General features: G+C 60.5%; 224 protein-coding genes and 3 pseudogenes (2 of these 227 running past the window's edge). 115 read left to right on the forward strand and 112 right to left on the reverse strand.

All coding sequences use genetic code 11. The features are described from left to right. The 4 genes in view from AAEZ10_RS00480 to cysG are tightly spaced (at most 15 nt apart) and all read left to right on the forward strand, a layout consistent with a single transcriptional unit that may run on beyond the window. A protein-coding gene (locus tag AAEZ10_RS00480) for a replication-associated recombination protein A (protein WP_042609225.1) crosses the window boundary here: on the forward strand, nt 1-232 show its final stretch. It extends 1,091 nt beyond the left edge of the window; only the last 232 of its 1,323 coding nucleotides appear in the window; its start codon lies beyond the left edge, outside the window; the stop codon is at nt 230-232. After that, complete coding sequence (gene crcB, locus AAEZ10_RS00485) at nt 232-606, forward strand: fluoride efflux transporter CrcB (protein WP_016775261.1); 375 nt, start codon at nt 232-234, stop codon at nt 604-606. Before AAEZ10_RS00480 ends, crcB begins: the two co-directional genes overlap by 1 nt. A gap of 15 nt (nt 607-621) precedes the next feature. Beyond that, nucleotides 622-1,902 carry a serine--tRNA ligase gene (gene serS / locus AAEZ10_RS00490; RefSeq protein WP_073471295.1) on the forward strand — a complete coding sequence of 427 codons (1,281 nt, stop codon included), beginning with the start codon at nt 622-624 and terminating at the stop codon, nt 1,900-1,902. Next, nucleotides 1,903-3,297 carry a siroheme synthase CysG gene (cysG, locus tag AAEZ10_RS00495; protein ID WP_110645499.1) on the forward strand — a complete coding sequence of 465 codons (1,395 nt, stop codon included), beginning with the start codon at nt 1,903-1,905 and terminating at the stop codon, nt 3,295-3,297. Between the two features lie 115 nt (nt 3,298-3,412). Here the strand turns inward: cysG and AAEZ10_RS00500 are convergent, their stop codons facing one another. From AAEZ10_RS00500 to AAEZ10_RS00530, 7 genes are all read right to left on the reverse strand, one after another. Next, nucleotides 3,413-4,414, reverse strand: a complete 1,002-nt coding sequence (locus AAEZ10_RS00500; RefSeq protein ID WP_076563517.1) for a glutathione S-transferase family protein — start codon at nt 4,412-4,414, stop codon at nt 3,413-3,415. Nucleotides 4,415-4,505: 91 nt separating this feature from the next. Continuing rightward, nucleotides 4,506-5,507, reverse strand: a complete 1,002-nt coding sequence (locus AAEZ10_RS00505) for a glycosyl transferase family protein (protein ID WP_110645500.1) — start codon at nt 5,505-5,507, stop codon at nt 4,506-4,508. Then, on the reverse strand, nt 5,504-5,839 hold the full coding sequence (locus tag AAEZ10_RS00510; RefSeq protein ID WP_016770652.1) for a TusE/DsrC/DsvC family sulfur relay protein: 336 nt from the start codon (nt 5,837-5,839) through the stop codon (nt 5,504-5,506). The genes AAEZ10_RS00505 and AAEZ10_RS00510 overlap by 4 nt, the downstream gene beginning before the upstream one ends. Then, nucleotides 5,836-6,129 carry a sulfurtransferase complex subunit TusB gene (tusB, locus tag AAEZ10_RS00515; protein WP_110645501.1) on the reverse strand — a complete coding sequence of 98 codons (294 nt, stop codon included), beginning with the start codon at nt 6,127-6,129 and terminating at the stop codon, nt 5,836-5,838. Before tusB ends, AAEZ10_RS00510 begins: the two co-directional genes overlap by 4 nt. After that, nucleotides 6,129-6,485, reverse strand: a complete 357-nt coding sequence (tusC, locus tag AAEZ10_RS00520; protein WP_110645502.1) for a sulfurtransferase complex subunit TusC — start codon at nt 6,483-6,485, stop codon at nt 6,129-6,131. Before tusC ends, tusB begins: the two co-directional genes overlap by 1 nt. Before the next feature lie 2 nt (nt 6,486-6,487). Beyond that, entirely contained in the window at nt 6,488-6,880 is a 393-nt protein-coding gene (gene tusD / locus AAEZ10_RS00525) for a sulfurtransferase complex subunit TusD (RefSeq protein ID WP_110645664.1), read from the reverse strand. 189 nt (nt 6,881-7,069) lie between these two features. Further along, on the reverse strand, nt 7,070-7,399 hold the full coding sequence (locus AAEZ10_RS00530; protein ID WP_350566927.1) for a DUF6388 family protein: 330 nt from the start codon (nt 7,397-7,399) through the stop codon (nt 7,070-7,072). 133 nt (nt 7,400-7,532) lie between these two features. Here AAEZ10_RS00530 and AAEZ10_RS00535 point away from each other — a divergent pair, with 133 nt between their 5' ends. After that, complete coding sequence (locus AAEZ10_RS00535) at nt 7,533-7,883, forward strand: hypothetical protein (RefSeq protein WP_024013401.1); 351 nt, start codon at nt 7,533-7,535, stop codon at nt 7,881-7,883. Between the two features lie 100 nt (nt 7,884-7,983). Here AAEZ10_RS00535 and AAEZ10_RS00540 read toward each other — a convergent pair whose 3' ends face one another. Next, a complete protein-coding gene (locus AAEZ10_RS00540; RefSeq protein ID WP_073471289.1) occupies nt 7,984-8,409 on the reverse strand; it encodes a GNAT family N-acetyltransferase in 426 nt (141 codons plus the stop codon). 152 nt (nt 8,410-8,561) lie between these two features. Here AAEZ10_RS00540 and AAEZ10_RS00545 point away from each other — a divergent pair, with 152 nt between their 5' ends. The 6 genes from AAEZ10_RS00545 to AAEZ10_RS00570 all read left to right on the forward strand — a co-directional run bounded on the left by AAEZ10_RS00545 (nt 8,562) and on the right by AAEZ10_RS00570 (nt 14,120). Then, the gene (locus AAEZ10_RS00545) at nt 8,562-9,002 is read left to right on the forward strand and encodes a hemerythrin domain-containing protein (protein ID WP_024013399.1); all 441 of its coding nucleotides are present in this window, start codon (nt 8,562-8,564) and stop codon (nt 9,000-9,002) included. A 207-nt stretch (nt 9,003-9,209) separates the two neighbouring features. Continuing rightward, nucleotides 9,210-9,845 (forward strand): lytic polysaccharide monooxygenase auxiliary activity family 9 protein, encoded by a 636-nt coding sequence (locus tag AAEZ10_RS00550; protein ID WP_350566932.1) that lies wholly within the window; start codon nt 9,210-9,212, stop codon nt 9,843-9,845. A 97-nt stretch (nt 9,846-9,942) separates the two neighbouring features. Continuing rightward, complete coding sequence (locus AAEZ10_RS00555) at nt 9,943-10,530, forward strand: NUDIX domain-containing protein (protein WP_073471287.1); 588 nt, start codon at nt 9,943-9,945, stop codon at nt 10,528-10,530. A gap of 148 nt (nt 10,531-10,678) precedes the next feature. Next, nucleotides 10,679-12,406 (forward strand): gamma-glutamyltransferase, encoded by a 1,728-nt coding sequence (gene ggt, locus AAEZ10_RS00560; protein WP_122508069.1) that lies wholly within the window; start codon nt 10,679-10,681, stop codon nt 12,404-12,406. 65 nt (nt 12,407-12,471) lie between these two features. Then, nucleotides 12,472-13,005 carry a cysteine hydrolase family protein gene (locus AAEZ10_RS00565; RefSeq protein ID WP_073471285.1) on the forward strand — a complete coding sequence of 178 codons (534 nt, stop codon included), beginning with the start codon at nt 12,472-12,474 and terminating at the stop codon, nt 13,003-13,005. A gap of 98 nt (nt 13,006-13,103) precedes the next feature. Then, complete coding sequence (locus AAEZ10_RS00570) at nt 13,104-14,120, forward strand: lysozyme inhibitor LprI family protein (RefSeq protein WP_073471284.1); 1,017 nt, start codon at nt 13,104-13,106, stop codon at nt 14,118-14,120. On the opposite strand, the gene AAEZ10_RS00575 is transcribed toward AAEZ10_RS00570, so the two are convergent. Further along, nucleotides 14,087-14,431 carry a DUF7693 family protein gene (locus tag AAEZ10_RS00575; protein ID WP_073471283.1) on the reverse strand — a complete coding sequence of 115 codons (345 nt, stop codon included), beginning with the start codon at nt 14,429-14,431 and terminating at the stop codon, nt 14,087-14,089. The genes AAEZ10_RS00570 and AAEZ10_RS00575 overlap by 34 nt on opposite strands. A 159-nt stretch (nt 14,432-14,590) precedes the next feature. On the opposite strand from AAEZ10_RS00575, the gene AAEZ10_RS00580 reads away from it, so the two are divergent. After that, entirely contained in the window at nt 14,591-16,036 is a 1,446-nt protein-coding gene (locus AAEZ10_RS00580) for a SulP family inorganic anion transporter (protein WP_039762277.1), read from the forward strand. Here the strand turns inward: AAEZ10_RS00580 and AAEZ10_RS00585 are convergent. Both AAEZ10_RS00585 and AAEZ10_RS00590 read right to left on the reverse strand, forming a co-directional pair. Then, nucleotides 16,004-18,235, reverse strand: coding sequence for a response regulator (locus AAEZ10_RS00585; protein ID WP_350566938.1), 2,232 nt, complete (start codon nt 18,233-18,235; stop codon nt 16,004-16,006). The genes AAEZ10_RS00580 and AAEZ10_RS00585 overlap by 33 nt on opposite strands. Before the next feature lie 187 nt (nt 18,236-18,422). Further along, a complete protein-coding gene (locus AAEZ10_RS00590) occupies nt 18,423-18,941 on the reverse strand; it encodes a carboxymuconolactone decarboxylase family protein (RefSeq protein ID WP_071172875.1) in 519 nt (172 codons plus the stop codon). A 131-nt stretch (nt 18,942-19,072) separates the two neighbouring features. Between AAEZ10_RS00590 and AAEZ10_RS00595 the strand changes: the two genes are divergently transcribed. Further along, the gene (locus AAEZ10_RS00595; protein ID WP_071172874.1) at nt 19,073-19,888 is read left to right on the forward strand and encodes an AraC family transcriptional regulator; all 816 of its coding nucleotides are present in this window, start codon (nt 19,073-19,075) and stop codon (nt 19,886-19,888) included. Nucleotides 19,889-19,891: 3 nt separating this feature from the next. Here the strand turns inward: AAEZ10_RS00595 and AAEZ10_RS00600 are convergent, their stop codons facing one another. Then, entirely contained in the window at nt 19,892-20,785 is an 894-nt protein-coding gene (locus AAEZ10_RS00600) for a DMT family transporter (protein WP_350566942.1), read from the reverse strand. Nucleotides 20,786-20,874: 89 nt separating this feature from the next. On the opposite strand from AAEZ10_RS00600, the gene AAEZ10_RS00605 reads away from it, so the two are divergent. Then, nucleotides 20,875-22,206 (forward strand): aminotransferase-like domain-containing protein, encoded by a 1,332-nt coding sequence (locus AAEZ10_RS00605; RefSeq protein ID WP_350566945.1) that lies wholly within the window; start codon nt 20,875-20,877, stop codon nt 22,204-22,206. Between the two features lie 40 nt (nt 22,207-22,246). Beyond that, nucleotides 22,247-22,627 carry a c-type cytochrome gene (locus tag AAEZ10_RS00610; RefSeq protein WP_350566948.1) on the forward strand — a complete coding sequence of 127 codons (381 nt, stop codon included), beginning with the start codon at nt 22,247-22,249 and terminating at the stop codon, nt 22,625-22,627. A 214-nt stretch (nt 22,628-22,841) separates the two neighbouring features. Here AAEZ10_RS00610 and AAEZ10_RS00615 read toward each other — a convergent pair whose 3' ends face one another. Continuing rightward, a complete protein-coding gene (locus AAEZ10_RS00615) occupies nt 22,842-24,497 on the reverse strand; it encodes a sensor domain-containing diguanylate cyclase (RefSeq protein ID WP_350566951.1) in 1,656 nt (551 codons plus the stop codon). Nucleotides 24,498-24,674: 177 nt separating this feature from the next. On the opposite strand from AAEZ10_RS00615, the gene AAEZ10_RS00620 reads away from it, so the two are divergent. Then, on the forward strand, nt 24,675-25,010 hold the full coding sequence (locus tag AAEZ10_RS00620; RefSeq protein ID WP_024013386.1) for a hypothetical protein: 336 nt from the start codon (nt 24,675-24,677) through the stop codon (nt 25,008-25,010). 74 nt (nt 25,011-25,084) lie between these two features. On the opposite strand, the gene AAEZ10_RS00625 is transcribed toward AAEZ10_RS00620, so the two are convergent. Both AAEZ10_RS00625 and AAEZ10_RS00630 read right to left on the reverse strand, forming a co-directional pair. Continuing rightward, nucleotides 25,085-25,525, reverse strand: coding sequence for a phage infection protein (locus AAEZ10_RS00625; protein WP_323167565.1), 441 nt, complete (start codon nt 25,523-25,525; stop codon nt 25,085-25,087). A gap of 124 nt (nt 25,526-25,649) precedes the next feature. Beyond that, a complete protein-coding gene (locus AAEZ10_RS00630) occupies nt 25,650-26,219 on the reverse strand; it encodes a chorismate mutase (RefSeq protein ID WP_350566955.1) in 570 nt (189 codons plus the stop codon). Between the two features lie 199 nt (nt 26,220-26,418). On the opposite strand from AAEZ10_RS00630, the gene AAEZ10_RS00635 reads away from it, so the two are divergent. From AAEZ10_RS00635 to AAEZ10_RS00645, 3 genes are all read left to right on the forward strand, one after another. Beyond that, nucleotides 26,419-27,777, forward strand: coding sequence for an MATE family efflux transporter (locus AAEZ10_RS00635; protein WP_350566958.1), 1,359 nt, complete (start codon nt 26,419-26,421; stop codon nt 27,775-27,777). Nucleotides 27,778-27,851: 74 nt separating this feature from the next. Next, entirely contained in the window at nt 27,852-28,409 is a 558-nt protein-coding gene (locus AAEZ10_RS00640; protein ID WP_073471273.1) for a YceI family protein, read from the forward strand. Between the two features lie 87 nt (nt 28,410-28,496). Continuing rightward, the gene (locus AAEZ10_RS00645; RefSeq protein ID WP_110645518.1) at nt 28,497-29,183 is read left to right on the forward strand and encodes a GNAT family N-acetyltransferase; all 687 of its coding nucleotides are present in this window, start codon (nt 28,497-28,499) and stop codon (nt 29,181-29,183) included. 57 nt (nt 29,184-29,240) lie between these two features. Here the strand turns inward: AAEZ10_RS00645 and AAEZ10_RS00650 are convergent, their stop codons facing one another. Together AAEZ10_RS00650 and AAEZ10_RS00655 are read right to left on the reverse strand one after the other, a co-directional pair. Continuing rightward, nucleotides 29,241-30,365: a DmpA family aminopeptidase gene (locus AAEZ10_RS00650; protein ID WP_350566962.1), complete on the reverse strand. Its 1,125-nt coding sequence runs from the start codon at nt 30,363-30,365 to the stop codon at nt 29,241-29,243. A gap of 72 nt (nt 30,366-30,437) precedes the next feature. Next, on the reverse strand, nt 30,438-31,541 hold the full coding sequence (locus AAEZ10_RS00655; RefSeq protein WP_110645520.1) for a polyamine ABC transporter substrate-binding protein: 1,104 nt from the start codon (nt 31,539-31,541) through the stop codon (nt 30,438-30,440). 111 nt (nt 31,542-31,652) lie between these two features. Here AAEZ10_RS00655 and AAEZ10_RS00660 point away from each other — a divergent pair, with 111 nt between their 5' ends. After that, nucleotides 31,653-32,432, forward strand: coding sequence for a helix-turn-helix transcriptional regulator (locus AAEZ10_RS00660; protein ID WP_350566965.1), 780 nt, complete (start codon nt 31,653-31,655; stop codon nt 32,430-32,432). A 37-nt stretch (nt 32,433-32,469) separates the two neighbouring features. Here the strand turns inward: AAEZ10_RS00660 and AAEZ10_RS00665 are convergent, their stop codons facing one another. Further along, a complete protein-coding gene (locus AAEZ10_RS00665; protein WP_350566968.1) occupies nt 32,470-33,411 on the reverse strand; it encodes a class I SAM-dependent methyltransferase in 942 nt (313 codons plus the stop codon). A gap of 198 nt (nt 33,412-33,609) precedes the next feature. Here AAEZ10_RS00665 and AAEZ10_RS00670 point away from each other — a divergent pair, with 198 nt between their 5' ends. From AAEZ10_RS00670 to AAEZ10_RS00685, 4 genes are all read left to right on the forward strand, one after another. Continuing rightward, on the forward strand, nt 33,610-34,023 hold the full coding sequence (locus AAEZ10_RS00670) for a response regulator (RefSeq protein ID WP_071171792.1): 414 nt from the start codon (nt 33,610-33,612) through the stop codon (nt 34,021-34,023). A gap of 56 nt (nt 34,024-34,079) precedes the next feature. Further along, on the forward strand, nt 34,080-34,748 hold the full coding sequence (locus AAEZ10_RS00675) for an HAD-IA family hydrolase (RefSeq protein WP_350566972.1): 669 nt from the start codon (nt 34,080-34,082) through the stop codon (nt 34,746-34,748). Between the two features lie 351 nt (nt 34,749-35,099). Then, nucleotides 35,100-35,897 carry an SDR family NAD(P)-dependent oxidoreductase gene (locus AAEZ10_RS00680; protein WP_073471267.1) on the forward strand — a complete coding sequence of 266 codons (798 nt, stop codon included), beginning with the start codon at nt 35,100-35,102 and terminating at the stop codon, nt 35,895-35,897. Between the two features lie 21 nt (nt 35,898-35,918). After that, the gene (locus AAEZ10_RS00685; RefSeq protein WP_350566975.1) at nt 35,919-36,329 is read left to right on the forward strand and encodes an SRPBCC family protein; all 411 of its coding nucleotides are present in this window, start codon (nt 35,919-35,921) and stop codon (nt 36,327-36,329) included. A 131-nt stretch (nt 36,330-36,460) separates the two neighbouring features. On the opposite strand, the gene AAEZ10_RS00690 is transcribed toward AAEZ10_RS00685, so the two are convergent. Together AAEZ10_RS00690 and AAEZ10_RS00695 are read right to left on the reverse strand one after the other, a co-directional pair. Beyond that, nucleotides 36,461-37,855 (reverse strand): sensor histidine kinase, encoded by a 1,395-nt coding sequence (locus AAEZ10_RS00690; RefSeq protein WP_350566978.1) that lies wholly within the window; start codon nt 37,853-37,855, stop codon nt 36,461-36,463. Next, the gene (locus AAEZ10_RS00695) at nt 37,833-38,516 is read right to left on the reverse strand and encodes a response regulator transcription factor (RefSeq protein ID WP_016775228.1); all 684 of its coding nucleotides are present in this window, start codon (nt 38,514-38,516) and stop codon (nt 37,833-37,835) included. Before AAEZ10_RS00695 ends, AAEZ10_RS00690 begins: the two co-directional genes overlap by 23 nt. 308 nt (nt 38,517-38,824) lie before the next feature. Here AAEZ10_RS00695 and AAEZ10_RS00700 point away from each other — a divergent pair, with 308 nt between their 5' ends. Then, nucleotides 38,825-39,754, forward strand: a complete 930-nt coding sequence (locus AAEZ10_RS00700; protein ID WP_016775227.1) for a hypothetical protein — start codon at nt 38,825-38,827, stop codon at nt 39,752-39,754. A 179-nt stretch (nt 39,755-39,933) separates the two neighbouring features. On the opposite strand, the gene AAEZ10_RS00705 is transcribed toward AAEZ10_RS00700, so the two are convergent. Both AAEZ10_RS00705 and AAEZ10_RS00710 read right to left on the reverse strand, forming a co-directional pair. Continuing rightward, nucleotides 39,934-40,293, reverse strand: coding sequence for a DUF6124 family protein (locus tag AAEZ10_RS00705; protein WP_372241021.1), 360 nt, complete (start codon nt 40,291-40,293; stop codon nt 39,934-39,936). A gap of 13 nt (nt 40,294-40,306) precedes the next feature. Next, nucleotides 40,307-40,672, reverse strand: a complete 366-nt coding sequence (locus AAEZ10_RS00710; RefSeq protein ID WP_130929717.1) for a DUF6124 family protein — start codon at nt 40,670-40,672, stop codon at nt 40,307-40,309. 490 nt (nt 40,673-41,162) lie between these two features. On the opposite strand from AAEZ10_RS00710, the gene AAEZ10_RS00715 reads away from it, so the two are divergent. The 4 genes from AAEZ10_RS00715 to hcnC all read left to right on the forward strand — a co-directional run bounded on the left by AAEZ10_RS00715 (nt 41,163) and on the right by hcnC (nt 44,913). Beyond that, entirely contained in the window at nt 41,163-41,702 is a 540-nt protein-coding gene (locus AAEZ10_RS00715; RefSeq protein WP_150634971.1) for a hypothetical protein, read from the forward strand. A 238-nt stretch (nt 41,703-41,940) separates the two neighbouring features. Next, a complete protein-coding gene (locus AAEZ10_RS00720) occupies nt 41,941-42,255 on the forward strand; it encodes a (2Fe-2S)-binding protein (protein WP_016775225.1) in 315 nt (104 codons plus the stop codon). Then, nucleotides 42,252-43,661, forward strand: a complete 1,410-nt coding sequence (gene hcnB / locus AAEZ10_RS00725) for a cyanide-forming glycine dehydrogenase subunit HcnB (protein ID WP_130929715.1) — start codon at nt 42,252-42,254, stop codon at nt 43,659-43,661. Before AAEZ10_RS00720 ends, hcnB begins: the two co-directional genes overlap by 4 nt. Beyond that, complete coding sequence (hcnC, locus tag AAEZ10_RS00730) at nt 43,654-44,913, forward strand: cyanide-forming glycine dehydrogenase subunit HcnC (RefSeq protein WP_350566984.1); 1,260 nt, start codon at nt 43,654-43,656, stop codon at nt 44,911-44,913. Before hcnB ends, hcnC begins: the two co-directional genes overlap by 8 nt. A gap of 174 nt (nt 44,914-45,087) precedes the next feature. Here hcnC and AAEZ10_RS00735 read toward each other — a convergent pair whose 3' ends face one another. After that, entirely contained in the window at nt 45,088-46,896 is a 1,809-nt protein-coding gene (locus tag AAEZ10_RS00735; protein ID WP_125918665.1) for a monovalent cation:proton antiporter-2 (CPA2) family protein, read from the reverse strand. A 250-nt stretch (nt 46,897-47,146) separates the two neighbouring features. Between AAEZ10_RS00735 and AAEZ10_RS00740 the strand changes: the two genes are divergently transcribed. Continuing rightward, on the forward strand, nt 47,147-48,061 hold the full coding sequence (locus AAEZ10_RS00740; protein WP_016775221.1) for a LysR family transcriptional regulator: 915 nt from the start codon (nt 47,147-47,149) through the stop codon (nt 48,059-48,061). Here the strand turns inward: AAEZ10_RS00740 and AAEZ10_RS00745 are convergent. Then, nucleotides 48,051-48,821 carry a substrate-binding domain-containing protein gene (locus AAEZ10_RS00745; protein WP_056789012.1) on the reverse strand — a complete coding sequence of 257 codons (771 nt, stop codon included), beginning with the start codon at nt 48,819-48,821 and terminating at the stop codon, nt 48,051-48,053. The genes AAEZ10_RS00740 and AAEZ10_RS00745 overlap by 11 nt on opposite strands. Before the next feature lie 12 nt (nt 48,822-48,833). Then, on the reverse strand, nt 48,834-50,126 hold the full coding sequence (locus tag AAEZ10_RS00750; RefSeq protein WP_016775219.1) for an MFS transporter: 1,293 nt from the start codon (nt 50,124-50,126) through the stop codon (nt 48,834-48,836). Between the two features lie 484 nt (nt 50,127-50,610). Here AAEZ10_RS00750 and AAEZ10_RS00755 point away from each other — a divergent pair, with 484 nt between their 5' ends. After that, a complete protein-coding gene (locus tag AAEZ10_RS00755) occupies nt 50,611-50,919 on the forward strand; it encodes an RcnB family protein (protein ID WP_130901745.1) in 309 nt (102 codons plus the stop codon). A 21-nt stretch (nt 50,920-50,940) separates the two neighbouring features. Here AAEZ10_RS00755 and AAEZ10_RS00760 read toward each other — a convergent pair whose 3' ends face one another. Both AAEZ10_RS00760 and AAEZ10_RS00765 read right to left on the reverse strand, forming a co-directional pair. Then, nucleotides 50,941-51,252 carry a protealysin inhibitor emfourin gene (locus AAEZ10_RS00760; protein WP_350566990.1) on the reverse strand — a complete coding sequence of 104 codons (312 nt, stop codon included), beginning with the start codon at nt 51,250-51,252 and terminating at the stop codon, nt 50,941-50,943. A gap of 14 nt (nt 51,253-51,266) precedes the next feature. Next, nucleotides 51,267-52,313 (reverse strand): M4 family metallopeptidase, encoded by a 1,047-nt coding sequence (locus AAEZ10_RS00765; protein ID WP_350566993.1) that lies wholly within the window; start codon nt 52,311-52,313, stop codon nt 51,267-51,269. 131 nt (nt 52,314-52,444) lie between these two features. On the opposite strand from AAEZ10_RS00765, the gene AAEZ10_RS00770 reads away from it, so the two are divergent. After that, entirely contained in the window at nt 52,445-52,783 is a 339-nt protein-coding gene (locus tag AAEZ10_RS00770) for an FKBP-type peptidyl-prolyl cis-trans isomerase (RefSeq protein WP_273528177.1), read from the forward strand. Between the two features lie 58 nt (nt 52,784-52,841). Here AAEZ10_RS00770 and AAEZ10_RS00775 read toward each other — a convergent pair whose 3' ends face one another. The 4 genes from AAEZ10_RS00775 to ftrA form a co-directional block, all read right to left on the reverse strand. Continuing rightward, the gene (locus AAEZ10_RS00775) at nt 52,842-53,177 is read right to left on the reverse strand and encodes a hypothetical protein (RefSeq protein ID WP_130899243.1); all 336 of its coding nucleotides are present in this window, start codon (nt 53,175-53,177) and stop codon (nt 52,842-52,844) included. A gap of 8 nt (nt 53,178-53,185) precedes the next feature. Beyond that, a complete protein-coding gene (locus AAEZ10_RS00780; RefSeq protein WP_073471254.1) occupies nt 53,186-53,425 on the reverse strand; it encodes a pyocin S6 family toxin immunity protein in 240 nt (79 codons plus the stop codon). A gap of 14 nt (nt 53,426-53,439) precedes the next feature. Next, nucleotides 53,440-54,660: a colicin E3/pyocin S6 family cytotoxin gene (locus AAEZ10_RS00785; RefSeq protein WP_350566998.1), complete on the reverse strand. Its 1,221-nt coding sequence runs from the start codon at nt 54,658-54,660 to the stop codon at nt 53,440-53,442. Between the two features lie 129 nt (nt 54,661-54,789). Beyond that, nucleotides 54,790-55,764 carry a transcriptional regulator FtrA gene (gene ftrA / locus AAEZ10_RS00790; protein ID WP_350567001.1) on the reverse strand — a complete coding sequence of 325 codons (975 nt, stop codon included), beginning with the start codon at nt 55,762-55,764 and terminating at the stop codon, nt 54,790-54,792. Between the two features lie 100 nt (nt 55,765-55,864). Here ftrA and AAEZ10_RS00795 point away from each other — a divergent pair, with 100 nt between their 5' ends. From AAEZ10_RS00795 to AAEZ10_RS00810, 4 genes are all read left to right on the forward strand, one after another. Beyond that, nucleotides 55,865-56,293: a rhodanese-like domain-containing protein gene (locus AAEZ10_RS00795; protein ID WP_350567004.1), complete on the forward strand. Its 429-nt coding sequence runs from the start codon at nt 55,865-55,867 to the stop codon at nt 56,291-56,293. A 304-nt stretch (nt 56,294-56,597) separates the two neighbouring features. Continuing rightward, nucleotides 56,598-57,377, forward strand: a complete 780-nt coding sequence (gene aotJ / locus AAEZ10_RS00800; protein WP_071172858.1) for an L-arginine-binding protein AotJ — start codon at nt 56,598-56,600, stop codon at nt 57,375-57,377. A gap of 200 nt (nt 57,378-57,577) precedes the next feature. Further along, nucleotides 57,578-58,690 carry a succinylglutamate desuccinylase/aspartoacylase family protein gene (locus tag AAEZ10_RS00805; RefSeq protein WP_350567007.1) on the forward strand — a complete coding sequence of 371 codons (1,113 nt, stop codon included), beginning with the start codon at nt 57,578-57,580 and terminating at the stop codon, nt 58,688-58,690. Nucleotides 58,691-58,872: 182 nt separating this feature from the next. Beyond that, nucleotides 58,873-59,589, forward strand: coding sequence for an alpha/beta hydrolase (locus AAEZ10_RS00810; protein ID WP_110645537.1), 717 nt, complete (start codon nt 58,873-58,875; stop codon nt 59,587-59,589). Here AAEZ10_RS00810 and AAEZ10_RS00815 read toward each other — a convergent pair. Both AAEZ10_RS00815 and AAEZ10_RS00820 read right to left on the reverse strand, forming a co-directional pair. Then, nucleotides 59,579-60,136, reverse strand: a complete 558-nt coding sequence (locus AAEZ10_RS00815; RefSeq protein WP_350567010.1) for a DcrB/PsbP domain-containing protein — start codon at nt 60,134-60,136, stop codon at nt 59,579-59,581. The two genes, AAEZ10_RS00810 and AAEZ10_RS00815, sit on opposite strands and share 11 nt — an antisense overlap. 85 nt (nt 60,137-60,221) lie before the next feature. Next, complete coding sequence (locus AAEZ10_RS00820) at nt 60,222-60,995, reverse strand: hypothetical protein (protein WP_350567013.1); 774 nt, start codon at nt 60,993-60,995, stop codon at nt 60,222-60,224. 146 nt (nt 60,996-61,141) lie between these two features. Here AAEZ10_RS00820 and AAEZ10_RS00825 point away from each other — a divergent pair, with 146 nt between their 5' ends. From AAEZ10_RS00825 to AAEZ10_RS00840, 4 genes and pseudogenes are all read left to right on the forward strand, one after another. Further along, nucleotides 61,142-61,678: a chalcone isomerase family protein gene (locus AAEZ10_RS00825; RefSeq protein WP_024013354.1), complete on the forward strand. Its 537-nt coding sequence runs from the start codon at nt 61,142-61,144 to the stop codon at nt 61,676-61,678. Between the two features lie 130 nt (nt 61,679-61,808). Continuing rightward, nucleotides 61,809-63,077, forward strand: coding sequence for an Nramp family divalent metal transporter (locus AAEZ10_RS00830; RefSeq protein ID WP_350567533.1), 1,269 nt, complete (start codon nt 61,809-61,811; stop codon nt 63,075-63,077). Nucleotides 63,078-63,231: 154 nt separating this feature from the next. Continuing rightward, nucleotides 63,232-64,452: a putative DNA modification/repair radical SAM protein gene (locus AAEZ10_RS00835; protein ID WP_024013352.1), complete on the forward strand. Its 1,221-nt coding sequence runs from the start codon at nt 63,232-63,234 to the stop codon at nt 64,450-64,452. Beyond that, nucleotides 64,449-65,267 (forward strand): annotated as a pseudogene (locus AAEZ10_RS00840) (TIGR03915 family putative DNA repair protein); the annotation flags it as partial. The gene AAEZ10_RS00835 and the pseudogene AAEZ10_RS00840, both read left to right, overlap by 4 nt. Before the next feature lie 284 nt (nt 65,268-65,551). Here the strand turns inward: AAEZ10_RS00840 and AAEZ10_RS00845 are convergent. The 5 genes from AAEZ10_RS00845 to AAEZ10_RS00865 form a co-directional block, all read right to left on the reverse strand. Further along, nucleotides 65,552-66,571, reverse strand: a complete 1,020-nt coding sequence (locus tag AAEZ10_RS00845; protein ID WP_041476992.1) for a branched-chain amino acid aminotransferase — start codon at nt 66,569-66,571, stop codon at nt 65,552-65,554. Nucleotides 66,572-66,822: 251 nt separating this feature from the next. Next, on the reverse strand, nt 66,823-68,196 hold the full coding sequence (gene lpdA / locus AAEZ10_RS00850; protein WP_350567018.1) for a dihydrolipoyl dehydrogenase: 1,374 nt from the start codon (nt 68,194-68,196) through the stop codon (nt 66,823-66,825). A 4-nt stretch (nt 68,197-68,200) separates the two neighbouring features. Next, a complete protein-coding gene (locus AAEZ10_RS00855) occupies nt 68,201-69,475 on the reverse strand; it encodes a dihydrolipoamide acetyltransferase family protein (RefSeq protein ID WP_130929706.1) in 1,275 nt (424 codons plus the stop codon). Then, a complete protein-coding gene (locus AAEZ10_RS00860; protein ID WP_003224000.1) occupies nt 69,476-70,534 on the reverse strand; it encodes an alpha-ketoacid dehydrogenase subunit beta in 1,059 nt (352 codons plus the stop codon). A gap of 1 nt (nt 70,535) precedes the next feature. Next, entirely contained in the window at nt 70,536-71,771 is a 1,236-nt protein-coding gene (locus AAEZ10_RS00865) for a 3-methyl-2-oxobutanoate dehydrogenase (2-methylpropanoyl-transferring) subunit alpha (protein ID WP_110645543.1), read from the reverse strand. Between the two features lie 185 nt (nt 71,772-71,956). On the opposite strand from AAEZ10_RS00865, the gene bkdR reads away from it, so the two are divergent. Next, on the forward strand, nt 71,957-72,445 hold the full coding sequence (gene bkdR, locus AAEZ10_RS00870; RefSeq protein WP_039762201.1) for a Bkd operon transcriptional regulator BkdR: 489 nt from the start codon (nt 71,957-71,959) through the stop codon (nt 72,443-72,445). A gap of 177 nt (nt 72,446-72,622) precedes the next feature. Here bkdR and AAEZ10_RS00875 read toward each other — a convergent pair whose 3' ends face one another. Continuing rightward, the gene (locus AAEZ10_RS00875) at nt 72,623-73,486 is read right to left on the reverse strand and encodes an MBL fold metallo-hydrolase (protein WP_350567024.1); all 864 of its coding nucleotides are present in this window, start codon (nt 73,484-73,486) and stop codon (nt 72,623-72,625) included. A 92-nt stretch (nt 73,487-73,578) separates the two neighbouring features. Here AAEZ10_RS00875 and AAEZ10_RS00880 point away from each other — a divergent pair, with 92 nt between their 5' ends. The 3 genes from AAEZ10_RS00880 to AAEZ10_RS00890 all read left to right on the forward strand — a co-directional run bounded on the left by AAEZ10_RS00880 (nt 73,579) and on the right by AAEZ10_RS00890 (nt 76,142). Beyond that, complete coding sequence (locus AAEZ10_RS00880) at nt 73,579-73,920, forward strand: ArsR/SmtB family transcription factor (RefSeq protein ID WP_016775194.1); 342 nt, start codon at nt 73,579-73,581, stop codon at nt 73,918-73,920. A 166-nt stretch (nt 73,921-74,086) separates the two neighbouring features. After that, nucleotides 74,087-75,331 (forward strand): NAD(P)/FAD-dependent oxidoreductase, encoded by a 1,245-nt coding sequence (locus AAEZ10_RS00885; RefSeq protein WP_350567027.1) that lies wholly within the window; start codon nt 74,087-74,089, stop codon nt 75,329-75,331. 10 nt (nt 75,332-75,341) lie between these two features. Continuing rightward, on the forward strand, nt 75,342-76,142 hold the full coding sequence (locus tag AAEZ10_RS00890) for a sulfite exporter TauE/SafE family protein (RefSeq protein WP_350567030.1): 801 nt from the start codon (nt 75,342-75,344) through the stop codon (nt 76,140-76,142). A gap of 51 nt (nt 76,143-76,193) precedes the next feature. Here the strand turns inward: AAEZ10_RS00890 and AAEZ10_RS00895 are convergent, their stop codons facing one another. The 6 genes from AAEZ10_RS00895 to AAEZ10_RS00920 all read right to left on the reverse strand — a co-directional run bounded on the left by AAEZ10_RS00895 (nt 76,194) and on the right by AAEZ10_RS00920 (nt 82,439). After that, nucleotides 76,194-77,474, reverse strand: coding sequence for a TRAP transporter large permease (locus tag AAEZ10_RS00895; protein WP_122747276.1), 1,281 nt, complete (start codon nt 77,472-77,474; stop codon nt 76,194-76,196). Continuing rightward, on the reverse strand, nt 77,474-78,001 hold the full coding sequence (locus AAEZ10_RS00900; RefSeq protein WP_016775190.1) for a TRAP transporter small permease: 528 nt from the start codon (nt 77,999-78,001) through the stop codon (nt 77,474-77,476). The genes AAEZ10_RS00895 and AAEZ10_RS00900 overlap by 1 nt, the downstream gene beginning before the upstream one ends. A 75-nt stretch (nt 78,002-78,076) precedes the next feature. Next, complete coding sequence (locus AAEZ10_RS00905) at nt 78,077-79,048, reverse strand: TRAP transporter substrate-binding protein (protein WP_024013342.1); 972 nt, start codon at nt 79,046-79,048, stop codon at nt 78,077-78,079. A 61-nt stretch (nt 79,049-79,109) separates the two neighbouring features. Further along, nucleotides 79,110-80,003, reverse strand: a complete 894-nt coding sequence (locus AAEZ10_RS00910; protein WP_350567035.1) for an SMP-30/gluconolactonase/LRE family protein — start codon at nt 80,001-80,003, stop codon at nt 79,110-79,112. Nucleotides 80,004-80,046: 43 nt separating this feature from the next. After that, nucleotides 80,047-80,871: an NAD-dependent epimerase/dehydratase family protein gene (locus tag AAEZ10_RS00915; protein ID WP_110645549.1), complete on the reverse strand. Its 825-nt coding sequence runs from the start codon at nt 80,869-80,871 to the stop codon at nt 80,047-80,049. A 272-nt stretch (nt 80,872-81,143) separates the two neighbouring features. After that, nucleotides 81,144-82,439 carry an OprD family porin gene (locus AAEZ10_RS00920; RefSeq protein WP_350567038.1) on the reverse strand — a complete coding sequence of 432 codons (1,296 nt, stop codon included), beginning with the start codon at nt 82,437-82,439 and terminating at the stop codon, nt 81,144-81,146. A gap of 309 nt (nt 82,440-82,748) precedes the next feature. On the opposite strand from AAEZ10_RS00920, the gene AAEZ10_RS00925 reads away from it, so the two are divergent. Together AAEZ10_RS00925 and AAEZ10_RS00930 are read left to right on the forward strand one after the other, a co-directional pair. After that, the gene (locus AAEZ10_RS00925; RefSeq protein ID WP_073471236.1) at nt 82,749-84,404 is read left to right on the forward strand and encodes an MFS transporter; all 1,656 of its coding nucleotides are present in this window, start codon (nt 82,749-82,751) and stop codon (nt 84,402-84,404) included. Further along, complete coding sequence (locus AAEZ10_RS00930; RefSeq protein ID WP_071172839.1) at nt 84,401-85,543, forward strand: HlyD family secretion protein; 1,143 nt, start codon at nt 84,401-84,403, stop codon at nt 85,541-85,543. Before AAEZ10_RS00925 ends, AAEZ10_RS00930 begins: the two co-directional genes overlap by 4 nt. 125 nt (nt 85,544-85,668) lie before the next feature. Here the strand turns inward: AAEZ10_RS00930 and AAEZ10_RS00935 are convergent, their stop codons facing one another. Beyond that, nucleotides 85,669-85,863, reverse strand: coding sequence for a hypothetical protein (locus AAEZ10_RS00935; protein ID WP_110600946.1), 195 nt, complete (start codon nt 85,861-85,863; stop codon nt 85,669-85,671). 107 nt (nt 85,864-85,970) lie between these two features. On the opposite strand from AAEZ10_RS00935, the gene thpR reads away from it, so the two are divergent. Beyond that, a complete protein-coding gene (gene thpR, locus AAEZ10_RS00940; RefSeq protein WP_350567043.1) occupies nt 85,971-86,510 on the forward strand; it encodes an RNA 2',3'-cyclic phosphodiesterase in 540 nt (179 codons plus the stop codon). A gap of 259 nt (nt 86,511-86,769) precedes the next feature. On the opposite strand, the gene AAEZ10_RS00945 is transcribed toward thpR, so the two are convergent. From AAEZ10_RS00945 to AAEZ10_RS00965, 5 genes are all read right to left on the reverse strand, one after another. Then, complete coding sequence (locus AAEZ10_RS00945; protein ID WP_073471234.1) at nt 86,770-87,867, reverse strand: polyamine ABC transporter substrate-binding protein; 1,098 nt, start codon at nt 87,865-87,867, stop codon at nt 86,770-86,772. A gap of 195 nt (nt 87,868-88,062) precedes the next feature. Beyond that, on the reverse strand, nt 88,063-88,935 hold the full coding sequence (locus AAEZ10_RS00950) for an ABC transporter permease subunit (protein ID WP_197892873.1): 873 nt from the start codon (nt 88,933-88,935) through the stop codon (nt 88,063-88,065). Further along, a complete protein-coding gene (locus AAEZ10_RS00955) occupies nt 88,932-89,846 on the reverse strand; it encodes an ABC transporter permease subunit (protein WP_024013334.1) in 915 nt (304 codons plus the stop codon). The genes AAEZ10_RS00950 and AAEZ10_RS00955 overlap by 4 nt, the downstream gene beginning before the upstream one ends. Beyond that, nucleotides 89,843-90,985: a polyamine ABC transporter ATP-binding protein gene (gene potA / locus AAEZ10_RS00960; RefSeq protein WP_024013333.1), complete on the reverse strand. Its 1,143-nt coding sequence runs from the start codon at nt 90,983-90,985 to the stop codon at nt 89,843-89,845. Before potA ends, AAEZ10_RS00955 begins: the two co-directional genes overlap by 4 nt. Before the next feature lie 366 nt (nt 90,986-91,351). Next, the gene (locus AAEZ10_RS00965; protein WP_350567048.1) at nt 91,352-92,113 is read right to left on the reverse strand and encodes a gamma-glutamyl-gamma-aminobutyrate hydrolase family protein; all 762 of its coding nucleotides are present in this window, start codon (nt 92,111-92,113) and stop codon (nt 91,352-91,354) included. 282 nt (nt 92,114-92,395) lie between these two features. Here AAEZ10_RS00965 and AAEZ10_RS00970 point away from each other — a divergent pair, with 282 nt between their 5' ends. The 5 genes from AAEZ10_RS00970 (at nt 92,396) to AAEZ10_RS00990 (ending at nt 98,162) form a co-directional block, all read left to right on the forward strand. Then, nucleotides 92,396-93,772 carry a glutamine synthetase family protein gene (locus AAEZ10_RS00970; protein ID WP_007918694.1) on the forward strand — a complete coding sequence of 459 codons (1,377 nt, stop codon included), beginning with the start codon at nt 92,396-92,398 and terminating at the stop codon, nt 93,770-93,772. Between the two features lie 241 nt (nt 93,773-94,013). Further along, nucleotides 94,014-95,504 (forward strand): aldehyde dehydrogenase, encoded by a 1,491-nt coding sequence (locus AAEZ10_RS00975; RefSeq protein ID WP_350567051.1) that lies wholly within the window; start codon nt 94,014-94,016, stop codon nt 95,502-95,504. Between the two features lie 48 nt (nt 95,505-95,552). After that, nucleotides 95,553-96,836 carry an NAD(P)/FAD-dependent oxidoreductase gene (locus AAEZ10_RS00980; RefSeq protein WP_024013330.1) on the forward strand — a complete coding sequence of 428 codons (1,284 nt, stop codon included), beginning with the start codon at nt 95,553-95,555 and terminating at the stop codon, nt 96,834-96,836. Nucleotides 96,837-97,185: 349 nt separating this feature from the next. Further along, on the forward strand, nt 97,186-97,734 hold the full coding sequence (locus AAEZ10_RS00985) for a cupin domain-containing protein (RefSeq protein ID WP_011333561.1): 549 nt from the start codon (nt 97,186-97,188) through the stop codon (nt 97,732-97,734). A gap of 143 nt (nt 97,735-97,877) precedes the next feature. Further along, nucleotides 97,878-98,162 (forward strand): hypothetical protein, encoded by a 285-nt coding sequence (locus AAEZ10_RS00990; RefSeq protein WP_350567056.1) that lies wholly within the window; start codon nt 97,878-97,880, stop codon nt 98,160-98,162. A gap of 70 nt (nt 98,163-98,232) precedes the next feature. On the opposite strand, the gene AAEZ10_RS00995 is transcribed toward AAEZ10_RS00990, so the two are convergent. Next, nucleotides 98,233-98,664: a hypothetical protein gene (locus tag AAEZ10_RS00995; protein ID WP_024013328.1), complete on the reverse strand. Its 432-nt coding sequence runs from the start codon at nt 98,662-98,664 to the stop codon at nt 98,233-98,235. Nucleotides 98,665-98,822: 158 nt separating this feature from the next. On the opposite strand from AAEZ10_RS00995, the gene AAEZ10_RS01000 reads away from it, so the two are divergent. The 3 genes from AAEZ10_RS01000 to AAEZ10_RS01010 all read left to right on the forward strand — a co-directional run bounded on the left by AAEZ10_RS01000 (nt 98,823) and on the right by AAEZ10_RS01010 (nt 101,440). Continuing rightward, entirely contained in the window at nt 98,823-99,245 is a 423-nt protein-coding gene (locus AAEZ10_RS01000; protein WP_122703863.1) for an HD domain-containing protein, read from the forward strand. Nucleotides 99,246-99,412: 167 nt separating this feature from the next. Next, the gene (locus tag AAEZ10_RS01005; protein WP_130929696.1) at nt 99,413-100,468 is read left to right on the forward strand and encodes an AbrB family transcriptional regulator; all 1,056 of its coding nucleotides are present in this window, start codon (nt 99,413-99,415) and stop codon (nt 100,466-100,468) included. Between the two features lie 186 nt (nt 100,469-100,654). Continuing rightward, nucleotides 100,655-101,440, forward strand: a complete 786-nt coding sequence (locus AAEZ10_RS01010) for a DeoR/GlpR family DNA-binding transcription regulator (protein ID WP_130929695.1) — start codon at nt 100,655-100,657, stop codon at nt 101,438-101,440. 111 nt (nt 101,441-101,551) lie between these two features. Here the strand turns inward: AAEZ10_RS01010 and AAEZ10_RS01015 are convergent, their stop codons facing one another. From AAEZ10_RS01015 to AAEZ10_RS01035, 5 genes are all read right to left on the reverse strand, one after another. Next, nucleotides 101,552-102,835 carry an NAD(P)/FAD-dependent oxidoreductase gene (locus tag AAEZ10_RS01015; RefSeq protein WP_350567061.1) on the reverse strand — a complete coding sequence of 428 codons (1,284 nt, stop codon included), beginning with the start codon at nt 102,833-102,835 and terminating at the stop codon, nt 101,552-101,554. Between the two features lie 148 nt (nt 102,836-102,983). Then, entirely contained in the window at nt 102,984-104,348 is a 1,365-nt protein-coding gene (locus tag AAEZ10_RS01020; protein ID WP_350567064.1) for a glutamine synthetase family protein, read from the reverse strand. A 563-nt stretch (nt 104,349-104,911) separates the two neighbouring features. After that, nucleotides 104,912-105,811, reverse strand: a complete 900-nt coding sequence (locus AAEZ10_RS01025) for a bestrophin family protein (RefSeq protein ID WP_350567067.1) — start codon at nt 105,809-105,811, stop codon at nt 104,912-104,914. A gap of 25 nt (nt 105,812-105,836) precedes the next feature. Then, the gene (moaA, locus tag AAEZ10_RS01030; RefSeq protein ID WP_350567070.1) at nt 105,837-106,835 is read right to left on the reverse strand and encodes a GTP 3',8-cyclase MoaA; all 999 of its coding nucleotides are present in this window, start codon (nt 106,833-106,835) and stop codon (nt 105,837-105,839) included. Nucleotides 106,836-106,954: 119 nt separating this feature from the next. Continuing rightward, nucleotides 106,955-107,806, reverse strand: coding sequence for a CAP domain-containing protein (locus AAEZ10_RS01035; RefSeq protein WP_073471223.1), 852 nt, complete (start codon nt 107,804-107,806; stop codon nt 106,955-106,957). Between the two features lie 198 nt (nt 107,807-108,004). On the opposite strand from AAEZ10_RS01035, the gene AAEZ10_RS01040 reads away from it, so the two are divergent. Then, complete coding sequence (locus tag AAEZ10_RS01040) at nt 108,005-108,625, forward strand: cell wall hydrolase (RefSeq protein WP_130929693.1); 621 nt, start codon at nt 108,005-108,007, stop codon at nt 108,623-108,625. On the opposite strand, the gene AAEZ10_RS01045 is transcribed toward AAEZ10_RS01040, so the two are convergent. Further along, nucleotides 108,622-109,335 (reverse strand): murein L,D-transpeptidase catalytic domain family protein, encoded by a 714-nt coding sequence (locus tag AAEZ10_RS01045; RefSeq protein WP_016775166.1) that lies wholly within the window; start codon nt 109,333-109,335, stop codon nt 108,622-108,624. The genes AAEZ10_RS01040 and AAEZ10_RS01045 overlap by 4 nt on opposite strands. Before the next feature lie 152 nt (nt 109,336-109,487). On the opposite strand from AAEZ10_RS01045, the gene AAEZ10_RS01050 reads away from it, so the two are divergent. After that, entirely contained in the window at nt 109,488-111,104 is a 1,617-nt protein-coding gene (locus AAEZ10_RS01050; protein ID WP_350567075.1) for a L,D-transpeptidase family protein, read from the forward strand. An 86-nt stretch (nt 111,105-111,190) separates the two neighbouring features. Here the strand turns inward: AAEZ10_RS01050 and AAEZ10_RS01055 are convergent, their stop codons facing one another. The 4 genes from AAEZ10_RS01055 to AAEZ10_RS01070 form a co-directional block, all read right to left on the reverse strand. After that, nucleotides 111,191-112,033 carry an NAD-dependent protein deacetylase gene (locus tag AAEZ10_RS01055; RefSeq protein WP_350567078.1) on the reverse strand — a complete coding sequence of 281 codons (843 nt, stop codon included), beginning with the start codon at nt 112,031-112,033 and terminating at the stop codon, nt 111,191-111,193. Nucleotides 112,034-112,088: 55 nt separating this feature from the next. Then, complete coding sequence (locus tag AAEZ10_RS01060; RefSeq protein WP_350567081.1) at nt 112,089-113,135, reverse strand: class I SAM-dependent methyltransferase; 1,047 nt, start codon at nt 113,133-113,135, stop codon at nt 112,089-112,091. Nucleotides 113,136-113,285: 150 nt separating this feature from the next. Then, nucleotides 113,286-114,596: an ATP-binding protein gene (locus AAEZ10_RS01065; protein ID WP_110600973.1), complete on the reverse strand. Its 1,311-nt coding sequence runs from the start codon at nt 114,594-114,596 to the stop codon at nt 113,286-113,288. Next, nucleotides 114,593-115,333, reverse strand: coding sequence for a response regulator (locus AAEZ10_RS01070; RefSeq protein WP_039762337.1), 741 nt, complete (start codon nt 115,331-115,333; stop codon nt 114,593-114,595). Before AAEZ10_RS01070 ends, AAEZ10_RS01065 begins: the two co-directional genes overlap by 4 nt. A 297-nt stretch (nt 115,334-115,630) precedes the next feature. Here AAEZ10_RS01070 and AAEZ10_RS01075 point away from each other — a divergent pair, with 297 nt between their 5' ends. The 4 genes from AAEZ10_RS01075 (at nt 115,631) to AAEZ10_RS01090 (ending at nt 118,583) form a co-directional block, all read left to right on the forward strand. Next, nucleotides 115,631-115,894 (forward strand): DUF2790 domain-containing protein, encoded by a 264-nt coding sequence (locus AAEZ10_RS01075; protein ID WP_016775158.1) that lies wholly within the window; start codon nt 115,631-115,633, stop codon nt 115,892-115,894. Nucleotides 115,895-115,927: 33 nt separating this feature from the next. Then, nucleotides 115,928-116,308 (forward strand): hypothetical protein, encoded by a 381-nt coding sequence (locus AAEZ10_RS01080; RefSeq protein WP_110600975.1) that lies wholly within the window; start codon nt 115,928-115,930, stop codon nt 116,306-116,308. Between the two features lie 87 nt (nt 116,309-116,395). Next, nucleotides 116,396-117,607: a cytochrome c biogenesis protein DipZ gene (locus AAEZ10_RS01085; RefSeq protein ID WP_123442202.1), complete on the forward strand. Its 1,212-nt coding sequence runs from the start codon at nt 116,396-116,398 to the stop codon at nt 117,605-117,607. Nucleotides 117,608-117,770: 163 nt separating this feature from the next. Continuing rightward, the gene (locus tag AAEZ10_RS01090) at nt 117,771-118,583 is read left to right on the forward strand and encodes a class I SAM-dependent methyltransferase (RefSeq protein WP_122602988.1); all 813 of its coding nucleotides are present in this window, start codon (nt 117,771-117,773) and stop codon (nt 118,581-118,583) included. Nucleotides 118,584-118,723: 140 nt separating this feature from the next. Here the strand turns inward: AAEZ10_RS01090 and pcsA are convergent, their stop codons facing one another. Next, entirely contained in the window at nt 118,724-119,440 is a 717-nt protein-coding gene (gene pcsA / locus AAEZ10_RS01095; RefSeq protein ID WP_071172816.1) for a phosphatidylcholine synthase, read from the reverse strand. Between the two features lie 260 nt (nt 119,441-119,700). Between pcsA and AAEZ10_RS01100 the strand changes: the two genes are divergently transcribed. Both AAEZ10_RS01100 and ligD read left to right on the forward strand, forming a co-directional pair. After that, entirely contained in the window at nt 119,701-120,438 is a 738-nt protein-coding gene (locus AAEZ10_RS01100) for a tellurite resistance TerB family protein (protein WP_350567088.1), read from the forward strand. A gap of 132 nt (nt 120,439-120,570) precedes the next feature. Then, nucleotides 120,571-123,204: a DNA ligase D gene (gene ligD, locus AAEZ10_RS01105; RefSeq protein ID WP_350567091.1), complete on the forward strand. Its 2,634-nt coding sequence runs from the start codon at nt 120,571-120,573 to the stop codon at nt 123,202-123,204. On the opposite strand, the gene AAEZ10_RS01110 is transcribed toward ligD, so the two are convergent. Together AAEZ10_RS01110 and AAEZ10_RS01115 are read right to left on the reverse strand one after the other, a co-directional pair. Further along, nucleotides 123,205-123,606, reverse strand: coding sequence for a hypothetical protein (locus tag AAEZ10_RS01110; protein ID WP_071172813.1), 402 nt, complete (start codon nt 123,604-123,606; stop codon nt 123,205-123,207). Between the two features lie 80 nt (nt 123,607-123,686). Beyond that, on the reverse strand, nt 123,687-124,001 hold the full coding sequence (locus AAEZ10_RS01115; RefSeq protein WP_071172812.1) for a DUF2388 domain-containing protein: 315 nt from the start codon (nt 123,999-124,001) through the stop codon (nt 123,687-123,689). A 161-nt stretch (nt 124,002-124,162) separates the two neighbouring features. Here AAEZ10_RS01115 and AAEZ10_RS01120 point away from each other — a divergent pair, with 161 nt between their 5' ends. Continuing rightward, nucleotides 124,163-124,816 (forward strand): DUF2238 domain-containing protein, encoded by a 654-nt coding sequence (locus AAEZ10_RS01120; protein ID WP_073471213.1) that lies wholly within the window; start codon nt 124,163-124,165, stop codon nt 124,814-124,816. A gap of 4 nt (nt 124,817-124,820) precedes the next feature. Here AAEZ10_RS01120 and sodC read toward each other — a convergent pair whose 3' ends face one another. Continuing rightward, entirely contained in the window at nt 124,821-125,342 is a 522-nt protein-coding gene (gene sodC / locus AAEZ10_RS01125) for a superoxide dismutase family protein (RefSeq protein WP_016775149.1), read from the reverse strand. A 243-nt stretch (nt 125,343-125,585) separates the two neighbouring features. Here sodC and AAEZ10_RS27855 point away from each other — a divergent pair. Both AAEZ10_RS27855 and AAEZ10_RS27860 read left to right on the forward strand, forming a co-directional pair. Continuing rightward, nucleotides 125,586-126,335, forward strand: a pseudogene (locus AAEZ10_RS27855) (MCP four helix bundle domain-containing protein); the annotation flags it as partial. 132 nt (nt 126,336-126,467) lie between these two features. Continuing rightward, nucleotides 126,468-127,193 (forward strand): methyl-accepting chemotaxis protein, encoded by a 726-nt coding sequence (locus AAEZ10_RS27860; protein WP_502947664.1) that lies wholly within the window; start codon nt 126,468-126,470, stop codon nt 127,191-127,193. A 167-nt stretch (nt 127,194-127,360) separates the two neighbouring features. Here AAEZ10_RS27860 and AAEZ10_RS01135 read toward each other — a convergent pair whose 3' ends face one another. Further along, nucleotides 127,361-127,792 carry a nuclear transport factor 2 family protein gene (locus tag AAEZ10_RS01135; protein ID WP_110645575.1) on the reverse strand — a complete coding sequence of 144 codons (432 nt, stop codon included), beginning with the start codon at nt 127,790-127,792 and terminating at the stop codon, nt 127,361-127,363. 529 nt (nt 127,793-128,321) lie between these two features. Between AAEZ10_RS01135 and mqo the strand changes: the two genes are divergently transcribed. Next, complete coding sequence (mqo, locus tag AAEZ10_RS01140) at nt 128,322-129,968, forward strand: malate dehydrogenase (quinone) (RefSeq protein ID WP_071172807.1); 1,647 nt, start codon at nt 128,322-128,324, stop codon at nt 129,966-129,968. Between the two features lie 68 nt (nt 129,969-130,036). On the opposite strand, the gene AAEZ10_RS01145 is transcribed toward mqo, so the two are convergent. Beyond that, entirely contained in the window at nt 130,037-130,465 is a 429-nt protein-coding gene (locus AAEZ10_RS01145; RefSeq protein WP_350567100.1) for a nuclear transport factor 2 family protein, read from the reverse strand. A 177-nt stretch (nt 130,466-130,642) separates the two neighbouring features. Between AAEZ10_RS01145 and AAEZ10_RS01150 the strand changes: the two genes are divergently transcribed. Beyond that, nucleotides 130,643-130,810: a hypothetical protein gene (locus AAEZ10_RS01150; protein WP_024013301.1), complete on the forward strand. Its 168-nt coding sequence runs from the start codon at nt 130,643-130,645 to the stop codon at nt 130,808-130,810. A 96-nt stretch (nt 130,811-130,906) separates the two neighbouring features. After that, entirely contained in the window at nt 130,907-131,710 is an 804-nt protein-coding gene (locus tag AAEZ10_RS01155) for an OBAP family protein (protein ID WP_130902467.1), read from the forward strand. A 1-nt stretch (nt 131,711) separates the two neighbouring features. Here AAEZ10_RS01155 and AAEZ10_RS01160 read toward each other — a convergent pair whose 3' ends face one another. Continuing rightward, nucleotides 131,712-132,578 carry a CAP domain-containing protein gene (locus AAEZ10_RS01160; RefSeq protein WP_122507998.1) on the reverse strand — a complete coding sequence of 289 codons (867 nt, stop codon included), beginning with the start codon at nt 132,576-132,578 and terminating at the stop codon, nt 131,712-131,714. A 251-nt stretch (nt 132,579-132,829) separates the two neighbouring features. Beyond that, on the reverse strand, nt 132,830-133,600 hold the full coding sequence (locus tag AAEZ10_RS01165; RefSeq protein ID WP_350567104.1) for an alpha/beta hydrolase: 771 nt from the start codon (nt 133,598-133,600) through the stop codon (nt 132,830-132,832). Nucleotides 133,601-133,711: 111 nt separating this feature from the next. On the opposite strand from AAEZ10_RS01165, the gene AAEZ10_RS01170 reads away from it, so the two are divergent. Continuing rightward, on the forward strand, nt 133,712-134,671 hold the full coding sequence (locus AAEZ10_RS01170) for an aldo/keto reductase (RefSeq protein WP_177180892.1): 960 nt from the start codon (nt 133,712-133,714) through the stop codon (nt 134,669-134,671). Nucleotides 134,672-134,677: 6 nt separating this feature from the next. Here the strand turns inward: AAEZ10_RS01170 and AAEZ10_RS01175 are convergent, their stop codons facing one another. Next, nucleotides 134,678-135,571, reverse strand: a complete 894-nt coding sequence (locus AAEZ10_RS01175; RefSeq protein ID WP_122703895.1) for a LysR family transcriptional regulator — start codon at nt 135,569-135,571, stop codon at nt 134,678-134,680. A 96-nt stretch (nt 135,572-135,667) separates the two neighbouring features. On the opposite strand from AAEZ10_RS01175, the gene AAEZ10_RS01180 reads away from it, so the two are divergent. After that, nucleotides 135,668-136,144, forward strand: a complete 477-nt coding sequence (locus tag AAEZ10_RS01180) for a (R)-mandelonitrile lyase (RefSeq protein ID WP_350567108.1) — start codon at nt 135,668-135,670, stop codon at nt 136,142-136,144. Nucleotides 136,145-136,482: 338 nt separating this feature from the next. Here AAEZ10_RS01180 and paoC read toward each other — a convergent pair whose 3' ends face one another. The 4 genes from paoC to AAEZ10_RS01200 form a co-directional block, all read right to left on the reverse strand. Further along, on the reverse strand, nt 136,483-138,681 hold the full coding sequence (gene paoC / locus AAEZ10_RS01185) for an aldehyde oxidoreductase molybdenum-binding subunit PaoC (RefSeq protein WP_073471204.1): 2,199 nt from the start codon (nt 138,679-138,681) through the stop codon (nt 136,483-136,485). Next, nucleotides 138,678-139,634 (reverse strand): FAD binding domain-containing protein, encoded by a 957-nt coding sequence (locus AAEZ10_RS01190; RefSeq protein WP_350567111.1) that lies wholly within the window; start codon nt 139,632-139,634, stop codon nt 138,678-138,680. Before AAEZ10_RS01190 ends, paoC begins: the two co-directional genes overlap by 4 nt. Continuing rightward, the gene (gene paoA / locus AAEZ10_RS01195) at nt 139,631-140,254 is read right to left on the reverse strand and encodes an aldehyde dehydrogenase iron-sulfur subunit PaoA (protein WP_016775137.1); all 624 of its coding nucleotides are present in this window, start codon (nt 140,252-140,254) and stop codon (nt 139,631-139,633) included. The genes AAEZ10_RS01190 and paoA overlap by 4 nt, the downstream gene beginning before the upstream one ends. A 270-nt stretch (nt 140,255-140,524) precedes the next feature. Continuing rightward, the gene (locus AAEZ10_RS01200) at nt 140,525-142,279 is read right to left on the reverse strand and encodes an L-lactate permease (protein WP_056789178.1); all 1,755 of its coding nucleotides are present in this window, start codon (nt 142,277-142,279) and stop codon (nt 140,525-140,527) included. A gap of 244 nt (nt 142,280-142,523) precedes the next feature. Between AAEZ10_RS01200 and AAEZ10_RS01205 the strand changes: the two genes are divergently transcribed. Next, complete coding sequence (locus tag AAEZ10_RS01205; protein WP_016775135.1) at nt 142,524-142,730, forward strand: hypothetical protein; 207 nt, start codon at nt 142,524-142,526, stop codon at nt 142,728-142,730. Between the two features lie 51 nt (nt 142,731-142,781). Here the strand turns inward: AAEZ10_RS01205 and AAEZ10_RS01210 are convergent, their stop codons facing one another. Next, the gene (locus AAEZ10_RS01210) at nt 142,782-143,063 is read right to left on the reverse strand and encodes a hypothetical protein (protein WP_071172799.1); all 282 of its coding nucleotides are present in this window, start codon (nt 143,061-143,063) and stop codon (nt 142,782-142,784) included. 281 nt (nt 143,064-143,344) lie between these two features. Here AAEZ10_RS01210 and AAEZ10_RS01215 point away from each other — a divergent pair, with 281 nt between their 5' ends. Both AAEZ10_RS01215 and AAEZ10_RS01220 read left to right on the forward strand, forming a co-directional pair. Beyond that, entirely contained in the window at nt 143,345-144,367 is a 1,023-nt protein-coding gene (locus AAEZ10_RS01215; RefSeq protein WP_350567116.1) for a hypothetical protein, read from the forward strand. A 90-nt stretch (nt 144,368-144,457) separates the two neighbouring features. Further along, complete coding sequence (locus AAEZ10_RS01220) at nt 144,458-145,078, forward strand: TetR/AcrR family transcriptional regulator (RefSeq protein WP_024013291.1); 621 nt, start codon at nt 144,458-144,460, stop codon at nt 145,076-145,078. 221 nt (nt 145,079-145,299) lie between these two features. On the opposite strand, the gene preA is transcribed toward AAEZ10_RS01220, so the two are convergent. From preA to hydA, 3 genes are all read right to left on the reverse strand, one after another. Beyond that, nucleotides 145,300-146,574: an NAD-dependent dihydropyrimidine dehydrogenase subunit PreA gene (gene preA / locus AAEZ10_RS01225; protein ID WP_071172797.1), complete on the reverse strand. Its 1,275-nt coding sequence runs from the start codon at nt 146,572-146,574 to the stop codon at nt 145,300-145,302. Beyond that, nucleotides 146,575-147,942 carry an NAD(P)-dependent oxidoreductase gene (locus tag AAEZ10_RS01230; protein WP_122612559.1) on the reverse strand — a complete coding sequence of 456 codons (1,368 nt, stop codon included), beginning with the start codon at nt 147,940-147,942 and terminating at the stop codon, nt 146,575-146,577. A 164-nt stretch (nt 147,943-148,106) separates the two neighbouring features. Continuing rightward, nucleotides 148,107-149,546, reverse strand: coding sequence for a dihydropyrimidinase (hydA, locus tag AAEZ10_RS01235; RefSeq protein WP_130900449.1), 1,440 nt, complete (start codon nt 149,544-149,546; stop codon nt 148,107-148,109). Between the two features lie 624 nt (nt 149,547-150,170). Between hydA and AAEZ10_RS01240 the strand changes: the two genes are divergently transcribed. The 4 genes from AAEZ10_RS01240 (at nt 150,171) to AAEZ10_RS01255 (ending at nt 155,076) form a co-directional block, all read left to right on the forward strand. Then, a complete protein-coding gene (locus AAEZ10_RS01240) occupies nt 150,171-151,655 on the forward strand; it encodes an NCS1 family nucleobase:cation symporter-1 (protein WP_350567121.1) in 1,485 nt (494 codons plus the stop codon). Between the two features lie 136 nt (nt 151,656-151,791). Next, nucleotides 151,792-153,075: a Zn-dependent hydrolase gene (locus AAEZ10_RS01245; RefSeq protein WP_323168135.1), complete on the forward strand. Its 1,284-nt coding sequence runs from the start codon at nt 151,792-151,794 to the stop codon at nt 153,073-153,075. 106 nt (nt 153,076-153,181) lie between these two features. Further along, nucleotides 153,182-154,678 carry a helix-turn-helix transcriptional regulator gene (locus AAEZ10_RS01250; protein WP_071172794.1) on the forward strand — a complete coding sequence of 499 codons (1,497 nt, stop codon included), beginning with the start codon at nt 153,182-153,184 and terminating at the stop codon, nt 154,676-154,678. A 140-nt stretch (nt 154,679-154,818) separates the two neighbouring features. Continuing rightward, a complete protein-coding gene (locus AAEZ10_RS01255; protein WP_024013284.1) occupies nt 154,819-155,076 on the forward strand; it encodes a DUF1652 domain-containing protein in 258 nt (85 codons plus the stop codon). A 1,089-nt stretch (nt 155,077-156,165) separates the two neighbouring features. Here the strand turns inward: AAEZ10_RS01255 and AAEZ10_RS01260 are convergent. The 4 genes from AAEZ10_RS01260 to AAEZ10_RS01275 form a co-directional block, all read right to left on the reverse strand. Next, on the reverse strand, nt 156,166-156,933 hold the full coding sequence (locus AAEZ10_RS01260) for an SDR family oxidoreductase (RefSeq protein ID WP_024013283.1): 768 nt from the start codon (nt 156,931-156,933) through the stop codon (nt 156,166-156,168). Between the two features lie 37 nt (nt 156,934-156,970). Continuing rightward, nucleotides 156,971-158,038: a phosphotransferase family protein gene (locus AAEZ10_RS01265; protein ID WP_122703913.1), complete on the reverse strand. Its 1,068-nt coding sequence runs from the start codon at nt 158,036-158,038 to the stop codon at nt 156,971-156,973. Between the two features lie 163 nt (nt 158,039-158,201). Beyond that, nucleotides 158,202-159,170, reverse strand: coding sequence for a 2-hydroxyacid dehydrogenase (locus AAEZ10_RS01270; RefSeq protein ID WP_071172790.1), 969 nt, complete (start codon nt 159,168-159,170; stop codon nt 158,202-158,204). 156 nt (nt 159,171-159,326) lie between these two features. After that, nucleotides 159,327-159,710, reverse strand: a complete 384-nt coding sequence (locus AAEZ10_RS01275) for a tautomerase family protein (protein ID WP_110645592.1) — start codon at nt 159,708-159,710, stop codon at nt 159,327-159,329. A gap of 159 nt (nt 159,711-159,869) precedes the next feature. Between AAEZ10_RS01275 and AAEZ10_RS01280 the strand changes: the two genes are divergently transcribed. From AAEZ10_RS01280 to AAEZ10_RS01290, 3 genes are all read left to right on the forward strand, one after another. Further along, complete coding sequence (locus tag AAEZ10_RS01280; protein WP_502947662.1) at nt 159,870-160,154, forward strand: FtsB/FtsL family cell division protein; 285 nt, start codon at nt 159,870-159,872, stop codon at nt 160,152-160,154. A gap of 49 nt (nt 160,155-160,203) precedes the next feature. Then, nucleotides 160,204-160,374: a hypothetical protein gene (locus AAEZ10_RS01285; protein WP_163032915.1), complete on the forward strand. Its 171-nt coding sequence runs from the start codon at nt 160,204-160,206 to the stop codon at nt 160,372-160,374. 254 nt (nt 160,375-160,628) lie between these two features. Next, a complete protein-coding gene (locus AAEZ10_RS01290; RefSeq protein WP_024013278.1) occupies nt 160,629-161,909 on the forward strand; it encodes an HAAAP family serine/threonine permease in 1,281 nt (426 codons plus the stop codon). A 166-nt stretch (nt 161,910-162,075) separates the two neighbouring features. Here the strand turns inward: AAEZ10_RS01290 and acnB are convergent, their stop codons facing one another. Beyond that, nucleotides 162,076-164,685 (reverse strand): bifunctional aconitate hydratase 2/2-methylisocitrate dehydratase, encoded by a 2,610-nt coding sequence (gene acnB / locus AAEZ10_RS01295; RefSeq protein WP_039763151.1) that lies wholly within the window; start codon nt 164,683-164,685, stop codon nt 162,076-162,078. Nucleotides 164,686-165,152: 467 nt separating this feature from the next. Between acnB and AAEZ10_RS01300 the strand changes: the two genes are divergently transcribed. Then, on the forward strand, nt 165,153-165,623 hold the full coding sequence (locus AAEZ10_RS01300; protein ID WP_024013275.1) for a DUF1289 domain-containing protein: 471 nt from the start codon (nt 165,153-165,155) through the stop codon (nt 165,621-165,623). A gap of 93 nt (nt 165,624-165,716) precedes the next feature. Here the strand turns inward: AAEZ10_RS01300 and uspL are convergent, their stop codons facing one another. After that, the gene (gene uspL / locus AAEZ10_RS01305) at nt 165,717-166,580 is read right to left on the reverse strand and encodes a universal stress protein UspL (protein ID WP_073471189.1); all 864 of its coding nucleotides are present in this window, start codon (nt 166,578-166,580) and stop codon (nt 165,717-165,719) included. Between the two features lie 159 nt (nt 166,581-166,739). Here uspL and AAEZ10_RS01310 point away from each other — a divergent pair, with 159 nt between their 5' ends. From AAEZ10_RS01310 to AAEZ10_RS01320, 3 genes are all read left to right on the forward strand, one after another. Then, nucleotides 166,740-167,342, forward strand: a complete 603-nt coding sequence (locus AAEZ10_RS01310) for a MiaE family protein (protein WP_073471188.1) — start codon at nt 166,740-166,742, stop codon at nt 167,340-167,342. A gap of 141 nt (nt 167,343-167,483) precedes the next feature. After that, nucleotides 167,484-168,191, forward strand: a complete 708-nt coding sequence (locus AAEZ10_RS01315) for a response regulator (RefSeq protein ID WP_110645593.1) — start codon at nt 167,484-167,486, stop codon at nt 168,189-168,191. Continuing rightward, nucleotides 168,192-169,478 carry an ATP-binding protein gene (locus AAEZ10_RS01320; protein ID WP_350567132.1) on the forward strand — a complete coding sequence of 429 codons (1,287 nt, stop codon included), beginning with the start codon at nt 168,192-168,194 and terminating at the stop codon, nt 169,476-169,478. A gap of 99 nt (nt 169,479-169,577) precedes the next feature. Here the strand turns inward: AAEZ10_RS01320 and AAEZ10_RS01325 are convergent, their stop codons facing one another. Then, complete coding sequence (locus AAEZ10_RS01325; protein ID WP_348971044.1) at nt 169,578-170,066, reverse strand: GFA family protein; 489 nt, start codon at nt 170,064-170,066, stop codon at nt 169,578-169,580. A 139-nt stretch (nt 170,067-170,205) separates the two neighbouring features. On the opposite strand from AAEZ10_RS01325, the gene glsB reads away from it, so the two are divergent. Then, nucleotides 170,206-171,114, forward strand: a complete 909-nt coding sequence (glsB, locus tag AAEZ10_RS01330; protein WP_024013269.1) for a glutaminase B — start codon at nt 170,206-170,208, stop codon at nt 171,112-171,114. Nucleotides 171,115-171,294: 180 nt separating this feature from the next. Then, complete coding sequence (locus AAEZ10_RS01335; RefSeq protein WP_350567136.1) at nt 171,295-172,797, forward strand: aldehyde dehydrogenase family protein; 1,503 nt, start codon at nt 171,295-171,297, stop codon at nt 172,795-172,797. Between the two features lie 119 nt (nt 172,798-172,916). On the opposite strand, the gene AAEZ10_RS01340 is transcribed toward AAEZ10_RS01335, so the two are convergent. Beyond that, nucleotides 172,917-173,576: a carbonic anhydrase gene (locus AAEZ10_RS01340; RefSeq protein WP_350567139.1), complete on the reverse strand. Its 660-nt coding sequence runs from the start codon at nt 173,574-173,576 to the stop codon at nt 172,917-172,919. 58 nt (nt 173,577-173,634) lie between these two features. Then, entirely contained in the window at nt 173,635-174,102 is a 468-nt protein-coding gene (gene cynS, locus AAEZ10_RS01345; protein ID WP_076562387.1) for a cyanase, read from the reverse strand. Between the two features lie 120 nt (nt 174,103-174,222). On the opposite strand from cynS, the gene cynR reads away from it, so the two are divergent. Next, a complete protein-coding gene (gene cynR / locus AAEZ10_RS01350) occupies nt 174,223-175,110 on the forward strand; it encodes a transcriptional regulator CynR (RefSeq protein ID WP_350567142.1) in 888 nt (295 codons plus the stop codon). Between the two features lie 253 nt (nt 175,111-175,363). Here cynR and AAEZ10_RS01355 read toward each other — a convergent pair whose 3' ends face one another. Further along, on the reverse strand, nt 175,364-175,693 hold the full coding sequence (locus AAEZ10_RS01355) for a hypothetical protein (RefSeq protein ID WP_041480831.1): 330 nt from the start codon (nt 175,691-175,693) through the stop codon (nt 175,364-175,366). 542 nt (nt 175,694-176,235) lie between these two features. Beyond that, the gene (locus AAEZ10_RS01360; protein WP_350567145.1) at nt 176,236-178,179 is read right to left on the reverse strand and encodes a DNA topoisomerase III; all 1,944 of its coding nucleotides are present in this window, start codon (nt 178,177-178,179) and stop codon (nt 176,236-176,238) included. A gap of 192 nt (nt 178,180-178,371) precedes the next feature. On the opposite strand from AAEZ10_RS01360, the gene AAEZ10_RS01365 reads away from it, so the two are divergent. After that, on the forward strand, nt 178,372-178,734 hold the full coding sequence (locus tag AAEZ10_RS01365; RefSeq protein ID WP_122751027.1) for a DUF427 domain-containing protein: 363 nt from the start codon (nt 178,372-178,374) through the stop codon (nt 178,732-178,734). Between the two features lie 51 nt (nt 178,735-178,785). Here the strand turns inward: AAEZ10_RS01365 and AAEZ10_RS01370 are convergent, their stop codons facing one another. Next, entirely contained in the window at nt 178,786-180,408 is a 1,623-nt protein-coding gene (locus tag AAEZ10_RS01370; protein WP_073471178.1) for an MFS transporter, read from the reverse strand. An 80-nt stretch (nt 180,409-180,488) separates the two neighbouring features. Here AAEZ10_RS01370 and AAEZ10_RS01375 point away from each other — a divergent pair. Beyond that, nucleotides 180,489-180,587: pseudogene (locus tag AAEZ10_RS01375) on the forward strand (metal ABC transporter ATP-binding protein); the annotation flags it as partial. Here the strand turns inward: AAEZ10_RS01375 and AAEZ10_RS01380 are convergent. Beyond that, on the reverse strand, nt 180,541-182,202 hold the full coding sequence (locus AAEZ10_RS01380; protein WP_350567149.1) for a GMC family oxidoreductase: 1,662 nt from the start codon (nt 182,200-182,202) through the stop codon (nt 180,541-180,543). The pseudogene AAEZ10_RS01375 and the gene AAEZ10_RS01380 sit on opposite strands and share 47 nt — an antisense overlap. Nucleotides 182,203-182,335: 133 nt before the next feature. Between AAEZ10_RS01380 and AAEZ10_RS01385 the strand changes: the two genes are divergently transcribed. From AAEZ10_RS01385 to AAEZ10_RS01410, 6 genes are all read left to right on the forward strand, one after another. Then, the gene (locus AAEZ10_RS01385) at nt 182,336-183,220 is read left to right on the forward strand and encodes a LysR family transcriptional regulator (protein WP_350567152.1); all 885 of its coding nucleotides are present in this window, start codon (nt 182,336-182,338) and stop codon (nt 183,218-183,220) included. A gap of 196 nt (nt 183,221-183,416) precedes the next feature. Beyond that, complete coding sequence (locus AAEZ10_RS01390) at nt 183,417-183,764, forward strand: metalloregulator ArsR/SmtB family transcription factor (RefSeq protein ID WP_016775103.1); 348 nt, start codon at nt 183,417-183,419, stop codon at nt 183,762-183,764. Nucleotides 183,765-183,791: 27 nt separating this feature from the next. Then, nucleotides 183,792-184,262 (forward strand): arsenate reductase ArsC, encoded by a 471-nt coding sequence (locus tag AAEZ10_RS01395; protein ID WP_073471176.1) that lies wholly within the window; start codon nt 183,792-183,794, stop codon nt 184,260-184,262. A 9-nt stretch (nt 184,263-184,271) separates the two neighbouring features. Continuing rightward, nucleotides 184,272-184,970 (forward strand): arsenical resistance protein ArsH, encoded by a 699-nt coding sequence (gene arsH, locus AAEZ10_RS01400; RefSeq protein ID WP_073471175.1) that lies wholly within the window; start codon nt 184,272-184,274, stop codon nt 184,968-184,970. A 148-nt stretch (nt 184,971-185,118) separates the two neighbouring features. Then, the gene (locus AAEZ10_RS01405; protein ID WP_350567157.1) at nt 185,119-186,660 is read left to right on the forward strand and encodes a phospholipase effector Tle1 domain-containing protein; all 1,542 of its coding nucleotides are present in this window, start codon (nt 185,119-185,121) and stop codon (nt 186,658-186,660) included. Beyond that, nucleotides 186,660-187,316: a DUF2931 family protein gene (locus AAEZ10_RS01410; RefSeq protein ID WP_071172764.1), complete on the forward strand. Its 657-nt coding sequence runs from the start codon at nt 186,660-186,662 to the stop codon at nt 187,314-187,316. Before AAEZ10_RS01405 ends, AAEZ10_RS01410 begins: the two co-directional genes overlap by 1 nt. A 108-nt stretch (nt 187,317-187,424) precedes the next feature. Here the strand turns inward: AAEZ10_RS01410 and AAEZ10_RS01415 are convergent, their stop codons facing one another. The 3 genes from AAEZ10_RS01415 to AAEZ10_RS01425 all read right to left on the reverse strand — a co-directional run bounded on the left by AAEZ10_RS01415 (nt 187,425) and on the right by AAEZ10_RS01425 (nt 190,106). Further along, the gene (locus tag AAEZ10_RS01415; protein ID WP_350567160.1) at nt 187,425-188,528 is read right to left on the reverse strand and encodes a DNA alkylation repair protein; all 1,104 of its coding nucleotides are present in this window, start codon (nt 188,526-188,528) and stop codon (nt 187,425-187,427) included. A 2-nt stretch (nt 188,529-188,530) separates the two neighbouring features. Next, nucleotides 188,531-189,136 (reverse strand): glutathione S-transferase, encoded by a 606-nt coding sequence (locus AAEZ10_RS01420; RefSeq protein WP_122703947.1) that lies wholly within the window; start codon nt 189,134-189,136, stop codon nt 188,531-188,533. Nucleotides 189,137-189,197: 61 nt separating this feature from the next. Further along, nucleotides 189,198-190,106 (reverse strand): MurR/RpiR family transcriptional regulator, encoded by a 909-nt coding sequence (locus AAEZ10_RS01425; RefSeq protein WP_110645608.1) that lies wholly within the window; start codon nt 190,104-190,106, stop codon nt 189,198-189,200. 405 nt (nt 190,107-190,511) lie between these two features. Here AAEZ10_RS01425 and AAEZ10_RS01430 point away from each other — a divergent pair, with 405 nt between their 5' ends. The 3 genes from AAEZ10_RS01430 (at nt 190,512) to AAEZ10_RS01440 (ending at nt 193,062) form a co-directional block, all read left to right on the forward strand. Beyond that, nucleotides 190,512-190,916: a TraR/DksA family transcriptional regulator gene (locus AAEZ10_RS01430; RefSeq protein ID WP_016775095.1), complete on the forward strand. Its 405-nt coding sequence runs from the start codon at nt 190,512-190,514 to the stop codon at nt 190,914-190,916. Nucleotides 190,917-191,525: 609 nt separating this feature from the next. After that, nucleotides 191,526-192,749 carry a methyl-accepting chemotaxis protein gene (locus AAEZ10_RS01435; RefSeq protein ID WP_422394755.1) on the forward strand — a complete coding sequence of 408 codons (1,224 nt, stop codon included), beginning with the start codon at nt 191,526-191,528 and terminating at the stop codon, nt 192,747-192,749. 109 nt (nt 192,750-192,858) lie between these two features. Further along, complete coding sequence (locus tag AAEZ10_RS01440) at nt 192,859-193,062, forward strand: hypothetical protein (RefSeq protein WP_016775093.1); 204 nt, start codon at nt 192,859-192,861, stop codon at nt 193,060-193,062. Nucleotides 193,063-193,068: 6 nt separating this feature from the next. On the opposite strand, the gene AAEZ10_RS01445 is transcribed toward AAEZ10_RS01440, so the two are convergent. Both AAEZ10_RS01445 and AAEZ10_RS01450 read right to left on the reverse strand, forming a co-directional pair. Beyond that, nucleotides 193,069-193,308, reverse strand: coding sequence for a DUF2789 family protein (locus AAEZ10_RS01445; protein ID WP_041480818.1), 240 nt, complete (start codon nt 193,306-193,308; stop codon nt 193,069-193,071). A 50-nt stretch (nt 193,309-193,358) separates the two neighbouring features. Beyond that, nucleotides 193,359-193,571 (reverse strand): hypothetical protein, encoded by a 213-nt coding sequence (locus AAEZ10_RS01450; RefSeq protein WP_241089655.1) that lies wholly within the window; start codon nt 193,569-193,571, stop codon nt 193,359-193,361. Nucleotides 193,572-194,050: 479 nt separating this feature from the next. Here AAEZ10_RS01450 and AAEZ10_RS01455 point away from each other — a divergent pair, with 479 nt between their 5' ends. The 4 genes from AAEZ10_RS01455 to AAEZ10_RS01470 all read left to right on the forward strand — a co-directional run bounded on the left by AAEZ10_RS01455 (nt 194,051) and on the right by AAEZ10_RS01470 (nt 196,369). Beyond that, nucleotides 194,051-194,500 carry a hypothetical protein gene (locus AAEZ10_RS01455; RefSeq protein ID WP_024013252.1) on the forward strand — a complete coding sequence of 150 codons (450 nt, stop codon included), beginning with the start codon at nt 194,051-194,053 and terminating at the stop codon, nt 194,498-194,500. Continuing rightward, on the forward strand, nt 194,497-194,694 hold the full coding sequence (locus AAEZ10_RS01460) for a hypothetical protein (protein ID WP_016775089.1): 198 nt from the start codon (nt 194,497-194,499) through the stop codon (nt 194,692-194,694). The genes AAEZ10_RS01455 and AAEZ10_RS01460 overlap by 4 nt, the downstream gene beginning before the upstream one ends. 125 nt (nt 194,695-194,819) lie before the next feature. Continuing rightward, nucleotides 194,820-195,836, forward strand: coding sequence for an ABC transporter substrate-binding protein (locus tag AAEZ10_RS01465; RefSeq protein WP_122507961.1), 1,017 nt, complete (start codon nt 194,820-194,822; stop codon nt 195,834-195,836). A 92-nt stretch (nt 195,837-195,928) separates the two neighbouring features. Continuing rightward, a complete protein-coding gene (locus AAEZ10_RS01470; protein ID WP_016775087.1) occupies nt 195,929-196,369 on the forward strand; it encodes a DUF3995 domain-containing protein in 441 nt (146 codons plus the stop codon). 114 nt (nt 196,370-196,483) lie between these two features. Here the strand turns inward: AAEZ10_RS01470 and AAEZ10_RS01475 are convergent, their stop codons facing one another. The 7 genes from AAEZ10_RS01475 to AAEZ10_RS01505 all read right to left on the reverse strand — a co-directional run bounded on the left by AAEZ10_RS01475 (nt 196,484) and on the right by AAEZ10_RS01505 (nt 203,714). Next, entirely contained in the window at nt 196,484-196,846 is a 363-nt protein-coding gene (locus tag AAEZ10_RS01475) for a Na+/H+ antiporter subunit G (protein WP_071172758.1), read from the reverse strand. Beyond that, the gene (locus AAEZ10_RS01480) at nt 196,843-197,121 is read right to left on the reverse strand and encodes a K+/H+ antiporter subunit F (RefSeq protein WP_071172757.1); all 279 of its coding nucleotides are present in this window, start codon (nt 197,119-197,121) and stop codon (nt 196,843-196,845) included. The genes AAEZ10_RS01475 and AAEZ10_RS01480 overlap by 4 nt, the downstream gene beginning before the upstream one ends. After that, on the reverse strand, nt 197,118-197,606 hold the full coding sequence (locus tag AAEZ10_RS01485; RefSeq protein ID WP_071172756.1) for a Na+/H+ antiporter subunit E: 489 nt from the start codon (nt 197,604-197,606) through the stop codon (nt 197,118-197,120). The genes AAEZ10_RS01480 and AAEZ10_RS01485 overlap by 4 nt, the downstream gene beginning before the upstream one ends. Then, nucleotides 197,603-199,282, reverse strand: coding sequence for a monovalent cation/H+ antiporter subunit D (locus AAEZ10_RS01490; protein WP_130929385.1), 1,680 nt, complete (start codon nt 199,280-199,282; stop codon nt 197,603-197,605). The genes AAEZ10_RS01485 and AAEZ10_RS01490 overlap by 4 nt, the downstream gene beginning before the upstream one ends. Beyond that, a complete protein-coding gene (locus AAEZ10_RS01495; protein ID WP_016775082.1) occupies nt 199,279-199,623 on the reverse strand; it encodes a Na+/H+ antiporter subunit C in 345 nt (114 codons plus the stop codon). Before AAEZ10_RS01495 ends, AAEZ10_RS01490 begins: the two co-directional genes overlap by 4 nt. Beyond that, complete coding sequence (locus AAEZ10_RS01500; protein WP_130929386.1) at nt 199,623-202,541, reverse strand: monovalent cation/H+ antiporter subunit A; 2,919 nt, start codon at nt 202,539-202,541, stop codon at nt 199,623-199,625. Before AAEZ10_RS01500 ends, AAEZ10_RS01495 begins: the two co-directional genes overlap by 1 nt. 237 nt (nt 202,542-202,778) lie before the next feature. Next, nucleotides 202,779-203,714, reverse strand: a complete 936-nt coding sequence (locus tag AAEZ10_RS01505) for a DMT family transporter (protein WP_350567171.1) — start codon at nt 203,712-203,714, stop codon at nt 202,779-202,781. Nucleotides 203,715-203,799: 85 nt separating this feature from the next. On the opposite strand from AAEZ10_RS01505, the gene AAEZ10_RS01510 reads away from it, so the two are divergent. Both AAEZ10_RS01510 and AAEZ10_RS01515 read left to right on the forward strand, forming a co-directional pair. Beyond that, nucleotides 203,800-204,363: a helix-turn-helix domain-containing protein gene (locus AAEZ10_RS01510; RefSeq protein ID WP_350567173.1), complete on the forward strand. Its 564-nt coding sequence runs from the start codon at nt 203,800-203,802 to the stop codon at nt 204,361-204,363. Further along, the gene (locus AAEZ10_RS01515) at nt 204,364-205,767 is read left to right on the forward strand and encodes an FAD/NAD(P)-binding protein (RefSeq protein WP_350567176.1); all 1,404 of its coding nucleotides are present in this window, start codon (nt 204,364-204,366) and stop codon (nt 205,765-205,767) included. It begins immediately after the preceding gene. A gap of 66 nt (nt 205,768-205,833) precedes the next feature. Here AAEZ10_RS01515 and ppnN read toward each other — a convergent pair whose 3' ends face one another. Beyond that, nucleotides 205,834-207,207, reverse strand: coding sequence for a nucleotide 5'-monophosphate nucleosidase PpnN (ppnN, locus tag AAEZ10_RS01520; protein WP_073471165.1), 1,374 nt, complete (start codon nt 207,205-207,207; stop codon nt 205,834-205,836). Nucleotides 207,208-207,429: 222 nt separating this feature from the next. On the opposite strand from ppnN, the gene AAEZ10_RS01525 reads away from it, so the two are divergent. Beyond that, the gene (locus tag AAEZ10_RS01525; RefSeq protein WP_038860192.1) at nt 207,430-207,957 is read left to right on the forward strand and encodes a DUF3087 domain-containing protein; all 528 of its coding nucleotides are present in this window, start codon (nt 207,430-207,432) and stop codon (nt 207,955-207,957) included. Here AAEZ10_RS01525 and AAEZ10_RS01530 read toward each other — a convergent pair. Continuing rightward, nucleotides 207,954-208,340 carry a DUF2784 domain-containing protein gene (locus tag AAEZ10_RS01530; protein WP_041480792.1) on the reverse strand — a complete coding sequence of 129 codons (387 nt, stop codon included), beginning with the start codon at nt 208,338-208,340 and terminating at the stop codon, nt 207,954-207,956. The two genes, AAEZ10_RS01525 and AAEZ10_RS01530, sit on opposite strands and share 4 nt — an antisense overlap. 129 nt (nt 208,341-208,469) lie before the next feature. Here AAEZ10_RS01530 and AAEZ10_RS01535 point away from each other — a divergent pair, with 129 nt between their 5' ends. Beyond that, nucleotides 208,470-208,613, forward strand: coding sequence for a hypothetical protein (locus AAEZ10_RS01535; RefSeq protein ID WP_024013238.1), 144 nt, complete (start codon nt 208,470-208,472; stop codon nt 208,611-208,613). Between the two features lie 44 nt (nt 208,614-208,657). On the opposite strand, the gene AAEZ10_RS01540 is transcribed toward AAEZ10_RS01535, so the two are convergent. Next, complete coding sequence (locus AAEZ10_RS01540) at nt 208,658-208,930, reverse strand: hypothetical protein (protein ID WP_016775076.1); 273 nt, start codon at nt 208,928-208,930, stop codon at nt 208,658-208,660. Between the two features lie 263 nt (nt 208,931-209,193). Next, complete coding sequence (locus AAEZ10_RS01545) at nt 209,194-209,874, reverse strand: SOS response-associated peptidase (protein ID WP_122747731.1); 681 nt, start codon at nt 209,872-209,874, stop codon at nt 209,194-209,196. Between the two features lie 197 nt (nt 209,875-210,071). Between AAEZ10_RS01545 and AAEZ10_RS01550 the strand changes: the two genes are divergently transcribed. Next, nucleotides 210,072-210,971, forward strand: a complete 900-nt coding sequence (locus AAEZ10_RS01550) for a polysaccharide deacetylase family protein (protein ID WP_339101432.1) — start codon at nt 210,072-210,074, stop codon at nt 210,969-210,971. Between the two features lie 104 nt (nt 210,972-211,075). Then, nucleotides 211,076-211,318, forward strand: coding sequence for a DUF1652 domain-containing protein (locus AAEZ10_RS01555; RefSeq protein ID WP_016775073.1), 243 nt, complete (start codon nt 211,076-211,078; stop codon nt 211,316-211,318). Between the two features lie 3 nt (nt 211,319-211,321). On the opposite strand, the gene AAEZ10_RS01560 is transcribed toward AAEZ10_RS01555, so the two are convergent. Then, complete coding sequence (locus AAEZ10_RS01560) at nt 211,322-211,684, reverse strand: NUDIX hydrolase (RefSeq protein WP_051600742.1); 363 nt, start codon at nt 211,682-211,684, stop codon at nt 211,322-211,324. Between the two features lie 218 nt (nt 211,685-211,902). Between AAEZ10_RS01560 and AAEZ10_RS01565 the strand changes: the two genes are divergently transcribed. Continuing rightward, entirely contained in the window at nt 211,903-212,100 is a 198-nt protein-coding gene (locus AAEZ10_RS01565) for a hypothetical protein (protein ID WP_024013234.1), read from the forward strand. 56 nt (nt 212,101-212,156) lie between these two features. Here the strand turns inward: AAEZ10_RS01565 and AAEZ10_RS01570 are convergent, their stop codons facing one another. Further along, on the reverse strand, nt 212,157-212,396 hold the full coding sequence (locus AAEZ10_RS01570; protein ID WP_051600740.1) for a hypothetical protein: 240 nt from the start codon (nt 212,394-212,396) through the stop codon (nt 212,157-212,159). A 184-nt stretch (nt 212,397-212,580) separates the two neighbouring features. On the opposite strand from AAEZ10_RS01570, the gene AAEZ10_RS01575 reads away from it, so the two are divergent. Beyond that, nucleotides 212,581-212,916, forward strand: a complete 336-nt coding sequence (locus AAEZ10_RS01575; protein WP_024013232.1) for a hypothetical protein — start codon at nt 212,581-212,583, stop codon at nt 212,914-212,916. A gap of 189 nt (nt 212,917-213,105) precedes the next feature. After that, complete coding sequence (locus AAEZ10_RS01580) at nt 213,106-213,750, forward strand: DUF6338 family protein (protein WP_350567187.1); 645 nt, start codon at nt 213,106-213,108, stop codon at nt 213,748-213,750. A 104-nt stretch (nt 213,751-213,854) separates the two neighbouring features. Here the strand turns inward: AAEZ10_RS01580 and AAEZ10_RS01585 are convergent, their stop codons facing one another. Beyond that, nucleotides 213,855-214,754 carry a LysR family transcriptional regulator gene (locus AAEZ10_RS01585; RefSeq protein ID WP_073471160.1) on the reverse strand — a complete coding sequence of 300 codons (900 nt, stop codon included), beginning with the start codon at nt 214,752-214,754 and terminating at the stop codon, nt 213,855-213,857. 119 nt (nt 214,755-214,873) lie between these two features. Here AAEZ10_RS01585 and AAEZ10_RS01590 point away from each other — a divergent pair, with 119 nt between their 5' ends. Next, nucleotides 214,874-216,241 (forward strand): MFS transporter, encoded by a 1,368-nt coding sequence (locus AAEZ10_RS01590; RefSeq protein WP_073471159.1) that lies wholly within the window; start codon nt 214,874-214,876, stop codon nt 216,239-216,241. A 30-nt stretch (nt 216,242-216,271) separates the two neighbouring features. Beyond that, nucleotides 216,272-217,546, forward strand: coding sequence for a glucarate dehydratase family protein (locus AAEZ10_RS01595; protein ID WP_350567191.1), 1,275 nt, complete (start codon nt 216,272-216,274; stop codon nt 217,544-217,546). Nucleotides 217,547-217,666: 120 nt separating this feature from the next. On the opposite strand, the gene AAEZ10_RS01600 is transcribed toward AAEZ10_RS01595, so the two are convergent. Continuing rightward, the gene (locus AAEZ10_RS01600; RefSeq protein WP_243241125.1) at nt 217,667-218,551 is read right to left on the reverse strand and encodes a LysR substrate-binding domain-containing protein; all 885 of its coding nucleotides are present in this window, start codon (nt 218,549-218,551) and stop codon (nt 217,667-217,669) included. Between the two features lie 157 nt (nt 218,552-218,708). Here AAEZ10_RS01600 and ydiJ point away from each other — a divergent pair, with 157 nt between their 5' ends. After that, on the forward strand, nt 218,709-220,455 hold the 5' portion of the coding sequence (gene ydiJ / locus AAEZ10_RS01605) for a D-2-hydroxyglutarate dehydrogenase YdiJ (protein WP_350567541.1). Its footprint extends 1,280 nt past the window's final position; 1,747 of the gene's 3,027 nt are visible here — the first part of the coding sequence; its start codon is at nt 218,709-218,711; the stop codon falls past the right edge of the window.

Genomic DNA, 220,455 nt, shown 5'->3' on the forward strand with positions numbered 1-220,455 from the left:
TTTGCGCAATGCCCCGACCAAGCTGATGAAGCAATTGGGTTATGGCGACGAATACCGCTACGCCCACGACGAGCCGGACGCCTATGCCGCCGGTGAAGACTATTTTCCGGAAGAACTCGAGCCGATTCCGTTCTATCAGCCAGTGCCCCGTGGCCTGGAGTTGAAGATCGGCGAAAAGCTCAATCACCTCGCTCAACTCGATCGTCTGAGCCCTCGGCAGCGGAGAAAATAGTGGTTCCATTGATCCTTGCAGTGTCGGTCGGCGGTGTTGCCGGCACCTTGTTGCGCTTCGCCACCGGTAATTGGGTCAGCGCCAATTGGCCGCGGCACTTCTATACCGCGACGCTGGCCGTTAATATCGTGGGCTGCCTGCTGATTGGCGTGTTGTACGGCCTGTTTCTGATACGCCCGGAGGTGCCGATCGAGGTGCGCGCCGGGTTGATGGTCGGCTTCCTCGGGGGGCTGACGACTTTTTCATCCTTTTCACTGGATACGGTGCGCCTGCTGGAAAGCGGGCAAGTGTTGCTGGCCCTGGGCTACGCCGCACTCAGCGTATTCGGCGGGCTGCTCGCGACGTGGGCCGGCCTGTCCCTGACCAAACTTTGATAACGAGAAACCGACATGCTCGATTCCAAACTGTTACGTAGCAACCTTCAGGACGTAGCGGACCGCCTGGCTTCCCGTGGCTTTGCCCTGGACACCGCGCGCATCGAAGCGCTGGAAGAACAGCGCAAGACCGTCCAGACCCGCACCGAAGCACTGCAGGCTGAACGTAACGCGCGTTCCAAATCCATCGGGCAGGCCAAGCAGCGTGGCGAAGACATCGCGCCGCTGATGGCGGACGTCGAGCGCATGGCGGCCGAGCTGAGCGCGGGCAAGGTCGAGCTGGACGCGATCCAGACCGAACTCGATTCGATCCTGCTCGGTATCCCCAACCTGCCGCACGAGTCGGTTCCGGTCGGCAAGGACGAAGACGACAACGTCGAAGTGCGCCGCTGGGGCACCCCGACTCAGTTCGATTTCGAAGTCAAAGACCACGTTGCCCTCGGCGAAAAGTTCGGCTGGCTGGACTTCGAAACCGCCGCCAAGCTGTCCGGCGCGCGGTTCGCCTTGCTGCGTGGCCCGATCGCGCGGCTGCATCGCGCACTGGCGCAGTTCATGATCAATCTGCATGTCACCGAACATGGCTACGAAGAGGCTTACACGCCTTATCTGGTTCAGGCTCCGGCGCTGCAAGGCACCGGCCAGTTGCCGAAGTTCGAAGAGGATCTGTTCAAGATTGCCCGCGAAGGCGAAGCCGATCTGTACCTGATCCCGACCGCCGAAGTGTCGCTGACCAACATCGTTGCCGGCGAAATCGTCGATTCGAAACTGCTGCCGATCAAATTCGTCGCCCATACCCCATGCTTCCGCAGCGAAGCCGGTGCGTCAGGTCGCGACACGCGTGGCATGATCCGCCAGCACCAGTTCGACAAAGTCGAAATGGTCCAGATCGTCGAGCCATCGCAATCGATGGAAGCGCTGGAAGGCCTGACCGCCAACGCCGAAAAGGTTCTGCAACTGCTCGGTCTGCCTTACCGCACCCTGGCGCTGTGCACCGGCGACATGGGCTTCAGCGCGGTCAAGACCTATGACCTGGAAGTGTGGATTCCGAGCCAGGACAAATACCGCGAAATCTCCTCGTGCTCCAACTGCGGCGACTTCCAGGCGCGGCGCATGCAGGCGCGTTTCCGCAACCCGGAAACTGGCAAGCCCGAGCTGGTGCACACCTTGAACGGTTCCGGCCTGGCGGTCGGTCGTACTCTGGTTGCTGTGCTGGAAAACTACCAGCAGGCCGACGGTTCGATCCGCGTACCGGACGTGCTCAAGCCGTACATGGGTGGCCTCGAGGTCATCGGCTAAATGAAATATCTGCCGCTGTTTCACAACCTGCGCGGCAGTCGTGTGTTGGTTGTCGGTGGGGGGGAAATTGCCTTGCGCAAATCCCGCCTGCTGGCCGATGCCGGTGCGCTGCTGCGGGTGGTCGCACCTGAAATCGAAACGCAACTGGCTGAACTGGTCGCTGCCAGCGGCGGTGAATGCCTGTTACGCGGTTACGCCGAAACGGATCTGGACGGTTGCGGGCTGATCATTGCCGCTACCGACGACGAAACGCTCAACGCGCAAGTCTCCACCGACGCCCACCTCCGTTGCGTGCCGGTCAACGTGGTCGATGCGCCGGCCTTGTGCAGCGTGATCTTCCCGGCGATCGTCGATCGCTCGCCGTTGATCATCGCCGTATCCAGCGGCGGTGATGCGCCGGTACTGGCGCGCCTGATCCGGGCAAAAATCGAAACCTGGATTCCTTCCACTTACGGTCAGTTGGCTGGATTGGCTGCGCGTTTTCGCAATCAGGTGAAAAACCTGTTTCCGGATGTGCAGCAGCGTCGCGGCTTTTGGGAAGACGTTTTCCAGGGCCCGATCGCCGATCGTCAACTGGCCGGGCAGGGCGCTGAAGCCGAGCGCCTGTTGCAGGCCAAGGTCGATGGCGAGCCAATGGTCACCACTGGCGAGGTTTATCTGGTCGGTGCCGGCCCGGGTGATCCGGATCTGTTGACCTTCCGCGCGCTGCGTCTGATGCAGCAAGCCGATGTGGTGCTCTATGACCGCCTGGTGGCGCCGGCAATTCTTGAGTTGTGCCGTCGCGATGCCGAGCGGGTGTATGTCGGCAAGCGTCGCTCCGAGCACGCCGTGCCGCAGGATCAGATCAATCAGCAACTGGTCGATCTGGCCAAGGCCGGCAAGCGTGTGGTGCGGTTGAAGGGTGGCGATCCGTTTATCTTCGGCCGCGGTGGCGAAGAGATCGAAGAACTGGCGGCCCACGGTATTCCATTCCAGGTGGTGCCGGGCATCACGGCGGCCAGCGGTTGCGCCGCTTATGCGGGGATTCCGCTGACCCATCGAGATCATGCGCAGTCCGTGCGGTTTGTCACTGGCCACCTGAAGGATGGTTCCACCGATCTGCCATGGGCCGATCTTGTCGCCCCGGCGCAGACGCTGGTGTTTTACATGGGCCTGGTGGGTTTGCCGATCATCTGTGAGCAGTTGATCAAGCATGGTCGCGCGGCGGATACCCCGGCGGCATTGATCCAGCAGGGCACCACGGTCAATCAGCGGGTTTTCACCGGCACGCTGGCGGATCTGCCGCGAATGGTGGCGGAGCATGAAGTGCATGCGCCGACCCTGGTGATCGTTGGCGAAGTGGTGCAGCTGCGCGAGAAACTGGCGTGGTTCGAAGGGGCTCAGGCGCAGGTCTAAACACCGCGTCGTTCCCTTCGCGAGCAGGCTCGCTCCCACAGGGGATTTGTAAATGACACAGATCCAATGTGGGAGCGAGCCTGCTCGCGAACGGTTCTCGAAAACACCGAGCTAATCAACCCCGGCGCCAAACCCCTTTCCCGATCAACCGCTCGCGATCATGCGCCACGCTGAAATCCTGCTGCGGCCCCTTCGGCACCACGCCGGTCGGGTTGATGGTCTTGTGGCTGCCATAGTAGTGATGCTTGATGTGCTGAAAATCCACCGTCTCGGCAATCCCCGGCCACTGATACATCTCGCGCAGCCAGTTCGACAGGTTCGGGTAGTCGGCAATCCGCCGCAGGTTGCACTTGAAGTGTCCGTGGTACACCGCGTCGAAACGAATCATCGTGGTGAACAAACGCACATCGGCCTCGGTCAGGTATTCCCCGCTCAGGTAGCGATTGGCACCCAGCAGTTGCTCCAGATGATCCAGTTCGGCGAATACTTCATCGAATGCCTGTTCGTAGGCCTGCTGCGAAGTGGCGAATCCGGCACGATAGACACCGTTGTTCACCGCCGGGTAGATCCGCTCGTTCAGCGCATCGATCTCGTTGCGTAGCGGCGCCGGGTAGAAGTCCAGATCGTTGCCAGTGATCCCGTCGAAGGCGCTGTTGAACATGCGGATGATTTCCGCCGATTCATTGCTGACGATGCGCTTGAGTTTCTTGTCCCACAACACTGGCACCGTCACCCGCCCGGTGTAATCAGGCGTGTCGGCGGTGTAGCGCTGATGCATGAAATCGAAGCCATCGAGTTTGTCGCCTGTCGAACCGAGCGCCTTGTCGAAGGTCCAGCCGTTCTCCAGCATGAGCCAGCTGACCACCGACACGTCGATCAGACTTTCCAGCCCTTTGAGTTTGCGCAGGATCAGCGTGCGATGCGCCCAAGGGCAGGCGAGGGAAACGTAGAGGTGATAGCGCCCGGCTTCGGCAGTGAAACCGCCTTCACCGCTGGGGCCTGGTTGACCGTCGGCGGTCACCCAGTTGCGGCGTTGCGCTTGTTCGCGCTGGAACGCGCCGTCCTTGCTGCTTTCGTACCACTTGTCCTGCCAGTGGCCGTCGACGAGTAAACCCATGATCAAGACTCCCAAAACCAATATTCGTTGGAGTCGAGTCTATTCCGATGAGTTCGAACAAAAAGCGCAAAGATCGGGCGCTAATGATCGGTTAGATCGATGTGTTGCGCGCCGCCCAATACTGCTCGGCGGTTGCGAAGGCCTGTTCGCGATTCTGACCGAGACCGCGCAGGGCGAGGGCCATGGTCGCAATCAAAGCCATTTGCGGGTAACTGTCGACCAGATCGCCACGCCACACGGCTTTCAAGTGCTCGATGTCCAGCGAGGCGGGTTTGACGTGGCGCTGCGCTGACAGCTGCGGCCATTCTTCATCCCAGCTCTGACCGCCGCTGGTGCCATAAAGGTGGCTGGTGGCGTCGGGGTTGATCTCGATTTCACCGCCATCGCCCTTGACCACGATTGCCGTATCGCCGAGCAAGCCGCTGGCATCGCGATGCACCGCCTGGTAACCCGGGTGAAAAATGCTCTGCAGGCCACAACGTGCGCCGAGCGGATTGAGAATCCGCGCCAGCGAGTGGATCGGCGACCGCAGGCCCAGGGTGTTGCGCAGGTCGATCATCTTTTGCAACTGCGGCGCCCAGTCCACCAGCGGCATAAACGCCAGGCCGCCGTTTTCCAATGCCGTGCCGACCTGCTGCCAATCACGGCACAGGGGAATGTTCAGTTCGCCCAGCAGTTGTTCGCTGTACAGACGCCCGGCCGTGTGTGCGCCGCCGCCATGCATGAAGATCCGCACGCCGTTTTGCGCCAGGCACTTGGCCGCCAGCAGATACCACGGCAGGTGGCGTTTTTTGCCGGCGTAGGTCGGCCAGTCCAGGTCGACATTCAATGCGGGCGCGTGCAAGCGTGCGCGCAGGGCTTCGGTGAAACCGGCCATTTCCTCGGCACTTTCTTCCTTGTGCCGCAGCAACATCAGGAAGGCACCCAGTTGCGTATCTTCGACCTTGTCATCGAGCACCATGCCCATGGCCGCGCGGGCTTCCTCGCGCGTCAGGTCGCGAGCGCCGCGCTTGCCCTTGCCGAGAATGCGCACGAATTGCGCGAACGGATGCTCGGCAGGCGTTTCGAGGGTCAAAGCTGGAAAGTCGTTCATAGGCAATTCGTCGGTTTGGGCAGGCCCGCCAATTTCGCGGCGAGTTTGGCAGGGGTGCCTTTGAACAGTCGGTTCAGGTGCAGGCTGTTGCCTTTGTCCGCGCCGAGTTTCAACGCGGTGTACTTGATCAGCGGCCGCGTGGCCGGCGATAGCTGGAATTCGGCGTAGAAGCTACGCAGAAGCTCAAGGACTTCCCAGTGTTCGGGCGTCAACTCGATGTCTTCAGCGGCGGCGAGGGCGCTGGCGACTTCAGCCGACCAGTCGCTGAGGTCAACGAGAAAGCCGTCCTTGTCCAGTTCGATGGCGCGGGCGCCGACGGTCATTGAATTCATAGCCAGCTGTTGACCTTGGCGTGATGGATCGACAGTTCGACGAAGGCCGGGTAGTCGATGGCCTCGGCCCAGTCTGGAATCTCGATCGCACGCGCCTGTGCGTCCTCAACCAATACAAAAAGTTTGATTGGTCGCTGTTGCAGAGCAGAGAACGGCGCAGTGTTCGGTTGCAGCGCATACACCGCATCGCCGGACAACAACACCGCATCGGCGCTGCCGAGCAGGCGCAGGCAACTGCTCAGACGATCGTCGCCGAACGGGGAATGAGACAACACATGCAAAGTCGACATCAGAGGGTGATCACCTGATCGTAACGGTCAATAAGGGCGGTGATGTGTTCAGCAGCAAGCGGCTGCGCTTCGTCCAGCGACAGGTTGCCAAGACCGCGAGCATTGGCGCTTTCGGCGCAATAGAACAGCTCTTCGATACCAAACATCGGTAGCGCCTGCAGATTGGCGCTGAGGTCTTTCTGCTGCAAGGCCCTGGCGTTCTGCCCAGCGGCCAGTTGCAGCACGCCGTCATCGAGAAACAGCAAACCGATCGGCAGATCAAAGGCGCCCCCGGCGAGCACGATATCCAGCGCTTCCCGCGCACCGGGGCCGGACCACGGCGATTGGCGGCTGATGATCAACAGCGATTTGGCCATGTTCAAGCGCCTCCGAAACAGATGAGCCGATCAGCGTCCTGCACGGCGTCGTGCAACTGACCCAGACCGGACAATTCCCACGGCGCGCTGAGCGAAATCGCTTCACGCTGGTAACGCTTGGCTTCTTCTTCGTTCAATACACCACGGCGCAAAGCGGCGGCGATGCAGACCACGCCGTCAAGTTGCTTGTCGTTGATAAAGGCGCGCCATTGCTTGGGCAAGTCCAGTTCATCCTGCGGCGTCACCACCGCATCGGAGGCGTTGAACACGCCGTCCTGATAGAAGAACAGCCGAACAATCTCATGGCCGCCGGCCAGCGCGGCCTGGGCAAACAGCAAGGCACGGCGCGAGGAGGGCGCATGGGCGGCGGAAAACAGCGCGATGGCGAACTTCATGATGGACTCGATCAGCGAAACTGCGGCCATGATAAAGCTTTATTGCGCGTGCCGCGAAATCTGGTAATACGCGGTTCACTGTGGGAGCGAGCCTGCTCGCGAAAGCGTCGTCTCGTTCGAGATCAGTTTCGGCAGTCACACCGCCTTCGCGAGCAGGCTCGCTCCCACGGGAGATTTGCGGCGGCTGGATTACGGTGTGATGCCGTAAAGATCGCAATACTCGATCCAGTCCATCCCCGCCATTTCTGCCACTTCCCGGTGCACTTCCAGCCGTTGCGCCTGATAGTCCTCCGGCGAAGCAGCGGTCAACTGCAACGTCAGCTCCCAGGCGAACAACCTCTGTCTCTCCGCTTCTTCCTCAAACGCCTCATGCAAGCGTTCTTCGCGATACTGCGCCTGGGTTTCGCCCTTGGCCTGAGCCAGCAGCGGGTTGAGATGGTCGAGGGTTTCACGTAGTTCGGGTCGCGCATCGAGAAACAGTTTCAGGGCGTGTTCATGTCGTTGGTCGCTAGGCGCCATGTAATGTCCTTGTGTGGCTGAAGATCTCAGAGTGCCGCAGCTGCTCACGCGTGTCGCGCATAAAAACAGTAAAGCAGAACGATTTGCCGCGTCGCAGTGCTACAGTCCGCTTTTTTCTCGATGAGCAAATGCAATGCGAATGCTGATGGTAGTGCTGGCGGCGGCCCTGTTGGCCGGGTGCGCCGGTTCGGTGATGAACGATGCTCGCAGCAAGAGCCCGGACAAGGTCCTGACCTCGGACAAGCCGGAGAAAGACGTCGCCCGGTGCGTGCAATTCGCCTGGCAGGACGAAGCGGTGTTTGGCGTCGACGCGGCGGCCTATCTGGAACCGCGCGAGTCCGGCGGCACTACGGTTTATACGCGTTCGGCAGAGTCGTTTGTCGATGTGATTACCGAAGCCTCGGGTACGACTTTGAATTACTACGCACAGAAGAGTGATTTTGTCGCGATGCGGCGGATGGCGGCGATGGCGACCTGCCTGTGATTATGGGGTGAAGCGGTTGACGCTTTCGCGAGCAGACTCGCTCCCACAGGTTGAATGCTTTCCAGTGTGGGAGCGAGCCTGCTCGCGAATACGGCATGACTCAATCGATCAGGCGCTTCTGAAAGTAGTGCCGCTTGTGCCCCGGTGGGTAGTCAACGATTTCCCCAAACTGGCTGAAACCGAGCTTCCTGTAGAACTCCGGCGCCTGAAAATCGAAGGTGTCGAGCCAGAGGCCGTAGCAATTTTTTTCCCTGGCCAAGGCTTCCGCCTGAGCCATCAATTTCGAGCCGATACCCTGTCCGCGACCTTGTTCCGGCACTGACAGCAGTTCGATGAACATCCAGCGAAAAATCATTCGCCCATACAGGCCGCCCAATATCGCGCCATTTTCGTCTTTGACCATCAAGGCGAACGGCTCGGATTTCGAACCGCCGGTTTGAGCATCGTTGTACTCGATCAGCGGCTGCAGAATGGCCTGACGCTGTTCCTCGGTAGGACTGTCCGTCAACTCGATACGCAAATTCATGCATGACTTCCTTGTGTAATTGAACGCCCAGCCTAACCCGTCCGGGCAAACGCCTCCAAGCCCTTCGATCGAACAAGCGGAACCGTCAAACCAGCGTTGCGGTCTAGGCTTTTATCGCGTCTTTCCCTGAGCGCGATTGATGAGGAAATCCCGTGAATATTTTTGAAGCCCTGCGCGAAAGCCACGAGCGCCAGCGCACTTACGCCAAGGCTTTGATCGCGACCAGCGGCGACAGCCCTGAGCGGGTCGAGGCCTACAAGCAGCTCAAAGCAGAACTGCAAGCGCATGAAACCGCTGAAGAGCGGCACTTCTACATTCCGTTGATGGAAATCGACGAAGGCGTGGACCTGAGCCGCCACGCCATCGCCGAACACCACGAAATGGACGAGATGATGGAAGAGCTCGACGAGACCGAAATGTCCAGTCCGGCCTGGCTGGCCACGGCCAAAAAGCTTTCCGACAAGGTTCATCACCACCTCGAGGAAGAAGAGCACAAATTCTTCCAGATGGCCGGCAAGCTGCTCGACGATAAACAGAAAAGCCAACTCGCCGGGCAGTACGAAAAGGAGTATCAGGCGCAACTGTCTGAATGACCAAAGGCGACTCGGCGTGTAGGTGTTCAGCTACACGTTGAGTGCGATGCGTCGTCGAGCACTGGTTATGCATCCAGTGTTTCCTGGCTTTTTACGTCTTGCACACTGGGACTGTGACAAAAGCGCCGATGGACAAAAAATTCACCTCCGTTAGCTTGAAGGCCTCTCCTCGGGAAGGAGAGTTCTCAGATCAACGGAGTGAAGACGATGAATCAGGCAATCCCACAAACCCAACTCAAACACGGTCGTGTCATCTCGCCAGCGAGTCGCGGCGCAGTGGCCATCGACCTCGGCTTGCTAGGCGCCTGGCAAGTCAATGAAATGGAAGGTGGCAAGAACTTTCAGGCCGTAGACGCCGGACCTTTCCCGCAACCTTTCGAGACCGACTCGGACAGCGTCGCGCCGCCGGCCGATGGCTACATTCTCAGCGGCGGCAAGACCGATGCCCGCGATTGCGTCAATTACACCGCCGACGAGATGAGCAAGAAGCTCGGTCGTTCCTTCAGCTGGCCGCTGCTCAACGTCGATCCGGGCCAGATTCTCGAGGTCAGCTGGGCGTACACCGCGCCGCACACCACCCGTGGTTATCGCTGGCTGATCACCAAAGACGGCTGGGATCCCCAGCAACGCATCAGCCGTGCACAGCTGGAAACCCAGCCGTTCTTCGAAGACTTCTACCCGCAAGTGCCGTATTACAGCCATGCTGATGAATTGAAGGCCAAGGTCGATCATCAAGTGAAGCTGCCTGCGAACAAGCAGGGTCATCACGTCATTGTGCTGATGTGGATCGTCGCCAACACCGGCAACGCCTTCTACCAGGCCTTCGACGTCGACTTTCAGTAACCGCGCAGGCTGAAAGAGCCCGGTAGCGCTGCCGGGCTTTTTTTGTCGGCGCAATTGATCGACCATGGCAGTCCCCATGAAGACAGGATCAGACGCGATGTCCAACACAGCCGAACGGGTCAACATCGTCGACACTCAGGTGTTGTCCCACGACTGGTATCTGCTGAAGAAAATCACTTTCGACTACCACCGCAACAACGGTGAATGGCAGCGCCAGACCCGGGAGGTCTACGACCGGGGCAACGGCGCGGCGATTCTGCTGTTCAACCGCGAAAAGCGCACGGTGGTGCTGACCCGCCAGTTCCGTTTGCCGGTGTTCGTCAACGGCCACGATGGATTGTTGATCGAGGTGGCCGCCGGGTTGCTGGAAGGTGCCGCGCCCGAGCAACGCATTCGTGACGAAGCCGAGGAGGAAACCGGTTACCGCGTGCACGACGTGAAAAAAGTATTCGAGGCGTACATGAGCCCCGGTTCGGTGACGGAGAAACTGCACTTCTTTATCGCTGAATACGACGCCGCGTCCAAAGTCAGCGACGGTGGCGGCCTGGAAGAGGAAACCGAAGAGCTGGAAGTGCTCGAATGGGGCTTCGATGAGGCACTGGCAGCGTTTCAACGCGGCGAGATCTGCGATGCCAAGACCATCATGCTGTTGCAGTACGCGGCGATGAACAACCTCTTCGTTTGATGCGGGCAGGAGCTGCCAACGGCTGCGATGGCTCAGCATACTGGCTGAACGGGGAGGCGCAATACGCAAAGCCGGCCATACTGCTTGTTGCTCCTGAAGCGTTGCCCTGCGTTTTGCGCAGTCCCCAAAAACAAAAAGAGATCGACTCATGAAGTACGAACCTTTGGCCAGATCGCTCATTGCGACCTCTCTGGCGCTCAGCTGTCTCATGGCTCACGCGGCATCGGTGGCGCCGGTGGCGGCGGAAAACGGCATGGTGGTCACCGCGCAACATCTGGCGACCCATGTCGGCGTCGATGTTTTGAAAAACGGCGGCAATGCCGTGGATGCGGCAGTGGCCGTGGGCTATGCGCTGGCGGTGGTCTATCCGGCTGCGGGCAACCTTGGCGGTGGCGGGTTCATGACCATACAACTGGCGGACGGGCGCAAGACCTTTCTCGATTTCCGTGAGAAAGCGCCGCTGGCAGCGACCGCCAACATGTATCTGGACAAGGACGGTAACGTCATCCCGGACCTGAGCACCCGCGGGCACCTGGCCGTCGGGGTGCCGGGCACCGTGTCCGGCATGGAGCTGGCGCTGAGCAAATACGGCACCAAACAGCGCAAGGAGATGATTGCCCCGGCGATCAAACTGGCCGAAGACGGTTTCGAGCTGCAGCAGGGCGATGTCGAGCTGCTCGAATACGCGACGGATGTGTTCAAGAAGGACATGCGCGATTCCGGCTCGATCTTCCTCAGCAACGGCGAGCCGATGCAGGTCGGGCAGAAACTGGTGCAAAAGGATCTGGCGAAAACCCTGCGGACAATCTCCGACAAGGGCGCCGACGGCTTCTACAAAGGCTGGGTCGCCGATGCAATCGTCACCTCCAGTCAGGCCAACAAAGGCATCATCAGCCAGGCCGACCTGGACAAATACAAGACTCGCGAACTGGCCCCGGTTGAGTGCGATTATCGCGGCTATCACGTGGTCTCGGCGCCACCGCCAAGCTCCGGCGGGGTGGTGATCTGCCAGATCATGAACATTCTCGAAGGCTATCCGATGAAGGACCTGGGCTTCCATTCCGCTCAGGGCATGCACTACCAGATCGAAGCGATGCGCCACGCATACGTTGATCGCAACAGCTACCTCGGCGATCCGGATTTCGTGAAGAATCCGATCGAGCACCTGCTGGACAAGAATTACGCGACCAAACTGCGCAACGCCATCCAGCCGCAGAAGGCCGGCGTGTCGGCTGAGCTCAAACCCGGTGTAGCGCCGCATGAAGGCAGCAACACCACGCACTATTCGATCGTCGACAAGTGGGGCAATGCCGTCTCGGTCACCTACACCCTCAACGACTGGTTCGGCGCGGGCGTCATGGCGAGCAAGACCGGGGTGATTCTCAACGATGAAATGGACGACTTCACTTCCAAGGTCGGCGTGCCGAACATGTACGGGCTGGTCCAGGGGGAGGCCAATGCCATCGCACCGGGCAAGGCGCCGCTGTCGTCGATGAGTCCGACCATCGTCACCAAGGATGGCAAAGTGGTGATGGTGGTCGGCACGCCAGGTGGTAGCCGGATCATCACCGCGACCTTGCTGACCATGCTCAACGTCATCGATTACGGCATGGGCCTGCAGGAAGCGGTCGACGCGCCGCGCTTCCATCAGCAGTGGATGCCGGAGGAAACCAACCTCGAAGACTTCGCCGCCAGCCCGGATACGAAAAAAATCCTGGAAAGCTGGGGCCACAAGTTTGCCGGCCCGCAGGATGCCAACCACATCGCCGCGATTCTGGTCGGCGCGCCGTCACTGGACGGCAAACCGGTTGGCAAGAATCGCTTCTACGGCGCCAACGATCCACGGCGCAATACCGGCTTGTCTTTGGGTTACTGAGCGGAGTAAAAAGGGGCGGGCTCAGGTCCGCCCCATTCTCAAGGATTGATCAAGGAAGGCTCGACATGACCACCGCATTACTGATCATCGACGTCCAGCAGGCGCTGTGTGCTGGTGAATATCAGTGCTTTGAAATCGACCGCGTGATCGCCACGATCAATGATCTGAGCCAACGCGCCCGCGACGCTGGCGTTCCGGTGGTTTTGATTCAGCACGAAGAAAAGGACGGTCCATTCGTGCATGGTGCGGACGGTTGGCAACTGGCTAACGGTCTGCTGACTTCGACGAAAGACTTGCGTGCAGGCAAAACCACCGGGGATTCTTTCTACCAGACCGATCTCGGCAAGCTGCTGCCCAGCGAGGACTTCGAACGCCTGATCATCTGCGGCCTGCAAACCGATTACTGCGTCAACGCCACGGTGCGCAGCGCGCATTCACTGGGTTACGACATCGTCGTCGCGCGGGATGCGCATTCGACGGTCGATAACGGCAACATGAGCGCCGAGGACATCATTGCCGAACACAACAAGGACTTCGCCGCCCTGACCAGTTCCGTGGCACGAATCGACGTCAAACCGGCAGCCAAAATCAGTTTCTGAACTCACACAAAACCCCTGTGGGAGCAGGCTCTACGACAACGGCGATTTACGGCAGCAGCACTGGCATAATCCCCGCCGCCCGAAGAATGGAATCTCTCATGTTCGCTATCTACCTGCGTCACGCCGTGGCGCTGACATCTCTCGTCCTCGCCTGCACCGCCCATGCCAGCAGTTTCGATTGCACCGACGCCTCCGGCAAAACCGAAAAAGCCATCTGCACTGATCCCTACCTCTCAACCCTCGACGACAAACTCGCCGAGCAATGGCGGACCACGCTGGGCAAAGTTGCCGACCCCAAAACCCTGAAAACCGACCAGCGTCAGTGGCTGAAAAACCGCAACGCCTGCGGTGCCCTGAGCGCGTGTCTGCGGCGCGAATACCTGATGCGCCTCACTGAGCTCGAACACGCGGTTCAGCCATTCAGTTGGGATGCCACCTGGCAACTGATTCCGCGCGGCACCTCCACCTCGGCGACCCTTGTCACCCAACGTCGTGATGCCACGCATATCGCCATCGATATCTCGGCAGGCGAGGGCGCCAATTCCGGAGACTTGACTGGCGTTGCCATACTCACGGATGGAACAGCCGTGTACGCCGAGGACGCCTGCAAACTCGCCTTCACGCCCATCAATGGCGTACTGAACGTCACGCAAACCGGTGCGGACTCCGACTGCGGCGGAGGCATGGGCGTGTATTACGCCGGTCGGTATGTCGCCTCCGAACAACCGCTGAAGCTGGATTACGATCTGCTCAGCCTGGGTCTGGCTCGCACGCCCGCAGAAGATCAGGTACTGCGTTCGCTGCTCAAGACCGACTACCAAAAACTGGTAGAGACCTCCGGTTCCTTGCAGGTCGGCGAAGAGTCAAAAGATGTGCCCGATGCTCAGGTTGTAGAAATGTGGATGCGCGGTCTCGGCGGCATCGGCATCCTGATGAGCGCGGCCGACGCGCAGGTCTGGCTGATCTTCAAAAGCTACGATGACCAGGGCCATGAACATCTGCGGTACTACACCAACGTGGCGAAGTGGAAGAAGCGGCTGCCCGATGTGCTGCAGGGCTGGTATGACCGCATGCAAGAAAGTCAGTCGTCTCTGGTTCTGGAAATGAAGCCCTGAGCCACAACTCCATCCGCCTCACGCAATAACCGCTCAATCTGCGCCAATTCCCATGTGCTGAGCAGACTCACCGGGTCCGTGCCATAACGCTGCCACGTGTCCAGCGTCGCTTCATCCCCGGCGCAGTTGCGCGCGTATTCACAGTGATGCAAGTGTCCCTCGGCGAAGTCCAACCGCAGATGCCAGCCGTCGATATCAACGGCAATCAGCCCGGTCTCGGACATTACCTGGCAGACTTCGAACCCAAGCACGCCCAGCGCAGCTTCGCGCAGACGCTGACACACATCCCGGGCGGACAAATACGCTGACATGCTGCGACTCGATTCAATGGACAAGTCAGCAAGGATAAGCCCCGAGCCGGCCAGTGTCAGTGTTTCACTGGCCCGAGGCTGAACAATTCCGTAACATTCGCCTCCCTCTTTTTTTCGAAAACAGCAGCCGTGCCCGACGGCCGCTCAGTCAGGTAAGCCATGAAACCGATTCGTCTGCGCGCCGATGTCCTCGCCGGACTCACCACCTCGTTCGCGCTGTTGCCCGAATGCATTGCTTTCGCGCTGGTCGCGCATCTCAATCCGCTGATGGGCCTGTACGGCGCGTTCATCATTTGCACGCTGACGGCGTTGTTTGGCGGCCGACCGGGCATGGTTTCCGGTGCGGCGGGTTCGATGGCGGTGGTGATCGTCGCGCTGGTGGTGCAACACGGCGTGCAATATCTGCTGGCAACGGTGCTGCTCGGCGGTCTGATCATGATGGCGTTCGGGCTGTTGCGCTTGGGCAAACTGGTGCGCATGGTGCCGCATCCGGTGATGCTCGGTTTCGTCAACGGCCTGGCGATCATCATTGCCCTGGCGCAACTGGAGCACTTCAAAAGCGGCGAGCACTGGCTCAGCGGTACTCCGCTGTATCTGATGACCGGGCTGGTGCTACTGACCATGGCCATCGTTTACATCCTGCCGCGCCTGACCAAAGCGGTACCGCCGGCCCTGGTGGCGATCCTGGGTGTCGGCCTGCTGGTCTACCTGTTCGGGCTGCCGACCCGCACCCTCGGCGACATGGCGCACATTGCCGGCGGTCTGCCGACTTTCGCCATGCCGGACATTCCGTGGAGCCTGGAAACGCTGCGCATCATCGCCCCGTACGCGATCCTGATGGCGATGGTCGGCCTGCTGGAAACCTTGCTGACACTGAACCTGACCGACGAAATCACCGAAACCCGTGGCTATCCGGACCGTGAGTGCGTAGCGCTTGGCGCGGCCAACATGGTGTCCGGGGCGTTCGGTGGCATGGGCGGTTGCGCGATGATCGGCCAGACCGTGATCAATCTCAGCTCCGGCGGGCGCGGGCGCTTGTCCGGCGTGGTTGCCGGTGTGCTGATTCTTTTGTTCATTCTGTTTCTGTCACCGCTGATCGAGCGTATTCCGCTCGCCGCGCTGGTCGGGGTGATGTTCGTGGTGTCGCAGCAGACTTTCGCCTGGGCGTCGTTGCGGGTGATCAACAAGGTGCCGCTGCACGATGTGCTGGTAATCATCGCGGTGACCACCATCACCGTGTTCACCGATCTGGCCACGGCCGTGCTATGCGGGATCATCATCGCCGCGCTCAACTTCGCCTGGCAGCAGGCGCGCGAACTGTATGCCGATGAACATCTGGAGGCCGACGGCAGCAAGCTCTATCGCCTGCACGGCACGCTGTTCTTTGCCTCGACCACGCCGTTTCTCAATCAGTTCGACCCGGCCAACGACCCGGCCAGAGTGACGCTCGACTGCCGACACCTGAGCTTTGTCGATTACTCGGCGATCGCCGCATTGAAAACCCTGCGTGAACGCTACGCCAAGGCTGGCAAGCATCTACAGGTGTTTCATCTGTCGGAACGCTGCAAGAAATTACTCAAGCGCGCCGGCGTCGATCACGACTGACGCCGCTGGTTTTGCGTCCTTGAGCCAGGTCTTGCCGAGAATCCGCGAGACCTGTTCGGCGGAGTAGGGCTTGGCGAGAAATTCGAAACCTTCGTACCCGCTGCGCGCCAGTTCTTCGCTGTAGCCGGAGGTCAGAATCACCGGCAGATCCGGGCGGCGCTGGCGCAGTTCCTTGGCCAACGCGACACCGGTGATGCCCGGCATGACTACGTCGGAAAACACCGCATCGAACGCGCTGGCATCGCTGCCCGCCAACTGCAGGGCTTCTTCAGCGTTGGTTGCCCATGCGGTTTCATAGCCCAGATCCTGGAGGATCTGGTTGGCGAAACGGCCGACATCGAGATTGTCTTCGACCACCAGCACCCGGCGTTTTTCGCAGGCCGGCTGCACCTCGCCATCGTCCTCTGCCTCGTCCATTTCTGCCTCGATCGCCGGCACTTGCGGCAAATACAAGGTGAATTCGGTGCCTTGACCAAGGACGCTGGAAACATCGACGTTGCCGCCCGATTGCTTGGCGAAGCCGAACACCTGCGACAGCCCCAGCCCCGTGCCTTTGCCGACAGCCTTGGTGGTAAAGAACGGCTCGAAGATGTGTTCGAGGGTGTGTGCGTCGATGCCGGCACCGGTGTCGGCCAGGGCAATCGACACGAAATGGCTGCTGGACCCAGCGTGGCCGCGAATCGGCGGCAGCGCTTTATGGCACTCCAGGCGCAATTTCAGCTCACCCTGACCATTCATGGCGTCGCGAGCGTTCAGGGCGATGTTGATCAACGCGGTTTCAAACTGACTGAGATCGACGCGGATGTAGCAGGGGTGATCCGGGCGCTCGACGCAGACGTGAATCTGCGCGCCGGTGACCGATTCGAGCATTTCGCCAATATTGGCCAGCCGTTCGCCGGCATCGACCACCTGCGGATTGAGCGGCTGACGGCGAGCGAAGGCGAGCAACTGGCTGGTCAGCTTGGAAGCGCGCTCGACGGTGTCGGACACCGCGCGCATGTAGCGCTGGCGGCGTTCTTCCGGCAGGTTGGGCTGGCGCAGAAAGTCCACCGACGAACGAATGATCGTCAGCAGATTATTGAAGTCGTGGGCGACGCCGCCGGTTAGTTGGCCGATGGCTTCGAGCTTCTGCGACTGGCGCAACGCCGACTCGGCCTGGGCCAGACGCAGGCTGCGCTCTTCGACCCGTTGCTCCAGCGTGGCATTGAGTTCAGCCAGTGCAAGCAGGCCCTCGCGCACGTTGGCATCGGCGCGCACCCGTTCGATGTGCGCCCAGCAACGTTCGGTGACTTCGCTGAGCAGCGCCTGTTCGAAGCTCGACCAGACACGCGGCACTTTGTCGTGAATGGCCATTAACGCGGTAAGGCGACCTTGCTTGATCAGCGGCACGCAAATGGTGGCGGTGATGCCTATGCCCTGAAAGGTCGCTGATTCTTCCGGCGGCAATTCGCTGCGGTTGTCGTGGATCACCAAAGGTTGACCCGCGCGCAGAAGACGTACTGCTTTCTCGCCGAAATCGCGCAAACGGTAGTGGCCGACGATGCTCGGCGAACCCGGCGCTGCATAGTCGCCGCGAATGGTGAAGCCATCCTCGTCGGCATCCATGTCGGCGTAGGCGCAGTTGGACAATTGCAACTGCTCGACCATCAGCCGCGTGCTTGCCGCCAGGATTGCTTGCGCATCCGTGGCATTGGTCACCGCTTCGCCGATGGCATCGAGGACGGCCAGGCGTCGGTTGAGATAAACGGTTTGGGTGGTCTCGGTGACTGTGTCGATCATGCCGACGACATTGCCGTGGGAGTCGCGAATCGGGCTGTAGCAAAAAGTGAAGAACGCCTGCTCCGAGCCTTTGCCGCGTTCGATCTGCAGAGCGAAGTTTTCGATGTAAGTGGCCTGGCCGGCGTACGCGGCCTCAGCAATCGGGCTGATCTCGTGCCAGGCTTCCTTCCAGATGTCGCTGAAAGGGCGTCCCAACGCGTGCGGCTTGTCGCCGAGAATCGGTACGAAGGCGTCGTTATAGAGAGTAATGAGTTGCGGGCCCCAGACGATCGCCTGAGGGAAATGCGAGGCGAGACTGAGCGAGACAGTGGTCTTGAGTACATCGGGCCAGTTTTCCAACGGGCCGAGGGGCGAATTTGCCCAGTCGTGACGGCGGATCTGTCCGGCCATCTCGCCGTTGTCTTGCAACCAGTCTGTCATGGGGTTCGTGTCTTTCCGGGGCATTTGTCTGAGAACAAAGACCTGCGCACAGGCTGTTTGGTTTCAGCGCACCAGACACTGTTTGCGCTGCGAATTATTCTGACCTACATCATGGCAGCAAAAAACAGCGGTGGCGAAAAGAGCGTCTTTTCGCCACCGGTTTTATCTTCGGATCGTGAGCGACTGCTCAGGCCTCGACGGCCGGGAAATCAATGTCGGTCAGCGCCGTGTTGTTCAGGTAGTTGGTCAATGTCTGCACGGCCACCAGGGCAATCACTTCGATGATCTTGCGGTCATCGATACCGGCAGCGCGGGCAGCGGCCAATTGTTCATCGCTCAAGTGGCCACGGGTTTCGGTCAGTTGGCGGGCGAGGGCAGCGTAGGCATTCAGTTCGCCATGACGTGCCGCGACGATGTCCTGCGCCGACAGCCCGGCCTTGCCGGCAAACACCGTGTGTGCGGACAGGCAATAGTCGCAACCGTTGACCTGCGAAGTGGCGAGGTAGATGGCTTCTTTCTCTTTGCCGCTCAATGAGGTCTTGCCGAGGATGGCCGAGGCTTGCAGGTAAGTGTCGAATGCAACCGGCGCCTGGGCGAGGGTGGTGAAGACGTTGGGCAGGAAGCCGATTTTTTTCTTCACGCCTTCCAGTGCAGGACGGGTGGCATCGGTGGCGGTGTCAAGGCTGATTGCAGGGATGCGGCTCATGGTGATTCTCCGAAATTCCGCAGCGAAGTGCAGCGGCGATGGAGAGATCTTAGGGGCTGCCAATGGCGCCTTGGCGGCAAATCGTCGAGGATATGCGGCAGATCGTCCAGATATGCCTTCGGGAGTCAGCCATGGATCGCCTTTCCACATTACTTAGTCATTTCGGTGTGAACGCCGGCACCTTCCATAGCGGCGCGTTTTGCGGCGTGAGCGTTCACGAAGGCGAGCCGGTCGGGCACGTGCATGTTCTGCAAGCCGGGGCGTTGCTGCTCAAACCGGGCAACGAGCGGGAAATTCGTCTGGACGAACCGTCGCTGATTTTCTTTCCCCGGCCGTTTACCCATCGGATGTCTGCCGACGAAGCCATGGCCAGCCAGGTGGTGTGCGCCTCGCTGACCTTCGACGGTGGCTCGGGCAATGCCCTGGCCGCCGCGTTACCGGACTATCTGGTGTTGAAACTCACCGATATCCCGGAATTGCGCAGCACCCTTGACTGGCTGTTCAACGAAGCCTTTGAAGGACATTGCGGGCGCGTGGCGGTGATGGATCGCCTGTTTGAATTGCTGGTGATTCTGCTGCTGCGCCATCTCATCGGCAGTCGTGATCAGCAACCGGGCATGATGGCCGGACTGGCTGATCCGCGCGTGTCTCGCGCCTTGAACCTGATCCATGAGCAGCCGCACAAGCCTTGGAGTGTCGCTGATCTCGCTGCGGCGGCGAACCAGTCCCGCGCCGGTTTTGCCGAGCAGTTTCGCCGGGTGGTCGGGCAGACACCGGCCGATTACCTGTTGAGCTGGCGCGTCAGCCTCGCGCAGAAACGCCTGCGCGAGGGTCGGCCGATTGCACTGATTGCCGAGGAGGTTGGATACGAAAGTCCGTCGGCGCTGGCCCGGGCCTTTCGGCGCAAGACCGGTCTCAGCCCACGACAATGGAAAGCCGAACACTGAACATTACCTGGCGAATTTCTTCGCTCCGGCCACGCAAAGAATCACCCCCAGCGTGACGCCGAGCATGCCGACACTGACCTGCTCATGCAGCAACGTCGCCGCCAGTGCCAGACCAAAAAACGGCTGCAGCAACTGCAACTGCCCGACCGCTGCGATTCCGCCCTGGGCCAGACCGCGATACCAGAACACGAAGCCGATCAGCATGCTGAACAGCGACACGTAGCCCAGGCACATCCACGCAGGCAAGCTGATGTCGGCGAACGAGCCGGGCGCCAGCCACAGGCTCAGCACTGCCATCAGCGGTAACGACAACACCAGCGCCCAGCAGATCACCTGCCAGCCGCCGAGGCTGCGCGACAGTTTCGCGCCTTCGGCGTAACCGAGGCCGCAGGCCAGGATCGCCGCGAGCATCAGCAGATCGCCGGTGGGCGAGGCGCTCAAGCCTTGGGACAGGGCAAAGCCCACCACCAATGCGCTGCCCAGCACCGAAAAGATCCAGAACACCGGCCGTGGCCGCTCACCGCCACGCAAGACACCAAACATCGCCGTGGCCAGCGGCAGCAATCCTACAAACACGATCGAATGCGCTGACGTTACGTGCTGCAATGCCAACGCGGTCAGCAGCGGAAAACCCAACACCACGCCCAGCGCCACAATCAACAGCGACAGCCACTGATGGCGCGACGGTCGCGGTTGCTTGAACAACAGCAGAAGTCCGACGGCCAGTGCGCCGGCGATCGCTGCTCGCACCACGGTCAGAAACACCGGATCGAATTCCAGCACCGCCAAACGTGTGGCCGGCAGCGAACCGCTGAAAATCAGCACGCCGATAAAACCGTTGATCCAGCCACTGGTTTTTTCCAGTGCCGGATTGGCCGCAGTCGATGTTGTGTGCATGTGGGTCGCGCTCAAAAAGTGGCTTGTGTCGCCGTGATCCTAGGGCGGAGAATCAGCACAATCAAAAAATTGTCATGGATACAGCCGACATGCCGCGTTCCCGTTACAAGACTCTGGTTGACCGCTATGCGGCAGACATTCGTGGCGGACGATTGGCGCCGGGCACGCGACTGCCAACGCATCGGCAGCTGGCGAGCCAGGAAGGTCTGGCGCTGGTTACCGCTTCACGGGTTTATGCGGAGCTCGAAGCGATGGGCCTGGTCAGTGGCGAAGCCGGGCGCGGCACGTTTGTTCGGGAAACGTCGCTGGCGCCGGGGCAGGGCATCGATCAGAAAGACGTGGCGGTCGGCATGATCGACCTGAATTTCAACTATCCCTCGTTGCCAGGTCAGGCTGAACTGTTGCGCACGGCGTTGCGGCAACTGGCGTTGTCCGGTGATCTGGAAGCGTTGTTGCGTTATCAACCCCACGCCGGACGTGCCCACGAACGCGCCTCGGTGGCGCGACATTTGTCGACACGCGGCGTGACCGTTGAAGCCGACCAGGTGCTGATCGTCAATGGCGCTCAGCAAGGTTTGGCGGTGACGCTGATGGCCCTGCTCAAACCCGGCGATGTGATCGCCGCCGATGCGCTGACCTATTCGGGATTCAAGGTGCTGGCCGACGCGCTGCATCTGGAGGTGCTGGCGATCCCGATGACGGAGCACGGCCCGGATTTGCCGGCACTGGACAGACTCTGTCGCCAGCGTGCGGTGCGCGCCGTATACAGCATGCCGACGCTGCACAATCCGCTGGGCTGGGTCATGCCACTGGAACAGCGCGAACGATTGGTGGCGATTGCCCGCCGCTATGATCTGACACTTATCGAAGATGCTGCCTACGCGTTTCTGGTGGAAAACCCGCCATGTCCGTTGATTGAACTGGCACCGGAACGGACGTTTTACGTATCGGGCCTGTCGAAAAACATCGCCACCGGTTTGCGGGTCGGCTTCATTGCCGCGCCGCTTCCTCAAGTGTCCGCACTGGAGCGAATCATTCGCGCGACGACATGGAACACGCCCGGGGTGATGACCGCCATTGCGTGCGGTTGGCTCGACGACGGCACCGTCACCGTGCTTGAGGAGCAGAAGCGTGGTGATGCCATGGCCCGGCAGACGTTGGCGGCCGAGGTGCTGAAAGGGCTGCGCTACATTGCTCATCCGGCCTCGTATTTTCTGTGGTTGCCGTTGCCCGAAGATGTGCGTGCCGATCAGATCGTGGTCGAGTTGATGCACCAGCAGATTTCGGTCACCAGCGCCGAGCCGTTTTCGCTGTCGGCCAATACGCCCCATGCGATTCGTCTGGCGCTCGGCTCGGTGGACATGCACGTGTTGCGTCAGGCGTTGATCACCGTCAGAACGATTGTCGGCGCTTATCTGTAAACTGCGCCCACGCCATGCAAAGCGAGGTTTGGACTGTTCAATGAAATTCACCACAGCACTGCTTTTCGCCTTGATCTTCAGCACCAGCGCACAGGCTGAGGGCGATCCTGAGGCCGGGGCGAAAATCTTTCCGCGTCTGTGCGGCGGTTGCCATCAGGTTGGCGAGTCGGCTCGTTCGGGGTTTGGTCCGCAGCTCAACGGCGTCATTGGCCGGGCTGCGGGGACTTCGGCCAATTATGTTTATTCCGATGCGATGAAAAACTCGGGGATTACCTGGGATCGGGCGACGTTGAAGGCTTATCTCGAGGATCCGAAAGGGGTGGTGTCGGGGACGCGGATGATTTTCTGGGGGCTGAGTGATGAGGAGAAGTTGAATAATTTGTTGGCTTATCTGCAAAAGTTCAGCCCTGAATCAAGGTAGGAGCGGAGTACATATCCATTGCTGCGGTAACGGCTGCTTAGGGTTCCGCCCTTACGGCGGGTCACCTTTTTTGCTTTTCTGTGGGAGCGAGCCTGCTCGCGAAAGCGGTTCTCCAGCCGACCCATATTTCCGCATTTACCCAATCCCTGTGGGAGCTGGCTTGCCAGCGATGGGGGCGGTGAGCCGGCCTGTCTCTGGTTGATATACGCCGGTGTCAGTGGGCATGGAACGCAACCTGATTGCGCCCCGCAGCTTTCGCCTGATACAGCTGCTGATCGGCGCGTTTGATCAGGGCCGTGTGGTTGTTGTCTGCCGGATCTGCCAGGCCAAGGCCAATACTCACCGTGACGTTGCCGACGCCCGGAAACTGCGCTTCGGCGACTGCCGTGCGAATCTTTTCGGCGACGACTTCCGGGGTGTCAGGTTGCGCGACTTCCGGCAGCAGTACGGCGAACTCTTCGCCGCCGTAGCGGGCGACGAAATCGGTGCTGCGTACGCTGTTCTGGATCAAGGTCGCCAGTTGTTGCAGGACCTCGTCACCGACCGCGTGGCCGTGGCTGTCATTGATGCGTTTGAAGTGGTCGGCATCGATCAGCAGCAGGGCAAACGGGCGTCCGGTGCGTCGGGACAGCAGCGAATACTCAGTGATTTTTTCTTCAAAACGGCGACGGTTGTAAGCGCCGGTCAAGCCGTCATGTGTGGCCAGACTCAGCAGTTCGGCGTTGGCCTCGGTGAGTGCGGCGGTGCGTTGCGCCACGGTGGCTTCCAGCGAGGCGTTGGCTTCTTGCAGTTCGCGTTCCTTGCCGAGCAGTGATTGCGTCATTGCGTCGATGGACTGGCCGAGCTGGGCGATTTCCAGTACCGGATGCTGGAGCTGGAACTGCGCGCCGGACTGGTTGTTCTGCACCTGTTTGGCCGAGTGCGCGAGTTGTTCGATTGGGCGGCTCAGGTACAGCGCCAAGTAATAAGCCACGAGACCGAAAACGATGGCGGCGAAAACGCCGAGTATCAACAGTTCATATTGCAGCGTTCGCGCCGGTTGCAGCGCAGTCTCCAATGGCTGGCGAATGGCGATCGACCATGATAGCGCCGTGCCCGATGGCGTCGGCACGGTGACCATGCTGGTCAGGTAACCGTTGGCCGCCGTCCAGCCCGACAATACCGGATCGTTGGTCGCCAGCTGCTGGCCCATCAGCGCTTCGGGGTAGAGCACCTTGCCATCGTGATCGACAATCAGCGCCTGGATATCCGGCGCCGAGTTCTTGTGGGAAAACGCTGCCGACTCGACGATGCGCGTTACCCAACTCCAGTGTGCATGTGCGCCCAGCACGCCAATCACCTGTCCTTCGGCATTGTGGATTGGCGCGGCGAAATCGATGAAGCGCAGCGGCTCGCCATTGGGCAGGCCCGGCAACAACTTGGCCAGCAACACTGCTTCGTGGGGATCGCCGGTGTATTGCCGGTGTAGGCCGATCTGGAACCACGGGCGTTTCTGCACCGATTGACCGACCAGCAGATCATTGACCGCCTGGCGCACATTACCCTCGGCGTCGGTGACGCCCATCCACGCATATTCGGCGCGCGCCTGGGTGCGCAACTGCATCGACTTGAGGATGGCTGGGTTGTCCAGATCGCCACGCTCCAGATGCGGCGCGCGACTGAGCAGATAGACCTCCAGTTGCCGCTCGCGCAGTTGCTCACCCAACAACGTCGCCGCCGAGCGCGCCGTGTTCAGCAAGGCGTTGCCGCTGGCCTGTTTCATTTGTTCGGTGGCGATATGACCGACATAAAAGCCGACGCTCAATAACGTCAGCAGGGACAAACCGCCGAACCACAGGGTGAGATGGCTACGCAGACTGGCTTTGAACATGGAGGCGGGTGTCTGTCTTTATTGAAGTGGCGCCATGGTATGCGACATCGCCGACGGCGGGCCAGCGAACGGGTTCAAGTAAATACAAAGAAGATTGATGCCAATGAGCCATCATTTTGTTTAGAATGCGCGCCGCCCGAGAGACGGATCCCGGGCGTTTCCCCATGGAGTTTTACTGTGAAATACCTCAGCAAAGTAGTCGCCGCCGCACTGTTCGGTGTGGTTCTGGCAGGTTGCACCGGCGCCCCGATGAAAACCGCCCATTACGACAGCAACCAATACACCGTGGTTGGCCACAGCGAAGCATCGGCCACCGGCCTGCTGCTGTTTGGCATCATCCCTATCCGCCAGAACAGCCGATTTGTGCGCGCGCAAAACGCGGCCATCCAAGCCAAGGGCGGCGATGCAATGATCAACACACAGGTTCAGGAAAACTGGTTCTGGGCCTGGGTTCTGACCGGCTACACCACCACCATCTCCGGTGACGTGGTCAAGCTGAAAACCGCGCAATAAGCGACGGCTGAATGCAAAAAAGCCCGGCTGATCAGGCCGGGCTTTTTCATGGGTGTTGCGGTCATGCAGTAGATTCATGCAACGCGGCGTTCGATCAGACGATCCGAACCACCTTCGGCAACGCGGCGTTCGATCAGACGATCAGAGCCACCTTCAGCGACGCGGCGTTCGATCAGACGATCCGAACCACCTTCAGCAACGCGGCGCTCGATCAGACGATCCGAACCACCTTCAGCAACGCGGCGCTCGATCAGACGATCAGAGCCACCTTCAGCAACGCGGCGCTCGATCAGACGATCCGAACCACCTTCGGCAACACGGCGTTCGATCAGACGATCCGAACCGCCTTCGGCAACACGGCGTTCGATCAGACGATCCGAACCGCCTTCAGCCAGACGGCTTTCGATCAGCTTGTCCGAGCCGCCTTCAGCGACCAGGGTGTGAGCAGGCGTTACTGCAAAAGCGTTAACTGCGAAAACCGAGAAAGCGATGCCGAGAAGGGTTTGGCGTTTCATGATCGTGTGCTCCAGAAAGTTGTTTGTTTGTCTGGAGCCGATGTTACGCCGCGCAGTTTTTATGAGAACTTCATTGACGTGATGGTGAACATCGACGCCGATGATGTTTGCCAGGAGCGTTGATTCAGAGCGCTTTCGCCCGGATGCACAACTCGCCGCTGGCACGAATCAGCGCCAGGTCGTGCAGCGCATCGGCGGCCAGAGTGCCGCGGACATCGGCCAGCCATGCCGGGCAATTCGGATCCTGACGATAGGGCGCGAAGGCGGCGTACTGCTGCAACAAGCGCTTTTGCAGTTCATCCAGGCGCGGGCGGATCTGTTTGCCCAGATCCGGACGCGGTGTGTCCGGTGCAGCACCTGCCGCTTGCCATTGCGCGAGCAGACCGTATTGCACCAGTTTGTTCGCTTCCATCTGTGCGGCGATCAGTTGCGCGATGTCGTCCGGATCGAGTTTGTGTTCGGTGGCCAGAGTTCGGGCATTGGCGATGACCTGCGCCTCGCGCGGGCTGTCCTGAATAGGCTTGCCGCTGTCCCATTTGGTCAACGCAACCAGATCACCGATGCTCAGGCGTTCATTCAAAGTGGCCAGTAGCGGTTTTAACGAAGCAGGCGCCGCTGCGGGTGCGGCTGCCTGAGTGTAGGCGGCCGACAGAGCGAGGAGGGAGCCAAGCAGAAAATTTGCAACGTTACGCATGAACCGAGCCTCAATAGTACGTGTCGACAGAGTCGCTGATTTACCACAGCCGCAACACTGACACAAAGCGATGCGCGGCATTTACACAAATGCAAAACAGACAATCAACACCGTCTGGAAATGTTGATTGCACGCTGCACGCAACTCACCGAAGCTATCGTCAATCAGGCCTGCCGCCGTCGAGATGGACCTCCATTCAATGCATAGCGCCACCTTCGCCAAACCGCTCTGGCAAACCTATCTGCTGTTTCTCGCGCCGATGGTGCTGTCGAACTTCCTGCAATCGATGTCCGGGACGGTCAACAGCATCTACATCGGTCAGATGCTCGGCACCCAAGCGCTTGCGGCCGTATCCGGCATGTTTCCTGTCGTGTTCTTTTTCATCGCCCTGGTCATCGGCCTCGGCGCTGGCGCAGGCGTGTTGATCGGCCAGGCGTGGGGCGCGCGCGAAACGCACATGGTCAAGGCGATTGCCGGAGCGACGCTGCTGCTGGGTGTGTTGATCGGTTTGGTCGCGGCGGTGCTGGGCACGGTGTTTGCGCGCCAGGCACTGACGGGGTTAGGCACGCCGGCGGATGTACTCGATGACGCGGTGGACTATGCCCGCGTCATGTTGTGGATTTTGCCATCGCTACTGGTATTCGTGCTTTTCACCCAATTGCTGCGTGGGGTCAGCGATACGCTGTCGCCGCTGCTCGCGCTGATCGTCTCCACCGCCGTGGGGCTGGCGCTGACGCCAGCGTTGATTCGCGGCTGGCTGGGTTTGCCGCCATTGGGCATTCAGAGCGCGGCGTATGCCGGGCTGGCGGGGAATCTGTCGGCAATGGTGTGGCTGGCCTGGCGGCTGATCCGCAAGGGCCATCCGCTGGCGCCGGATCGAGAGTTCTTTGCCGCATTGCGACTGGATCGGGTGATTCTCGGCAAGGTCCTGCGCATCGGCCTGCCCACCGGGGTACAGATGATCGTCCTGTCGTTATCGGAGCTGGTGATCCTGGCACTGGTCAATCAGCACGGCTCGCAAGCGACGGCGGCGTATGGCGCAGTAACGCAGATCGTCAACTATGTGCAGTTTCCGGCGCTGTCGATTGCGATCACCGCGTCGATTCTCGGTGCCCAGGCAATCGGCGCCGGGCATCTGCAACGCATGGGGCCGATCCTGCGCACCGGGCTGTTGATCAATGTGTGCCTGACCGGTGGCCTGATTGTGCTGGGTTATCTGTTATCGCACTGGTTGCTGGGCCTGTTCCTGACCGAGGACTCGACCCGGGCGATGGCCGAGCATCTGCTGCACATCATGCTCTGGAGCCTGTTGGTGTTCGGCTTCCAGGCCATCATCGGCGGGATCATGCGTGCCAGCGGCACAGTCCTGGTGCCGGTGGTCATTTCGATTATCTGTGTGGTCGGCGTGCAGTTGCCGACGGCTTACTGGCTCGACGGGCAGTTCGGTTTGCAGGGTGTGTGGATGGCGTTTCCGGTTGCCTATTTGGGGATGCTGATTTTGCAGACCCTGTATTACAAATTGGTGTGGAAGCATCAGAAGATTGAGCGGTTGATATAGGCGCTGGCATAACAACGGGTTGTTTGCTTAAGTCAACCAAGGCCCTCGACGACACACGCCGCCCGGAGAATGTCATGACGTTGCGATTGCTGCTGGTTGCCGCGTTTACATCGTGCGTCATGGTCGGTGCGCAGGCGGCTGAATATAACCGGGTCAACACCAGCGCCAGCCAGATCAGCTTCACCTATCAGCAGATGGGCTCGCGAATGTACGGCACCTTCGGCAAGTTCGAGGCGACGCTGGACTTCGATACCGACGACCTCGGCAAAGCCCAGACCACGCTGCATATCGATCTCGCCAGCATCGATGCCGGCAGTGAAGACGCCAATACCGAACTGGTGAAACCGGCGTGGTTCGACACCGGGAAATTCCCGCTCGCGGTGTTCAAGTCCAGCCGTTTTACTCAAGTGGACGAGCATCGTTACCAAGTCGCCGGTCAGCTCACGCTCAAGGGCATCACTCGCGAGGTCGAGGTGCCGGTGGAGTTGAAACCGGACAACGCCATCGGCATCTTCGACGGTGAGCTGGTGCTCAATCGAGAGGAGTTCGGCCTCGGCGCGGGGGAGTGGGCTGACAGCGTGGTGTCGAGGGACATCAACATCAAATTCAGGGTGGTGGCGCCACAACAGTGACGGTTCAATAGATCCGGCACGGTATGATGTCGCGGTTCGTCGACGGCTCTGATCATCGGCAACGTTTTTTATCGCCGGAGTTTGCCCATGCCACGCATCACCCACTACACCTCCCCATGCCCGGAAAGCGTCAACAGCCAGATCCTGCAAATGGTCGTCGATTACCTGACCGACATCAGTGCGGTCGGCCTCGGCCCGAGCAATCTGCTGTACAACGTTTATCAGTACGCGGTGGGTTATGAGGTGCATCTCTACCTTGAGGCGTTGAACGGCCAGAAGGGCACCGAGGTGGAATTGCTGGTGGCCACTAACGATGAAAACCCGGAGCAAGTCATCGGATTTCTCATCTGTCTGCCGGTGCAGGGCGATTGGGAGGCGTGCAGCGTCGCGTACATGGCGGTGCGTGAAGGCCATCGGCGTCAGGGTGTGGCGCGGGCGATGCTCGCGGACATGGTCGGGCGCTATCCGCATGCGGAACTGGCCTGCAGCATTGGCAAGGTGCCGTATTTCGAGGCACTGGGTTTTGAAGTGATCGGCCAGCGCGAAACCCAGGTGCTGATGAGCACGCGGCATTACCGCAGCAACGGCCTGCGCGGGTTCATCGACACCACGCCGATCTATCGCTCGCTGGAAGTGCAGCAGATTCACACCTATCTGCTGCAGAAGAACGGCAAGCGCGCGATGCTCGATGCGGAAAAACAACGCGATCGCCATCTCGACCAGACCAGCCGCCACGTAGAAGAATTTGTCCGCCAGCGCCTGACTCTGCATTGACCGGGAGCGTGCAATGGACGACTCAAGTACCGCCAGTCGTCCCTGCACAATGCCGCTTCATGCCGGGCGCGATCCCGGCCAACCGGATTTTTTCAGCGCCGCCAGAAGCGTCTGAGCATCCAGGCCCGGCACCGAATGACCGTTGCCCTCGCTGCTGTTGCTGGCGAGCAGGGCATTGATGATCGCTTCTTCAACGGCTTCGGTCGCGGCCAGAAACAGCTCGCTGATGTGGTCGTTGTTGACCATGCGCAAACCGTCGCAGGTGGCTGCGCGTTTAGCCTCGTAAGCGGCAGGCGGGACGTGATCATTGCCGGTGGCGAAGGCAATGAAGATGTCGCCGCTGTGGTCTTCGTTACCGCCGCCGGTACGCGCCAGGCCCAGGCTGGCACGCTGTGCCAGACGCGTGCATTGATGGGGCAGCAGCGGCGCATCGGTCGCCAGGCAGACGACGATCGAGCCCATGCCCGGGTGCGGCAGCGCTGCTCGCAGGAACGGTGAGTCCTTCTGTTCCATATAGCGCCCGACCGGGTAACCATCGACGCGTAATTCACTGCGAATGCCGTGGTTGGCTTGCACGATCGCGCCGACGGTCCAGCCTCCCTGGGCAGCACTCAAACGGCGCGATGCGGTGCCGATGCCACCCTTGAATTCGTGGCAGATCATGCCGCTGCCACCACCCACCGCACCTTCGCCTACCGGCCCATCCACGGCGCCGTTCAGCGCCTCGGCGACATGCTCGGGTTTGACGTGAAAGCCGTTGATGTCATTGAGCAGTCCATCAAAGGTCTCCAGCACCACCGGCATATTCCAGTAAAGCCGCCCGTCATCCGGCTGCTGCTCTCGGTCCAGCACTATCAGCGCATCACGCACCACACCGAGGCTGTGGGTGTTGGTAAAGGCAATCGGACTGGTCAGCAGACCGGCCTCGCGAATCCATTCCAGCCCGGTCGCATCACCGTTGCCATTGAGTACATGCACGCCGGCAAAGCACGGTTGCTGGCTGGTCGAGCCGGGGCGCGGCTCGATCAGCGTGACGCCGGTGCAGATGTCACGGCCGCTGCTGCTGCGACCACGTACATTGCTGTGACCGACGCGCACCCCCGGCACATCGGTAATGGCGTTGAGCGGGCCGGGTTGCATCTGGCCAATCAGGATATCGAGATCACGGGCACGCGGATTCATAAGATTCAGTCTCTTCATTGAAAAGGTCGGGCGGCTTACCGCTCGGATGAGGCAGGCAGATTTCTTGCGCGGTTACTGGCCGTTCTTGACCTTGCTCCACACCCGCGTACGCACGCGTTCGGCGGCTTTGGGCAAGGGTTCGAGGGTGTAAAGCGTGGCCATGGCGGCAGGGGACGGGTACACCGCCGGGTTGTCGCGAGTGGTTGCTGCCACCAGCGTTGTCGCGGCGCGATTGCCATTCGGGTACGACAGGTGATCACTGACCGGTGCGATCACTTCCGGTCGCAGCAGGTAATCGATAAACGCCAGGCCTTGGGCGCGATTGGGGGCGTCCTTGAGCAGCACCAGAGTGTCGAACCACACCGGCGCGCCTTCCTTGGGCAGGCTGTAGGCGATCTTTACGCCGTTATTGGCCTGTTCGGCGTTGGTCTTGGCTTCGAGCATCGCCCCGGACCAGCCAACCGCCACGCAGATATTGCCGTTGGACAGATCGCTGATGAACTTCGAGGAGTTGAAGTAGGCGATGTGCGGGCGCAGCTTGAGCAGCAGTGCTTCGGCTTTTTTGTAGTCTTCGGGGTTGGTGCTGTTGGGCGGCAAGCCCAGATAATGCAGGGCGACCGGCAGCATTTCCGACGGCGAATCGAGCATCGCCACGCCGCACTCGCCCAGTTTGGCCAGATTGGCTTCGTTGAACAGCAACTCCCAGGAATCCACCGGCGCTTTGTCACCCAACACGGCGCGGACTTTTTCGACGTTGTAGCCGATGCCGTTGGTACCCCACAGGTAAGGCACGGCGTACTGATTGCCCGGATCGTTGACCGCGAGTTTTTTCAGCAGATCGGGGTCGAGGTTTTGCCAGCCTGGCAGTTGATCGCGAGGCAATGGGGCGAGGGCGCCGGCCTTGATCAGGGTCGGCAGGCTGAAGTTGCTCGCCACGACAACGTCGTAGCCGCTGCGGCTGGTCATCAGTTTGCCTTCGAGCACTTCGGCGCTGTCGAAGGTGTCGTACACCGGCCGGATGCCGCTGTCGCGCTGGAAATCATGCAGGGTGTTCGGCCCGATGTAGTCGTACCAGTTGTAGACGTGCACGCTCGGCACGTCGGCTGCCATGGCGGCCGAGGAGAGACAAAAACAGGCCAGCAGGCCCGGGTTGATAGATCCACGGTGACGACGCATGATGCGGCACTCCTGGCCTGTCGCAGGCCGGTGATGAACTGGAGTGGTCAGGCTAACGGGCCGGTCACACCAGCCCCATTCCCATCATGGGTTACTCGAAAGGGGTAGTGCGTGGACGCGTTGTTGCAGGAGTTGCCGGTGCATCAGGGTCTGGCGCGGGTATTTACCCAGCTCGGGCAGGACGGTTTCTGGCGCGCGCTGGTCGACACCCTGCGCCTGCTGGTGCCGCTGGACAATGCCCTCGTCGCCCTGATGCAGGCCGGCCAGCCGCCGCGTTTGCTGATCGACTTCGACAGCAAGGGCTACGTGGACGATCAGCAGGAGCTGGCCGGTTATACCGCCGGCATGTACCTGCTCGATCCGTTTTATCAAGCCGCCGTCAGCGGGATCAGCGACGGCCTGCACAGCCTGGCGTCCGTTGCGCCGGATCAGTTTCTGCACAGCGAGTATTACCAGAGCTACTTTCGTGCCGTGGTGGGCGAGGATGAATTACAGTTTCTGATCAACGTCGAAGGCGCGGTACTCGGCTTGTCCCTGGGCCGCTCGACCGCGTTTGGCATGGCCGAGCAGGGCCGGCTCTTGTGCGTTCGTGACTGGGTATTGGCGGCGATGCGTCGCCACATGCAGTTGCTGCCGCCGCAAGGGCCGGTGGCTGAAGCGGTGGTGGGTGATCTGGCGACGTTGCTGGACCGTTTCGATGCCCGGCTGACCGCGCGCGAGATCGACACGGCGCGCCTGATCCTGCAGGGCTTTTCCAGCAAGGCGATGGCCCAGCAGATGAGGATTTCGCCGGAGACCGTGAAGGTGCATCGGCGCAATCTCTATCACAAGCTCAATGTCACCGGGCATGGTGAGTTGTTTGCACTGGTGCTGCGGCCGACGGTTTTTTGATCCACACAGAACTTGTGTGGGAGCGAGCCTTGGTGTTTCAGCTGATGCGCTGGAAGACCAGGGCTTTCAGGCCGCTCTCTGGATCGATATCGGGAAACTCTGGCGGGTTGTCCAGCCGATGCTCGAAGCGCAGGCTCGGCGCTTCCTGGGTCACGCCATCAATGAGAAAGTCGGAACCGAACGACGGGTCGTTCATGCACGCCAGCACCGTGCCTTGCGCGGTCAGCAGTTCCGGCAAGCGGCGCAACACCCGTTGATAATCCTTGGTCAGCAAAAAGCTGCCTTTCTGAAACGATGGCGGGTCGATGATCACCAGATCGTACGGGCCGCTGTTGATCACTTTGCCCCAGGATTTGAACAGGTCGTGGCCGAGAAAGCTGACCTTGCTCAGGTCGTGGCCGTTCAGGCGGTGATTGTCGCGACCTCGGCTCAGCGCGGCGCGGGACATATCGAGGTTGACCACATGGCTGGCGCCACCCTCGATTGCCGCCACGGAAAAGCCGCAGGTGTAGGCGAACAGGTTCAACACCCGCTTGCCCGCCGCCTGTTCGCGCACCCAGTTGCGGCCGTAACGCATATCGAGAAACAGCCCGGCGTTCTGCTTGCGCCCCAGGTCAACGCGGTACTGCAAGCCACCCTCGACAATGGTCATTTCTTCGATTTCCTCACCGATCAGCCATTCGGCCGTGCTTTGCGGCAGATAACGGTGCTGGATCAGCAAAGTGTGCGCGCCGGATTGCTGCCATTCGGCCGATGCAGCGAGTTGCAGCAGTAAATCCCGCAGATCCTGCAGTTGCTCAGGCGCCGGTTCCTTGAAAAGCGACACCAGTACCACGCCCTGCAACCAGTCCACGGTCAGCTGCTCCAGCCCCGGCCAGCAGCGCCCGCGGCCGTGAAAAAAACGGCGGGTTTCGCTGGGCGCCGTTGCCAGTGCGGGCAGCAAATGAGCGTGGAGGGTCGCGAGCGCTTCAGGGGTCATGGATCAGGATCGGCCAGTCAAAGGGCCGGCATTTTAACCACAAATGAGGGGATTCGATGGGCGCTGCGCTTCGAAAAACAACACCTTGGCGAAATCCTCTGTATCAAAAATGAATTTCTACAGGGCGCGCTGCTCATACCTGATAAGCAGCGGATTCAAAACCGCTTATCAAAAATGTAATTCGGGGGAGTGCTGTTCATGTGCCCTACACCTACGTCGAGCGCGCACCTTCCTGGCGGGTTGATTCTGATTGTCGAGGACGATCCGTTGATTCTGGAGTTTCTTTGCGAAATTCTCCAGGAGGAAGGGTTCAAGGTCGAACCGAAAACCAGCGCCGACGCTGCGTCGCTGTATCTGGAAAAGCACGCGGCGGACGTTGCGCTGCTGCTGACCGACATCACCATGCCCGGCACGCTTAACGGCGCCGACCTGGCCAATCTGTTCGGCGACCGCTGGCCGGAGAAACCGGTGATGGTCATGTCCGGCTATGAAACGCCTGAGACCTCCGGGGTCAAGCATTCGGTGGCGTTCATCAAGAAGCCGTGGGCGATCGGACAGTTGCTCGACTGTGTGGAAAGCGCGTTCAAATCCAAGGCGCCGCAGTTGCACTGACAAGTGCTACATTGCCGGGCCAGGCTGCCCGGCCAACTGTCAGAGGATTTGCTCTCTTGTCTGCACAAGCATCGGTTTTTGATCGCGCGTTCGGCGCGTTCCTGTTCGACATGGACGGCACCGTCCTCAACTCCATCGCCGCCGCCGAGCGCATCTGGTCAGCGTGGGCGGTGCGCCATGGCGTTGATGTCGAGACGTTCCTGCCGACCATCCATGGCGCGCGGGCGATCGACACCATCACCCGGCTGAATCTGCCGGGCGTGGATGCCGAGCAACAGGCAGCTTTCATCACCGCAGCGGAAATCAATGACGTTGAAGGCATTGTCGAGATTCCTGCGGCGGCAGCCTTTCTCAACGCGCTGCCGAAAAATCGTTGGGCGATGGTGACGTCGGCGCCTCGCGATCTGGCGTTGCGGCGGATGGCGGCGGCGGGTATCCCCGAGCCGGCGGTGATGATCACGGCGGAAGATGTAAAGGCTGGCAAGCCTGATCCCTCCGGTTATCTTTTGGCAGCGAAAAAGCTTGGCGTTGAACCGGCGGACTGTCTGATTTTTGAAGACGCCACGGTTGGTATTCAGGCTGCGGAAGCGGCGGGCGCTGCACTGATGATCATCACCACCACGCACCAGCACCCGATCGAAACGGCGCATGCGACGTTGGCCAGTTACGATGCGATCGGCGTCAGGGTCGGCGCCGATGGTCTGCTTCGTCTGACGGAAATCTGATCTGTTCCGAAATGCCCCTCACCCTAGCCCTCTCCCGGAAGGAGAGGGGACTGACCGGGGGATATTCAGGTAATACGCCGAATTGAAAAGTCTTCTCTGAATCCATAATCGCTATGGTCTTTCAGGTCGACGTCAAGTTCAGCACAACTCGATCGGTTCCCTCTCCCCCGGGAGAGGGCTAGGGTGAGGGGCTACGGTCTGCCAGACACAGGGGATCGTCGATCAAACCACATCCCCGTCACCGGTCGGCAGCTCAACCATGCCGGCAATATCGCAACTACGCTGATCCATGCTTGTGAAATCGTCGCCAAAGTCGAGCGCGGTGGAACTCCTTGCTAATGAGGTAAACGCATGAAGATTGATCTGAGTGGAAAACTGGCCATCGTCAGCGGCAGTACCGGCGGCATCGGTCTGGGCATCAGCCAGTCGTTGGCCGAAGCCGGGGCGACGGTGGTGGTCATCGGTCGCGACACGGCCAAGGTCGAGCAGGCGCTGGCGAGCATTCGCCAAGCGGTGCCCAGCGCGCAGTTGCGTGGTCTGACCGCCGATCTGGGCACGGCCGAGGGCGCGGAAAAGCTGTTCGCCGCCGAACCGCGCGCGGACATTCTGGTGAACAACCTTGGCATCTTCAACGACGTCGATTTCTTCGAGACTCCCGACAGCGAGTGGACGCGCTTCTATGAAGTCAACGTGATTTCCGGCGTGCGCCTGGCGCGGCATTATGTGCCGGCGATGGTTGAGCAGGGTTGGGGCCGGGTGATCTTTCTGTCATCGGAATCCGGGGTGGCGACGCCGGCTGACATGCTCAATTACGGCGTGACCAAAAGCGCCAACCTCGCGGTGTCCCACGGCTTGGCCAAGCGTCTGGCTGGCACCGGGGTCACGGTCAATGCGATCCTGCCGGGGCCGACTTTCACCGACGGCCTGCAGGACATGCTCAGAGACGCGGCCGCCGAATCCGGGCGCGACCTGCGCGACGAAGCCGACGCCTTTGTGCGCAAGGCCCGTCCGACGTCGATCATCCAGCGTGTGGCGGATGTTTCGGAGGTGGCGCATCTGGTCACGTACATTGCTTCACCGCTGTCCTCGGCCACCACGGGCGCAGCCTTGCGCGTCGATGGCGGTGTAGTCGACAGCCTGACGATCTGAATTTTCCAAAAGAGAGATTTTATGCCAACTGCATCCGCAACCATCGACATCCCGGCCTCGGCCGATCAGGTCTGGCAATTGATCGGCGGCTTCAACACGCTGCCGGACTGGCTGCCATTGATTATCCAAAGTGAACTGAGCGAAGGCGGGCGAGTGCGCACGCTGAAAACGGGCGATGGCGGCGTTGTCGTCGAACGTCTGCAGACCTTCGATAACGCTGCGAGAACCTACAGCTATTCCATCGAACAGGCACCGTTCCCGGCCAGCGATTACCTGGCGACGATCAAGGTTGAAGCCCAGGGGCAGGGCTCGCGGGTGACGTGGTCGGGGCTCTTCAATGCGGTCGGCGTGAGCGATGAAGAAGTGGTGGCGCTGTTCAACGGCATCTACCAGGGCGGGCTCGAGGCCTTGCGGGCGAATTACCCAACCTGAGACGCAGATCGTTCCCACGCTCTGCGTGGGAATGCAGCCCGGGACGCTCTGCGTCCCATTTCGAAAGCCGGAACGCGGAGCGTCCCTTGAGGCATTCCCACGCGGAGCGTGGGAACGATCGGCGCGAGACGTCAGGCCTGACTGATCAAACTCTGCCGACAATCCAGCACCAGTTTCGCCCCGCCCAGATCGCTGCTGCCGACGTCAAGACTGAAGCCGTGCAAGCTCACAATCGCCGCGACAATCGACAGCCCCAGACCAAAGCCACTCTGCGGCTGGCCACCCTCGGTGCGGTAAAACCGCTGGAACACCGCCTCACGTTCCGCCTCGGGAATCCCCGGGCCTGAATCGTGCACCTCGATCCGCGTCTGGCCATTGGCATTGACCCCACGCAACATCACCGTGCCGCCGGGCGGGGTGAATTTGATCGAGTTGCTCAGCAGGTTCGCCAGCGCTTCGAACAGCAGTGCGCGGTCGCCATTGAGCGGCGGCAGCGTCTCCGGCATGTTCAACTGGAAACGCAGATCGCCTTCCTCGGCCAGCGGCAGATAGAACTCGTGCAACTCCTCCAGCAAACGCACCGGATCAAGTTCGACGAAACCTGAACGGCGCTGGCGATCTTCCAGTTCGGAAATCCGCAACAAACCCCGGAAGCGCGCCATCAGCGTATCCGCTTCAGCCAGTACCAAGTCCAGTTGCGCCGCTTCTTGCGAACCTTCGCCGGCCTGTTGCTGCATGCGATACAACTGCGCGCGCAGGCGGGTCAGCGGCGTGCGCAAATCGTGGGCGATGTTGTCGCAGACGCCTTTGACCTCGTTCATCAAGCGCTCGATGCGCTCAAGCATGGCGTTGACGATGGCGGCGAGCATGTCCAGTTCATCGCGGCGATTGGACAACGGCAAGCGGTGCGTCAGGTCGCCGGCAACGATGGCCTGGGCGCTGTTCTGGATCGCGCGGATGCGCTGCAACGGTCGACGCCGCAGCAGATGCCAACCGGCGACCCCGGGAATAATCGTCAGCGACACGCCCCAGAACAACGCGTGCAAAATGATCCGCGTCACCGCAAACAGCGAGCCATTGTCACGCAGCAGCACCAGCCAGCGCCCGTCGCGAGTCTGGGTGGCCACAGCATCGCAGCTGTCGCTCGGCAGGGTCGGGTCATCGGAATCGGCGCACTCGGCGAGCATATGGATCTTGCCGTCGAGCGGCAGTCCTTCGGGAATTTGCTGAAGTGCGCCGCCCAGGTAAACGCCGTCAGCGCTGAACAGACCATAGGCGTCAATACCACGGATATCGAAGGTCATGCTGGCGGCGAGGGCGTCTTCGAGTTGCTCGCCGCGAAAATGCGAAAACAGATGCTGGCGTTGCATCAACGAATGTTTGGCCAGTTTGTCGAGGTAGCCGGATACCTCGTAGTACATGACCCCCATGAGGATCGCGCTCCACGCCACGAACAGCGAGCTGTACAGCGCCAGCAAGCGGCTGCTGGACGAGCGCCAGCCGTCAGACGGGTTCGGCAATGACATAGCCGGAGCCCCGTACCGTGCGGATCAGCGGAACGTTGCCGGCTGCGTCGATCTTCTTGCGCAGACGGCCGATGTGCACGTCGATCAGGTTGGTGCCCGGGTCGAAGTGATAACCCCAGACCTCTTCGAAAATCATCATCCGCGAGAGAATCTGGCCGCTGTTGCGCATCAGAAACTCGAGCAGTTTGTATTCGGTGGGCAACAGCGTCAGCACCTGTCCGGCGCGGCGGGCTTCATGGCTGATCAGGTCGAGTTCGAGGTCAGCGACGTTCAATGTCGTGGCCTGGGTGGCGACGCTGTTCTGTCGGCGCAGCAACACTTCCACCCGCGCGGCCATTTCATCGGTGGCGAACGGTTTGGTCAGGTAGTCATCGCCACCGGCGCGCAAACCGCGCACGCGCTCATCGACATCGGAGAGGGCGCTGATCATCAGAATCGGCGTCGCCACGCCCATGGTGCGCAGGGTGGTGACGATGGCCAGACCATCCAGCTCGGGCAACATGCGGTCGAGGGTGATCAGGTCGTAGTTGCCGCTGACGGCACGGTCGAGGCCCTCGCGGCCATTGTCGACCCAGTCGACATCCAGCCCGTGGCTGCTCAGTTCGGCAACGATTTCCCGCGCGGTCACGGCGTCGTCTTCGATGGTCAAGATACGAGTCATAGGCAGGCCTGCTGATCGGTTCAAACGGAATGGCAGCATTTTGCCAAGAATTTACCGTGACGCTTTAAATTAACTTTCATCTTCGTCGCGACGGTGAATCGGAATTGATCGGATTTGCCTGTCAGCCATCAATGCAGAAAACCCGCAGGCGCTGACCATTTATTGCAAATTGCACGGATCAGCGAAGTTCAAACTTTATAACCTGTTGAAAATAAAGAGTTTATTTAGTTTCTGTAACTGGCACGGTCACTGCAATTCCTCACCTGACGAGTTGTAACACCATTTTTCATGCCTGGAGCAGTACAACAATGAATAGATCCCCTGATGGCTATTATCCTGCCGTGGAAGAGTCGAGCAGCGTCTCAGGCGTGTCCTGGGGCGCGATCTTTGCCGGTGCTGCGGCGGCCGCTGCGCTGTCGATGATTCTCGTGCTGCTCGGTTTCGGTCTGGGCTTTTCGGCGGTTTCACCGTGGGCCGGAGAGGGCGTCAGCGCCAAGGGCCTGGGCATTTCGACGATTGTCTGGCTGGCGGTGACGCAGATCATTGCTTCCGGCATGGGCGGCTACATTGCCGGTCGTCTGCGGGTGAAATGGGCGAACATGCACGGTGACGAAGTCTACTTCCGTGACACCGCCCACGGCTTCCTCGCCTGGTGCGTCGCCACGCTGGTCACCGCTGTGCTGGTGGTCGGTTCGGTCAGCAGCGTCGTCAGCGGCGGTGTGCAGGCTGGGGCTAACGTCGTCGGCGGTGCTGCCGGTGCCATGAGCCAGGCTGCCGGTTCTGCCGCAGCCAATACTGACAGCGATCAGTACGGCTACTTCGTCGACAGCCTGTTCCGTGACGACCGTCCGGCTGCCGTCAGCGATGACGCCGCACGCGGCACCGTGACCCGCATCTTCGCCCAGAGCCTGGCCAACGGTCAGCTCAGCGCCGAAGACCGCACCTACCTCGCACAACTGGTGTCGCAACGTACCAACCTGAGCCAGGCCGATGCTGAACGTCGCGTTGACGAGATCTACGCCAACACCCAGAAAGCCATCGCTGACGCGAAACTGAAAGCCCAGCAAGCTGCCGACACCGCCGCGAAAGTCGCTGCCTACACCTCGCTGTGGATGTTCGTCGCGCTGCTGGCCGGTGCGTTCTTCGCCAGCCTGGCAGCCACCTTCGGCGGTCGTCGTCGCGATGCAGTCGAGTACGTTGAAGTCGACACCTACACCACAACCACTCCGGTCCGTTAAAAAGGAGAGTCACCATGCGCTCATTACTGCTGTTCTTCCTCGGCGTACCGATCCCGATCATCATCCTGATCGCCCTGTTCGTACACTGATCCCTCTGAGGCAGGATGCCTCTGCCGCTTTCATCTTCGGCTGAAAGCGGCTTTTTTGCGTTTGGGAACTGCAAACGCAAGCTTGGTGAATTACTCGGTCGGCACGACATTATCCAGCGCTTTGTTCACGGCCAGTTCTCCCAACATCACCACTTGCGCAATGCCCAACAGGGTATTGCGCCGTGAGCCTTCGAGCATCCCGGCAAAGTCACCGAGCATCACCGTGGCGGACGCCAGGGATTCGCACGCGTTGACCAGCAAGGATTCGGTGTCGGATTGCGGGTTGACCATGAACAGAGTATTGGGGCTGTACGGCGTGGCGTTGATCCTGGCCGGCGGATTGGAAGGTGTGTGTGACATCAGCTGAAACTCCGATGAGAGCCGCTTGGTGTGAGAGAGAACGCCACGGGGTGACGTGCACGCTGGCAGTGAGGGAGCACGCCCCCTCATACCTCGGTTGCGGCTAGTTCGACACGCGTCGGCTGTCGAGCACGCGATTGACGACCAGCTCACTCAGCATGATCACCTGCTGCAACATCAGCAGCGAACGGCGCTGTGCAGGCTCGATGACGTTGCTTATTTCGCGGGCCATGTCGTTCGCCGCAGCCAGCGATTCACAGGCTTCGAGGAGCAAGGTTTCCTCGTCCACCGTTGGGTCGACGAGAAAGATCCGGCCCGGTTGACGAGTGGGAATCGTAGTCTTCACGGTTTGCGGATCGAGATAAAAGTTGATGGCGCGAGCGGCGGCGTCTTTTATGCGCTGAGGCTCCAGAGCGGGGTCGTACGGGATCGAATCGGCTTCTGGCGGGTTTGGCGTTACTTTGAACATGGATGACTCTCTATCTTGAAGGAATGAAGAGCCGTCACTATCGCTACCAAACGAAGGGTGGCGGCCACGCGCAGGTTGGTAGACCGGTCAAGATAGTTAACCCCGGCGCTCACGAATGAGCCCCACGCATGGTCACCATGAAGAGCTGACCCTCAAAGGAGGGGCCGCTTAAAGGGACGCCATACAACTATCAAGAAACGGGCTACCAAACCCGATCACTGTTTTGCAGTGACAGGGAAACGATATAGCCCTACCGATAGCCGTGTAAGCCGGCGGATTCTGATGCACCCGTAGGCAGCGACGCAAGGCGTTGTAGGTCCGATGCCGTAACAGCGCGTGTGATTTAAACATGATCGAAAAATTGCGTTTATCCACCGCGTAAGGGCCGGCATGCCTGAGCCTTTTGCTTTCGGCAACTCAACAAAGCGACAATCGGTTCCCGAAGTGCCCTAGCTTCACTCCCCCGATTTTTCAATTAAGGAAGAACACGTTGGACAAGAAGGAAACCAAACGCCAGGTCAGCGAAATGCTCGATGGGGGGCGCTCGAAAACCGAGACTTTCAAGGCATTCTCCGGTGGTGCGCTGAAAGACAAGGCGCTGGCGTACCTGATCGGCTCACGCCCCGATCCGAATCTGATTGAACGACACGCCGGCAAGATCAAGATCCTTCTCGGACTGACTTACGTTCAGGCGCTGATCGGTCTGGTGGGCGGCTATCTCCTCGGGCTGACCATCAGCAGCGGTTTCGCCATCGGACTTGGTTTGTTCGCCGGTGGCGTGCCTTTGCTTTTTGCCTGGGGTTTTTATCGCAACGCTGCCCATGCCTATACGGTGTACGTGATGCTCTCGATCAGCCAGATGCCGCGCATGTTCAAGGAATATGCGGATGACCCGATCGGTACGGTGGTCGGCGTGGCGATCACGCTGGCGATGATCTTCTACGTCGCTTGGCTGAAAAACCTGCTGTTCCCGGACCTTGCGTTGATCGGCGCAAAGAAGATCAAAGGCCAGTTCGTCTTCTCCAACTAACCGTTTCCATCCCGCCATTTTCACTGGCCTGGATCAATATTTCGCCTGGCGATATCGCCTACCGTAAATGATCCAGGCCTTTGCTGAGGTATGAGCTACAGTGCTTGTCGCGCACCTTGTTGCGCTGGCGAAGTATCCGCGTCGACGTTGAAAACACAGCAAGAAAAGCGTCGACGAGGCGTAGTGCAGCAAGGAGCTGTCACAACCTCAACTGAATCTTCACGGACGAACACCGTAAATGAACTGCCTAGAAAGAACCTTCGATATCCAGCCCTTGGTGCAGGCGGACATGACCGTGCACATCAACGGCCAAGCGGTCAGCGCCGCCATTGGCGAAACCGTTCTCAGCGTCATCCAGTCCCTCGGCGTGCGCCAGATCGCACGCAATGACCACGATCAGATCAGTGGCGCCTATTGCGGCATGGGCGTGTGCCAGTGCTGTCTGGTGAAAATCAACGGTCGGCACAAGCGCCGCGCCTGCCAGACGGTGGTGCGCGACGGCATGCAGATCGAAACCCGAGTCAACCGCGTCGTCGCGCAGGAGGTCGTATGAGCCTGCAACCGTTGATCGTCGGCGGCGGGCCGGCGGGGATGGCGGCGGCCATCGAACTGGCGCGCCACGGCGTGCGCTGCACCTTGCTCGAAGAGGCTTCGCGCCTCGGCGGCGTGGTCTATCGCGGGCCGCTGCGTGATGGCGTGCAGCTGGATTATCTCGGGCCGCGTTATTCCGAAGCACTGGACAAACTGCACGGTGAATTTCAGCAGCAGTCAGGGCTGATCGACGTACGCCTCAGCCATCGCGTGGTCGGCGCTGAAGGCACTCGCGCTCTGGTGGTGCTCGATGGCGATGAACAGCTGCACGAGATGGCTTACTCGCAACTGCTGCTGGCCGCCGGTTGCCATGAACGCAGCGTACCGTTTCCCGGCTGGACGTTGCCGGGAGTGATCCTGCTCGGCGGTCTGCAGTTGCAGATCAAGAGTGGCGTGGTCAAGCCGCAAGGGCCGGTGATCATCGCCGGCACCGGGCCGTTGCTGCCGCTGGTTGCGACCCAGTTGCATGCCTCTGGCGTGCGCGTCGCCGGCGTCTACGAGGCTTGTGCGTTCGGCAAGATCGCCCGCGAGAGTCTGGCGCTGCTGAACAAGCCGCAGCTATTCCTCGACGGCTTGAGCATGCTCGCTTACCTCAAGTTGCACGGCATCCCGATGAACTACGGCTGGGGCGTGGTCGAAGCCCACGGCGACGGCGAGTTGAAAAGCGTCAGCGTCGCGCCGTATTCGTCGGCGTGGGAGGCGGATCTGTCGCGGGTCGAGCGTTTCGAAGCGCAGACGCTGGCGGTCGGTTACGGTTTTATTCCGCGCACGCAATTGAGCCAGCAGATGGGCCTTGATCACGGCTTCAGCGACGATGGCTACCTGCGTGCCAACGCCAATGTCTGGCAGCAAAGCAGCGTGGCGCATGTGCATCTGGCCGGCGACATGGGCGGGATCCGCGGCGGCGAAGCGGCGATGCTCGCCGGCAAGATCGCCGCCACTTCGATCCTCCTGCAGCGCGGTGTGCTCGACGCCGAGCTCGCCCGGGTGCGCCGTGATCGCTACGCAAGCAAACTCAGAGCCATCGTGCGCTTTCGTGCGGCGGTAGATCGCTACACTGAGCGCGGCGTCGGTCAGATCGCTTTGCCCACAGCCGACACGGTGATCTGCCGCTGCGAACATGCGACCCGCGCCGACATCGATCTGGCCCTGGAGCAGGGTGTGCAAGATATCGCCAGCCTGAAAATGCGCACCCGCGTGAGCATGGGCGATTGTCAGGGGCGGATGTGCGTCGGCTATTGCAGCGATCGCCTGCGCCAGGTCACCGGACGTCAGGATGTCGGTTGGCTGCGCCCACGCTTCCCGATTGATCCGGTACCGTTTTCCGCGTTCCAGTCTCTCGGCACGGAGGGCGCTTGCCATGAGTAAGTTCTACGACGTGGTCATTGCCGGTGGCGGTGTGATCGGCGCCTCCTGCGCCTACCAATTGTCCAAGCGCAAAGATCTCAAGGTGGCACTGATCGACGCCAAGCGCCCCGGCAACGCAACCCGTGCTTCGGCGGGTGGTTTATGGGCGATCGGCGAGTCGGTCGGCCTCGGTTGCGGGGTGATTTTCTTTCGCATGATGTCGGCCAACCGCAAGCGCGAAACCCAGGGCGCCGCAGTCGCGGTGGACGCCAGTACGCCGCATATTTTGCCGGAATCCTTCTTCGATTTTGCCTTGCAGTCCAACGCGCTCTATCCGGCGTTACACCGCGAGCTGAAAGACAATCACGGCATGGATTGCAAGTTCGAAAAGACCGGGCTGAAATTCGTGATCTATGACGACGAAGATCGGCTGTATGCCGAGCACATCGTCGGCTGCATTCCGCATCTGGCCGATCAGGTGCGCTGGCTCGATCAAGCGGCGTTGCGCGCGGCCGAACCGAGCGTCAGCCATGAGGCGCGTGGGGCGCTGGAGTTTCTCTGCGACCATCAGGTCAGCCCGTTCCGCCTCGCGGATGCCTACATGGAAGGCGCGCGGCAGAACGGCGTCGATATCTTCGCCAACACCAACGTCACCGGCGTGCTGCATCACGGCACTCGCGTGACCGGCGTGCAGACGGCGGAGGCGGGGGTGTTCCACTGCAAGACGCTGATCAACGCCGCCGGTGCCTGGGCGGCGGATCTGAGCGAGTGGGCGACGGGTATCCGCATTCCGGTGAAACCGGTGAAAGGGCAGATCCTGCTGACCGAGCGCATGCCGAAAATCCTCAACGGCTGCCTGACTACCAGCGATTGCTACGTGGCGCAAAAGGACAACGGCGAAATCCTTATCGGCAGCACCACCGAAGACAAAGGCTTCGACGTCACCACCACCTACCCGGAAATCGCCGGGCTGGTGCAGGGCGCGGTGCGCTGTCTGCCGGAGCTTGTGGACGTCAATCTGAAGCGCACCTGGGCGGGGCTGCGTCCGGGCTCGCCGGATGAGTTGCCGATCCTCGGGCCGATGCGTGGGGTCGAGGGTTATCTGAATGCTTGCGGGCACTTCCGCACCGGGATTCTGACGTCGGCGATTACCGGGGTGTTGCTGGATAAATTGGTGAATGACGAACCGCTGCCGCTGGATATCACGCCGTTTCTGGCGGATCGGTTTGCGGTTGCAGCCGTCGAGCCGGCGCCCGCTCTGGAACTGGCCTGATTCTCTCCCACATGATCGTTCCCACGCTCTGCGTGGGAATGCCTCAAGGGACGCTCCGCGTTCCAGCTCGGGAAGTGGAACGCGGAGCGTCCCGGGCTGTGTTACCACGCGGAGCGTGGGAACAATCAAATCAAAAGATCGCAGTCTTCGGCAGCTACAGGGAATTCGCATGCATCAGGATTTGCGCGCTTCCTCTTCGAGCTGATCCGATTCAAACAGTTTGGCCAGTTCCGCCCGGGCTTCCTGGGCGGTCTGCAGGACTTTGGCGGCGTCGTCGTAGACAGCGTGTTGCGCCTCCAGCACCTGTTCGTCGTGATGCTTGAAACGCTTGATCCGCGCATCGGCCTGGGCTTGGGTCAGACCGAGGCCGACCAGCGTGCGCCGGCTCATTTCCAGGCTCGAATAATAGGTCTCACGAATCGCTTCCGCGCCGACATCCACCAGGCGATGCACGTGCTGACGGTTACGCGCGCGGGCGATGATTTTCATGTGCGGATAGTGCTTGTGCACCACTTCGGCAGTCTTGATGTTGGTCTCCGGATCGTCCGTGGCGATGACGAAATATTCCGCTTCGCCAACCTTCGCCGCGTGAAGGATTTCCGGGCGCATCGGGTCGCCGTAGAACACTGGCACACCGCCGAAGCTGCGCGACAGTTCGATGGTTTCCACCGAGGTGTCCAGCGCAACGAACTTGATGTTCTGCGCGCGCAGAATCCGCGCCACGATCTGGCCCATCCTGCCCATGCCGGCAATCACTACGCGTGGCGCTTCGGTGTCGATTTCGCGGAATTTCTCCGGCACTTCCACCGGCTGTACTTTCGGACTGACCAGCCGTGCGCAGATCAACAGCAACAACGGCGTCAGCGCCATTGACAGGGTGATGGTCAGCACCAGCAGGTCGTACAGACGCGGCTCGAACAGGCCCTGATCGCGACCGATCTTGAACACCACGAAGGCAAACTCACCGCCGGCAGCGAGGACGATGCCGAGGCGGATTGCGCTGATCTTGTTCAGTCCACCTGCCAAGCGCCCAACCACGAACAGCAGCGGCAACTTCAGACCGATCAGCAACAAGGTCAGGCCCAACACGGTGATCGGCGCGCTCAACAACAGGCTGAGGTTGGCGCCCATGCCGACGCTGATGAAAAACAGCCCGAGCAGCAGGCCCTTGAACGGTTCGATCTGCGCTTCCAGCTCGTGGCGATATTCCGAGTCCGCCAGCAGTAGACCGGCGAGAAACGCGCCCAGCGCCATCGACACACCGACCAGATCCATTAGCCACGCGGTGCCGATCACCACCAGCAACGCGGTGGCGGTGGACACTTCCGGCAGCCCGGTTTTCGCCACCACGCGAAATACCGGACGCAGCAGATACCGCCCGCCGATCACCACCACGGCAATGCCGCCGAGCACCTGCAAGCTGTGACGAATATCGTCGGCGGTGCTGGTGTGGTGATCGACGCCGGCGAGCATCGGCACCAGGGCGATCAATGGAATCGCCGCAATGTCCTGGAAAAGCAGAATCGCAAACGCCAGCCGCCCGTGGGGGCTGGTCAGTTCCTTGCGTTCGGCAAGGCTTTGCAGGCCGAACGCCGTGGAGGAGAGCGCCAGACCGAGGCCCAGCACAATGGCGCTGTTCAGCGGCTGGCCGAACACCGACAGTGCCAGCACGCCGATCACCGATGCGGTCAACAGCACCTGCGCCAGACCGACGCCGAACACCGATTTGCGCATCACCCACAAGCGGCGCGGCGACAGCTCCAGGCCGATGATGAACAGCAGCAACACCACGCCCAGCTCGGAAATATGCGCAACGCTTTGCGGGTTGCCGATCAGGCCGAGCACCGACGGGCCGATGATCACCCCGGCAAACAGATAACCGAGCACCGCGCCCAGTTGCAGACGTTTGGCCAAAGGCACGGTGAGCACGGCCGCGAACAGAAACACGACGGCGGCTTGCAACAGATTGCCTTCATGGGGCATTGGAACGACTCCTGACTACGGGTACGGCGGGGGGGACAAGGATAAGGGTTACGCGGTCTCCAGACCATTCGAGATCCAATGTGGGAGCGAGCCTGCTTGCGAATGCGCTGGGTCAGCCAACTATGCATTGACTGATGCCCCGCGTTCGCGAGCAGGCTCACTCCCACGAGGGCAGCTTCCATCAGGCCTGTAATAATTTGCATCAACTGGTTACATTTATAACCCCTGCGCATCAATTTCCGGAAACGCCATGGCCATCAACTTCGACCTCAACGACCTGCAAGCCTTTCGTGCGGTGGTCGAGCAGGGCAGTTTTCGCAAGGCTGCCGACACCGTGCGCCTGTCGCAACCGGCGCTGAGCCGGCGCATCGAAAAGCTCGAAGATGCCCTTGGCGTGAAACTGTTCGAGCGCACCACGCGCAAGGTCAGCCTGACCCAGGCCGGGCGCGGCTTCATGCCCAGCGTCGAGCGCTTGCTCGATGATCTCGACATTGCCTTGCTCGGCATCAGCGAAGTCGCCTCGACGCGCTTGGGCCATGTCACCGTCGCCTGCGTGCCGTCGGCGGCGTACTACTTCATGCCCCGCGTGGTCGCGCGCTATCACCAGCAATTTCCACGGATCAAGGTCAAAGTCCTCGATTCCAGCGCCCACGATGTGTTGAGTGCAGTGGTCAATGGCGAGGCGGATTTCGGTTTGAGTTTTCTCGGCACGCAGGATGCCAAAGTCGAGTTCGAACCGCTTGTGCAGGAGTGCTACGTTGTCGCCTGTCGTCGCGATCATCCGCTGGCCGGGCGCAGCAGCGTCAGCTGGGACGAGTTCTATCAACAGGATTACATCGCGCTGGACAAGACTTCGGGCAACCGCTTTCTGCTTGATCAGGCCTTGGGCGGGGTGGTGCCGCAGCGTCAGAGCATCTGCGAGACGCGGCATGTGACGACGATGATCGGTCTGGTAGAGGCGGGTCTGGGCGTGGCAGCGGTGCCGTTGATGGCGATGCCCGGGCCGGATCATCCGATCCTGACGCGGGTGCCACTGATTGAGCCGCAGGTGATGCGCAGTGTCGGCATCATCAAGCGCCGGGATCGCACGTTGACCCCGGCGGCACTGGAACTGGAGCGGCTGGTCGTGGAAATGCGCGTCCAGCCGCCAACGATCAACGCTTGACCGAATCCAGCCCGGTGGCCTGCACGTCAGCCTGAGCGGCCGGTGCAGCGAGGTAGGCGAGCAGGGCCTTGGCTTCTTGCGGATGCTCGGCCTTGACCGGAATCCCAGCGGCGAAACGCGTCACCGACTGCACCGATTCCGGAATCTTCGCGACGAAGCTTACGCCCGGCACCGGCAGCAATTCGCTGACCTGCTGGAAGCCCAACTGATAGTCGCCAGTGGCAACCACCGAGCCGACCGGGATCCTGGCGATCATCTTGGCTTTCGGTTTCAACTGATCTTCGATGCCGAGTTTCTTGAACAGCTGCTGCTCGATGTACACGCCGCTGGCGCTGTCGGAGTAGGCCACCGATTGCGCATCAAGCAGGGTTTTCTTCAGGCCGTCGACGCTGCTGATGTCCGGTTTCGCCGCGCCTTCACGCACCACCATGCCAATCCGCGAATCCGCCAGTTCAACGCGGGAGGCCGGGTCGACCTTGCCTTGTTTGATCAGCTCATCGAGGGCGTAACCGACCATGATCACCACGTCGGCGTGCTCACCGCGTGCCAGACGATTGGGAATGGCTTCCGGCGCCTTGCCCATCGACGGGCCGAGACTGGTGGTGAGCGTGTTGCCCGTTGCGGCGGCGAACTTCGGCCCGAGGATCTTGTAGGCGGCAGTGAAACCACCGGAGGTCATCACGCTCAGTTCTTCGGCCTGGGCCGCGAAGTTGAACGCGAGACCGGCGAGCAGGGCGGTGACAGTAAAGAGTTTTTTCATGGCGAGTATTCCTCAGGCCGCGACAGGTTGCAGACGACCACCGGCACGGCGGTACAGATAAAGCGTGGCGCACAGGGCGCACAGGGCACCGATGCTCATCCAGTAGCCTGGCGCGGCTTTGTCGCCGGTGTACTGGATCAGGAAGGTCGACATCGCCGGGGTGAAACCGCCGAAAATCGCCGTGGCCAGGCTGTAAGCCAGGGAGAAACCGGCGACGCGCACTTCCACCGGCATGATTTCGGTCAACGCCGGAATCATCGCGCCGTTGTACAAGCCGTAAATGAAGGACAACCACAGCAGCGACAGCAGCATGTTGGTGAAGCTCGGCGCCTGCACCAGGAACGACAGCGCCGGATAAGTCGTGGCCAGCGCCAGCAAGGCCATGCCTATCAGCACTGGGCGACGACCGATACGGTCGGACAACGCACCACCAATCGGCAGCCAGAAGAAGTTCGACACACCCACCAGCAGCGTCACCAGCAGCGCGTCGGAAGTGCTCAGGTGCAGCACGGTTTTACCGAAAGTCGGCGCGTACACGGTGATCAGGTAGAACGCGGTAGTGGTCAGCGCGACCATCAACATCCCGCCGAGCACCACGCCCCAGTTCTGGCCAAGGGTGCGGAACACTTCGCGCATGCTCGGGCGATGTTTACGCGCGGCGAACTCTTCGGTTTCGGCCAAGTTGCGGCGCAGGAAGAAGATGAACGGGACGATCATGCAGCCGACGAAAAACGGAATGCGCCAGCCCCAGGCGGCCACGGCTTGCGGCTCCATCCACTGGTTCAGACCGTAGCCCAGCGCGGCAGCAACGATGATCGCCACTTGCTGACTGGCCGACTGCCAAGCAGTGAAAAAGCCTTTGCGACCCGGCGTGGCGATCTCGGACAGATACACCGAGACACCGCCCAATTCCGCACCGGCCGAGAAGCCTTGCAGCAGTCGCCCGATCAGTACCAGCGCCGGGGCGAACAGGCCAATGGTTTCGTATCCGGGCACCAGCACAATCAATATCGTGCCGCTGGCCATGATCGACAGGGTGACGATCAGACCTTTGCGCCGGCCGACGTCATCGATGTAGGCGCCGAGCACGATGGCGCCCAGCGGACGCATCAGGAAGCCTGCGCCAAACACCGCAAAAGTCATCATCAGGGAGGCGAACTCGCTGCTCGCCGGGAAGAACACCGCCGCAATCTGCGTGGCGTAGAAGCCGAACAGAAAGAAGTCGAACTGTTCGAGGAAGTTGCCCGAGGTCACCCGGAAGATGGCACCGGCCCGCGAGCCGTTGGTTGGGATTGAGGCTGTCATAGAAAAGTACTCCACCGCTTTTATGACGTGCGCTACGGAGAAGCGGCGCACGGTTTTTATTGAGGTGGATGGTGGCGCAGATGTAACAATCTGTTAATTGCATTGTTGGCATGGATTGATGCGTAGGGCGGATCAATGGTTTCGGGTTTGGCGCATTTGTGGGAGCGAGCCTGCTCGCGAAGGCTTTCCGTCAGATGGCAACGATGGCGGATGTGCCGGCGTATTCGCGAGCGGGCTCGCTCCCACAGGGGATTGGTGGTGATCAAAGAATCAGCGTTCGCCAAGACTTGTGGGAGTGGAGCTCAGGTCAAAAACTGTGGTGTAACATCAACCCTTTGGGAGCTGCGGTGCGACGATTCGAGTTGCCAGCGATGGCGGTCTGATGTCCAAGGCCTCTTACGGCCACCTCCAGCAAAAAACAAGGAATGTTTCCCGCGCCGCGCAGTCGGAGTTCAGGTACTACCTATCCGAAAGAGGTTCACCGATGAACAGCAAAACCCTAATCGCCAGCCTGGCCCTTGTTGCGGGCATTGCCGGAATCACACCCATTGTTCAAGCGGCGCAAACCTCCAGCGAACCCGCCGTGCAATCGCCGACCAGCGACCGCCAGCTGAAGGTCAACGACCGCGCTCCAGAAATGTACCAGCGCGACGACAAGGCTTTGAAGAACTGGAAAGCCAAAGGTCTGAAAGCGCCGATCGACCAGGCGCAGTGGGTGCAGATCAACGACAAGTACGTGATGGTGATGATCACCAACGGTACGATTGTCGAGATGCAGCCGGTCGAGAAATAGCTTGATCGCGGGGGAGAGCGTTTACACAAGCTCTCCCTTGTCCCACAGACTCACTAATTCCCCAGGCGCCCGGTCCTCCGGCACCTTCAACACCATTTCCCCTGACGGGTAGCGCACTTCAATCTGGTAGAAGCGCTGATCCCCACGGCCCGATTCGCTGCTATCGAGTGGCAGGCAACCCTCAAGCACCGAGCAGATCCTTGAACGCTGACTGATATCGCACTGGGCAAATTCGATTTCCCGTGGGCGGCTCAGGCTGTGAATCGCTGCAACGCCACCCTGGCGAGATACGCGCAAAACGGAATCTTTATCCAGCTCGGGTAGCGTTTTCATACGGTCTCCTCGGATTATTCGATACCGACCTGTGCCCAGGCTTGCTGCACTACGTCGGCTGCTTCGGCGCCGAAGCGCTCGCTGGCGTGGTTGATCGTCAGTTTTGCGAACGCGTCGAACGTTGCGTCCTGTTTCAAACGGTCATCACACAGCGTGTCGTACCAGACGCGTCCGGCCTTTTCCCAGGCGAAGCCGCCAAACGCTCGGGCTGCCAGGTAAAACGCGCGGTTGGGAATGCCGGAGTTGATGTGTACGCCGCCATTGTCTTCGCTGGTGATGACGAACTTGTGCATGTGATCCGGTTGCGGATCCTTGCCCAGCATCGGGTCGTCGTATGCCGTGCCGGGGTGCGACATCGAGCGCAGGCCCTTGCCTTGAATCTGTGGCATCAGCAGGTCGGCGCCGATCAACCAGTCTGCCTGCTCGGCGGTTTGGCCAAGGGTGTATTGCTTGGTCAACACGCCGAATACATCCGAGAGCGACTCGTTCAGCGCGCCGGACTGGTTGGCATAAATCAGCCCGGCTTCGCTTTCGGTGACGCCGTGGGCCAGTTCATGGCCGATGACGTCGAGCGAGCGGGTGAAGCGCTGGAAGATTTCGCCATCGCCGTCACCGAAAACCATCTGCGCGCCATTCCAGAATGCGTTTTCGTAGGCTTGCCCGTAATGCACGCTGCCGATCAGCGCGAATCCCTGATTATCGATCGAGTCGCGACCGAGCACCTTCCAGAAGAAATCATAGCTGGCGCCCAGCGCATCGTAAGCCTCGTCGACCGCCGGGTCCCCCGATGCCGGCTGGCCCTCGAGACGCACCGGCATGCCCGGCAAGAGCATTTTGTTCTGCGCATCATGCACGCTGCGCCGCGCCAGGCCAGGCTTGCTCGCCTCCGGCAGAATCGCCCGCGCCGGCGGCTGCGAAGGACGGCCGGGGTTGGGCAGCAGGCTGCGCACATGATTGAGCGTCTGCATCGCGGCGTTGCGCTGCGGCTCGGAACCGTGGGCAATGATGCGGTTGAGGATGTAGGGCGGGATGAAACTGCGCAGCAATCGAGAGTCGGTCATCTAAGCATCCTTGTCGTCATACGATGTCGATACACATGTGAGCGACAAGGCGTGTTTTCGGTTCCATGGATTGCCATCGACGCCGGATTCTGCGAAAAACGCCGCCTGCGAACATCTCAAGAGCCAACGACATGACAGACGAACTGCAAATCATCGACCTGCAACCGGGCGACGGCAAAGCCGCGGTGAAAGGCGCGCTGATCACCACCCAATACACCGGCTGGCTGGAAGACGGCACTGAATTCGATTCGTCCTGGAGCCGGGGCAGACCGTTTCAGTGCGTGATTGGCACTGGCCGGGTGATCAAAGGCTGGGATCAGGGCCTGATGGGCATGCAGGTCGGCGGCAAACGCAAATTGCTGGTACCGGCGCATCTGGGGTACGGCGAGCGGACTATGGGCAAGATCCCGCCGAATTCGAATCTGGTGTTTGAGATTGAGTTGCTGGAGGTTTTGACGCGGGAGGATTGAGGTCTGACGTGGGTCTGGATGAAGCAACCCTCATCCAGACGCTTGCAACTTCGGATGCTCAGGTGAACATCTCTATATCGTCAATCGTGTCCTCAATGACGCCCTGCAACGAGGGCATCCGACGCCTTACGTTTTCGAGCGCCGGCAAAACGGTTTCGGTATTCAGTCTTCCATGTCGACGAGCGATATGGCCCAGGGCGGTGATGGCAGAGGCAGCGATCGCTTCGGTTTCGCTGGAGAGATATTGGAGGCAGAAAGACTGGGCCCACATTGGGTCTTCCTCGCTCATACCGATGGATACTAATCCTGCTGCCATATTTTCGGCGACACCACTTGCAATAAGTCTCATCGCCACGTCGCGGGAAATAGATGAATCTTGATAGATGAGGCTCATCGTCGACGCTAGCCCCTGACGCCGATGAATAAGTCCAGCTCCTTCGGCAATTGCTCTCCAAGTATTTCGCTGATTCGTTGAGTTTGGTCCGCAGTCAGCAGCCATTCTCCGTCGGGACTTAGACTGAGTTCTGGCCAGCCCATTACGGCCAATATCGGACGCTCAGATTTCGAGTGGACCGACAGCTCGAATTTCAGCGTATCGTCCTCGCTTTCGTCTGGTAAAAAACCACTAATCCATAAATACATATTTTTATTCCTCTTCACTTTGGAGTCCATCGCTCGGGATCGGCAGGATCGATTTGCTCGCCCGTTTCGTGATTAAACTCACCTAGATGTTTGCCTTGCTTGTTATAGAGTTCTATAGCCCCTGTTTTGCTATCCCATTCGTAGATTCGACCTTTCTTGTCTTTCCATCTGCTGCGCTTACCGCCACCACCTTGAACACTGCTTTTGGATTTGACGGGATAGGTATCCGGGAATGCTGGGAGAGTTACGGGAGGCCGGTGATATTTGATGTCACCGCCAAGAGTAGGTCTTGAAAGCACAACGTATAGAGGCTGTACTCCAGAGTCCGCCGGAAAGACCAGAATAAAGTCCTGGTATTCAGGCGGGTAAACCGGATTGACGATGATTTTGTCCGCCTGCTCGGTCGGCGGGTATATCCAGATGTGTGGAACCTGCGGCGCACCCTCCAACGGCGGAATTGCCGATCCGCGTGATGAGTCTACAGAGGGAGTCCAGAGTAGGGTTGACCCATTCCCAAAATCTGCGACGTGGGAGGCGCCTTGCTTGACGAACTGCACGACTGGAATCATTTCCCAGTCGCTGCGCGTTTGAGTGTTGTATCCGTATCCTTTCAACGTCCCATCGGGCTGCTGTTCCACATGCAATCGAACCCGAGTCCGAGCTGTCTCGAGCGACTGTAGTTGCTCTTCTGTGTAGAGAGCACTATCGGCGAGACTCGATGGCCACAGCAGCGCAACCAACGCAAGCAACCCGCCTGCGACGACACCGCCGGTGGCCAGGCTTGTGGTACTTGCGGCGGCAGTGCTGGTGCTCAGACTGCCAGAGCTGCCGAGAGCAAAAGCTCCGATCGACGCTTGCAAACTGGTCGCGCCAATTGTCTTGAGTGCGATATTCCCGGCCGAGTCGCGTTCATGCCCCGCTAGCAAGGACAGCGTTCCATAATCCGAAATTTTCCCAACCGGTATAAATCCAGATGGATTGGCATCATTGATGACGCCGTTCGGCAGCTTGCAACTTTTCACGAAAACACAGCCGCTTATATTTTGCTGTTCATGTATGACCTGGTGGCCAAGTCGATCTTCGTGGGCCTGCTGCCGAGCCAGAATGTCTTCATAAGCGCCTTGTGCGGCCTCGCGCGCAGCAAGTTCGCTGGCAGTCATGTAGCGGCTGGTGATGTGGTGTCCGTCTCCCTCTGGCGGGTTCTGGACCCGGGGGATGTCTTTCTTGCGAGCCATGAGCGTCCTTGTCCGCTGTTTAAAAACGAAGCGGACGCTAAAGCAACGAAGGAGTGATGGATGTAGGACGCGTCTGAAAGTGTTGCAGTTGTTACAACTGCAAAAAGATCAAATCCATGACCAGACAGGTCAACAAATCGCCTTACCCGACCGCCCAAACCGCTCCCGATAAACCGACGGCGGTACGCCCACCACGCTGCGAAACGCCACACGAAAACTCTCCACCGAGCGATAGCCGCAGCGCTGGGCGATCTGCTCGGTGTGTTGATGGGTGCTCTCGAGGAGCTCCCGCGCTCGCGCCAGGCGTTCATGTTGCAGCCAGGCCTTGGGCGTTTGCCCGCTGGCTTCGGTGAAGCGCCGCAAAAACGTGCGCTCGCTCATCGCCGCTTCACTGGCCAGATCGCGGACTTCCAGTGGTTCGTGCAGGCGTTCGCGGGCCCATTGCATGACGCGCGACAGGTCGCTGCGGGGTGTCGGGCTGACCGGGGTGGGGATGAATTGGGCCTGGCCGCCGGTGCGCTGTGGCGACATGACCAAGCGCCGCGCGACGGCGTTGGCGACCTGCGTGCCGAAGTCGCGGGTTACCAGATGCAGGCAGGCGTCGATGCCGGCGGCGCTGCCGGCGGAGGTGATCAGCTGACCGGCGTCGACATAGAGCACGTCCGGATCGACCTCGATCGCCGGGAAGCGTTGCGCCAGTTCACCGGTGTAGCGCCAGTGCGTGGTGGCGCGGTGGCCGTCGAGCAGGCCGCTGGCGGCGAGCACGAACACGCCCGAGCAGATCGACAGCAACCGCGCGCCTCGGTCATGCGCCCGACGCAACGCGTCGATCAGCGCAGGCGGTACCGGGGCGTTGCGGTCGCGCCAGCCCGGAATGATGATGGTGCGCGCTGCGGCGAGCAGTTCCAGGCCACCATCGGCCAGCACCTGAATCCCGCCCATGGCGCGCATCGGGCCTTTATCGACCGCGGCAATCGCGTGTTCGTACCAAGGGAAGTCAAACTCTGGTCGGGCCAGGCCGAAGATCTCCACGGCAATGCCGAACTCGAACGTGCAAAGGCCATCGTAGGCCAGAATGGCAACCAGATTGGGCAGAGTGGGCATTTGGCGGAAAACTCCCGGTCGGTGTCTTGCGCGCCACTGTAGCGGCTGGCGCCGTCTCGATAAAGTCTGTTCATCCCCACAGACAAAGGAGCAACACAACATGACCAGCCTGGTTCGCGAAATTCCCGCCGCGCCTTCGGCGATTGCCCTGATGCATTTCAGCAATCGTCTGACCTTCGAAACCGATTGTTCCGACGTGTTCAGTAGCCAAGAGGCCGGGGAGGTCGATTTTGTTCTGGTGGATGTGCGCGGCCCATTGGCGTTCGAGCGCGGCCATGTGCCCGGCGCGATCAATATCCCGACCCGCTTGCTCACGGCGGAGCGCTTGGCCGATTACCCGAAACACACTTTGTTCGTGGTCTATTGCGCCGGGCCGCATTGCAACGGCGCGAACAAGGCGGCGGTGAAGCTGGCGGCATTGGGCTATCCGGTCAAGGAGATGATCGGCGGCGTCACCGGATGGCTCGATGAGGGTTTCGAATTGGACGCGGTTTCAGCAGCCAACACCGCGATCAGCTGCGCCTGCTGACACTTCGATCTCGCCGCCATGGGCCCTCCGCATCTCGTGTCGGGACATAGAGAGTCCCAAACAAAAAAACGCATATTTCTGACCTGAAAAGGGCAGTGTCCTACAGCCTTCGCACCACCACGGCGCACGCGTTGACCCTCGTCAATGCGTGCGCCGATGTTCTGTAAGTAATTGTCGCTTAAAAACAATTGCCTCCCTGCGCGCCGCCATAGACTGCCGGCCACGTCGGTTTTTGCCGTTAGAACGCCATGACCGAACGCTGACTCGAAAGCTGCCAATAAAAGCCTCCGCACGGGAGTAATAAATGAAAAAGCTAGTGATGTTCGGTGCCCTGGCACTGTCGATGTTGTCCCTGACCGCCGTGGCCGAAGACGCCAAGCCGATCCGCATCGGTATCGAAGCCGGGTACCCGCCATTCTCGATGAAAACCCCTGACGGCAAACTCACTGGTTTTGACGTGGACATCGGTGACGCACTGTGCGCGCAGATGAAGGTTAAATGCACGTGGGTCGAGCAAGAGTTCGATGGTCTGATCCCGGCGCTGAAAGTGAAGAAGATCGACGCGATCCTGTCGTCGATGACCATCACTGACGATCGCAAGAAAAACGTCGATTTCACTATCAAGTACTACCACACCCCGGCACGTTTCGTGATGAAGGAAGGCTCGGGCGTGAAAGACCCGCTGACCGAACTCAAGGGCAAGAAAGTCGGCGTGCTGCGCGCCAGTACTCACGACCGTTACGCGACCGAAGTGCTGGTTCCGGCCGGGATCGAACTGACGCGCTACGGCTCGCAGCAGGAAGCCAACCTCGACATGGTGTCCGGGCGTATCGACGCGATGCTCGCTGACTCGGTCAACCTCAGCGACGGTTTCCTGAAAACCGACGCCGGCAAAGGCTTCGAATTCGTCGGCCCGACCTACGAAGACGCCAAGTACTTCGGCGGCGGCGCTGGCATCGCGGTGCGCAAGGGCGATACCGCACTGGCCGAGCAGTTCAACAAAGCCATCACCGAAATCCGCGCCAATGGCGAGTACAAGAAAGTCCAGGACAAGTACTTCGACTTTGACGTATACGGCCATTAATACGCCGTGAAAAAAAAGTGGCCCCGTTTGCGCGGTGGCCACTTTTTTTATGTTCTTTTATTGATGGAAATTATCTGTGGGAGCGAGCCTGCTCGCGAAAGCGGTCTGACATTCGACATCGTCATCGTCTGACCTGACGCATTCGCGAGCAGGCTCGCTCCCACAAGGATTTGCGTAATCCAGCTAATCAGGAGTTTTTCATGCAACGCATCGACCACGTTCTGCCCTGGAGCCATTTGGGCAGCGAGCGCTCCCTCAGCGTTTTTCGCTACGGCGCCGGCAGCCGCAAGGTGTATATCCAGGCCAGCCTGCACGCCGATGAGCTGCCGGGCATGCGCACCGCGTGGGAACTCAAGCTGCGCCTGAACGAACTGGAACAGCAGGGCCGTTTGCAGGGCGTTATCGAACTGGTGCCGGTGGCCAATCCGATCGGCCTGGATCAGCATCTGCAAGGCAATCACATGGGCCGCTTCGAACTGGGCAGCGGCAAGAATTTCAACCGCGCATTCGTCGAACTCAGCGCCCCGGTCGCAGCGCTGGTGGGCGAGCGTCTGGGCGCGGATGCCGAGGCCAACGTCGCCCTGATCCGCCAGGCGATGGCTCAGGTCTTCGAGGAATTGCCAGCGCCAGCCTCGCAATTGGAAGCCTTGCACCGCTTGTTGCTGCGCCACGCCTGCGACGCCGACATCACCCTTGATCTGCACTGCGACTTCGACGCTGCGATTCACCTCTACGCGCTGCCGCAACACTGGCCGCAATGGCAATCGCTGGCGGCGCGGCTGAAGGCGGGTGTGGCATTGCTCTGCGAGGACTCCGGCGGCAGCTCATTCGATGAATCCTGCTCGACGCCGTGGCTGCGTCTGGCCAAAGCATTCCCGAACGCGGCGATTCCGGCGGCGAATCTGGCGACGACGCTGGAGCTGGGCAGCATGGGCGACACCCGCGTCGATCAGGCTCAGGCCAATTGCGAAGCGATTCTGGGCTTTCTCGCCGAGCAGGGTTTCATCAGCGGCGACTGGCCGGCGGCGCCGAGCGAATGTTGTGAAGGTCTGCCGTTCGAAGGCACCGAATATCTGTTCGCCCCGCACCATGGCGTGGTCAGTTTCTTGCGCAATGCCGGCGAGTGGGTAGAGCAGGGCGATGCGCTGTTCGAGGTTGTTGACCCGTTGCAGGATCGCGTGACCACCGTGCGCGCCGGCACCAGCGGGGTGCTGTTCGCGATTGATCGCGGGCGTTATACCGAGCCGGGGATCTGGCAGGCGAAAGTCGCGGGGCGGGTGCCGTTTCGTACCGGCAAGCTGACCAACGACTGACAGGTTGCGGTGAAGGTGCGGGCCTCTTCGCGAGCAGGCTCGCTCCCACAGGGGGAACGCATTTCAACGGTGGGAGCGAGCCTGCTCGCGAAAGGGCCATCAGCCACGCCACAAAATTTGGATCCTCAGCCGAGAATGTTAGGCTCCCCCGCGAACCCGACACTCTGTGAAGGAACGCTGCAATGCTGAAATTGTTCGCCCTGCTGACCCTGCTCGCATCCACCGCCGTCCACGCGCAAACCACCCTGCAATCCGACCTGCCGCTCAAATACCTCGAACAGGTCCATGCCGACGCCGAACCACGTCCGCTGGTGATTTTCCTGCACGGTTACGGCAGTAACGAGGCCGATCTGATCGGCATGAAATTTCAGCTGCCGGCGCAGTACAACTACCTTTCCGTGCGCGCACCGATGACGTTGGGTGAAGGACGTTTCCAGTGGTTTCGCAAGAAGGGCGAAGGCGCCTACAACGGCGAGACCGATGATCTGAAGGCCAGCGGCCAGAAGCTGCGCGACTTTATCGCCCAGGCGGCGAAGAAATATCACGCCGCGCCGGACAAGGTGTACCTGATCGGCTTCAGCCAGGGCGCGATGATGAGCTACGAAGTGGGCCTGCGCGCGCCAGCGGTCGTGGGCGGGTTTGCCGCGTTGAGCGGGCGCTTGTTGCCGGTGCTCAAAGCCGAACTCAAGCCCGGGCAAGCGCCACTGCCGCTGAGCATATTTATCGGCCACGGCACCGCTGATGATCCGGTGCCTTACCGTCACGGCACCGAGGCCAACGCGCTATTGCACAAGCTCGATTACCAGCCCGAGTTTCACGCGTATCCGGGCGTCGGCCACAGCATCAGTGCGGCCGAATTGCGCGATTTGAACGGCTGGTTGCAGCGGCTCAATCCTTGACGATGGCTTTGACCAGGGCATCGTGACCTTTTTTGTCGCTGGCGCGGGAAATCACCTGCACCAGCGCCATCTTCGTCCCCGAGCCGGCCAGCAGCGTGGTGTTCAGCGTCTGGCCACCGCCCTGAGTGGCGGTGCTGTCAACCTGACGCAGCCCCAGGCCGGTGCCTTTCTGGGTCAGGCTTTTTTCGCTGAGCTTGTTGAAGTCCGGCAGGGCCTTGCGCTGATCGTCGATGAAACTCGACACGCTGCCGTCGAGAAACTCACCGTCGTTGTCCTTGACGTTCTGCCCAGCCGGGATCTGGTTTTCGGCGGCGATGACCACGGTCTTGGTGGTCTGGTTGGTGTACATCGTGCCCTTGGCCCCGCTCGGGCTGGCGGGCAGCGGGTCGGCGACAAAGCCTTTGGGCAGGACAAAGGCAAACTTACCGTCGAGCAGCGAGACCTTCTCGGTTTTGACTTTTTCCTTGGCGGCGTGCGCGTTGATCGCGGCGAAACCAGCGATGGCCGCCAGCATCAGGACGACGGCTTTTTTGCTCAACAATGACATCTGAAATCTCCGGGAAATGGTCGCGCGAGGCGGGCGATCATCCCACGGAGCGTGCCGGGCGTTCCAGCGCGATTCGTCCGGGCGGTTATTGCGCTTGCGCCTTGGCCAATGGCCGCGCCAACAGACGCCGGGTCACCCCGAGCATGGCCACCGACACTGCCACGCCTACGACAAAACCGCTGAGGCCCATGCTCGGCAGCGTCAAGGCCGACACCAGGCAGAAAGCCGAAAACGAATACATGCCGGTCGCCGTTGCGCGCAATAACGCAGCGGTAAACGCCGGGCCGCGCGTTTGTTGCGAGAACACCGCCATCACGCTGCCAAGCACCGGAAACACTGCGAGCAGGCCACTCCAGCGTTCGCCGACGGTGCTGGCCAGCATCGTTACCACCATTGTCAGTGCCGCGCCGGCAATCATTCGCCAGATCAGTTTGTCCGACTTCGGTGCTGGCCCGTTCAATACTGGATGCACCTCCGGGAACAGATAAGGCGAAGCGAGCAGTGCCACCGCTGCCGCAATCACCGAGAACGGCAAGGACGCCGGAATCACCGACAACACCGTCGCCAGCGCGGCCCACACCGCCAGTGAAATGGTCAACGCCCACGGCCAGTTCGCCCGCTGCGCCACCTGCGCATAGGTGATGCAGAACGCGATCATCGCGAACATCGCCGACAGCGCCGCGACCGCTGATTGCGCGGCAAACTGCGGCCCTTGTTCGATCGCCAGAAAGAACAGAATCGGCCCGACCACCACCGGCAATCCCGACAGCCACCCGGCCACGCTCGGCCCCCAACGTTTGCCCGCCAGGGAAATCAGGAGGAGAAAACCGGGAATCAGCAGCAGTTTGAGGATCAGCACGCGGGTGTCTCCATCGGGTCAGGATGAGCCACGTTAGCACTGCCGATTAAAGATTGCTGCCTATGTTCGCAATTTTTGTATACAAAAATTCAGGCGCGAATCCGGCTATGCTTTGATCATCAGAATGCAGCGGAGACGATACGGCGATGAACAGAACACCCAAGCTCGTACGCGGCTGTTGTGGCATCGGCTTGTGGGCACTGTTGCTGACGCCGACGTGGGCCAATTGGCAGGACGCGGTGCCGGGGGCGCAAATCATCGGCAGCGGCGATTTCAGCGTGTTCGGCTTCGATGTTTACAGCGCGCGGTTGTGGAGTGCCGCGCGGCCTCTGGCGGACGGCCAGCCGTTTGCACTGGAGCTGATCTACCGGCGCAACATCTCGCGAGACGATCTGGTCAGCACCAGCGTCGATGAGATCAAACGCCTTGCCGGTCCTCGGGTCACTTCAGCGCAATTGGCCGGCTGGCAGGCGCAGATGCAGCAATCGTTTGTCGACGTTCAGGCCGGCACGCGCATAACCGGCGTGTATCTGCCGGGGCAGGGCGCGCGGTTTTTTGTCGGCCAGAAGCTGCAGCATGAGATTGAGGATCCACAGTTTGCCAAGGCGTTTTTCGATATCTGGCTGGATCCGCGAACACGCAGTCCCGAGTTGCGCGAGCAGTTGTTGGGGGTGAACCCATAGGTTCAGTGATCTTGCCCTTCAAGGCACTAGGCGAAACGACTAAGCTGCCGGGCTCCCGTTTTTGTTTCTGGATGTGTGCGTGAAATTCAGTCTGCCCAAAATCGCCACCGCGCCGTTTTGCCCGCCGGAAGTGGCCGGCAGTGTTGCGGTCGATCCGACTGCCTCGTTCTTCAAACGTGTGCTGCGTTTCGCCGGTCCCGGTTTGCTGGTGTCGATCGGCTACATGGACCCGGGCAACTGGGCGACCGCGATCGAGGCCGGTTCGCGTTTCGGCTACAGTCTTTTATTCGTCGTGTTGCTGGCGAGTCTGGCCGGCATGGTGGTGCAGTGCCTGTGTTCGCGGCTAGGCATCGCCACCGGGCGCGATCTGGCGCAGTTGTCCCGCGAGCGCTACAGCACGCCGACCGCGCGCCTGCAATGGATACTGGCGGAGATCTCGATCATCGCCACCGACCTCGCCGAAGTGCTTGGCTGCGCTCTCGCGTTTCACTTGCTGCTCGGTTGCTCGCTGACCTTCGGCATCGCCCTGACGGCGTTCGACACGCTGCTGGTGCTGGCCCTGCAGAACCGGGGATTCCGCCGTCTCGAAGCGATCATGCTGGTGCTGGTCGCTACCATCGGTGTGTGTTTCTTCGTCGAATTGTTGTTGATCAAACCGTACTGGCCAGACGTGGCGCTCGGCTTCAAACCCTCGCTGTCCGCGATCAGCGATGCGGCGCCGCTGTATCTGGCCATCGGCATCCTCGGCGCCACAGTGATGCCGCATAACTTGTATCTGCACACATCGATCGTGCAAACGCGGATGATCGGCAAGGACTTGGCAAGCAAGCGGGACGCGGTGAAACTGGCGCGCATCGACACCATCGGTTCGCTGGCCCTGGCGCTGCTGGTCAACGCGGCGATCCTGATTCTCGCGGCGGCGGCGTTTCACCAGTCCGGACACACCGATGTGGTCGACATTCAGGACGCCTATCACCTGCTCGATCCGCTGGTGGGCGGTGCGCTGGCCAGTGTGTTGTTCGGCGTGGCGCTGCTCGCGTCGGGGCAGAGTTCGACCTTCACCGGGACCATCGCCGGGCAGGTCATCATGGAAGGCTATCTGAACCTGCGCATCCCGTGCTGGCAGCGGCGTTTGATCACTCGCGGGCTGGCGCTGATTCCGGCGTTCATCGGCGTATGGCTGCTCGGTGATGGCGCTATAGGCAAATTGCTGGTGTTGAGCCAGGTGGTGCTCAGTCTGCAACTGCCGTTCGCCTTGTACCCGCTGATTCGCATGACCAACGATCGGCAATTGATGGGGCCGTTCGTCAATCGCTGGCCCACGCGGGTGCTGGCTTGGGGGCTGTTTGTGTTGATCAGCGGGGCGAACAGTTGGTTGATATTGCAGTGGGCGGTTTGATCGCTGAGTTGCGGTAGCTGGCAGGGCCTCTTCGCGAGCAGGCTCGCTCCCACACGCCGCAATCTGGATGGGCAGCCGACGAGGGGTCATCCATCAACTTGTTTCGCGGCGGGCGAGCCTATACTGTATATGCACACAGTAAAGAGCCCGCGCCATGCAAATCATCGACAAGCTCAGCATCCTCGCCGACGCCGCCAAGTACGACGCCTCCTGCGCCAGCAGTGGTGCGCCCAAGCGCAGCTCCGAGGGCAAGAGCGGGCTCGGTTCGACGGACGGCATGGGCATTTGCCACAGCTACACGCCGGACGGGCGCTGTGTGTCGTTGCTGAAAATCCTGCTGACCAACTTCTGTCTTTACGATTGCCAATATTGCGTCAATCGCCGTTCCAGCGATGTGCCGCGTGCGCGCTTCACCCCGGAAGAAGTCGTGACGCTGACCATGGATTTCTACCGGCGCAACTGCGTCAGCGGGCTGTTTCTCAGCTCCGGGATCATTCGCTCGGCGGACTACACCATGGAGCAACTGGTGCGGGTGGCGAAGTTGCTCCGCGAAGAGCACGAATTTCGCGGCTACATCCATTTGAAGACCATTCCGGAAGCCGATCCCGCCTTGATCGAAGAAGCCGGGCGCTATGCCGATCGCCTCAGCGTCAACATCGAACTGCCCACCGATGCCAGCCTGCAGACACTGGCGCCGGAGAAGGACATCACCTCGATCAAGCAAGCGATGAACACCATCTACACCGGCGTGCAGACCGTGTTGAACGAGCCGCGCTCGGCAAAATTCGCCCCGGCCGGACAAAGCACGCAATTGATCGTCGGTGCCGATGACACCGACGACAGCACCATCCTCCACAGCGCCCAATCCTTGTATGGCAACTTCCGTTTGCGCCGGGTCTATTACTCGGCATTCAGTCCGATCCCCGACAGCCCGAAAAGCGTACCGCTCGCCGCGCCACCGCTGATGCGCGAGCACCGTTTGTATCAGGCTGATTTCCTCCTGCGCAGCTACGGCTACAGCGCTGACGAATTGCTCAAAGGCCCGGGCAATCTGGCGCTCGATATCGACCCGAAGCTGGCCTGGGCGCTGGAAAATCGCGAAGTGTTCCCGCTCGACCTCAACCGTGCTGACGCGACGTTGATCGCACGGATCCCGGGCATCGGCTTGCGCACCACCGAGCGCCTGGTCGAGTTGCGCCGTCAGCGCCGCATCCGTTACGAAGATGTGGCACGGATGCGCTGTGTGCTGGCCAAGGCCAAGCCGTTCATCATCACCAGCGATTACCACCCGCAACAGGCGGAAGTCACCAGTCACATGCTCTACCAGCAATTGCGCGACCGGCCGATGCCGCAGCAGATGGGGTTGTGGGGATGATCAGTCTCGATTGTGACGATCTGTTCGACACCTGGCGCCAGCAGGCGCGCTGGTTGCTCAGCCATGAGATCGATCCGAGTCTGGTGAGCTGGGCGGTGGAGGGCGTTGGCGATCTGTTTGCCAGTGATGATCACGTGCCCGAAGGGCAGGGGCCGTTTCAGGCGCGTATTCCCCGTGCGCTGCTCGCCACCCTCGAACAAGCGGCGCGCTATCGCGGCGAACAGCGCTGGAGCCTGTTGTATGAAGTGCTCTGGCGCGTCAGTCACGGCGACCGCACGGCGATGATGGCGGGCGACAAGCTCGGCAGCGAATTGCAGCGGCGCATCAAGCAGGTCAGTCGCGAGGCCCATCATCTGCATGCATTCGTGCGTTTCATCGAGCGGTCGAAGGATCTGCCCGGTCCACAATACGTGGCGTGGCATGAGCCGGCGCATGACATCCTGCACAGCGCCAGCGAGCATTTCATCGGGCGCATGGGCCAGCATCGCTGGTTGATCGCCACACCGCGCGATGGTGTGTACTACGACGGTGAGCAATTGATTCACGAGCGGCAATGCCCGATTGAATGGCAGCAACTGGCACAGAACGTCGATGACCCCCACGGCGATTTGTGGTTGACCTATTACAGCCACATCTTCAACCCGGCGCGGTTGAACCCGAAGGTCATGCAAGGGCATCTGCCGGTGCGGTTCTGGAAGAATCTGCCGGAGGGGGAGTTGATACCGGGATTGATCACCCAGGCGCGGATGGGCAAGCAACAGAATGGGCAGGCGAGCGGGATTGCTGATCGACTTGGTAAACGGATTGCCTTGAAGAGCGAAAAGCCTACCCTCACCCCAGCCCTCTCCCGGAGGGAGAGGGAGCCGACCGAGGTGTTCTTGCGAACTCTATCGACCTGAATGGCCGAGGTGAACGCGATTTTTGAAAAGCGCACAAGTCGGCTCCCTTTCCCCCTCGCCCCCTTGGGGGCGGTCCGACGTTTCGGGAGGGCTGGGGTGAGGGGGTGACGTTCTTCAATACGACACCAGAGCCCAGCTCTACAAAAAAGCCCTTCACCAATCACTCGGTGGAGGGCTTTTGAGCATCAGCAGTCGTCAGATCAAACCTTGACGATCCAGCCCGCTGGCGCTTCGATGTCGCCGGTCTGCACGCCAGTCAGCTCTTTGTAGAGCTTCTGGGTTACCGGGCCTACCTCGGTTTCGCTGTGGAACACATGCAGATGATCGTTGTAGCTGATGCCGCCAATCGGCGTGATCACCGCAGCGGTACCGCAGGCACCGGCTTCCTTGAAGTCCGCCAGTTTGTCGATCAGCACGTCGCCTTCAACCACTTCCAGGCCCAGACGCGATTTGGCCAGTTCGATCAACGACAGGCGGGTGATGCCTGGCAGAACCGATGGCGAGTTCGGGGTGACGAACTTGTTGTCGTGGGTGATCCCGAAGAAGTTGGCCGAACCGACTTCCTCGATCTTGGTGTGGGTCATCGGATCGAGGTAGATCGCGTCGGCGAAGTTGGCTTTCTTGGCTTTCGAGCCCGGCATCAGGCTGGCGGCGTAGTTGCCACCGACCTTGGCCGCACCGGTGCCTTGCGGGGCCGCGCGGTCGTAGCTGGAGATCTGGAAATTGTGCGGGGTCAGGCCGCCCTTGAAGTAGGCGCCGACCGGGATGCAGAAGATCGAAAAGATGAATTCGGGCGCAGTGCGTACGCCGATGTTGTCACCCACGCCGATCACGAACGGGCGCAGGTACAGCGCGCCGCCGGTGCCGTACGGCGGGATGAAACGCTCGTTGGCGCGAACTACGGCTTTGCAGGCTTCGATGAACTGCTCGGTGTCGACCGTCGGCATCAGCAGACGCGCGCAGCTGCGCTGCATGCGCAGGGCGTTCTGGTCCGGGCGGAACAGGTTGATCGAGCCGTCCTTGCAGCGATAGGCCTTCATGCCTTCGAAGCACTGCTGACCATAGTGAAGGGCAGTGGAGCCTTCGCTGATGTGCAGGACGTTATCTTCGGTCAGGGTGCCTTTGTCCCACTCGCCATCGCGGAAGTACGACAGATAGCGCTTGTCGGTCTTGATGTAGTCAAAACCCAGCTTGTCCCAATTGATGCTTTCGTTACCCATGACACCCTCTATCACTGAACAACCGCCGAAACGGTTCAAGGCTTCTGACGTTTTTTTGGATGGGCACAACAATACTTCATTCTTGAGCGGTTTCGCAGCCGGAATTCGCTCCGCTGATCGTTCCCTCGACTGATCGTTCCCACGCTCTGCGTGGGAATGCCTCATCGGACGCTCCGCGTTCGGCTGTTGGGACGCAGAGCGTCCCGGGCTGCATTCCCACGCGGAGCGTGGGAACGATCAATTTGACGGATTTACAGGTGCAGCGCATGCCCCAGCGCCCGCAACGCCGCTTCCTGCACCGCTTCGCCCAAGGTCGGGTGGGCATGAATGGTGCCGCCGATGTCTTCCAGTCTCGCGCCCATTTCCAGGCTCTGCGCAAAAGCCGTCGACAATTCGGAGACACCGACCCCCACCGCTTGCCAGCCAACAATCAAATGATTGTCGCGACGTGCGACCACGCGGACGAAGCCGCTTTTCGATTCCAGGGTCATTGCGCGGCCGTTGGCGGCGAACGGGAAGCTTGCAACGATGCAGTCCAGTCCGGCAGCCTTGGCCTCGTCCGGAGTTTTGCCGACCACCACCAGTTCCGGGTCGGTAAAGCACACGGCGGCGATGGCGGTCGGGTTGAATTCGCGGCGCTTGCCACTGATCAGCTCGGCAACCATTTCGCCCTGAGCCATGGCGCGGTGGGCCAGCATCGGTTCGCCGCTCACGTCGCCAATGGCGTAGACGTTGCGCATGCTGGTCTGGCAACCGCTGTCGATCCTGATCGCCGAACCATTCATGTCCAGATTCAACGCTTCGAGATTGAACCCCTGCGTATTGGGTTTGCGTCCGACCGCGACCAGTACCTGATCGGTTTCCAGATTGAGGGTTTCGCCTTCAGGATCGCGCACCTGCAACGTGCCGTCGAAACCGAGCACGCTGTGCTTGAGGTACAGCTTCACGCCCAACTGCTTCAGCGCGTCGTGGACCGGTTGTGTCAGCTCCGCGTCATAGGCCGGCAGGATGCGGTCCTGTGCTTCGACCACGCTGACCTCGGCGCCGAGCTTGCGATAAGCGATGCCCAGCTCCAGGCCGATGTAACCACCGCCGACCACCACCAGACGTTTCGGCACAGACGTCGGTGCCAGCGCTTCGGTGGAGGAAATGATCGGCCCGCCAATCGGCAGGATCGGCAGGTTGACGCTGGTCGAACCGGTGGCCAGCACCAGATGTTCGCACTGGATGCGCGTATCGCCGACTTCCACGGTTTTGCCGTCGATGATTTTCGCCCAGCCGTTGATGACCTGAACCTTGTTCTTCTTCAGCAGCGCGGCGACGCCAGTGGTCAGGCGATCAACGATTCCGTCTTTCCACTCGACGCTTTTGCTGATATCCAGGGTCGGCGCGGCAACGCTGATGCCCAACGCCGAATGCTGGCTGTGATGCTGCGTCTGATGAAACTGCTCAGCCACATGAATCAGCGCTTTCGACGGAATGCAGCCGATATTCAGGCAGGTACCGCCCAACGATTGGCCTTCGACCAAAATGGTCGGAATACCCAATTGCCCGGCGCGGATCGCCGTGACGTAACCGCCGGGGCCACCGCCGATAATCAGCAGCGTGGTGTTCAAAGTCTGCATTCCATTACTCCACAAACAAGGTAGCGGGTTGTTCGAGCAAGCCACGGATGGCCTGAATGAAAAGCGCCGCATCCATGCCGTCGACCACGCGGTGATCGAAGGAGCTGGAGAGGTTCATCATCTTGCGGATCACCACCTGGCCTTTGACCACCATTGGCCGCTCGACGATTTTGTTCACGCCGACAATGGCCACTTCCGGCAGGTTCAGCACCGGCGTGCTGACAATGCCGCCCAATGCGCCGAGGCTGGTCAGAGTAATGGTCGAACCTGACAGCTCATCGCGGCTGGCCTTGCCATTGCGCGCGGCGTTGGCCAAACGCGAAATTTCCGCGGCGCTGTCCCACAGGCTGCGCGCTTCGGCGTGACGCACGACGGGCACCATCAGGCCGACATCGCTTTGCGTGGCGACGCCGACATGCACCGCACCGAGGCGGGTGATGACTTGCGCTTCGTCATCGTAACGGGCGTTCATCTGCGGGAAGTCGCGCAGGGCGACGACCAGCGCGCGAACGAGGAACGGCAGCAAGGTCAACTTGCCACGGCTGGCGCCATGTTTTTCATTCAGGTGCGCTCGCAGTTCTTCGATCGCGGTGACGTCGATTTCTTCCACATAACTGAAGTGCGCGGCACGCTGAGTGGCATCCTGCATGCGCTGGGCGATCTTGCGGCGCATGCCGATCACTTGAATCTGTTCTTCGTCGTGGCGCTGGGCATAAGCGGCAGCGGCCGGCGCCGAAGCGTTCGACTGACCTTGCGCCAGATAGGCCTCCAGGTCTTCATGCAACACACGACCGGCCGGGCCGCTGCCGCGCACCAGACGCAATTGAATGCCCAGATCCAGCGCATGTTTGCGCACGGCCGGCGATGCGAGCGGGCGTTCATCCGCTTCGCGAGCAACCATCGGACCCTGGCAAACGGTCGCCGGACGTGGTGCGGCGGCTGCGGCGGGTTTGCTTTCGACAGCGGCTTCAACTTTCGGCGCAACCGGTGCTTCTTTGACAGCCGCGGGTGCGGCGGACTCTTTAAGGTTGCCAGCCCCTTCGACTTCGATGCTGATCAGCACACTGCCGACCGCCATCACTTCACCCGGCTGACCACCAAGGGCAATCACCTTGCCATGCACCGGCGACGGAATATCGACCATCGCCTTGTCGGTCATCACATCCGCCAGCACCTGGTCTTCAACCACCAGATCGCCAACCTTGACGTGCCACTGCGACAGTTCTACTTCTGCGATGCCTTCGCCGATGTCCGGCATCTTGATAACGTGCGTGCCCATTCAGACCTCCATGACCCGTTTCAACGCCGCGCCCACGCGGGACGGCCCTGGGAAATACGCCCACTCCTGCGCGTGCGGGTAGGGAGTGTCCCACCCGGTGACGCGCTCGATCGGCGCTTCCAGGTGATGGAAGCAATGTTCTTGCACCAGCGATACCAGCTCGGCGCCGAAACCGCAGGTGCGGGTGGCTTCGTGAACCACCACGCAGCGGCCGGTTTTCTTCACCGACTTGACGATGGTTTCCAGGTCCAGCGGCCACAGGCTGCGCAGGTCGATGACTTCGGCATCGACGCCGGATTCTTCGGCAGCGACTTGCGAGACGTATACGGTGGTGCCGTAGGTCAGCACGGTCACGTCCTTGCCCGGGCGAGTGATCGCAGCAACGTCCAGCGGCACGGTGTAGTAACCGTCCGGCACCTGGGCTTGCGGGTGTTTCGACCACGGGGTTACCGGGCGGTCGTGATGGCCATCGAACGGGCCGTTGTACAGGCGTTTCGGCTCAAGAAAGATCACCGGGTCATCGTTTTCGATGGAGGCGATCAGCAGACCTTTGGCGTCGTACGGGTTGGACGGCATTACGGTACGCAGACCGCAGACCTGAGTGAACATCGCCTCGATGCTCTGGCTGTGGGTCTGGCCGCCGTAGATACCGCCGCCGCAAGGCATGCGCAGGGTCATCGGCGCGGTGAACTCACCGGCCGAGCGATAACGCAGACGCGCCGCTTCGGAAATGATCTGGTCGGAGGCGGGGTAGACGTAGTCGGCGAACTGGATTTCGGCGACCGGACGCAAACCGTAGGCGCCCATGCCGACGGCGACGCCGACGATGCCGCTTTCCGAAATCGGTGCGTCGAACACCCGCGAGGTGCCGTACTTGGTCTGCAGGCCTTCGGTGCAGCGGAACACACCGCCGAAGTAACCGACGTCCTGGCCGAAGACGACGACATTGTCATCACGCTCAAGCATCACATCCATGGCCGAGCGCAGGGCCTGGATCATGGTCATGGTGGTCGTGGTCATGGCGGTTTCCAACTGAATATTGTTGTTGTGATCGTTCATGTCAGATCCCCAACTGCTGACGCTGGCGCTTCAAGTGCTCCGGCATCTCTTTGTAGACGTCTTCGAACATGGTCGCGGCGCTTGGAATCTGCCCGCCGGCGAGGGTGCCGTACTGTTCGGCCTGTTTCTGCGCGGCAATCACTTCGGCTTCAAGTTCAGCGCTGACGGCGCTGTGCTCTTCCTCCGACCAGTGGCCGGCCTTGATCAGATGCTGTTTCAGACGCGCGATCGGATCGCCGAGCGGGAAGTGGCTCCAGTCATCGGCCGGGCGGTATTTCGATGGGTCGTCGGAAGTCGAGTGCGGGCCGGCGCGGTAGGTGACCCATTCGATCATGGTCGGGCCGAGGTTGCGCCGGGCGCGTTCGGCAGCCCAAGCGGAAGCGGCGTAGACCGCGTAGAAATCGTTGCCGTCGACCCGCAGCGAGGCGATGCCGCAACCGACGCCGCGTCCGGCGAAAGTCGTGGCTTCACCGCCGGCGATGGCCTGGAAGGTGGAAATCGCCCACTGGTTGTTGACCACGTTGAGGATCACCGGCGCGCGATAAACGTGGGCGAAGGTGAGGGCGGTGTGGAAGTCCGATTCGGCGGTGGCGCCGTCGCCGATCCACGCCGAGGCGATTTTCGTATCGCCCTTGATCGCCGAGGCCATGCCCCAGCCAACGCCCTGAATGAATTGGGTGGCGAGGTTGCCGGAGATGGTGAAGAAACCGGCGTCCTTGACCGAGTACATGATCGGCAACTGGCGGCCCTTGAGCGGATCGCGCTCGTTGGACAGCAACTGGCAGATCAGGTCCACCAGCGGCACATCGCGGGCCATCAGGATGCTTTGCTGGCGGTAGGTAGGGAAGCACATGTCATCGATGTTCAGCGCCAGAGCCTGGGCGCTGCCGATGGCTTCTTCGCCAAGGCTCTGCATGTAGAACGACATCTTTTTCTGCCGCTGGGCGACAACCATGCGGTTGTCGTAGATGCGCGTCTTGAGCATCGCGCGCATGCCTTTGCGCAGGATCTCGACCGGCACGTTTTCGGCCCACGGGCCGAGGGCGTTGCCCTGATCGTCAAGCACGCGAATCAGGCCACGGGCGAGGTCGGCGGTATCGGCAGGTTCTACATCAACAGGAGGTTTGCGCACCGTACCGGCATCGGTCAGATGCAGGTAGGAAAAATCGGTTTTGCAGCCGGGACGGCCCGAGGGTTCAGGGACGTGCAGGCGCAGCGGTTCATACGCTTGGGTCATGGCTTCTACGCTCGATCTTGTGAATTTCTTGTAGTGAGCTGGCAGTCATTCCCGGGTAGGGGAAATCTTGTCCTACAACAATCATAGGCGTGGCCAAGAAGAATATTTCTCTGTGTTTCGTTGCGCTGGCGACCATTTGCAGATAGAAATTCTGCATAAACATAAAAAACAGGTGGTTTTGTCTCATGCGCAAACTGGACCGTACCGACATCGGCATTCTCAACAGCCTTCAGGAGAACGCGCGCATTACCAACGCCGACCTCGCCCGTTCGGTGAACCTGTCGCCGACGCCATGCTTCAACCGGGTCAAGGCCATGGAAGAATTGGGCTTGATTCGCGAGCAGGTCACGCTGCTGGATGCCGATCTGCTGGGGCTGCATGTGAATGTGTTTATTCACGTCAGCCTGGAAAAACAGGTAGAGGAGGCGTTGCAGCATTTCGAGGAAGCGATTTCCGATCGGCCGGAGGTGATGGAGTGCTATCTGATGGCGGGTGATCCGGATTACCTGATCCGCGTGCTGGTGCCGAGCATCCAGTCGCTGGAACGCTTCATGATGGATTTTCTGACCAAGGTGCCGGGGGTGGCGAACATCCGCTCGAGCTTTGCGCTGAAGCAGGTGCGTTATAAGACCGCGTTGCCGTTGCCGGCTAATGGATTGACGTTGGGGACGTGAAGATCAAAACATCGCAGCCACGGCAGCTCCATTCGCCGATCGTTCCCACGCTCCGCGTGGGAATGCATCCCGTGACGCTCTGCGTCACTTCTTGAGGCGGAACGCGGAGCGTCCCTGGCGGCATTCCTTTGCTGCGCGTGGGAACGATCAGTTGGCTTCGCGCGTGAATCAGCGCGGTCAGAGTTTGTTGAGCGGGATCTTCAGGTAAACCACGCCGTTGTCCTCAGGCGCCGGCAGATTCCCCGCCCGCACGTTCACCTGAATCGCCGGCAGCAGCAACGTCGGCATGCCTAACCCAGCGTCACGTGTCGTGCGCATCTCGACGAACGCCGCTTCATCGATCCCGTCATGCACATGAATATTGCTTTTGCGCTGTTCGCCGACAGTGGTCTGGCACTGCGAGGCGCGGCCCTCGGGTGGGTAATCGTGGCAGACGTAAAGCTTCACGCTGGCCGGAAACGCCAGCAGCTTCTGGATCGACTTGAACAATTGCTGCGCATTGCCGCCAGGGAAATCACAGCGCGCGGTGCCAACGTCCGGCATGAACAGCGTGTCACCCACCAGGATCTGCTCGCCGTCGATCAGGTAGGCCATGTCCGCTGGCGTATGGCCGGGGACGTGCAGGGCGGTAGCCTTGAGGTTGCCGATCATGAACGACTCGTTCGGCGCGAACAGGTGATCGAACTGCGAGCCATCGACGCAAAATTCCGGCTCCAGATTGAACAGCGCCTTGAACACACTCTGCACTTTGCTGATCGATTGACCGATGGCGATCTTGCCGCCCAGTTCTCGACGCAGGTACGGCGCGGCAGACAGGTGATCGGCGTGGGCGTGGGTTTCCAGCAGCCATTGCACTTGCAGCCGGTGCGCACGCACGAAAGCGATGATCTTGTCCGCCTGCGCCGTGCCGGTGCGCCCGGCAGCGCCATCGTAATCGAGCACCGGGTCGACGATCGCGCACTGGCCGCCGTCGGCTTCATAGACCACGTAGCTGTAGGTCGAGGAGGCAGGGTCGAGGAACGCTTCAATCAGGGCGGGCATGGCGAAAACCTGTGCTGGGGAATTTCGGGTTGCAACACTTTATGTAAAAACATAATGTTCGCAGCTTAAGTGACCTTCAAGGCCTCGTGCAAATGCAATCCAGTCTGACCGAATGTGAAGTCGCCCAATTGCGCGCCTCGGCGTCCAAAGCCTGCGCCTTGCTCAAAGCCCTGGCCAATGAGGATCGTCTGTTGATTCTCTGTCAACTGACCCAGGGCGAACGCAACGTCGGCGAGCTGGAAAAAATGACCGGCGTACGCCAGCCGACGCTGTCCCAACAACTGGGCATCTTGCGCGATGAAGGCCTGGTCGCGACCCGCCGCGAAGGCAAATACATTTTCTACGGCCTGGCCAGTCACGAAGTGATCCAGGTGATGAAGACCCTGTCGGGGCTCTATTGCGGTGCGGTACTCAAGAGCTGGGAACAGCCATAAATGCCAGCCCTCACAAACATCTCCTGTGGGAGCGAGCCTGCTCGCGAAGGCGGCGTGTCAGCCGACGAATAGTTGACTGAGCCACCGCTTTCGCGAGCAGGCTCGCTCCCACAGGTTCTTTGGTTTGACCCGAACAAATCCTTGCGTGCAGCAAAAGGAACAAGCAATGAACGATCAACACTGGGGCCCATCCATCAGTGCGGACATCGTGGTCATCGGCGGCGGCACGGCCGGCATCGGTTTTGTCGCCAGCCTGCTCAAGCGTGACCCGCAGCTCAAAGTCACCGTGATCGAACCGAGTTCACAGCACTACTATCAACCGGCGTGGACGCTGGTCGGCGGTGGTGCATTTGACGTGAAAGACACGGTCAGGCCGATGAGCAAAGTCATGCCGCGTCAGGCAACGTGGATTCAGGCCAGTGTCAGCGCCATCGACCCGCAAAGCCGCCAACTCACCCTCGACGACCAGCGCACCGTCAGCTATCAGAACCTGGTCGTCTGCCCCGGCCTGCGCCTGGCCTGGGAGAAAATCGAAGGTTTGCAGGAAAGCCTCGGTCAGCACGGCGTCACCTCCAACTACAGCTATCAACACGCCCGGTACACCTGGGATCAAGTGCAGAAACTGCGCGACGGCCGGGCGCTGTTCACCCAGCCAGCGATGCCGATCAAATGCGCCGGCGCGCCGCAAAAAGCCCTGTACCTGTCTTGCGATCACTGGCGCAAATCCGCCGTGCTGAAAGACATCAACGTTGAATTCAATCTCGCTGGCGCTGCGCTGTTTGGCGTGCCGACCTTCGTGCCGCCGTTGATGAAGTACATCGAACAGTACGACGCGCAACTGGCGTTCAACTCGAATCTGGTCAAGGTCGACGGCCCGGCGAAAACCGCGTGGTTTGAAGTCAAGGACGCCGATGGCAATGTCAGCCGCGTAGCGAAGACCTTCGATCTGCTGCACGTCGTGCCGCCACAAGTCGCGCCGGATTTCATCGCACAGAGTCCGCTGGCCGATGCCGGCGGTTGGTGCGAGGTCGATCCGCACAGCCTGCAGCATCCGCGTTATCCCGAGGTGTTCGCACTGGGCGATATCTGCGGCACCAGCAATGCGAAAACTGCCGCAGCGGTGCGCAAGCAGGTTGTCGTCGTTGCGCAAAACCTGCTGGCCGCGCGCAAACAACAGCCGCTGCCGCTCAAGTACGACGGCTACGGCTCGTGCCCGCTGACGGTGGAGAAGGGCAAGGTGATCCTCGCGGAGTTCGGCTATGGCGGCAAACTGCTGCCGACTTTCCCGCTGGACCCGACCGTGGCCCGGCGTTCGGCGTGGTGGCTGAAGGCGACGCTGCTGCCGTGGTTCTACTGGCACGGCATGCTCAAGGGGCGCGAGTGGCTGACGCGTCTGTCCAGGGTCGACTGAGAAAACCCCTATGTTGCTGGCAAGTCTGTTTGGCGTGGTGATGGGTTTGGTCCTCGGCCTGACCGGCGCGGGCGGCGGGATTCTCGCGGTGCCGGCGCTGGTGCTCGGGCTCGGCTGGACGATGACGCAAGCGGCGCCGGTGGCCTTGTTTGCGGTCGGCAGCGCGGCGGCGGTCGGGGCGATCGACGGTTTGCGCCATGGCCTGGTGCGTTATCGCGCGGCGCTGTTGATCGCCGCGTTGGGCGCGGTGTTTTCGCCGCTGGGGATCTACTTCGCACATCAATTGCCGGAAAAGATTCTGATGATGCTGTTCAGCCTGCTGATGGTCCTGGTCGCTTGGCGAATGCTCAGAAAGGACCGTCAGCAAGCGGGGCCGAGCGATCACGGCCATGCCAGTTGGGGCCAGAAAAACTGCATGCTCAACGAGCAGACCGGGCGCTTCGACTGGACCGCCAAATGCACCGCTACCCTGGCTGCACTGGGAGCGGTTACTGGCGTGGTTTCGGGTTTACTGGGCGTCGGCGGCGGCTTTCTGATCGTGCCGGCGTTCAAGCAACTGACCGATGTGCAGATGCGCGGCATCGTTGCGACGTCGTTGATGGTGATCAGTCTGATTTCCGCGATCGGGGTGATCGGCGCGTTTCATGCGGGGGTGCGTATCGACAGCCAGGGCGCGGCGTTCATTGTCGCCAGCATCGTTGGCATGCTCATCGGTCGCAGGCTTTGTGCGCGAGTTCCGGCGCGGGCGTTGCAGGTGGGGTTTGCCAGTGTCTGTCTGGTGGTGGCGGGGTACATGTTGTTGCGGGCGTGAAGAGCAAAAGATCGCAGCCTCCTTACACGAGGCTGCGATCTTCTCAGCGGGTTACAACACCAGGTGCGGCAGCCACAGCGAAATCGCCGGCACGTAGGTCACCAGCAGCAGCACCAGGAACAGCACGGCGTAGAAAGGCAGCAGCGCTTTTACGGTGCTTTCGATACTGACCTTGCCCACCGCCGAGCCGACGAAGAGCACGGCGCCCACCGGCGGTGTTATCAATCCGATCCCCAGGTTGACCAGCATGATCATGCCGAACTGCACCGGATCGACACCGATGCCCATGATCACTGGCATCAGGATCGGCGTGAGGATCAGGATCAGCGGCGCCATGTCCATCACCGTGCCAAGCAACAGCAACATCACGTTGATGCACATCAGGATCACGTAGCGGTTGTCCGACAGGGTCAGGAACAGCGTGGTGATTTTCGCCGGGATCTGCATCAGGGTCATGATGTAGCCGAAGCTGGCGGCGAAACCGATCAGGATCATCACGATGGAGATGGTGCGCACCGTGCGGTGCATCAGCTTGGGCAGTTCGCTCCATTTGTAGTCGCGGTAGATGAACATGGTCACGAAGAATGACCACAGCACGGCGATGGCCGCCGATTCAGTGGCGGTGAAAATCCCCGAGAGAATGCCGCCGAGGATGATCACCATCGCCATCATGCCCCACAGGGCTTCGCCGACGATCTTCAGCGCCTGGCGCATCGGAATCACTTCGCCCTTGGGGTAGTTGCGCTTTTTCGCGAAGATCAGGCACAGCACCATCAGGCAGGCGCTCATCATCAGGCCCGGTACGATGCCGGCCATGAACAGCGAAGCGATCGACACCGTACCGCCAGCGGCCAGCGAGTAGAGCACCGAGTTGTGGCTTGGCGGAGTCAGCAGGGCTTGCACCGAACCGCTGACGGTCACGGCGGTGGAGAAGTCCCGTGGATAGCCCTTGCGTTCCATTTCCGGAATCAGCACCGAGCCTACCGACGCGGTGTCGGCCACCGACGAACCGGAGATCGCGCCGAAGAACGTCGAGGCGACGATGTTGACCAGTGACAGGCCACCACGGACGAAACCTACCAGCACGCCGGCACACGCCACTAGACGGCGCGACATGCCGCCCTCGGCCATGATCGCACCGGCGAGGACGAAGAACGGAATGGCCAGCAGCGAGAATTTGTTCACCCCCGAGGCGACCTGGATCATCACCGCCTGGAATGGAATGTCGATCCACCAAGCGCCGATCAGCGCAGCGGCGCCCAGCGCGTAAGCGACCGGCATGCCGATCAGGATCAATACGATAAAACTGCCCAGCAGGATCAGAGCGTCCATTAAACGGCACCTTCACTTTCTTCAACCAGGTCGAACTGCACGACCCGACGTTTGCTCTGGTCACCGAGCAAGAGTTTTTCCACGACAAAAATCAGCGTCAGCAAGCCGCCCAGGGGGATCGGCAGATAGGTCACGCCAACCCGCAGATCGGGCAGGGCGGCCATGAACTGGTTCCAGGTGGACATGCACAGCTTGGTGCCCCAGATGGTCATGAAGATGCAGATGGCCGCCATCAGCAGTTGCGAAAAAATCGCCGCTGCGGATTTCAGCTGCGGTGGCATGCGGTCGGTGAGCATGGCCACGGCCATGTGCGCACCGGCACGGTAACTGGCGGCGGCGCCGATGAAGGTGAACACCATCATCAGCAGGATCGCCGTCGGCTCAGGCCAGCTGGAGCCGGTGCCGAGCACGTAGCGGGCGAACACGCCCCAGGGAATCATCAGGGAAATCGCCAGGACGGAAAGGCCGGCGACCCAGATGCACGTCATGTAGATCTTGTCGTTGATACGCAGCAGCAGATTCTTCATCGGGTTCCACCGTAACCGGGCGCGCCTGAACCGCTGGCGCGCCGGGCCTTTTTCATGAGTACGGAGCGGGAGGCGTTACTGAACGGCTTCGATCTTTTTGATCAGATCGGCATAGGGCGCGCCGTATTTCTCGCGAACCGAGGCGGTAGCTTCGTAGAAAGGTTTCTTGTCAACGGTGATGAACTCGACGCCAGCGGCCTTGAGTTTTTCTTCACTGGCGGCGGACTTCTTGTCCCACAGTACGCGCTCTTCAGCCTGGGCAGCCTTGGCGGCTTTTTTCACCAGTTGCTGTTGATCCGGAGTGAGTTTTTCCCAGGTGATTTTCGACATCACGATCGGCTCCGGCAGGATCAGGTGACCGGTCAGGCTGTAGAACTTGGCGTTCTGGAAGTGGTTGTGTTCGAGCAGGGTCGGCGGGTTGTTTTCCGCGCCGTCGATCACGCCGGTCTGCAGGGCGCTGAAGATTTCGCCGGTGTCCATGGCGATACCGTTGGCACCCATGGCGTTCATCATGTCGATGAACATCGGGTTGCCTTGCACGCGAATTTTCATGCCCTTGAGGTCTTCGAGCTTGCGCACCGGTTTTTTGGTGTAGATGTTGCGTGTACCGCCGTCCATCCACGCCAGGGCCACCAATTTGAATTCGGAGTTGGTGATCTTGTCGAGAATCTCATCGCCCACCGGGCCATCGATGACGTTACGCATATGTTGCTGGTCGCGGAAAATGAACGGCATGTTGAACACGTTCACATCCGGCACCACAGGGCCGACGATACCCAGGCTGACGCGAGACATCTGTATCGCGCCGAATTGCATCTGCTCGATGACTTCTTTTTCCGAACCGAGCACGCCGCCCGGGAAGTACTTGAAGGTCAGCTCGCCGTTGGTTTCCTTGGTCAGGGTCTTGCCCATGCTTTCTTCGGCTTCCACGGTGGGATAACCCTTGGGGTGGATGTCGGCGACTTTAAGTTCCAGTGCCTGAGCGGCACCAGCGAAGGTGAACATCAGCGGGAGTGCAGCGGCGAGCAAGGTGCGTTTGAAGTTCATGGGGGGTGAGTCTCCAGTCTTGTTATTTTTGTGTTCAAGGCGCAGCGGTGCAGCAGAGGGTCTAAAGCAAATCGTTGAATTGCGGTTCGGCGAGGCCTTTGACGCCTGGCTTCAGGGCGAACACGCCGCCGGCCAGGGATTGCGGGTCGTGGTCATCGCCGGGGCGAATCGAGGCGACAAACAAGGTGTCCAGGTTGCTGCCGCCGAAGGCGCACATGGTCGGTTTCTTCACCGGTACTTCAAGCGAGAAATCCAGTCGGCCATCCGGGGCGAAGCGGTGGATCAGGCCGGCGTCGTTGGCGCAGATCCAGTAGCAGCCTTCGGCATCCACGGCGGCGCCATCGGGGCGGCCGGGGAAATGATTCATGTCGACGAAGATTCGGCGATTCGATGGCGTGCCGGTCTCGGTGTCGTAATCGAAGGCCCAGATCAGTTGCACATTGGGGTGCGAATCCGACAGGTACATGGTTTTGCCGTCAGGGCTGAAAGCGAGGCCGTTGGGCACGATGAAGCCATCCAGCTGCGCTTCGACCACGCCCGTCTGCCCGGCGCTGTAGCGATAGAGCCGGCCTTCAGACGCGTTCAGGCCCATGTTCAGCACCATGCTGCCGGCCCAGAAACGCCCTTGGCGATCGCAGCGACCGTCGTTGAGGCGCATGTCGGCGCGGCTATGCTCGACGGTGGCGAGCAATTCGCTGTCGAGGCTGCCGTCGCTGTGCGGGTGCAGGCGAAAGAAGCCGCTTTCCATGCCAGCGACCCAGCCACCACTGCGGTGGCGGCTGATGCAGGCGAGCATTTCCGGGGCTTTCCACGAGGCGACGTGCCCGCTGTCAGCGCTCCAGCGTTGCAGCCCGCCGTTGGGAATATCGACCCAGTACAGAGCGTTTTCCTGCGGCACCCAGACCGGGCTTTCACCGACCGCGTTGCGGGCGTCGACGATCAATTCGGCTTGCATACTCATTCCCATGGTTTTTATTAAAGGGGATCAAGTCGAACGGTCAGTCGCCGAACGGGCCTGCTGCGACGAAGGCGCCGCCCTGATAGATCCGCGCCGGATCATCGTCGGCCGGCATCGGTTGCGCTTCGACCTTGTCGCGGAACACTTCCGAGGTGTCCTTGGCTTCGAAACCGAGGTGGCTGGCGTAGCGGTTGTCCCACCAGACGTCTTTGTTGGCGGACATGCCGTAGACCACGGTGTGACCGACGTTTGGCGTATACAGCGAACGTTCGAGCAGTTGCGTGAGATCGTCGAAGCTCAGCCAGGTGTGCATCATCCGGCGGTTCTGCGGTTCGGGGAACGATGAGCCGATGCGGATGCTGACGGTTTCGATGCCGTAGCGATCGAAGTAGAAACTGGCCATGTCTTCGCCGTAGGACTTGGACAAGCCGTAGTAACCATCGGGACGACGCGCCGAAGTGGCGTCGAGCTGTTGGTCCTGTTTGTAGAAACCGATGACGTGGTTGGAGCTGGCGAAGATCACCCGCTTCACACCGTGCTTGCGCGCCGCTTCGTAAATGTGGAACACGCCGCTGATGTTGGCACCGAGGATTTCTTCGAACGGGCGCTCGACCGAAACGCCGCCGAAATGCAGGATCGCATCGACCCCTTCGACCAGTTGATGCACGGCTTGCTTGTCGGCGAGGTCGCAGAGCACGACTTCTTCGTGGTCATCGACGGCCGGGGCGAGGGCGGCGATGTCGGACAGGCGCAGCACATTGGCGTAAGGGCGCAGGCGTTCGCGCAACACTTTGCCCAGGCCGCCGGCGGCACCGGTCAGCAGCAGGCGGTTGAAAGGAGCGCGGGGGGTAGAGGTAGACGTCATGGCAATCCCTGAACACATTGTTATTAGGTTTGTTGTAGGTTGTCGTATGACTGCGCTGAAGTATCGGTAGGGTTTCCGGATCTTGTCAACGCGACTTTTGGTGTAGATGACGGAAGGGGCGATTCATTTTCTCAAGACCCGATACCTGCCTTGCAATGCAATCCCCTTGTGGGAGCGAGCCTGCTCGCGAATGCGGTGTGCCAGTCAGAACAAATCGACTGGTCCGCCGCTTTCGCGAGCAGGCTCGCTCCCACAGGGTAAACCGCTAACCGTTACAACAACGAAATCGGATAGCTGATAAAAATCCGGTTCTCGTCAAATTCGTTGGTGCTGAAGTCCCGGCGAATGGTCGCGTTGCGCCATTTCACGTTGAGGTTCTTCAGCGGGCCGCTCTGCACGGTGTAGGCCAGTTCCGATTCGCGGCCCCATTCCTTGCCGTCATTGGTGGTGGCGGTGTGCACGTTATCGCCGCTGATGTAGCGGTTCATCAGGGTCAGGCCAGGCACGCCCAGCGCAACGAAGTTGTAGTCGTGACGCACCTGCCAGGAGCGCTCTTTGGCGTTGTCATAACTGGCGTTGTAACTGTCGTTGGCCAGGGTGCCGCCGCTGGTGCCGTTGACGCGCATCCAGGCATCGTCGCCGGTGAGTTTCTGCAGGCCGACGTAGAAGGTGTTGCCGCCATACTTGGCCGAGAGCAGGGCGAACGCGGTCTTGTTGTCGAGGTCGCCGGCCTGAGCGCTGCCGTCTTCCTTGCCGGTGAAGAAACCGAGGTTGGCGCCCAGCGTCCAGTCGCCCATCGGCTGGCTGTGGCTGAGGTTGAAATACTGCTGCTGGTAGATGTCGGTGAGCTCGGCGTACCACACGCCGACCATCGTGCGCTTTTCGTTGAAGCTGTATTCGCCGCCGCCGAAGTTGAAGCGATCGGAGGTGAACGCACCGCGGCCGTTCATCGACATGTCTTCCATGCTCGCGTCGTTGCGCGGGCTGTTGCCACGGAACTGGCCGCCGTAAACGGTCAGGCCGTTGATCTCGGTGGACGTAATCTGGCCACCGCGAAAGGTCTGCGGCAGGGAGCGGCCGTCGTCGGAGCGCAGGATCGGCAGCACCGGCATCCATTCACCGACTTTCAATTCGGTCTTCGAGACTTTGGCTTTCAGCGCCACGCCGAGGCGGCCGAAGTTGTCGGCCGGGCGGCCGTCATCATGAATCGGCAACAACTGCGTACCGCCAGTGCCTTTGCCGCCATCGAGCTTCTGCGAATACATGCCAAGGATGTCGAGGCCGAAGCCGACGGTGCCCTGGGTGAAGCCGGATTTGGCGTCGAGAATGAAGTTCTGCGTCCATTCTTCAGCCTTGCCCTGCGGATTGGCCGGGTTGACGAAGTTGCGGTTGAAGTAGGCATTGCGCAGGTTCAGCGTGGCTTTGCTGTCGTCAAGAAAGCCTTCGGCATCGGCGCTCAACGGCAGGGCCAGAGCGAGGCTGCTGCAACCGATCAGGCTGAGGGTCGAACGCGGTTTGAAATGGGCAAAACGTGAAGGGCGGACGGAATTGCGGGCGAGTGGGCTCACTGTGACGCTCCCTGGATCGTTTGTTGTTTTTATTATTTGTCATACGTCGTCGTACAACATCGATGCGGATATTTCCCAGATTTACGGGGATTGTCAACTGGAAGTTATACGATGACCTCCCATTCGACGCCGAACCCATGTGGGAGCGAGCCTGCTCGCGAATGCGGACTTTCCTTCAATGGAGTTGTCGACTGACACAGCGCTTTCGCGAGCAGGCTCGCTCCCACCGGGTTCCTTGGTGTCCGTCGAGTCGTGTATTGCCCGTCAAATTGCGGCAAACTTCCTCTACCCCCAGCACCAGGCCGATCCATGGATAAATACGCCCCGCGCAACTGGCAACCCCACGAAAAGCCCAGCCTGCCCGGTTCCCCATCGACCCCGTTGCACTCCACGCCCAAGCGCTTGGCTTATGCGGCGGTTGGCGTGCTGGTGGCGGTGACTGGTGGGTTGGGCAACTCGCTGGTGGTTGCCAACCTGCCTTACCTGCAAGGCTCGCTCGGCGCGACCACGGCGGAGATGGCCTGGCTGCCGGCGGCGTATGTGATGACCAACGTATCGATGAACCTGCTGCTGGTGAAGTTTCGCCAGCAGTTCGGCTTGCGCGCGTTCACCGAAGTGTTTCTGGTGCTGTATGCACTGGTGACCTTCGGCCATTTGTTCGTCAACGATCTCAACTCGGCAGTGGCGGTGCGGGCTGCCCACGGCATGGTCGGTGCGGCGCTGAGCTCGCTGGGTCTGTATTACATGGTCCAGGCGTTCCCGGCGAAGTGGCGGCTCAAAGCGCTGGTGCTCGGCCTCGGCACGTCGCAATTGGCGTTACCGCTGGCGCGGCTGTTTTCCGAAGACCTGTTGCAGATCGCCGAATGGCGCGGTCTGTACCTGTTCGAATTGGGCATGGCCCTGCTGTCACTCGGCTGTGTGTTGCTGCTGAAGTTGCCGCCCGGTGACCGCTTCAAGACCTTCGAAAAACTCGACTTCCTGACCTTCGCCATCCTCGCCACCGGTGTGGCGTTGTTGTGCGCGGTGCTGTCGCTGGGGCGCATCGACTGGTGGCTGGAGGCGGACTGGATCGGCGTGGCGCTGGCCTGCTCGATCGCGCTGATCATTATGGGCCTGGCCATTGAGCACAATCGCAGCAACCCGATGTTGATGACCCGCTGGCTGGGCAGCGGAACGATGATTCGCCTGGCGCTGGCGGTGACCCTGATTCGCATGGTTACCTCGGAGCAATCCACCGGCGCGGTCGGTTTCATGCAGAACCTGAACATGGGCTATGAGCAGTTGCACAGTCTGTATGTGGTGATGCTGATCGGCAGTATCGCCGGGCTTGCCACCAGCGCACTGACTATCGACCCCAAACACCTGCTGATGCCGTTGATCATTTCCTTGGCACTGATGGCCACCGGTTCGGTGATGGACAGCTTCTCGAACAACCTGACCCGCCCCGAAAACATGTATTTCAGCCAGTTCCTGCTGGCATTCGGCAGCACGTTTTTTCTCGGCCCGACCATGGTCTTCGGCACGCGCAACGTGCTGACCAATCCGCGCAACCTGGTGAGTTTTTCCGTGCTGTTCGGGATCTGCAACAACCTCGGCGGACTGCTCGGCGCGGCGTTGCTTGGCACTTTTCAGATCGTGCGGGAGAAGTACCATTCCAGCCACATCGTCGATCATCTGGTGATGTCCGATCCCTTGGTGGCTGCGCGAGTGCAGAGCGGCGGCTCGGCCTTCGGCGGTTTGCTCGCCGACCCGAGCTTGCGCAATCTGGCCGGCATGCGCAGCCTCGCCAATGCGGCGACACGCGAAGCGAACGTGCTGGCCTATAACGATGTCTTCATGCTGATTGCGGTCATTGCCGTCCTGACCATGATCTGGCTTTCGATTCGTGCGTTGTGGCTGATGAGCACCACCAAAGCCATTGAGCCGACACCTTCCGTACCACCCAGCGGTGCCACTTCTTCATGACCGAACCGACCACCACAACCACCAACGCCATCGCCGCCACACCTGAAGGGGAGGCGCCGCCATCGTCACCGAATACCGCGCCGCGTTCGCTGCGGGTGCGGATCATCTCTTCGCTGGGCTTTGCCGCAATCGCCATCGTCGGCGTGCTGATCGTGCTGTATGCGTGGCAACTGCCGCCGTTCAGCAGTGCAGTCGAAACCACCGAAAACGCCTTGGTGCGCGGGCAGGTGACGATCATCGGCCCGCAGCTCAGCGGCTATGTGTTCGAGGTGCCGGTGCAGGACTTCCAGTACGTCAAGGCCGGGGATCTGCTGGTGCGTCTGGACGACCGCATTTATCAGCAACGCCTCGACCAGTCTCTGGCACAACTGGCGGTGCAGAAGGCCGGACTGGCCAACGTCGTGCAGCAGCGCAACAGCGCTGAAGCGACGATCAAATTGCGCCAGGCAGTGCTCGCCGACAGCCAGGCGCAGTTGCGCAAGAGCGAGGCGGATCTGCGGCGTAATCAGGAACTGGTGCGCGACGGCTCGGTGTCCAAGCGCGAATTCGACGTGACTCTCGCTGCCAACGCGCAGAGCACGGCTTCTGTGGCGCAGGCCAAGGCCAATCTGGAAATCGCCCGGCAGGATCTGCAAACGGTGATCGTCAATCGCGGCTCGCTGGAGGCCGCCGTGGCCAGTGCCGAAGCAGCGGTGCAACTGGCGCGCATCGATCTGTCGAACACGCGGATCGTGGCTCCGCGCGACGGCCAGCTCGGGCAGATTGGCGTGCGCCTCGGCGCCTACGTCAACTCCGGCGCGCAATTGATGGCGCTGGTCCCGGACCAGAAATGGGTGATCGCCAACATGAAGGAAACCCAGATGGCCAACGTACGTGTCGGGCAACCGGTGCGCTTCACCGTCGACGCCTTGAACCACCGCAGATTCACTGGCCATGTGCAGCATATTTCGCCGGGCACCGGCTCGGAATTTGCCTTGCTGCAGGCCGACAACGCCACCGGTAACTTCGTCAAGATCGCCCAGCGCGTGCCGGTGCGCATCACCATCGATCCCGATCAGCAGGAAGAAGAACGCTTGCGGCCGGGGATGTCAGTGGTTGTCAGCATCGACACCGCCGCCGGCGACACCCAACCCCACTGATCAATGCATGACCCTGTGGGAGCGAGCCTGCTCGCGAAAGCGTCGTATCAGTAACATTTCTTTATCTGACACACCGCTTTCGCGAGCAGGCTCGCTCCCACAGGATTAGTGCGCACGGGCTCTATTCACTCGGCCGAGGGAGTGACCCGGCAACTTTTGCGGTTGCGGATCTGCTCGTCGCTGGGTCTCTCGCGAACGAATTCGAAGCGCGGTTCGCCTTCGCTGTAATGCACCAGCCAGCCCCATTCCAGTTCGCTTTCGTCCTGTCCGGGATGCGGTGGCCGGGCCCACCAGGGTTCTTTGCTGAGGATCTCGCGCATGGCAGCCTCCGGTTGATGGCAATCCTTGAACTATAGCTTCCTGTCGCGAGTCGTCAGAACAGGCTGTGTAGAATCGGCGCGATCATGACGATATGGGGGGCAGGGCGATGATGGATGAAGTGCGCAGGGATGAACCGTCGAAACGGCTGTTTTTCGCTTTGGACTGCCCGCCGGCGCAGCGCAAGGCAATCGCCCAGTGGCGCGCGGAACTGGGTCTGCGCAGCGGCAAACCGGTGCCGGCGGATAATTTTCATCTGACTCTGCTGTTTCTTGGAGCGGTGCCGCTGGCGCAGATTCACGGCGTCTGCGAAGCAGCGGGCAGTGTGCGTATTCCCGGCGAAACGTTGCGCATTGTGCTGGATCGCTTGCAGGTCTGGCATCGCCCCGGTGTGCTATCGCTGGCACCGGAACAGGCGCCGCCCGCGTTGTTGCGCCTGGTCTACGCGCTGGAGCAGGCGATGCTGCCGTTCGGTTTTGACGAGCCCACCCACGAGTTCCGCCCGCACCTGACACTGGCCCGCGAGTACCGCGCGCCGGAGCCGGAAGCGCGCACGCCGCCGGAGTTCTTTCTGCGTGCTGAACGCTTCGCTCTGTTCGAATCGCACAAGGGTCGGTATCGGGTTTTGCAGGACTGGCCGCTGATCTGAACGGACAAAAAAAGGCGCCCGAAGGCGCCTGCAAATTCACCCGAGCCGAGGGAGCCGGGTGAGGCCGTTCAGATCAGGGTGCAGCGGTGGTAAGGCGCTGCGTGAACGGAAAATTTTCAGCACTGCATTGATCGTTCCCACGCTCCGCGTGGGAATGCAGCCCGGGACGCTCCGCGTCCCAAAGCGGACGCAGAGCGTCCATTGAGGCATTCCTACGCGAAGCGTGGAACGATCAGTCGATCAGCGTTGCCCGACGGGCTTATTTACCGAGCTTCACCCGCGTCCAGCCGCGCGTCATGATCCGCTGCGTGGCAATCGGCTGATCCGGCACTGCATACAAGGTCGCCATCACCGCTTGCGACGGATACGAGCCCGGTTCGTTGCGGATCGCTTCGTCCACCAGTGGCGTGGCTGCTGCGTTGGCGTTGCTGTAGCCGATGCTGTTGGTGACTTCGGCGATGATGTCCGGGCGCATCAGGAAGTCCATGAACAGGTAGGCGTTGTCGACGTTTGCCGCATCACGGGGGATGGCGACCATGTCGTAGAAACTGCCGGCGCCTTCCTTGGGAATGCTGTAGTCGATCACCACCTTGTTGCCCGATTCCACTGCGCGGGCCTTGGCCTGCAGGACGTCGCCGGAGTAACCGACCGCCACGCAGATGTTGCCGTTAGCCAGATCGGAGATGTACTTCGAGGAGTGGAAGTACGCCACGTAAGGGCGGATTTTCATGAACAGCGCTTCGGCTTCGGCGATGTGCGCCTTGTCCTTGTCGTTCACCGGATAGCCCAGATAGTGCAGGGCGGCCGGGAGCATTTCGGTCGGCGAATCGAGGAAGCTGATGCCGCAGGCTTTGAGCTTTTCCGCGTTCTCCGGTTTGAACAGTAAGTCCCAGGAGTTGGTCGGGGCGTTGGCGCCGAGCACTTCCTTGACCTTCGCCGGGTTGAAACCGATGCCGATCGAGCCCCACATGTACGGGAACGCGTGCGCGTTGTCCGGATCACTGGCGGAAGCGTTTTTCAGCAATACCGGGTTGAGATTCTTCCAGTTCGGCAGCTTCGATTTGTCCAGCGGCTGGTAGACGCCGGCCTTGATCTGCTTGGCCAGAAAACTGTTCGACGGCACGACGATGTCATAGCCGGATTTGCCTGCGAGCAGGCGCGCTTCAAGGGTTTCGTTGCTGTCGAAGACGTCGTAGGTCACGCGAATGCCGGTCTCGTCTTCGAACTTTTTCACGGTGTCCGGCGCGATGTAATCGGACCAGTTGTAAACACGCAGCACCTTGTCGTTGGCCTGGGCGCCCATGACCATTGCGCCCATTAAGGACAGTGTCAGCAGAGTCCTGCCAAACATTTTCATCGGTACAACTCCCTTCTTCTTATTCAACAAAACAAAAGCTCGGTGCACTTGAACCTAGTGGCGAGGGGATTTATCCCCGCTCGGCTGCGAAGCAGTCGCAAAACCCGAATACGCAGTCTTCAGGTAGAACTGCAGGGGCCGCTTCGCAGCCCAACGGGGATAAATCCCCTCGCCACAGTTGTTCATCGGCGTTGCTCAGGCAGTCGCCGCTGCCGGCTGTTGCCACGACTCATTTGCGGTCTGATCCATCGCTTCCTGAATCGCCCGTTTGCGGTTGGCCTCTGCCTTGCGGCCGAAATACCAGACGAGGAAAGTCACCAGCGACACCGCCAGCAGAATCAGGCTGGCCACGGCGTTGATCTCAGGCTTCACGCCCAGGCGCACCGCCGAGAACACCTCCATCGGCAGCGTCGTCGAGCCCGGCCCGGAGACAAAACTCGCCAGCACCAGATCATCCAGCGACAAGGCAAACGACATCATCCCGCCGGCGGCCAGCGACGGCGCGATCATGGGAATGGTGATGAGGAAAAACACTTTGAATGGTTTGGCGCCGAGGTCCATCGCCGCTTCTTCGATCGACAGATCCAGCTCCCGCAGGCGCGCGGAGACTACCACCGCCACATAAGCGGCACAAAAGGTGGTGTGGGCGATCCAGATGGTGACGATGCCGCGCTCCTGCGGCCAGCCGATCAGCTGCGCCATCGCCACGAACAGCAGCAACAGCGACAGACCGGTGATCACTTCCGGCATCACCAACGGCGCGGTCACCAGGCCACCAAACAGCGTGCGACCCTTGAAGCGCGTCACCCGCGTCAGCACGAACGCCGCCAGCGTCCCCAGTGCCACAGCGGCAATCGCGGTGTAGCAGGCGATCTCCAGCGAGCGCAGTACCGAGCCCATCAGTTGCGAGTTGTCGAGCAGGCCGACATACCACTTCACTGACCAGCCACCCCACACCGTCACCAGTTTCGAGGCGTTGAACGAGTAGATCACCAGAATCAGCATCGGCAGATAAATGAACATCAAGCCGAAGATCAGCATGAACTTGGAAAAATTGAAGCGTTTCATCCCCGTGCCTCCATCTCTTTGGCCTGGCTGCGGTTGAACAGCAGAATTGGCACAATCAGGATCAACAGCATCACCACCGCCAGCGCAGAAGCCACCGGCCAGTCGCGGTTATTGAAGAACTCCTGCCACAGCACGCGACCGATCATCAGCGTCTCCGGGCCACCCAGCAGTTCCGGAATCACGAACTCGCCGACCACCGGAATGAACACCAGCATGCAGCCGGCAATGATGCCGTTCTTGGCCAGCGGCACGGTGATCTTCCAGAAGTTGTTGAAGTTGCTCGAACCCAGATCCTGCGCGGCTTCCAGCAGGCTGTTGTCGTGCTTGACCAGGTTGGCATAGAGCGGCAGAACCATGAACGGCAGATACGCGTAAACCACACCGATATAGACGGCAGTGTTGGTGTTGAGGATCTCGATCGGGTGATCGGTGAGCCCGGTCCACATCAGGAACCCGTTGAGCAGACCGTTGTTGCTGAGGATGCCCATCCACGCATACACGCGGATCAGGATCGCCGTCCAGGTCGGCATCATGATCAACAGCAGCAGGACGTTTTGCGTTTCCTTGCCGGTCTTGGTGATCGCGTAAGCCATCGGAAAACCGATCACCAGGCACATCAGCGTGCTCAATGCCGCGACCTTCAGCGAGCCGAGATACGCCGACAGGTACAGCTCGTCTTCGCCGAGCAGGGTGTAGTTGCCGATGTTCAGCAGCAGCTGGAATTTCTGTTCGGCGAAGGTGTAGATCTCCGAGTACGGCGGGATCGACAGCGCGGCTTCCGAGAAGCTGATCTTCATCACCAGAAAGAACGGCAGCATGAAGAACAGGAACAGCCAGATGAACGGAATACCGATCACCAGTTTTCGTCCGCTGGGCACCAGGCGCAAGAATTGCTGATTGAAAGTTCTCATGAGCGCAGCACCACGCCGCTGTCGTCTTCCCACCAGACGTAGACCTTGTCGTCCCAGGTCGGCCGCGCGCCACGGCGTTCGGCATTGGCCATGAACGACTGAACGATCTTGCCGCCGGGCAGCTCGACGTAGAACACCGAATGGCCGCCGAGGTATGCGATGTCGTGCACCTTGCCTTCGGACCAGTTGTAGCGGAACTCCGGTTGGGTGGTGCTGACGAGCATTTTTTCCGGGCGGATGGCGTAGGTGATCGACTTGTCCTGTACCGACGTGCTGACGCCGTGACCGACATAGATCTTCTGCTGCAAGTCGGGGCTGTGAATGATCGCGTGGCCTTCCAGATCTTCCACCACGGTGCCGTCGAAAGCGTTCACGTTACCGATGAATTCGCAGACCATGCGGCTGACCGGCGCTTCATAAATGTCCACCGGGCTGCCGATCTGCGCGATCCAGCCCAGGTGCATGATCGCGATGCGCTGGGCCATGGTCATGGCTTCTTCCTGGTCGTGGGTGACCATGACGCAGGTCACGCCGACGCGCTCGATGATTTCCACCAGCTCAAGCTGCATCTGCGAACGCAGCTTTTTATCCAGCGCACCCATCGGTTCGTCGAGCAGCAACAGTTTCGGCCGTTTGGCCAACGAGCGGGCGAGGGCCACGCGCTGCCGCTGGCCGCCGGACAACTGGTGCGGGCGGCGCTTGGCGTATTGGGTCATGTGCACCAGACGCAGCATTTCTTCGACGCGGGCATCGATTTCGCTGGCCGGCAAACGGTCCTGTTTGAGGCCGAAGGCGATGTTCTGTGCCACGGTCATGTGCGGGAACAATGCGTAGGACTGGAACATCATGTTGATCGGCCGCTCGTAAGGCGGCATGTCGGTGATGTCCACGCCATCGAGCAGAATCCGCCCCTCGGTCGGCCGCTCGAAACCGGCGAGCATGCGCAGCAGAGTCGATTTTCCCGAACCGGAACCGCCCAGCAGCGCGAAGATTTCGCCCTGATGGATCTCCAGGGACACATCGTCCACGGCCACGGTTTCGTCGAACTTCTTGGTGACACGATCGACTTTCACCAGCACCTTTTTCGGTTGCTGCTGACCCTCGAGTGCCTTGCGGTAAGTGCTGGAGGCGTTTGCCATGTGAAACTCCCAACAGGTGTCGTGTGCCTGGCCAATGTGGCCGGGCTTAAGTGGATTGCAAGCCTGCAGGCGCATTCCCAGTCGGATCACATCCCCCTGTGGGAGCGAGCTTGCTCGCGAAAACGTCGTGTCAGTCGACGTCGTTGTTGCCTGACACACCGCTTTCGCGAGCAAGCTCGCTCCCACAGGGTTTTGCATTGATCCGACGGTCTTGCTCCTGCCATCCGGCTTGTTCGGCGCCGCCGTCCTGGCTGCCTGGGTCGTACTTGTTGTTATCACGGGTGTTGCGGTTCACGACTGACAGATGTGCAAACGCACACCCGCCAGCCGTGGGGGCAGTAAATCGTTATCTGGTCTGGGATTGCGTCAGCGCTGACTGCGCCTCGCCGCCCTTTGCCGGCACGCCGCGCCGAACGCCTGGAAAATCCTCAGGTAGTTCGGGTTGTCCAGCACCTGCCATTCCGGGTGCCATTGCACGCCGAGGGCGAAGGTCGGGCTGTGCTCGACCGAGATCGCTTCGATCAGGCCGTCCGGCGCCACGGCTTCAGTACGCAGGCCGGGGGCGAGGCGGTCGATGCCCTGACTGTGAATCGAATTGACCTGAAATTCGTCGGGCAGCTCCAGCGCTTCGAACACGCCGCCAGCGATCACGCTGACCGCATGGGCTGGTGCGTATTGCACGGCCACATCCGGGCTGTCGGCTTCACGGTGGTCGAGCATGCCGGGCAGCTCGTGCACCTTTTGATGCAGGCTGCCGCCGAAGGCCACGTTCATTTCCTGGAAGCCACGGCAGATGCCGAGCACCGGAACGCCCGCCGCGATGGCTGCACGCAATAAAGGAAGGGTGGTGGCGTCACGGGCCGGATCGTGATCCGTGCCGGGCGCACTGGCCGCGCCTTGATAGTGGAAGGGCTCCACGTTCGAGGGTGAGCCGGTAAGCAACAGACCGTCGAGTTGACCGAGCAGGTCATCGATTTCAGTCAGATTGCCGAGGGAAGGGATGACCACTGGCAACCCTTGAGCGCCAACGCTGACAGCACGTACGTACTTGTCGCCGCTGATGTGATAGGGGTGCAGGCCAATCTGTTTGACGCACGCAGTAACGCCGATCAATGGCTTGAATGCCATTTTTATTCACCTCGAAGTCTGTCACTTGAACGAGCTTTTCCGGAGCTTAGCCTCGTTGATTTTAATTAACAACTGCCATGTAAAAAATTCTAAACGCCGGTCGTCAAATTGCTCAGGTTTACCGGGGTTTAGCGACGGATATGGCACGAGAGTGTTAATAAAAGCCCGAAAAATAAAGGCTGCGGGGCCAGCTGTTCGCTATTGACTTCACTTTGCCTTTCGGATTGACTGGCTGCGCAACACAGTGGTGAACATAATAATTAACAGCTAAATAGGTGCATCATGTCGGTCCCTCTGCGTACCGTTCAACTCAACGAAGCCAACGCATTCCTTAAGAAATATCCTGAGGTTTTGTACGTCGACCTTCTGATTGCGGATATGAACGGTGTGGTGCGCGGCAAGCGCATCGAACGCACCAGTCTTCATAAGGTGTACGAAAAAGGCATCAACCTGCCGGCGTCGCTCTTTGCGCTGGACATCAACGGCTCAACGGTGGAAAGCACCGGTCTGGGCCTGGATATTGGCGATGCCGATCGCATCTGCTACCCGATCCCCGGCACCCTGAGCATCGAGCCGTGGCAAAAACGCCCGACCGCTCAACTGCTGATGACCATGCACGAGATCGAAGGCCAGCCGTTCTTCGCCGACCCGCGTGAAGTGCTGGCCAACGTTGTGCGCAAATTCGACGACCTTGGCCTGACCATCTGCGCGGCGTTCGAACTCGAGTTCTACCTGATTGATCAGGACAACGTGAATGGCCGTCCGCAATCGCCACGTTCACCGGTATCCGGCAAGCGTCCGGTGTCGACTCAGGTGTACCTGATCGACGACCTCGACGAATACGTCGACTGCCTGCAAGACATCCTCGAAGGCGCGAAAGAGCAGGGTATCCCGGCTGACGCGATCGTCAAGGAAAGCGCCCCGGCGCAGTTCGAAGTCAACCTGCATCACGTCTCCGACCCGATCAAGGCCTGCGATTACGCGGTCCTGCTCAAGCGTCTGGTGAAGAACATCGCCTACGACCACGAGATGGACACGACCTTCATGGCCAAGCCTTATCCGGGCCAGGCCGGCAACGGTCTGCACGTGCACATTTCGATTCTGGACAAAGAAGGCAACAACATCTTCGCCAGCGAGGATCCCGAGCAGAACGCCGCACTGCGTCACGCGATCGGCGGTGTGCTCGAGACCCTGCCGGCGCAAATGGCATTCCTCTGCCCGAACGTCAACTCGTACCGCCGCTTTGGCGCGCAATTCTATGTGCCGAACTCGCCAAGCTGGGGCATCGACAACCGCACCGTGGCCGTGCGCGTGCCGACCGGTTCGGCGGATGCCGTGCGCATCGAACACCGCGTCGCCGGTGCCGATGCCAACCCGTACCTGCTGATGGCTTCGGTGCTGGCCGGCATCCACCACGGCCTGACCAACCAGATCGAGCCCGGCGCCCCGGTCGAAGGCAACAGCTACGAGCAGAACGAGCAGAGCCTGCCGAACAACTTGCGCGACGCCTTGCGCGAGCTCGACGACAGCGAAGTCATGGCGCGCTACATCGACCCGATGTACATCGACGTGTTCGTCGCGTGCAAGGAAAGCGAGCTGGCCGAGTTCGAGAACTCGATTTCTGATCTTGAGTACAACTGGTATCTGCATACGGTCTGAAGATCAAAAGCCCCTCACCCTAACCCTCTCCCGGAGGGAGAGGGGACTGACCGCGTCGTCTGGAGATATCCGGCGACCTGAACGATCCAGTCGATGATGGATTCGGCAAAGATTTTTCAGGTCGGCGCAGTTACCAGACATCCCCCGATCGGTCCCCTCTCCCTCTGGGAGAGGGCTAGGGTGAGGGCAGCGATTCCGGCCAGACCAACCCCCAAATTCCCCCTTGTCGAGCTCAAAAACAATGACCACAACCCGCAACGACTGGGAACAACGCTTCCAGTCTCTGTCCATCGAATCCCGCGCTTTCATCAACGGTGAATACCGCCCGGCGATCAGTGGCGACACCTTCGAATGCCTGAGCCCGGTCGATGGCCGCTTTCTTGCCGCCGTCGCCAGCACCGATGAAGCCGACGCCAACCTCGCCGTCGAAGCCGCGCGCCAGTCCTTCAACTCCGGCATCTGGGCGAAAAAAGCCCCGGCCGAGCGCAAGCGCGTCCTGATCCGCTTCGCCGATCTGATCCTGCAACACCAGGAAGAACTGGCACTGCTGGAAACCCTCGACATGGGCAAACCGATCAGCGATTCGATGAGCATCGACATCCCGGCGACCGCCAACGCGATCCGCTGGAGCGCCGAGGCCATCGACAAGATCTACGACGAAGTCGCTGCGACGCCGCACGACCAACTCGGCCTCGTCACCCGTGAGCCGTCCGGTGTGGTCGCAGCGATCGTGCCGTGGAATTTCCCGCTGATCATGGCCAGCTGGAAATTCGCCCCGGCGCTGGCGGCGGGTAACTCGTTCATCCTCAAGCCTTCGGAAAAATCACCGCTGACCGCCATCCGCATCGCGCAACTGGCGCTGGAGGCGGGTATTCCGAAGGGCGTGTTCAACGTGCTGCCGGGCTACGGCCACACCGTCGGCAAGGCGCTGGCGTTGCACATGGACGTCGACGTGCTGGCCTTCACCGGCTCCACGGCGATCGCCAAGCAGCTGATGATCTATGCCGGCCAGAGCAACATGAAACGCGTCTGGCTCGAGGCCGGCGGCAAGAGCCCGAACGTGGTGTTCGCCGACGCACCGGACCTGCGCGCGGCAGCCCAGGCAGCAGCCAGTGCCATCGCCTTCAACCAGGGCGAAGTCTGCACTGCCGGCTCGCGTCTGCTGGTCGAGCGCTCGATTCGCGAGCAGTTCATCCCGCTGCTGGTGGAAGCGCTGCAAGCGTGGAAACCGGGGCACGCACTGGATCCGGCGACCACTGTCGGCGCCGTGGTCGACCAGCGTCAACTGGACAACGTGCTGCGCTATATCAGCATCGGCCGCGAGCAGGGCGCCGAGTTGATTGCCGGCGGCCAACGCACCCTCGAAGAAACCGGCGGCCTCTACGTGCAGCCAGCGATCTTCGACGGCGTGACCAATGCGATGACTATCGCCCAAGAAGAAATCTTCGGCCCGGTGCTGTCGCTGATCACCTTCGACACCGCCGAAGAAGCCCTGCAGATCGCCAACGACAGCATTTTCGGCCTCGCCGCCGGGGTGTGGACCAGCAACTTGAGCAAGGCGCACATCTTCGCCCGCGGCCTGCGCGCCGGCAGCGTCTGGGTCAACCAGTACGACGGCGGCGACATGACTGCGCCGTTCGGTGGCTTCAAGCAATCGGGCAACGGTCGCGACAAATCGCTGCACGCGTTCGACAAGTACACCGAACTGAAAGCGACCTGGATCAAGCTCTGACTCTTTTACAGCGGCGGCCGCCCCTGTTGGCGGCCCTCGGAGAAACCTATGAAACAGCAACACGTAAACAGCTACTACGCAGCCACCCGCAACGAAGTCATCGACTTCCCGATTCTCGAAGAAGCGCTGGACTGCGACGTCTGCATCATCGGCGCCGGCTATACCGGTCTGTCCTCGGCGCTCTTCCTCAGCGAGGCTGGCTACAAAGTCACCGTGCTGGAAGCGGCGAAAGTCGGCTACGGCGCCAGCGGTCGCAATGGCGGCCAACTGGTCAACTCCTACAGCCGCGACGTCGATGTCATCGAAGAGCGCTACGGCGACAAGACTGCAGAAATCCTCGGCAGCATGATCTTCGAAGGCGCCGACATCATTCGCTCGCGCATCAAGGATTACGACATCAAGTGCGACTACCGCCCGGGCGGTATTTTCGCGGCGATGAACAAGAAACAGCTCAACGGCCTGGCCGAGCAGAAGCGCAACTGGGAACGCTACGGCAACCGCAATCTGAAGATGCTCGATGCAGCGGACATTCGTCGCGAAGTCGGCTCCGATGCTTACGTTGGCGGCTTGCTGGACATGCAGGGCGGCCACGTTCATCCGTTGAATCTGGCGCTAGGAGAGGCCGCTGCCATCGTGCGTTTGGGCGGCAAGATCTACGAACAGTCGGCGGCGGTCGAAATTACCTACGGCGAGCCGATCACCGTGCGCACCGCCAAGGGGCTGGTCCGCGCCAAATACCTGCTGATCGCCGGCAACGCCTACCTGCCGCAAGGCCTCGACAACCGCGTCACCGCGAAAAGCATGCCGTGCGGCTCGCAGATCGTCGTCACCGAACCGCTGACCGAGCAGCAGGCGCGCAGCCTGATCACCAACAACTATTGCGTGGAAGATTGCAACTACCTGCTGGATTACTACCGCCTGACCGCTGACAACCGCCTGCTTTACGGTGGTGGTGTGGTTTACGGCGCGCGGGAGCCGGACGATATCGAACAGCTGATCCGGCCGAAGATCCTCAAGACTTTCCCGCAGCTCAAGGACGTAAAGATCGACTACCGCTGGACCGGCAACTTCCTGCTGACCATGTCGCGCATGCCGCAATTCGGCCGTATCGAAAAGAACGCCTACTACATGCAGGGCTACAGCGGCCACGGCGTCACCTGCTCGCACCTGGCCGGCAAACTGATCTCGGAAATGATCCGCGGCGACGCCGAACGCTTCAACGCCTTCGCCTCGCTGCCGCACATGCCGATGCTCGGCGGCCGCACCTTCTCCGCACCGCTTACCGCTCTGGGCGCGGTCTACTATTCCCTGCGCGACCGCTTCGGCGTCTGACTTACCTCACCGGCGGCGGTCCGAAAGACCTCGCCGGTTTTTCACTTATGCAAAACCACTGATGTCCACTGTGGGAGCGAGCCTGCTCGCGAAGAGGCCATATCAGGCGACATCGATTCGCCAGACACTACGCTTTCGCGAGCAGGCTCGCTCCCACAGTGACTGTATTGCCAAGGCCAACAGGACTTTTGCCGCACCATCCATCGAACCTGCTGAGCAACACCGGCAAACGTGATTTAATAGCCGCCTTTCACGGTTCCGGGACACGGGAGCAACGTGATCCGCGCGACCTGCGCGTCACCCGCCACCCACCCCCATCGCCCTTAAGTCGCTCTTACATAAGGCTGTCATGGATACGGGTTCTCGACTCAAACTAGTACGCGAAAGCTACAAACTCTCCCAGCGCGAGCTCGCCCGGCGTAGCGGCGTGACCAACGCGACCATCTCGCTGATCGAACAGAACCGCGTCAGCCCCTCCGTCAGCTCGCTGAAAAAGCTGCTCGAAGGCATACCGATGTCTCTGGCCGACTTCTTCACCTTCGACCAGCCCCCGCGCGAACACCAATACGTATTCCGCGCCAACGAACAACCCGACCTCGGCCGCCACGGCCTGCGCCTGCTGCTCATCGGCGCCTCGGTGCCCAGCCGCCAGATGCGCCTGCTCCGCGAACAATACGCCCCCGGCGCCAGCTCCGGCGAAGAGCCGATCGTGCATGCGGAAGGTGAGGAGTGCGGCTTGGTCACGCGCGGCACGGTGGAACTGACCGTGGACGGGCAGGTGAGTGTGCTGAGTGCGGGGGACGGGTATTACTTTCCGACGACGTTGCCGCATAAGTTTCGCAATATCGGCGCTGATGAGGCAGAGATAATCAGTGCGAATACGCCGGCGAATTTCTGATCGGATAACGCATTATTTTTTTGTTGACCCGGCATCTTTACGAGGTGCCGGGTTGTTTGTTCCTGCCATTCGTCAGCCTTCCCGCATTTTCCCCGCGCACGCGCTTCCAACGCATAACTCACCCCCGCAAAGGAACCGCCAACATGCATAAATCCAGTCTCGCAGCATTCACCCTGGCCACGCTGTTATCCGCCACTTCGCTCTACGCAACGGCCGCCAGCGAAACTCCGGCACCCACTGCTAACGACGGCAATAGCCAAACCAATCCGAGTGCGCCGGAAGATATTCATTCCAACGGTGCCACCGTGCCCAAAGGCACGCAGGGCAACACCACCAACAATGACGGCTCGACACCTGCGGGTTCCAAGCCCAGTGGTTCGAAGCAATCGAACGACAGCGGCACCAGCAGCGGTGCTGGTGAGGGTTGAAGCTGTTTGCAGATGCAGCAAGCCCGGCATCAAGCCGGGCTCTCTATCAGGCAATCCTCGATGACCGAGGTTACTTAGCCTTCCAGTTCCCGCCGCTGTTCTCACAATCAATCTTTGCCTGCGCCAGATGTTCACCGTCGTAGTAATACGTGGTGACTTTGGCGTTGTCGGGCATGTTCAGCGGTTTGGCGCTTTTGTCTTTGCTGGTCGAGTGCGGGTTGGCCAGGGATTCCTGGGTGAGGCGGGCGGTGCAGGTGGCCTGGTAGTGGTCGTCGCAGCGATCGACTTTTTTCTTGGTGGCGTTGAGGGTGTCCTTGGTTTCGTTGCTGCAGGACCAGTTGATGGAGTCCACGGGCATGCCTTCGTATTCGTAGCAGCTGTGGGTTTCCACCGCTGGCACCGAGGCGCTGGAGGAGCGGGTCTGCACGTCGCAGCCTTCAGCCATGACGCAGGTGGGGATGATGGCGAACGTGGCGATCAGGAGCAGCAGTCGGGTTTTCATCGGCAATTCCTCTCCAATGGCGCCGCGTCTGATCGGTGATTTGGCGCTTGTCTGGTTTCGAGGCGGCGAGGGCCGGCAAGGTTCAATCGGTTTGCGCTGAGGGATCTTCGCGTACACTGCGCAACAATCAGAAACATTCAGCGCAGGATTCGATCCCCATGGCCCCAACCCTCGAACGCGCCATCGCCATTGCCGCCACGGCCCACACCGGGCAAGTCGACAAGGGCGGCGCGCCGTACATTTTGCATCCGCTGAAAGTCATGTTGCGCATGAATACGCTGGAAGAGCGCATCGTCGCTGTGCTGCACGATGTGGTCGAGGATTGCGGGGTGAGCCTGGATGATTTGCGCGGCGAAGGCTTCAGCGAAGAGGTGCTGGCGGCGATTGCAGCGGTGACCAAAGTGCCGGGCGAGTCCTACGAGGATTTTGTCGACCGCGCCGCGCAAAACCCGATCGGGCGAGTGGTGAAGCTGGCGGATCTGGAAGAGAACAGCGATATCTCGCGGATTGCCTCGCCGAGTTGGGAGGATCTGGAGCGGATCGAGAAATATCGGCGGGCGATTGCGCGCCTTCGCGCATAGAAATGCCAATCCCCCTGTAGGAGCTGCCGAAGGCTGCGATCTGATCGTTCCCCACGCTCTGCGTGGGAATGCAGCCGGGGACGCTCTGCGTCCCAAAAGATCGCAGCCTTCGGCAGCTCCTACCAGGGACTGGTGGTGTGTCAGATAAATAGCCAGGAAGGCGAACCATGAAATCCATTGTGTGCTTGTTGCTTGCTGCCGGTTTCGGCGCGTTGTTGCAGTTTGAAGGCGTGCCCCACGGCTTGCTGCTGGGCTCGATTGTCGTTACCGCATTGTTTGCCAGTAAAACCGGCATCGCCCCGGCAACTCCTTATGGCTTGGGCTACATCCAGGTCACGCTGGGCATCGCCACCGGGCTGATGTTCGAAGCATGGGACAGCGAAACGGCGACGACGATGGTGCCCAGCCTCGGCGTATTGCTGATCTGCCTGACCGTACAAATCGCACTCGCCGGATGGTGGCTGACACGCGGCGCCGGTTGGAACCGCACCGATGCACTGCTGGCGGTGTATCCCGGCGCATTGGCCGCAGTGTTCGATTTGCTTGAGTCGGAAAAGGCTTCGAGCAAAGTCATCATCGTGCATCTGATGCGGCTGCTGTTGATCACCGTGCTGGTGAGTTTGCTCATTCCCGGGCAAGCAGCGGTGGCTGAAGTGGTCAGCGATCCGTTGACCACCGGCATGGCGCTGACCGCAATCGCTGTCATCGCGCTGAGCGTATTGCTCGGCCGCCTGCTGTTGCTGATCGGCGTCCCGGCGCCGTTCATGCTCACCGCGATCATCATCACTGCTGTGTTTGTGAAGACGGGATGGCTGCACGGCTTTCACATGCCGGAGTGGAGTTTGAACTTGGCCGCACTGATTCTTGGCGTGCGCATCGGCTCACGTTTTCAGGGCCTCGGCATCGCAGAACTGGCGCGGCATGGGCGCACCGCTTTGGTTTCGGTAGGTTTGATGATCGTCGTTGCAGCGGCGTTTGCCGAGGTGGCTGCGCGCTGGCTGGGCAATGATCCGCTGTCGCTGTGGCTGGCGTACATGCCGGGCGCGATCGAGACGATTGCGATTGTCGCGTTTGGCGGCGGGCTGAATGTGGTGTTTATCCTGACGCATCATCTGAGCCGGATGGTGCTGCTGCATTTTGCCCCGGCGTTGTTGGTGCAGGTCAGGCGTGGCCCAAAGCAATCGCGAACGACACGACAATCATGCAGGCGAAGGCGAAGTTGAGATTCATGGGCTGTTCATCCTGAGCTTTTGAGAGTGGGGCCATTGTGAACAGGCGCAGCGCAAAGAAAAAATTCGCCGTGTTGATTCCAATGATCGAAAGCATTGATAGCCGTTGCGTTTGTATTTGCCTGAGACTTTCGCTAGTGTCGCTGAAACCTGCAACTACAGGCACAAACAGGCATAACCATGCACGACCACTCCATCGCCGAATTGCCGTCCCTGCGCCGGCAGAAAATCCTTTTGCTTCTCGAACGTGACGGCAAGGTCATGGCCTCCGAGCTGAGCCAGCATTTCGCAGTGTCCGAAGACACCATCCGCCGCGACCTCGCCGAGCTGGACAGCGCCGGACTGGTGCAGCGGGTGCATGGCGGGGCGCTGCCGCGACCGAAGGACTCGGGCAAAGATTACTTCACCCGCCTGGATGAGACCGACGAGGTCAAAGTACGTCTGGCGCAATTGGCGGCGCAGCACATCGAGGACGGGCAGATTGTGCTGTTCGATTCCGGCTCGACCACCTTGCAGGTGGCGCGCGCGTTACCCGCCGACATCCGCATCACTGCCGTGACCGCCTCACCGCTGACTGCGATTGCCCTGTCGGAATACAAAGGCGTGAAAGTGATTCTGGCGGGTGGTGAATTGAATCCGCATTCGATGTCGGCCAGTGGTCAGGAAGCGCTGCGACTGCTGGCGGGGATCAAGGCGGATCTGGCGATTACCGGGGTGTGTGCGATTCATCCCGAAGTGGGGATCACCTCGCTGCATTTCGATGAAGTGCCGATCAAACAGGCGATGCTCGACAGTGCAACGCGGGTGATTGCAGTGACCACGGCGGACAAGCTGGGCGCGGTGGAGCCGTTTATAGTGGCGCCGTGTACGCGCCTGCATACGTTGATTACCGAGCGGCATCCGGGGTCGGGGAATGTCGAGGATTATCGGCGGTTGGGGATTGTCGTGGAGCAGTTGCCGGATTGAGTTTGTGTGGGGTTTGAGGGCCTCTTCGCGAGCAGGCTCGCTCCCACAGGATGTTGTGTCGTGCACAAATCCAATGTGGGAGCGAGCCTGCTCGCGATAGGGCCAGTAAATTCAGCGCAACCGCTCGAGCATCTGGTAATACCACATCCCCGCCGCCAGCAACGGGTTGCCCAGCAGGTCGCCCACTGGCACGCGAATGTGCTGGCACGCGGCGAAGGTATCGAATTGCTCCATTTGCCCGGTGATCGCCCGGCTCATGATCTCGCCCATGATGTGCGTGGTGGCGATGCCATGTCCCGAGTAGCCCTGGCAATACCAGACGTTGTCCGAGAGCTTGCCCAGTTGCGGGATGCGGTTGATGACGATGCCCATCGCGCAGCTCCACTGGTAATCGATCGGCACGCCTTTTAGCGCCGGGAACGTGCGTTCGATACACGGGCGCAGTTCCGCAGCGATGTCGCGCGAATCCTTGCCGCTGTAGTTGGCGCCGCCGCCGAACAGCAAACGGCCGTCGGCGGTGAGCCGGTAGTAATCGAGGACGAAGCGGCAGTCGTACACGGCGAGGTCTTCGGGGTTGATCTGTTGCGCCAGATCACCGAGCGGCGCGGTGGTGACGATGCCGCCCATGGCCGGGAAGATCTTGCCCTTGAGCTGACCCGGTTCGAGCTTGTGATAGACGTCACCGGCGAGCATCACCTGATTGGCGTCGATCTGACCGTGAGCGGTGCGCACGCCAGGTGTGTCGCCGTGAATGATCTCCAGCACTTCACTGTTTTCGAAGATCTGCGCGCCCAGGCTTTCGGCTGCGCGTGCTTCGCCAATGCACAGGTTGAGCGGGTGCAGGTGCATGTTGCGGGTGTTCTTGATGGCGCCGTGGTAGAGCTCGCTTTGCAGCAGGTCGCGAACCTGGCTGCGGTCGAGCAGGCTCACTTCATCGCCCAATCCGCGACGCACGGCTTCGTCGTAATCCTTGCGCAGATCGACCATATGGCTCGGCTTGTACGCCGCGTGCAAATGGCCGTGTTTGAGGTCGCACTGGATCGCATATTTCTCGACGCGCTCGCGGATGATTTCATGCCCGCGCCAGCGCAGATGCCAGATGAAATCGTCCACGTCATCGCCCAGTTTTGCACGCATCTGCTTGCGCATCGCGCCGTCGCCGGAAAGGCTGCCGGTGACTTGCCCGCCATTGCGCCCGGTGGCGCCCCAGCCGATCTTGTGGCTTTCGACGATGGCGACTTTCAGGCCTTTTTCCGCCAGCTCGACGGCAGTGGCGACGCCAGTGAAACCGCCGCCGATGATTACCACATCGACCTTGTGCCGGTCCTGAAGGGTCGGGTAGTCGGTGTCCTGGTTGAGGGTGGCGGTGTAGTAGGAATTGCAGCGAATGGTCATGTCAGGGTCCACAAAAAATTCCAGGTTCGAAGTGCATTCCCTGTGGGAGCGATCCTGCTCGCGAAAGCGGTGTGTCAGTCACCCAAAATGTTGAATGTGATGACGCCTTCGCGAGCAGGCTCGCTCCCACAGGTTCGGTGTCGGATCGTTAGGCCTCGGTCAGGTACCACCGCCAATCCTGCTCACCCACTTCAGCCATGAACTGCCGATACTCGGCACGCTTCACCGCCAGATACACCCCAAGGAATTCCTGCCCCAACGCCTCCCGTGCCCACGCGGAATTTTCCAGCGCCTGCAACGACGTCAGCCAATCGGTCGGCAGCAGTTCTTTCGCCTGGGCATAACCATTGCCCTCGACCGGTGCCCCCGGATCCAGCTCTTCACGGATGCCGCGATGAATGCCGGCGAGGATCGCTGCCGCTGCCAGATAAGGGTTGGCATCGGCGCCGCAGATGCGGTGTTCGATGTGTCGTGTCGGCGCCGGCCCGCCGGGTACGCGCAGGCTGACGGTGCGGTTGTCGACGCCCCAGGTCGGCGCCAGTGGCGCGTAGCTGTTGGCCTGGAAACGCCGGTAGGAGTTGGCGTTGGGGCAGAACAGCAGCAGCGAATCGAGCAGCGAGGCAAGCATGCCGCCAATCGCCGTGCGCAACAGTGGTGTGCCGGCCGGGTCTTCAGAAGCGAACAAATTACGCCCCTCGGCATCGGCCAGGCTGACGTGCATGTGCATGCCGGTGCCGGCCAGATCATCGAACGGCTTGGCCATGAACGTCGCCTGCATGCCGTGCTTGTGCGCCACGCCTTTGACCAGACGTTTGTAGCGCACCGCCTGATCCATCGCCTCCAGCGCATCGCCGTGTTCGAGGGTGATTTCCACTTGCCCCGGGGCGTATTCGGAGATCGCCGTGCGCGCCGGAATGCCGTGCAGTTTGCAGGCGCTGTAAAGGTCGGCGAGAAACGGCTCGATCTGTTCCAGCTCGCGCAAACCGTAGACTTGCGTGTGTCGCGGTCGCCCGCCGTCAGCGTCCCGCGCCGGTTGCGGGCGGCCGTTGTGATCGCGTTTGGCGTCGAGCAGATAGAACTCCAGCTCGCAGGCCATGATCGGGTGGAAACCCTCGGCTTTGAGTCCGTCGATCACCTTGATCAGCAGGTGCCGAGGGTCAGCGATGCTCGCCGGCATGCCCTCGCTCGGGTGCATGCTGACCTGCACCGCAGCGGTTGGAATCTGTCGCCACGGCAGGCGCACCAGACTGCCTTGCAGCGGATAGGCGCGGCAGTCGATGTCGCCGACGTCCCACACCAGCCCGGAGTTCTCGACGTCCTCGCCTTGTACAGTCAGACCAAGGATGGTGCTCGGCAGCGGTCGGCCGCTTTCGTACACGGCGAGCAGTTCTTCGCGATGCAACAGCTTGCCGCGCGGCACGCCGTTGGCGTCGAGGATGAACAGTTCGATCATGTCGATATCGGGGTTCTGTTCGAGGAACAGGCGTGCGTCTTCGATGGCTGCGAATTTCATGGCAAATCACTCACGGTGGCGCCGCACAGGCGCGCAGATTCGGCCGGACACGACGCGACAAAATGGCGTAAGTGTCCCGGCAGGGATATCAGGAAAATCGGGAAATTGACTGTCGCGGTTTCAGCTCACGCGATCAGGCAGGAACGGCGATATCCGGCGGGCGTGCGGAGTGACGCAGCTTGGAGCGGCGCAGGGCCATGGGCAGATTGACGATGCGGTTCATACGCGGCCCCTGTCGCAGTGGGCGCGTACAGCAGAGACGTGCAACCTTTGCGGTTGTTGTGGTGACGTACTCATAACGCGTGTTTCCGTTGGCGGAAAGCGTCGGCGGCAGGGCAGGCCCGGCGACCGGTGTGCCCGGATAGTAAGGGGGAATTTGCGCGCGTGTAAATGGAAGATTCGTCGGTGGCGCTTTACGGCGTTTGGGCTGCTTGACCGAGTTGCCTTTTTCGCGAGCAGGCTCGCTCCCACAGGAGAGTGCATTTCAACTGTGGGAGCGAGCCTGCTCGCGAATGGCAGCACCTCGATCCAGAGTCAACACGCCGAGCCCGCCGCTGCGCCATTCAGCGCAGCACGTAATCGTCCGGCTCCGGCGCGGGCGGCAACGGCGATACGCCGAGTTCGTAAAGCACATCGCGCTCCAGGGTGCGCACCAGTGCATCGGTCGGCAGATCGTTTTCATCGCGCCCGAACGGATCTTCGAGTTCATCGGCAATCGCGTCAAAGCCGAAAAAGGTGTAGCTGACAATTGCCGTGAACAGCGGCGTCAACCAACCCAGCGATTGCGCCATGGCGAACGGCAGCAGCAGGCAGAACAGGTAGATGGTGCGGTGCAGCAGCAGGGTGTAAGGGAAGGGCAATGGCGTGTTCTTGATCCGGTCGCACACCGCCTGGGCCTGGCTCAGGCAGGTCAGGTGATTGGCCAGCAACTGATAACGCCATGGCGACAGCACACCGGCCGTTTCCAGCGCTGAGCACTGGCGCCCGAGCTGATGAAGGATCTGTCCGCAGTGATCCGGCGCAGCCCCATCGATCGGTGGGCTGACCCAGTCGGTGCTGGCCTGCTCCTCGCTGTCTCCACGCAGCCGTGCATTCAACGCGTGGGCGAAACCGCACAGGTTGCGCAACAGTTGCCCACGCAGGCGCGTGTCATCGATGCCTTGGGTTTCGCGCATCACCGCGCGCACCCGCAGCAGCACCTCGCCCCAGGCCTTGCGCCCCTCGTACCAACGGTCGTAACAGGCGTTGTTGCGAAAACTCAGGAAAATCGACAGCGACAGGCCGAGCAGGGTGAACGGTGTCGAATTGATCTGGGCGAAGTAGCTCGGCACCAGTAGTTCGATCAGCACAATCGCCGCCGCCAGCAGTGTCAGCATCAAGGTGCGCACGGCGATGCGTTTGGCGATCGAGCCTCGGAGGGTGAACAGCACGGCGAACTGATTGGGTCTCGGTCTGACGATCATCTCGCGGTCCCGGTTGCGCGGCGGATCAGCCGCCGGTCATGTTCATGAAACGCACCACCTGCACGTCGTCGTTGACTTCGAAGTTGTGTCGATACGGCTTGAGTTTCATCGCCTCGATGATCGCGTTCTCCAGACGTTCCGGGTGGCCCGGATGGGCGCGCAACACCGCTTTGAGGTCCATCGAATGCTCGTTGCCCAGGCACAGCAGCAAGCGACCTTCGACGGTCAGGCGCACGCGGTTGCAGGTACCGCAGAAGTTGTGGCTGTGCGGTGAAATGAAGCCCAGGCGAATGTTCGGTGCTTCGGCCACGCGCCAGTAGCGCGACGGCCCTTGCGTCGATTCGGTCGAGTCGATCAGGGTAAAGCGTTCGGCGATGCGTTCGCGCACTTGCGCGCTGGAGTAGAAGGATTCGGCGCGGCTGTGTTCGGCGATCGCGCCCAGCGGCATCTCTTCGATGAAGGAAATATCCAGATCACGCTCGATGGCGAAACTGACCAGATCGTTGATCTCGTGATCGTTGCGGCCCTGCATCACCACGCAATTGAGTTTGGTGCGGGTGAAACCGGCGGCACGCGCGGCATCGATGCCGTCGATGACCTGCGCCAGATCGCCAGTGCGGGTCAGCTCTCTGAAGCGCTGCGGATCGAGACTGTCGAGGCTGATGTTCAGGCGCTTGACCCCAGCGTCGAACAGCGGCTGGGCCAGTCGGCCCAATTGTGAGCCGTTGGTGGTCAGGCACAGTTCGCGCAGGCCGGGCAGGGCGGCGATCTGTTCGCAAAGTTGCACGACACCAGGCCGGATCAGCGGCTCGCCACCCGTGAGGCGGATCTTGCGCGTGCCGAGGGCGACGAAGCTTTGCGCTACCTGGAACAGTTCTTCGAGGGTGAGGATCTGGTGGCGCGGCAAGAACTGCATGTCCTCGGCCATGCAATAGACGCAGCGAAAATCGCAGCGGTCGGTGACCGACAGGCGCAGATAATCCACGCGGCGGTTGTGACCATCGATCAATTCACGCTGTGTCATGGGCTCGCCTCGTGGATGTGGAACGCCGTCAGCGGGCGTAGATCGCGCAGGGTAGGCTGCACTCGCCATGCCGTCCAATCACTCTGGCTGACCGAGTGATTGACGGCGTCGATGATGCCTTACGGTGCACCAAACATCGCCGTCCAGTAAATGCCGGCGTTGCTTTTGGGATCGGTCGCGTACGCGGCGCCCAGTTCCTGATATTGCGGATTCATCAGATTGGCGCAATGCCCGGGGCTGGCGAGCCAGCCGTCGACGACCTTGCCGACGGTGTCTTGCCCGGCGGCGATGTTCTCGCCGACCAGTTGCCCACTGTAACCGGACAGCTCGGCGCGGTCGCCTGGCGTGCGGCCGTCGCGGTCCTTGTGGTCGAGGTAATTGTTGTTGGCCATGTCGCGGCTGTGATCCTGAGCGACCGTGCCCAGCGTGGCGTTCCAGGCCAGCGGTGCTGCCGCTGCGAAGGACTGGCCGCCGCACTGGCGCGCCTGGCCGCGCGCGGTATTGAGTTGCGCCAGCAGCTTTTGCCCTTCGCTTTGTGCATCGCCGAGTTTCGCCCTCAGCAACGGCCGCGCGAGAACGATGCGCCAGTCGCGGTCGACACGGTTGACGCCGATATCGACGAACTGCGGATCGAGCACCACCTTACAGAAGCTTTCCTTGATCGCCTGCATCGCCGCCGCTGCATCGCGCGGGCCGTTGAGGGTGATCGCCTGCACGTTGACCATCGGGTACTGGGCGCTGGTCATGGCCTGCTGCAGATCGACCGCGCCGCTGGCGGGCAGGCGCAGACGTGGATCGGCCGACAGCGGTGGCAACTCGTTCGATGCCTGCGTGCCGCAACGCTGCGGCTGGCTGCGATAGCTGTTGATCGACTCGATCAATTGCAGTTCATCGGCAGCCAGCGCCGAGGTGGCGAACACCACGCCCAGCGACAGTGCGGCACAACGCAAAACGGACGGCATGAAGCGCATGGAAATCTCCCTTGAGCTGAATGCGCCCATGATGCGCGAAAGGCCCCCGGTGAGTGAATGTGTTTTTCTTTGCGGCGGATTTTTTTCTGCGCTGGTGTGCCCGCGCATTTGCTCGCTACACTCTGCGAAGACCCCGCAAACCGGGCGTCTCACCGACGTAACATCTTGCCCCGGGCGGGCGCTGACGGAAGAATCGACATGGGATCGAAAGGCTTGGCGGGAGGTTTGTTGTGGATCTTTCTGACCGGCGCAGCATGGGCCGGGGCGCAGGCGCCGATCGAGGCCAAGGCCGAACAGAAAGCCGAGGTGCTCGAAGAGAAAGCGGCAGACAAAGTCAGCGCCGCGCCGGCGCCGAAATCCGAGGCGATCACCCCGACCGAAGCGCAGGCGGTGGACCCGGCCGGCGCCGCGCCGCTGGACGATCCGCTGACCTGTCTCGCGCGCAGTATCTATTGGGAAGCCAAGGGCAAGGACACCCCGGAAATGGAAGCCGTCGCCAGTGTGGTGATGAATCGCCTCGGCCACGACGGCTTTCCCGACACGGTGTGCGCGGTGGTCAAGCAAGGATCTGAAAGCGGCAATTGCCAGTTTTCCTGGTGGTGCGATGGCAGGCCCGATCAGGTCAAGGAAGACGCCGAATACGCGCTGGCCAAGGAAATCGCCGGCAAGGCGTTGAACCGTCAGCTCAAGGACCGCACGCGCGGTGCCCTGTATTTTCATGATCGCGGCGTGCACCCGAGCTGGGCCAAGGCCTATCGCAACACGGCGCAGACCGGCAGGTTCCTCTTCTACAAACCCGCCGGGGGCGACGCGCGTTAACTGGCGTGGGTGTTGAGAATGCTCGCCACCTGCTGCGGCTGGCAGTTCAGATACGGTGACTTTTGCAGCCAGCGCTGATCCGGATACCAGGAAAACATGAACTGGCCGTTCTTCAGGCGATCGATCACCTGTTTGGCGATCTGCGGCCGTACGGCGGGGCAACCCTGACTGCGGCCGATACGCCCCTGACGCTTGCTCCAAAGCGGGTTCACGTAACTGGCGGCATGAATCACGATCGCGCGATCACGGGCCAGATCATTGAAACCGGGTTCCAGACCATCCATGCGCAGCGAATAGCCGTGAGTACCTTCGTAGCTTTCCTGAGTGCGGAACAGACCGAGGCTGGACTGATAACTGCCTTCGCGATTGGAAAACTGCGTGGCGAAGTTTTCCCCGGAGTTGGAACCGTGGGCAACCAGATCACGCAGCACCAGTTTCTTTTTGCTCAGATCGAAGATCCACAGGCGGCGTTCGGTGGACGGTTGCGAATAATCGATGATCGCCAGATGCCGCGAGGGTTTCGCGCCATTGTTGACCGCGCATTGCATGGCGTTCAATGCACCTTTGAGCGCCTGGGGATTGAGTTCCGGCGCGGCGTGGGCGAGGCTGTTGTAGAGAACCGGCGATGGCTTGCCGGCGGCAAATACTGGGCTGGTCACGGCGACAAGGGTCGCGGTGCTCAACAGAAGTCGGCGCAAAAACGTCAACATTTTATAAAGTGTCCTCAACTTGCTACATAAACGGCACTTTGGCTCCTGACTCCCAGTCAATACCCGCAGGCTCGCGGTTCGAGCCTGACTGTTCAGCGCACCTGATGTAAGGTTGACCGTCATCTGGACGGCCATGGATTGGAGTAAAGCAGTTGTTCAAAAAGTACGCATGCTACTTGAGCATTTGTTTGCTCGCTGCGCCGTTTGTCGCTTGCGCCGATGAGCCGCTGCCCCCGCTCGAAACCCTGCCGACGCCGGAAACGCAATTGCCGGTCGAGCCGCGCAGCCCGTTGCAGGCGGTTTTGATCAGCCTGGCGCAGTCGTGCCCGGCCATTGCTCCGCGCCTCAATGGCCCGGCGTTGAGCCAATTGCAGGCGTTTTATGAACAGCAGGACTGGATGCCGGTGTGGGCGAGTGAGTCGGCACGCTTGCCAGCATTGCGCGCGCAATTGCAGCTGTTGGCCGATGATGGGTTGAATCCGAATCGCTATGCGGTCGCGACGACACCGCCGCAGGATGGCGAGCTGTGCGCCGACATCGACATCAGCCGCAACTACCTGCAGGCCTTGCAGGATCTGCATTACGGCCGTCTGTTGCAATCGCATTTCGAACCGCTGTGGCGTGTCGACGGCCCGCCGACCGACCGTCAGGCGCAATTGCTCAGCATTGCCGTGCCGGGCATGAACGATATTGCTGCGGCGTTCGACCTGGCGCGTCCGCATCTGCCGCAATATCAGAGCCTGCGTCAGCTGTATGCCGCGCAACGCTTGCAAGCCTTGCCGCAATGGCAGCCGGTGGGCAACGGCCCGTTGCTGCGCCCGGCGATGGAAGACCCGCGCGTGCCGGAACTGGCCCGTCGTCTGTACAACGAAGGTTATCTGGCACACGCACTGGTGCCGCCGGACAACGCCTACGATGACGTGCTGGTGGAGGCAGTGAAGCACTTTCAGGCCAGCCATTCGTTGCAGGCTGACGGTGTGGTCGGGCCGGGCACCATTGCCGAGCTGAACATCAGCCCGCTGACCCGCCGCGATCAATTGCGCGTCAATCTGGAACGTTTCCGCTGGATGGCCCAGGACATGGAGCCCAGTGGTCTGGTGGTGAATGTCGCGGCCGCTGAGCTTACGCTGTATCAGGGCGGTCAACCGGTGTGGCAGACCCGCACCCAGGTCGGCCGCGCCGAACGCCAGACGCCGCTGCTCAAATCCCGCGTCACCCGCCTGACGCTGAATCCGACCTGGACCGTACCGCCGACCATCTGGAAAGAAGACAAGCTGCCGGAAATCCGCAAGGATCAGACGTTCCTCAGCCGTCAGAACCTGCAAGTGCTCGATGCCAACGGTCAGCCTCTGGCGGCAGCGGACATCGACTGGGACAACCCCGGCAACATCCTCCTGCGCCAGGACGCCGGCCCGCGCAATCCGCTGGGGCAAATGGTCATCCGTTTCCCCAACCCGTTCTCGGTCTACCTGCACGACACGCCGAGCAAGGCGCTGTTTGAAAAAGGCCCACGGGCGTTCAGCTCCGGTTGCGTGCGGGTCGAACACCCGCTGCAACTGCGCGATCTGCTGCTGTCCCCGGCAGAAAAAGCTCGCACCGAGACTTTGCTGGCAACCGGTAGCACCCATGAATTTCGCCTGTCGGCGCCGGTGCCGATCCTGATGACCTACTGGACGGCGCAAGTCGACAGCAGCGGCCATGTGCGTTATGCGCCGGACATCTACAGCCACGACAGCGCATTGCTGGCGGGGCTGGATCGGGCGCACTAAGCCAGAACACCTCGGTCAGTTCCCTCTCCCTCGGGAGAGGGCCAGGGTGAGGGGCAAATCTCAAGTCGAGCGCAATACTCGAAAACTCACCGCCCCAGCTCCTCCACCAACCACGGCAAAAGCTCCTCACACGAGCCTTCAATCTTCAAATCGAGCAAATCATCCGCCCGGGTCTTGCCCAGATTGATCGCCATCAACGGCTTGCCACGCTCGGCAATCACCCGACACAAGCGAAACGCCGAATACGCCATCAACGACGATCCCACCACCAGCAACCCCGCCGCATTCTCGGCGGCGGCCAGCGCCCGTGCGGCTGTCGGTTGCGCCACGTTCTCGCCGAAAAACACTACATCCGGTTTCATCCGCTCACCCGCGCAATGCGGGCACTGCGGTACCTGAAAGCGCGCTTCAAATGCCGGGTCGAGCAAGGTATCGCCATCCGGCGCCTGCACCGCATCAACACCACTCAGGTAGGGATTCTGTGTCTCCATCTGCTGCTGGATCGCGTCGCGCTCGCTGCGCTGCCCGCAATCCAGGCACAGCACTCGATGCAGGCTGCCGTGCAGTTCGATCACATCGTGGCTGCCGGCCTGATCGTGCAAGGTATCGACGTTCTGCGTGATCAAGGCGCTGATCCGGCCACGCTGCTGCAACGTCGCCAGCGCCTCATGCGCGGCATTCGGTCGGGCCTTTCGCACGCGCGGCCAGCCGAGCATCGCTCGCGCCCAGTAGCGCCGGCGTGATTCCGGGGCGGCGAGAAATTCCTGATACATCATCGGCTGCCGCCCGCGACGCACGCCGTCACTGTCGCGATAGTCCGGAATGCCCGATGGCGTGCTGATGCCAGCGCCGGTCAATATCAGGAAGTTATCGTCGGCCATGGCCTGCAACAGCGTATCGAGATGTTCGCGGATCGGGCTATCGAGCATGCTCAGCACTCCAGAATGGGCAGTGCCCCGCAGGTTAGCACGCGATCCGCACGGGTTACTTGCGCGCCTCCAGAATCAGATTGAACGGCGTTTGCGTGGCGCGGCGGAACTGCTTGAACCCGGCCTCGACAAAGACTTTGCGCAGGCGCATTTCCCCAGCCTGCGCACCGAGCCCGAGGCCGACTTCCTGGGACAGCGAATTGGGCGTGCAGATAAACGTCGAGGCGGCGTAGAACAGGCGCCCGACCGCGTTGAGATTGTCGTCCAGTTTGTCGTTGGCGAACGGTTCGACCAGCAACACCGTGCCGTCTTCTTTCAGCGACTCATGAGCGTGGCGAGCGGCGCCGACCGGGTCGCCCATGTCGTGAAGGCAGTCGAAAAAGCAGATCAGGTCGTAGTCGCCGCCGGGATAGTTTTTCGCCGTGCCCTCGAAGAATCTGGCGCGGTTGCCCACGCCGCCTTCTTCGGCGCGTTGCGTGGCGACGGTGACTGACGGCGCATGGAAGTCAAAACCGACAAACTGCGATTTTGGAAACGCCTGGGCCATGATCACCGTCGAGGCGCCGTGGCCGCAGCCGATGTCGGCAACTTTGGCGCCGCGTTCCAGCTTCGCCACCACGCCGTCGAGCGCCGGCAGCCATTCGGCAATCAGGTGACCTTTGTAACCGGGGCGGAAGAAACGTTCGGTGCCGCTGAACATGCACGGGTGGTGATCGCCCCACGACAAGGCGCCATTGCCGCGCATGGCCTTGACCAGTTTGTCCTTGTCATGGAAAAACGACGCCACCACGCCAAGACCGCCGGCGACGTACACCGGCGAATCCTCCACGGCCAGCGCCAGTGCCTGTTCTTCAGGCAAGCGGAATTGACCGTCAAGGTGTTCCATATAGCCCGATGCGGCATGGGCGCTGAGCCATTCGCGTACCAGGCGCGGATTGCAGGTGGTTTTGGCTGCGAGGGCTTCGGGGCTGATCGGTTGGCTGTCGGCCATTGCCCGGTACAGACCGAGTTCTTCGCCGACAATGACATTGGCCAGCATCGCCGCGCCGCCCATGTCGTTGACCAGTTTGCCCATGAATTCGTTGAGCTTCGCCTCATTCATCACGTGTGCTCCTGAAACAGGATCACCGTCCGGCGGCGTTGAATGTCGAGGCAGGCGCCACCGGGCGGTGGTCACGGATTGGGGCAGGGCACAGCAGACGTCCTGCGGCCCCCTCGACTGGGTAATGAATGAGTCTAGTCGGTGTTTTTCTCAGCGTGGCAGCGGCAACTTCAGTTCAGCGCACAACCCGCCACCTTCACGATTGCTCAACATAAGCGAGCCACCGAGCGCCAACGCCAATTGCTGGGCGATCGCCAACCCGAGCCCGGTGCCGCCGGTATCACGATTGCGCGAGTTTTCCACGCGGTAGAAGGGTTCCAGTACCTGCGCCAGTTCGGCCTCGGCGATGCCCGGGCCGCGATCGAGGACTTTCACCGACAGGCTGTTGCCCTGCGCTTCGACCTGCAATTGCGCGGCGCCGGCGAATTTCAGGGCGTTGTCGGTCAGGTTCACCAGCACCCGGCGCAGGGCCTGCGGACGGGTTTCGATTACCGCTTTGCTTTTGCCGCCGAGCTGCACGTCCTTGCCCATGTCCTGATAGTCGAAGACCAGGCTGTCGAGGAACGAGTCGAGATCAGTACGCCGGCTTTCTTCGGTGGCGCCGTGAACGCTGCGAGCGTAAGCCACGCCTTCGCGCACCAGATGTTCGATCTCGCCTAGGTCGCTGCTCAGTTTATCTTTCTCGACCGAGTCGTCCATGAATTCTGCGCGCAGTTTCATCCGGGTGATCGGCGTTTGCAGGTCGTGGGAAATCGCCGCGAGCAGTTGCATGCGTTCTTTCAGGTAGGCGGCGATGCGCGTCTGCATGGCGTTGAACGCCCGTGCCGCGTGGACGACTTCGGTCGGCCCTTGCTCGTCGAGCTTGATCGGGTGAGCGTTGGGGTCGAGGGTTTCCACGGCGTTGGCGAGGCGAGTGAGGGGACGGATGGCAATGCGCACGGCGAGCCAGGTGCAGAGGATCAGCAACGCCAGTTGGCCGAGCAGCACCACCGGCAACCACGGCGACAACGGCACCATCGCCGGACGGATATCGATGGTCACCGGGCTGCCGTCGCTCAGGCGCAAGTGGCCCTGGAAATGTTGTCTCGGACCGCCGGGAACTTCGGTAAACACGATGGGATAAGTGTCGCCGATCGCCGCCGTAATCGAGGCAATCGCGACGGACTTTTCAGCCGAGGTCACCGGCATGCCTGGTTCGCCCTCGTTGAGCAGGTAGCCGTAATTGCGCCGGGCCAGACGCGGCAGCCAGGCCTCGCGTTCTGCGGCGGGCAGGCGATCGAGGATGGCCATCGACGTCGAGACGTCGGTTTCGAGGTTGCCGAGCATGGTGCTTTTCGCGCTCTGGTAACGCTCGTAATACTGCGCGCCGAACGACAGGCCCTGCGCCAGAATCAGCCCGATCAGGAAGATCAGCGACAGGCGCGAGGCGAGGGTGCGCGGCCATTGCAGCTTGAGTTTCATGCCGAAGCTCCGAGCAGTTCGACCGGCAGCGAAAACACATAACCTTCACTGCGCACGGTCTTGATATAGGCCGGCTCGCGAGCATCGTCCAGCAGGCGTTGACGCAGGCGACTGACCAGCAGATCGATCGAGCGATCGAACAGATCGGCCTCGCGGCCCTGGGTCAGATTGAGCAGTTGATCGCGGCTGAGCACCCGTTGCGGATGGTCGAGGAACACCCGCAGCAGGCGGTATTCGGCACCGCTGAGGGCAACCATGGTGCCGTCGCTGTCGAGCAGGTGGCGGGCCGAGGTGTCCAGCTGCCAACGACCGAACGCCAGCAGGCGTCCGGCTTCGGTGACCACCAGATTCGGCGGCAACATACGCGTGCGGCGCAATACGGCATTGATCCGCGCCAGCAGCTCGCGGGCGGCGAAAGGTTTGGTCAGGTAATCGTCGGCGCCCATTTCCAGACCGATGATGCGGTCGGTCTCATCGTTGCGCGCGGTGAGCATCAGCACCGGCGTCGCCTTGTGTTTGCCCACGCGCAATTCACGGCACAACTGCAGGCCATCGTCGCCGGGCATCATGATGTCGAGCACGATCAGGTCGACGGTGTTGGCATCAAGGAAGCTGCGCATCTGCCGGCCATCGGCGACCACTGTTGTGCGCAGGCCGTTCTTCTTCAGGTAGTTGCCTACCAGTTCACGGATCTCGCGGTCGTCGTCGACGATGAGAATGTGATCGACATGTTCCATCGGTTCAAGCCTCTGTCAAAGGGGGAATGCCGTGCAGTCTATAGCGCCGTAGACCGCACGCCTGCCTGCCTTTGTATTGCAGTGTATCTGCCGCAGCGGCGGATACACACCGACGCAAAATCACGATTTTTTCGCGGTTTTGTATCGCTCTGTATCTACACGCTGCATGGATACACAACGAGTGATTCTCGTCCTTTCCTGACACAGACGCGATACCTCGAAGGCCTCAAATAGGCTCCATCGAGGCACACACAGACCGCCTCGGCTCAAACCCACTGAAGCCTTGAGGACTACACCATGAACAACAAATCCGTATTCGCCGCCTGCCTGTTCGCCGCTCTGAACATCTGCACCCTGTCGGCCCACGCCGAAGCTGACGTCAGCCGGCAAACCTACACCTACGGCACCCATCTGGATATCCAGAAAGTGCTGTCGATGACCGAAGACACCTCGGTGACCTGCGGCATCACCGAGGCGCGCATGACCTACCTCGATTCCGCCGGCAAAACCCGCGAGCTGGATTACAGCAAATTCGCTGACGGCTGCAACAACCAGAACTGAGTCATCCCTACTTTTTCTGCAAGGAGTTTTGCCATGAACAACGTCTCGCGCTTTCTGACCGCAGCAGCCTTCGCCTTCACCGGTGCCGCCGCCCACGCCAACAGTGCTGTGGAGCAGAGCAGTTGCGCCAGCAGCACCTGCTTCCAGCTGACCACCGTGGCGAAGGAGGGCAGCGATGCACTGATCGCCGCTGACGGCTCCAGCCGTACACCGCAGGGCCAAATGGTTGCCGCTGACGGCTCCAGCCGCACGCCGCAGGGGCAGATGGTCGCCGCTGACGGATCGAGCCGCACGCCGCAAGGCCAGATGGTCGCCGCTGATGGTTCCAGCCGTACACCGCAAGGCCAACTGGTCGCGGAAAACGGTGCCAGTCGTACGCCTCAAGGGCAGTTGCTCGACGGCCAGACTGCATGAGCCACGGCGTAAATAAAGCGAGCTAGCGAGGGGCGTTTCCCTCGCTGCCCGGTTGTGTGCCCAGCCCCCATTCCAAGGTGACCCCTTATGTACCTCATTGCATTTCTCGGCGGTCTGCTGACCGTTCTCAGTCCGTGCATCCTGCCGGTGGTGCCGTTTCTGTTCGCTGGCGCCAACCGTACCCGTTCCTCGATCTTCCTGACTCTCGCCGGAATGGCGCTGACCTTTGCGCTGATCTCCAGCCTTGCCGTGGTCAGCAGCGAGTGGGTGATTCAGGCCAGCAACACCGGCCGCCACGTTGCCTTGCTGGTCATGGCGCTGTTCGCCCTGTCGCTGATCTCGGCCCGCGTCGGTGACTGGCTGACCAGGCCGTTTGTCGCGCTCGGCAATCGTCTCGATCAGGACACGCGTAAACGTGCCGGACCGATGGGCTCGATCATGCTCGGTGTCGCCACCGGCCTGTTGTGGGCGCCCTGTGCCGGGCCGATCCTTGGGGTGATTCTGACCGGCGCAATGTTGCAAGGCGCCAATGCGCAGACCAGCCTGTTGCTGCTGGCTTACGGCGTCGGCAGTGCCTTGTCGCTGGGCACGTTGATTTTTGCCGGGCGCGGTCTGGTCAATCGGCTGAAACCGTCGATCCCGTTCAGCGGCTGGTTGCGTCGCGGTGCCGGGGTTGCGGTACTTGCTACGGTCGCGGTGATCTCGACGGGCGCCGACAAAACCCTGCTCGCCAATACCTCTTCCGAGGGCGTGGCCAGCGTCGAGAAAAACGTCCTGGAAAACGTGCCGAAAGTGGTCGACTACTTCGTCAGCAAGGTCCGCGCCGATTCGATGATGGACGAGGCCCGGGGCGCAATGCCGTCGCTGTCGGGCGCTGTGCAATGGCTCAATTCACCAGAGCTCAGTGCCGAATCCCTGCGCGGCAAAGTGGTGCTGGTGGACTTCTGGACCTACGACTGCATCAACTGCCAGCACACCTTGCCGTACGTCAAAGACTGGGCGAAGAAATACGAGAAGGACGGCCTGGTAGTGATCGGCGTGCACACCCCCGAATACGGCTACGAACGCATCATCAACAACGTCAAGGATCAGGTAAAAAAACTCGGTATCACCTACCCGGTCGCCATCGACAACGACTACGCGATCTGGCGCAACTTCGACAATCAATACTGGCCGGCGCATTACCTGATCGACGCCAAGGGCCAGATGCGTTACAGCCACTTCGGTGAAGGTCGCTATGCCGAGCAGGAGCAGATGATCAAGCAGTTGCTGGAAGAGGCCAAGGCGCCGGCAGCCTGAGTGTTTCATGCGCTTGACAGATCTTCACCACTCATCGGCAAAGTGCCCGGTTTACGGGGTTGCCGGACGATTGACAGGGACGCCGGGCAGCCTCGGCGCGATAGTGAGCAAGCACGGTCCGCGTCGCAGCCTGTGCATTCTCTCTGCCACGGAGCTCGCTGTCATGAGTACCCCGATTGATCTCACTGCCCTGAAGGAACGTCAGAAAGTCGCTTGGGCCAGTGGCGACTACGCCGTGATCGGCACCACATTGCAGATCGTCGGTGAAAGCCTCGCCGAGGCCTGCGATCTGCGCTGTGATGAACAGGTGTTGGATGTCGCGGCCGGTAACGGCAACGCAACCCTGGCAGCGGCGCGGCGCGGTTGTGTGGTGACCTCCACCGATTACGTCGCGGCACTGCTGGAGCGTGGTCAGGATCGCGCCCGGGCCGAACATCTGGAGGTGATTTTTCAAGTGGCCGATGCCGAGGCTTTGCCTTTTCCCGATGAAAGCTACGACGCCGTGTTGTCGACGTTCGGCGTGATGTTCGCGCCTGACCAGGTCACCGCCGCTGCTGAGCTGGGGCGGGTCTGTCGTCGGGGCGGGCGGATCGGTATGGCGAACTGGACGCCGGAGGGCTTCGTCGGGCAGATGTTCAAGATTCTCGGCCAGCATCTGCCGCCGCCAGCAGTGGCCCAGCCACCGTCGAACTGGGGCTCGGATGCGTGGCTGCACAAGCATTTCGATGACCGCGATTTTGTCGTACGCGTGACCCGCAGCCACTTCAATTTCCGCTACCGCTCGGCGGCGCATTTCATTGACATCTTTCGCCACTGGTACGGGCCGGTGCACAAGGCTTTTGCGGTGTTGTCGGCGGAGGCAGGACAGGCGCTGGAGGATGATCTGACGGATTTGCTCAACCGGTCGAATCGCGCCGGGGAGGCGTCGCTGGTGGTGCCGAGTGAGTATCTGGAGGTGGTGATTACCAAGCGCTAGCCCACCTCGGATCTCCTGATCGATGAAGATCTCTGTGGGAGCGAGCCTGCTCGCGAAAGCGGTGTGCCAGCCAACCTTGATGTTGATGGAACCACCGCATTCGCGAGCAGGCTCGCTCCCACAGGGGGCTGTGCTTATTTCTAATGGCCGCGGTCAAACCACTCCAGCGCCGTGCGCCAGATGCAGATCCCCAGAAAATAAGCCGACATCAGCAACCACAAGCCCATCACCAGCGGGTTGATCACCGGGTGATTGAGCACCAGTGACAGACTGCACAACAGCCAGATCGCCGTCACCGCGATATTGATTGGCATGAAACGCCGCACGCGAAACGGGTGCAGGAACTTCATCCGCGTCACCGTCAGCAATGCCAGACCGATCACGGTGAGAAAGGTGATCCACGGCCCCGGGCCGATGATGTACAGGCACAGCGCAACCACGTTCCAGGCCGCCGGGAAGCCGACAAAATAGTTGTCCTTGCTCTTCATGTTGACGTTGCAGAAACAGAACAGCGACGACACCAGAATCACCGACACCGTCAGCAACAGGGTGTAATCGGGCAGGGGAATGTAGCGGTAGATAAACAGCGCCGGGATGAATACATAAGTCAGGTAATCGATGACCAGATCAAGGATCGAACCGTCGAAACTCGGCAGCACCGATTGCACATTGACCTTGCGCGCCAGTGCGCCATCGAGGCCGTCGACGATCAGCGCCACGCCCAGCCACATCAGGCAATGAATCGGCTGGTTTTCCAGCAGGGCGAGGGTGGCGAGGAAGGCGGTGACCACGCCAGTCGCGGTAAAACCATGGGCGCCCCATGCTTTGAGCCTGGCGATGTGTACGGTGGATATCACGGGGGCGTTCTCCAGAAAGTGAAGCAAGCCGGGTATCGCCCATCGTCAGAAAGGGCGTCGGCAAACCGGGTCGGGTTGCAGCTATCGACCGGTTTGGCCGGGATAAGGTTCACCACCCATGAATCTTAGCTGGCTCGCGGAAAATTTCTCGGGTGCGATTTCATCGGTGAGCCGGCGTCAGCCCAACGGTGCTGGCGCTATGGCTGCGTCGGTCTATCGTTGCCTGACGCAATCAGGCCGGGGCCTCGGAGGACAACGTCATGAACACCAGCGATTTGCTTGAACAACTGCTGCGAGGCCAGGCCTCGGCGGGACAACAGCGTGGCGCTTCGGCCGGTGACGGTCTGGGCGGATTGCTCGGTGGCCTGTTGGGCGGCGGCAGTCAGACTGGAGCGGGTGGTGCGACGGCTTCGGGTGGCCTCGGCGGCCTGGGTGGTTTACTCGGTGGCCTGCTCGGCGGTGGCGGCTTGGGAAGCGCCCTCGGTGGCGGCAGCCGAAGCCGTACCGGCGGGACCAATTACGCCGCACTCGCGTCGCTGGGCATGATGGCCTACCAGGCGTACCAAGCCTGGCAACGCAGCCAGGCCAGCACCGCGCCGAAAGAACTGCCACAAACCGCCGACCTGCTCGCCGGCCCGCAAATCGAAACCCACAGCCACGCGGTACTGCGCGCCCTGATCGCCGCCGCCAAGGCTGACGGACGCATCGACGACGCAGAAAAGCATCTCATCAGCAGCGAAATCGGCAAACACACCGCCGACCCGCAGTTGCAGCAATGGCTCGACGCCGAAGTCGCCAAACCGCTGGATCCCCGGGAAGTGGCGCAATCCGCTGACGGCGATCCTGCCGTAGCCGCCGAAATGTACCTGGCCAGCGTCATGCTGGTGGACGACCAACATGACGCCGAACGCAGCTATCTCGATGAGCTGGCCGCAGCCTTGAACATCGATCCCGACTTGCAGGTGCATCTGGAACAGCAGGCGAAAGGGCAAGCCTGACACGCTGTAAAAATCCCTGACACTGCCAGCCCCGGCCGGTCCACCCGTCCGGGGCTTTTTTACCTCGATTGAATTTTTCCGCCGCCGAGTTGCTCTTCTGCATAACAGAACCCGTCTGCCATCGGTGTGCTCATGAACAGGAACCTCGACGATTACAACCGCATGCGTGATTTTTCCGCGACGTCGGAGCCGGCCGCAGTCAAGCGCTCGGGCCGAAAGTCGGCCAAGGATCATGCCTTGCAGTTCTGCATCCAGAAGCACGACGCTTCGCACCTGCATTACGACTTTCGCCTCGAGCTCGACGGCGCCCTGAAGAGCTGGGCGGTGCCGAAGGGGCCGTCGCTGGACCCGTCGGTCAAGCGTCTGGCGATTCATGTCGAGGATCATCCGCTCGATTACGCGACGTTCGAAGGCAGCATTCCCGAGGGGCATTACGGCGCCGGTGATGTGATCGTCTGGGATCGCGGCGTGTGGATTCCGCTGGAGGATCCGCACAAGGCCTATGCCAGGGGGCGGCTCAAGTTCGAGCTGCAGGGCGAGAAGCTCGGCGGCGTGTGGAATCTGGTGCGCACGCACATGCCGGGCAAGAAAGAACAATGGTTCCTGATCAAGCATCAGGACAACGCCGCGCGACCGCAGGATGATTTCGACGTGCTGGTCGCCGAGCCCGACAGCGTGCTCAGCGAGCGCACGATTGTCGGCAAATCAGCGGCTGCTGCCGATAAAGCCAAACCGGTAAAAAAGGCCCCGGCAAAGGCGCGCAAGCAGGCGTCCGGGCAGCTTACCGGCGCGCGCAAGGCCAAGTTGCCGGCACTGATCAAGCCGGAACTGGCGACGCTGGTCGACAGCGCGCCCGAAGGGCAGTGGAGCTACGAGATCAAGTTCGACGGCTACCGGATCATGGCGCGGATTGATCACGATGAGGTGCAGCTGTTCACCCGCAATGGCCACGACTGGACGCACAAACTCCCGCAGCAGGCCAAGGCACTGGCGGCGTTGGGTCTGGAATCGGCATGGCTCGACGGTGAAATGGTCGTGGCCAATGAGCAAGGCGTGCCGGATTTTCAGGCGTTGCAGAATGCCTTCGATGCCGGGCGCAGCGGCAACATTGTTTATTACCTGTTCGACGTGCCGTATCTGAATGGCGTCGACCTGCGCGATGTGCCGGTGGAAGAACGCCGCGCTGCGCTGAGCACCATCCTCGGTGCGCAGAAAGAATCGTCAACGCTGCGCTTCTCCGAAGCCTTCGAAGAAACCCCGGATGCGCTGCTCAACAGCGCTTGCCAGATGCAGATGGAAGGCCTGATCGGCAAACGCCTCGGTTCGCCATATGTATCGCGGCGCAGCGGCGACTGGATCAAGCTCAAATGCAAGCATCGCCAGGAATTCGTCATCGTCGGCTACACCGATCCGAAAGGTGCGCGCAGTGCTTTCGGTGCCTTGCTGCTCGGCCTGCACGACCGCGACAGCGGCGAGTTGCGCTATGCCGGCAAGGTCGGCACCGGGTTCAACGAAACCACATTGAAAAGCATCCTCGCCCAACTCAAGCCGTTGCAGACCAAAAGCGCCGCAGTGGTCAATCCGCCCAGCGGTTTCGAGGCCAAAGGTGTGCACTGGCTCAAACCCAAACTGCTGGCCGAAGTGGCATTCGCCGAGATGACCAAGGACGGCTCGGTGCGCCACGCCGTGTTCCATGGTTTGCGCGATGACAAACCGGCCAAGGACATTACCGAAGAGCGAGCGAAGCCTGTGAAAGCTGCCAAGTCCGAAAGGACCGAAAAAAACGAAAAAACCGATAAGACCAAAACCGCCGACAAGCAGCCGGCAAAGAAAACCGCCGCCAGCAAAAAAGCCGAGACCGCACCGTCGCAATCAGGACTGGCCGGCGGCAAGGTACGCATCACCCACCCGGATCGGGTGATCGACGCCGTCAGCGGCACGACCAAAATGCAACTGGCGCAGTACTACGCCAGTGTCGCCGAATACATCCTGCCGCAACTCAAGGATCGCCCCGTGGCGTTGGTGCGTGCGCCGGACGGTATTGCTGGCGAACTGTTCTTCCAGAAGAACGCCGAACGCTTGGCTATCCCGGGGATTACTGCACTAGACAAGGACATCACCGGCCAACCAGTGATGATGATCAACAATCCCGAAGCGCTGGTCGGCGCGGTGCAGATGAGCACCGTCGAGCTGCACACCTGGAATGCCACGAAGGTGGATCTGGACAAGCCCGATCGCTTCGTCCTCGACCTCGACCCGGATCCGGCGTTGCCATGGAAAAGCATGGTTGAAGCCACCGCGCTGACCCTCACCGTGCTCGATGAACTTGGGCTCAAGGCTTTCCTGAAAACCAGCGGCGGCAAAGGCATTCACCTGGTGGTGCCATTGACGCGCAAGCATGGCTGGGACGAAGTGAAGGACTTCAGCCACGCCATCGTCAGCCACATGGCCAAGTTACTGCCGGATCGTATATCAGCGGTGTCCGGGCCGAAAAACCGCGTCGGGCGGATCTTCATCGATTACCTGCGCAACGGCCTCGGCGCCACCACCATTTGCGCCTACGCCGCACGCGCGCGGGAAGGCATGCCGGTGTCGGTGCCGCTGTACCGAGAGGAAGTCGCTGAAATCAAGGGCGGTAATCACTGGAACATCTACAACGTTCACGAGCGTCTGACCGAAGTCGGTGATCAGCCTTGGGCGGACATGAAGAAAACCCGTCAGACCATCACCGCCGAGATGCGCAAACGCGTCGGCATGAAAAAGTGATCAGGTGTCGCGCAGCAGGTCGTGGGCGTTGAGCAGTTCGAAGGCGATTTGCGGGTGGTTTTCCAGGCCCTTGCGAATTGCCGCCGGGATTGCCGCGCGAGTCTTGCGACACAGGCCTGGCAGCTCATCGATCTGAATGGCAATGCCGCGCATGGTGCGGACTTCGTTGAAACCGGGGGCTACGTCGACGCGAATGCCCAACTGCTCGTACATGCGCTGTTGCAGGCGTTTGAGGTCGGCGAGGTCTTTGAGTTGTTCCAGGCGCGCCAGGAGGATTTTTTCCTCGGCACGAGTCAGGCGCAGGATGCGCAAATCCGCGCCGGGCGTTTCCAGCAACGGATCGCGCCCGCAGATGCAGGCGCCGGGAGGGCAGGGTGAGCGCAAGGGCACGGTCGTCGTCATGGCCTCCATCATAGAGGCCGTCGGACATGTTTGCCTATGCGCACTCAGCGGCCGTCCATCGGCCGCTGCGTCCCTCGTGACTACTGCTGCACGCCTTCGTATTGCACGAGAATGGCGTTAGCCAGGTCTTCATCACTGGCGTTCAAGCCAGGGTTGGCCTGACGCACCTGTTGCAGTACCGACTCAAGATAAACCCCACGAATGGCCCCGCCGCTGGCAACGAACGCAGACACGTCGTCACGGGCCGGAATGACCATTTTGTCGTCCTTGAAGGTCGAGTACAGCGACGCGGAGACACCTGCCGAGGTGGCGACGTCACCCGCGTCAACGCGGGCCAGCGCCGAACCGACCGGCAGGCAAAGCATTAAAGAAGTAATCAGGACTAACTTGCGCATGACGTGTTCCTCCACAAGCGCTAAGCAAAAAGGGAAGGGACTACATAACCTCAGAGGTGAACGGCGCGCGGGAGTTCCGTAGGCCGCAAAAACGTAGCGGCGAGGAACCGGGCAAAACCGGCAAGGGTCTACCGCTTGCCTGTATTGCCGAGAATCGACCCATGCTCGTCAGAGTCAGCGACAACTTCGCCCAACCGGCAGATACGCGAATCGAAGCGCTTTTGCTCGCTGGATTTGTCTGCCTGACCATCGCGCTCGGCCTGTTTCCGCGCAGCCGCGTCGACTGGCTATTGGAAAATGTCCTGGCGTTGGCGCTGGTCTTGACCCTGCTGCTGGCGCATCGGCGTTTTCGCCTATCGACGCTGTCGCTGGGGATGCTCTTCGCCTTTCTGTGCATTCATGAAGTCGGCGCGCATTACACCTATTCGCGGGTGCCGTACGATCAGTGGGGCACGCTGTTGACCGGGGTCAGCGTCAACAAAGTGCTGGGTCTTGAACGCAATCACTATGATCGGCTGGTGCACCTTAGCTATGGATTGCTGCTGGTCTGGCCGATTCGCGAAGTGCTGCTGCGTCTGACGCCGTTGCGCGGCGCGTGGCTGGCGCTGTTGACCCTGAATGTAGTGCTGGCGACGTCGGCGTTGTACGAATTGATCGAATGGGTCGGCGGCGCTTACCTGGGCGACGACACTGGCCAAGCCTTCGTCGGTGCGCAGAATGATCCGTGGGATTCGCAGAAGGACATGGCCCTGGCGCTGTTCGGCGCCGGGCTGTCCTTGCTGGTGTTGACGCGCTGGCGTCGAGCGCCGCGCTGAAGGATCAGATCACGCCGCAGGCCATGCGGTCGCCGCCACCGCCCAGTGGCTTGGGCATGTCGGAATGGTTGTCGCCGCCAGCGTGAATCATCAGGGCGTGGCCCTTGATCTCGGAAATTTTCTTCAGGCGCGGCGCCAGCACCGGGTAGTTGGCGACACCATCAGCCGTCACATACACCGCCGGCAGATCGCCCAGATGCCCATCGGCGTAAGGGCCAAGGTGCTTGCCGGTTTTCGCCGGATCGAAGTGTCCGCCAGCCGCCAGTGCGGCGCCTTTCACGCCATCCTTCGTGCCCGCTTCGCAGCTGCCGTTTTCATGGACATGGAAACCGTGAATGCCGGCCGGCAACGATTTCAGGTCGGGTGTGAACAGCAGGCCATATGGCGTCTCACTGACTGTTACCGAGCCGATCGCCTGCGGCGCGCCGTCGGCGCTGACCAGATTGATTGCGACTTTCTCCGTTGCTGCCTGTGCGGTGCCGATTGCCAACGTGCCGAGCAGACCAAACCACAGTGCGCGTTTCATAAGCGTTTCCTTCAGCTGCATGAATGTTCGAAGCGCTGGATTGATAGCCTGCCGGGGTTAACCGGCGATGAAGGCATTATCCAGCGGCGCTGCAATGTGTGACCGGGTTCGCGTTTGAAAAGTTTTGCCGGATTCAAGTCGCCGCTGACATCAGCCGATACGCTCTGTGTCGGCAGTTCCCTGCACATAGGCTTAACTGAAATCCGACAAGCGCAATCCAGCGTGCCCACGGGAGATTCCACTGTGTCGATCAAACTGCGTTTGGTGTTGCTGATTGCGACCAGCCTGCTGACGGCGCTGATCGTGAGTCTGGTCAGCTACGTGGGCAATCTGCGGATGGCCACGGCGGTCGGCGATAACACGGTGAGCATGAGCGCGCTGCGCAATCACATGGAAGCGGACATGATGCACGACGCCCTGCGCGCCGATGTCTATTCGGCGATGCTGGTCGGCCTGGGCAAAAGCACCGCCACCGAGGTGCGCGATTCGCTCACCGAGCACGCCGGGCATTTTCGTGAAGTGCTGGATGACAACCTGAAGCTGCCGATCAACCCGCAGTTGCGCACGGCGCTGGAGCAGATCAAGCCGAGCCTCGATACCTACATCAAATCCGCCGAGCAGATCGTCGGCGTGGCGCTGGACAATCCGGATGCCGCCCAGCAACAGCTTGGCACGTTCAATACCGCGTTCAGCCAGCTCGAAGAACAGATGGCGGCGCTCAGCGAGTTGATCGAAAGCAACACCCGACAGACCAGCGAAGGCACCGAAGCAGCCATTCGCAATGCCAATCTGGCCCTTGGTGTGGTGCTGATCGCCAGCCTGTTGTTGCTGCTGGTCCAGGGCCGCTGGGTGATGCGCAGCATCCTCGGGCCGCTGCAGTCCGCCAGCCGCATCGCCGAAAGCATTGCCCATGGCAATCTCAGCGAACCGATTGTCGAGCCCGCCGGCAAGGACGAAGCCAGCGTTTTGATCCGTACATTGGCGACCATGCAGCGTGATCTGCGCAACATGATCGACGTGGTCCGGCGCAACGCTCACGGCGTCATTGGCATGAGCGAGCAGCTCAGCCACGGCTGCCATCAGGTCGCCGACAGCAGCCAGCAGCAAAGCGTTGCCGCCGGCACCATGGCGGCCGCCGCCAGCCAGATGACTGCGAGCATCGAAGAGATCACCCGCCACGCCGAACGTGCCCTGAGCATGGCCAATCAGGCCGAAAACCTGGCCAAGGAGGGTGGCGGGGTGATTCATCAAGTGGTCAGCGACATGGACGACATCGCCCGCTCGGCACAGCAGTCGGCGCAGGTGATCCGCACGCTGGATCAGGAATCCGAGGCAATCTTCAACATCATTCAGGTGATCAAGAGCATCGCCGACCAGACCAACCTGCTGGCGCTCAACGCGGCGATCGAGGCAGCGCGGGCGGGTGAACAGGGCCGTGGTTTTGCCGTGGTCGCCGATGAAGTGCGCAGTCTGGCCGCACGCACCAGCGCTTCGACCCAGGAAATCGCCGCCATGGTCGCGCGCATCCAGAACAGCACGCGCGAGGCGGTTAGCAGCATGGAGGCGGGCGTGGCGCAGGTCGACAAGGGCATGGCGGTGACGGCGGAAGTCGAGCGGGCGATTCGCGAGATCCTCGATGCGACGCTCAGCACCACGCAACTGGTGAATGACATCACCCGCACGATTGGCGAACAGAGTATGGCCAGCAACGAAATCGCCCATCAGGTGGAAATGATTGCGGGGATGAGCGAGGGCAATAGCCGGGTGATCGGGCAGACGGCGACGACTACCGATGAATTATCGAATCTGGCGGGACAGTTGGCGCAGTCGGTGGATCGGTTTCGGTTGTGATAGCGGTAGGACTGGTGTCTATCACGGCCTTATCGCTGGCAAGCCAGCTCCCACAGGGTCTGATGTTGTGAATGCAACGGTGTGTACACCATCATCCACTGTGGGAGCGGGCTTGCCCGCGATGAGGCCAGCTCGGGCAACACTGAATCAGGCCAATGTTCCCTTAATCAAAACCTGAACGCCTGTCGTCCCACCAACAACCATTTCCCGCCCTGTTTCTGCCAGATCTGGAAATTTTCGATCTCGGTCGGAATCACCTCGGTCCCTTTCAACGCCTGTGCGGAGAAGTGGTGGCGCACCAATGCGGTATCGCCGGACATCGTGATGGTCTGCTTCTGCATCTCCAGGGTCTTGAACGCGCTGCGGCCGGTTTCGATGTCGGCGATGAATTCCTGCTTGTCCTGAATCTTGCCGCTGGAGTGGCCATAGGTCAGGTTCGGCGCGGTCAGAGCGTTCAACTCGGCGATGTCTTTATGCAGCATCGCCTGAGTCAGGTGATCAACCGCTTGGGCAACGTCCTTTTCCGCTGGGGCAGGGGCGGCCATGGCGCAGGCGCTGAAGGCGCAGAACAAACCGATGAGGAGGCGGGATTTGGTCATGTTGTTTCCTTGTTGTTATTGGGTTTGGATGACTGGCTTGGTTCGTCAGTCATCGTACAACGTAGCAGGTTATTTTCTCCATGAACAACGAGCCGTTGGCACTGATTTATCAAGTTGCGATGCGTATCGCGCAAAAAACTTTGCAGGCCGATGCCTGATCACGGTCATGTTTGGTGGCCCATGGCCGATAAGTCTCTGAGCGGAAAAAGACTTTCAAGTCGGGAACAGACGCGCGGGTTCGCCCTGACGTGATATTCTCCGCGCCAAATTTGCTTTGACCTAATTCGGTTGGCTGGCCTTTCGGGCGGGCCGACGGGATCCCTGTCGCTCAAGCAGCTGAAGCCAATAACGATAAGAAGTCAGTTCAGAAGGGACATTAACTGAGGTCGATGCCACATGTCGGCCTTGTGTGCCCACCCGTCAATATTGAAGTGTGCCGGATTGCGCGACGCCAGCCTGAGCGTCAGCAAAGCGCAACGCAGACTGATAACAACGACGGGCGGAAGGCGTTTTATCATAGGTGCAACAGATGTTTAAGAAAGTGAACACAGCCTTGCTCGGTCTGGCTTTGGCGATGGGGATGTCGTCTGCCAATGCTGCCGAAGCCAAGAAAGTTGACGTCCTGCTGATCGGCGGCGGCATCATGAGCACCACCCTGGGTGTGTGGATCAATGAGCTGGAACCGACCTGGTCGATGGAAATGGTCGAGCGCCTCGATGGCGTCGCCCTGGAAAGCTCCAACGGCTGGAACAACGCCGGTACCGGTCACTCGGCTCTTGCCGAGCTGAACTACACCCCGGAAGACGACAAGGGCAACGTAACGATCCCGAAAGCTGTCGAGATCAACGAAGCGTTCCAGGTTTCCCGTCAGTTCTGGGCCTGGCAGGTTCAGCAGGGCGTGCTGAAGAACCCTCGCTCGTTCATCAACACCACACCGCACATGAGCTTCGTGTGGGGCGATGACAACATCAAGTTCCTGAAAAAGCGCTACGAAGCCCTGCAGGCGAGCCCGCTCTTCGCCGGCATGCAGTACTCCGAAGACCCGGCGGTGATCAAGAAGTGGGTACCGCTGATGATGGAAGGGCGTGACCCGAACCAGAAAATCGCGGCCACCTGGAGCCCGCTGGGTACGGACATGAACTTCGGCGAAATCACCCGCCAGTTCGCCGCTCACCTGCAAACCAAACCTAACTTCGATCTGAAACTGTCGAGCGAAGTAGAAGACATCACCAAGAATGCCGATGGCACTTGGCGTGTCAGCTACAAAAACCTCAAAGACGGCAGCAAGACCGAAACCGACGCCAAGTTCGTGTTCATCGGCGCCGGCGGCGGTGCCCTGCACCTGCTGCAGAAGTCGGGCATTCCTGAAGCCAAGGAATACGCAGGCTTCCCGGTTGGCGGTTCGTTCCTGGTGACCGAGAACCCGACGATTGCCGAGCAGCACCTGGCCAAGGCCTACGGCAAGGCTTCGGTTGGCGCGCCACCGATGTCGGTTCCGCATCTGGACACCCGTGTTCTGGATGGCAAGCGCGTCATTCTGTTTGGCCCGTTCGCGACCTTCAGCACCAAGTTCCTCAAGGAAGGTTCGTACTTCGACCTGCTGACCAGCACCACCACCCACAACATCTGGCCAATGACCAAGGTCGGCATCAAGGAATACCCGCTGGTCGAGTACCTTGCCGGTCAGTTGATGCTGTCGGATGAAGACCGTCTGAACGCGCTGAAGGAATACTTCCCGAACGCCAAAGCCGAAGACTGGCGCCTGTGGCAAGCCGGCCAGCGCGTGCAAATCATCAAGCGTGATGAAGCCGCTGGTGGCGTGCTGAAGCTGGGCACCGAGATCGTTGCTTCGCAAGACGGCTCGATCGCCGGCCTGCTGGGCGCATCGCCAGGCGCGTCGACCGCTGCACCGATCATGCTGAGCGTGCTGCAGAAAGTCTTCAAAGACAAAGTCGCAACCCCTGAGTGGCAGACCAAGCTGCACCAGATCGTGCCGAGCTACGGCACCCAGCTGAACAGCGATCCGGCCAAAGTGGCTGCAGAGTGGGCTTACACCGCGAAGATCCTCGAACTGCCGACGCCTCCAGCGATCGGTCAGGTAGCTGCTCCGGCGGCACCTGCGGCTGACAAAGCCGTAGCGCCGAAGGAAAACGCTGCACGTGACATGGCTCTGTAAGCAGAACCCTGACACACAAAACCCACTGAACCGGCGACGGTCAGTGGGTTTTTTTATGCAGGGTGGATTCAGGCTTTTGCGGACGCGAGATAAGCACCGAGTCGCCGACCCATTTCTTCGCCCAGTGCCTGCAACCCGCTCAGCGGCCGCACCATCACTTCGAACTCGACAATCTTGCCGTGCTCATCGAAGCGAATCATGTCGATACCTTTGAGTTCCTTGCTGCCGACTCTGGCGCTGAATTCGAGAATCACATTCAGGCCATCCGCCGTCGCCAATTCGCGGTGATAGACGAAATCTTCGAAGACTTCGAACACGGTGTTGAGGATCATCGCCACCACCGGCGCGCCGGGGTAGGGCGTGTGGGCCATGGGCGAGCGGAACACAGCTTGCGGATCGAGCAGTTCGGGCAGGGCTTTGAGATTGCCGCTGCGGATCATCGCGTGCCAGCGCTCAAGGGACGCGGCGACGTTGGGCTGCAAGGCGAGGTCGGGCATGATCACTCCGGTTTTTCTTGTTGTCGGTCGGCAATGACTGTAGATCAACCGCGCCGAAAGTGGATCCTCAAGTCTCAGCCTGAATACCGCTTCATGCCCGAAGCGGATCAGATGCGCATCTGATCCGTATTTTTCTGTTTCATCTGCCTCTATATTCAGTACAGCCACAGGCTCAGAATGCCCCGGCAGTGCGGCCAGTCACCCTCCGACCTCATCCCGCAGCGTCCGGTGCACCGCACACCCAGCCTCAAGGAGCGCAACATGTACAAGATGGCGATTTTTCTCGGCGGCTTTCTGACCTTGACCATTCTGATCGGCGTGCTGGCGACGATCTCTCCAGTCTGATCCGCACGCAGCTTTTTCGAACTCTGCCGTTCTCCTGCTTTCAGTTGCAGAACAGGGCCAGCACGCGCCCGTCACTGAAAGTTCGAGGAGTGAAACATGCGTACGACAACCTCACAGGGACGTTGGGTTCCTATCGGTTTGATGGTCGCCGCATTGACCGGTTGCGCCATGAGCAACACCGATTCGCCGGTGCAGACACCCGGCCAGGCCAAGGCCTCCGACACCGAGATGCTCGAAGTCGGCGCGCAGTGGTTGCAGGACAAGCCGCCGATCCGCGCGTTGAACATGTACCTTGATGGCTTTCATTTTTACAACGGTCATCCCGGCGCGCAGATGGAAGCACACCATTACTGCTCGGCGCTCAACGAAGAAGTGTTCCAGTGCGTGATCTACGACGGCAACACGGCTGAAGCGAAGTTGATGGGCGTCGAATACATCATCAGTCAGCGCCTGTTCACGCAATTGCCGGCGAAAGAAAAAGCCCTGTGGCACAGCCACGCTCACGAAGTCAGTTCTGGCCAGTTGGTCGCGCCGGGCATCCCGCAAGTGGCAGAAACGCGCTTGATGGAAAAGCTCGCCAATACCTACGGCAAGACCTGGCACACCTGGCATACCGATCAGGACAAGCAACTGCCGCTGGGCGTGCCGCAGTTGATGATGGGCTTTACCGCTGACGGTCAGGCCGATGCACAAATGGTCCGCCAGCGCGATCAGCGCCTGGGCATTGATAGCGCCGAAAAGAAAAAGGCTCGTGCCGGGATCAAACCGGCGCCTGTCGCAACGGGGGCTGATGCGTGGCAGAAGGGTAATGTCATCCAGCTCAACGACCCGACCGGCCATCAACACGTCATGCCGCGCCCGGCCACGCCAAGCGATGAGAATGCCCGGAGTCAGCCGTGATTTACGGCGCGCCGAACAGCATCGTCCAGTAAACGCCGTCGTCGCTGCGCGCTTCGCTGGCGAAGCCGGCGCCGACCTGAGTGAACATCGGGTTCATCAGGTTCGCGCAGTGGCCCGGGCTGGCCAGCCAGCCGGCCATGGCTTTGCCTGGTGAGCTTTGTCCGGCAGCGATATTTTCCCCGACCTGGCGGCCGCGATAACCGGCAGCACGGGCGCGGTCGGCCGGCATGTCACCGTCGGGATCGCGGTGGGCGAAATAATTGCCGTAAGCCATGGCTTTGCTGTGGCCCTGAGCCGCTGCGCCGAGGGCGGCGTTCCAGCTCAACGGCCGCGCGGCGGCAAAGCGCTGGCGGCCACACATACGCGGCCGGGCGCGGGCGGCGTTGACCTCGGCGAGCAGCGCCTTGCCGACGCTGCGGTTGTCACCGACGCGGCTGTCGAGCACCGGTTGCGCCAGCACCACCTGCCATTGATTGCGCGAATGGCTGACGCCGATGTCGGCGTAGTTCGCATCCAGCAAGGCAGCGCAATAGTCGCTCTGCAACTGATCGAAGGCCTCGTCGGCGTCTTCGGCTCCGATAATGCGGATGCTGCGCACCGTGATTGCTGAATAGCCGGAAGACTTCAACGCCTCGCGCATGCCGCCGCCGTAGCGATAGCCGATCGGCAAGGCCAGATTCGATTTCAAAGCCAAAGGCGCCAGACGCTGCGCAGGGCGGCGGTCGCAGCGTTGCGGATGGGCGCGGTAATCATTGATGGCGGCCACCAGTTCGCGCTCTGCACTGGCGTGGGCGGATTCAGTGAAAAAGGGGAACAGGCTCAGCAGGCACAGCGAAACGAAGCGAGACGAACGAACGGCGTGGCGCATGGGACGGACAGCTCTGAAAGGGGACAGCGCTAGAGTGAGGGAGCCGTGTGTGGCGGCGCGGATAGGACTGGGTTTTTTGGACTTGGTTCAGTGGCGGCAAATGCAATTGAATTGCTGTTGTTCGAACCGCTGCCTTCGCGAGCAGGCTCGCTCCCACATCGCGCTTACGGCGTACTCGGAACAACTGTGGGAGCGAGCCTGCTCGCGAAGACGCCGCCCCGGTCAACCCCTCTATCACTGGCAAACAACCACTAGCGATTCAGCACATCCCCCATCCACCGCAAATACTCCCCCCGCTCGGATATCGAGTTGTGCCCCGAATCCGGCACCACCTTCAGCGTCGCCACGCCCGCAGGAAAACGCTCGAACAGTCGCTGCGTACTGCTGCGTCCAATCACTTCGTCATCACTGGCCGCCAACAGCAACGTCGGTGCGCGAATATGCGCCGCGTATTTGCCCGATTCAAAACGATCCTTGAGCAACCATTTCACCGGCACCCATGGGTATTGCCGTTCGGCGATTTCCTCGAGGCTGTTGAACGGGGTCACCAGAATCAGATTCTGCACCGGCCGCTGACTGGCCAGGCGCACCGCCACCCCCGAACCGAGGCTGCGTCCGATGACTGCAATCTGCGGGTGGCTGGCATAGACCTGATCGAACAATGCCAGCGCATCTTCGGCAATCGCGGCTTCCGATGGCGAGCCAGTGCTGTCAGCAAAACCCCGGTAATGCAGGAAATACAGCGCGTAGCCAGGAAACGCCTCAGTGAATTCCGGCAGATTTCGCGATACGTCCTCGGCATTGCCGCCGAAATAAATCAGTGCGCGCGTTCCGCTGCGCTCTCGAGTTGTCACCCAGACCTCGGCATCCGGCATCGACAGTTTCATTCGCGAGTCCGCTGTAACCACGGCGGCAGGTTGGGGAAACCAGATCAGCGAGCGCTGAAACACGAACAGCGCGGCGCACAGCACCAGGTACACGGCAATGATGAAAACGACGAGTGACATCAGGGTTCGGGACATTCGGCTACTTTTAACGGGGAGAGAGGTTGGCTGTGGCAGTGTAGTTCAGCGACTGCGCCTGACAGCCGGCGCACACACCGTGCAACAGATCCGCGCAGCAGGAGGACTCGCATGCGCCACACTGAGGGTTACTCACGTCGCCGCTTGCTCACGCTGGCTGCCCAGGCTGCGGCGCTGCTCACCATTGATCGGGCGTTGGCCGGCAGCGTAGCGCCGACCGCCACTGCGCCGCCCACGGCAGGAGACCAGACCATGCAGACCCGCGCCATCCCTTCCAGCTCCGAGGCACTGCCCATGGTCGGGTTGGGCACCTATCGCGGTTTCGACGTCGCGCCTGGCGATCCGGTTTACCGGCAATTGCCCGCCGTCCTCGAAGCGCTGTTCAGGAAGGGCGGCACGCTGATCGACAGCTCACCCATGTACGGCCGCGCCGAGCAAACCACCGGTGAACTGCTGTCGATCCACGAACCGCGCTCGCCGGCGTTTCTCGCTACCAAGGTGTGGACGCGCGGGCGCAAGGAGGGCATCACGCAGATGGAGCAGTCGTTCAGACTGCTGCAAACCGAGCGCATCGACCTGATGCAGATTCACAACCTGCTCGACTGGCAAACCCACTTGCCGACGCTGCGCGAATGGCAGGAGCAGGGGCGGATTCGCTACATCGGCATCACCCATTACACCTCGTCGGCCTATGACGATGTCGAGGCCGTGCTGAAAGCCGAGAAGCTTGATTTTCTGCAAATCAACTACGCTCTGGATGATCGTGCGGTCGAGAAACGCATCCTGCCGCTGTGCCGCGAGCGTGGGGTCGCGGTGATTTGTAATCGGCCGTTTGGCGGCGGCGATTTGCTCGCCCGGCTCAAAGGCAAGCCGCTGCCGGCGTGGGTCTCGGATGTACAGGTCAACAGTTGGCCGCAACTGGCACTGAAATTTCTCTTGGCGCACCCGGCGGTGACCTGTGTGATTCCCGGGACCAGCAATCCGCGCTACATGGCTGACAACGCAGGAGCCGGTTTTGGGCCGATGCTGACCGATGCGCAGCGGCATCAGTTGATTGCGTTGCTGGGCTGAGCCGGGTCAACTGCGATAGCGCAACGCCTCCAGCAACAACGCAAACGCCGGCGCTGCCTGGCGTCGGCTCGGGTAGTACAGGTGATAACCGGAAAATGTCGGGCACCAGTCTCCCAGCACCTGGACCAGGCGGCCGTCGGCGAGAAACGGCGCGACGACGTTTTCCGGGATGTAGCTCAGCCCGAAACCGTCCAGTGCGGCGTCGAGCAATGGGTACACGCCATTCAGGGTGACCTGCCCGGCAACGCGCACTTTCAGGCTTTCACCGTCCTTTTCGAACTCCCACGAATACAGTCCGCCATTGGTTGGCAGGCGCAGGTTGTTACAGGCGTGGTCGGTCAGGTCGCGCGGGGTTTGCGGCGCAGGGCGCCGGGCGAAATAGGCGGGGGAGCCGACCACCGCCATGCGCATGTCCGGACCGATACGGGTGGCGATCATGCCTTGGGCGACGTCCTCGCCCAGGCGCACACCGGCATCGAAGCCCTGGCCGGCGATGTCGACGAAACCATAGTCACAGCAAACCTCGACGGACACATCCGGGTATTGCGGCAGGAAATCCTGCAACACCGGACGCAGGATCCAGTTCAGCGAATGGTCGGTGGCGCTGATGCGGATCTTGCCCGCCGGGGTTTCACGCAGGTTGCTCAGGGCGGCCAGTTCCACCTCGATCTCCTCGAAGCGCGGGCCGATGGTTTGCAGCAAGTGTTCGCCGGCCTCGGTCGGCGACACGCTGCGCGTGGTGCGGGTCAGCAGGCGCAGGCCGAGTCGCGCCTCGAGGCTGCGAATGGTGTGGCTGAGCGCCGATTGCGACACGCCGAGTTTGGCCGCAGCCTTGGTGAAACTGCGTTCACGGGCGACGGCGAGAAAGGCGAGCAGGTCGGTGGCGTTTTCCCGAAGCATTGATGACTGTCCTGCATAAGTTTTTTCGGATTCTAGTCGATTATCCAAAGAGTGCGGATCGCTACAGTGGTTGCATCATTTATTGGAGGAAATGCCATGAACCCGATTGCTGCTTCCGCACTGACGCTCTCGCTGCTGGCTGGTGAGGTGCAAGCCACCGAAAATCCGCGTGTCACGGTCAGACCGAATGGCTCGCAACCTTCGGCCAAAGGCCCGGCTGACTGGTTTACCGGCACGGTGCGGGTGGATGCGCCGTTCAAAGGCACCGATGAGGCGCGGGTCAGTGGTGCGACCGTAACGTTCGAGCCGGGCGCGCGCACTGCATGGCATACCCATCCGCTGGGGCAGACATTGATCGTTACCTCGGGGGCAGGCTTCGTGCAGGAGTGGGGGCAGCCAGTGCGGGAAATCCGGCCGGGCGATACCGTGTGGATTGCTCCGGGCGCCAAGCATTGGCACGGGGCAACGCCGACGACGGCGATGAGTCACATCGCGATTGCCGAAGTGCTGGATGGCAAGGTGGTGGACTGGATGGAGCAGGTCGGTGATGAGCAATATCCGAAGACCGAGTGAAACCGTTCCCCTCACCCCAGCCCTCTCCCGAGGGAGAGGGAGCCGATTGGGGGATGCTCGAGACGTTCGGCATTCTGCAAACGTGGTGGTGAATCCACTCGACCCCTAGCACCCCATGCAGGTGCGCTAACAGCATGCGACTCACCCCAAGCGTCTCCCGGGGGAGTGGGAGCCGACCGAGGTGTCTTGCGATGTGCATCGACCTGAACTTGCCGTTGCGATTATGGATACACAGAAAGACTTTCACGTCGCTGCACATCCTGAATATACCCGGATCGGTCCCCTCTCCCTTTGGGAGAGGGCTAGGCGGGCGGCGTTCCGATGAGGGGCTTTTCGCTTCAGATCATCTCCGGCAACGAATCAAGAATCTTGTCCAGCGTAATCGGATACTCCCGCACCCTCGCGCCGGTGGCGTTGTAGATTGCATTCGCCACCGCCGCACTCACGCCGCAAATCCCCAATTCACCCACGCCTTTGGCCTTCATCGGCGACGAAATCGGGTCGGTTTCTTCGAGGAAGATCACTTCCTGATGCGGTATGTCGGCGTGCACCGGCACTTCGTATCCGGCGAGGTCATGGTTGACGAAAAAGCCCAGACGCTTATCCACCGCCAGTTCTTCCATCAACGCCGCGCCGACGCCCATGGTCATCGCGCCGATGACCTGACTGCGCGCCGACGTCGGGTTGAGAATTCGCCCCGCAGCGCACACCGCCAACATGCGCCGTACGCGAACTTCGCCAGTGGCGGCATCGACGGCGACTTCGACGAAGTGCGCGCCGAAGGTCGATTGCTGATATTTCTCGGCCAGATCACCGAACTCGATGCTGTCCTCGCCGACCAGCGCGCCGCCTTCAGCCGCGTTGCGCAGCGGCAGGCTCTTGCTGCCGACCCGCACCTGTCCATCGGCGAACTCCGCCTGATCCGCCGCCAGCCCGAGCTTGGCCGCCACCGCTTCGCGCAATTTCACGCACGCAGCGTAGACCCCGGCGGTCGAGCAGTTGCCGCCGAACTGGCCACCGGAACCGGCCGAGACCGGGAAGTCCGAATCGCCCAGACGCACCACCACATCATTGAGACCAACGCCCATCATCTCGGCAGCGGTCTGCGCGATGATCGTGTAGCTGCCGGTGCCGATATCGGTCATGTCCGTTTCTACAACGACCTTGCCGTCACGCTCCAGGCGCACGCGGGCGCCGGATTTGACCAGCAGGTTGTTGCGAAACGCCGCCGCCACGCCCATGCCGATCAGCCACCGGCCTTCACGACGGGTGCCCGGTTGCGCCTTACGCTGATCCCAGCCGAATTTCTCGGCGCCGATCTGCAGGCATTTGACCAGTTGGCGTTGGGAGAACGGCCGCTCGGTTTTCACCGGGTCGACTTGAGTGTCGTTAGCGATGCGGAACAGCACCGGGTCCATCTTCAGCTGTTCGGCCATTTCGTCCATGGCGATTTCCAGCACCATCAGCCCCGGCGCTTCACCCGGTGCGCGCATGGCATTGCCTTCGGGCAGGTCGAGCGGGGCGAGGCGCATGCTGACGCGGCGGTTTTCTGCGGCGTAGAGCAACTGGCTCGGTTGCGCGGCCAGTTCGACCTTGCCGTCAGCGAGGTTGCCTGACCAGCCTTCATGGGCGATGGCGGTCAGCTTGCCGTCCGCCGTTGCGCCCATGCGGATGCGCTGAATCGTAGCCGGGCGATGGGTGGTGTTATTGGCCATTTGCGGGCGGGCGAGGGCGACTTTCACCGGCCGCCCCGCCATGCGCGCGCCGAGAGCGGCGAGAATCACGTCGGCGCGGATGAATAGTTTGCCGCCGAAACCACCGCCGATGTACGGCGAGACCAATCGGACTTTTTCCTTCGGCAGGCCGAGGGTTTTCGCAATGTCACCGACACTCCAGGCGACCATCTGGTTCGACGTCCACACGGTCAGCTGATCGCCTTTCCACGCGGCCAGTGTGGCGTGCGGTTCCATCATCGCGTGGGACTGGTCTGGCGTGGTGTAGGTTTGATCGAACTGCACCGGCGCGGCGGTGAAGGCCTTGTCGAAGTCGCCGTGATTGACGTCCGGCAGCTCGTCTTTCGGCTCGACGCCGAGGTCTTTGACGCTGGCCAGATCGAACTTGCCTTCGCTGGTCTCGTAATCGACCCTGACCAGTTGCGCGGCGGCGCGGGCCTGTTCGAAGGTTTCGGCAACCACCAGCGCAACGGCTTGCTGGTAATGCTGCACTTCGGGACCGGCGAGCAGATGCGCGGCGTTGTAATCACCTTTGTCGAGCTTGCCGGCGTTCTCGGCAGTGACGATCGCCAGCACGCCGGGCGCGGCTTTGGCTTCGTCGAGATGAATGGCTTTGATCCGGCCTTTGGCGATTGCCGAATCGACCATGAAACCGTAGGCCTGATTGGCTGCCGCTTCATGTTGTTCGTAGGCGTAAGTGGCCTGGCCGCTGGTTTTCAACGGGCCTTCGATGCGCTCGGTGGGCTGGCCGACGACCTTCAGGCGGTCGATGGGATTGGTGGTGGCGGGCGTGTCGAATTTCATGCGGTTTCCCTCGCTTGCGCCAACACCGAAGCCAGCGTGCGCTCGACCAGTGTCAGTTTGAATTGGTTGTCATCGGTGGGTGTCGCGCCCTCAAGCAGGCGTTCGCTGACTGCTTTGGCGCCCTTGGGCAACAGCGCTTCAGCGGCTTCGACCCGCCACGGTTTCGGCGCAACGCCGCCGACGGCCACGCGGCCGGTGCCGTCCTTTTGCAGGATCAGACCGACTGAAACAAGGGCAAACGCGTAAGACGAGCGATCGCGGACCTTGTGATAAATGTGCGTGCCGCCGACCGGTGCCGGCAGGGTCACGGCGGTAATGAATTCACCGGGCGTGAGACTGGTTTCGATGTGCGGCGTATTGCCCGGCAATTGGTGGAAATCCGCCATGGGAATGCTGCGCGTGCTGCCGTCAGGCTTGACCGTTTCGATCTGCGCATCGAGTGCGCGCATGGCGATGGCCATGTCGCTCGGGTGGGTGGCGATGCAAGCGTCGCTGACGCCGATGATTCCGAGTTGCCGAGTCACGCCACCGATCGCCGCGCAGCCACTGCCGGGGTTGCGTTTGTTGCAGGCCTGGTGGGTGTCGTAAAAGTACGGGCAGCGGGTGCGTTGCAGCAGGTTGCCGGCGGTGGTCGCCATGTTGCGCAGCTGCCCGGAAGCCCCGGCGAGCAAGGCGCGGGAGAGCAGGGCGTAGTCCTTGCGCACGCGCGCGTCGGCGGCCAGATCGGTGTTGCGCACCAGCGCGCCGACGCGCAGTCCGCCCTCGGGGGTGGCTTCGATCTGGTCGAGGCCGAGGTGGTTGATGTCGATCAGGTGCACCGGGGTTTCGATATCGAGTTTCATCAGGTCGAGCAGGTTGGTGCCGCCGGCGATGAACTTGGCGCCCTCGACTTGCGCAGCCTGGGAAGCGGCTGCGGCAGGCGAGTCGGCGCGGCTGTAATTGAAGGCTCTCATGCCGGCACCTCCGCGACTTCAGTGATGGCTTCGATGATGTTCGAGTAAGCCCCACAGCGGCAGATATTGCCGCTCATGCGCTCCTGCAGTTCGGCGGCAATCAGTTTCGGCGGCTCGGTCAGGCTCGGGCTGACGTGGCTGGGAATGCCGTCGCGGATTTCTTTGAGTACAGCGACCGCCGAGCAGATCTGCCCAGGGGTGCAATAGCCGCACTGGTAACCGTCGTGCTTGATGAAGGCGGCCTGCATCGGGTGCAGCTTGTCCGGCATGCCGAGGCCTTCGATGGTGGTCACCTCACTGCCGTCGTGCATCACCGCCAGGGTCAGGCAGGAGTTGATCCGCCGACCGTCGGCGATCACCGTGCAGGCGCCGCACTGGCCGTGATCGCAGCCTTTCTTGGTGCCGGTCAGGTGCAGGTGTTCGCGCAGGGCGTCGAGCAGGGTAGTGCGGGTGTCTACTTCGAGGGTTTGCGGTTTACCGTTGACTTGCAGGGTAACTTTACTCATGGCCGGTTGCTCCAGACTGGCCGCGTAGGCCTTGAGGCTGATAAAGGGGGGCATGGCGAACGCCGTCGCGGTTACGGCGCCGAGGATCATGAAATTGCGTCGGGAAATCGGCATGGTTCGATTCCTTTTCTCTCATCGGGCGGCAGGATTGCAAAAGGCCCAAACGGGCGCGCCGGCATGCATGCCAGTCTCGTAAAAGGAGTGACCGCAGCGGGAGGGAAAAGGTTTTGTCGGATTTGCGCTAAAGAGTTATGTGCGCAGCTCATCAATAGACCCGTGGGAGCGAGCCTGCTCGCGAAAGCGTCGGGTCAGACCCAGCCGCTGCTGGATGTGCCGACCTCTTCGCGAGCAGGCTCGCTCCCACAGTGGAGCTGTGTTTTGCAGTTATGGCCCACCCACCACCATCGAGGTAAACGGTGCGACATACGCCTGCAACGTCACCAGCCCGCCGACCAGGATCGCCAGCACGATCGAGTGGAAGAACACGTAACGCAGGATCTCGCCCTCATGCCCGTACCAACGGGTCGCGGTGGAGGCGACGACGATCGACTGCGCATCGACCATTTTGCCCATCACCCCACCGGAACTGTTCGCTGCCGCCATCAGCACCGGGCTGATACCCAGCTGTTCCGAGGTCACCCGTTGCAATCCGCCAAACAGCACGTTTGACGCGGTATCGGAACCAGTCAGCGCCACCCCCAGCCAGCCGAGCAGCGTGCCAAACATCGGATAGAAAATCCCCGTCGCCGCGAACGCCAGGCCCATGGTCGCATCCAGCCCGGAATAGCGGGTGAGGAAGCCCAGCGCGAGCATCGCCGCAATCGTGATCAGCGAAAAACGCACCACCCACAGCGTGCGCAGGTATTGCTTGATCAATTGCGGGATCGAATACCCCATCAGCAGACCGCCGACAATCGCCGCCAGCAAAATCCCGCTGCCGGTCGCGGTCAGCCAGGTGAACTTGTAAATCGCTTCCTCGGCTTTCGGCGCCGCGACAACCGGCGGCACTTTTTCTATTTGCAGATGCAGACCGGTGAAGGTCACCGCCGGGGCGAAGATCGGATTGGCCTCGCGTACCGGTTTGCCTTGCGGGTCGAGCTTGGCCGACTGCGTGACCGGGTCGATCACCGGGCGCGTATCGAACATGTTCTTGAAACCCTGGGTGCCCCAGGCAAACACGAACACCGTGAGAATGATCCACGGCATCCACGCACGCATCACTGCCGGGCGCGCCTGATCGCTGAACGCGGCGCTGGCGGTGACTGTTTCTTCGTCGACCTTGGAGTTGTCGACGCGCCCGGACAGCGCCGCCGAGGTGTGGATGGTCGCCGGTTTCCACACCTTGAGGAACAGCGTCAGACACGCCATGGAAATCAGCGCAGCGATCACGTCCACCAGCATCGGCCCGTGGTAGTTCGACACGAGAAATTGCGGGATGGCGAAACTCACCCCGGCCACCAGAATCGCCGGCCACACCTCGAGCATCTTGCGCCACCCGGCAAACGCCCAGATCAACCAGAACGGCACCAGCACCGAGAAGAACGGCAGCTGTCGACCGACCATCATCGACAGCTCCATCTCGTCCAGCCCGGTGACTTTGGCCAGGGTGATGATCGGCGTGCCCAGCGCACCGAAAGCCACGGGCGCAGTGTTGGCGATCAGCGCCAGACCCGATGCGGCCAGTGGCGAAAAGCCCAGGCCGATCAGAATCGCCCCGGTCACCGCTACCGGCGTGCCAAAGCCTGCCGCACCTTCGAAGAACGCACCGAAACAGAAGGCGATCAGCAGCAATTGCAAACGTCGGTCATCGGTGATCCGCGCGAGGGAATCCTGCAGCACTTTGAACGAACCGTTTTCGGTGGTCAGGCGATGCAGAAAGATGATGTTGAGCACAATCCAGCCGATCGGCAGCAAGCCATTCGCCGCGCCGAACAACGCCGCCGAACCGGCCATGCCCGCCGGCATGTCGAAGGCGAAAATCGAGATCAGCAGGGCGGACGCCAGCGCCAACAGCGCCGCCAGATGCGCCTTGACGTGAAAGAACGCCAGCGCCGCGAGCATCACCACCACCGGCACTGCGGCCATCAGCGTGGAGAGTACCGGGTTGCCGAACGGGTCGTAGATTTGCTGCCAGACCATGATCCACCTCTGCTTATTGTTATTGAGGGCGCAGATCCATTGCATGGGGGTAGGTTGCAAGCAGTATAGGTGGCGTTACGCCGCTGTTCGGCTGCGACGAACGAGCCGACAAACGGTCGATAGTGGCCACTGAATCAACGCGCTTTTGCCCGGTCGTATCTGCGGCTGCGCGCACTGCGTCCCGAAGACGCGGGCAGCGTGGCGATTTCCGTCGTCAAGACCTTGGGTTTTAGGGAAGTGTTGAATGAAGCAAGCGACAACGATGCTGCTCACTGTGACCGCCGCCGTATTGCTGAGCGGCTGTATTGCGGATTTTGATGATGACCATCGCCATGGCCGGCACTACGACCGCGACCACGGCCGCTATTACGACCATGACCGGCGCTGGGACGACCGCGATGACGACCGCCGCGATGGCCGTCGTTATCACCGTGATCGCGATGATGACTGATTGAATGAAGAGGGCGTTCCCGTCAAAGGAACGCCCTCTGTGCATCAGTCTTCAGCTGAAAAAACGAGCGTTCGCCTGGACGCGGGATCGCGCAGGCACCGAGGCCTCGTGATCGAGCAAATGGGTGGCAAGTATGTCGCTCAGAAAACGGAACTGATCGTTGAGGCCGACCACTTCATTGCTGAAATGGTTGCTGGCGGCGGGCATCAGCAGATCGTCGAAATCCTTGTTGAACACCAGCGTCTGCGCCTTGCGCGGCACGACGTGCTGTTGGTAGTAGTTGCTGCCGAACACCGGGAAACTCACGGAGAGGGTGACTTGGGTGTGGATCATGGTGTGAACGCCTCGTTGTGTTTCGGATGAGTCAATCGTGCCTTTCGTGAGGGAGGGGCGGAAGGCAATCGTGGCGATGGTGGATATCGATGTCGGTGATGGTTGAGCATTTGCAGTGGGGCTGATGGCGCCTTCGCGAGCAGGCTCGCTCCCACATTTGAAATGTGTTGCGGCTGTGGGAGCGAGCCTGCTCGCGAAGAGGCCGGAACCTTCAGCATCGAAATCGACTGACCTGCCTATACTCAAACCTGCACCTCCCCAAGCCAAAGGACACCGCCACCGTGAACCCGCGCGCGCTGGTCGTTGCCGCACTGTTTCTGCTGGCCGGCTGCGCCACTTCGGCCCGGGCGCCAGTGAGTGCGCCGCAGGCGGTGGTGGTGTCGGCGCAAACCTGGCAGCAGATCGACCGCGAGATCCTCAGCGCATCGCAGCAGGCCACCGAGCAGGTCAAGCTGTTCGCCCGTGGCTCGATGGAACATTGGCGCACTCGGGTCTATCAGCAAACTGAAGAAAATTTCATCCCCTGGTTCAGCAGCTACTGGACCCAGGAATGGCTGTCGATGAAGGTCAGTTGGTACACGATCAGCGCCGGCGGTGAGCAGGATGCTTCGGCGAAACGGCTGGCGGCGTATCTGCTTGAGCAATATCAGGAAAAAGTCCTCGCGCCGGTCGCCGTGGAGATCGATCCGGATGCGATCCTGGCGCAGGCCACGGCGTTCTACGCGCAGTTGATGGCGCAGCAGATGCCGCTCATCGCCCAGCGTCACGGTGTGCCGATTGCGCAGCTCAACGGCCGCTTGCAGAAGATCCCGGCCATCGCCCTGGGCCCGCCGCCGGCGCGGGATGCCTCGCTGTTCAAAGTCATCAGCACCGAGCCGCTCAACACCCTCCCGGCGTACGCCGCACTGATCGACAAGATCCACACCGACGGGGGCGCCAAGGGCATTTCCTCCACCGACGCGGCGATGGCCCCGGTGGCCAAGCGCGCCAGCCAGCGCATCGAAGCCGAAATGGCGCCGCGCGGCGCCGCCAGTGCGGTGGCGGCAGCGGCGGGTAAACTCGCCGGGGCGATGATTTCGGTCGGCGTGGCCGGCATACGCGCAATCATCCAGGCCAACGACCGCCCCGACAGCGAAGCGCTGATCCGCAGTAGCCTCGGCAATACCTTCGACAAGGCCTGGCAGAAGCTGCTGCAGAATCCGACCACGGGGGTGATGGCCGGCACGTTGCACATGGCCGGGCAGGTCGAAGGTAATTTGGGCGTGAATGAACCAACGCCTATCGGTGTGAGCGCTGTGCCATAGCGCTTGTACCTGCGAAGTTTTGTTGGCGGCGGTCGCGCCCGGATCAGAGCGGATGCTAGTCTTGCGCAACGCTGTTGTCAGGGAGCCCACATGGGCAATCACAAGATCGAGATTCGCCGCAGTAACGTCGAGAAAATCCTGCTGGCGGCGGAAAAGGTTTTCGCCGAGAAAGGCTTCGGCAGCACCGCCATGGCGGACATCGCTGCCGAAGTGCAGTTGCCGCGTTCCAATCTGCATTACTACTTCAGCACCAAAAGCGAGCTGTACAGCGCAGTGCTGTTCGATTTATTGGAAGTGTGGAAGCAGGACGCGCTGTGCTTCGAGATGTTCGACGACCCGCGCGTGGTGCTGAGCAGTTACATCCGCGCCAAGATGAACCACTCGCGCAGCCGGCCCTATGGCTCGAAGGTCTGGGCCAACGAGATCATCCACGGCGCGCCGACCCTGGGCGAGGCGCTGGATGCGAGCCTGTATGACTGGGCGAAGATGAAGGAAGCGAAGATTCGTCAGTGGGTCGAGGACAAGCGGATTCTGCCGGTGGAGCCGTCGGGGTTGCTGTACATGATCTGGGCGTCGACGCAGCATTACGCGGACTTTGATCATCAGGTGAACATTCTCAATGATCACCAGCCGTTGTCGGATATGCAGTTCGAGCGGGCGGTGCAGACCGTGACAGGTGTGATTTTGCGCGGGATCGGGCTGGAGCCTTGAAGAGCACCATCAAGGGCTTACCCTCACCCCAGCCCTCTCCCAGAGGGAGAGGGGGCCGACCGAGGTGTATTGAGAGGTACATCGACCTGAAAGACCGTGTCGATTATGGATTTGATCGTTCCCACGCTCCGCGTGGGAATGCTTCCAGGGACGCTCCGCGTTCCAATGGGACGCAGAGCGTCCCGGGCTGCATTCCCACGCAGGAGCGTGGGAATGATCAATTAAACCGCGACGTGGTAGGGGTTGCGCGGATCATGATTCCAGTCCAGAAACGGCTTGCCCGTGTCCATCGGCACCATCTCGATGCAGTCGGCCACGGGGCAGGTGATCTGGCACAGGTTGCAGCCCACACATTCCTCATCGATCACTTCATATTTATGCGTACCGTCGGCCTGTTTCAGACTGCCGATCGCCTGGTGTGAGGTGTCTTCACAAGCGATGTGGCAACGTCCGCAACCAATGCACGCCTCCTGGTCGATCTTCGCGATCACCTGGTAGTTGATATCGAGGTACTTCCAATCCGTGGTGTTACCCACGGCGCGCCCGGAAAATTCGGCGATATTGGCGTAGCCCTGGCTGTCCATCCACCGCGACAGGCCATCCTTCATCTCTTCGACAATGCGGAAACCATGCAGCATCGCCGCCGTGCACACCTGCACCGCGCCGCTGCCGAGCGCCATGAACTCCGCAGCGTCGCGCCAGCTGCCGATGCCGCCAATGCCGCAGATCGGCAAGCCCTGGGTCTGCGGGTCACGGGCAATTTCCGCGACCATGTTCAGCGCAATCGGCTTGACCGCCGAACCGCAATAACCGCCGTGGGTGCTTTTGCTGCCGACGGTGGGCAGGGCGACCATGTGGTCCAGGTCGACGCTGGTGATCGAGTTGATCGTGTTGATCAGCGACACCGCATCGGCGCCACCACGATGCGCCGCCCGGGCAGCGACGCGGATGTCGGTGATGTTCGGGGTGAGTTTGACGATCACCGGCAGCGAGCAGTACGTCTTGCACCAGCGCGTCACCTGTTCGACATACTCCGGCACCTGGCCGACCGCTGCGCCCATGCCGCGTTCGGGCATGCCGTGGGGGCAACCGAAATTCAGCTCGATGCCGTCGGCGCCGGTGGCCTCGACCAGCGGCAGGATGTGTTTCCACGACTCCTCGACACACGGCACCATCAGCGACACGATCAGCGCGCGATCCGGCCAATCCTTCTTCACCTGGGTGATTTCGCGCAAGTTGATTTCCAGCGAGCGGTCGGTGATCAGTTCGATGTTGTTGATGCCCAGCACTTCGCGATTGGCACCGTAATGCGCCGAATAACGCGAGGAAACGTTGACCGCCGCCGGATCCTCACCCAGGGTTTTCCAGACCACGCCACCCCAGCCCGCTTCGAAGGCGCGGACCACGTTGTAGGCCTTGTCGGTGGGTGGCGCAGAGGCCAGCCAGAACGGGTTGGGCGCTTTGATACCGGCGAAGACTATCGAGAGATCGGCCATTTACGCAGCCTCCACGTTGAGCATCAGTTGAGCGTTGATCGCCTCGGCGGCGCGTTTGCCGTGCTGCACTGCTTGCACGGTGAGGTCCTGATCGAGGCTGGTGCAGTCGCCGCCGGCATACACGCCGGGGACGCTGGTGCGCAGGTGTTCATCGACCTCGATGCGTTCGCCCTGACGCTTGAGTTCGCGCGCCAACGGATCGCTGAGAGCGCTGTCATCGAAGCTCTGGCCGATGGCTTTGAAGATCGCATCGGCAGCCAGCTCGAAGGTTTCTCCGGTGGTTTGCAGACGGCCTTCAACCAGATCGGTGCGGGCGAAACGCATGCCGCGCACGCGGCCCTGATCATCGAGCAACACTTGCTCCGGCTGCGCCCAGGTCAGCAATCGCACCTGATTGGCTTTGGCGATGTCCTGCTCATGGTGGGTGGCGCCCATGTCTGCCGCACCACGGCGATACACCAGATTAACGTCGCGCGCGCCGAGGCGGGCCATTTGCACGGCCATGTCGATCGCGGTGTTGCCGGCGCCGAGAACGATGCAGCGTTCGGCCAAGGGCAGTTGCGTGAGGTCATCGGCCTGGCGCAGTTCGCGGATGTAGTCGGTGGCGGCGAGCAGGCCCGGCGCGTCTTCGTGGGCCAGACCGAGTTGCTTGCTGGCATTCAGGCCGAGGCCGAGGAATACCGCGTCAAACTGCTGATGCAGTTCGCTGAGGGTGAGGTTTGCACCGAGTTTCTGGCCGTGGCGGATTTCTATCCCGCCAATCTGCAGAAGGAAGTCCAGCTCCTTCTGCGCGTAGTCATCGACCAGTTTGTACTTGGCGATGCCGTACTCGTTGAGCCCGCCGGCCTTTTCCCGTGCTTCGAAAATCACCACATCATGCCCGTGCATCGCGCTGCGATGGGCGCAGGACAACCCGGCCGGCCCGGCGCCGACCACGGCGATACGTTTGCCCGTGGCCGGGGCGCGCTGGAACGGGTGTTCAGCGAAATGCGCATTGTCCACGGCGTAACGTTGCAGCAGACCAATCAGCACGGGCGCGCATTCCTGCGCGTTGTTGCGCACGCAGGCTTGCTGGCAGAGGATTTCCGTCGGACAGACCCGCGCGCAACTGCCGCCGAGGATGTTTGCCGAAAGGATCTTTTGCGCCGCGCCCTGTACGTTGTCCTGATGGATGTTGCGGATGAACGACGGGATATCGATTTCGCTGGGGCATGCGTTGACGCAAGGCGCGTCGTAGCAATACAGGCAGCGCGACGCCTCCAGGTGAGCTTGCCGGGCATTGAGCGGCGGCGCCAGATCAGTGAAATGGCCGGCGAGGGCGGCCGCGCTTTCGTGCGGGTGGGGAAGGTGGTTCAGGGTCTCGATCACGGTTTATGGCCTCATGGCTAATTGAGGTGCTGCCTCTGGTGGGCAGTGGTTGATCGTTCCCACGCTCTGCGTGGGAATGCCTCAAGGGACGCTCTGCGTTCCAATGGGACGCAGAGCGTCCCGGGCTGCATTCCCACGCAGAGCATGGGAACGATCACTAGGGGTCAGCGTTTAACGGCAGTCGGCTTATGCAACTCCGCCCGCTTGCTCAACAAATCAAACACCGCCGGGTAGGCCGGCCGTTCGATGTAGCGTCCGGCGCCGCGTTCGGCGCGCAGGTCGCCGTCGGCCCAGACCACGCGGCCCTGGCTGACGGTGTGGCTCGGCACGCCGCGCACGGTCTTGCCTTCGAAGATGTTGAAGTCCACCTGCTGATGGTGGGTCTTGGCGGAAATGGTCCGTGTGCCTTGCGGATCCCACAGCACCAGATCGGCGTCGGCGCCCACGCGGATCGCACCTTTGCGTGGATAGAGATTGAAAATCTTCGCTGTGTTGGTGGAGGTCAGCGCGACGAAATCCTGCATCGACAATCGTCCGGAGTTGACGCCTTCATCCCACAACACCGCCATACGGTCTTCGATACCGGCGGTGCCGTTGGGGATCTTGCTGAAGTCGTCGCGGCCGGCGGCTTTCTGCTCGGCGCAGAAGCAGCAGTGGTCGGTGGCGGTGGTGTGCAGATTGCCGTTCTGCAGCCCGTGCCACAGCGCCTCCTGATGGCCGCGCGGACGGAACGGCGGGCTCATCACGTAGCCGGCGGCGGTCTGCCAGTCCGGGTGTTGATAGACGCTGTCGTCGAGCAGCAAGTGCCCGGCCAGCACCTCGCCGTAAACCGGCTGGCCCTTGCTGCGGGCATAGGTGATTTCGTCCAGAGCTTCCTTGGTGGAAACGTGCACCAGGTACAACGGCGTGCCGATGGTTTCGGCAATGCGGATCGCCCGGCTCGCGGCTTCACCTTCGACCTGCGAAGGCCGCGACAGCGGATGCGCTTCCGGCCCGGTAATGCCCTGGGCCATCAACTTGCGTTGCAGGTGATAGACCAGCTCGCCATTTTCCGCGTGCACGGTCGGCACCGCACCAAGTTCCAGGCAGCGCTCGAAACTCGCCACCAGAGTGTCGTCGGCGGCCATGATCGCGTTCTTGTAGGCCATGAAATGCTTGAAGCTGTTGATGCCGTGGTGGCTGACCAGCTCGGCCATTTCCTCGCGCACCTGCTCGCTCCACCAGGTGATCGCGACGTGGAAGCCATAGTCCGACGCAGACTTTTGCGCCCAGCCGCGCCACTGATGAAACGCTTCCATCAGCGATTGCTGCGGATTGGGAATGACGAAGTCGATGATCGAGGTGGTGCCGCCGGCCAGGCCGGCAGCGGTGCCGCTGTAGAAATCCTCGCTGGCAACGGTGCCCATGAACGGCAGTTGCATATGCGTATGCGGATCGATGCCGCCGGGCATCAGGTATTGGCCACTGCCGTCGAGCATTTCTGTGCCGGCGGGAATGTCGAGGTTTTCACCAATGGCTTTGATCACGCCGTCAGCGCAATAGACGTCGGCGCGGTAACTTTCATCATGGGTAACAACGGTGGCGCCACGGATCAACAGAGACATTCCGGATTCCTCGCAGGCATGACCGACTTGTGCCGGTTCTAGATGTTTTATTGAAGTACAGCGGCGCAGTTCGTATTCCTGTCATCGCTGTCAGGAATAGAAACTAGTCGCGATTTCAAGAATGATCAAGAATATTTTTTATAAGCTTATAGCTCTTTCAAACTTTTGATAAATAAGAATAAATAATGAAAATCACCAAAATGGTGAGGCTGCTCACCATTTTGACGCACTTGACAGGATGGAAATATGAGCAAGATTTCCTATGTGAAATCAGCCGCTTGAAGTTGTGCTGCGGTTGCGGGTTCACCGACAAAAATAAATGCAGTGCACCAGTTTGAGTCCTGACACTTCGGACAACTTGCCCGACGTTTAGCCTGAGCGTTCAGACAAGCTTTCCCGGACTCATCGAATATTCAATTAAAACTGATGAATATCAGAAAGTTGCAAAGCGTGCAGTGCACCGCCCAAGCGTTAAGCGCCAGACCCGGCACGTTTATTGATGCCGCCGCTGACACCATGGCCGGTGCATGAAAGTTGTCAGTTCCTCCGGCCATCGTCCGGCTGGCGCCGTATGCGCCAGCCGCCTGATGAGCAAAAAATAATCAGAAGAACAGTGGAGCGGCCATGCAACAGACCAGATCACAAGTGACCGAGCGCGACGGCTTGTACGAGCTCGAAGCGGGCGGTGATGTCCTCGACAGTCCCCGCTACAACCACGACATGGCACCGACCAAGGTGCGCGAACGCACCTGGAACAAATGGCACATCACCGCGCTGTGGGTCGGCATGTCGATTTGCGTGCCGACCTACACCCTCGGCGGCGTGCTCACCGCCTATTTCGGCTTGAGCGTCGGCGAAGCGCTGTTGGCGATTCTGTTTGCCAACGTCATCGTGTTGATTCCACTGACCCTCAATGCTTTCCCCGGCACCAAGTACGGCATTCCGTTTCCGGTGCTGCTGCGCTCGTCGTTCGGCATTCTCGGTTCCAACGTGCCGTGCCTGATCCGCGCGTTGGTGGCGTGTGGCTGGTTCGGCATCCAGACCATGTTCGGCGGACTGGCGATTCACCTGTTTCTCGGCTCGGTGTTCGAGGGCTGGAAATCCCTCGGCGGCACCGGCGAGGTGATCGGTTTCATGGTGTTCTGGGCGCTGAATCTGTGGGTGGTGATTCGCGGTGCCGAGTCGATCAAATGGCTGGAAACCTTGTCGGCGCCGTTACTGGTGGCGGTGGGCATAGGCCTGCTGGTGTGGGCGATGCCCAATGTGTCGATGACTGAGTTGCTGGCGATCCCTCCCAAGCGTCCGGAAGGCGCCAGCGTGGTCAGTTATTTCGCAGCAGGGCTGACGGCGATGGTCGGGTTCTGGGCCACGCTGTCGCTGAACATTCCCGACTTCAGTCGCTACGCCAAGAGCCAGAAGGATCAGATCCTCGGGCAGATTTTCGGCCTGCCGCTGACCATGTTCCTCTTCGCTGCGCTGGGCGTAGTGATGACCGCCGCATCGGTGAAACTGGTCGGCGTCACCGTGTCCGACCCGGTCACGCTGATCGGCCATATCCAGAGCCCAGTGTGGGTCGCTGTGGCCATGGCGCTGATCATCGTTGCCACACTGTCCACCAACACCGCCGCCAATATCGTCTCGCCAACCAATGACTTCCAGAACATCGCACCGAAGGTGATCAACCGCACCAAAGCGGTGTTGCTCACCGGTCTGGTCGGGCTGGTGCTGATGGGCCATGAACTGCTGAAAAAGCTTGGCCTGATCGTTTCCGACATCAGCCTGGAAACCGTGTATTCGAACTGGCTGCTGGGCTACTCAAGCCTGCTCGGGCCGATCGCCGGGATCATGGTGGTGGATTATTTCCTGATCAAGAAACAGCGACTGGACCTCGCCGGGCTGTACCGCGATGACGTGTATCCGGCGTGGAACTGGGCGGGTTTTCTTGCCTTTGGCGTGCCGGTGGCGCTGACCTTGCTGTCGCTGGGCAGCGACGCGTTCAGCTGGTTCTACAGCTATGGCTGGTTCACCGGCTCGGCGCTGGGCGGAGTGATTTATTACGGGTTGTGTGTAATGCGGGCGCAGCCTTCTGCCGTGAAAACAGCGGTGTAACACATGATCGTTCCCACGCTCTGCGTGGGAATGCAGCCCGGGACGCTCCGCGTCCCAACAGCGGACGCAGAGCGTCCATGGATGAATGCCCACGCAGAGCATGGGCACTATCGGCATCAGCATTGAGGAGATCCCCATGAACGCAGCCGTAGACGTTCTGCAGTCCACCCATCAGCACATCAACCGCGATCGCCTCTGGGCTTCGCTCATGGAACTGGCGAAACTCGGCGCCACGATCAAGGGCGGCGTCTGTCGCCTGGCCCTGACCGACCTCGACCGCCAGGCCCGCGACCTGTTCGTGCAGTGGTGCAAGGACGCCGGTTGCAGCGTCACGGTCGATGCCGTCGGCAACATTTTCGCCCGGCGCGCCGGGCGCAACCCGAACCTGCCGCCGGTGATGACCGGCAGCCACATCGACACCCAGCCCACCGGCGGCAAGTTCGACGGCTGCTTCGGCGTGCTCGCCGGCGTCGAAGTGCTGCGTACCCTCAACGACCTCGGCGTGGAAACCGAAGCGCCGCTGGAAGTGGTGGTCTGGACCAACGAAGAGGGCTCGCGCTTCGCCCCGTGCATGATGGGCTCCGGAGTCTTCGCCGAGAAATTCACCCTCGAAGAAACCCTCGCTAAGGTCGATGCCGACGGCGTCACCGTTGGCGAGGCGCTGAACGCCATCGGCTACGCCGGCCCGCGCAAGGTCAGCGGGCATGCGGTTGGCGCGTATTTCGAAGCGCACATCGAACAAGGCCCGATTCTCGAGGACGAAGAGAAAACCATCGGCGTGGTACTCGGCGCGCTCGGGCAGAAGTGGTTCGACCTGAAATTGCGCGGCGTCGAAGCCCACGCCGGCCCGACGCCGATGCACCTGCGCAAGGACGCCCTGGTCGGTGCCTCGGTGATCGTCGGCGCCGTCAACCGCGCCGCCCTCGGCCATCAGCCCCACGCCTGCGGCACGGTCGGCTGCCTGCAAGCCTATCCCGGCTCGCGCAACGTCATCCCCGGCGAAGTGCGCATGACCCTCGACTTCCGGCATCTGGAGCCGGCGCGGCTGGATTCGATGATTGCCGAAGTGAAACAAGTGATCGAGGCGACCTGCGAAGAGCACGGCCTCACCTACGAACTGACCCCGACCGCCGACTTCCCGCCGCTGTACTTCGAAAAGGGCTGCGTGGAGGCGGTGCGCGGCGCCGCGAAAGGGCTGGGTCTGTCGCACATGGACATTGTCAGTGGCGCCGGGCATGACGCGATTTTCCTCGCCGAACTAGGCCCGGCCGGGATGATCTTCGTGCCGTGCGAGGGTGGGATCAGCCATAACGAAATCGAGAATGCCGCACCGGATGATCTCGCGGCGGGGTGTGCGGTGTTGCTAAGGGCAATGCTCGCGGCTTCGGCGATGGTGGCGGCCAGCGAGCGTGCCGCCTAAGGTAAACACACCCACAGGGGATTTCTGGCGATTTTGAGGCCGCGGCACGATCCCGAACCGCTGCGGTCGTACTCTTCACCTAGCCGCATCACAGTGTGGAGATCCAATGAGCCAGGAAGTCCTGACCACCGAAACCAACCGTCGCCAGTTGCAGCAGATCATCGCCGGGCTGTCGGACGGGGTGATTCTGCTGGAACTCGACAAAAGCATTCTCTGGGCCAACGAAGCGGCGCTGACCATGCACGGTGTCAGCACCATCGGTGATCTGGGCAGCAACGCCGACGAGTATGCCAAACGCTTCACGCTGCGCTATCGCAACAATCATGTCTTGCCGCCGGACAACTACCCGATCAGCCGCGTCGCCCGCTGCGAGGCGTTCAATGATGTGCTGATCGAAGTTTCGTCCGTGGACGACCCGGAGCGGGTCTGGGTGCACAGCGTGCGCAGCATGGTGCTGACCGACCGCGTCGGCCAGCCCGAGTCGCTGGTGCTGATCATGAGCGACGTCACCGATTGGGCCAACGCTGAGCTGCGTTTCGAAAAAACCTTCAATGCCAACCCCGCGCCGGCAGTGATCTGTCGTCTCAGCGATTTGCGTTACATCAAGGTCAACCCGGGCTTTCTGGAAATGACCGGCTATACCCGCGATCAGGTGATCGGCACCTCGGCTTACGAAATCGATATCTTCGAGCAGGCCGATCAGCGCGATCTGGCTGTTCAGCGCTTGCGCGATGTCGCGACCATTCCGCAAATGCAGGCGGAACTGCGCCTCCCCGACGGTGGCAGTAAACAGGTGATCGTTGCCGGTCAGCCGTTGCTGCTCAATGACGAGAATTGCATGCTGTTCTCCTTCGTCGACATGGAGCCTCGGCGCCGGGTCGAAGTGGCCTTGCGTCAGAGCGAGGAGCGCTTTGCCAAGGCTTTTCGTCTGACTCCGGTGCCGATTCTGATCTGCACCGCGGAAAAGCAGGAGGTCATCGACGTCAATCAGGCATTCCTCGATACCCTGGCCTATGACAGCGATGACGTACTCGGCAAAACCGTGACGCAATTGAGCTTCATCCACGATGACGGCGCGCGCACCCGGTTATTGTCGGCGCTGGCGAAGAACGGTCGGGTGGATCGGGTCGATGTGCCGGTGCGCAAGAAGGACGAAGAGTTGCTGGAATGTGCGGTCTCGGCCGACACGGTGAACATTCACGACACGTCCTGCTATTTGCTGGTGCTGATGGACATGACTGAGCGCAAGCGCACTGAGCTTGAGCTGGTCGCGGCGATTGAAGAGGTGATGAAGGATGCGTCGTGGTTCAGCCGGACGCTGATCGAGAAGCTGGCCAACGTGAAGAAGATCAACTCGCCGCAGCTGCCCAGTGCCTCGTTCACTGACCTGACGGCCCGTGAGCGCGATGTCCTGGGCTTGATCTGTGAAGGACTGGCGGACAAGGAGATCGCCGCGCGGTTGAAACTGGCGCCCAATACCGTGCGCAATCATGTTGCCACTGTGTACTCGAAAATCGATGTGCATAGCCGCAGCGAGGCGATCGTCTGGGCTCGGGAGCGCGGTTTGTTTTCGGGAGAGTGGGGCACCAAGGGCCAGCGTTGAGGGGTGCAAATGCACTAGTTACAAGGGTGCAAATTCATGTATTGGCCAAGGCGTTGTGTTCTTAGGCTGGTGGGGTGCGGTGTAGACCATTTCGGGTTTGCGATCGTGCCCCTTTTGAAACAGTCATAGGAACAACGTCAATGATGAATCTTGCGCAGTTGCGCGCTCGGCTCGAGCACAGTTTTGCGCCGCTGGCTTGTGAGTGTTCGGTGGATGGTGATCATTCGCTGACGGTCAAGTTGTATCACCGGGATTCGGGGCAGGTGGATCTGGTGATCAGCGGGCTGGATCTGGCTTCGCTGCGTACGCCTGGGGCGGTCGAGGCGTTGGTGGATGAGTTGAGGTATGAGCTTGAGAGCAATTCCTTGCGTTCTTCGCGGGATCCGGATTTGGCTTAGTGCGCTTTGGGTCTTGGCGGCCTTTGGGCCGGCCATGCTCTGGGGATTTTGGGTGTATATCCGTTTTTTTGGGTGTTGCGGCTGGCGGTTTCGCCCTTACGGCGAGTCCCTTTTGGCAAACGCCGGAATGCCGGCCCAGCCCAAAGAAACCAAAAGGTCTTCGCCCTGACGTTCGGCCCGCTCGCTGAGGCTCGGGGTTCCTTCGCTCCGGGATCGATCCTGGCGCAGCGGCTACGGTTTGCTTCGCTGCACCTACACTCGCTGTGTACGACTGCGTCGTACGGTCGCTGCGCTCCCACGACCGGGTCAATCCCTCCACTCAGCCTTCCGACGTGGCCTGTGAATCAAGATCAAAAGCGGTACTCGAGCTAACGCTCATTGTTTTGAGTGATGAAGAGCGGATGAGCTTTGCTTTTTGCTTTTCTGTGGGAGCGAGCTTGCTCGCGAAGGCGGCCTGACAGCCGACCTGGTTGTTACCGAACTCACTCGATCAAAACTGTAGGAGTGAGCCTGCTCGCGATGAGGCCCTCGCCGACGACCATAATCCCAATCCAGCCCTCTACCGGAAACACCCCGCAAAACCGACAGCCAATCCCACCCAATCTCCCCAATCCACTGGCGCTAACAAGGCGCTCAGCTATAAAGAATGAGTGGTCAGGTCTTCCGCGGCCGGTTGGGTTGCGGGAGTTTGTCTCTCTTTACCGCGGGTCGTCCTATGAATAATCCTGGGAAACGCGTATTGCCGTTGGCTTTTCTTGCAGTGTTGTTGGCCGGTTGTTCCAGTCCTCCACCGCCTGCGCCTGTCGCACCGCCGCCACCGCCGGAACGTAGGTGTGAGGTGTTGGAGAATACTGAGGTTGCCGGGGATATGTATGTCGATGGGCAAGTAACGCGCCACATCACCACTACCCGTTGCATAACCCAATAAGATTCGCGATTCCTCGATTGCACGAAGCCTGAAACCCAGCAGTGACCCTGTGGGAGCGAGCCTGCTCGCGAATGCGTGATATCAGTCAAAACATAGCTGACTGACCCAACGCTTTCGCGAGCAGGCCCGCTCCCACAAGGGTCAGGTATCTGCCCTGGAAATCAGGACAGGAATCCGCCATCCACATTCAGCGCCACACCAGTGGTGTAGCTCGACGCATCGCTGGCCAGGTACAGCACCGCGCCGGCCATTTCGCTTGGATCGGCTACGCGTTTGAGTGGGATCTGGGTCAGTGCCTGTTTCAGAATCGCATCGTTCTTGACCAGCGCCGAGGCGAATTTGGTGTCGGTCAGGCCAGGGAGCAGGGCGTTGCAGCGGATGCCGAATTGCGCGCATTCCTTGGCGAAGACTTTGGTCATGTTGATGACCGCCGCTTTGGTTACCGAATAGATGCCCTGGAAAATGCCCGGCGAGATGCCGTTGATCGAGGCGACGTTGATGATGCTGCCGCCACCGTTTTCGCGCATGAGCTTGCCGGCTTCGACCGACATGAAGAAGTAGCCACGAATGTTCACATCGACGGTCTTCTGGAACGCACCGAGATCGGTGTCGAGCACGTTGCAGAATTGCGGGTTGGTCGCGGCGTTGTTGACCAGGATGTCGAGGCGGCCGAATTGTTCCTTGATCCCGGCGAAGACCTGGCTGATCTGCTCCATCTCACCGATGTGGCAGGCTACGGCTGTCGCCTTGCCGCCGGCGGCGGTGATGGCGTCGGCGACGTGTTGGCAGCCTTCGAGCTTGCGGCTCGAAACAATTACATGGGCGCCTTGCTGGGCCAGCAGTTTGGCGATGGCTTCACCGATGCCACGGCTGGCACCGGAGACGAAAGCGATTTTGCCGTCGAGGTCGAACAACTGAGTCTTGGACATGGGTTTCCCTTGTTGGAAGTCTTGTTATTGGCCCGGATCAGAGGCTGGATTTCTCGATGACCTGCAGGCTCATCTGCTCCAGCAGTTTGTTCATGTGAATGAACTGCGCGAAGCGTTTGTCCTGCGTCTGGCCATGGTAGAAGCGGTAGTAGATCTGCTGCACGATGCCGGCCAGGCGGAACAGGCCGTAGGTGTAGTAGAAGTCGAAATTGTCGATGCGGATGCCCGAGCGCTCGGCGTAGTAGTCGACGAATTCGCGGCGGGTCAGCATGCCCGGTGCGTGGCTTGGCTGGCGGCGCATCAGTTGCACCGGTGCCGGGTCGCCGGCTTCGATCCAGTAGGCGAGTGTGTTGCCCAGGTCCATCAGCGGGTCGCCGAGAGTGGTCAGTTCCCAGTCGAGCACACCGATGATCTGCATCGGATTGGCCGGGTCGAGGATGACGTTGTCGAAGCGATAGTCGTTGTGGACGATGCTCGAGGTCGGGTGGTCGGCCGGCATCTTGTCGTTGAGCCAGGCTTTGACTGCTTCCCAGTGCGGCGCGTCCGGGGTCAGGGCTTTTTCGTAGCGCTCGCTCCAGCCCTTGATCTGCCGCGCGACGTAGCCTTCGGGCTTGCCCAGATCGCCGAGGCCGCAGGTGTTGTAATCGACCCGGTGCAGTTCGACGAACCGGTCGATGAAGCTTTTGCACAGCGCTTCGGTTTTCGCCGAATCAAGGCCCAGTTCCGGCGGCAGTTCGGCGCGCAGGATGATGCCTTTGACCCGTTCCATCACATAGAACTCGGCGCCGATAACGGCTTCGTCGGTGCAATGCACGTAGGCCTTCGGGCAATACGGAAAGCCGTCGCGCAATTGGTTGAGAATGCGGAACTCACGGCCCATGTCGTGGGCGGATTTGGCCTTGTGGCCGAACGGCGGACGGCGCAGAACGAACTCTTGCTCGGGGTATTCCAGCAGGTAGGTCAGGTTCGACGCGCCGCCGGGAAACTGGCTGATCTGCGGCGTGCCGGTCAGGCCGGGAATGTGCGCCTTGAGGTACGGATCGATCAGGCTGGCATCGAGTTCTTCGCCCGCGCGGATCCGGGTGGACTGGTCAGTAAGCGCCATGCTTATCCCTTCTGCTTATTTTGGAGGCCAGACATCATTGGCTAATCTAATGGTGCGCTCGGGTGCTCACAAGCGCGAGTCGGTCTTATAGGTTAGCGTGTTGCTGGATAATCAACTTTGAGAATGGGACAAAGATCGGCGCAGACCGAGGATCCCGTGCGAGTTAATGCACGCGTTGGTTGTTCAACTTGGGCGGCAGGGCGACAGGCGTCAGCACCGGTTGTCCGGAGAAAAACGCCATCAGGTTTTTCCCCACCAGTTCAACGGTGCCTTGGGTGGCTTCGGGGGAAAGCCCGGCGACGTGGGGAGTCAGCACAACGTTGCTGAGGTGTTTCAGGGCGTCGGGCACTTCCGGTTCGTGATCGAACACGTCCAGCGCTGCGCCGGCGATACGACGTTGTTCGAGTGCAGTGATCAGGTCTGCCGTTGCGATAACACTGGCGCGGGCGATGTTGACGATAAATCCCTTGGGGCCGAGGGCATCGAGCACGGCTCGCGTCACCAGATGTTGAGTAGCAATGCCACCGGGCGTGGCAACGACCAGAAAGTCCGAGGCTCGCGCCAGATCGGTCGGTGTTGAGCAGAACGCATAAGCGACGTCGCTGCGCACCTGGCGGTTGTGGTAGCTGATCTGCATGTCGAAACCCAGCTCCGCACGCTTGGCAATCGCCATGCCCACCGCGCCCAGTCCGAGGATGCCCAGACGCTTGCCGGCCAGCGACGGGCGCATGATTTTCGGCCATTCACCGCGGCGCACGGCGGCATCGCAGCGCGGGATGTCGCGGACCAATGCCAGCAGCAATGCCATCGCATGATCGGCCACTGACGAGGCGTTGACTCCGGCGCCATTGGTGACGGTGATGCCACGGTCACTGGCTGCTTGCAGATCGACCTGTTCATAACCGGCGCCGATCACCGTGATGATTTTCAGGGCGGGCAGGGCGCTGATCTCTTGCGCAGTCAGGCCCAGTGGGCCGCGAGTAAGCACGGCATCGATGCGACTACCATGAGTGGCGATGGCTTGCGCGCGTTCGGCTGGCGTTGGTGCAAGAATCAGGTGGAAACCCTGATGCTCGAGAATCGGCAGATAGTCATTGATCGTTTCAACCAGTACCAGAACGGTTGCGGGCATTGCGCGGCTCCTGTGATTGGCGGCGGGTGGGTCGCGAAAGTCGACTCAGAGTGCTGAATCCGCAGCGGCTTGGCAATCGTTGCATTCACGCAGTGGTGCTTTGATTCTGGACGGGTTCGTGGAACAAGCAAGTACGCAGGCATGGCGCACGACCCATCAGCTGACGTATTGCGCAACACCATTACCGAACGACCAGTTCTCTTTCTTCACCTCCAGCAGATTGATGAACACATCCTCCAGGCGAATGCCCAGTTGCGCATGCAGTCGCTCGGCAATGGTTTTGAACAGCAATTGTTTCTTTTCCACGCTGCGCCCTTCGCTGATGGTGATCTGGATGAACACCACGCCGTCGCTGCGCTGGATGCCGAGGTATTGAGGGTCGTACACGAAGTGCTGGCCATCGTGCTCATTGAGAATCTGGAAGTTGTCGTGTTCGGGGACATCGATACAGCTGCGCAGGGCGGCGTAGATCTGTGCGCCGATGCGCCTGGCGAAAGTGGGATCGGGATTTTGCTGGATGTCGACGCGGACCAGTGGCATGGGAGGCTCCTTGGGTTATGGCTTCTCACACGCTAGATCAAGGGCAGGGTTCTGGCAGGTAATTGGTCTGGAATATTGCAAATACCGTGTATGAGGAGGCTTACGTGACTCGCGGATTTTGCCTACGGGAATGGCAGATGCGTCTGCTGGTCAGCGTGAATGGAACAGTTTGATGATAAGGGCATGACGATAGCCGTCGATGTGCATGCAAATGCTGACACCGATCCGCCAGCAGCCAAGGAGGGTAAAATGCTCCATAACGATCGCGAAAATCTGGAGCTCGACAGGCTGGAAAACGAATCAAGGAAACTCGTGGCTGAATGGAAAAAGCTTCAGGCTGAAGAGAAAAAGTTATCAAGGGAGACGAAGCTCTATCCAATTGCAGTGTTTGGTGGAGTCTTGACTGCAATCACCGCAGTGGCAGGGTTTTTCTTCAAGTTGTGAGTCTTCATGCTTCACAACCGTCAGGCGCATTATTCAAAGGTTAATCAGTATGAGCACATATGACCGTAAGGCACGACTGGAGCAAATTGAGCGAGAGTTCGCAGAATATGACGAAGCGGTGCGCAATAGAGACAAGCGCGAAAATGGCAAGCTCTGGTTGCTTTTCGGCTTCGGGCTGTACTGCGTTTTATTGGGTTTCATGCTCGGCATATCGCTATAGGCGCATTCGATGACGCATGGGTGGGTGAAAAACGTATCCGTTTGCGGCATCTGACGTATCCATAAACGACCTTGTTTTTTCCATAAACGACCATCCTTGGGTCTGCTCCGCACAACCATTCCTCAGCTAAGTCTTTGCTTGCATTGATTTATCACGGAGAATCGCGCCCCTGTTTCGGCCGGAGCATGTCTGTCGGTTTTTTCCGACGCGTCCTGACCGAGTGGCAAGTGACCGGAAAGCGGAGATCCGACCGGATGAATGATCAGGCCAATAGCCTCGAAAAGCGCTTCGACGCAGCAGCACCCGCTGAACTTTCGAGCTGGAATCGCCAGGACACCACCTGGATGCTGGGACTGTTTGGGACGGCCATTGGCGCCGGCACCCTGTTTTTGCCGATCAACGCAGGATTGGGTGGCTTCTGGCCGCTGGTAATCCTCGCGCTGCTGGCCTTCCCGATGACGTTTTACGCGCACCGTGGCCTGACCCGTTTTGTGCTGTCCGGTCGCGAAGGCGCCGATATCACCGAAGTGGTCGAGCAGCATTTCGGTATCAAGGCCGGTGCCTTGATCACGCTGCTGTACTTCTTTGCCATCTTCCCGATCCTGCTGATCTACAGCGTCGGCCTGACCAACACGGTCGCCAGTTTCCTCGAACACCAACTGCACATCACGCCGCCACCGCGCGCATTGCTGTCGTTCGTGCTGATTCTCGGCCTGCTGGCCGTGGTTCGTTGCGGTGAGCAGGCGATCGTCAAGGCCATGAGCCTGATGGTCTATCCGTTCATCGTTGCGCTGCTGTTCCTCGCCGTGTACCTGATTCCGCACTGGAACGGCGGCATCCTCGCCACCGCCTCGCAAGTGCCGGCGCCGTCAGCGTTGCTGCACACGCTGTGGCTGGCGATTACGGTGATGGTGTTCTCGTTCAACCATTCGCCGATCATCTCGGCGTTCGCGATGGACCAGAAGCGTCGTTACGGTGTGCACGCCGACGAGCGCAGCTCGCAGATCCTCGCGCGCGCTCATGCATTGATGGTCATTTTGGTGCTGTTCTTCGTATTCAGTTGCGTGCTGACCCTGTCGCCAGAGCAACTGGCTGAGGCGAAAGAGCAGAATCTGTCGATCCTGTCGTACCTGGCCAACCACTTCAGCAACCCGACCATCGAGTTTGCGGCGCCGTTGATTGCATTTGTGGCGATCTCCAAGTCGTTCCTCGGTCATTACATCGGGGCCAGCGAAGGCCTCAAGGGCCTGATCGTCAAAAGCGGCAGACGTCCGGGCGCCAAGGCGCTGGATCGCATCGTGGCGGCGTTCATGCTGGTGATCTGCTGGATCGTCGCAACGCTTGATCCGAGCATCCTGGGCATGATCGAAACCGTCGGTGGGCCGGTGATTGCGGCAATCCTGTTCCTGATGCCCATGTACGCGATTCGCAAAGTGCCAGCGATGGCGCGCTATCGCGGTCAGGCGTCGAACGTGTTTGTTACGGCGGTGGGACTGGTGGCGATTTCGGCGCTGGTTTACAAGCTGGCTGTGTAATGACTGATCGTTCCCACGCTCTGCGTGGGAACGCCTCTTGTGACGCTCTGCGTCACGCTTGGGGACGCAGAGCGTCCGGGGCTGCATTCCCACGCGGAGCGTGGGAACGATCAAAAAAAACGCCGCTCATCTCACGATGGGCGGCGTTTTTTATTGCCTTGCAGCGTTAGGCTTGAACGACCGGGATCTTGGCGTTCGCAGCAGCTTCACGGAACTCGGCGATCTGGTCGAAGGACAGGTAGCGGTAGACATCGGCCGCCATGCTGTCGATCTTGCCAGCGTATTCCATGTACTCCTCGACGGTCGGCAGGCGACCCAGGATCGAAGCAACGGACGCCAGCTCGGCCGAGGCCAGGTAGACGTTCGCGCCGTCGCCCAGACGGTTCGGGAAGTTACGGGTCGACGTCGAGACCACGGTGCTGTTCGGCTCAACGCGTGCCTGGTTACCCATGCACAGCGAGCAGCCTGGCATTTCCATGCGTGCGCCGGCCTTGCCGTAGATGCCGTAGTAGCCTTCTTCGGTCAGTTGGTGAGCGTCCATCTTGGTCGGCGGCGACAGCCACAGACGGGTTGGCAGCTGACCCTTGACCTGATCCAGCAGTTTACCGGCAGCGCGGAAGTGACCGATGTTGGTCATGCACGAACCGATGAACACTTCGTCGATCTTCTCGCCAGCAACGCTGGACAGCAGACGGGCGTCGTCCGGATCGTTCGGCGCGCAGAGCACAGGCTCGTTGATCTCGGCCAGATCGATTTCGATGACTTCGGCGTATTCGGCGTCGGCATCGGCTTCCATCAGCTCAGGATTGGCGATCCAGGCTTCCATCGCTTGAGCGCGGCGTTCCAGGGTGCGCGCATCGCCGTAGCCTTCGCCGATCATCCAGCGCAGCAGGGTGATGTTGGACTGCAGGTACTCGGTGATCGACTCTTTCGACAGCTTGATGGTGCAACCGGCAGCCGAACGTTCGGCCGAGGCGTCGGACAGTTCGAACGCCTGCTCCAGGGTCAGACCTTCCAGGCCTTCGATTTCCAGGATGCGGCCGGAGAAGGCGTTTTTCTTGCCTTTCTTCTCGACGGTCAGCAGACCGTTCTGGATAGCGAAGTACGGAATGGCATGAACCAGGTCACGCAGGGTGATGCCAGGTTTCATCTTGCCTTTGAAGCGCACCAGGATCGATTCCGGCATGTCCAGCGGCATGACGCCAGTGGCAGCGGCGAACGCGACCAGACCGGAACCGGCCGGGAACGAGATGCCCATCGGGAAACGGGTGTGCGAGTCACCACCGGTACCGACGGTGTCCGGCAGCAGCATGCGGTTCAGCCACGAGTGGATGATGCCGTCGCCCGGACGCAGGGAAACGCCGCCGCGGGTCATGATGAAGTCAGGCAGGGTGTGGTGGGTGGTCACGTCGATCGGCTTTGGATAAGCCGCGGTGTGGCAGAACGACTGCATCACCAGATCAGCGGAGAAGCCCAGGCACGCCAGGTCTTTCAGTTCGTCACGGGTCATTGGACCTGTGGTGTCCTGAGAACCTACGGTGGTCATCTTCGGTTCGCAATAGGTGCCAGGACGCACGCCCTGGCCTTCTGCCAGACCGCAGGCCTTGCCGACCATTTTCTGCGCCAGGGTGAAGCCCTTGGTGCTTTCAGCCGGAGCTTCAGGCTTCTTGAACAGATCGAACGGCGGCAGACCCAGTTCGGCGCGAGCCTTCTCGGTCAGGCCACGGCCGATGATCAGCGGGATACGACCACCGGCACGGACTTCGTCCAGCAGCACCGGGGTTTTCATTTCGAAAGTGGTGATGACTTCGTCGGTACCGTGCTTGCAGACTTTGCCAGCGTGCGGGTACAGGTCGATCACGTCGCCCATGTTCATGTTCGACACGTCGAACTCGATCGGCAGGGCGCCGGCATCTTCCATGGTGTTGTAGAAGATCGGAGCGATCTTGCTGCCGAAGCAGAAACCGCCAGCGCGCTTGTTCGGCACGTACGGGATGTCGTCGCCGAAGAACCACAGCACCGAGTTGGTGGCCGATTTACGCGAGGAACCGGTACCGACCACGTCACCGACGTAGGCGATCGGGAAGCCCTGGCCGCGCATTTCTTCGATCTGCTTCATCGGGCCGGTCTTGCCTTGCTCGTCCGGAACGATGCCGTCACGGGCCATTTTCAGCATGGCCAGGGCGTGCAGCGGGATGTCAGGACGCGACCAGGCGTCTGGCGCAGGGGAGAGGTCGTCGGTGTTGGTTTCGCCGGTGACCTTGAATACGCGCAGGCTGATCTTGTCGGCCAGGACCGGGCGCTTCTTGAACCACTCGCCGTCAGCCCAGGATTGCAGCACGGCCTTGGCGTGAACGTTGCCGTTCTTGGCTTTTTCAGCGACATCGTGGAAGGCATCGAACATCAGCAGGGTGTGCTTGAGTTCTTCGGCGGCGACTGGCGCCAGCTCGGCGTCGTCCAGCAGTTCAACGAGGGTGACGATGTTGTAGCCGCCCTGCATGGTGCCGAGCAGTTCTACAGCGCGTTTCTTGTCCAGCAGAGGGGAGGTGGCTTCGCCCTTGGCCAGGGCAGACAGGAAGCCGGCCTTGACGTAGGCGGCTTCGTCCACTCCAGGTGGTACGCGATTGGTGATCAGGTCAACGAGGAAAGCTTCTTCGCCAGCCGGAGGGTTCTTCAGCAGCTCGATCAGGCCTGCTGTTTGTTCGGCGTTAAGCGGCTGGGGAACGATACCCAGGGCTGCACGCTCTTCGATATGTTTGCGGTAGGCTTCAAGCACAGTTATTACCCTCATCAGTGGTCCCAAATGGGTGTCCGGGACGCTCATCCCGAAATTGCCGTACTCATGCGCCTCACGACGTTGTGGGTCGTTCGGCCAGAATTACCGGCAATTCCTTACAGAAGCTGCTTTCAAAGTTTTACGCCTGCAGAACGGGGAGCTGATGAGGGTTGGCGTTGGGCTTTTCCCCGCTGGAAAAACCCTTCGCCAACACCGCTCTGAAGGAACGACTGTGCTCGTGACGCTTTGAAAACAGCTTCTAACGGACATTGGCGCCTTAAAAGGCTGGCTGATTCTACGGCAAAAAAAATTTAAAGGTAAGTCGCGCTCTATTGGACTTTCGTGGCAATCAGCGCGGCCGGAGCAAACCTGCGACGCTGGCGAGACCTTGCTGTTTGAGGGGTGATCAATGCCCGACAAAGGGCTAACATGCCGGCCTGTTCCGCGTTTCAGTGTTCTGCCCATTTATGCCCAATCAGACCATCAAGACCCCCTGCGTCGGCCTCTGCTCCACCGTTTACGGTGACCTGGTGTGCCGTGGCTGCAAGCGTTTTCACCACGAGGTGATCCATTGGAACGGGTACAACGAGGAGGAAAAGCGTGCGGTGTGGCTGCGTCTGGAGCAATTGCTGTCACAAGTGATGGCGAGCAAAGTCGAGATCTTCGATCCGGCGCGCCTGCGCGAGCAGCTCGAACAGCGCAAGATCCGCTTCGTACCGCATCAGTCGGAATATTGCTGGGCCTATCAGCTGATTGCCCGGGGCGCGCGGGTGATCATTAATCTTGAGGCGTACGGGATGGTATTGCTGCCGGAGTTCCGCGACTGGAACCTGCCGGAACTGCGCGATGCCATTGATCGGGAATTCTTCCTGCTGTCGGAAGCGCATTATCAGCGCTACATTGCACCGGGCTTCCTGAAAGACGCCTTCGGCGCCTAGAAGCTTCGCGAGCAGGCTCGCTCCCACAGGGAAATGCATTCCAGATGTGGGAGCGAGCCTGCTCGCGAAAGCACCAGTCAGACATGGCAATCCTCAGTGTTTTACCGTCAATTCCACCAGATGATCCTCAACCTCCTGCGGCTTGAGTACCAGCACATCGCTTTCCAGCGTATCCAGCACCGCTTCAGCGGTATTGCCGATCAACGCGCCTGACAGACCACTGCGCGCCACCGTGCCAATCACCGTCACCGCCGCCTGCAGCTTGTGCGCCATGAACGGGATCAGCACATCTGCCGGGCCTTCCTCGATGTGAAGGTGCTCGTCATCGACATCGAACTCCGCCTGAAACGCCCGGCACTGCTCGCGGTATTTGGCTTCTATGGTCGATTTCAGCTGAAACGTCGGGTCTGCCGCCGAGAGCATCGGCGACGGATGCGCGGTAATCACATGCAGGTGCGCTTTGGCCAGACTGGCGATGTCATAACCGTGATCGATGATGGTGCTGTGCAGATGCCGATGCTCACCGTCGGCATTGCCGACATCGACCGCAGCCAGAATCACTTTGTCCTTCCACGAACCGGCGGTTTTTACCAGCAGCACCGGGGTAGGGCAGTGGCGCAGGAGCTTCCAGTCGGCCGGGGTCAGCAGGGCTTTTTTCAGGGAACTGTCGGGGAAATGCTGTTTGATCACCAGGCCGCAACCCTCGGCCTGCTGCACATCGATGATGGTTTCGTGCAGGCTCTCGTTCCACGCCTGTTCGGTGGTCACGCTGTAGCCTTCGGCGAGCAATGCCGCCTTGAGCACGCTGAGCAGGCCGGCGTGGTCATGCTTCTTGTCACACACCAGCAGATGCAGATGGGCCTGGGTGACACCGGCGATCAGCTTGGCGCGCTTGAGCGCCAGGCTTTCTGCATGTTCAGGTTCGATGACCACCAGAATGCTGCGAATGGCTTGCATGAGCGGAGTCTCCAGCAAAGAAAAGGCACGGCGTTGCACAACTATAGTTGCTACCCGAACGTCTGCGACTTGATGCATATCAACAGCCGCCGCTGGTGGTCTGCGGGCAGGCCGGTATAATCGGCGCCCTTCGCTCGAACACCTTTTACCGTGAGCCCCATGATCCTTCCCGAAATCCACGAATTCCTTGGCTGCCGCACGCCCGACGCCTGGGTCCAGGCGGCACTGGCCGATCAGGAAACCCTGCTGATCGATCACAAGAACTGTGAGTTCAAGGCCGCCAGCACGGCGCTGAGCCTGATTGCCAAGTACCACGCCCATGTCGACCTGATCAACATGATGTCGCGCCTGGCCCGGGAAGAACTGGTGCACCACGAGCAAGTCATGCGCATCATGAAGCGGCGCAAGATCGAACTGCGTCAGCTGCACGCCGGCCGCTACGCCTCGGGCCTGCGCAAAGTGGTGCGCAGCCATGAGCCGGTGAAACTGGTGGATACGCTGGTGGTTGGCGCTTTCATCGAAGCGCGCAGTTGCGAACGCTTTGAAGCATTGGTGCCGCATCTGGATGAAGAACTGGGCAAGTTCTATTTCGGTTTGCTGAAAAGCGAGGCGCGGCATTTTCAGGGTTATTTGAAGCTGGCCTATCAGTATGGTGATGCCAAGGATGTCGCGCAGGTGATCGACCGCGTCCGTGCGGCCGAGCAGGAACTGATCGAATCGCCGGACGAGGAATTCCGCTTCCACAGCGGTGTGCCCGCCTGAATTTGTTAAAAACTCTTAAGAGTATGAAACATCACCCAAAACCGGCCCGAGTGGCCGGTTTTTGCTGTCTGCCGTCATCGCCTGTTCGATGAATGCCAGCATAATATCGGCCCTTCCACGTTTGGCTTGGCAACGGTTGTTATGGATAACCTGGGTTTCGGCAAAGTTCTGCTGGTCGAAGACGATGAGCGTCTCGCCGCACTGATCGCACACTTTCTAGAACAGCACGGCTACGAGGTGCGCACGGTGCATCGCGGTGATCTGGCCATGGCTGCATTCCTGGAATTCAAGCCGAAAGTGCTGGTGCTCGACCTGATGTTGCCGGGGCAGAGCGGTTTGCAGGTATGCCGGGAAATTCGCAGTGTCTCGGACACGCCGATCGTGATCCTTACGGCCAAGGAAGACGATCTCGATCACATCCTCGGTCTGGAGTCCGGCGCTGACGACTACGTGATCAAACCGATCAAACCGCCGGTATTGCTTGCGCGGCTACGGGCGCTGCAACGGCGGCAGACGCCGGACAGCAGCGTGGTGAGTTTTCTTGAGTTCGGGCAATTGAGCATCGATCGCAGTTGCCGGGAAGTGCGCCTGACCGGTGAGCTGATCGAGCTGACCACCATGGAGTTCGAATTGCTCTGGTTGCTCGCCAGCGCGGCGGGCAAGATTCTTTCCCGCGATGACATTCTCAATCGCATGCGCGGCATTGCCTTCGACGGCCTCAATCGCAGCGTCGACGTCTACATCAGCAAATTGCGCAACAAACTCAAGGACAACCCTCGCGAGCCGGTGTGCATCAAGACCGTGTGGGGCAAGGGCTATTTGTTCAATCCGTTCGCGTGGGAGCTGTAGATGCTGCGCTTGTTCCTCGGGCTGTTTCTGGTGATGACGGTGGGTCTGGTGCTGGCCTTGCAGGCGGTCGAGCACACCTTCAATGCGTTGCTCGACAGCCAGACGCAGGATTACAACCGTGAAGCCGTGCGTGGTCAGGCGTGGTCGCTGGTCGATCATCTGCAAGGCCGCCAAGGCGCCGAGCGTGAACAGAAACTCGATTCATTGCGTGCGCATTACGGTCTGTCGCTGAGTCTGGTCGAGGCCGATCAACTGGCCCTCACACCGCAGGAAAAAGCCGAGCTCGCGCGGAACCTGTTGGTGATCCGCGACGATTACACGCAGTTCATCAGCAACATCGATGGTGGCTCGCAGTTGCTCAGCATCAAGCTGCCGCCAGAGCCGAGCCTGATGCCGTTCTACATCACCGCGGCGTACATGATGCTCGCGGTGTTGATCGGCATCGTTCTGTTTTTCTGGGTGCGCCCGCACTGGCGCGACCTGGAAAAGCTGCGGCTGGCGGCCGAGCGTTTCGGCGACAACGATCTGTCGGTGCGCATTCAGTTGTCGCGGCGCTCGAACATCCGCGATCTGGCCGAGCACTTCAATCTGATGGCGGCGCGCATCGAAGGCTTGATCGCCAACCAGCGCGAACTGACCAACGCGGTGTCTCACGAATTGCGCACACCGATTGCGCGGCTGTCGTTCGAACTTGATCAGCTCAAACAGCTACCGGACGCCAGCGAGAATCGCGAGCTGATCGCCGACATGTATGCCGACCTTGGTGAGCTGGAGGAGATGGTCTCGGAGCTGCTGACCTACGCCAGCCTCGAGCACGGCGCGACAGTGATCAAACGGGAGAATATTCACGCGGCCGACTGGCTAGACAGCGTTGTCGGCAGTGTGGCGCTTGAGGCCGAAGCAGTGGGGGTGCAGTTGTCGATCGCCGGTTGCCAGGTCGACACGGTAAGCATCGAACCGCGCTTCATGGCGCGGGCGGTGATCAACCTTTTGCGCAATGCCATTCGCTATGCCGAGCAGCGCGTTGAGGTGTCGCTGCAGCGCAATGGCGATGACTATGAAGTGCGGGTCAGCGATGACGGCCCGGGCGTGCCGCTGGAGGGACGGGAGAAAATCTTCGAACCGTTTTCCCGGCTGGACGCCAGCCGGGATCGGCGCACTGGCGGTTTTGGATTGGGCCTGGCGCTGGTGCGGCGGGTGTCGCAGTCCCATGGCGGGCAGGTTGAGGTTGGCGAATCGGTGTGGGGCGGGGCGTTGTTCAGGATGACCTGGGCGCATCTGGACTGATTGATATTGCCTGACCCGGCCCCTTCGCGAGCAGGCTCGCTCCCACAGGTGATCGCAATCCAAATGTGGGAGCGAGCCTGCTCGCGAAGGGCGCGGTGTTCAGCGAGTCACGCCGAGTCGCTCATGCCACTGGGCGATCGATTCTTCGGGATATTCATCGAACTGCTGATCATTCGGCTTCGCCTCGACTTCAACCCAGGGCGCTTTCGAGCCAAGCATCAGGTGCGTGTGTTCCGGCGGCACCGGCAGCGGCGTATCGATCGTCGAGGCGAATGGATGAATCAGCTCTGGCCACTCCGGGCTGAACAGCCACAGGCCGCTGCCGCACAGCGAGCAGAAGTGACGCTCGGCGCTGCTGCGATGGGCGCGTTTATCGCCGTCAGCTTTCATCTTCGCGTGATAGATGCTGATGTTTTTGCGTCCGCGAACCTTGAGAGTGGTCGCGTCGCCGCCAAGGTTGATCGCATAACCGCCACCGCCCTGGGTCTTGCGGCAGATCGAGCAATAGCAGCGTTGATAAGGATAAGGATGGGCGCTGTCGAGGCTGAACGTGACTTCGCCGCAATGGCAGGAGCCTTCGAGGTGCATGGTGCTCTCCTGTGTCTGAATGGTCCGCTTCAGCCTAGAACATTCTGCCTGATGCTTGCCGGTGTGATGCGACCGGCGGGCGCAGCGTCTAGCCCCAGTGTCCCCGCGATCCCATGGGGCGAGACTTTCGGAACCCGGCATGCAAGCGCTGTTGAACGAGATCCTTGACGCCGTCCGGCCCCTGATCGGGCAGGGCAAAGTTGCTGACTATATTCCCGCCCTCGGCACGGTGCCGGCCAACCAGTTGGGCATCGCCGTGTACAGTAACGACGGCGAAATGTATTGCGCCGGCGACGCTGAAACGCCGTTCTCGGTGCAGAGTATTTCCAAGGTATTCAGCCTGGTGCAGGCCATCGATCACTCCGGCGAAGCGATCTGGGAGCGGCTTGGCCACGAGCCGTCCGGCCAGCCGTTCAATTCGCTGGTGCAACTGGAATTCGAGCGCGGCCGCCCGCGCAATCCGTTCATCAACGCCGGGGCGCTGGTGATCTGCGACATCAACCAGTCGCGCTTCGCCGCGCCGACATTGTCGATGCGCGACTTCGTCCGACGCCTGTCCGGCAACCCGCAGATCATGATCGACGGCAAGGTCGCCGACTCCGAATACCAGCACCGCGCGCGCAATGCGGCGATGGCGTATCTGATGCAATCGTTCGGCAACTTTCACAACGATGTCGAGGCGGTGTTGCGCAGCTATTTCAGCCATTGCGCGCTGCGGATGAATTGCATCGATCTGGCGCGGGCGTTCTGCTTTCTGGCCAATGACGGGTTCTGCAAGCACAGCGGCGAGCAGATTTTGACGCGCCGCCAGACCCAACAGGTCAACTCGATCATGGCCACCAGCGGTCTGTATGACGAGGCGGGCAACTTCGCTTATCGCGTCGGCCTGCCGGGCAAGAGCGGGGTCGGCGGCGGCATCGTTGCGGTGGTGCCGGGGCAGTTCAGCGTGTGCGTGTGGTCGCCCGAGCTGAATGCCGCCGGTAACTCGCTGGCGGGGATGGCGGCGCTGGAACTGCTGAGCTCAAGGATTGGCTGGTCCGTCTTCTGAAGACACACCACGATTTCCAGTGTGGGAGCGAGCCTGCTCGCGAAGAGGTCGGCACATTCAGCATCGATGTCGTCTGGTCGGACGCTTTCGAGCAGGCTCGCTCCCACCGGGTGCAGTGTTGCTTTGCAGGATCGTGTTCTATACATTTTCCGGCCGCCCTCTGCATGGTGAATCCGCTTCATGTCTCTTGCGCTCGAACGTCTAGTCGCTGGCACGCCGATCCCTTTCGCTGGTAACCGCGTCACCGTGGTCAGCCCCGAACTGGCCGCGCGGTTTCAGCCCGGTGACCATCTGCTGGTCGAGCAGGTCAGTGGCGAGTTGTTGCTGATCCCCGTGGCCGATCAACAGGCCGCCTCGGTGGCAATCGAGCGTGCGGCTGCGGCATTCACAGCGTTGTCGGCCGTGTCCGATGAAGCCATCAGCCGGTTCTTCGATCTATTCGCTCAGCGCCTGGAAAGTCCTGAATGCTGGACGCAGATCGAAGCCGCCAACCGCGCCGACATCGAACGGGCCAAGGCGCGCGGCCGCTCGACCACACGCTTGCTCGCTGATGAACGCATGCGCCGCGACATGATCGCCGGGCTGCGCGCCTGGCGTGATGCGCCACCGACCCGGGGCAAAGTGATCAGCAGTGTCGAGCACGATGGCTGGAAGGTTGAGCAAGTGGTCTCGCCGCTGGGCATCGTCGCGTTTGTCTTCGAAGGCCGGCCCAACGTATTTGCCGACGCCGCCGGGGTGTTGCGCACTGGTAATACGGCTGTGCTGCGCATCGGCAGCGATGCGTTGGGCACTGCGCAAACCATCGTCACTCACGCCTTGAACCCGGCACTGGCCGAAGCCGGCTTGCCGGTTGGAGCGGTGTCGTTGGTCGAAAGTGTCAATCATGCTGCCGGCTGGGCGATGTTTGCCGATCGGCGTCTGTCGCTGGCGGTGGCGCGCGGCTCGGGCCGTGCGGTCAGTCAGTTGGGCAGCATCGCCCAGCAGGCCGGCACTGCCGTCAGCCTGCACGGCACCGGCGGCGCGTGGCTGATCGCCGACCGTGACGCCGACGCCACTCGCTTCGCGGCAGTGGTGCGCAACTCGCTGGACCGCAAGGTCTGCAATACCCTGAACGTCTGCCTGATTCAGCGCGAACGTGCCGATGAGCTGGTGCCGCTGTTCCTTGAAGCTTTGAAAGACGCCGGTACTGCGCGCGGCCAAGGCTGCAAATTGCACATCGTCGCGGGCAGTGAAAGTTGCCTGCCAAGCGAATGGCAGAACGCAACAGTCGAGGTTTATCGCGCCGAGGGTTACCAGACCGAAGCGCTGGCCGAGTCTTTGCCCGAGTCGGAGCTGGGCCGCGAGTGGGAATGGGAAGAAACCCCGGAAGTCAGCCTGATGATTGTCGACGATCTGGATCAGGCGATTGCGCTGTTCAACCGTTACAGCCCGCAATTCACCGTGTCGTTGATCAGCGAGGCGGCGGCGGTTCAGGAACGTTTCTACAACGCGGTGAATGCCCCGTTCGTAGGCAACGGCATCACCCGTTGGGTCGATGGCCAGTACGCGTTGAACAAGCCTGAGCTGGGTCTTTCGAACTGGGAGAGCGGGCGCCTGTTTGCGCGCAGCGCGATTCTTTCCGGCGATGGCGTGTTTACCGTGCGTAGCCGGATGACTCAGGTTGATCTCACGGTGAAACGCTGATCTGTTGATCGTTCCCACGCTCCGCGTGGGAATGCAGCCCGTGACGCTCCGCGTCACTGGACGCAGAGCGTCCCTAGAGGCATTCCCACGCAGAGCGTGGGAACGATCACGGTGGTGAGTCAGGCAGCGTGGCTGGCTTGCGCGCTGATCGCGCAAGTCTCAGGTTGCTCGACCAGCGGCACAAAGGTGCGGCGATCGGAAGAGAGCGCGTCGATCGAGCCGGTCTCGATGTCGTAAACCCAGCCATGCAGATTCAGCCGCCCTTGCTCCTGGGCCAGGCGCACACTCGGGTGGGTCTGAATATTCGCCAGTTGCGCGATCACGTTCTCGCGCACCATCGAACTTACTTTCGCCGCGTCGCTGCCATGCACGCGCGCTTCGTTCATCACCTTCGCCGACTCGGCATGCTGCAGCCAGCCGCTGACGGCGGGCAGGTGATCCATGCATTTGCACTGGGCAATCGCCGTCATTGCGCCGCAATCGGAGTGGCCGCAAATCACGATATCGGTCACCCCCAGTACCGCCACCGCATACTCCACCGTCGCCGAGACCCCGCCCGGATGCGGGCTGTAGGAGGGCACGATATTGCCGGCGTTACGGATCACGAACAGTTCGCCGGGTTCTTGCTGGGTCAGTAGCTCAGGCACCACGCGGCTGTCGGAGCAGGTGATGAACAGCGTGCCGGGTTGCTGAGTCGTGGCCAGATGTTTGAACAGTTCGCTGCGTTGCGGGAAGGCTTCGTTCTGGAATTTCAGGAAGCCGTCGATCAGGGCTTTCATGGGCGTGTCCTCGTGGCAGAAATGAGATGGCCCGCACGCAGGATGCGGGCCGGGCGCATTAGAACGGGCGCAGCGGCAGGAACTTGCCGTCGAGGGTCACCACGGCGCGGGAGCCGCCTTCCGGGTCTTCGACTTTCTTGATGTCCAGTTTGAAGTTGATCGCACTGATGATGCCGTCACCGAACTGCTCGTGAACCAACGCTTTCAGCGTGGTGCCGTAGATCTGGATCATTTCGTAAAAACGGTAGATGGTCGGATCGGTCGGCACGCCGCTGAGGCTGCCGCGCAAAGGAATGATCTGCAGAGCGGCGACGTCATCGGCGCTCAGATCAAGCTTGTCGCCGACCACTTGAGCAGCATTTTCCGGCAGAGGATGCTGGCCGAGCAGGGCGGCGGTGACATAAGCCAGGCTGAGGCCGGTGCCGTCAGCGAGATCCTGCCACGACAGAGCTTTTTTCGCCTTGGCGTCGAGAACGCGGGTGGTCAGGGCCAGGCTGTTGTCGTTGTAGGCGTGGGACTGTTGCATGGTGTCACTCCTTTCAAGGTTTGGCTTGCTGTGTGGAAGCAATGTTGCGCCGGCCAATCCATAGCGTCCAAGACCGATATACAATGCTTCGCATAAGTCCTGCCTATAGATGGTGTCCTCATGCTGTTGCGACATTTGCGTTATTTGCTCGCCGTTGCCGATCACGGTGGCTTCACCCGCGCCGCCGAAGCGCTGCACGTGTCGCAGCCGACGTTGTCGCAGCAGATCCGGCAGTTGGAAGAAACCCTCGGCGTCAGCCTGTTTGATCGCACCTCACGCACTGTGAAGCCGACGGATGCAGGCGCGGCTTACATTGAATGCGCACGGCGCGTGCTAGTGGAGCTGGAGGCCGGACAGCGCGCCTTGCACGATGTGAAGGACTTGTCCCGCGGCACGCTACGCCTGGCGATGACGCCGACGTTCATGGCGTATCTGGTCGGGCCGTTGGTGCGTGACTACAGGGCACGGTTTCCCGGGATTCATCTTGAAATCTTCGAATTGTCGATGGACGACATCGAGGCCGGGCTGGCGGATGACTCGCTGGATGTCGCGATCGCGTTTACGCCGGTGCGCAATGCCGATATCGAATGCATACCGGCGTTTACCGAGACGCTGGGGATCATGGTCGGGCCTGGGCATCCGCTCTATGACAGCCCTTCGGTGTTGACGTCGACGGAATTGGCTTCACTGGATTTCGCCTTGCTGGCGCCGGGCTTCATTACGCGGTTATTGGTGGATGAGTATTTCCGTGAGCACGGGATTACGCCGCAGGTGCGGATTGAAGTGAATTCGGTGAGTACGTTGCTGGAAGTGGTGCGGCATGCGCCGCTGGCGACTATGTTGCCCGAGGCGATTGCCAGCGAAGACCGCGCGTTGCGCCGCTTGCGGGTCGAAGGGGAGGCGCCACAGCGTGGCGCGGCGTTGTTGCGGCGCAGAAATAATTATCACAGTGCGGCGGCGTTGGCGTTTGTGGAGCTGGTGCTCGGCATGAAAAGCCCCTCACCCTAACCCTCTCCCAGCGGGAGAGGGGACTGACCGAGGTGTTTGGTCAAGTTACTCCGACCTGAACGAGCTTCGTTGACTCATAATCGCCACGGTCATTCAGGTCTACGGTTGAGCTGAGGCAACTCGGTCGGCTCCCTCTCCCTCGGGAGAGGGCTGGGGTGAGGGGCGACGGGGGCACTCACGCCGCAAAACTCAAAAGAACAACAAAGGGCCTGCTCCCAATCGGAAGCAGGCCCTTAGTTAAATAACCTACAACTCAATACAACCGATCAATCACCCGAACTTCATTCTGATTCTGCATCGAATCCCACGCCTGTTTCAGCGTCTGCAGCACACTGCCGATGAAGTCCTTGTCGGCCGCAGCCTTCTTGCCGACATAACCGTGGCCGCGGCGGTACATCTTCAGGCGGGCCAGCAGGTTCTGGTGGTTGCGGTCGAATTCCTCTTCGCCAGCGTGGGGCGACAGGCAGTCGATGTGTACCTGGCCCGACTTGCTGATCCAGAGAATATGGCTGTCGTGGCTGTCTTTCTGCGCCGCGAACATACGCGCCAGTTCTTCGATGGTGGGTTGATTGTTCAGATTCATTGTTATGCCCCTTGACCAGTCTGGTGATCTTTCAAAGTTGATTCGCTAATACAGGTAGCCCATCGGTTAGTTGATCCCTGGCACCGAAACCAGGACGTCAGCGCTCGCCCATATGAAGTACGGGGTCATGCATCTGTTGCATGTAGTCGTGTTGAATAACTGCTACGCAATAGCGTCACAACGAGGAGAAGCAGCGAAAACCGGGAGGCTCCTTGACGACAATCCAGTGTCGGCCACAAGCGTCTTGAGAATTTTCGCCAGCGCTTCTCGTCCTTGTACTGGACGTTCAGGCCAGGTCAGCTTCTTCAATCTGCCTTGTGGGCAGCGTGTATCCGGAAAAAACAACTCGGCGGTCAGACGAGTTTGCTCAAGCGTGTTACTAGTGCTCCCGATCGGGGAACGTCTTCATCATGCAAAAGCAAAACGACGCCGTCAACGGTTTTGTAGTGATTATTTTCAAGCACTACATATTGTCGGACAAAGCTGTTTTGGAATGAGAAAAGATCCGTTTCAGCATCGTAGAGAAGGGAACCGAGAGGGATTCAGCGAGTCGTCGGACGCGCCGTGCGTTTGCGCGTACCGGCGGTTTTGCCGGCCGTCGACTTGCGCTTTTTCTTCCACGGCGCTGCGGCTTTGCCGGCAGGCGGCGGGCCGCTGATGGTCAGGCTGAGGGCTGAGCAGCGGCTGACCTGCTTGCTCATCCACGCAGCCTGTTTGGTGACGAATTCTTCCAGACTCATCTCGCCGCTTTGCACCATGTCCAGCGCCTGTTCCCAGATCGCCGTAGTGCCAGGATCGGCGATCGCGCGCGGCACTGCGTCGATCAGGCTGAACGCGGCAGGTGTCGCCGCCAGCGCCTTGCCGTTCTTGACCAGATAACCACGATCCAGCAGCCCTTGGATGATCGATGCGCGGGTAGCTTCGGTGCCGATGCCGGTGGTGTCCTTGAGTTTCTGTTTGAGCAGCGGATCCTCGACCAGTTTGGCGACGTTCTTCATCGCCTTGATCAGATCGCCTTCGGTGTAAGGTTTTGGCGGCTGCGTCCAAAGGTCCTTGAGATTCACCTTCGCCACAGCGCATTCGACGCCTTGGCTCAGAGCCGGCAAGGTTTGCGGCGCCGGTGCTTCGCGGACCTTGGCCGGTGCCAGTGCTTCGGGCAATGCGCGCTTCCAGCCTGGTTCGATGATCTGCTTGCCGACCGCGCGCAACGCCTGCCCGTTGCAATCGAAATCGGCCTGGGTGCGATCATATTCGTGATTGGGCAGGAACTGCGCCAGGTAGCGCGCGCGAATCAGCGTGTACACCGCGCGATGCTTGCCGGTCAGACGTTCGAGGTTCTTCGCGGCGATGGTGGGGATGATGCCGTGGTGAGCGCTGACCTTGGCGTCATTCCAGGCCCTTGAGCGCCGCTGCGGTTCGAGAAAACCCTGCAACGCTTCAAGGCTCGAATCGGCCTGGCGCAACGCTGTGAGGATCGACGGCGCCTCACCGTGTTGACTCAACGGCAGAAATCCGCAATCACTGCGCGGATAGGTGATGACTTTGTAGGTTTCGTAAAGGGCCTGGGCGATGTCGAGGGTCTCCTGCGCGCCGAGGCCAAGTTTTTTCGAGCAGACTTCCTGCAAGGTGCCGAGATCGAAGGGCAGGGGCGCCACTTCGCGCATGCGCTCGGTTTTCAGCTTGATCACCCGTGCGCTGTCTGCACTGCTGATCGCCGCTGCCGCTTGCTGCGCCAACGCCTGATTCAGGCAGCGATCCTGATCATCACAAACGTCTGATGGTGCGCGCCACTGTGCGGTAAACGTCGTGCCATTGTGCAGCAAATCCACGTCGATTGCCCAGAACGGTACGGGGACGAAATCGGCGATGCTGCGGTCGCGGTCGACCACCAGTCGCAGGGTGGGCGTCTGCACTCGGCCCACAGGCAGCACGCCCTGATAACCCGACTGCCGGCCCAACAAGGTGAACAGTCGACTCATGTTCATGCCGATCAGCCAGTCCGCGCGTGAACGGCCCAGCGCCGAGTGATACAGGCTGAAGGTTTCGGCTCCCGGCTTCAGCGCGGCCAAGGCCTTGCGGATCGATGCCTCGTCCAGCGCCGACAGCCACAAGCGGCGGATCGGCCCGCGATAGCGGCAGTGCTCGACCAGTTCCCGGGCGATCATCTCGCCCTCACGGTCGGCGTCGGTGGCGATGATCAGTTCGCTGGCCTCGCCAAGCAGACGCTTCACCGCTTTGTACTGACTGGCGGTGCGCGGCTTGACGGTCATTTTCCATTTGTCGGGAATGATCGGCAGATCGGCCAGCACCCAGCGCTTGTAGCGCGCGTCGTAGGCATCCGGCGGCGCTGTTTCGAGCAAGTGGCCAATGCACCAGGTCACTGTGACGTCCGTCCCCAACCAGCAGCCGTCGCCGCGACGCCTGGCGCCGAGCACGGCCGCAATGTCTTTGGCCTGGGAAGGTTTTTCACAGAGGTACAGCCGCATAGCTACCATCGCTGGTTGGTTTGTGGAGAGGGCACAGAATGGCGGGAGTTCGCGGCGGGAGCAACTTTTATCTGTATGGATATACAGATAAAAGCGTTGCAGAAGGTTTAGCCGTTCGGCCGTAATCCAGTCGAGCTGCGCATCCATCAGCTATACCTGAACCGGTCTCTTCGCTGTGCTCAGGAGAACCTCATGAAAAGCCCCAGTCCCGTGATCAGCCTGGAACAACTTGCCGGGTGCCTGCTGGTGAAGTTCCACGGCATCCAGGTCGCCGCGTCCTCCCACGCGCTGATCCTCAACGAAGCCAACTATCCGCCGGTGTATTACATCCCGCGCGAAGACATCGACGAAAAATACTTCGCCCGCACGGACCACACCAGCTATTGCCCGTACAAGGGCGACGCCAACTATTTCAGCCTGCAAGTGCCCGGACATGAGGGTGCCAACGCGGTGTGGACGTACGAAAACCCGAAGGTCTCCGTCGCACCGATCCGCGACTACGTGGCGTTTTATCCGGACCAGGTGAAATTCGAAGTGATCAAGGCGGACGCCTGAGCAAAAAATGGCGAGAGAATCGCTTCCCTCGCCATTGTGTCAGCGGGTTTTTCAGTTTTTGTCGAGATCGATATTCTTCGTCTCACGCAGACAGATCATCCCCACCACCAGGCTCACCCCGGTGATCAGCACCGGATACCACAGCCCATAGAAAATATCCCCGGTGTACACCACCAGCGCAAACGACACGGTGGGCAGGAAGCCGCCAAACCAGCCGTTGCCGATGTGGTAGGGCAGCGACATCGAGGTGTAGCGAATGCGCGTCGGGAACAGTTCGACCATCAACGCGGCCAGCGGGCCGTAGCACATGGCCGAGATGATGATCAGGGCGACGATCAGGGCGACGATCATCGGTTTGTTGATCTGCTGCATATCGGCTTGTTGCGGGTAGCCGGCGAGGGTGATCGCGCCGCGCAGTGCCGCCTCATCGAAACCATCCAGCTTCACGTCGCCGACACTCACTTGCACGGCGCTGCCCGCAGGCGCAGCAACGCTGGAGTAGGGCAGGCCTTGTTTGACCAGGAAGGTTTTGACCTTGTCGCAGGGGCTGTCGAATTTAGCCTTGCCCACCGGATCGAACTGGAAGGTGCAAGTGGCGGGGTCGGCGAGGACGGTGATCGGCGCCTGACGGCTGGCCTGATCGATCGCCGGATTGGCGTAGTGGGCCAAGGACTTGAAGATCGGGAAGTACAGTGCGGTCGCCAGCAGCAGGCCGAGCATCAGCACGGGTTTGCGTCCGACCTTGTCCGAGAGCCAGCCGAAAAAGATGAAGAACGGCGCGCCGATCACCACGCTGACGATCAGCAGACTGTTGGCCACCGCCGGGTCCATTTTCAGGAACTGGGTGAGGAAGAACAGCACGTAGAACTGCGCGGCGTAAAAGGTCACCGCTTGCCCGGCGTTGATGCTGAACAGCGCGATCAGCACGACTTTGAGGTTTTCCCATTTGCCGAAGGATTCGCGGATCGGTGCCTTCGAGGTTTTGCCTTCTTCCTTCATTTTCAGGTAGGCCGGCGACTCGTGCAGGCTCAGGCGAATCCAGGTGGAAATACCCAGCAGCACGATCGACAGCAGGAACGGAATGCGCCAGCCCCAGACTTCAAACTGGTCGCCGGTGAAGTAGCGGCAACCGAGCACTACCAGCAGCGAGAGCAGCAGGCCGAGGGTCGCGGTGGATTGAATCCAACTGGTGTGGAAGCCGCGTTTGCCGATGGGCGCGTGCTCGGCCACGTAGGTCGCCGCACCACCGTATTCGCCACCGAGCGCCAGGCCCTGAAGCATGCGCAGCACCACCAGGATGATCGGCGCGGCGATGCCGATGCTGGCGTAGGTCGGCAGCAGGCCGACGCAGAACGTCGCCACGCCCATCAGAATGATCGTCGCCAGAAAGGTGTATTTGCGTCCGATCATGTCACCCAGACGGCCGAATACCAGCGCACCGAACGGCCGAACGATGAAGCCGGCGGCGAATGCCATCAGCGCGAAGATGAATGCCGTGGTGTCGTTGACCCCGGCGAAGAACTGCTTGCTGATCACCGCCGCGAGGGCGCCGTAGAGGAAGAAGTCATACCACTCGAACACCGTCCCGAGTGACGAGGCGAAGATGACTTTCTGCGTGGCGTTGCTGGTCTCGGCGCTGCCCGCAGCGTCCAGCGGCTGAACGTGTTCTGACATATCGGTATCCCTCACAGTGATTGTTTTTGTTGTTCCACTGGTGTTGCGTGTCCGGTAATGCGCGATGCCTGAGTCTGGTGATGATTCCTGTGGGAGCGAGCCTGCTCGCGAAAGCTTTTTGTCAGTCAACTTCTAGGCTGAGTGAGCTACCGCATTCGCGAGCAGGCTCGCTCCCACAGGGGAAATATCTGCAGGTCTGGACAAAATCAGTTGTGCCGCCTTCTCGGCAATCATCAGCGTAGGCGAACAGGTATTACCCGAGGTAATTCTTGGCATGATCGACGCATCGGCGACGCGCAGACCCGGTACGCCATGCACGCGCAATTGCGCATCGACCACTGCGTCACCGTCGTTGCCCATGCGGCAGGTGCCGACCGGATGGAAAATCGTCGTGCCGATTTTCGCCGCCGCTTCATGCAATTGTTCTTCGCTTTGCAAGCTGTCGCCGGGCAGGTATTCCACCGGTTTGAACGCTTGCAGGGCAGGGGCGCTGACGATGCGCCGGGTCAGGCGAATCGCATCGGCGGCGACGCGCAGATCCTCTGGATGGCTGAGGTAATTGGGCTGGATCAGCGGCGCCGCTTGCGGATCGGCTGAGCGAATGTCGATGCGCCCACGGCTCTGCGGGCGCAGGTCGCACACCGAGGCCGTGAACGCCGGGAAGCTGTGCAACGGCTCGCCAAAGCGCTCCAGCGACAGCGGTTGCACGTGATATTGCAGGTTCGCCGAGGTTTGCTCAGGGCCGGAGCGGGCGAATGCACCCAACTGACTCGGCGCCATCGACAGCGGCCCGCTGCGGTCGTACAGATAACGCAGGCCCATGCCCATCTTGCCCCACACGCTGCCGGCGATCTGGTTCAGGGTGCGGGCGTTTTCCAGCCTGTAGATCAGGCGCAGTTGCAGGTGATCCTGCAGGTTGCCGCCGACGCCCGGCAGCTCATGAATCACGCCTATCCCTAAGCGTTCGAGCAGCGGCCGCGGACCTATGCCGGAGCGCTGCAGAATGCTCGGCGAGCCGACCGAGCCGGCGCACAAGACAATCTCCTTGCGCGCCTTGAACTGTCTGGTCTGGCCTTCATGCTGCGCGCTAACTTTCGCCGCGCGGCCGTCCTCCAGCAACACACGATCAACCTCGACGCCGGTCAGCACGGTCAGGTTCGCCCGGCTGCGCAGCGGTTTCAAAAAGGCCTTGGCCGCGTTCCAGCGCACCCCGGCTTTCTGGTTGACCTGAAAGTAGCCGCAGCCCTCGTTGTCGCCCTGGTTGAAGTCATTGATGCTGGCGATGCCGCTTTGCTCGGCAGCGCTGCGAAAGGCATCCAGAATCGGCCACGACAGGCGCTGCTGTTCGACTCGCCATTCACCCTGATCACCATGAAATTCAGCGCCGCCGGCAAAGTGATTTTCGCTCTGTTTGAACAGCGGCAGCACGTCTTTCCAGGCCCAGCCCGGATTGCCCGCTGCCGCCCAGCCGTCATAGTCGCCGGCCTGGCCGCGCATGTAGATCATGCCGTTGATCGACGAACAGCCGCCCAGCACCTTGCCGCGCGGATAACTCAGCGCGCGGCCATTGAGGCCGGGTTGTTGTTCGGTTTTGAAGCACCAATCAGTGCGCGGGTTACCGATGCAGAACAGGTAACCCACAGGAATATGAATCCAGGCGTAGTTGTCGCGTCCGCCGGCTTCGAGCAGCAACACCCGTTGCTGTGGATCCGCTGAGAGCCGGTTGGCCAGCAAGCAACCGGCGGGGCCGGCGCCGACCACGATGTAGTCGAATTCATCCAGGGACGTGTGCATGCCCTGACCTCGCTTTTTGTTTTTATTGTCGGACACTCTAGTTGTTAGCTTTCGTTAAAAGAATGTTAGTTTTTGCGCAGCCGCTGTGCGTTTTCAAACAGCCCGAAGTGACGACAGCTGACAAGGACCTGCCATGTTCGACTGGAACGACCTGCGCTTTTTCCTCGAGCTGCAACGCAGCGGCCGCCTACTCACTGCCGCGCGCCGGCTCAACACCACCCACGCGACAGTGGCGCGGCATATTGAATCGATCGAGAAAAGCCTCGGCACGGCGCTGTTCGTCCAGCACGCCCAGGGCTATGAAATGACCCCGGCGGGGGAGGCGCTGCTCAAGCACGCCGAAGCGATGGAAAACGTCGCGCTGCTGGCGCAGGAAGAAATCACCCAGTCCACCGCGCCGCTGGGCAAGATCCGCGTCGGCGTCACCGAAGGCCTCGGCATCAAGTTTCTCGCCAGTCGCATGATTGGCTTGTTCGAGCGTTATCCGGGATTGGAGGTGGAACTGGTTGCAGTGCCGCGCTTTGTCAGCATCCTCAACCGTGAAGCGGAGATCAGCATCCACCTTGAACGGCCATCCGCCGACATGCTGGTCACGCGCAAGCTCACTGACTATCGACTCGCGCTGTACGCCAGCCAAACCTACCTCGACAACGCACCGCCACTGCACAGCCGCGAAGACCTGGGCCGACATCCGTGGATCGGTTACGTTGACGACCTGCTGTTCAGTCAGGAACTGATGTTCCTCAACAGCTTCTGCCGCAGCCCGCGCGTGGTGTTTCACAGCACCAGCGTCATCGCCCAACAGGAAGCGGCGCGCTCGGGGTTGGGCATCGCCGTGCTGCCGTGTTACATGGCCGCGTCCGACCCGGATCTGGTGGCACTGTTGCCGGATGAAAGCATCGAGCGCAGCTACTGGATCAGCACCCGCCGGGAGCTGCACAAATCCGTGCGGTTGCGGGTGGTCTGGGATTATGTGGTGGGGTTGTGTGAGGCCGAGCAGGGCCTATTGCGCGGTTAACCTGACGCACCCCATCCCTCTGTGGGAGCGAGCCTGCTCGCGAAGGCAATCTTTCAGCAACATCGATGCTGACTGACACACCGCCTTCGCGAGCAGGCTCGCTCCCACACGTTTATTCACCGTGGCTGCTTTCACGGGTTGATAAATATATGGATATCCGTATATTCGATTTCCCGCATATGGCGAGCCGATCACCATGATCACCCCCACCGAAGTCTTCAAAAGCCTCGCCGACGAAACCCGCGTCCGCGCCATCCTGCTCATCGCCGAGCAAGGTGAACTCTGCGTTTGCGAGTTGATGTGTGCGCTCGACGACAGCCAGCCGAAAATCAGCCGTCATCTCGCGCAACTGCGCAGTAATGGTTTGCTGCTCGACCGCCGTCAGGGCCAGTGGGTGTATTACCGCCTCAATCCGGAACTGCCGGCATGGATTGGCGAAATCCTTCAGCTGACATCCAAGGCCAATGCCGATTGGCTCAAGGACAACGCCGCGCGCCTGCAAAACATGGATGGCCGTCCCGTGCGCGAACGCGCCTGCTGCTGAATCTTCCACTATCTACGGAGCGCATCAATGCGAGTCCTGTTCATGTGCACGGCCAATAGCTGCCGCAGCATTCTTTCCGAAGCCATGTTCAATCACCTGGCTCCCGCTGGTTTCCAAGCGGTGAGTGCCGGCAGTTTTCCCAAAGGCCAGGTCCTGCCGCGCAGCCTGTCGACGTTGCAAAAGCACGGCATCGCCATCGACGGGTTGCACAGCAAAGGCAACGATGCCTTCGCAAACAACCCGCCGGATATCGTCATCACTGTCTGCGACAAAGCCGCCGGCGAAACCTGTCCGGTGTATTTCGGTCCGGCGCTGAAAACGCATTGGGGACTGGAAGATCCGTCCGAAGTGCAGGGCGACGAAGCGGCAATCGACGCGGCATTCCAAGCCACTCTGATGCGCATCGGTGAACGCTGCCAGGCCTTCCTCGATCTGCCGTTTCACTCGCTCAGTCGCGAGCAACTGAAAGCCGAACTCGACCGCATCGGCACGCTGTAAGGAGGCTTCATGTCAGACCATCTGCCCAACCTCGACACAAGTCTGATCGACGCTGTTAAGCCATCGAATGTCGGCGAACACAAACCGCGCATCCTTCTTCTCTACGGCTCGACCCGCGAGCGCTCGTTCAGCCGCTTGCTGGTCGAGGAGGCCGCGCGCCTGCTCGAACACTTTGGCGCCGAAACGCGGATCTTCAACCCATCCGGTTTGCCATTGCCCGACGACGTCCCGGTCGACCATCCCAAGGTGCAGGAATTGCGCGATCTGGTGTTGTGGTCGGAAGGCCAGGTCTGGTGCTCGCCGGAACGCCACGGCGCGATGTCCGCCGTGTTCAAAGCGCAGATCGACTGGATCCCGCTGGAACTCGGCGCTGTGCGCCCGACCCAAGGCAAAACCCTGGCGGTGATGCAAGTCTGCGGCGGCTCGCAGTCGTTCAACGTGGTCAACCAACTACGCGTCCTCGGCCGCTGGATGCGCATGTTCACCATCCCCAACCAATCCTCGGTGCCGAAGGCCTATATGGAGTTCGACGAGGCCGGGCGGATGAAACCTTCGCCGTTCTACGACCGTGTGGTGGATGTGATGGAAGAACTGGTGAAGTTCACCGTGCTGCTGCGTGGGCAGCAGGCGCACCTGGTGGACCGCTATTCCGAGCGCAAGGAAAGTGCTGAACAGTTGATGGCGCGGGTGAATCAGCGGTCGATCTGACCCGTCATCCCCAGCCAGGTTCATTCCTTTTTGGGAGTGAGCCTGCTCGCACTGACGCTCCATGGCTGGCACACCGCCACGGCTTGCACCGCTCCCTCCCGGCTGTCACCCTTCTGGCCGTTCTTCAAGGATCAGAAGGAATCAAGGATTGAGTGGCTACGTTCCAAACCCGCCGAAAAACTATCGCTACGAAGAAGCCAAACCCGTTGACATACACGCCCAGCATTGGGCGGAGTATGAGAAGCATGGGAAACAGCCCGCGCGCGAGCCTGAGAAAATCGGGATTGCGTTGAGGATCGGGGTGTTCTTTGATGGCACGGGCAACAATGCGAACAACTCTGCTGCGGGGTTGTTGTGTGGCGCTCAGCATCCGATTGCGCCTGAGGATATCGATGCCAGTTGCAAGCCCTATATGCGCAATCCAGATAGTAGCTATGCCAATGAAACAACCAACGTTTACAAACTGAGCGAACTGTACTTCGCACCTCAGAAAGCCGAAGGAGACGGCTCGCACAAGCGGGCGTTTCGCAGGGTGTACATAGAGGGGATTGGCACTCAATCGGGAGAAGAGGACAGTACATTCGGAGCGGGCACGGGCCGCGGAGACACGGGTATAGCGGGTCGTGTCCAACAATCATTTAGCGAGATCAAATCGCGTATTGAAGATGTAATTAACGAAAATCCAAACAGTGAAATTACCTCTCTGACTTTCGATACGTTCGGATTTAGTCGAGGCGCAGCTGCCGCGAGGCATTTTGCCAATGCAGTCGTCCGCGGAAAACAAGGGCCACTCGGAGATGTATTGCGCAACAATGCGAGCGACTTTAGTCGCACCTTCATCGATCAGTACCAAGGCAGCATCAACATGGGATTCATCGGGCTGTTCGACACTGTGCCGTCGGTTGCTGGCTGGTCGAATTTTGGCAACGTTAAAAGTCCTGTGGCCACGGGTATCAAGCTCTACCTCGACCGGCGGTTTTTTACTGACGTCGTTCAGCTGTCGGCGCGGGACGAATATCGCGCTAATTTCGCATTGAGTCGCGTTAAAGCCGACCACTTGGAAGTCATTCTTCCAGGGGTGCATTCCGACATCGGCGGCGGTTACCGCGATGACATTGAAGAGTGTGTACTCGTCAGTCCAATGCAAACGCTTGAGGTCTCGAAGTTTACCGATGTATCTACTACGTCGATCTACCGCGATGCCATGGTTATTAAAAATGAGTGGATCTCAAGGGGGTGGCCCGAAGATCTGCTGGAAATTGTTACGCCGGATGCGCTTCTCCTGCCCGTGGATCAACAGGACCGGCTCAGTCCCCGTAGAAAGCGCGTCTATGCGGCTCTGCAACTCAAACGTCCCGTAAGCGGGTTGTTGTCGAGGGTATATCTTCGGGTGATGCATAGCTTGGCAAAAGAAAAGGGGGTTCGCTTCGATGATATTCCAGCCACGGCTGCTTTGGAGGTCCCGTCAGAGCTTCAGGCGTTGTGCGACCGATTTGTCGCAGGTGACTACACCACAACTCAGCAAGAGGAGAACCTGCTGAGGTTGAAATACATACACATGTCCGCAAATTGGAATCACCCTCTTGGAAGAAGAGACGGCAGTGGAGTCCGCGCCGTCTATATCAATGCGCCCACCGCAGACGCGATTCGCGTGCAGCATCCTCACGTACCTGACTGGACTCTTTGGTAATGAAATTATTTGTCGCCCTGCTACTTGGCGTATGCATAACGGGTTGCCAGTCTTCTGATCTGCTCTCAGCCAAGAGCGATCCAAAGTCGAAATGGTGGGAGCTGGCTTTCACTGAGCCCGATTACATGAAGGTATGGGTGGAGGACAGTTCGGTGCAGGACATAACCGGCAGAGTTTTCTTTAGAACCGGTGGAGGGACTGCTGCGGGCGGAGAGCCTGAAGACGGTACTGACTCTGCTCGCGGCTGGACAGGGGTGGGGGGCAGCGGTAAAAGAGTGGTGGGGGCCGATCTACCCATTCGTATCTATGTTCGCTGGCAATCAATCGTTGAACAGAAAACGTGGCAAGCGTGGGTGGATATTCCAGAGAATGCCAGACAGATAATGGTGACTTCTACCAGTCAACGGTGCCCCGAGAGACCTGACAGGACAGCACGCTTCATGGCCTCTGTTTACTTGGGACTTGCTCCGGGCGGTGTTGTTCAGGTGTGGGTAAGAGACTCATGTCATCGACCGATAAAGGTTGCTCGAGCGCAAGGCGAGATTGAGCCGCTAGGGCCGGAGCTTGGGAAAAACGGTGGTCGCTACGCCTATCCCGTCAGCGAAAAGTCCAAGCGCTATATCGAGAAATTCGGCATTCCATACGGAAGTTGGTAAGCGCTGAAGCCGTTAGTCGTCCACTGTGCCGCCGCGCGCAATGTCGATGCACGGCTGCCAGTGCACTGATCCGCTACCGGCTGTTTTGGTGAATAAACAACTCACGCCTCAAATCAAAACCTCAAACGCCGCACTACCCAACACCTCCCCATTAACCATCACCTGCACCCCATGTCGCCCGGCAAAATGCTTGCGCGTCGTAAAATCCTTGATGACTTGATTCCGTCGCACTACCTCAGTCCCGAAACCCGCTAATCCCAGAGTCTTCAACTTGAAAACCTTCCTCGAAACCCCGCCATTCGCCTTCACATACTCAATCGCATAATCAATCACCAGCCTTTGCTCGTGCGCCACCATGGACTTCACCGTAAACGACAAAGTAATCGCTTCGCCCAACCTCACCACCGCCGGCTCGACCCGCACATCCAACAACTCAACCTCAGCCTTCGCCCCTGCGCCAATCACCGTCAGCGCGCGCACGTCGCCCTGTTTGATCAAACTGCGCAGCGCATGCTTGGCAATCCAGGCCGTATGCTTGTTGTCCAGCGACCAACCTTCAATCGTGTCCAGCACCCACTCCGGATGCACCTTCGTCACGTCATTCAAATGATTCGCCACGGACTTGCGCACGTACAAGCTCTCGTCCGCCTTCAACCGATCCAGTATCCCGGCGGCCAGCAGCGGATCAGCTTGCACCGCTTCCAACCGAAAGGACCACGGCAGGCGAGGGCGGCTGCCTTCGCTGGCTAGTCGGCGGACGTGATGGTTTTCTTCGCGGGTCCAGTCATGCATTCGTTCCAGCGAGCGCTCGAGGTCGCTGCGCAGAAAGTAACGGATGGCGAATTCGGAGGAGCCGAAGGTGGTGAAGTATTTCAGGGCATCCATGGAGGTACCGAACGCGTGCCCGCCATAGCTCGCGACGTAGTGTGGGAGGCACATGCTGACGAATCCGCTGTTCAGCCGTGGCGCGAGTTCGAAAAGCACTTCGAGGGAATCTTGGTAATCCAGCGGCAACACGGCATGCAGGCTTTCGCTGACACGCGCCATGCGTTGCATTACTGACAGTTCAGCGAGTCCGTCCTGGGCGTGTTTGAGAAACGTCTTGGACTTGAACGCCGGGTACACCGCGCTCATTTCGTCAGCGATGTGCTGCAAGCGCTCGGCGTTGAAGATTTCCTTTAACGCCGGGGCGGCGGTGTCGTTGGAGCTCATGATCAGTTCATCGGTGTGCTGATGAACGCATCGGTGCCTTCTGCGTAGGCGGTGTACTCGGCGATACGCGGAAAGCGTGTTGCGTCGATCTGATCGGGTATGACGAGTTCGGTGAAGCTCCAGGCAACCGCCAGGCTGATGCCGGTCTGGGCGAGGGAGCCGTCGACAGGCAAGTCACTGTGTTCAAGTTCTTTTTCCAGCGCGGTAAATGCGGCGGCGAGCTGGCCTTCGACGCGTTCGACCCACGGCCGATATTGAATGTCGGCCGGGCGCAGGTTGCGTTCGTAGTAGAGCTGCACGGCTTTTTCGCAGGCGGCGAGACTGAGCCCGATCAGGCGCAGGGCCTGGGCACGTTGTTTGAGATCGCTTGGCAGCAGGCTTTTGCCGGAGCTGGCTTCGAGGTAATCGAGGATGAGGGTCGAGTCCATCAGGACCACGCCGTCGTCGAGGATCAGCGTGGGCGCTTTGACCACCGGGTTGATCTGCTGGAATCGTTCGAAGTGGCGGAACACCGAGACCGACTCGTGTTCGAGGTCGATCCCCAGGCATTTGGCGGAGATTGCTACGCGGCGCACGTAAGGGGAGTCGAGCATGCCGATCAGTTTCATGACGCGTTCCTTCAAGTCGAACCGGTGGGAACGCATAACCTAGCCGAGCAAGAGGCAATTGTCAGTCGTCGAATCCAGCCTGCTCGTGAATTTCATCGACGTTCAAGCCCAGCCGATACGCCACTGCCACAAACAGCGCCTGGCACAAACACAGCGTTGCACTGAGCGAACGAAAGGCCAGCGCACTGCCTTCATTGACCAGCAACACGCTATTGGCAAGTTTCGCCAGTGGCGAAAGAGGGCTGTCAGTGATGATCAGGGCATTGGCGTCTTGCTGCCGGGCGAAGCGCAGGCAGTGTTGGGTTTCCTTCGCGTAGGGTACAAAACTGATGGCGATGACCAGATCGTTGGCGCGCACGCTGCGCATTTGCTCGCGATAGCTGCCGCCGATGCCGGAAACCAGATGAATGCGTTTCTGCGTATGTTGCAAGTTGTAAACCAGATAATCGGCGACGGCGAACGAGCGGCGGACTCCGACCACATAGATGTCGTCGGCATTGACGATGAGATCGACGGCTGTATCGAACGCCACCTCGTCCAGTTCGCGGCCCAAGCGTTCAATGCCCGAGAGCGTTGCGTCGATGCACTCGCGGGCCAGGTCGCCGCTGTTGGCGGTCTGCGAGTTGTTGGCGATCAGGCTACGGATGCGTTGCTGATAGTTTTGCGCTGGTGTGGTTTTGTGCGTCCAGGCCTGGCGGAACAGCGCCTGCATCTCGCTGAAGCCGCTGAACCCGAAACGTTGCGAGAACCGCACAATGGCTGACGGATGCACTTCGCACTCGCGGGCGATGTCGCTGATGCGGTCGACCATGATTCGCTCGCTCTGCTGGCTGATGTAGCTGGCCACGCGTTTGAGCTGGCGCGGCAGGGCGTCATACTCTTCGCTGATCATTTGCAGCAGGCGCTCGGCGTTGACCGGCGGGCTGGCGAAGGAAATTTCGTCTTTGGCCGGCAGAGCGGGGCGGGGCATGGGCAGCATCCTTCAGGCGAGTTGAGCACGCGGTGGGCCTGATAATAGAAGGGCTGCGTATGCTCTGCCGGGCTGAAACGATGCACCTTGCGAGAATAATCTCGGCTGTCGCTGGCGGGATGGTTAGCCGTTTGTCTTCTATATACAGCCGCTGGAGTGAATTTCTTGCTATAAACGCACTCCGATGGCCGTGTGAAGCCTGTGTCAGAGCAGTTTCCAGGTCCTGTCGGACAAATTCCCTGTATTTACAGTTGCTGAGGTCTTGATCGGGCCTTAGACTGCCGCCCCTCGTAAATTGAGTGCCGGGTGGCGTTTGCAATAAAACGATGCCTTTTCGACGGCCGACACGGTTCGCCGAAACGCTCCCTTATTCGCCTTAATGCACGTTTTTTTATAGAGATATCAATGACAAAGGACAAGTTGCTGGCTATGCCGGCAGATGACTACATGAATGCAGAGCAACACGCTTTCTTCACTGAGCTGTTGCAGAACATGAAAGTCGAAACCCACGAGCGCATTGAGCAAAATCGTATCGCCATCGAAAGCCTGGATACCCCGGCTGACCCGGCGGACGCGGCTTCGGTTGAAGAAGAGCGCACCTGGCTGGTCAACGCGATCGATCGCGACCAGCGCATGCTGCCGCAACTGGAACAAGCCCTTGAGCGCATCAAGGACGACAGCTTTGGCTGGTGCGACGACAGCGGCGAGGCCATCGGCCTGAAGCGCCTGCTGATCAGCCCGACCACCAAATACTGCATCGAAGCTCAGGAGCGTCACGAGCAGATCGACAAGCACCAGCGTCAGGCCTGATTCCATGGCGGCCCCTGAATAGGGGGGCGCCTGCAAGAGATCGCAGCCTTCGGCAGCTTCTACATGGAGTTGCGGGAGGCTGCGATCTTTGTTTTTGCTCGTCTGCGCTATTTCCCCCGTCGTTCCATTGACCTGCCACAGACCCCACGACTAACGGACCATGGATAATGGCGTTGTAGTGGCGTTTAATGCAGTCACAACAATGAGAACAAACGTGGGGTGATCAAGATGACGAGAGATGGATCTCTGGTTGCGGCGCTGCCTGCACCAGTGCTTTTGCCGAAAAACCGCTGGATCGCGCCGACCCTGCAAAGCATCGCCCTGATGCTGTTGCTGGCCGGCATGGCTATGGCCGAGTGGTCGCTCTACCTCGGCATGCCGCTGGCGATACTGATTGTCTGGCTGCCGCGCCTGCGTTCGCGCAGCGCTCCTGTTGCTGTCCCGGTCGATAGTGCGAGCGCATTGTCCGCACTGACCCGCGATCTTTCCTACACCACCAGTCACAACGCACTGTCAGCCGCCGGCGTGGCGTTCTCGGTCAAGGCGCTGGCGAACAAACTCGAATCGCAACTCGACGCGGCGGCGCAGATCGTCAGCAATGCCGAGGTGATGATCGCCACCGAACAGGCGACTTCACAGCTCAGCCGCGAAGCACTGGATGCCGCCAGCCAAGCGCATCACAGCAGCGCGGCGGGGCGCAGCGAACTGCTCGACTCGATTTCGCGCATGCAGCAACTCAGTCAGCGCGCCAACGCCAGCCGCGAATTGATCGAGGCCCTGAGTGTGCGCAGCGACGACATTCAGCGGGTAACGCTGGTGATCCAGTCGATTGCCAGCCAGACCAACCTGTTGGCGTTGAACGCTGCGATTGAGGCAGCCCGGGCCGGTGAGCATGGTCGCGGTTTCGCTGTGGTCGCCGACGAGGTGCGCGGACTGGCCGCGCGTACGGCGGCGGCCACGGGTGAGGTCGGTGAGATGGTCGCTGACATTCAGCAACGCACCGCGCAAGTGGTGGCGCAGATTCGCGAGTTGTCGAGCGATCTGCACACCGGCGTCGAACAGGTCGAGCACACCGGTCAGCATCTGGAGAACATCGCGCGACTTGCCGCCGGAGTGGAAACCCAGGTCAGCGAAATCGCCCGTGGCGCGCAAACCAATCGCGAGCAGCTTGATGCATTGTTCAGCGCGATTGAGCAAATGCGTAGTGATCTGGCGATCAGCGATCAGCAGACCCGCCGCCTCGCCGAGGCCGCTGTGCATATGGAAGGGCAGGCGGAAACTATCAGCGAGCGCTTGGCCGAGGTCGGCCTGGATGACTATCACCAGCGCATTTATGACTTGGCCCGTGAAGGTGCGAGCCAGATTGCCGCGCGTTTCGAAGCGGATGTTGAACAGGGGCGGATCAGCCTGGATGACCTGTTCGATCGCAGCTACCAGCTGATTCCGGGCACCGAACCAGCCAAATTTCAAACCCGCTTTGATCGATACACCGATCAGGTCCTGCCGGCGATTCAAGAACCTTTATTGGCGCGTCATGAAGGGCTGGTTTTTGCGATTGCCTGCACGCAGCAGGGTTATGTACCGACGCACAACCAGGCATTCAACCAGCCATTGACCGGCGATGTGCAGGTCGACACGGTAAATAACCGCACCAAACGCAAATTCGCTGACCGCACCGGTATCCGCTGCGGCAGCCATCAGCAACCGGTGCTGTTGCAGACTTACACGCGCGATACGGGTGAGCTGATGCATGATTTATCGGTGCCGATCATGATCAAGGGCCGACACTGGGGCGGGTTGCGTCTGGGCTATAAACCTGAGCATCCGCGCTGAGATTATTACCGTTGACGCAATGAATCTGTGCACGGCGGTTGCTGTTTCCCCTCGACGGAAAGCATTAATCTGACGACTTAGTTAGGTAGCTAATTATCTCGGAGGGCACATGCAGTGCAGGGTAGACGTGGCAGTGATGATCGGCAGCGGTGTTCCGGCCGGCTTACGCGCGATGGGGCGCAGTGTTTGCTGGGTAGTTTTGCTCAACGGTGAGCGACGCGGCACAGCCTTCGCCAGTCGCGATGAAGCGGAGGAGTGCAAGGCTGCCTGGCTCGAACAACTGAACATCGAGCCCGGCGACAGCCTGCACTGATCGCCCTTATTTACCGCGATGCAGGCGCACGTTCAGCTCATCGACAATTACCGCTTCTTCGCCGTCCGCACGCAGCCACTCTTTGAGTAGTTGCGCCTGTTGAGCCGACCAGAAATCGGCCTCGATGAGTTTGGTATCAGAGTCCAGCGGATGTGCTTCGACAAAGTCATTGATCGACGCCTCATCCGAGGGCAGGCCCAGCTGTTCGAAAAGGGTGGTCAGGTTAAGCTCGGTTGGCAGTTCCATCATCTACTCCTGGGTCGGTGCCGGTGCGGCTTGTTCGTTCACTCCCCTTATCAGAGGCAGGCGCTGGCGCGGAGTTCGATTTTTGATTCAAGCGAGCGGGCGAGGGCGCAGGCTTCGTTGTGATTGCCGCGGAAACCTCTGACACGTCCCGTGGATATCTCCTTGATGTGAAAGAACGCAATACCCGCCGGCACCACTTGAAAGTGCGGGGGGCGATGATTGTTAGAAGATGTCGGAGGGTTGTCGAGGTCGGCAACCTTCATCGTCAGAGGTGTGTTGATTCGCGCGTCGGCCGACGTGGCAAAATGAGTCAAAGTGCACATATGAAGTCCTTTTCATCAGTCGGCCGGGATTTAACGGCCGTTGCGGGTAGTCGTAAGGAGCATCGCTGCTCTAGAATCGCCAGTACCTGTTGACGACCGGGCTTATCTAAAGCAATTTTTCGCCAGCGATATGTCGGAAAAGTGCTTTTTTTCGTGAGAAATTTCCCTGAAGTTCGTAGTCAGATCTTGCTCCAGTCACACTTGAGGCTTTTTCCTTCAAGGTTTGCCGACTTCAGAGCGGGTTTCACTAATGACAATCCAGTAGTCTACGAACCTCGCGATCAAGAGCGCTTCGCTCGCTTCGGGTTTTTGAGTGATTTTGCAGTTTTCATCGGCATTGCCGTTTTTTGCCGTGCGTGTTTTCCGCTGCACGGTTTTTCAAATGTGGGGATGTTTCTTTGGCAGTCAGTAACCTCGATATGCATGCTTTGTTCGTGCTGGGTGATTTGCGTGCAAAGCTGGTCAAGCAATTCCAATCACGTTTTGTTTACATCACCGAGCAAAACGCCGAAGGCATTTACATCGCCGAAATCGATACCGAAAGTGCATTGGTAGTCGATGACAAACCGGGGCTCAAACTCAAGGTTGGCGACCATTTCATCGCGTCAGTGTTGCCCAGCCGTGAAGGCGGCAAGATGGACATTCGTTTTCGCGACATCAAACTCACGGTTTACGGCTTGGGCGACTACGCATTTGTCAGTACGGCCGACGGTCACGCGATTCTGTTCAAGGAAGGTCATAGCGTCGTCACGGTGTTCGCCGCCAATGAACAATTGCAGGAAGGCCTGACCAAAACCTTGAAAGCTGTCACCGCCAAGGCTGCCAAATGGCGCAAAGGTGAACTGATTTCCTTCAAGGCCAGCGAGTGAGCCGCGCGCACTTCCATTCGCAAAATCTCGACAGCGCACGCGAAGACGCGCAGCGCCTGTTCGCCCGCAAGGCCGAACTGCAAGGTGCCTGGCTGAGTTGGGTGGCGTCGCAGCTCTACGCATTGCAACCGGCGGCATACGCCAGCATGGTCAGACGTGAGCTGCAAAGCCTGCAGGAAAAGTCTGAAACGTAACCTCGCGCACGGTAGACCCCGGAAAAAGCAGGAACCTCGGCTAAAGTCAGTTGACTGAGTCATTCAGAGGCTTGCGTTTCTGTCAGGCCAACTGCCATTGCTGTGAACAGCACGAGGTGTGATGCATGAACGGATTTCGACGGTTACTGGCCGCCAGCGTGGCCACCTTTGGTTTGCTGACGTCAGCGCAATCGCTGCAGGCGGCACAGGCGCCGATCCACTTTGCTGACCTGAACTGGGAAAGCGGCAGCCTGATCACCGAGGTGCTGCGGGTGATCGTCGAGAAAGGCTACGGCTTGCCGACCGATACCTTGCCGGGTACCACGATTACCCTTGAGACCGCGCTGGCCAACAATGACATCCAGGTGATTGGCGAGGAGTGGGCCGGGCGCAGTCCGGTCTGGGTCAAGGCCGAAGCCGAGGGCAAGGTCGTCGGTCTGGGCGATACGGTAAAGGGCGCCACTGAAGGCTGGTGGGTGCCGGAATACGTGATCAAGGGCGACCCGGCCAAAGGCATCAAACCGTTGGCGCCGGATCTGCGCAGTGTCACTGATCTGAAGAAATACAAGGACGTGTTCAAGGACCCGGAAAGCCCGGGCAAAGGGCGTTTCCTCAACAGCCCGATCGGCTGGACCTCGGAAGTGGTCAACAAGCAGAAGCTCACGGCGTACGGCTTGCAGGACGACTACACCAACTTCCGCAGCGGTTCCGGCGCTGCGCTGGATGCCGAGATCAGCTCTTCGATCCGTCGCGGCAAACCAGTGCTGTTCTATTACTGGTCGCCGACGCCACTGCTTGGCAAATTCAAACTGGTGCAACTGGAAGAGCCGCCGTTCGATGCCGAGGCTTGGAAGACGCTGACCGACGCCGATAATCCCAATCCGAAACCAACCCGCTCGCTGGCATCGAAACTGTCGATTGGCGTGTCTACGCCGTTTCAAAAGCAGAACCCGCAAATTGCCGAATTCTTCAGCAAGGTCGATTTTCCCATCGAGCCACTGAACAAGGCATTGGCGGAGATGAGTGACAAGCACACCGCGCCTCGTGAGGCGGCGGTCGCGTTCATGAAGGCGCATCCGGATGTGTGGCAGGCGTGGCTGCCCAAGGATGTGGCCGACAAGGTGACGGCTGATCTGAAATAACGCGGTCAACGCCGTGCACCGCCGACCGGTCGTGCACGGCCAAAAAATCCGACTACGATGGTTTGTTCAAATCCCTTTGAAGGATTTCAACCATGACCTTTGTGTTGGCTCAATGGCTGGTGACTGTGTTCGCGGCAATCGGCCTGATGCATGTGTATTGGGCGTTGGGTGGGCAATGGGCGGCTGCGGTGGTGGTGCCGCAGGTGCCGGTGTCAGGCTTCGTCGCCACGGTACGCCCGGCCTTCAAGCCCTCAGGCTGGCTGACGCTGGCAGTGGCGGCTGTGCTGCTGATAATTGCCGCGCTGGTTTGTATGCGGGTCGGTTGGGGCGTGCCGGCGGTGCAGCACAAGGCACTGCAATGGGTGATCAGCGCGATCGCGTTGCTGATGTTCGCTCGGGCGATCGGTGATTCGAATCTGGTCGGGTTCTTCAAGGAAGTGAAGGATTCGCGATTTGCGCGGCTGGATACCTGGGTGTATTCGCCGTTGTGTGCGCTGCTGGGCGCGGGGCTGTTGGCGGTGGCTTGGGTTTGAGCCGATCCGGAATTGGCGACGCCCCGACTGGCCTCTTCGCGAGCAGGCTCGCTCCCACAATCGAGGGCGCGTTCCTACTGTAGCGATGGCGCCATCACCGGCGCCACAAAATCATCAGTTACCACTTTCAGTCTGACGACTGCTCACCTCGGCCGGCACATCATCCCCGGCCATCCGCTTGCGGAACAACGCCGCCCGCGCCAGCAGCAGGGTGGTCACCGGCACGGTGATCGCCAACAGGACCGGAATCAACCAGGCATGCACCACTGGTGCGGATTTCAATGCCGAAAAGCAGATGATCGACGCCAGTGCCACACACCAGGCACCGAGTGTCGAGGCCAGCGCCGGAGGGTGCATGCGCTGGAAGTAATCCTTCATGCGCAGCAATCCGGTTGCGCCCAGCAGGGTAAACACGCCGCTGAGCACCAGCAGCACCGCCACCGGAATCTCGACCCACAAAGACAATTCGGCATTCATTCGATCACCTCGCCACGCAGCAGGAATTTCGCCAGGGCAAACGAGCCGACGAAGCCGAACAGCGCGATCAGCAGCGCCGCTTCGAAGTAGGTATCACTGGCGTAACGAATGCCCAGGGTCAGCATCATCAGCATCGCGACGATATACAGGTAATCCAGCGCCAGTACCCGATCCTGAGCTGACGGGCCTTTGAACAGGCGCACCAGGGTCAGTGCCATTGCCAAGCAGTACAAAAACAACGTCAGCAGAATCGCATTCGACAGCAATGGGCTCATTCGAAAATCTCCATCAACGGTCGCTCGTAAGTGCTTTTGAAGTGCTCGATGAACTGCGCTTCGTCGTGCAGATCCCAGACGTGCAGCAACAGCACACTGCGATCCAGCGCCAGTTCCGACCATACGGTACCGGGCACCACGGTGCAGATCATCGCCAGTGCCGCCAGACCATGGGCATCGCGCAAGTCCAGAGGCACCTTGATAAAGCATGAGTTGGGCGGACGGCGTCCGGCGTTGACTACGCCCCAGGCGACGATCAGGTTGGACATGATCACGTCGCGGCCGACCAGGAAGAACAGACGCAGGATGGCGATGGGATTGCGGATGCGCGCACGTTTCGGCCGCAATTTGCGCATCATCAGCGGCGCAGCGAAACCCAGCGCGGCACCGAGCAGCAGATTGCCCGGGCTGACGGACAGGTTCAGGGTCAGCCACAGAATCCACAGGGCCAGCGATAACCACGGAGCCGGGAACAGTCGATTCATGGCTGCACCTCGAGCATGTCGGCTCTGGCTTGCGGGCTCGGCACCGCCCGAGTGCCTAGAACTGCGAACACATATTGCTGCGGATTGTTCAGCGCATCGGCGGTGGCCTGGGTGTAGCGCAGCAGCGGTTCAGCCTTGAACGTAAGGGCAATGCTCAGCCCGAGCAGCAGGAAAATCGGCGCGCATTCGAGTTTGCGCAGCAATGGTGACGGGCGCTCCTCCGGCGTCCAGAAGCGCTGAATGCCGAGGCGCGAGAAGGCCATGAGGGAGGCCAGACCGGTCAGGATCAACAGCGCCAGCAATCCCCATGCGCCGGGAGACAGCGGCGCCGCAGTGCCAAGTCCCAACGGGTTGAGCAATGCCCCGATCAGGCTGAGCTTGCCGATGAACCCGGACAGCGGTGGCATGCCGATGATCAACAGCGCGCAGGCAATGAAGCTCAAACCGAGAAAGGCCATGGTCCAGGGGATGACTTGGCCGACCACGGCTTTCTGCTCGTCGTCGAGGTTGATGCCCTTGGGCGGTTGCAGCGATTCCTGTGGACGCGGCAGCAGTTCGCTTTCGTCTTCCAGCGGAATTTCGTTGGCCGAGCGCGAGCGCTCGATCAGTTCGGCGAGCATGAACAATGCGCTCAGCGCCAGGGTCGAGCTGACCAGATAGAACAGCGCAGCGCCGATCAGGTTCGGCTGGGCGAAGCCGATCGCCGAGAGCAGGATGCCCGCCGACACCAGAATGCTCAGGCTGGCCATGCGCTCCAGGCGTTGCGCGGCAATAATCGCCAGCCCTGCGCAGGCCATGGTCGCCATGCCGCCGTAAATCAGCCAGTCGCCGCCGAAGAATGCCGAGGCGCCGGCCTGGCCGGAAAACAACAGGGTCCACAAGCGCAGCAGGGTGTAGACGCCGACCTTGGTCATGATCGCGAACATTGCCGCCACCGGCGCGCTGGCCGAGGAATAGGCCGGCACCAGCCAGAAGTTCAGCGGCCACATGCCGGCCTTGGCCAGAAACGCTACCGCTAGAATCCCTGCCCCAGCGTGCAGCAAGCCACGGTCGGCTTCCGGCACCAGCGGGATCTTCATCGCCAGATCGGCCATGTTCAGCGTGCCGGTCACCCCGTAGATCAACGCAGCGCCGATCAAAAACAGTGACGATGCCAGCAGGTTGATCGAAATGTAATGCAACCCCGACGACACCCGCGCTCGGCCTGAGCCGTGCAGCAATAAGCCGTAGGACGCGGCGAGCAACACTTCGAAGAACACGAACAGGTTGAACAGATCCGCCGTCAGGAACGCGCCATACAGGCCCATCAGCTGGATCTGGAACAGAGCGTGAAAGCTTGAGCCGGCGCCGTCCCAGCGGGCCATGGCAAACAGCAACGCGCTGACGCCGATAATGCCGGTCAGCACCAGCATCAGTGCCGACAGGCGATCAACCACCAGAACGATGCCGAACGGTGCCTGCCAGTTGCCCGGCAGGTATACACCGATGGAGCCGGGTACGCCGGTGGTCTGCGTCCATTGCAGCAGCATCACTGAAATGAACAGGCCGAGGAGGCTGGAGAACAGGTTGATTTTCGCCTTCAGCGGCCGATGCTTTTCGCCAAGCATCAGCATGATCGCAGCCGTCAGCAGCGGCAGCAGGATCGGTGCGGCGATCAGGTGAGTCATCGCCATCATTCTTTAGGCTCCCGGCCGTCGACGTGGTCGGTGCCGGTCAAGCCGCGCGAGGCGAGCAATACGACGAGGAACAGTGCGGTCATGGCGAAGCTGATGACGATCGCCGTCAGTACCAGCGCCTGGGGCAGCGGGTCGGTGTAATGCAGCAAGTCTTGGGTCACGCCGTCCTTTATCACCGGTTCCTTGCCGATGAACAGGCTGCCCATGCTGAAAATGAAAAGATTGACCGCGTACGACAACAGGCACAGGCCCATTACGACCTGAAAGGTACGCGGGCGCAGAATCAGCCAGACCCCGGACGCGGCAAGAATGCCGATGGCGATTGCGATGACTTCTTCCATCAGACGGCTCCTTTGCTGGCGACGGACTTGGGCAGCGAGGCCGTCTTGTGGCCGCGCACCGATTGGTGGGCGAGGGCGGTGAGGATCAACAACGTCGATCCGACCACCACGGCGTACACGCCGACGTCGAAGAACAGCGCACTGGCAATATGGATATCACCGAGCAACGGCACGCTGATGTGCCAGGTGTGAGTGGTCAGGAACGGATAACCGGCGAGCAGCGCACCGAGACCGGTGGCAGTGGCGAACAGCAGCCCGGTGCCCATCCAGCGCAATGGCCGCAGGCTCATTTGTGCTTCGACCCACTGCGTGCCGGCAACCATGTATTGCAGGATGAAGGCCACCGACATCACCAGCCCGGCGACAAAACCGCCGCCCGGCTGATTGTGCCCGCGCATGAACAGATAAAACGACACCACCAGCGCGACAGGCAGCAACAGTCGTACCAGTACCGCTGGGACCATCATGAAACCGAGCGCGGTGTCGCTGGCCGAACGCGGGTTGACCAGATCGGTGACCACGTCGGGCGCGAGCAGACGTTGCTGCGCCGGCAATTGCAGGCTTTCCTTCGGCGGACGGAAGCGCCGCAGCAGGGCGAACACGGTGAGCGCCACGGCGGCCAGTACGGTGATTTCGCCGAGGGTATCGAAACCACGGAAGTCCACCAGCATCACGTTGACCACGTTGCTGCCGCCGCCTTCGGGCAGGGCGCGACTGAGGTAGAACGAGGAAATATGGTTCGGCGTCTGCCGGGTAAGCATGGCGTAGGACAACAGCGCCATTCCCGCACCGACGGCAATCGACAGCAGCAAGTCGCGCAGACGACGAATACGCGCCTTGCGCAGGCTGCTAGGCAGTGGTGAGACTTCTTCGATGCGTCGCGGCAACCAGCGCAGGCCAAGCAGGATCAACACCGTGGTCACCACTTCGACCGCCAGTTGTGTCAGCGCCAGATCCGGCGCCGAGAACCAGACAAAGGTCACGCAGGTCATCAGGCCACAGACGCTGACCATGGTCAGGGCGGCGAGACGGTGATATTTGGCCTGCCATGCGGCGCCAAGCGCACAGGCGATCGCCAGCAGCCACAGGGTCACGAAGACAATGGATCCTGGGATTTTCGGCCGGTCACCCCACGTCAGCGTGCTGTGCAGCATCGGAATCAGACCGGCGAGCACGGCGGCCGAAACCATCAGGAACAACTGCATCTGCAAGCGCTTGGTGCCCAGTCGCCGCTCGACGCGCCGGGCGATGCGCATCATTACGACCAGACTGCGCTCGAACAAACGCTTGCCGTTGAAGCGGCCCACCAGCGGCGGGTACTTGAAACGGCCCAGCTTGAACTGCTTGCGCAGCAGCAGATAGAGGATGATGCCGCCGGACATGGCGATCAGGCTCATGATCATCGGCGCGTTCAAGCCGTGCCAGATGGCCAGGCTGTATTCCGGCAACTCCCCGCCAACTACGGGCAGCGCTGCAGCGGCGAGCAGTGGCCCGACGATCTGCGCCGGGAAAATCCCCACCAGCAGACAGGTGAAGACCAGCAACTCGACCGGGGCGCGCATCCAGCGTGGCGGCTCGTGCGGCGTGTGTGGCAGGTCAGTGGCGGTGGGGCCGAAGAACACGTCGACGGTGAATCGCAGGGAGTAGGCGACGCTGAACATGCCGGCGATGGTCGCGACGATCGGCAGACTGGTTTCGACCCACGCCGTGGCGTTGATGAACACGGTTTCGGCGAAAAACATCTCTTTCGACAGGAAACCGTTGAGCAGCGGCACGCCGGCCATTGAGGCACTGGCGACCATGGCCAGTGTTGCCGTATAGGGAATCAGTTTGATCAGACCGCTGAGCTTGCGGATATCACGGGTGCCGCTTTCGTGGTCGATAATGCCGGCGGCCATGAACAGCGAAGCTTTGAACGTCGCGTGATTGAGAATGTGAAACACCGCCGCCACCGCGGCCAGTGAACTGTTCAGGCCCAGGAGCAAAGTGATCAGACCCAGATGGCTGATGGTCGAGTAGGCCAGCAAACCTTTGAGATCGTTCTGGAACATGGCGCAGTACGCGCCAAGCAACAGAGTGCAGGCGCCCGCTCCGCTGACGATGTAGAACCATTCCTCACTGCCGGACAGCGACGGCCACAGACGTGCCAAAAGGAAAACCCCGGCCTTGACCATGGTCGCCGAGTGCAGATAGGCCGAGACGGGCGTCGGTGCCGCCATCGCGTGGGGCAGCCAGAAGTGAAACGGGAATTGCGCGCTTTTGCTCAGCGCGCCGATCAGGATGAGTGGCAAAAGAACAGGGTAGAGGGCATGTGCGCGAATCAGATCGCCGGCGGCCAGGACCTTGTCCAGGTCATAGCTGCCGACGACATGGCCGAGAATCATGACCCCCGCCAGCAGGCATAACCCGCCGGCACCGGTGACCATCAGCGCCATATAGGCACCGCGCCGCGCATCGGCGCGGTGGTGCCAGTAGCCGATCAGCAGAAACGAGAAGAGGCTGGTCAGCTCCCAGAAAAACACGATCTGAATCAGATTACCGGAGATCACCAGGCCAAGCATGGCGCCCATGAACGCCAGAAAAAACGCGAAAAAACGTGGCACCGGGTCGTCCGGCGACATGTAGTAACGGGCATATAAGGAGACAAGTGTGCCGATGCCCAGCACCAGCATCGAGAACAGCCAGGCGAAGCCGTCCATGCGCAGAATGAAGTTCAGCCCCAGACTCGGCAACCACATGAATTCTTCGCGGATCACGCCGCCGTGGGCGATTTGCGGGTACAGCATCGCGACCTGAACGGTACCGATCAAAGCGACCAGGCCCGCCAGCAGGGATTCGGCATTACGCGCATTGTGCGGCAGCACCGCTGCCAGACAGCTGCCAATGAACGGCAGAAGCAGTAGAACTATCAGGGACATAGGCTTCTAATCTGCGGAAGTTTGTGAAGCATCATACGTGCCAGCTCCCTGATCACCAAACGCGAGGATGTCTCAGAATCCTACAAAGTAGTCTGGAATTTTGTGTTTGGCGTTGTTTCAGGGCAACGAAGGTGCGGCGCCTTCGCGAGCAGACTTGCTCCCATACTGGAATGCATTTCAAAAGGTGGGAGCGAGCTTGCTCGCGAAAGCATGGGTGCAGCCAGAAGAGATTGCCGGTCACCCCTGCGTTTCCCGCTCCAGCTCAGCTTCTGCCTCGGTGGACCTTCCCTTGGTCTTCAGCTCACTGATAATCACCGCCGCAACAATCAACCCGGCCCCAACCAGCGCAATTGCCGGCAAGCGCTCTCCGGCAATCCGTCCGACAATCCCGGCCCACACCGGTTCACCCGCATAGATCAACGTCGCCCGAGTCGGCGAAACACTCTTTTGTGCCCAGTTCATCGCTACCTGAATCGCTGCACTCGCCGCGCCCAGGCCCAAAGCGGTCGCCAGCAATAACCAGGAAAACTCCGGTATCACTTCACCGGTCGGGACTACCAGCAAGAACGACAACACCGCCGTCACCGCCAGTTGCACCACCGTCACTCGCCGCACATCCACCTGCCCGGCGAAAGTGCTGATCAAAATGATTTCAGCAGCAATCGCAACGGCGCTGATCAATGTCGCAATTTCTCCGGGACTGAAATTCAGCGCTGCCCCCGAGGGGCCTGACAACAACATCAATCCGGTAAACGCCAGCATGATGCCGATACTTGGCATCAACCCCGGACGCCGTCCCAGTACCAGCCATTGCAGCAGCGGCACAAACGGTACATACAGCGCGGTAATGAACGCCGACTGACTGCTCGGAATGCTTTGCAACCCGACCGTCTGCAGGCCATAACCAAGCATGATCGCCACGCCGATGAATGACCCGGCCTTCACTTCGAACAAGGTCAACTCGCGCAGGTGCCGCCAGGAAAACATCGCGACCATCGCCGCCGCTGCGGCGAAGCGCAGGCCGACGAAAAACATCGGGCCACTGACCGTCATGGCATGTTGCACAATCAGAAACGTGCCGCCCCAGATCATGGTAATCAGCACCAGCACGCACTCGGCTTTGCTGAAGCAGGAGAAGCGGATTGGGGACGCAGAATTGTTTGGCGACATCATGACCTTGCGCACATTAAAAGGGAGGCCGCACAATGCCGCCAACGTTGCGCAGTATACTGCCCAACCCCACCGAGTGAGCAATATAGTGCACAAAGATTTGACTCAGCGAGCCTCCGTGCTGCAACACGTCAGCCAGAACGTTCGACGCCTGCGCCATGCTGCGGATATGAGCCAGACCGCACTGGCGGAAAAATCCGGGGTGAGCCGACGGATGCTGGTAGCAATCGAGGCAGGCGAAAAAAATGTCAGCCTGACCACGCTTGATCGCGTCGCCGAAGCGCTCGACGTTGCGTTCAGCGATCTGATCCAGGCGCACGATGCGCGCGATCCGAGCCGGATCAATGAGGTTGCCTGGGCGGGCACGATTCCCGGCAGCAGAGCCGTGCTACTGTCCAAAGCCACCGCGAGCCGCGAAGTCGAGCAATGGGAGTGGTGCCTGCAACCGGGCGAGGTCTACCCGTCGCAACCGGATGCCGATGCCTGGAGCGAGCAGATCTACGTATTTGAGGGTTGCCTGACACTGATGCTCGGCGATCAAGCGCAGCACATCAATAAAGGAGAGTTTTTCATGTTCGCCAGCAATCAACCGCATGCCTACCGCAACGATGGCGATGTGGCTGCGCGGTTCGTGCGTAATGTGGTGATCTGAATGGAGCAGCCTGCGGACATCCTGATCATCGGCGGCGGCCTCAGCGGCACGATGCTGACAGTGCAATTGCTCCGCCTGCCGGGGCAACGAAAGATTCTCATCATCGAGCCTCGCGCTGAACTGGGACGTGGTGAGGCTTACAGCGCAGTCGAGTTGGGACATACGCTGAACGGCAACGCGGCGCGGATGAGCGTCGACCCGGATAATCCTGATGATCTGACGCAGTGGTTGACCGCGCATATTGCCGGCGGCGGCTGGCCGGAATCTGCCGAGCAGGACGTGCCGGTCAGTGAGCTGTTTCCGCCGCGTGGCCTGTTCGGGGTCTATGTGCAACAGCGTCTGGCCGAAGCCAGGGCAGTGGGGGCTCTGCAAGGTTCGACCGTTGAACATATTTGTGCTGAAGCCGTCGACCTTCAAGTTAATGCTGGTTCAGTGCAGCTCACCTTGAGCGATGGCCAGACTCTGCGTGGATCGCTGGCAGTGCTGGCCACCGGCATGTTTCCCGCCGCCCGCACGCCGCAGACGCAATCCAGTGGCCTTAACGCCGCAGCGCTCGATCCCTGGGATGTGGCGGCCATGCGCGAACTCGACCCGCAGTCCACCGTGCTGATCATCGGCTCCGGTCTGACCATGGTCGATGCCGTGGTGTCGCTGGAGCAGGCCGGCCATCGCGGGCCGATCGAGGTGTTCTCCCGGCATGGCCTGCTGCCCCACGTACGCCGTCAACCGCCGGCCTGGGTGGATTTTCTGGCAGCAGATCACAGCATCCGCACGCCACGCGAGTTGGTGCGCGAGTTGCGTCGACATTGTCGCGACGCAATCGACCAAGGCATCGACTGGCAGGCGCCGCTGGATACGGTTCGCGCGCATATCGCGCGGTTGTGGAGTCAGGCGACTGACGTGCAGCGTCGACAATTCGTACGGCATGTACGGCCATGGTGGGAGAGTCATCACCATCGTTCGCCGCCACTGAGTGCCGAGTTGATCGAACGGCTGCACAAGGACGGGCGCTTGCGCATTCATGCAGCGTCGTTCAAGGGTATTGAGCCCGGCGCGGGCGATGCTGTGGCCATTCGCATCCGTCCTCGGGGTGAGACTGAAACATCTACTGTGAGTGGTGCGGCGCTGATCAACTCCAGCGGTATTGAATACGACTGGCGGCGAGTCGCACGACCGTTGCCGCAGCAATTGCTGGCGCGGGGGCTGGTGCAGCCGGGGCCGCTGGCGCTGGGGATCACAGCAAATGACGGCGCAGTGGTAGATGCCGAAGGGCATGTAAGTGCTCGGTTGTTCGCCATGGGCCCGCCGTTGCGCGGGATGTGGTGGGAAAGTACGGCGGTGACGGACGTCGCTGCGCAGGCTAAAGCGTTGGCTCGGCGGTTGGTAGATAGCCCGAAAGATTGATGTGTTCTTTCGGGCTTCTTCGCGAGCAGGCTCGCTCCCACATTGGGTGTGCGTTACGACTTGAAATTACGCGACGACGCGATAGCACGGCACATACGCCGCGCCACCCGGCAACTTCATCCGGTGCTGGGCGACGAAGGCCTTGAGCAGTGCATCAAGCGGCTGCATGATCGCCGCATCGCCACGGATCTGATACGGCCCGTGCTCTTCGATCAGGCGAATGCCTTTGTCCTTGACGTTACCGGCGACGATCCCGGAAAACGCCCGGCGCAGGTTGGCGGCCAGTTCGTGCGGTGGTTGGTCGCGGTGCAGTTTCAGGTTGGCCATGTTTTCGTGGGTCGGATCGAACGGACGCTGGAAGCCCTCATCGATCTTCAACAGCCAGTTGAAATGGAACGCATCGTTACGCTCGCGGCGGAACTGCTTCACCGCTTTCAGGCCTTGAGTCATCTGCCGCGCCACTTCGGCCGGGTCATCGATGATGATCTCGTAATGCTGCTTCGCTGCTTCGCCGAGGGTCGCGATGACGAACGCATCCAGCTGTTCCAGATACGGCGCGGCATGCTTCGGCCCGGTGAGGATGACCGGGAAGGGCAGGCCTGCGTTGTCCGGGTGCATGAGGATGCCGAGCAGGTACAGGAACTCTTCGGCCGTACCGGCGCCGCCCGGGAAAATGATGATGCCGTGGCCGACACGGACGAAGGCTTCCAGACGTTTTTCGATGTCCGGCAGGATCACCAGCTCATTGACGATCGGGTTCGGCGCTTCGGCGGCGATGATGCCTGGCTCGGTCAGGCCGAGGTAGCGACCGCCGTGAATGCGCTGTTTGGCATGGGCAATGGTCGCGCCTTTCATCGGACCTTTCATCACGCCAGGGCCGCAACCGGTGCAGATGTCGAGGCTGCGCAAGCCCAGTTCGTGGCCGACTTTCTTGGTGTATTTGTATTCTTCGGTGTTGATCGAGTGACCGCCCCAGCACACCACGATTTTCGGCTCGACGCCCGGGCGCAGGGTGCGCGCGTTGCGCAGCAGATGGAACACGTAGTCGCTGATGCCTTGGGAATTGCTCAGGTCGATGCGCTGGCTGTCGAGTTCGTTCTCGGTGTAGACAATATCGCGCAGGGCGCTGAAGAGCATTTCGCGGGTGCTGGCGATCATCTCGCCGTCGACGAACGCGTCAGCCGGAGCGTTCAGCAGCTCCAGGCGTACACCGCGATCCTGTTGGTGAATGCGGATTTCGAAGTCCTTGTAGGCTTCGAGGATGGTCTTGGCATTGTCGACATGCGCGCCGGTGTTGAGGATGGCCAGGGCGCACTGGCGGAAGAGGGTATAGGTGCTGCCGGATCCGGCTTCGCTCAGTTGCTGGACTTCACGTTGAGAAAGGGTTTCCAGACTGCCTTTCGGACTGACCGAGGCATTGATTACGTGTCGTTGGGTCATGCAGTGATCCTTAAAACGATGTCATCCACAACGCAGCGGATGGCATCCGAATAGTGTGTATCCATGAATGAAGATGGCACGATCTGCGTTATACCGCCATGTCCCGTTGGACTTTGAAAAGATGAAAAGGAGCCCCAGCATAGCTAAAACCCGGTGCGATGCGATAATGCGCTGGCGAGTTTTTTCCGTTGCGCGTTTTGCCACTCAAGGAAGTCATTTTCGATGTTCGAGATTCAGCCGATGGACCCCGCTACCTTTCGTCAGCAGACCCGCCGCAGCACGATCATCATCGCCGTGCTGTTTCTGCTGCTGGCCATGCTGTTTTCGTCGGTTGCGGTGGCAGTGTTCGGTGAACCCGACGGGGATAACCTGCGTTTCAATGTCGGCGGCGTATTCGTGGCGTTTCTGCTGACGGCGGCGCTGTTGCGCGGGCGTTTCTGGCATCAGACCTGGATGGCCCCGGCGGTGTACAGCTGGCGCCTCAAGCGCAATCTGATGAGCATCACCAATGTCATGCATCAGGTGACAGCGGCGGTGCAGAACAACGATCCGACGGCGATGAAGGTGTTGCGTTTCTATCACCTCGGATTGCTGCAAATGCATGAGCTGGACGGCAACTCCAGCGATCACGGACAACTGCGTGACGAAGTCGAACAGCACAAGGCGCGGATGCAGGCGCAGGGACTTGATTCTGACCAGCCACGCTTCGATCCGCAGTGGCTGGAAACGTTGAAACCGGCCTCGCGTTAAAACGGAATGCGCCGGGCCCGGCGCAGTTTCCATGAGCGCAGCAGTCGTGCGTACACCAACAGGTTGACCGCCAGCACCACGCTGCCGAGGGCCAGTTGAATCTGCGGCGTCAGACCGGCCGGGTAGATGATCGGCCAGATGTAATGCTCAATGAAGCCGCCGGCGTATTCGGTCTGCCCGGCCGCGTGGCGCATGAGGTTTTCCCAGTAGGTCAACGGACAGGTCAGGTGCAATACCTCGACCGCCACGCCCCATGCGGCCGCGGGCAAGTGCAACCACATCAATCGTGGCCAGCGCAGCACCAGCAGCCCGCCGAACAGCACGAACAAGATGAAACACAAGTGAAACAGCACCAGCCCGTCGGCGGCGATTCGGTAGAGCATGGCGTCTTCCTGACGTAAGGGTGGATGGCGCTATGGTACGCCGCGCGGGACAAAATTCCTTGGTGAATTCGGGCGCGCAAAAGTGTTCTACCCTTTAACGATCATCAACTGTTCTGAGGGGAGGTGCACATGGCAACTGAGCAAACGCGTGCGGAAGATGATGAGCCAACAGAAGAAGAAATCGAGCGGCAAAAGAGGCAGGAAAAAACCTGGAAGCACGATGACAGCCGCGAGCTGTCGGACCGCGATCAGGAGCGTCCGCTGAAACCTTGAACAATGCATACGAAGAGCCCCGCAGCAGCGGGGCTCTTCGCGTTTCAGAGGTCTGCCAGCTGCGTGAAATCCGGGTAGGTCGCGCGATACCCCAACGTTCGATCGATCCACGCATTGAGCTCATTGACCATCACCGGCGGATGGCCGGGATAACCCTCGAGGGTGCTGCGCAGGGTGCGTTCGATATCGGGCACGCTGTGCAGGTTTCGGGTCTTGATGTAATGGCCGATAAAACAGTCGAGTTCCAGGCGTTCTGTCTTGGACAGATGGACACACTTCAGGCCGCTGACCTGTTTGATTGCAAAATCGTCGCTCACTTATTTCTCTGCAAGGCTTGAAAGTTGTTGATGGATTCCTGATTTCTTTGACTCTTTGGTCAACTGGTATACCAATCGGAAAGGCGGCGCGCATGCTATCCGCAGCGCGGGAAAATGTATGTATGACTGTCGAAATGTCTGACAGGCGGTTGATTCGCTCAAACGGCTGTTTTACGGGGGATGTATCGCGGTTGAAACACTTTTTGTAACGCAGGGGACTCAGTGGCGGCGTTGCTTGATTAACGCAAGAATGGCCGGATTATTTAGTCGACTCGTTCTATCAATTGCGCACCCTGATTACGCGTATTGCCGACCGCTTTGCCGACTTTGTACCATTCGAAGGCCTCACTGGGCTCGCCTTCAAACAGCAGCATCTGCTCGGCGCGTTCCAGTGGCGTAGCCGGATCAAGCCATTCCCGAGCTCGCGCCGAATCGAAGACCACTGGGCGCCGATCGTGAATATCGAGCAGGCCGCCCAGGCTGTCAGCGGTGATGATGACGAACCCGTCGTCCTCCCTCGGCGCAACCCCCGGTGCCGGAAACTGGCCGATACCGGCACAGAAGACCGGAGCCTGATCCGCCCGACGAATCAACCAGGGCTGTCGGGATTTTTCCCCGCTATCAACCCACTCAAACCAATTGTCGACCGGCACGATCAGCCGCTGCCGCCAGATCGCCCGGAAGAACGCGCCGTGGGCGACTTTCTCTACCCGAGCGTTGATAGGTGGGGCACGATTTTTGGCCCAATGCGGGCGCCAGCCCCAGCGCAGATTGTCGGCATGAATGGCCTGTTCGTGCTGATGCAGAACCGCCAGCGCAGTGGTGGGCGCTGCGTTGTAGCGATCCAGTGGCGCATCGCCGACGTGATTGATCAACGCATCGGGGATGCTCAGCACCGCAACGAAATCGTGAATCCCCCGGTACTGCGTGAGTCTTCCGCACATGGATGAAATCTCCTTGAGGAAATTTGAGTCTAGTCGGACCAGCCGATGTGCCGGCCGATGACGCACTGAAAGCAGCACCGGAACCAAACCCTGTGTACCTTATCCAACCTGCGCTCGCGGATAGCCGCGCAGGGATGGACAAAGGCGAGGGAGTTTTGCCATTCGACAACACGACGGCCTCGGCCTCAGGGCAAGACATGACATCCGGATGCAAATTTCTTTGTGTTGCGCTCATCGCGCTCGGTCTGGCCGGTTGCATCGCCGCGCCGATCGACATGACCACGCAAACCGAAACGCGCCTGATGGCCCAGGCCCCCGTACGTTTTCTCCTGACGTTCGACGATGGCCCCAGCGCTTCAGGGTTGTGGAATCCCACGGCGACGGTGCTCGACAGCCTCAAAAGCAATCCGCTGCAGGCAAATATCAAAGCCGTGTTTTTCGTGCAGACCCGAGCACCCAGGGCAGGCAACAGCGAGATCGGTCGCAGCCTGATGCGTCGTGAACACGCCGAGGGACATATTCTCGCCTTTCACACTGCAACCCACTGGCACACCAACCATCGCTCGCTCGATCCGCAGGAACTGGAGCAATCGCTGACCGACGGCAGCGCTGACATCGCCGCTATCACCGGGGCGCAGCCCAAGCTGTTGCGCCCACCGTTCTGGAACTACGACAAGCGCACATTTGCGGCCTATCAAAAACACGGCTTGCATGTCTTGCTCACGGACATGAGTGCCAACGACGGCAAGATCTGGGGCTTCAACGCCAGCCCTCGGCGTCGGGCGAATATGCTGCGACAGTTATCGGAAGTGCGCGAGCGCATCGCCGTGGGTCAATTGCCGACTGTGGATGGCGTGATCCCGGTCGTGGTGACGTTCCATGACCTCAATCGCTACACCGCGCGCCACACTCGCGAATATCTGCAGATTCTGCTCGATAGCGCGGCGGCGACCGGGGTCAGACTGGCGGACAAGCCGTTCTACGACAATCAGGCCGCACTGGAAAAAGCTGCGTTGGCGCGTACGGTTCAGCAAAGCGCTGAGCCGGTGAATCTGCCCGGAATGTGGAACTGGATCTGGGATCACGACGCGCATTGAATGGCATGAGTGAGTTGTGATCGGCTTGGCATTCCCGGCGGGCAATAAACACACCGTGGGTCTATGCTCGATGGATCGATTCTCCGCCTGCGAGGCGCCCGTCCATGCTTGCCATTGCCGATATTTGCCGGATCGTCGAGTCAGGCTTCCCCACGTTCAAGTGTGATTGCACACCGACCGGACAAGGTCTGTTGCGGATCAAGGTGTATGAGCCGGGCAGTGGGCGTGTCGAGTTGTTGCTTGACGGCGTTTCTCCCGAGCATCTGGTGACGATTCGCGATATTTCCAATTTCATCGGTGAGTTGCGCACGGAAATCAGCGCCGGTCGCCGGGCGTTCGCAGGCTGATTTTCATAAACGGCGCTGAAAGGCCTGCACGATGCGCCTCGTCGCGTCATTGGTTTCAAGATTGTGCACGGCATCGAGCGGGTACCAGATGCAATCGACGATTTCGTTCTGCGGGCGCACGTCGTCGAGGTTGACCACCGAAGCCTCGTACACATGATGCCGCGTACTGCCCGCCTGAAAATCCATCAGGTACAGGACGTCCTCCGCATTGAGCCCGGTTTCCTCCTGCAACTCGCGCACGGCTGCCGCCGCACGGGTTTCCCCGGGTTCGACCTTGCCGCCGGGCAATGACCAGTGATGGCGGGGTTTGCGCACCAGGAGGATATGGCGATCCTGTTCGCAAATGACGGTGGCGCGTACTTTCATGATTGCCCTGTTGATGCTTGTCATAAATCTGTAATCAATCTGCAATATTCGAGCCGCAAGCGGATTTAAAGGTTCCCTCTTGATTCGGAGCCATTTGCGTAGCAAAAAGTGCCAGTGAATTGACATGTGCCAGGGTGAATCCGGTTTACACCGAAGCGGGGAGCGGGTGTAAGGTAAGTCCGTACACCGAAAACACCGTTGACGAAATGGAGGTGCTCATGAGCATTCCAATGCTGAACAAGCTGCACATGAACGGTTATGACGTGCTCAGCGTCAACAACGGCCCATGGCGGGTTTGCACTCAGGGCGACCGGTTGGCGTCATTCACCAGCAGAGAGGAGGCGATGGCCTATGCGGCGGCGCTTCCTGGTTACAAGCAACGCGCCAAGCGGGTGCAAAGCCAGAACGTGAGTTGACGCGTTATAACGAAAGAGCCCCGGTTTCGACCGGGGCTTCTTGTTTGGATCAGGAGTCAGTGCACCTTGATTCGGCTGATGGTCCGGGCTTTTACCTCCTTGGCATAGATCTGCAATCTCTCTTCGTCGTTTTGCAGGATTTCGCAAGACCGCAACACAGTTTGGGCGTCTGCCTCGTTACCTGATTTGCGCAATTGTTCGGCAATGCGCTTGAGGTCGACCGCCGACCACCTCAGGTCCGACGCCACGCTTTGCAAATCCCGTTGAAGTTCGTGTTCGTATTCATTGAGCCGCATGATCACCTCCAGAACATTCTCGGTAGAAAAGAGTAGTCGCATTTTTCCACATGGGGCCAGGCCATCTGACGCCCGGCTGAACCGATGTAAAAAATTGTCCAAACCCCGGTAACGGCGGGGTGCCACGATGGATGTGCACGCCGTTAAACGGTACATTCACGTTTTTTCGGAACAGGTAAACAGCATGCGCGTATGGATCGGCACTTTGGCACTGGCCCTGTTGACGGGTTGCTCGTTACCAGCATCGCTGGTGCCGGGCGAGCCAAACCTCAGCAAGACCAGTGACAAGCCTCCCAAGGAATATGCCGCGTGTTTGTTACCGTTGTGGCAGAAGGACGTGGCCAAGACTTCGCAGACGTCGATTTCCAACGGCTACCGGATTACCGCGCCGAGCATTATCACGGCGGATGAGATTCTCGATATCGTCAAATACAAGGACGGCAGCAAGGTGTCCCTCTACCAAGGGCCGCCTTGGGCCAAGTCCGGATCGCTGCGGCAATCGGTGCGTGACTGCCTGTAACCGGGCGCCCGGATCTCAAAAAAGGCAGACACCGAAGTTCGGTGTCTGCCTTTTTTCATTGGATGGAGACTCCAATCAAACGCTCGCAATGAGCTGTGACAGTTGCCCGCGAGGCGCAGCAGGATCCTTGACTAGGCTTTGAATGTCGGCCCGTGACGGGATCGGCATGACTGAAAGGAGTCTCGGATCATGGATGATCTGGTCAAGGACATCATTCCGCTGTTGCAGTATCTCATCCCAGGTTTTCTATCGACCTGGATCTTCTATTCACTTACGGCATTCAAGCGACCGGATACGTTCGGCCAGATCGTGCAGGCGCTGATATTCACATTTGTGATTCAGGGCGCGGTGTTGGCGGTGGGCAATCTATGTTTGTGGATTGGCTCGAAGGGTTTTTCATTAGGAAACTGGGATGATCGGGCGCAAACGCTCTGGGCATTTGTGTTTTCGCTGATGCTGGGTTTGTTTGCCTGTTACCTGGCTACGAGTGACAAATTGCACGGCTGGTTACGTAAGCGAAACGTCACGAAACAATCTTCTTTCCCCAGTGAATGGTTTTGCGCTTTCGCCCAACATGAGCGATTCATAACTCTGCATTTGAACGATGAAAGGCGCGTGTTTGGCTGGCCAGTCGAGTGGCCACGGGAATCATCCAATGGTCAGTTCGTCATGAAATATCCGCGTTGGCTCACGGATGATGGCCAACCTGCATCTATTGGCGCGGAGTTTTTGTTGATAGATTCCGCGAAAGTCAAATGGGTCGAGTTCAGCCCAGTATCAGAGGGATCAGCATGCCAACTGCCAGAGCACCACAACCCATGCCAAAGCATTTAGAGCGACTCTTTGTCGGGCCGGACGGAAAAATGCTGGACGTGCCCTTGATCAAAGGCCCCAGTGCGCCGCCGCCTCTGAAACCACGGTCTAGACGATAAACTTCTTCAGCCCCAACCCTGCACCACCGCCCGGCGAATCGCCTCCAGCAACATCGCGAACGCCGGGTTGTCATTGTTCTCCCGCCAGATCAGATGCAGTTCGCTTTGCACCCCTTCGCCCAGATCGATCTCGCGAAATACCACATTCCTGAACACCACGCTGGTCGCGCAACGTGGTACCAGCGCCAGACCCATGCCAGCGTTGACCAGCGCCAGAATCGTCAGCGACGAGCCCAGCCACTGCACGTAATCCGGCGCCACCCGCGCTGAGCGCAGCGTGCCGGTCAACAGTTCGTTGAACGGCGGGTAGGCTTCATGGGAGTACATCAGAAACGGTTGTTTATCCAGATCAGCCACTGATACCTCAGCTGCATTGGCCAACCGATGCCCGTTCGGCACCGCCAGCACAAACGGTTCGCGCACCAGGCATTCGGTGGCATAGCCCGGTTCCTGCAATGGCGCGCGGGCAATGCCCAGGTCGATACGACGAGCGCGCAAGGCCTCGTGCTGCTGATAGGTATTCATCTCTGCCAGATCGATTTTCACCTGAGGCTGTTTAAGTCGCGCTTCGGCGATCACCTTGGGCAGAAATTCATATACCGCGCTGCCGACGAACGCGATGTTCACCGAGCCAATGTCGCCCTCGGCAAACCGGCGTGCGGTGATCGCTGCTTGCTGGGCGCGCTCCAGCAGATTCTGCGCCTCAACGAAAAACGCCCGGCCCGCCGCCGTCAGCGCAACGCTTCGGGTGCTGCGGGTAAACAATTCGACGCCAAGGTGATGCTCCAGCAGCTGAATCTGCCGACTCAGTGGCGGCTGGGTCATGTTCAGGCGCTCGGCGGCGCGGCGAAAGTTGAGTTCGGTGGCGACCGTGGTGAAACAGCGCAGTTGGGTGAGCTCGAACATTGATCTAATCCGGGTATCAATCGAATGCCTGTTTAGATTAGACGGGATCAATGCGCGACGTCCATGATCGGCTCATCGCTTCAAGTCATCCCTAAAAAAACAAGATCGGGAGTCGCCCCTTGAAAACTTTGCAGAGTCCGCCGGACATCACGGTGCTCGCCCGCGCCGCCGCCAAGGTCAAACGCCACGTACTGCCGCTATTCGTGGTGATGTTCATCGTCAACTACATCGACCGGGTCAATATCGGTTTCGTGCGCAGTCATCTGGAAACTGATCTGGGTATCGGCGCAGCAGCTTATGGACTTGGCGCCGGACTGTTTTTTATCGGTTATGCGCTGTTCGAAGTGCCGTCGAACATGCTGTTGCAGCGCTACGGCGCGCGGGTCTGGCTGACGCGGATCATGTTTACCTGGGGCGCTGCGGCCATGGCCATGGCGTTTGTTCAGGGCGAAACCAGTTTCTACGTGCTGCGCTTTATTCTCGGTGCGGCCGAGGCCGGGTTTTTCCCGGGGATCATTTATTACTTCACCCAATGGCTGCCAGCGTCCGAGCGCGGCAAAACCATGGCGGTGTTTCTCAGCGGCTCAGCGATTGCCTCGGTGATTTCCGGCCCGGTGTCCGGTGCGCTGTTGCATATCAGCGGACTGGGCATGCACGGCTGGCAGTGGATGTTTCTGATCGAAGGCGCAGCGTCGGTAGTGTTGTGTGCTTTCGTCTGGTTCTGGCTGCAATCGCACCCGCGTCAAGCCAAGTGGCTGAGCGAGGAAGAGCGAGACGCGCTGGTCGCGGCGATTGCCGAGGAGCAGCGCGCTCGCGAAGCGGTACAAGTCGCCAAGCCGTCGATGTTCAAGCTGTTGGCTGACCGGCAGATCGCGCTGTTCTGCTTCATCTATTTTTCCATTGCCCTGACCATTTACGGCGCGACGTTCTGGTTGCCGAGCATGATCAAGAAGATGGGTAACCTCGGAGATTTCCAGGTCGGACTGCTCAATTCGATTCCGTGGATCATTTCGATTGTCGCCATGTACGGCTTCGCGGCAATGGCCGGCAAGTGGAAATTCCAGCAGGCCTGGGTCGCGCTGACTCTGGTGATCGCCGCCATCGGTATGTTCATGTCGACCACCGGCGGGCCGGTGTTTGCCTTCGTCGCCATCTGCTTCGCCGCTATCGGTTTCAAAGCGGCATCGGCGCTGTTCTGGCCGATTCCGCAAAGCTATCTGGACGCGCGCATCGCTGCGGCGGTGATCGCGCTGATCAACTCCATCGGCAACCTTGGCGGTTTCGTCGCACCGACCGCGTTCGGCATTCTCGAACAAACCACCGGCTCCATCGAGGGCGGCCTGTATGGCCTGGCGGCGACATCGCTGATCGCTGCCGTGGTGATCTTCTTCGCCCGCACGGCGCCTGGCGCCAAAGATAAAACCCCGGCAAAGCCAAGTGACGAAGCCGCCGTTGTGGCGCCGGCGCGTCCGGCTGCGAGCCACTGAATCGATTGTTGATCTGTCAGGAGCGTTATCTTGAAAATCACCCGTGTCAGCGTCACCCCGATTGCCTTTCGTGATCCGCCACTGCTCAACGCCAGTGGCATCCACGAACCTTTTGCCCTGCGCTCGATCATCGAGATTGAAAGTGACAACGGCTACATCGGCCTCGGCGAAAGCTACGGCGATGCCCCGGCGCTGGCGATCCAGCAACAATTGCAGAGCCAGTTGATCGGCCTCGATCCGTTCAACCTCAATCAATTGCGCGCGATCGTGCAGGCCACCGTGGCGGCGAATAAACCCGCCAGCGTCGCTGGCGCCGAACTGGCCCCCGGTTCCCACGCCAGCAAAGCGGTGAGCAATGCCTACTCGGCATTCGAAGTAGCGTTTCTCGATTTGCAGGCGCACTACCTGAACGTGCCGCTGGTGGACCTGCTCGGCGGCGCGATTCGCGATGAAGTGCCGTTCAGCGCTTACCTGTTTTTCAAGTACGCCGAGCATATCGACTCGCCCTACAAGCCGGACAACTGGGGCGAGGCGCTGAGCGAGCAGCAGATCGTCGCGCAGGCAGCGCGGATGATCGAGGCGTACGGTTTCAAGAGCATCAAGCTCAAGGCCGGCACTTTGCCGCCGGAGCATGAAGTGGCTTGCATCAAGGCACTAAAGAAAGCCTTTCCGGGTTTTCCGCTGCGCATCGATCCGAACGGCAACTGGTCGCTGGAGACGGCGATTCTCATGGCCGAACTGCTCGGCGATGATCTGCAGTATTACGAAGACCCGACCCCGGGGCTTGATGGCATGGCTGAACTGCACAAGCGCACCGGTCTGCCCTTGGCGACCAATATGATCGTTACCGATTTCGACGAGTTCCGCCGCAGCGTTGCGCAGAACAGCGTGCAAATCGTCCTCGCCGACCACCATTATTGGGGTGGCCTGCGGGATACGCAGACGCTGGCGAAAATGTGCGATGTGTTTGGCCTCGGCGTGTCGATGCATTCCAACTCGCACCTGGGCATCAGCCTGATGGCCATGGCGCACGTCGCGGCGGCAGTGCCGAATCTGGATTACGCCTGCGACACCCATTACCCGTGGCAGGAGCCGGACGAGGAAGTGATCAAGGGCGGCAAGCTGCCGATTGTCGATGGCTGTGTGAAGATCAGCCGTGCGCCGGGGTTGGGGCTGGAACTGGACCATGAGCAACTGGCCAAGCTGCATGATCAGTACCTGACGTGCGGGATTCGCCAGAGGGATGATGTGCGGCAGATGCAGCGGTACAAGGCAGATTGGCGGGCGGTCAAGCCGAGGTTTTGAGGTGGTCGGGACGGGCCCCATCGCGGGCAAGCCCGCTCCCACAGGGTCTTTGTCGGATGCAAAATTTGTGAGCGACACAATACCTGTGGGAGCGGGCTTGCCCGCGATGGGGCCCATGAGTCAAAGCGTCTCGAGCAGCCAATCCCGAAACGCTCTCAACGAAGGCAGATTCTCATTACGCGGCGGGTACACCAGGTAATAGCTGCGTCGGCTGGTAATTGGCTCGCCCAGTTGCAGCAATTCGCCCTTGAGCAATTCGTCTTCGACCAGAATTCGCGGCACCAGGCCGACGCCGATATTGGCGCGTACTGCCTGAATCAAGTGCGAGGTCATTTCGAAGCTCGGCCCGATCCGCATGCTGCGATGCGGCAGTTGATGATGGCTGAACCATTCCGCCCATGCCTGGGCATTGCTGCTGACGTTGAGCAGCAACTGCCCGGCCATGTGCCGCTCGGCCTCGTCGCGTTCAGTCGCCGACAGCTGCGCGCTGGCAATCGCCACCAATTCTTCGGTGTGCAGGGGCAGGGCGGTCAGGCCTGGCCATTCACCCCCGCCGACGCAGATCGCCGCGTCGATTTCGCTGGTGTCGAAGTCGATGGTTTCGATCCGCGAATGCAGGTGCACGGTCGTGCCCGGGTGCGCCGTGTAGAAATCCTTCAACCGTGGCAGCAGCCATTTCGAACCGAAGGTCGGCAGCGTCGCCAAGCGCAGGCTATGGATACCCGAACCAAACGCCATTGCCTGCAAGGTTGCGCTGCGAATCTGTCCGAGGGCTTCGCTGAGCTCGCGCTGATACATGCGCCCGACATCCGTCAGCACCACCTGCCGGCCTTCACGGCTGAACAGACGCATGCCGAGCATCTTCTCGAGAATCTGAACCTGGCGGCTGACCGCGCTCTGCGTCAGTGACAGTTCATGGGCGGCGCGGGTGTAGCTCTCGTGGCGAGCGGCGGCCTCGAAAGCCAGCAGCAGCGACATGGACGGTGTGAGGGTGCGCGGATTCATTCGTAAAACTCATCGATAGCGGGTCGAAATTACGCTTGTTCCATGGCTGGCCAGCAATGAACATGGGCGCAATCAGATGGCGGAGCCTGACGCAATCATTCCTTGCGCACAACTGTTCACCGCCACACAGCCCGATTTGACCGAGATGACCCGACCGATGATTGCCCAGCTGTCGCCTGCCAAAGCCCTGACCGGCGATTACCAACAATTCCTCGCCGCCCTGAAAGACAGCGGCTTTCGCGGGGAAATCAGCGCTGATTACGCCAGTCGCGTGGTGCTCGCGACCGACAACTCGATCTACCAACGCCTGCCGCAAGCCGCTGTGTTTCCGCTGGACGCCGAAGACGTTGCACGGGTGGCGCGGCTGATTGCCGAACCGGCGTACGAGAAAGTGGTGATCACCCCCCGTGGCGGTGGCACCGGCACTAACGGTCAATCGCTGACGGACGGTATCGTCGTCGACCTGTCGCGGCACATGAATCGCATTCTGGAAATCAACGTTGAACAGCGCTGGGTGCGCGTGCAGGCCGGGGTGGTCAAGGATCAGCTCAACGTCGCGTTGAAATCCTCCGGGCTGTTTTTTGCTCCGGAACTGTCGACCTCGAACCGCGCCACGGTCGGCGGCATGATCAACACTGACGCCAGCGGCCAGGGCAGTTGCACCTACGGCAAGACCCGCGACCATGTGCTGGAACTTGAAATGATCCTGCGCGGCGGCGAGCGTCTGCACGGCCTGCCGCTGGCCGAGGATGAGCTTGCAGCGCAGTGCGCCCGCGATGATCGCGTCGGCGAAGTCTATCGTTGTGCGCGGCAGATCATTGATGAACAGGGCGAGCTGATCAAGGCACGCTTTCCCGATCTCAACCGCTGCCTGACCGGTTATGACCTGGCGCATCTGCGCGAGGCCGACCAGCGCTTCAACCTCAATAGCGTGCTGTGTGGCGCTGAGGGCTCGCTGGGCTTCGTCGTCGAAGCGCGGTTGAACGTACTGCCGATTCCCAAGCACACGATGCTGGTGAATATCCGCTACGCCGGGTTCATGGATGCCTTGCGTGATGCGCGGGCGTTGATGGCGCTCAAGCCGTTGTCGATCGAAACCGTCGATTCCAAGGTTTTGCTGCTGGCGATGCAGGACATCGTCTGGCACGGCGTTGCCGAATATTTTCCCGAAAACCCTGAGCGGCCTACTCTGGGCATCAACCTGGTCGAGTTCTGCGGTGACGATCCCGAAGACCTGCAGCGCCGCGTCGAAGCGTTTCTCGAACATCTGCAAAACGACCGCACCGTGGAGCGCCTGGGCCATACGCTGGCGGTTGGTCAGGCAGCGGTGAACAAGGTTTACGGCATGCGCAAACGGGCGGTGGGCCTGCTCGGCAATGTCGCCGGCGAAGCCCGCCCGCAGCCGTTCGTTGAAGACACCGCCGTGCCGCCGCAGCATTTGGCCGAATACATCGCCGAACTGCGCGACCTGCTCGACAGCCACAGTTTGCAGTACGGCATGTTCGGCCATGTCGACGCCGGCGTACTGCACGTGCGGCCGATCCTCGACATGAAAGACCCGCAACAAGCGGCGCTGGTTCGTCCGGTGTCCGATGGCGTAGCGGCGCTGACTCAGCGCTACGGCGGCCTGCTCTGGGGCGAGCATGGCAAGGGCCTGCGTTCGGAGTACGCGCCGGCATTCTTCGGCGAGTTGTACCCGGCACTGCAAGCCTTGAAAGCCGCGTTCGACCCATTCAACCAGTTCAATCCGGGCAAAATCGCCACGCCGGCCAACAGCGGCGCAGCACTGCTGAAGATCGACGAAGTGACCCTGCGCGGCGAGCTGGATCGACAGATCGACGAGAAAGTCTGGCAAAGCTACGGCGCGGCCATGCACTGCAATGGCAACGGCGCTTGCTACAACT

Source organism: Pseudomonas sp. H26/SER47-MNA-CIBAN-0231 (assembly GCF_040310465.1).
In the GTDB taxonomy this organism is placed as follows: Bacteria; Pseudomonadota; Gammaproteobacteria; order Pseudomonadales; family Pseudomonadaceae; genus Aquipseudomonas; species Aquipseudomonas atacamensis.

Coding starts and splice junctions, on each gene's coding strand:
- serS (WP_073471295.1), top strand. CDS start 622: ATGCTCGATTCCAAACTGTTACGTAGCAACCTTCAGGACGTAGCGGAC.
- cysG (WP_110645499.1), top strand. CDS start 1,903: ATGAAATATCTGCCGCTGTTTCACAACCTGCGCGGCAGTCGTGTGTTG.
- AAEZ10_RS00500 (WP_076563517.1), bottom strand. CDS start 4,414: ATGGGTTTACTCGTCGACGGCCACTGGCAGGACAAGTGGTACGAAAGC.
- AAEZ10_RS00505 (WP_110645500.1), bottom strand. CDS start 5,507: ATGAACGACTTTCCAGCTTTGACCCTCGAAACGCCTGCCGAGCATCCG.
- AAEZ10_RS00510 (WP_016770652.1), bottom strand. CDS start 5,839: ATGAATTCAATGACCGTCGGCGCCCGCGCCATCGAACTGGACAAGGAC.
- tusB (WP_110645501.1), bottom strand. CDS start 6,129: ATGTCGACTTTGCATGTGTTGTCTCATTCCCCGTTCGGCGACGATCGT.
- tusC (WP_110645502.1), bottom strand. CDS start 6,485: ATGGCCAAATCGCTGTTGATCATCAGCCGCCAATCGCCGTGGTCCGGC.
- tusD (WP_110645664.1), bottom strand. CDS start 6,880: ATGAAGTTCGCCATCGCGCTGTTTTCCGCCGCCCATGCGCCCTCCTCG.
- AAEZ10_RS00530 (WP_350566927.1), bottom strand. CDS start 7,399: ATGGCGCCTAGCGACCAACGACATGAACACGCCCTGAAACTGTTTCTC.
- AAEZ10_RS00535 (WP_024013401.1), top strand. CDS start 7,533: ATGCGAATGCTGATGGTAGTGCTGGCGGCGGCCCTGTTGGCCGGGTGC.
- AAEZ10_RS00540 (WP_073471289.1), bottom strand. CDS start 8,409: ATGAATTTGCGTATCGAGTTGACGGACAGTCCTACCGAGGAACAGCGT.
- AAEZ10_RS00550 (WP_350566932.1), top strand. CDS start 9,210: ATGAATCAGGCAATCCCACAAACCCAACTCAAACACGGTCGTGTCATC.
- AAEZ10_RS00555 (WP_073471287.1), top strand. CDS start 9,943: ATGTCCAACACAGCCGAACGGGTCAACATCGTCGACACTCAGGTGTTG.
- ggt (WP_122508069.1), top strand. CDS start 10,679: ATGAAGTACGAACCTTTGGCCAGATCGCTCATTGCGACCTCTCTGGCG.
- AAEZ10_RS00565 (WP_073471285.1), top strand. CDS start 12,472: ATGACCACCGCATTACTGATCATCGACGTCCAGCAGGCGCTGTGTGCT.
- AAEZ10_RS00570 (WP_073471284.1), top strand. CDS start 13,104: ATGTTCGCTATCTACCTGCGTCACGCCGTGGCGCTGACATCTCTCGTC.
- AAEZ10_RS00575 (WP_073471283.1), bottom strand. CDS start 14,431: ATGTCAGCGTATTTGTCCGCCCGGGATGTGTGTCAGCGTCTGCGCGAA.
- AAEZ10_RS00580 (WP_039762277.1), top strand. CDS start 14,591: ATGAAACCGATTCGTCTGCGCGCCGATGTCCTCGCCGGACTCACCACC.
- AAEZ10_RS00585 (WP_350566938.1), bottom strand. CDS start 18,235: ATGACAGACTGGTTGCAAGACAACGGCGAGATGGCCGGACAGATCCGC.
- AAEZ10_RS00590 (WP_071172875.1), bottom strand. CDS start 18,941: ATGAGCCGCATCCCTGCAATCAGCCTTGACACCGCCACCGATGCCACC.
- AAEZ10_RS00595 (WP_071172874.1), top strand. CDS start 19,073: ATGGATCGCCTTTCCACATTACTTAGTCATTTCGGTGTGAACGCCGGC.
- AAEZ10_RS00600 (WP_350566942.1), bottom strand. CDS start 20,785: ATGCACACAACATCGACTGCGGCCAATCCGGCACTGGAAAAAACCAGT.
- AAEZ10_RS00605 (WP_350566945.1), top strand. CDS start 20,875: ATGCCGCGTTCCCGTTACAAGACTCTGGTTGACCGCTATGCGGCAGAC.
- AAEZ10_RS00610 (WP_350566948.1), top strand. CDS start 22,247: ATGAAATTCACCACAGCACTGCTTTTCGCCTTGATCTTCAGCACCAGC.
- AAEZ10_RS00615 (WP_350566951.1), bottom strand. CDS start 24,497: ATGTTCAAAGCCAGTCTGCGTAGCCATCTCACCCTGTGGTTCGGCGGT.
- AAEZ10_RS00625 (WP_323167565.1), bottom strand. CDS start 25,525: ATGAAACGCCAAACCCTTCTCGGCATCGCTTTCTCGGTTTTCGCAGTT.
- AAEZ10_RS00630 (WP_350566955.1), bottom strand. CDS start 26,219: ATGCGTAACGTTGCAAATTTTCTGCTTGGCTCCCTCCTCGCTCTGTCG.
- AAEZ10_RS00635 (WP_350566958.1), top strand. CDS start 26,419: ATGCATAGCGCCACCTTCGCCAAACCGCTCTGGCAAACCTATCTGCTG.
- AAEZ10_RS00640 (WP_073471273.1), top strand. CDS start 27,852: ATGACGTTGCGATTGCTGCTGGTTGCCGCGTTTACATCGTGCGTCATG.
- AAEZ10_RS00645 (WP_110645518.1), top strand. CDS start 28,497: ATGCCACGCATCACCCACTACACCTCCCCATGCCCGGAAAGCGTCAAC.
- AAEZ10_RS00650 (WP_350566962.1), bottom strand. CDS start 30,365: ATGAATCCGCGTGCCCGTGATCTCGATATCCTGATTGGCCAGATGCAA.
- AAEZ10_RS00655 (WP_110645520.1), bottom strand. CDS start 31,541: ATGCGTCGTCACCGTGGATCTATCAACCCGGGCCTGCTGGCCTGTTTT.
- AAEZ10_RS00665 (WP_350566968.1), bottom strand. CDS start 33,411: ATGACCCCTGAAGCGCTCGCGACCCTCCACGCTCATTTGCTGCCCGCA.
- AAEZ10_RS00670 (WP_071171792.1), top strand. CDS start 33,610: ATGTGCCCTACACCTACGTCGAGCGCGCACCTTCCTGGCGGGTTGATT.
- AAEZ10_RS00680 (WP_073471267.1), top strand. CDS start 35,100: ATGAAGATTGATCTGAGTGGAAAACTGGCCATCGTCAGCGGCAGTACC.
- AAEZ10_RS00685 (WP_350566975.1), top strand. CDS start 35,919: ATGCCAACTGCATCCGCAACCATCGACATCCCGGCCTCGGCCGATCAG.
- AAEZ10_RS00690 (WP_350566978.1), bottom strand. CDS start 37,855: ATGTCATTGCCGAACCCGTCTGACGGCTGGCGCTCGTCCAGCAGCCGC.
- AAEZ10_RS00695 (WP_016775228.1), bottom strand. CDS start 38,516: ATGACTCGTATCTTGACCATCGAAGACGACGCCGTGACCGCGCGGGAA.
- AAEZ10_RS00700 (WP_016775227.1), top strand. CDS start 38,825: ATGAATAGATCCCCTGATGGCTATTATCCTGCCGTGGAAGAGTCGAGC.
- AAEZ10_RS00705 (WP_372241021.1), bottom strand. CDS start 40,293: ATGAGGGGGCGTGCTCCCTCACTGCCAGCGTGCACGTCACCCCGTGGC.
- AAEZ10_RS00710 (WP_130929717.1), bottom strand. CDS start 40,672: ATGTTCAAAGTAACGCCAAACCCGCCAGAAGCCGATTCGATCCCGTAC.
- AAEZ10_RS00720 (WP_016775225.1), top strand. CDS start 41,941: ATGAACTGCCTAGAAAGAACCTTCGATATCCAGCCCTTGGTGCAGGCG.
- hcnB (WP_130929715.1), top strand. CDS start 42,252: ATGAGCCTGCAACCGTTGATCGTCGGCGGCGGGCCGGCGGGGATGGCG.
- hcnC (WP_350566984.1), top strand. CDS start 43,654: ATGAGTAAGTTCTACGACGTGGTCATTGCCGGTGGCGGTGTGATCGGC.
- AAEZ10_RS00735 (WP_125918665.1), bottom strand. CDS start 46,896: ATGCCCCATGAAGGCAATCTGTTGCAAGCCGCCGTCGTGTTTCTGTTC.
- AAEZ10_RS00740 (WP_016775221.1), top strand. CDS start 47,147: ATGGCCATCAACTTCGACCTCAACGACCTGCAAGCCTTTCGTGCGGTG.
- AAEZ10_RS00745 (WP_056789012.1), bottom strand. CDS start 48,821: ATGAAAAAACTCTTTACTGTCACCGCCCTGCTCGCCGGTCTCGCGTTC.
- AAEZ10_RS00750 (WP_016775219.1), bottom strand. CDS start 50,126: ATGACAGCCTCAATCCCAACCAACGGCTCGCGGGCCGGTGCCATCTTC.
- AAEZ10_RS00755 (WP_130901745.1), top strand. CDS start 50,611: ATGAACAGCAAAACCCTAATCGCCAGCCTGGCCCTTGTTGCGGGCATT.
- AAEZ10_RS00760 (WP_350566990.1), bottom strand. CDS start 51,252: ATGAAAACGCTACCCGAGCTGGATAAAGATTCCGTTTTGCGCGTATCT.
- AAEZ10_RS00765 (WP_350566993.1), bottom strand. CDS start 52,313: ATGACCGACTCTCGATTGCTGCGCAGTTTCATCCCGCCCTACATCCTC.
- AAEZ10_RS00770 (WP_273528177.1), top strand. CDS start 52,445: ATGACAGACGAACTGCAAATCATCGACCTGCAACCGGGCGACGGCAAA.
- AAEZ10_RS00775 (WP_130899243.1), bottom strand. CDS start 53,177: ATGAGCCTCATCTATCAAGATTCATCTATTTCCCGCGACGTGGCGATG.
- AAEZ10_RS00780 (WP_073471254.1), bottom strand. CDS start 53,425: ATGTATTTATGGATTAGTGGTTTTTTACCAGACGAAAGCGAGGACGAT.
- AAEZ10_RS00785 (WP_350566998.1), bottom strand. CDS start 54,660: ATGGCTCGCAAGAAAGACATCCCCCGGGTCCAGAACCCGCCAGAGGGA.
- ftrA (WP_350567001.1), bottom strand. CDS start 55,764: ATGCCCACTCTGCCCAATCTGGTTGCCATTCTGGCCTACGATGGCCTT.
- AAEZ10_RS00795 (WP_350567004.1), top strand. CDS start 55,865: ATGACCAGCCTGGTTCGCGAAATTCCCGCCGCGCCTTCGGCGATTGCC.
- aotJ (WP_071172858.1), top strand. CDS start 56,598: ATGAAAAAGCTAGTGATGTTCGGTGCCCTGGCACTGTCGATGTTGTCC.
- AAEZ10_RS00805 (WP_350567007.1), top strand. CDS start 57,578: ATGCAACGCATCGACCACGTTCTGCCCTGGAGCCATTTGGGCAGCGAG.
- AAEZ10_RS00810 (WP_110645537.1), top strand. CDS start 58,873: ATGCTGAAATTGTTCGCCCTGCTGACCCTGCTCGCATCCACCGCCGTC.
- AAEZ10_RS00815 (WP_350567010.1), bottom strand. CDS start 60,136: ATGTCATTGTTGAGCAAAAAAGCCGTCGTCCTGATGCTGGCGGCCATC.
- AAEZ10_RS00825 (WP_024013354.1), top strand. CDS start 61,142: ATGAACAGAACACCCAAGCTCGTACGCGGCTGTTGTGGCATCGGCTTG.
- AAEZ10_RS00835 (WP_024013352.1), top strand. CDS start 63,232: ATGCAAATCATCGACAAGCTCAGCATCCTCGCCGACGCCGCCAAGTAC.
- AAEZ10_RS00845 (WP_041476992.1), bottom strand. CDS start 66,571: ATGGGTAACGAAAGCATCAATTGGGACAAGCTGGGTTTTGACTACATC.
- lpdA (WP_350567018.1), bottom strand. CDS start 68,196: ATGCAGACTTTGAACACCACGCTGCTGATTATCGGCGGTGGCCCCGGC.
- AAEZ10_RS00855 (WP_130929706.1), bottom strand. CDS start 69,475: ATGGGCACGCACGTTATCAAGATGCCGGACATCGGCGAAGGCATCGCA.
- AAEZ10_RS00860 (WP_003224000.1), bottom strand. CDS start 70,534: ATGAACGATCACAACAACAATATTCAGTTGGAAACCGCCATGACCACG.
- AAEZ10_RS00865 (WP_110645543.1), bottom strand. CDS start 71,771: ATGACCCAAGCGTATGAACCGCTGCGCCTGCACGTCCCTGAACCCTCG.
- bkdR (WP_039762201.1), top strand. CDS start 71,957: ATGCGCAAACTGGACCGTACCGACATCGGCATTCTCAACAGCCTTCAG.
- AAEZ10_RS00875 (WP_350567024.1), bottom strand. CDS start 73,486: ATGCCCGCCCTGATTGAAGCGTTCCTCGACCCTGCCTCCTCGACCTAC.
- AAEZ10_RS00880 (WP_016775194.1), top strand. CDS start 73,579: ATGCAATCCAGTCTGACCGAATGTGAAGTCGCCCAATTGCGCGCCTCG.
- AAEZ10_RS00885 (WP_350567027.1), top strand. CDS start 74,087: ATGAACGATCAACACTGGGGCCCATCCATCAGTGCGGACATCGTGGTC.
- AAEZ10_RS00890 (WP_350567030.1), top strand. CDS start 75,342: ATGTTGCTGGCAAGTCTGTTTGGCGTGGTGATGGGTTTGGTCCTCGGC.
- AAEZ10_RS00895 (WP_122747276.1), bottom strand. CDS start 77,474: ATGGACGCTCTGATCCTGCTGGGCAGTTTTATCGTATTGATCCTGATC.
- AAEZ10_RS00900 (WP_016775190.1), bottom strand. CDS start 78,001: ATGAAGAATCTGCTGCTGCGTATCAACGACAAGATCTACATGACGTGC.
- AAEZ10_RS00905 (WP_024013342.1), bottom strand. CDS start 79,048: ATGAACTTCAAACGCACCTTGCTCGCCGCTGCACTCCCGCTGATGTTC.
- AAEZ10_RS00910 (WP_350567035.1), bottom strand. CDS start 80,003: ATGCAAGCCGAATTGATCGTCGACGCCCGCAACGCGGTCGGTGAAAGC.
- AAEZ10_RS00915 (WP_110645549.1), bottom strand. CDS start 80,871: ATGACGTCTACCTCTACCCCCCGCGCTCCTTTCAACCGCCTGCTGCTG.
- AAEZ10_RS00925 (WP_073471236.1), top strand. CDS start 82,749: ATGGATAAATACGCCCCGCGCAACTGGCAACCCCACGAAAAGCCCAGC.
- AAEZ10_RS00930 (WP_071172839.1), top strand. CDS start 84,401: ATGACCGAACCGACCACCACAACCACCAACGCCATCGCCGCCACACCT.
- AAEZ10_RS00935 (WP_110600946.1), bottom strand. CDS start 85,863: ATGCGCGAGATCCTCAGCAAAGAACCCTGGTGGGCCCGGCCACCGCAT.
- thpR (WP_350567043.1), top strand. CDS start 85,971: ATGATGGATGAAGTGCGCAGGGATGAACCGTCGAAACGGCTGTTTTTC.
- AAEZ10_RS00945 (WP_073471234.1), bottom strand. CDS start 87,867: ATGAAAATGTTTGGCAGGACTCTGCTGACACTGTCCTTAATGGGCGCA.
- AAEZ10_RS00950 (WP_197892873.1), bottom strand. CDS start 88,935: ATGAAACGCTTCAATTTTTCCAAGTTCATGCTGATCTTCGGCTTGATG.
- AAEZ10_RS00955 (WP_024013334.1), bottom strand. CDS start 89,846: ATGAGAACTTTCAATCAGCAATTCTTGCGCCTGGTGCCCAGCGGACGA.
- potA (WP_024013333.1), bottom strand. CDS start 90,985: ATGGCAAACGCCTCCAGCACTTACCGCAAGGCACTCGAGGGTCAGCAG.
- AAEZ10_RS00965 (WP_350567048.1), bottom strand. CDS start 92,113: ATGGCATTCAAGCCATTGATCGGCGTTACTGCGTGCGTCAAACAGATT.
- AAEZ10_RS00970 (WP_007918694.1), top strand. CDS start 92,396: ATGTCGGTCCCTCTGCGTACCGTTCAACTCAACGAAGCCAACGCATTC.
- AAEZ10_RS00975 (WP_350567051.1), top strand. CDS start 94,014: ATGACCACAACCCGCAACGACTGGGAACAACGCTTCCAGTCTCTGTCC.
- AAEZ10_RS00980 (WP_024013330.1), top strand. CDS start 95,553: ATGAAACAGCAACACGTAAACAGCTACTACGCAGCCACCCGCAACGAA.
- AAEZ10_RS00985 (WP_011333561.1), top strand. CDS start 97,186: ATGGATACGGGTTCTCGACTCAAACTAGTACGCGAAAGCTACAAACTC.
- AAEZ10_RS00990 (WP_350567056.1), top strand. CDS start 97,878: ATGCATAAATCCAGTCTCGCAGCATTCACCCTGGCCACGCTGTTATCC.
- AAEZ10_RS00995 (WP_024013328.1), bottom strand. CDS start 98,664: ATGAAAACCCGACTGCTGCTCCTGATCGCCACGTTCGCCATCATCCCC.
- AAEZ10_RS01000 (WP_122703863.1), top strand. CDS start 98,823: ATGGCCCCAACCCTCGAACGCGCCATCGCCATTGCCGCCACGGCCCAC.
- AAEZ10_RS01005 (WP_130929696.1), top strand. CDS start 99,413: ATGAAATCCATTGTGTGCTTGTTGCTTGCTGCCGGTTTCGGCGCGTTG.
- AAEZ10_RS01010 (WP_130929695.1), top strand. CDS start 100,655: ATGCACGACCACTCCATCGCCGAATTGCCGTCCCTGCGCCGGCAGAAA.
- AAEZ10_RS01015 (WP_350567061.1), bottom strand. CDS start 102,835: ATGACCATTCGCTGCAATTCCTACTACACCGCCACCCTCAACCAGGAC.
- AAEZ10_RS01020 (WP_350567064.1), bottom strand. CDS start 104,348: ATGAAATTCGCAGCCATCGAAGACGCACGCCTGTTCCTCGAACAGAAC.
- AAEZ10_RS01025 (WP_350567067.1), bottom strand. CDS start 105,811: ATGATCGTCAGACCGAGACCCAATCAGTTCGCCGTGCTGTTCACCCTC.
- moaA (WP_350567070.1), bottom strand. CDS start 106,835: ATGACACAGCGTGAATTGATCGATGGTCACAACCGCCGCGTGGATTAT.
- AAEZ10_RS01035 (WP_073471223.1), bottom strand. CDS start 107,806: ATGCGCTTCATGCCGTCCGTTTTGCGTTGTGCCGCACTGTCGCTGGGC.
- AAEZ10_RS01040 (WP_130929693.1), top strand. CDS start 108,005: ATGGGATCGAAAGGCTTGGCGGGAGGTTTGTTGTGGATCTTTCTGACC.
- AAEZ10_RS01045 (WP_016775166.1), bottom strand. CDS start 109,335: ATGTTGACGTTTTTGCGCCGACTTCTGTTGAGCACCGCGACCCTTGTC.
- AAEZ10_RS01055 (WP_350567078.1), bottom strand. CDS start 112,033: ATGCTCGATAGCCCGATCCGCGAACATCTCGATACGCTGTTGCAGGCC.
- AAEZ10_RS01060 (WP_350567081.1), bottom strand. CDS start 113,135: ATGAATGAGGCGAAGCTCAACGAATTCATGGGCAAACTGGTCAACGAC.
- AAEZ10_RS01065 (WP_110600973.1), bottom strand. CDS start 114,596: ATGAAACTCAAGCTGCAATGGCCGCGCACCCTCGCCTCGCGCCTGTCG.
- AAEZ10_RS01070 (WP_039762337.1), bottom strand. CDS start 115,333: ATGGAACATGTCGATCACATTCTCATCGTCGACGACGACCGCGAGATC.
- AAEZ10_RS01075 (WP_016775158.1), top strand. CDS start 115,631: ATGAACAACAAATCCGTATTCGCCGCCTGCCTGTTCGCCGCTCTGAAC.
- AAEZ10_RS01080 (WP_110600975.1), top strand. CDS start 115,928: ATGAACAACGTCTCGCGCTTTCTGACCGCAGCAGCCTTCGCCTTCACC.
- AAEZ10_RS01085 (WP_123442202.1), top strand. CDS start 116,396: ATGTACCTCATTGCATTTCTCGGCGGTCTGCTGACCGTTCTCAGTCCG.
- AAEZ10_RS01090 (WP_122602988.1), top strand. CDS start 117,771: ATGAGTACCCCGATTGATCTCACTGCCCTGAAGGAACGTCAGAAAGTC.
- AAEZ10_RS01100 (WP_350567088.1), top strand. CDS start 119,701: ATGAACACCAGCGATTTGCTTGAACAACTGCTGCGAGGCCAGGCCTCG.
- ligD (WP_350567091.1), top strand. CDS start 120,571: ATGAACAGGAACCTCGACGATTACAACCGCATGCGTGATTTTTCCGCG.
- AAEZ10_RS01110 (WP_071172813.1), bottom strand. CDS start 123,606: ATGACGACGACCGTGCCCTTGCGCTCACCCTGCCCTCCCGGCGCCTGC.
- AAEZ10_RS01115 (WP_071172812.1), bottom strand. CDS start 124,001: ATGCGCAAGTTAGTCCTGATTACTTCTTTAATGCTTTGCCTGCCGGTC.
- AAEZ10_RS01120 (WP_073471213.1), top strand. CDS start 124,163: ATGCTCGTCAGAGTCAGCGACAACTTCGCCCAACCGGCAGATACGCGA.
- sodC (WP_016775149.1), bottom strand. CDS start 125,342: ATGAAACGCGCACTGTGGTTTGGTCTGCTCGGCACGTTGGCAATCGGC.
- AAEZ10_RS27860 (WP_502947664.1), top strand. CDS start 126,468: ATGGCGGCCGCCGCCAGCCAGATGACTGCGAGCATCGAAGAGATCACC.
- AAEZ10_RS01135 (WP_110645575.1), bottom strand. CDS start 127,792: ATGACCAAATCCCGCCTCCTCATCGGTTTGTTCTGCGCCTTCAGCGCC.
- mqo (WP_071172807.1), top strand. CDS start 128,322: ATGTTTAAGAAAGTGAACACAGCCTTGCTCGGTCTGGCTTTGGCGATG.
- AAEZ10_RS01145 (WP_350567100.1), bottom strand. CDS start 130,465: ATGCCCGACCTCGCCTTGCAGCCCAACGTCGCCGCGTCCCTTGAGCGC.
- AAEZ10_RS01150 (WP_024013301.1), top strand. CDS start 130,643: ATGCCCCGGCAGTGCGGCCAGTCACCCTCCGACCTCATCCCGCAGCGT.
- AAEZ10_RS01155 (WP_130902467.1), top strand. CDS start 130,907: ATGCGTACGACAACCTCACAGGGACGTTGGGTTCCTATCGGTTTGATG.
- AAEZ10_RS01160 (WP_122507998.1), bottom strand. CDS start 132,578: ATGCGCCACGCCGTTCGTTCGTCTCGCTTCGTTTCGCTGTGCCTGCTG.
- AAEZ10_RS01165 (WP_350567104.1), bottom strand. CDS start 133,600: ATGTCCCGAACCCTGATGTCACTCGTCGTTTTCATCATTGCCGTGTAC.
- AAEZ10_RS01170 (WP_177180892.1), top strand. CDS start 133,712: ATGCGCCACACTGAGGGTTACTCACGTCGCCGCTTGCTCACGCTGGCT.
- AAEZ10_RS01175 (WP_122703895.1), bottom strand. CDS start 135,571: ATGCTTCGGGAAAACGCCACCGACCTGCTCGCCTTTCTCGCCGTCGCC.
- AAEZ10_RS01180 (WP_350567108.1), top strand. CDS start 135,668: ATGAACCCGATTGCTGCTTCCGCACTGACGCTCTCGCTGCTGGCTGGT.
- paoC (WP_073471204.1), bottom strand. CDS start 138,681: ATGAAATTCGACACGCCCGCCACCACCAATCCCATCGACCGCCTGAAG.
- AAEZ10_RS01190 (WP_350567111.1), bottom strand. CDS start 139,634: ATGAGAGCCTTCAATTACAGCCGCGCCGACTCGCCTGCCGCAGCCGCT.
- paoA (WP_016775137.1), bottom strand. CDS start 140,254: ATGCCGATTTCCCGACGCAATTTCATGATCCTCGGCGCCGTAACCGCG.
- AAEZ10_RS01200 (WP_056789178.1), bottom strand. CDS start 142,279: ATGGTCTGGCAGCAAATCTACGACCCGTTCGGCAACCCGGTACTCTCC.
- AAEZ10_RS01205 (WP_016775135.1), top strand. CDS start 142,524: ATGAAGCAAGCGACAACGATGCTGCTCACTGTGACCGCCGCCGTATTG.
- AAEZ10_RS01210 (WP_071172799.1), bottom strand. CDS start 143,063: ATGATCCACACCCAAGTCACCCTCTCCGTGAGTTTCCCGGTGTTCGGC.
- AAEZ10_RS01220 (WP_024013291.1), top strand. CDS start 144,458: ATGGGCAATCACAAGATCGAGATTCGCCGCAGTAACGTCGAGAAAATC.
- preA (WP_071172797.1), bottom strand. CDS start 146,574: ATGGCCGATCTCTCGATAGTCTTCGCCGGTATCAAAGCGCCCAACCCG.
- hydA (WP_130900449.1), bottom strand. CDS start 149,546: ATGTCTCTGTTGATCCGTGGCGCCACCGTTGTTACCCATGATGAAAGT.
- AAEZ10_RS01240 (WP_350567121.1), top strand. CDS start 150,171: ATGCAACAGACCAGATCACAAGTGACCGAGCGCGACGGCTTGTACGAG.
- AAEZ10_RS01245 (WP_323168135.1), top strand. CDS start 151,792: ATGAACGCAGCCGTAGACGTTCTGCAGTCCACCCATCAGCACATCAAC.
- AAEZ10_RS01250 (WP_071172794.1), top strand. CDS start 153,182: ATGAGCCAGGAAGTCCTGACCACCGAAACCAACCGTCGCCAGTTGCAG.
- AAEZ10_RS01255 (WP_024013284.1), top strand. CDS start 154,819: ATGATGAATCTTGCGCAGTTGCGCGCTCGGCTCGAGCACAGTTTTGCG.
- AAEZ10_RS01260 (WP_024013283.1), bottom strand. CDS start 156,933: ATGTCCAAGACTCAGTTGTTCGACCTCGACGGCAAAATCGCTTTCGTC.
- AAEZ10_RS01265 (WP_122703913.1), bottom strand. CDS start 158,038: ATGGCGCTTACTGACCAGTCCACCCGGATCCGCGCGGGCGAAGAACTC.
- AAEZ10_RS01270 (WP_071172790.1), bottom strand. CDS start 159,170: ATGCCCGCAACCGTTCTGGTACTGGTTGAAACGATCAATGACTATCTG.
- AAEZ10_RS01275 (WP_110645592.1), bottom strand. CDS start 159,710: ATGCCACTGGTCCGCGTCGACATCCAGCAAAATCCCGATCCCACTTTC.
- AAEZ10_RS01280 (WP_502947662.1), top strand. CDS start 159,870: ATGGAACAGTTTGATGATAAGGGCATGACGATAGCCGTCGATGTGCAT.
- AAEZ10_RS01285 (WP_163032915.1), top strand. CDS start 160,204: ATGAGCACATATGACCGTAAGGCACGACTGGAGCAAATTGAGCGAGAG.
- AAEZ10_RS01290 (WP_024013278.1), top strand. CDS start 160,629: ATGAATGATCAGGCCAATAGCCTCGAAAAGCGCTTCGACGCAGCAGCA.
- AAEZ10_RS01300 (WP_024013275.1), top strand. CDS start 165,153: ATGCCCAATCAGACCATCAAGACCCCCTGCGTCGGCCTCTGCTCCACC.
- uspL (WP_073471189.1), bottom strand. CDS start 166,580: ATGCAAGCCATTCGCAGCATTCTGGTGGTCATCGAACCTGAACATGCA.
- AAEZ10_RS01310 (WP_073471188.1), top strand. CDS start 166,740: ATGATCCTTCCCGAAATCCACGAATTCCTTGGCTGCCGCACGCCCGAC.
- AAEZ10_RS01315 (WP_110645593.1), top strand. CDS start 167,484: ATGGATAACCTGGGTTTCGGCAAAGTTCTGCTGGTCGAAGACGATGAG.
- AAEZ10_RS01320 (WP_350567132.1), top strand. CDS start 168,192: ATGCTGCGCTTGTTCCTCGGGCTGTTTCTGGTGATGACGGTGGGTCTG.
- AAEZ10_RS01325 (WP_348971044.1), bottom strand. CDS start 170,066: ATGCACCTCGAAGGCTCCTGCCATTGCGGCGAAGTCACGTTCAGCCTC.
- glsB (WP_024013269.1), top strand. CDS start 170,206: ATGCAAGCGCTGTTGAACGAGATCCTTGACGCCGTCCGGCCCCTGATC.
- AAEZ10_RS01335 (WP_350567136.1), top strand. CDS start 171,295: ATGTCTCTTGCGCTCGAACGTCTAGTCGCTGGCACGCCGATCCCTTTC.
- AAEZ10_RS01340 (WP_350567139.1), bottom strand. CDS start 173,576: ATGAAAGCCCTGATCGACGGCTTCCTGAAATTCCAGAACGAAGCCTTC.
- cynS (WP_076562387.1), bottom strand. CDS start 174,102: ATGCAACAGTCCCACGCCTACAACGACAACAGCCTGGCCCTGACCACC.
- cynR (WP_350567142.1), top strand. CDS start 174,223: ATGCTGTTGCGACATTTGCGTTATTTGCTCGCCGTTGCCGATCACGGT.
- AAEZ10_RS01355 (WP_041480831.1), bottom strand. CDS start 175,693: ATGAATCTGAACAATCAACCCACCATCGAAGAACTGGCGCGTATGTTC.
- AAEZ10_RS01360 (WP_350567145.1), bottom strand. CDS start 178,179: ATGCGGCTGTACCTCTGTGAAAAACCTTCCCAGGCCAAAGACATTGCG.
- AAEZ10_RS01365 (WP_122751027.1), top strand. CDS start 178,372: ATGAAAAGCCCCAGTCCCGTGATCAGCCTGGAACAACTTGCCGGGTGC.
- AAEZ10_RS01370 (WP_073471178.1), bottom strand. CDS start 180,408: ATGTCAGAACACGTTCAGCCGCTGGACGCTGCGGGCAGCGCCGAGACC.
- AAEZ10_RS01380 (WP_350567149.1), bottom strand. CDS start 182,202: ATGCACACGTCCCTGGATGAATTCGACTACATCGTGGTCGGCGCCGGC.
- AAEZ10_RS01385 (WP_350567152.1), top strand. CDS start 182,336: ATGTTCGACTGGAACGACCTGCGCTTTTTCCTCGAGCTGCAACGCAGC.
- AAEZ10_RS01390 (WP_016775103.1), top strand. CDS start 183,417: ATGATCACCCCCACCGAAGTCTTCAAAAGCCTCGCCGACGAAACCCGC.
- AAEZ10_RS01395 (WP_073471176.1), top strand. CDS start 183,792: ATGCGAGTCCTGTTCATGTGCACGGCCAATAGCTGCCGCAGCATTCTT.
- arsH (WP_073471175.1), top strand. CDS start 184,272: ATGTCAGACCATCTGCCCAACCTCGACACAAGTCTGATCGACGCTGTT.
- AAEZ10_RS01410 (WP_071172764.1), top strand. CDS start 186,660: ATGAAATTATTTGTCGCCCTGCTACTTGGCGTATGCATAACGGGTTGC.
- AAEZ10_RS01415 (WP_350567160.1), bottom strand. CDS start 188,528: ATGAGCTCCAACGACACCGCCGCCCCGGCGTTAAAGGAAATCTTCAAC.
- AAEZ10_RS01420 (WP_122703947.1), bottom strand. CDS start 189,136: ATGAAACTGATCGGCATGCTCGACTCCCCTTACGTGCGCCGCGTAGCA.
- AAEZ10_RS01425 (WP_110645608.1), bottom strand. CDS start 190,106: ATGCCCCGCCCCGCTCTGCCGGCCAAAGACGAAATTTCCTTCGCCAGC.
- AAEZ10_RS01430 (WP_016775095.1), top strand. CDS start 190,512: ATGACAAAGGACAAGTTGCTGGCTATGCCGGCAGATGACTACATGAAT.
- AAEZ10_RS01435 (WP_422394755.1), top strand. CDS start 191,526: ATGATCGCCACCGAACAGGCGACTTCACAGCTCAGCCGCGAAGCACTG.
- AAEZ10_RS01440 (WP_016775093.1), top strand. CDS start 192,859: ATGCAGTGCAGGGTAGACGTGGCAGTGATGATCGGCAGCGGTGTTCCG.
- AAEZ10_RS01445 (WP_041480818.1), bottom strand. CDS start 193,308: ATGGAACTGCCAACCGAGCTTAACCTGACCACCCTTTTCGAACAGCTG.
- AAEZ10_RS01450 (WP_241089655.1), bottom strand. CDS start 193,571: ATGAAGGTTGCCGACCTCGACAACCCTCCGACATCTTCTAACAATCAT.
- AAEZ10_RS01455 (WP_024013252.1), top strand. CDS start 194,051: ATGCATGCTTTGTTCGTGCTGGGTGATTTGCGTGCAAAGCTGGTCAAG.
- AAEZ10_RS01465 (WP_122507961.1), top strand. CDS start 194,820: ATGAACGGATTTCGACGGTTACTGGCCGCCAGCGTGGCCACCTTTGGT.
- AAEZ10_RS01470 (WP_016775087.1), top strand. CDS start 195,929: ATGACCTTTGTGTTGGCTCAATGGCTGGTGACTGTGTTCGCGGCAATC.
- AAEZ10_RS01475 (WP_071172758.1), bottom strand. CDS start 196,846: ATGAATGCCGAATTGTCTTTGTGGGTCGAGATTCCGGTGGCGGTGCTG.
- AAEZ10_RS01480 (WP_071172757.1), bottom strand. CDS start 197,121: ATGAGCCCATTGCTGTCGAATGCGATTCTGCTGACGTTGTTTTTGTAC.
- AAEZ10_RS01485 (WP_071172756.1), bottom strand. CDS start 197,606: ATGAATCGACTGTTCCCGGCTCCGTGGTTATCGCTGGCCCTGTGGATT.
- AAEZ10_RS01490 (WP_130929385.1), bottom strand. CDS start 199,282: ATGATGGCGATGACTCACCTGATCGCCGCACCGATCCTGCTGCCGCTG.
- AAEZ10_RS01495 (WP_016775082.1), bottom strand. CDS start 199,623: ATGGAAGAAGTCATCGCAATCGCCATCGGCATTCTTGCCGCGTCCGGG.
- AAEZ10_RS01500 (WP_130929386.1), bottom strand. CDS start 202,541: ATGTCCCTGATAGTTCTACTGCTTCTGCCGTTCATTGGCAGCTGTCTG.
- AAEZ10_RS01505 (WP_350567171.1), bottom strand. CDS start 203,714: ATGATGTCGCCAAACAATTCTGCGTCCCCAATCCGCTTCTCCTGCTTC.
- AAEZ10_RS01515 (WP_350567176.1), top strand. CDS start 204,364: ATGGAGCAGCCTGCGGACATCCTGATCATCGGCGGCGGCCTCAGCGGC.
- ppnN (WP_073471165.1), bottom strand. CDS start 207,207: ATGACCCAACGACACGTAATCAATGCCTCGGTCAGTCCGAAAGGCAGT.
- AAEZ10_RS01525 (WP_038860192.1), top strand. CDS start 207,430: ATGTTCGAGATTCAGCCGATGGACCCCGCTACCTTTCGTCAGCAGACC.
- AAEZ10_RS01530 (WP_041480792.1), bottom strand. CDS start 208,340: ATGCTCTACCGAATCGCCGCCGACGGGCTGGTGCTGTTTCACTTGTGT.
- AAEZ10_RS01535 (WP_024013238.1), top strand. CDS start 208,470: ATGGCAACTGAGCAAACGCGTGCGGAAGATGATGAGCCAACAGAAGAA.
- AAEZ10_RS01545 (WP_122747731.1), bottom strand. CDS start 209,874: ATGTGCGGAAGACTCACGCAGTACCGGGGGATTCACGATTTCGTTGCG.
- AAEZ10_RS01550 (WP_339101432.1), top strand. CDS start 210,072: ATGACATCCGGATGCAAATTTCTTTGTGTTGCGCTCATCGCGCTCGGT.
- AAEZ10_RS01555 (WP_016775073.1), top strand. CDS start 211,076: ATGCTTGCCATTGCCGATATTTGCCGGATCGTCGAGTCAGGCTTCCCC.
- AAEZ10_RS01560 (WP_051600742.1), bottom strand. CDS start 211,684: ATGAAAGTACGCGCCACCGTCATTTGCGAACAGGATCGCCATATCCTC.
- AAEZ10_RS01565 (WP_024013234.1), top strand. CDS start 211,903: ATGAGCATTCCAATGCTGAACAAGCTGCACATGAACGGTTATGACGTG.
- AAEZ10_RS01570 (WP_051600740.1), bottom strand. CDS start 212,396: ATGCGGCTCAATGAATACGAACACGAACTTCAACGGGATTTGCAAAGC.
- AAEZ10_RS01575 (WP_024013232.1), top strand. CDS start 212,581: ATGCGCGTATGGATCGGCACTTTGGCACTGGCCCTGTTGACGGGTTGC.
- AAEZ10_RS01580 (WP_350567187.1), top strand. CDS start 213,106: ATGGATGATCTGGTCAAGGACATCATTCCGCTGTTGCAGTATCTCATC.
- AAEZ10_RS01585 (WP_073471160.1), bottom strand. CDS start 214,754: ATGTTCGAGCTCACCCAACTGCGCTGTTTCACCACGGTCGCCACCGAA.
- AAEZ10_RS01600 (WP_243241125.1), bottom strand. CDS start 218,551: ATGAATCCGCGCACCCTCACACCGTCCATGTCGCTGCTGCTGGCTTTC.